The 180850-nt window shown below is 58.3% G+C and carries 168 protein-coding genes, 2 tRNA genes, 2 rRNA genes and 1 other RNA gene (2 of these 173 cut by a window edge); 59 read left to right on the top strand and 114 right to left on the bottom strand.

The window, feature by feature from the left end; all coding sequences use genetic code 11:
* A protein-coding gene (ftsH, locus tag KI617_RS14505; protein ID WP_319004116.1) for an ATP-dependent zinc metalloprotease FtsH crosses the window boundary here: on the bottom strand, positions 1 to 776 show its 5' end (the start). 1105 nt of this gene lie to the left of the window's left edge; 776 of the gene's 1881 nt are visible here — the first part of the coding sequence; its start codon is at positions 774 to 776; its stop codon lies beyond the left edge, outside the window.
* 55 nt (positions 777 to 831) lie between these two features.
* Positions 832 to 1449: a 23S rRNA (uridine(2552)-2'-O)-methyltransferase RlmE gene (gene rlmE, locus KI617_RS14510; RefSeq protein ID WP_226447423.1), complete on the bottom strand. Its 618-nt coding sequence runs from the start codon at positions 1447 to 1449 to the stop codon at positions 832 to 834.
* A 97-nt stretch (positions 1450 to 1546) separates the two neighbouring features.
* On the opposite strand from rlmE, the gene KI617_RS14515 reads away from it, so the two are divergent.
* Positions 1547 to 1843, top strand: coding sequence for a YhbY family RNA-binding protein (locus tag KI617_RS14515; protein ID WP_404826824.1), 297 nt, complete (start codon positions 1547 to 1549; stop codon positions 1841 to 1843).
* Here KI617_RS14515 and KI617_RS14520 read toward each other — a convergent pair whose 3' ends face one another.
* The 7 genes from KI617_RS14520 to KI617_RS14550 form a co-directional block, all read right to left on the bottom strand.
* Positions 1844 to 2305, bottom strand: a complete 462-nt coding sequence (locus tag KI617_RS14520) for a DUF4149 domain-containing protein (protein ID WP_226447434.1) — start codon at positions 2303 to 2305, stop codon at positions 1844 to 1846.
* 4 nt (positions 2306 to 2309) lie between these two features.
* Positions 2310 to 2786, bottom strand: a complete 477-nt coding sequence (gene greA / locus KI617_RS14525) for a transcription elongation factor GreA (RefSeq protein ID WP_226447436.1) — start codon at positions 2784 to 2786, stop codon at positions 2310 to 2312.
* 68 nt (positions 2787 to 2854) lie between these two features.
* Positions 2855 to 6061: a carbamoyl-phosphate synthase large subunit gene (gene carB / locus KI617_RS14530; RefSeq protein ID WP_226447438.1), complete on the bottom strand. Its 3207-nt coding sequence runs from the start codon at positions 6059 to 6061 to the stop codon at positions 2855 to 2857.
* A 15-nt stretch (positions 6062 to 6076) separates the two neighbouring features.
* Entirely contained in the window at positions 6077 to 7225 is a 1149-nt protein-coding gene (gene carA / locus KI617_RS14535; RefSeq protein WP_226451887.1) for a glutamine-hydrolyzing carbamoyl-phosphate synthase small subunit, read from the bottom strand.
* A gap of 125 nt (positions 7226 to 7350) precedes the next feature.
* Positions 7351 to 9909: a response regulator gene (locus KI617_RS14540; RefSeq protein WP_226447440.1), complete on the bottom strand. Its 2559-nt coding sequence runs from the start codon at positions 9907 to 9909 to the stop codon at positions 7351 to 7353.
* Between the two features lie 5 nt (positions 9910 to 9914).
* Complete coding sequence (dapB, locus tag KI617_RS14545) at positions 9915 to 10721, bottom strand: 4-hydroxy-tetrahydrodipicolinate reductase (RefSeq protein WP_226447442.1); 807 nt, start codon at positions 10719 to 10721, stop codon at positions 9915 to 9917.
* Between the two features lie 2 nt (positions 10722 to 10723).
* Positions 10724 to 11206, bottom strand: coding sequence for an outer membrane protein assembly factor BamE (locus KI617_RS14550; RefSeq protein WP_226447444.1), 483 nt, complete (start codon positions 11204 to 11206; stop codon positions 10724 to 10726).
* Positions 11207 to 11300: 94 nt separating this feature from the next.
* Here KI617_RS14550 and fur point away from each other — a divergent pair, with 94 nt between their 5' ends.
* Together fur and KI617_RS14560 are read left to right on the top strand one after the other, a co-directional pair.
* Positions 11301 to 11744: a ferric iron uptake transcriptional regulator gene (gene fur / locus KI617_RS14555; protein ID WP_226447446.1), complete on the top strand. Its 444-nt coding sequence runs from the start codon at positions 11301 to 11303 to the stop codon at positions 11742 to 11744.
* Positions 11745 to 11761: 17 nt separating this feature from the next.
* On the top strand, positions 11762 to 12367 hold the full coding sequence (locus KI617_RS14560) for a TMEM165/GDT1 family protein (protein ID WP_226447448.1): 606 nt from the start codon (positions 11762 to 11764) through the stop codon (positions 12365 to 12367).
* On the opposite strand, the gene recN is transcribed toward KI617_RS14560, so the two are convergent.
* A complete protein-coding gene (gene recN, locus KI617_RS14565; RefSeq protein WP_226447450.1) occupies positions 12364 to 14037 on the bottom strand; it encodes a DNA repair protein RecN in 1674 nt (557 codons plus the stop codon). The genes KI617_RS14560 and recN overlap by 4 nt on opposite strands.
* Entirely contained in the window at positions 14037 to 14966 is a 930-nt protein-coding gene (locus KI617_RS14570; protein ID WP_226447452.1) for an NAD kinase, read from the bottom strand. Before KI617_RS14570 ends, recN begins: the two co-directional genes overlap by 1 nt.
* Before the next feature lie 47 nt (positions 14967 to 15013).
* Between KI617_RS14570 and hrcA the strand changes: the two genes are divergently transcribed.
* Genes hrcA through KI617_RS14595 form a run of 5 tightly spaced genes read left to right on the top strand, consistent with a single transcriptional unit; the run spans position 15014 to position 20408 of the window.
* Positions 15014 to 16042, top strand: coding sequence for a heat-inducible transcriptional repressor HrcA (gene hrcA, locus KI617_RS14575; protein ID WP_226447454.1), 1029 nt, complete (start codon positions 15014 to 15016; stop codon positions 16040 to 16042).
* Positions 16042 to 17145, top strand: coding sequence for a ferrochelatase (gene hemH / locus KI617_RS14580; RefSeq protein ID WP_226447456.1), 1104 nt, complete (start codon positions 16042 to 16044; stop codon positions 17143 to 17145). Before hrcA ends, hemH begins: the two co-directional genes overlap by 1 nt.
* 51 nt (positions 17146 to 17196) lie before the next feature.
* Positions 17197 to 17640: a thioredoxin TrxC gene (gene trxC / locus KI617_RS14585; protein ID WP_226447458.1), complete on the top strand. Its 444-nt coding sequence runs from the start codon at positions 17197 to 17199 to the stop codon at positions 17638 to 17640.
* A 56-nt stretch (positions 17641 to 17696) separates the two neighbouring features.
* Entirely contained in the window at positions 17697 to 18755 is a 1059-nt protein-coding gene (locus KI617_RS14590) for a VCBS repeat-containing protein (RefSeq protein ID WP_226447460.1), read from the top strand.
* Between the two features lie 33 nt (positions 18756 to 18788).
* The gene (locus KI617_RS14595) at positions 18789 to 20408 is read left to right on the top strand and encodes a methyl-accepting chemotaxis protein (RefSeq protein ID WP_226447462.1); all 1620 of its coding nucleotides are present in this window, start codon (positions 18789 to 18791) and stop codon (positions 20406 to 20408) included.
* Positions 20409 to 20483: 75 nt separating this feature from the next.
* Here the strand turns inward: KI617_RS14595 and KI617_RS14600 are convergent, their stop codons facing one another.
* On the bottom strand, positions 20484 to 21848 hold the full coding sequence (locus KI617_RS14600; protein WP_226447464.1) for a protein kinase domain-containing protein: 1365 nt from the start codon (positions 21846 to 21848) through the stop codon (positions 20484 to 20486).
* Positions 21849 to 21999: 151 nt separating this feature from the next.
* Here KI617_RS14600 and grpE point away from each other — a divergent pair, with 151 nt between their 5' ends.
* From grpE to KI617_RS14625, 5 genes are all read left to right on the top strand, one after another.
* Positions 22000 to 22566, top strand: coding sequence for a nucleotide exchange factor GrpE (gene grpE / locus KI617_RS14605; protein ID WP_226447466.1), 567 nt, complete (start codon positions 22000 to 22002; stop codon positions 22564 to 22566).
* Between the two features lie 67 nt (positions 22567 to 22633).
* Positions 22634 to 24577, top strand: a complete 1944-nt coding sequence (gene dnaK, locus KI617_RS14610) for a molecular chaperone DnaK (RefSeq protein ID WP_226447471.1) — start codon at positions 22634 to 22636, stop codon at positions 24575 to 24577.
* A gap of 83 nt (positions 24578 to 24660) precedes the next feature.
* Positions 24661 to 25800, top strand: a complete 1140-nt coding sequence (dnaJ, locus tag KI617_RS14615) for a molecular chaperone DnaJ (RefSeq protein WP_226447473.1) — start codon at positions 24661 to 24663, stop codon at positions 25798 to 25800.
* Positions 25801 to 26134: 334 nt separating this feature from the next.
* Positions 26135 to 27283 (top strand): ABC transporter substrate-binding protein, encoded by a 1149-nt coding sequence (locus KI617_RS14620; protein ID WP_226447475.1) that lies wholly within the window; start codon positions 26135 to 26137, stop codon positions 27281 to 27283.
* Positions 27284 to 27470: 187 nt separating this feature from the next.
* Complete coding sequence (locus KI617_RS14625; protein ID WP_226447477.1) at positions 27471 to 28619, top strand: ABC transporter substrate-binding protein; 1149 nt, start codon at positions 27471 to 27473, stop codon at positions 28617 to 28619.
* Positions 28620 to 28667: 48 nt separating this feature from the next.
* On the opposite strand, the gene cysS is transcribed toward KI617_RS14625, so the two are convergent.
* Positions 28668 to 30038 carry a cysteine--tRNA ligase gene (gene cysS, locus KI617_RS14630; protein ID WP_226447478.1) on the bottom strand — a complete coding sequence of 457 codons (1371 nt, stop codon included), beginning with the start codon at positions 30036 to 30038 and terminating at the stop codon, positions 28668 to 28670.
* A 105-nt stretch (positions 30039 to 30143) separates the two neighbouring features.
* Between cysS and KI617_RS14635 the strand changes: the two genes are divergently transcribed.
* The 9 genes from KI617_RS14635 to KI617_RS14675 all read left to right on the top strand — a co-directional run bounded on the left by KI617_RS14635 (position 30144) and on the right by KI617_RS14675 (position 39680).
* Complete coding sequence (locus KI617_RS14635; RefSeq protein ID WP_226447480.1) at positions 30144 to 31286, top strand: nuclear transport factor 2 family protein; 1143 nt, start codon at positions 30144 to 30146, stop codon at positions 31284 to 31286.
* Entirely contained in the window at positions 31256 to 32581 is a 1326-nt protein-coding gene (locus tag KI617_RS14640) for a L,D-transpeptidase family protein (RefSeq protein WP_226447482.1), read from the top strand. The genes KI617_RS14635 and KI617_RS14640 overlap by 31 nt, the downstream gene beginning before the upstream one ends.
* Positions 32581 to 33153 carry a peptidylprolyl isomerase gene (locus KI617_RS14645; protein WP_264180015.1) on the top strand — a complete coding sequence of 191 codons (573 nt, stop codon included), beginning with the start codon at positions 32581 to 32583 and terminating at the stop codon, positions 33151 to 33153. Before KI617_RS14640 ends, KI617_RS14645 begins: the two co-directional genes overlap by 1 nt.
* Before the next feature lie 9 nt (positions 33154 to 33162).
* Complete coding sequence (locus KI617_RS14650) at positions 33163 to 33654, top strand: peptidylprolyl isomerase (protein ID WP_226447484.1); 492 nt, start codon at positions 33163 to 33165, stop codon at positions 33652 to 33654.
* Entirely contained in the window at positions 33651 to 34388 is a 738-nt protein-coding gene (locus tag KI617_RS14655) for a UDP-2,3-diacylglucosamine diphosphatase (protein WP_226447486.1), read from the top strand. The genes KI617_RS14650 and KI617_RS14655 overlap by 4 nt, the downstream gene beginning before the upstream one ends.
* A gap of 18 nt (positions 34389 to 34406) precedes the next feature.
* Positions 34407 to 36221 (top strand): DNA helicase RecQ, encoded by a 1815-nt coding sequence (gene recQ, locus KI617_RS14660; RefSeq protein WP_226451889.1) that lies wholly within the window; start codon positions 34407 to 34409, stop codon positions 36219 to 36221.
* A 1-nt stretch (position 36222) separates the two neighbouring features.
* Positions 36223 to 36840: a DUF2238 domain-containing protein gene (locus tag KI617_RS14665; RefSeq protein WP_226447488.1), complete on the top strand. Its 618-nt coding sequence runs from the start codon at positions 36223 to 36225 to the stop codon at positions 36838 to 36840.
* A gap of 104 nt (positions 36841 to 36944) precedes the next feature.
* Positions 36945 to 37505: a carboxymuconolactone decarboxylase family protein gene (locus tag KI617_RS14670; RefSeq protein WP_226447490.1), complete on the top strand. Its 561-nt coding sequence runs from the start codon at positions 36945 to 36947 to the stop codon at positions 37503 to 37505.
* A 21-nt stretch (positions 37506 to 37526) separates the two neighbouring features.
* Complete coding sequence (locus KI617_RS14675) at positions 37527 to 39680, top strand: PAS domain-containing hybrid sensor histidine kinase/response regulator (RefSeq protein WP_226447492.1); 2154 nt, start codon at positions 37527 to 37529, stop codon at positions 39678 to 39680.
* Between the two features lie 25 nt (positions 39681 to 39705).
* Here KI617_RS14675 and KI617_RS14680 read toward each other — a convergent pair whose 3' ends face one another.
* The 40 genes from KI617_RS14680 to KI617_RS14880 form a co-directional block, all read right to left on the bottom strand.
* The gene (locus tag KI617_RS14680; protein WP_226447494.1) at positions 39706 to 41364 is read right to left on the bottom strand and encodes a fatty acid--CoA ligase; all 1659 of its coding nucleotides are present in this window, start codon (positions 41362 to 41364) and stop codon (positions 39706 to 39708) included.
* A gap of 109 nt (positions 41365 to 41473) precedes the next feature.
* Entirely contained in the window at positions 41474 to 42541 is a 1068-nt protein-coding gene (locus tag KI617_RS14685; protein WP_226447496.1) for a tetratricopeptide repeat protein, read from the bottom strand.
* A gap of 1 nt (position 42542) precedes the next feature.
* Entirely contained in the window at positions 42543 to 43370 is an 828-nt protein-coding gene (locus KI617_RS14690; protein ID WP_226447498.1) for an ExeA family protein, read from the bottom strand.
* Between the two features lie 21 nt (positions 43371 to 43391).
* Positions 43392 to 45137, bottom strand: coding sequence for a pilus (MSHA type) biogenesis protein MshL (mshL, locus tag KI617_RS14695; protein ID WP_226447500.1), 1746 nt, complete (start codon positions 45135 to 45137; stop codon positions 43392 to 43394).
* Positions 45134 to 45517 (bottom strand): hypothetical protein, encoded by a 384-nt coding sequence (locus tag KI617_RS14700; protein WP_226447502.1) that lies wholly within the window; start codon positions 45515 to 45517, stop codon positions 45134 to 45136. The genes mshL and KI617_RS14700 overlap by 4 nt, the downstream gene beginning before the upstream one ends.
* Positions 45514 to 46200 (bottom strand): hypothetical protein, encoded by a 687-nt coding sequence (locus KI617_RS14705; protein ID WP_226447504.1) that lies wholly within the window; start codon positions 46198 to 46200, stop codon positions 45514 to 45516. The genes KI617_RS14700 and KI617_RS14705 overlap by 4 nt, the downstream gene beginning before the upstream one ends.
* Positions 46197 to 46847, bottom strand: a complete 651-nt coding sequence (locus KI617_RS14710) for a hypothetical protein (protein WP_226447505.1) — start codon at positions 46845 to 46847, stop codon at positions 46197 to 46199. Before KI617_RS14710 ends, KI617_RS14705 begins: the two co-directional genes overlap by 4 nt.
* The gene (locus KI617_RS14715; protein ID WP_226447507.1) at positions 46844 to 47731 is read right to left on the bottom strand and encodes a hypothetical protein; all 888 of its coding nucleotides are present in this window, start codon (positions 47729 to 47731) and stop codon (positions 46844 to 46846) included. The genes KI617_RS14710 and KI617_RS14715 overlap by 4 nt, the downstream gene beginning before the upstream one ends.
* 108 nt (positions 47732 to 47839) lie before the next feature.
* Entirely contained in the window at positions 47840 to 51418 is a 3579-nt protein-coding gene (locus KI617_RS14720; protein ID WP_226447509.1) for a DUF6701 domain-containing protein, read from the bottom strand.
* A 27-nt stretch (positions 51419 to 51445) separates the two neighbouring features.
* Positions 51446 to 51907: a hypothetical protein gene (locus tag KI617_RS14725; protein WP_226447511.1), complete on the bottom strand. Its 462-nt coding sequence runs from the start codon at positions 51905 to 51907 to the stop codon at positions 51446 to 51448.
* A complete protein-coding gene (locus KI617_RS14730) occupies positions 51904 to 52755 on the bottom strand; it encodes a prepilin-type N-terminal cleavage/methylation domain-containing protein (protein WP_226447513.1) in 852 nt (283 codons plus the stop codon). Before KI617_RS14730 ends, KI617_RS14725 begins: the two co-directional genes overlap by 4 nt.
* Positions 52739 to 53302, bottom strand: coding sequence for a type II secretion system protein (locus KI617_RS14735; RefSeq protein ID WP_226447514.1), 564 nt, complete (start codon positions 53300 to 53302; stop codon positions 52739 to 52741). The genes KI617_RS14730 and KI617_RS14735 overlap by 17 nt, the downstream gene beginning before the upstream one ends.
* Complete coding sequence (locus tag KI617_RS14740) at positions 53292 to 53822, bottom strand: GspH/FimT family pseudopilin (protein ID WP_226447516.1); 531 nt, start codon at positions 53820 to 53822, stop codon at positions 53292 to 53294. Before KI617_RS14740 ends, KI617_RS14735 begins: the two co-directional genes overlap by 11 nt.
* Before the next feature lie 20 nt (positions 53823 to 53842).
* Positions 53843 to 54295, bottom strand: coding sequence for a type II secretion system protein (locus KI617_RS20460; protein ID WP_319004117.1), 453 nt, complete (start codon positions 54293 to 54295; stop codon positions 53843 to 53845).
* Positions 54296 to 54318: 23 nt separating this feature from the next.
* Positions 54319 to 54900 carry a prepilin-type N-terminal cleavage/methylation domain-containing protein gene (locus KI617_RS20400; protein WP_264180016.1) on the bottom strand — a complete coding sequence of 194 codons (582 nt, stop codon included), beginning with the start codon at positions 54898 to 54900 and terminating at the stop codon, positions 54319 to 54321.
* 60 nt (positions 54901 to 54960) lie between these two features.
* Complete coding sequence (locus KI617_RS14755) at positions 54961 to 55389, bottom strand: hypothetical protein (RefSeq protein WP_226452033.1); 429 nt, start codon at positions 55387 to 55389, stop codon at positions 54961 to 54963.
* A gap of 6 nt (positions 55390 to 55395) precedes the next feature.
* Positions 55396 to 56625 carry a type II secretion system F family protein gene (locus KI617_RS14760; protein WP_226447520.1) on the bottom strand — a complete coding sequence of 410 codons (1230 nt, stop codon included), beginning with the start codon at positions 56623 to 56625 and terminating at the stop codon, positions 55396 to 55398.
* A gap of 6 nt (positions 56626 to 56631) precedes the next feature.
* Positions 56632 to 58341 (bottom strand): GspE/PulE family protein, encoded by a 1710-nt coding sequence (locus tag KI617_RS14765; protein WP_226447522.1) that lies wholly within the window; start codon positions 58339 to 58341, stop codon positions 56632 to 56634.
* Between the two features lie 128 nt (positions 58342 to 58469).
* Entirely contained in the window at positions 58470 to 59750 is a 1281-nt protein-coding gene (locus tag KI617_RS14770; protein ID WP_226447524.1) for a DEAD/DEAH box helicase, read from the bottom strand.
* A 163-nt stretch (positions 59751 to 59913) separates the two neighbouring features.
* Positions 59914 to 61095, bottom strand: coding sequence for an O-succinylhomoserine sulfhydrylase (locus tag KI617_RS14775; RefSeq protein WP_226447526.1), 1182 nt, complete (start codon positions 61093 to 61095; stop codon positions 59914 to 59916).
* On the bottom strand, positions 61095 to 62633 hold the full coding sequence (gene purF / locus KI617_RS14780) for an amidophosphoribosyltransferase (protein WP_226447528.1): 1539 nt from the start codon (positions 62631 to 62633) through the stop codon (positions 61095 to 61097). Before purF ends, KI617_RS14775 begins: the two co-directional genes overlap by 1 nt.
* Before the next feature lie 12 nt (positions 62634 to 62645).
* The gene (locus tag KI617_RS14785; RefSeq protein ID WP_226447530.1) at positions 62646 to 63137 is read right to left on the bottom strand and encodes a CvpA family protein; all 492 of its coding nucleotides are present in this window, start codon (positions 63135 to 63137) and stop codon (positions 62646 to 62648) included.
* The gene (locus KI617_RS20405) at positions 63134 to 63865 is read right to left on the bottom strand and encodes an SPOR domain-containing protein (RefSeq protein ID WP_264180017.1); all 732 of its coding nucleotides are present in this window, start codon (positions 63863 to 63865) and stop codon (positions 63134 to 63136) included. The genes KI617_RS14785 and KI617_RS20405 overlap by 4 nt, the downstream gene beginning before the upstream one ends.
* Before the next feature lie 2 nt (positions 63866 to 63867).
* Positions 63868 to 65175 carry a bifunctional tetrahydrofolate synthase/dihydrofolate synthase gene (folC, locus tag KI617_RS14800; protein WP_226447531.1) on the bottom strand — a complete coding sequence of 436 codons (1308 nt, stop codon included), beginning with the start codon at positions 65173 to 65175 and terminating at the stop codon, positions 63868 to 63870.
* An 87-nt stretch (positions 65176 to 65262) separates the two neighbouring features.
* The gene (gene accD / locus KI617_RS14805; protein ID WP_226447533.1) at positions 65263 to 66132 is read right to left on the bottom strand and encodes an acetyl-CoA carboxylase, carboxyltransferase subunit beta; all 870 of its coding nucleotides are present in this window, start codon (positions 66130 to 66132) and stop codon (positions 65263 to 65265) included.
* Complete coding sequence (gene trpA / locus KI617_RS14810; protein ID WP_226447535.1) at positions 66129 to 66935, bottom strand: tryptophan synthase subunit alpha; 807 nt, start codon at positions 66933 to 66935, stop codon at positions 66129 to 66131. Before trpA ends, accD begins: the two co-directional genes overlap by 4 nt.
* Positions 66935 to 68134 (bottom strand): tryptophan synthase subunit beta, encoded by a 1200-nt coding sequence (gene trpB, locus KI617_RS14815; RefSeq protein WP_226447537.1) that lies wholly within the window; start codon positions 68132 to 68134, stop codon positions 66935 to 66937. The genes trpA and trpB overlap by 1 nt, the downstream gene beginning before the upstream one ends.
* A complete protein-coding gene (locus KI617_RS14820) occupies positions 68121 to 68747 on the bottom strand; it encodes a phosphoribosylanthranilate isomerase (protein ID WP_226447539.1) in 627 nt (208 codons plus the stop codon). Before KI617_RS14820 ends, trpB begins: the two co-directional genes overlap by 14 nt.
* Complete coding sequence (gene truA, locus KI617_RS14825) at positions 68744 to 69532, bottom strand: tRNA pseudouridine(38-40) synthase TruA (protein ID WP_226447541.1); 789 nt, start codon at positions 69530 to 69532, stop codon at positions 68744 to 68746. The genes KI617_RS14820 and truA overlap by 4 nt, the downstream gene beginning before the upstream one ends.
* Positions 69529 to 70173, bottom strand: a complete 645-nt coding sequence (locus tag KI617_RS14830) for a CbiQ family ECF transporter T component (protein WP_226447543.1) — start codon at positions 70171 to 70173, stop codon at positions 69529 to 69531. The genes truA and KI617_RS14830 overlap by 4 nt, the downstream gene beginning before the upstream one ends.
* A gap of 11 nt (positions 70174 to 70184) precedes the next feature.
* The gene (locus tag KI617_RS14835; protein WP_226447545.1) at positions 70185 to 73214 is read right to left on the bottom strand and encodes a FimV/HubP family polar landmark protein; all 3030 of its coding nucleotides are present in this window, start codon (positions 73212 to 73214) and stop codon (positions 70185 to 70187) included.
* A 219-nt stretch (positions 73215 to 73433) separates the two neighbouring features.
* Entirely contained in the window at positions 73434 to 74567 is a 1134-nt protein-coding gene (gene asd / locus KI617_RS14840) for an aspartate-semialdehyde dehydrogenase (protein WP_226447547.1), read from the bottom strand.
* Between the two features lie 33 nt (positions 74568 to 74600).
* The gene (gene leuB / locus KI617_RS14845) at positions 74601 to 75653 is read right to left on the bottom strand and encodes a 3-isopropylmalate dehydrogenase (RefSeq protein ID WP_226447549.1); all 1053 of its coding nucleotides are present in this window, start codon (positions 75651 to 75653) and stop codon (positions 74601 to 74603) included.
* Between the two features lie 12 nt (positions 75654 to 75665).
* A complete protein-coding gene (gene leuD, locus KI617_RS14850; protein WP_226447551.1) occupies positions 75666 to 76304 on the bottom strand; it encodes a 3-isopropylmalate dehydratase small subunit in 639 nt (212 codons plus the stop codon).
* Positions 76304 to 76519: an entericidin EcnAB gene (locus KI617_RS14855; RefSeq protein ID WP_011286627.1), complete on the bottom strand. Its 216-nt coding sequence runs from the start codon at positions 76517 to 76519 to the stop codon at positions 76304 to 76306. The genes leuD and KI617_RS14855 overlap by 1 nt, the downstream gene beginning before the upstream one ends.
* 12 nt (positions 76520 to 76531) lie before the next feature.
* Positions 76532 to 77938 (bottom strand): 3-isopropylmalate dehydratase large subunit, encoded by a 1407-nt coding sequence (gene leuC, locus KI617_RS14860; protein WP_226447553.1) that lies wholly within the window; start codon positions 77936 to 77938, stop codon positions 76532 to 76534.
* A gap of 30 nt (positions 77939 to 77968) precedes the next feature.
* Positions 77969 to 79156 (bottom strand): MFS transporter, encoded by a 1188-nt coding sequence (locus KI617_RS14865; protein WP_226447555.1) that lies wholly within the window; start codon positions 79154 to 79156, stop codon positions 77969 to 77971.
* Between the two features lie 40 nt (positions 79157 to 79196).
* Positions 79197 to 79463: a YdcH family protein gene (locus KI617_RS14870; RefSeq protein WP_226447557.1), complete on the bottom strand. Its 267-nt coding sequence runs from the start codon at positions 79461 to 79463 to the stop codon at positions 79197 to 79199.
* Positions 79464 to 79516: 53 nt separating this feature from the next.
* On the bottom strand, positions 79517 to 80617 hold the full coding sequence (gene aroC, locus KI617_RS14875) for a chorismate synthase (protein ID WP_226447559.1): 1101 nt from the start codon (positions 80615 to 80617) through the stop codon (positions 79517 to 79519).
* A gap of 130 nt (positions 80618 to 80747) precedes the next feature.
* Entirely contained in the window at positions 80748 to 81197 is a 450-nt protein-coding gene (locus tag KI617_RS14880) for a CBS domain-containing protein (protein WP_226447561.1), read from the bottom strand.
* 273 nt (positions 81198 to 81470) lie between these two features.
* On the opposite strand from KI617_RS14880, the gene KI617_RS14885 reads away from it, so the two are divergent.
* Positions 81471 to 81776, top strand: a complete 306-nt coding sequence (locus KI617_RS14885; protein ID WP_226451891.1) for a helix-turn-helix domain-containing protein — start codon at positions 81471 to 81473, stop codon at positions 81774 to 81776.
* Positions 81777 to 81815: 39 nt separating this feature from the next.
* Here the strand turns inward: KI617_RS14885 and KI617_RS14890 are convergent, their stop codons facing one another.
* Positions 81816 to 82652 (bottom strand): radical SAM protein, encoded by an 837-nt coding sequence (locus tag KI617_RS14890; RefSeq protein WP_226447563.1) that lies wholly within the window; start codon positions 82650 to 82652, stop codon positions 81816 to 81818.
* Between the two features lie 44 nt (positions 82653 to 82696).
* Here KI617_RS14890 and queD point away from each other — a divergent pair, with 44 nt between their 5' ends.
* The 5 genes from queD to KI617_RS14915 all read left to right on the top strand — a co-directional run bounded on the left by queD (position 82697) and on the right by KI617_RS14915 (position 87464).
* A complete protein-coding gene (queD, locus tag KI617_RS14895; protein ID WP_226447564.1) occupies positions 82697 to 83149 on the top strand; it encodes a 6-carboxytetrahydropterin synthase QueD in 453 nt (150 codons plus the stop codon).
* Positions 83150 to 83280: 131 nt separating this feature from the next.
* The gene (locus tag KI617_RS14900; RefSeq protein ID WP_226447565.1) at positions 83281 to 84429 is read left to right on the top strand and encodes a patatin-like phospholipase family protein; all 1149 of its coding nucleotides are present in this window, start codon (positions 83281 to 83283) and stop codon (positions 84427 to 84429) included.
* Between the two features lie 97 nt (positions 84430 to 84526).
* Positions 84527 to 84862 (top strand): hypothetical protein, encoded by a 336-nt coding sequence (locus KI617_RS14905; protein ID WP_226447566.1) that lies wholly within the window; start codon positions 84527 to 84529, stop codon positions 84860 to 84862.
* Positions 84863 to 85196: 334 nt separating this feature from the next.
* The gene (locus KI617_RS14910; protein WP_226447567.1) at positions 85197 to 86420 is read left to right on the top strand and encodes a tyrosine-type recombinase/integrase; all 1224 of its coding nucleotides are present in this window, start codon (positions 85197 to 85199) and stop codon (positions 86418 to 86420) included.
* 63 nt (positions 86421 to 86483) lie between these two features.
* A complete protein-coding gene (locus KI617_RS14915; protein WP_226447568.1) occupies positions 86484 to 87464 on the top strand; it encodes a hypothetical protein in 981 nt (326 codons plus the stop codon).
* A 4-nt stretch (positions 87465 to 87468) separates the two neighbouring features.
* Here the strand turns inward: KI617_RS14915 and KI617_RS14920 are convergent, their stop codons facing one another.
* Together KI617_RS14920 and KI617_RS14925 are read right to left on the bottom strand one after the other, a co-directional pair.
* Positions 87469 to 88824, bottom strand: coding sequence for a DUF3987 domain-containing protein (locus KI617_RS14920; protein WP_404826725.1), 1356 nt, complete (start codon positions 88822 to 88824; stop codon positions 87469 to 87471).
* A gap of 103 nt (positions 88825 to 88927) precedes the next feature.
* Positions 88928 to 89140: a hypothetical protein gene (locus tag KI617_RS14925; protein WP_226447570.1), complete on the bottom strand. Its 213-nt coding sequence runs from the start codon at positions 89138 to 89140 to the stop codon at positions 88928 to 88930.
* A 540-nt stretch (positions 89141 to 89680) separates the two neighbouring features.
* Between KI617_RS14925 and KI617_RS14930 the strand changes: the two genes are divergently transcribed.
* Positions 89681 to 90769 carry a YagK/YfjJ domain-containing protein gene (locus KI617_RS14930; RefSeq protein WP_226447571.1) on the top strand — a complete coding sequence of 363 codons (1089 nt, stop codon included), beginning with the start codon at positions 89681 to 89683 and terminating at the stop codon, positions 90767 to 90769.
* Positions 90770 to 90832: 63 nt separating this feature from the next.
* Here KI617_RS14930 and KI617_RS14935 read toward each other — a convergent pair whose 3' ends face one another.
* Together KI617_RS14935 and KI617_RS14940 are read right to left on the bottom strand one after the other, a co-directional pair.
* Positions 90833 to 91528, bottom strand: coding sequence for a DUF3223 domain-containing protein (locus tag KI617_RS14935; RefSeq protein ID WP_226447572.1), 696 nt, complete (start codon positions 91526 to 91528; stop codon positions 90833 to 90835).
* 29 nt (positions 91529 to 91557) lie between these two features.
* Complete coding sequence (locus KI617_RS14940; RefSeq protein ID WP_226447573.1) at positions 91558 to 92379, bottom strand: WYL domain-containing protein; 822 nt, start codon at positions 92377 to 92379, stop codon at positions 91558 to 91560.
* Between the two features lie 84 nt (positions 92380 to 92463).
* On the opposite strand from KI617_RS14940, the gene KI617_RS14945 reads away from it, so the two are divergent.
* The 6 genes from KI617_RS14945 to KI617_RS14970 all read left to right on the top strand — a co-directional run bounded on the left by KI617_RS14945 (position 92464) and on the right by KI617_RS14970 (position 100395).
* On the top strand, positions 92464 to 96093 hold the full coding sequence (locus KI617_RS14945) for an ATP-binding protein (RefSeq protein ID WP_226447574.1): 3630 nt from the start codon (positions 92464 to 92466) through the stop codon (positions 96091 to 96093).
* Positions 96086 to 96718: a condensin complex protein MksE gene (locus KI617_RS14950; RefSeq protein ID WP_226447576.1), complete on the top strand. Its 633-nt coding sequence runs from the start codon at positions 96086 to 96088 to the stop codon at positions 96716 to 96718. The genes KI617_RS14945 and KI617_RS14950 overlap by 8 nt, the downstream gene beginning before the upstream one ends.
* Positions 96715 to 97932 carry a hypothetical protein gene (locus tag KI617_RS14955; RefSeq protein WP_226447578.1) on the top strand — a complete coding sequence of 406 codons (1218 nt, stop codon included), beginning with the start codon at positions 96715 to 96717 and terminating at the stop codon, positions 97930 to 97932. Before KI617_RS14950 ends, KI617_RS14955 begins: the two co-directional genes overlap by 4 nt.
* Positions 97932 to 98786: a DUF7281 domain-containing protein gene (locus tag KI617_RS14960; protein ID WP_226447580.1), complete on the top strand. Its 855-nt coding sequence runs from the start codon at positions 97932 to 97934 to the stop codon at positions 98784 to 98786. Before KI617_RS14955 ends, KI617_RS14960 begins: the two co-directional genes overlap by 1 nt.
* 587 nt (positions 98787 to 99373) lie before the next feature.
* Complete coding sequence (locus tag KI617_RS14965) at positions 99374 to 99883, top strand: hypothetical protein (RefSeq protein WP_226447582.1); 510 nt, start codon at positions 99374 to 99376, stop codon at positions 99881 to 99883.
* Complete coding sequence (locus tag KI617_RS14970) at positions 99880 to 100395, top strand: DUF4304 domain-containing protein (RefSeq protein ID WP_226447584.1); 516 nt, start codon at positions 99880 to 99882, stop codon at positions 100393 to 100395. The genes KI617_RS14965 and KI617_RS14970 overlap by 4 nt, the downstream gene beginning before the upstream one ends.
* Here KI617_RS14970 and KI617_RS14975 read toward each other — a convergent pair.
* From KI617_RS14975 to KI617_RS14990, 4 genes are all read right to left on the bottom strand, one after another.
* On the bottom strand, positions 100388 to 100615 hold the full coding sequence (locus tag KI617_RS14975) for a hypothetical protein (RefSeq protein ID WP_226447586.1): 228 nt from the start codon (positions 100613 to 100615) through the stop codon (positions 100388 to 100390). The genes KI617_RS14970 and KI617_RS14975 overlap by 8 nt on opposite strands.
* Positions 100616 to 100971: 356 nt before the next feature.
* Complete coding sequence (locus tag KI617_RS14980; RefSeq protein ID WP_226447588.1) at positions 100972 to 102210, bottom strand: M48 family metalloprotease; 1239 nt, start codon at positions 102208 to 102210, stop codon at positions 100972 to 100974.
* Positions 102211 to 102336: 126 nt separating this feature from the next.
* Entirely contained in the window at positions 102337 to 103140 is an 804-nt protein-coding gene (locus tag KI617_RS14985; protein ID WP_226447590.1) for a CPBP family intramembrane glutamic endopeptidase, read from the bottom strand.
* 108 nt (positions 103141 to 103248) lie between these two features.
* Positions 103249 to 103749 carry a DUF2199 domain-containing protein gene (locus tag KI617_RS14990; RefSeq protein WP_226447591.1) on the bottom strand — a complete coding sequence of 167 codons (501 nt, stop codon included), beginning with the start codon at positions 103747 to 103749 and terminating at the stop codon, positions 103249 to 103251.
* Positions 103750 to 104294: 545 nt separating this feature from the next.
* Here KI617_RS14990 and KI617_RS14995 point away from each other — a divergent pair.
* The 4 genes from KI617_RS14995 to KI617_RS15010 all read left to right on the top strand — a co-directional run bounded on the left by KI617_RS14995 (position 104295) and on the right by KI617_RS15010 (position 107862).
* Complete coding sequence (locus KI617_RS14995; protein ID WP_226447593.1) at positions 104295 to 104645, top strand: hypothetical protein; 351 nt, start codon at positions 104295 to 104297, stop codon at positions 104643 to 104645.
* Positions 104646 to 104814: 169 nt separating this feature from the next.
* Complete coding sequence (locus KI617_RS15000; protein ID WP_226447595.1) at positions 104815 to 105783, top strand: DUF932 domain-containing protein; 969 nt, start codon at positions 104815 to 104817, stop codon at positions 105781 to 105783.
* An 86-nt stretch (positions 105784 to 105869) separates the two neighbouring features.
* Positions 105870 to 106877: a YqaJ viral recombinase family nuclease gene (locus KI617_RS15005; RefSeq protein WP_226447597.1), complete on the top strand. Its 1008-nt coding sequence runs from the start codon at positions 105870 to 105872 to the stop codon at positions 106875 to 106877.
* 85 nt (positions 106878 to 106962) lie between these two features.
* The gene (locus KI617_RS15010) at positions 106963 to 107862 is read left to right on the top strand and encodes a recombination directionality factor (RefSeq protein ID WP_226447598.1); all 900 of its coding nucleotides are present in this window, start codon (positions 106963 to 106965) and stop codon (positions 107860 to 107862) included.
* Here the strand turns inward: KI617_RS15010 and KI617_RS15015 are convergent.
* Positions 107848 to 108162 (bottom strand): helix-turn-helix domain-containing protein, encoded by a 315-nt coding sequence (locus KI617_RS15015; protein ID WP_226447600.1) that lies wholly within the window; start codon positions 108160 to 108162, stop codon positions 107848 to 107850. The two genes, KI617_RS15010 and KI617_RS15015, sit on opposite strands and share 15 nt — an antisense overlap.
* A 172-nt stretch (positions 108163 to 108334) precedes the next feature.
* On the opposite strand from KI617_RS15015, the gene KI617_RS15020 reads away from it, so the two are divergent.
* From KI617_RS15020 to KI617_RS15035, 4 genes are all read left to right on the top strand, one after another.
* Positions 108335 to 108478 (top strand): hypothetical protein, encoded by a 144-nt coding sequence (locus KI617_RS15020; RefSeq protein ID WP_226447602.1) that lies wholly within the window; start codon positions 108335 to 108337, stop codon positions 108476 to 108478.
* Positions 108479 to 108526: 48 nt separating this feature from the next.
* The gene (locus KI617_RS15025; RefSeq protein WP_226447604.1) at positions 108527 to 108868 is read left to right on the top strand and encodes a hypothetical protein; all 342 of its coding nucleotides are present in this window, start codon (positions 108527 to 108529) and stop codon (positions 108866 to 108868) included.
* A gap of 38 nt (positions 108869 to 108906) precedes the next feature.
* A complete protein-coding gene (locus tag KI617_RS15030; protein ID WP_226447606.1) occupies positions 108907 to 109461 on the top strand; it encodes a hypothetical protein in 555 nt (184 codons plus the stop codon).
* A gap of 211 nt (positions 109462 to 109672) precedes the next feature.
* Positions 109673 to 110074 (top strand): bacteriohemerythrin, encoded by a 402-nt coding sequence (locus KI617_RS15035; protein ID WP_226447608.1) that lies wholly within the window; start codon positions 109673 to 109675, stop codon positions 110072 to 110074.
* Positions 110075 to 110104: 30 nt separating this feature from the next.
* On the opposite strand, the gene KI617_RS15040 is transcribed toward KI617_RS15035, so the two are convergent.
* The 9 genes from KI617_RS15040 to KI617_RS15075 form a co-directional block, all read right to left on the bottom strand.
* Positions 110105 to 110749, bottom strand: a complete 645-nt coding sequence (locus KI617_RS15040; RefSeq protein ID WP_226447610.1) for a hypothetical protein — start codon at positions 110747 to 110749, stop codon at positions 110105 to 110107.
* Entirely contained in the window at positions 110730 to 111296 is a 567-nt protein-coding gene (locus tag KI617_RS15045; RefSeq protein WP_226447612.1) for an archaeosortase/exosortase family protein, read from the bottom strand. Before KI617_RS15045 ends, KI617_RS15040 begins: the two co-directional genes overlap by 20 nt.
* Positions 111297 to 111343: 47 nt before the next feature.
* A complete protein-coding gene (locus KI617_RS15050; protein WP_226447614.1) occupies positions 111344 to 111865 on the bottom strand; it encodes an immunity 26/phosphotriesterase HocA family protein in 522 nt (173 codons plus the stop codon).
* Between the two features lie 37 nt (positions 111866 to 111902).
* Positions 111903 to 112256, bottom strand: a complete 354-nt coding sequence (locus tag KI617_RS20595) for an immunity protein Imm33 domain-containing protein (RefSeq protein WP_455550759.1) — start codon at positions 112254 to 112256, stop codon at positions 111903 to 111905.
* 56 nt (positions 112257 to 112312) lie between these two features.
* Positions 112313 to 112831, bottom strand: coding sequence for an immunity 26/phosphotriesterase HocA family protein (locus KI617_RS15055; RefSeq protein WP_226447616.1), 519 nt, complete (start codon positions 112829 to 112831; stop codon positions 112313 to 112315).
* Positions 112828 to 120249 carry an RHS repeat-associated core domain-containing protein gene (locus KI617_RS15060; protein WP_226447618.1) on the bottom strand — a complete coding sequence of 2474 codons (7422 nt, stop codon included), beginning with the start codon at positions 120247 to 120249 and terminating at the stop codon, positions 112828 to 112830. Before KI617_RS15060 ends, KI617_RS15055 begins: the two co-directional genes overlap by 4 nt.
* Before the next feature lie 42 nt (positions 120250 to 120291).
* On the bottom strand, positions 120292 to 121785 hold the full coding sequence (locus KI617_RS15065; RefSeq protein WP_226447620.1) for a putative Ig domain-containing protein: 1494 nt from the start codon (positions 121783 to 121785) through the stop codon (positions 120292 to 120294).
* Positions 121786 to 121979: 194 nt separating this feature from the next.
* Positions 121980 to 122747, bottom strand: a complete 768-nt coding sequence (locus KI617_RS15070; RefSeq protein ID WP_226447622.1) for an HNH endonuclease — start codon at positions 122745 to 122747, stop codon at positions 121980 to 121982.
* 110 nt (positions 122748 to 122857) lie between these two features.
* A complete protein-coding gene (locus tag KI617_RS15075; RefSeq protein ID WP_226447624.1) occupies positions 122858 to 123931 on the bottom strand; it encodes a hypothetical protein in 1074 nt (357 codons plus the stop codon).
* 141 nt (positions 123932 to 124072) lie between these two features.
* Between KI617_RS15075 and KI617_RS15080 the strand changes: the two genes are divergently transcribed.
* Entirely contained in the window at positions 124073 to 124396 is a 324-nt protein-coding gene (locus KI617_RS15080; RefSeq protein ID WP_226447626.1) for a hypothetical protein, read from the top strand.
* 113 nt (positions 124397 to 124509) lie between these two features.
* Here KI617_RS15080 and ltrA read toward each other — a convergent pair whose 3' ends face one another.
* On the bottom strand, positions 124510 to 125712 hold the full coding sequence (gene ltrA, locus KI617_RS15085) for a group II intron reverse transcriptase/maturase (RefSeq protein ID WP_404826712.1): 1203 nt from the start codon (positions 125710 to 125712) through the stop codon (positions 124510 to 124512).
* A gap of 425 nt (positions 125713 to 126137) precedes the next feature.
* Here ltrA and KI617_RS15090 point away from each other — a divergent pair, with 425 nt between their 5' ends.
* Together KI617_RS15090 and KI617_RS15095 are read left to right on the top strand one after the other, a co-directional pair.
* The gene (locus KI617_RS15090) at positions 126138 to 126317 is read left to right on the top strand and encodes a hypothetical protein (RefSeq protein ID WP_226446900.1); all 180 of its coding nucleotides are present in this window, start codon (positions 126138 to 126140) and stop codon (positions 126315 to 126317) included.
* 150 nt (positions 126318 to 126467) lie between these two features.
* The gene (locus tag KI617_RS15095; protein WP_226447628.1) at positions 126468 to 126998 is read left to right on the top strand and encodes a hypothetical protein; all 531 of its coding nucleotides are present in this window, start codon (positions 126468 to 126470) and stop codon (positions 126996 to 126998) included.
* A gap of 320 nt (positions 126999 to 127318) precedes the next feature.
* Here KI617_RS15095 and KI617_RS15100 read toward each other — a convergent pair.
* Positions 127319 to 127406 (bottom strand) — tRNA-Ser (locus KI617_RS15100).
* Positions 127407 to 127533: 127 nt separating this feature from the next.
* On the opposite strand from KI617_RS15100, the gene KI617_RS15105 reads away from it, so the two are divergent.
* A complete protein-coding gene (locus tag KI617_RS15105; protein WP_226447630.1) occupies positions 127534 to 128226 on the top strand; it encodes a Bax inhibitor-1/YccA family protein in 693 nt (230 codons plus the stop codon).
* Positions 128227 to 128291: 65 nt separating this feature from the next.
* On the opposite strand, the gene rlmD is transcribed toward KI617_RS15105, so the two are convergent.
* Complete coding sequence (rlmD, locus tag KI617_RS15110; protein ID WP_226447632.1) at positions 128292 to 129590, bottom strand: 23S rRNA (uracil(1939)-C(5))-methyltransferase RlmD; 1299 nt, start codon at positions 129588 to 129590, stop codon at positions 128292 to 128294.
* 50 nt (positions 129591 to 129640) lie between these two features.
* Between rlmD and KI617_RS15115 the strand changes: the two genes are divergently transcribed.
* Together KI617_RS15115 and KI617_RS15120 are read left to right on the top strand one after the other, a co-directional pair.
* On the top strand, positions 129641 to 130117 hold the full coding sequence (locus KI617_RS15115; RefSeq protein WP_226447634.1) for a DUF7931 domain-containing protein: 477 nt from the start codon (positions 129641 to 129643) through the stop codon (positions 130115 to 130117).
* A gap of 135 nt (positions 130118 to 130252) precedes the next feature.
* Complete coding sequence (locus KI617_RS15120; RefSeq protein WP_226447636.1) at positions 130253 to 130537, top strand: hypothetical protein; 285 nt, start codon at positions 130253 to 130255, stop codon at positions 130535 to 130537.
* Positions 130538 to 130599: 62 nt separating this feature from the next.
* Here the strand turns inward: KI617_RS15120 and KI617_RS15125 are convergent, their stop codons facing one another.
* The 6 genes from KI617_RS15125 to KI617_RS15150 all read right to left on the bottom strand — a co-directional run bounded on the left by KI617_RS15125 (position 130600) and on the right by KI617_RS15150 (position 136046).
* Complete coding sequence (locus tag KI617_RS15125) at positions 130600 to 131367, bottom strand: MBL fold metallo-hydrolase (protein WP_226447638.1); 768 nt, start codon at positions 131365 to 131367, stop codon at positions 130600 to 130602.
* Complete coding sequence (bamC, locus tag KI617_RS15130) at positions 131364 to 132488, bottom strand: outer membrane protein assembly factor BamC (protein ID WP_226447640.1); 1125 nt, start codon at positions 132486 to 132488, stop codon at positions 131364 to 131366. The genes KI617_RS15125 and bamC overlap by 4 nt, the downstream gene beginning before the upstream one ends.
* A gap of 15 nt (positions 132489 to 132503) precedes the next feature.
* A complete protein-coding gene (dapA, locus tag KI617_RS15135; protein WP_226447642.1) occupies positions 132504 to 133382 on the bottom strand; it encodes a 4-hydroxy-tetrahydrodipicolinate synthase in 879 nt (292 codons plus the stop codon).
* Between the two features lie 78 nt (positions 133383 to 133460).
* Entirely contained in the window at positions 133461 to 134432 is a 972-nt protein-coding gene (gene tilS / locus KI617_RS15140) for a tRNA lysidine(34) synthetase TilS (RefSeq protein WP_226447644.1), read from the bottom strand.
* Positions 134401 to 135369, bottom strand: coding sequence for an acetyl-CoA carboxylase carboxyltransferase subunit alpha (locus tag KI617_RS15145; protein WP_226447646.1), 969 nt, complete (start codon positions 135367 to 135369; stop codon positions 134401 to 134403). Before KI617_RS15145 ends, tilS begins: the two co-directional genes overlap by 32 nt.
* A 59-nt stretch (positions 135370 to 135428) precedes the next feature.
* Positions 135429 to 136046: a DNA-3-methyladenine glycosylase family protein gene (locus KI617_RS15150; protein WP_226447648.1), complete on the bottom strand. Its 618-nt coding sequence runs from the start codon at positions 136044 to 136046 to the stop codon at positions 135429 to 135431.
* A 117-nt stretch (positions 136047 to 136163) separates the two neighbouring features.
* Between KI617_RS15150 and KI617_RS15155 the strand changes: the two genes are divergently transcribed.
* Positions 136164 to 137333 (top strand): EAL and HDOD domain-containing protein, encoded by a 1170-nt coding sequence (locus KI617_RS15155; protein WP_226447650.1) that lies wholly within the window; start codon positions 136164 to 136166, stop codon positions 137331 to 137333.
* Here the strand turns inward: KI617_RS15155 and KI617_RS15160 are convergent, their stop codons facing one another.
* Positions 137334 to 137975: an MBL fold metallo-hydrolase gene (locus tag KI617_RS15160; protein ID WP_226447652.1), complete on the bottom strand. Its 642-nt coding sequence runs from the start codon at positions 137973 to 137975 to the stop codon at positions 137334 to 137336.
* Positions 137976 to 138097: 122 nt separating this feature from the next.
* Here KI617_RS15160 and KI617_RS15165 point away from each other — a divergent pair, with 122 nt between their 5' ends.
* A complete protein-coding gene (locus KI617_RS15165) occupies positions 138098 to 138955 on the top strand; it encodes an HDOD domain-containing protein (protein WP_226447654.1) in 858 nt (285 codons plus the stop codon).
* 49 nt (positions 138956 to 139004) lie between these two features.
* Here KI617_RS15165 and KI617_RS20410 read toward each other — a convergent pair whose 3' ends face one another.
* The 4 genes from KI617_RS20410 to KI617_RS15180 form a co-directional block, all read right to left on the bottom strand.
* Complete coding sequence (locus tag KI617_RS20410; RefSeq protein WP_264180019.1) at positions 139005 to 139139, bottom strand: hypothetical protein; 135 nt, start codon at positions 139137 to 139139, stop codon at positions 139005 to 139007.
* Positions 139136 to 140344, bottom strand: a complete 1209-nt coding sequence (locus KI617_RS15170) for an MFS transporter (RefSeq protein ID WP_226447656.1) — start codon at positions 140342 to 140344, stop codon at positions 139136 to 139138. The genes KI617_RS20410 and KI617_RS15170 overlap by 4 nt, the downstream gene beginning before the upstream one ends.
* A gap of 37 nt (positions 140345 to 140381) precedes the next feature.
* Complete coding sequence (locus tag KI617_RS15175) at positions 140382 to 142334, bottom strand: ATP-binding cassette domain-containing protein (RefSeq protein WP_226447658.1); 1953 nt, start codon at positions 142332 to 142334, stop codon at positions 140382 to 140384.
* Positions 142335 to 142407: 73 nt separating this feature from the next.
* Positions 142408 to 144405 carry a methyl-accepting chemotaxis protein gene (locus KI617_RS15180; protein ID WP_226452034.1) on the bottom strand — a complete coding sequence of 666 codons (1998 nt, stop codon included), beginning with the start codon at positions 144403 to 144405 and terminating at the stop codon, positions 142408 to 142410.
* Between the two features lie 130 nt (positions 144406 to 144535).
* Here KI617_RS15180 and KI617_RS15185 point away from each other — a divergent pair.
* From KI617_RS15185 to KI617_RS15195, 3 genes are all read left to right on the top strand, one after another.
* Positions 144536 to 144610: transfer RNA gene (locus tag KI617_RS15185), tRNA-Arg, on the top strand.
* Positions 144611 to 144637: 27 nt separating this feature from the next.
* The gene (locus KI617_RS15190; protein WP_226447662.1) at positions 144638 to 145414 is read left to right on the top strand and encodes a spermine/spermidine synthase domain-containing protein; all 777 of its coding nucleotides are present in this window, start codon (positions 144638 to 144640) and stop codon (positions 145412 to 145414) included.
* A gap of 143 nt (positions 145415 to 145557) precedes the next feature.
* Complete coding sequence (locus KI617_RS15195; protein ID WP_226447664.1) at positions 145558 to 145827, top strand: hypothetical protein; 270 nt, start codon at positions 145558 to 145560, stop codon at positions 145825 to 145827.
* 21 nt (positions 145828 to 145848) lie between these two features.
* Here the strand turns inward: KI617_RS15195 and KI617_RS15200 are convergent, their stop codons facing one another.
* From KI617_RS15200 to KI617_RS15230, 7 genes are all read right to left on the bottom strand, one after another.
* Positions 145849 to 146514, bottom strand: coding sequence for a response regulator (locus tag KI617_RS15200; protein ID WP_226447666.1), 666 nt, complete (start codon positions 146512 to 146514; stop codon positions 145849 to 145851).
* Position 146515: 1 nt separating this feature from the next.
* Positions 146516 to 148465 carry a type IV pili methyl-accepting chemotaxis transducer N-terminal domain-containing protein gene (locus KI617_RS15205; RefSeq protein ID WP_226447668.1) on the bottom strand — a complete coding sequence of 650 codons (1950 nt, stop codon included), beginning with the start codon at positions 148463 to 148465 and terminating at the stop codon, positions 146516 to 146518.
* Between the two features lie 141 nt (positions 148466 to 148606).
* A complete protein-coding gene (locus KI617_RS15210; protein ID WP_226447670.1) occupies positions 148607 to 149407 on the bottom strand; it encodes an ABC transporter ATP-binding protein in 801 nt (266 codons plus the stop codon).
* 12 nt (positions 149408 to 149419) lie between these two features.
* Positions 149420 to 150385, bottom strand: a complete 966-nt coding sequence (ntrB, locus tag KI617_RS15215; RefSeq protein ID WP_226447672.1) for a nitrate ABC transporter permease — start codon at positions 150383 to 150385, stop codon at positions 149420 to 149422.
* Between the two features lie 107 nt (positions 150386 to 150492).
* The gene (locus tag KI617_RS15220; RefSeq protein ID WP_226447674.1) at positions 150493 to 151758 is read right to left on the bottom strand and encodes a CmpA/NrtA family ABC transporter substrate-binding protein; all 1266 of its coding nucleotides are present in this window, start codon (positions 151756 to 151758) and stop codon (positions 150493 to 150495) included.
* A gap of 296 nt (positions 151759 to 152054) precedes the next feature.
* The gene (locus KI617_RS15225) at positions 152055 to 152630 is read right to left on the bottom strand and encodes an ANTAR domain-containing response regulator (RefSeq protein ID WP_226447676.1); all 576 of its coding nucleotides are present in this window, start codon (positions 152628 to 152630) and stop codon (positions 152055 to 152057) included.
* A gap of 17 nt (positions 152631 to 152647) precedes the next feature.
* Positions 152648 to 153019, bottom strand: coding sequence for a sirohydrochlorin chelatase (locus KI617_RS15230; RefSeq protein ID WP_226447678.1), 372 nt, complete (start codon positions 153017 to 153019; stop codon positions 152648 to 152650).
* 217 nt (positions 153020 to 153236) lie between these two features.
* Between KI617_RS15230 and KI617_RS15235 the strand changes: the two genes are divergently transcribed.
* Entirely contained in the window at positions 153237 to 156140 is a 2904-nt protein-coding gene (locus KI617_RS15235; protein ID WP_226447679.1) for a response regulator, read from the top strand.
* Between the two features lie 109 nt (positions 156141 to 156249).
* A complete protein-coding gene (locus KI617_RS15240) occupies positions 156250 to 156741 on the top strand; it encodes a hypothetical protein (RefSeq protein ID WP_226447681.1) in 492 nt (163 codons plus the stop codon).
* A 344-nt stretch (positions 156742 to 157085) separates the two neighbouring features.
* On the opposite strand, the gene KI617_RS15245 is transcribed toward KI617_RS15240, so the two are convergent.
* Together KI617_RS15245 and KI617_RS15250 are read right to left on the bottom strand one after the other, a co-directional pair.
* Complete coding sequence (locus KI617_RS15245) at positions 157086 to 158774, bottom strand: bifunctional protein-serine/threonine kinase/phosphatase (RefSeq protein WP_226447683.1); 1689 nt, start codon at positions 158772 to 158774, stop codon at positions 157086 to 157088.
* Positions 158775 to 159002: 228 nt separating this feature from the next.
* Positions 159003 to 160217 (bottom strand): nitrate/nitrite transporter, encoded by a 1215-nt coding sequence (locus KI617_RS15250; protein ID WP_226447685.1) that lies wholly within the window; start codon positions 160215 to 160217, stop codon positions 159003 to 159005.
* A 492-nt stretch (positions 160218 to 160709) separates the two neighbouring features.
* Here KI617_RS15250 and KI617_RS15255 point away from each other — a divergent pair, with 492 nt between their 5' ends.
* Positions 160710 to 162206 carry a reverse transcriptase family protein gene (locus tag KI617_RS15255; RefSeq protein WP_226447687.1) on the top strand — a complete coding sequence of 499 codons (1497 nt, stop codon included), beginning with the start codon at positions 160710 to 160712 and terminating at the stop codon, positions 162204 to 162206.
* Here KI617_RS15255 and KI617_RS15260 read toward each other — a convergent pair.
* Positions 162199 to 162381 carry a helix-turn-helix domain-containing protein gene (locus KI617_RS15260; RefSeq protein ID WP_226447689.1) on the bottom strand — a complete coding sequence of 61 codons (183 nt, stop codon included), beginning with the start codon at positions 162379 to 162381 and terminating at the stop codon, positions 162199 to 162201. The two genes, KI617_RS15255 and KI617_RS15260, sit on opposite strands and share 8 nt — an antisense overlap.
* Positions 162382 to 162393: 12 nt before the next feature.
* On the opposite strand from KI617_RS15260, the gene KI617_RS15265 reads away from it, so the two are divergent.
* Together KI617_RS15265 and KI617_RS15270 are read left to right on the top strand one after the other, a co-directional pair.
* Positions 162394 to 162570: a type II toxin-antitoxin system RelE/ParE family toxin gene (locus KI617_RS15265; protein ID WP_264180020.1), complete on the top strand. Its 177-nt coding sequence runs from the start codon at positions 162394 to 162396 to the stop codon at positions 162568 to 162570.
* The gene (locus KI617_RS15270; RefSeq protein ID WP_226447691.1) at positions 162554 to 162865 is read left to right on the top strand and encodes a helix-turn-helix domain-containing protein; all 312 of its coding nucleotides are present in this window, start codon (positions 162554 to 162556) and stop codon (positions 162863 to 162865) included. The genes KI617_RS15265 and KI617_RS15270 overlap by 17 nt, the downstream gene beginning before the upstream one ends.
* Before the next feature lie 176 nt (positions 162866 to 163041).
* Here KI617_RS15270 and KI617_RS15275 read toward each other — a convergent pair whose 3' ends face one another.
* The 18 genes from KI617_RS15275 to KI617_RS15360 form a co-directional block, all read right to left on the bottom strand.
* Positions 163042 to 163473 carry a hypothetical protein gene (locus KI617_RS15275; protein WP_226447693.1) on the bottom strand — a complete coding sequence of 144 codons (432 nt, stop codon included), beginning with the start codon at positions 163471 to 163473 and terminating at the stop codon, positions 163042 to 163044.
* Between the two features lie 28 nt (positions 163474 to 163501).
* On the bottom strand, positions 163502 to 165229 hold the full coding sequence (locus KI617_RS15280) for a bifunctional protein-serine/threonine kinase/phosphatase (RefSeq protein WP_226447694.1): 1728 nt from the start codon (positions 165227 to 165229) through the stop codon (positions 163502 to 163504).
* Positions 165230 to 165354: 125 nt separating this feature from the next.
* On the bottom strand, positions 165355 to 166167 hold the full coding sequence (locus KI617_RS15285) for a formate/nitrite transporter family protein (RefSeq protein ID WP_226447696.1): 813 nt from the start codon (positions 166165 to 166167) through the stop codon (positions 165355 to 165357).
* Between the two features lie 93 nt (positions 166168 to 166260).
* A complete protein-coding gene (nirD, locus tag KI617_RS15290) occupies positions 166261 to 166572 on the bottom strand; it encodes a nitrite reductase small subunit NirD (RefSeq protein WP_226447698.1) in 312 nt (103 codons plus the stop codon).
* Positions 166573 to 166752: 180 nt separating this feature from the next.
* Positions 166753 to 169191: a nitrite reductase large subunit NirB gene (nirB, locus tag KI617_RS15295; RefSeq protein ID WP_226447700.1), complete on the bottom strand. Its 2439-nt coding sequence runs from the start codon at positions 169189 to 169191 to the stop codon at positions 166753 to 166755.
* Between the two features lie 227 nt (positions 169192 to 169418).
* Positions 169419 to 170408 carry a DNA-binding protein YbiB gene (gene ybiB, locus KI617_RS15300; RefSeq protein WP_226447702.1) on the bottom strand — a complete coding sequence of 330 codons (990 nt, stop codon included), beginning with the start codon at positions 170406 to 170408 and terminating at the stop codon, positions 169419 to 169421.
* Between the two features lie 18 nt (positions 170409 to 170426).
* Positions 170427 to 173150 (bottom strand): nitrate reductase, encoded by a 2724-nt coding sequence (locus KI617_RS15305; protein WP_226447704.1) that lies wholly within the window; start codon positions 173148 to 173150, stop codon positions 170427 to 170429.
* Positions 173151 to 173277: 127 nt separating this feature from the next.
* Positions 173278 to 173712, bottom strand: a complete 435-nt coding sequence (locus KI617_RS15310; protein WP_226447706.1) for a ClpXP protease specificity-enhancing factor — start codon at positions 173710 to 173712, stop codon at positions 173278 to 173280.
* A gap of 2 nt (positions 173713 to 173714) precedes the next feature.
* On the bottom strand, positions 173715 to 174311 hold the full coding sequence (locus tag KI617_RS15315; protein WP_011286577.1) for a glutathione S-transferase N-terminal domain-containing protein: 597 nt from the start codon (positions 174309 to 174311) through the stop codon (positions 173715 to 173717).
* Between the two features lie 83 nt (positions 174312 to 174394).
* Positions 174395 to 175114 (bottom strand): cytochrome c1, encoded by a 720-nt coding sequence (locus tag KI617_RS15320; protein WP_226447708.1) that lies wholly within the window; start codon positions 175112 to 175114, stop codon positions 174395 to 174397.
* Between the two features lie 13 nt (positions 175115 to 175127).
* Positions 175128 to 176429 (bottom strand): cytochrome b, encoded by a 1302-nt coding sequence (locus KI617_RS15325; RefSeq protein WP_404826728.1) that lies wholly within the window; start codon positions 176427 to 176429, stop codon positions 175128 to 175130.
* 3 nt (positions 176430 to 176432) lie between these two features.
* Positions 176433 to 177029 carry a ubiquinol-cytochrome c reductase iron-sulfur subunit gene (gene petA, locus KI617_RS15330; protein WP_226447709.1) on the bottom strand — a complete coding sequence of 199 codons (597 nt, stop codon included), beginning with the start codon at positions 177027 to 177029 and terminating at the stop codon, positions 176433 to 176435.
* An 83-nt stretch (positions 177030 to 177112) separates the two neighbouring features.
* On the bottom strand, positions 177113 to 177712 hold the full coding sequence (recR, locus tag KI617_RS15335; RefSeq protein WP_226447711.1) for a recombination mediator RecR: 600 nt from the start codon (positions 177710 to 177712) through the stop codon (positions 177113 to 177115).
* 4 nt (positions 177713 to 177716) lie between these two features.
* Positions 177717 to 178040, bottom strand: coding sequence for a YbaB/EbfC family nucleoid-associated protein (locus KI617_RS15340; protein WP_226447713.1), 324 nt, complete (start codon positions 178038 to 178040; stop codon positions 177717 to 177719).
* Positions 178041 to 178053: 13 nt separating this feature from the next.
* Entirely contained in the window at positions 178054 to 179667 is a 1614-nt protein-coding gene (gene dnaX / locus KI617_RS15345; RefSeq protein ID WP_226447715.1) for a DNA polymerase III subunit gamma/tau, read from the bottom strand.
* A gap of 27 nt (positions 179668 to 179694) precedes the next feature.
* Positions 179695 to 179793, bottom strand: an RNA gene (ffs, locus tag KI617_RS15350) — signal recognition particle sRNA small type.
* 144 nt (positions 179794 to 179937) lie between these two features.
* Positions 179938 to 180050: ribosomal RNA gene (gene rrf, locus KI617_RS15355) — 5S ribosomal RNA — on the bottom strand.
* 100 nt (positions 180051 to 180150) lie between these two features.
* Positions 180151 to 180850, bottom strand: a 23S ribosomal RNA gene (locus KI617_RS15360) (it continues 2182 nt past the right edge of the window).

Raw genomic sequence — 180850 nt, forward strand, 5'->3', positions numbered from 1 at the left:
CCGACCGCATCGATTTCATCAATGAAGATGATGCATGGCGCGTGCTTCTTGGCGTTTTCGAACATGTCGCGAACGCGAGCAGCACCAACACCGACGAACATTTCAACGAAGTCGGAACCAGAAATGCTGAAGAACGGCACCTTGGCTTCGCCCGCAATAGCCTTGGCGAGCAGCGTCTTGCCAGTACCCGGGTTGCCGACCATCAACACGCCCTTGGGAATGCGGCCACCGAGTTTCTGGAACTTGGAGGGATCACGCAGGAAATCGACAATTTCCTGAACTTCCTCCTTGGCTTCGTCACAACCGGCCACATCAGCAAAAGTGATGATGTTGGTCGACTCATCCATCATCCGAGCCTTCGACTTGCCGAACGAGAAAGCCCCGCCCTTGCCGCCGCCCTGCATCTGGCGCATGAAAAAGACCCAGACGCCGATCAACAGCAGCATCGGGAACCAGCTGACGAAGAGGTTCATCAGGAATGAAGGCTCTTCTTCCGGCTTGGCTTCAATCTTGACGCCATTCTTCAGCAGATCGGAGACCAGCCAGAGATCGGGCGGCGCATAGGAGGTAATGCGCTTGCCTTCGCTCGTTGTCGCCTTTAGCGTGCGGCCTTCCATGACCACCTTGGAAATACGGCCAGCCTTCACTTCCTCGATGAATTGAGAGTATTCGACGGCACCGGTCGCAACCTGACGGTTGTTAAACTGATTAAAGACCGTCATCAGTACAAGACCAATGACCAGCCAGATTGCGAGGTTTTTGAACATGTTGTTCAAGCTTGCTCTCCTTCTACTGCATCGAGCGACAAAAATTACATTCTAAACAAAAGTCTCAGCGCAATGTGCGCCCGAGCAAATAAAGCTCGGGGCTACGGTCGCGTGACGCATCGGGTTTTCTTACCGCGACAGTCTTGAAGGTCGCACGCATCTGCCCCAAAAATGTCTCGTAATCTGTTCCCTGAAAGACTTTGACCAGAAAAGCTCCCTCTGGTTTCAGGTGAGCCCGCGAAAACTCCAGGCCCAACTCGGCCAGATGCATGATGCGCGCCTGATCGACAAGGGGGACTCCTGACATATTGGGGGCCATATCCGACATTACAAGCCCCACCCGACGCTCACCCAGCTTTTCTTCCAGTTGCTGCAGCACGTCGTCCTCACGAAAATCACCCTGAATGAACTGAACGCCATGAATTGGCTCCATCTCCAGCAGGTCAAGGGCAAACACGAGGCCACCATCACCAACTCGCTTGACGGCGACCTGTGACCACCCTCCCGGCGTGGCCCCGAGGTCGACCACGACCTCGCCAGGCTTGAGTAGCTTGTCTTTGTCGTCCATCTCCATCAGCTTGAAAGCGGCACGGGAACGCCATCCCTCTTTCTTTGCGAGCTGCACGTAGGTGTCGTTGATATGCTCACGCATCCAAGCTTTGCTGGTTCTGGTTCTTTTCATTCGGTAAAATGCCGTTTTTGAAAGGTTTACTATGCTGCAATTATCATCTGCCCAGCGCTCTGAACTGCGCGCCCAGGCACATAATCTGAATCCCGTCGTGTCAATTGCTGAAAATGGCCTCACCGAGGCCGTCCTCAAGGAAATTGATCTCAATCTTCGGGCCCACCAACTGATCAAAATCCGCGTCTATGGCGACAGCCGGGAAAATCGGATCGCCTATTACGAGCAGATTTGCGCCCAGCTGGATGCCGCTCCGGTCCAACACATCGGTAAGTTGCTGGTCGTTTTTCGCCCGGCACCCATCGAAAAATCTGCCGCCGATGCCAAAAAAAGTCAAAACTCGCGCCGCCCAGCCTCCGAACCACGCAAGACCAAGCGCGCCCACCAGGGCTGATCACCTCAGCCCTCGACCACTCCAGACAACGAGCCACAGGCCCAGCAGACTCTGCATCAGGTAGAGGATGCTGGAAATGCCATGCCAAGCGGCAAAGCGATCGCGCAAAACGCTCTCCATGACCTCGCGCGGCAAGGCATCAACCTTTAGTTGCGCCATTAGCGGCTGAATACCGAACTGACTGGCTGCAACCATCGTTGCCATCAAAATCACCAGCCAGAACACGGCCCGCTTGAAAACCTGCCCACCCCAACGGGTGATCAGAAAAATTACCAAGTAAGCCGCAATCCCCAGGCCGACCCAGCCAATTAATGCGAATAGTTTGCCGGCCACCATACCGGCAAGTTGGCGGTCGCCAAGACTGGAAAACAACACAGGCGCCACCAGATAGCCAATCGCCCACAAGCCGCCAACCCACAGGGCAATGACTGCGAGGTAGAGCGCCTCCGCCAGTTTACGCACTGAATTATTCGTAGCGAACGTCGATGATTTCGTATTCGCGGATACCGCCCGGCGCCTGCACCTGGGCGATATCGCCGGCATACTTGCCAATTAGCGCACGCGCCATCGGCGAATTTACCGAAATCTTGCCGGCCTTGATATCGGCCTCATCTTCCCCGACGATCTGGTAGGTCACGCTATCACCGGAATCCTGATCTTCTAGCTCGGCCGTCGCGCCGAACACACAGCGCCCATCGGCATCAAGTAGTTTCGGGTCAATGATCTGGGCGTTCGACAGCTTGCCCTCGACCTCCTGGATGCGCCCTTCAATAAAGCCCTGGCGCTCCTTGGCCGCATCGTATTCGGCATTTTCGGAGAGGTCACCATGCGAGCGTGCCTCGGCAATCGCGCCGATTACCCAAGGACGATCGACGGTCTTCAAGCGATGCAGCTCTTCACGCAACTTCTCGGCGCCAGCCACGGTCAGCGGAACTTTGCTCATATTATCTTCCAGCAAAAGCAAAACCGCCGGCGCCCGAAACAGGGGCTACCCGGCGGTTCAGGTTGGTCTTAGTGAAGCTGCTCGTGCAGCGCCTGAATCGGATACACCACGAGCTCCCCGAGATGACGGATGCCTTCGGCTGCCGCCTCGGCACCCCAGATCGTCGTGTACATCGTCACGCGAGCCTGCAGTCCGGAAGTCCGGATGGAACGCGAGTCGTTGATCGCCTGACGCTTTTCTTCCACCGTGTTGATGATCAAGGCAATCTCGTTGTTCTTGATCATGTCGACGATGTGCGGACGCCCTTCGGTAAATTTATTAACCGTTTGCACTGGCAGACCAGCCGCTTCGATCGCATGGGCCGTTCCGCGCGTGGCAACCAGATGGAACCCGGCCTCGCTCAGGTGACGGGCGATCTCGATGGCCTTGGCCTTGTCGCTATCCTTGACCGACAGGAAAACCTTCCCGGCACGCGGCAGTTTGACGCTGGCCGCCAGTTGCGACTTGACGAAGGCTTCGGCAAAAGTAACGCCAACACCCATGACTTCACCGGTCGACTTCATTTCTGGACCAAGAATGGTATCGACGCCCGGGAACTTGACGAAGGGGAAGACAGCTTCCTTGACCGAGAAATACGGCGGCACAACCTCAGCCGTCACGCCCTGATCCTTCAGACTGCGCCCAGACATGCAGCGGGCGGCAATCTTGGCCAGTTGCAGGCCGGTCGCCTTGGAAACGAAAGGCACGGTACGCGAGGCACGCGGGTTCACCTCAAGCACGTAAACTTCTTCGTCCTTGATTGCGAACTGGACATTCATCAGGCCACAGACGTTCAGTGCCTTGGCCATCAGTTTGGTCTGACGACGCAGTTCGTCCTGCACGGCCTTACCAAGCGAATACGGCGGCAGCGAGCAGGCAGAGTCACCGGAGTGCACACCGGCCTGTTCAATGTGTTCCATGACGCCACCGATGATCACCTCATCGCCGTCGGAGAGCGCATCGACGTCGACTTCGCAGGCGTCGTTCAGGAAGCGGTCGAGCAGCACCGGCGAATCGTGCGAAACCTTGACGGCTTCACGCATGTAGCGCTCAAGATCCTTCTGCTCATGGACGATCTCCATGGCACGCCCACCCAGCACGTAGGACGGACGGACAACCAGCGGATAACCGATTTCCTGCGCCAGACGCAAGGCATCTTCCTCGGTACGCGCCGTGCGGTTCGGCGGCTGCTTGAGCCCGAGTTCATGCAAAAGCTTCTGGAAGCGTTCGCGGTCTTCGGCCACATCGATCGATTCCGGACTGGTACCAATGATAGGTACGCCGTTGGCTTCGAGGGCCAGCGCGAGCTTCAACGGCGTCTGGCCGCCGTACTGAACGATGACGCCGACCGGCTTCTCGATGGCGACGATTTCCAGCACATCTTCCAGCGTCAGCGGTTCGAAATACAGGCGATCGGAGGTGTCGTAGTCTGTGGACACAGTTTCCGGATTGCAGTTAACCATGATGGTTTCGTAACCATCCTCGCGCATCGCCATGGCGGCATGCACGCAGCAGTAATCGAATTCAATGCCCTGGCCGATGCGGTTCGGACCACCGCCCAGCACCATGATTTTCTTCTTGTCGGTCGGATTGGCCTCGCACTCGTCCTCGTAGGTCGAGTACATGTAGGCGGTATCGGTCGAGAACTCTGCCGCGCAGGTATCGACACGCTTGTAGACTGGACGGACACTCAGCGCGTGACGGCGATTGCGGAATTCGGTTTCGGTCGTTTTCAGCAGGTAGGCCAGACGACGGTCAGCAAAACCCTTACGCTTCAAGTAACGCACTTCTTCTGCGGTCAGCGAGGAAAATTCGCGTTTTTCGACGGCCAGTTCGAGGTCGACGATTTCCTTGATCTGAACGAGGAACCACGGATCGATCTTGGTCAGTTCAAAAACGCGCTCGACCGACATGCCGATACCGAAAGCATCGGCGACGTACCACAGGCGATCCGGGGTCGGACGGGCCAGCTGCTCGTCGATCGTGGCCGGATCAACAGTTTTCAGGTTGAAGCCGTCAACGCCGACTTCCAGTCCGCGCAAGGCCTTCTGCAGAGACTCCTGGAAAGTGCGGCCGATGGCCATCACTTCGCCGACCGACTTCATTTGCGTGGTCAGCGTGTTGTCGGCCTGCGGGAACTTCTCGAAGGCAAAACGCGGCACCTTGGTGACGACGTAGTCGATCGACGGCTCGAAGGAGGCCGGCGTCTTGCCGCCGGTGATGTCGTTGGACAGCTCGTCCAGCGTATAACCCACCGACAGCTTGGCGGCAATCTTGGCGATCGGGAAGCCGGTCGCCTTGGAGGCCAGCGCCGACGAACGCGAGACGCGCGGATTCATTTCGATGACGATCATCCGACCGTCCTTCGGGTTGATCGAGAACTGGACGTTGGAGCCGCCGGTGTCGACGCCGATCTCGCGCAGCACGGCGATCGAGGCGTTGCGCAGGATCTGGTATTCCTTGTCGGTCAGCGTCTGGGCCGGCGCGACGGTGATCGAGTCGCCGGTATGGACGCCCATCGGATCGAGGTTCTCGATCGAGCAGATGATGATGCAGTTGTCCGCCTTGTCGCGGACGACCTCCATCTCGTATTCCTTCCAGCCGAGCAGCGATTCTTCGATCAGCAGTTCGTTGGTCGGCGAGGCTTCGAGACCGCGCTTGCAGATAGTCTCGAACTCTTCCATGTTGTAGGCAATGCCGCCACCGGTGCCGCCGAGCGTAAAGGACGGACGGATGATGGTCGGGAAGCCGATCATCGCCTGCACCTGGTAGGCCTCTTCCATGCTGTGCGCGGTAGCCGATTTGGCGGAACCGAGACCGATCTTGGTCATCGCATCCTTGAACTTCTGACGGTCCTCGGCCTTGTCGATGGCTTCCTTGGAAGCACCGATCAGCTCGACATTGAACTTGGCCAGCACGCCTTCGCGGTCGAGGTCGAGCGCGCAGTTCAGCGCGGTCTGGCCGCCCATGGTCGGCAGCAGCGCATCCGGACGTTCCTTCTCGATGATCTTGGCGACAACCTGCCAGGTGATCGGCTCAATGTAGGTGACGTCGGCCATTTCCGGGTCAGTCATGATCGTCGCCGGATTGGAGTTAACCAGGATGACCTTGTAGCCCTCTTCGCGCAGGGCCTTGCAGGCCTGGGCGCCGGAATAGTCGAATTCGCAGGCCTGACCGATGATGATCGGGCCGGCGCCAATAATCAAAACACTTTTTATGTCTGTACGTTTCGGCATTTCTTTACTCTCGCCTTATTTCGCCGGCTGCAGCGCGGCAACACCACGCGTCATGGCGTCGAGGAAGCGGTCAAACAGGTAGGCCACATCGTGCGGGCCCGGGCTGGCTTCTGGGTGCCCCTGGAAGGAGAAGGCCGGCACGTCGGTGCGGGCGATACCTTGCAGCGAACCATCGAACAGCGAGACGTGGGTGACACGCAAATTACTCGGCAGCGAATCGCCATCCACGGCAAAACCGTGGTTCTGGCTGGTAATCAGCACCTGGCCTGTATCCATGTCCTTGACCGGATGGTTGGCGCCGTGGTGACCAAACTTCATCTTCATCGTCTTAGCGCCGGAAGCGAGGGCCAGCAACTGGTGACCGAGGCAGATGCCAAAGGTCGGCACGCCGCGATCAAGGAACTCACGGATGGCGGCAATGGCGTAATCGCAAGGTTCCGGGTCACCCGGGCCATTGGACAGAAAGACGCCATCCGGTTTCATGGCCAGCACGTCGGCCGCCGGCGTTTGCGCCGGCACAACGGTCAGCTTGACACCGCGCTGGGCCAGCATGCGCAGGATATTTTTCTTGACGCCGAAATCGTAGGCAACCACATGGAAGCGTGGCGCCGGGCCTTGTTCATAGCCCTTCAGCGTCCACTCAGCCTCGGTCCAGGCGTAGCTTTCCTTGGCCGACACAACCTTGGCCAGATCCATGCCATTCAGCCCGGGGAAAGCCTTGGCCAAAGCCAAAGCTTTGGATTCATCGACTTCGCCAGCCAGAATGCAGCCAGCCTGGGCGCCCTTTTCGCGCAGGATGCGAGTCAGTTTGCGGGTATCGATACCGGCAATAGCCACGATGCCATGCTTTTTCAGGTAGGACGACAGGTCGTCCTGGGTACGCCAGTTGGACGCAACCAACGGCAGATCACGAATGACCAGACCAGCCGCGTAATTGGCATTGGATTCAAAATCTTCCGCATTGCAACCGGTGTTGCCGATATGCGGGTAGGTCAGAGTGACGATCTGGCGGCAATAGGAAGGATCGGTAAGGATTTCCTGATAGCCCGACATGGCGGTGTTGAACACCACCTCGCCACTGGTGACACCATCTGCGCCGATGGATTGGCCCTTGAAAACCGTTCCGTCGGCGAGGGCGAGAATGGCGGGAGTAAATGAGGGCAGCAACGACACGACCGGCTCTCCTAGAATTTTCTGCTTATTCATGTGCCAAGCGGGAAGGCTCGCGCCCTCCCGCTTGTGCTTTTTAACCTTACTATTCTAGCCGAAAAGAGCCTTTTCAGGCAAATTCAAGGGATTACACGCGTTTCAACGTAGTGCGCCAGCGAGGGTTTGATCAAGGCCATTTCGTCCGCCAAGGCGGCGTAGAGACGCCGGCAGTTCGCCCAGTCGACATTTTCGACGGTCATCGTCGCCTGTTCGATTTCCATGGCGCGACGTCGCGCGTGCTCAGCGTGAAACATGGCCAGCAAACTTTTCAGCGTGTGGGCGTGCATCCGCGCCTCGTGGGCATCGGTTGCATCGATGGCTTTTCTGACCCGACCCAGATGAACATCCCACTCGGTCAGCAACATGCCGGCCATGGTCGCAAACAACTCCGGCTCCCCAATATCACTCAGCGCAGCCCCCAGATCGAGTTGAGACGAGGTTCCAAAGGCAGGCGAGCCCCGATCAAAGGACTCATCTTCGCCAGAACCGCCTCGGGCACGATCCAGAGCCGCATACAACTCGGCAGAACGCAGAGGTTTGGCGACATAGTCATTCATCCCGGCCTCCAGGCAGCGATCACGATCTGCCGCCATGACGTTGGCCGTCATCGCAATGATGTAGACCGGCTTAAACTCATGCGACACCACCCAGCTCCGCCGCATTTCGCGTGACCGAATCGCCTCGGTCGCCTCGACGCCCCCCATCACCGGCATCTGCATATCCATCAGGATGACGTCGAAATGACCGCTATCAAACAGATCAACCGCTTCAGCCCCATTGTTTGCCAGACTTACCCGATGCGACAAACGCTCCAGAAGCCGGGTAGCAAGCTCCTGATTAACCGGATTGTCTTCAACCAGCAGGATATTGAGCGCGCCGGAAGCATCCTGAGCCACACCACCCAAATCAATTTCGGACAGGACGAACTCACTCAACTCCTGACTACCAGGCCCCTCGGCCAACGCCAAGGCATCGACCAGATCAGCACTACCGATCGGTTTGACCAGGTGAGCAGAAACACCAATTTCGCGCAGACGACCCAAGTCGTGTCGCTGGTTTTCTGTCGTCAGCATGACAATGAGCTTTTCTACCCGAGGGGACTTTCCCCAGGATTCGGCCAGGGCAAACCCCGCCGGCGCATCCATATTGGCATCGGCAAGGACATAGTCGTAGGGGAAATCCAGCGCACGACTTCGTTCCATTGCCGCAACCGCCGCCGGACCATCCGCCACGAGGGAAGCCTGAATGCCAAGCTGCTCGAGGAGCTCAACCAGATATTGCCCAACGGTCGCATTATCCTCGATGACCAAGATGCGCCGACCGCCAAACCTCGCCTCGAAGGGCCTTACCGATGTTGACTCCTCAATCCCGAAACGTCCGGTAAAGGAGAAAACTGAACCCAGCCCGGGCGTACTCTCGAGCCAGATCTTGCCGTCCATCAGCTGAACCAGGCGGGCGCTGATCGCCAGCCCCAGGCCCGTTCCACCAAAGCGGCGAGTAGTAGAAACATCCGCCTGTGAAAACGCCTCGAAGATTGCCTGCTGTTTGTCCGCAGGAACCCCGATGCCGGTATCGCGGATCGAGAACCGGAGATAAACCGAGTGTTCCGTCGACTGATCGACCTCCACCCTGAGTACCACCTCGCCGCGCTCTGTAAACTTGATGGCATTACCGATCAAGTTGATGATCACCTGACGCAAGCGCGTCGGGTCGCCAACGATGCGCGCCGGAACCTCCGGCCGCACGTCAGCCATCAGTTCAAGCCCCTTCTTGTGGGCACTGACGGCAAGAACGCGCACAGCCTCAAGCACAGTGTCCTGCATCGAGAAAACCAGCGACTCGAACTCCATCTTGCCGGCTTCGATCTTCGAGAAATCCAGGATGTCGTTGACGATGGTCAGCAGCGCCTCGGCCGAGGACTTCACCGTTTTCAGATAATGGCGCTGCTCGGCATCGAGTTGCGTATCCAGCGCCAGTTCGGTCATACCGATGATGCCATTCATCGGCGTCCGGATTTCGTGGCTCATATTGGCCAGAAAAGCCCCGCGCGCTTTATTGGCCGATTCGGCAACCTCCTTGGCCGAAATCAATGCCGATTCGGCAGCCTTGACGTCACTGATATCCCGCTGCAGAACCAGCAGCCGGGCCGGCTTGCCTTCTGCATTCCGCGCCGCTACCGCGCCGCGCAGCAGAAACCAGCGCCACTGGCCGTCGCGCGCCTTGAAGCGGCACTCCGCCTGAAAATGACTATCCTGATTCTGGATGTGGGCATCGACCCGAGCCTGCAGCACCCGCAGATCATCGGGATGCACCATGCGCTGCCACTGGATGATCGAGTTATCCAGATCGCCATCGGCATAGCCCAGCATTTCTTTCCACTGACGCCCGGAATCAATGGTGCCGTTTCCGATATTCCAGTCAGTGAGGGCATCACCAGAGAGCTTGGTATGCCAGCCGCTGAGATTGAGCCCGGCATAAGCCCTGTAGGTTGAATCGACTGTGCCAAGCAGCTTTTCGGTGCCATCTGCCAAGGCATGCTGCTGTGCGGCACGCGCCTGCTCGAGCAGCATCCGGAATTGCGGCGCACCTTCGCCGCCGAAGATTTCCTGAAGCTGTTTCGCGAGCAGCTTGGATTTCATGAAGACTAGCGCAGGCCGAGAACGTCCTGCATATCGAACAACCCGCTCTTGCGACCAGCCATGAAACGAGCTGCACGCAGGCTGCCCAAGGCGTAAGGCATGCGGCTGCTGGCCTTGTGGGTGATTTCTACACGCTCACCGATGCCGCAGAACATGACCGTATGATCGCCGACAATATCGCCGCCGCGCACAGTGGCGAAGCCTATAGTTGATGGATCACGTTCGCCGGTCACACCTTCGCGACCATAAACTGCGCATTCTTCAAGATTGCGACCCAGCGCTGAGGCGACTACTTCACCCATGCGCAGCGCGGTTCCTGAAGGCGCATCGATCTTGAGGCGATGGTGCGCCTCGACGATTTCGATGTCGTAACCCTGATTCAAGATGCGAGCAGCCGTTTCAAGCAACTTGAAAGCGACATTGACGCCCACCGCCATGTTCGGCGCAAAAACAACCGGAATATCCTTGGCGGCCTCGGCGATGATGGCCTTGCCATCGGCCTCGAAACCCGTGGTCCCGATGACCATGCCGACACCGGCCTTGCGGCAGAGTTCGAGATGAACCAGCGTACCCTGCGGGCGGGTGAAATCGATCAGGCAATCAATATTCTTCAAGCCGGCAGCAACATCATCGGTCACGACGACATCACAAGGCAAACCGACCAGTTCGCCGGCAGTTTTGCCCAAGGCCGGGCTCCCCGGCACATCAAAAGCTGCGCCCAGAACCAGGCGATCATCCTTCAGCGTTGCCTCGATCAGCATGCGCCCCATGCGACCGCCAGCACCAACGACACCAATACGTGTAGCGCTCATACTTAGAATCCAAACATATTCATGACACGCCGGAAAAAGCTCGGCTCCTCGCGCGGCGGCAGCGGCTTGTCAGCGGCTTCGCCGGACAGCGTACCGAGGTCGACCAGGCGCCCCTTGGCAACCGGTGCATTCAACTCGCCGGCATCGGCCACCGCAACATCGCCATCAACCCGCTCCAGACGTCCTTCGGCATCAAAAAAGACAGCGAGCTTGCGCGACTCGACCCGGCCAGTCTGGCCATTCTGGTAGCGATAGACGTAATCCCAGCGCTGATGATGGAAGATGTCGGCAACCAGCGGCGTTCCCAGCAGGAATCGAACCTGGTCACGCGTCTGACCGGGCTTCAACTGAGAAACCATCTCCTGCGACAGGACATTGCCCTGCTGGATATCGATCTTGTATTCATTGATGAAGCTCGGCTTGTATGAACAAGCGGTAATGAGCGCGCAGGATGCTGCAACGAGCAATAGACGGGAACGACGCATTCGGGTTTCCGGAGTTTCTCAATCGGCTTTGAAGCGGTATATCATACCCGAAATCAGCATTTCGCCTGACCGAACAATTTCTGGAAATTCCACGATGAGCGATCCGCAAAGCCTCAAGAACATGGGGCTTAAAGCCACTTTTCCCCGCCTGAAGATTCTGGAGCTTTTTGAAAAAAGCACCCTGCGTCACATGACGGCTGAGGACGTGTACCGGATGCTGATCAACGAAAACATGGACATCGGCCTGGCCACCGTTTACCGCGTGCTGACCCAGTTCGAACAGGCCGGTCTGCTTGAACGCCATTTCTTCGAATCGGGCAAGGCGGTTTTCGAGATCAATCATGGCAAGCATCACGACCACCTGGTCTGTATCAACTGTGGCCGCGTTGAAGAATTCTACGATCCGGAAATCGAAAAGCGCCAGAACGCCATTGCCAAGGAACGCGGCTTCGCGATTCAGGACCACGCGCTCTATCTGTACGCGCAATGCACCAAGACCGAGTGTCCGCACCGCGACAATCCGGGCAGCAAGTCCTGATTTACTGAACAAGCTCCGTGCCTGATCTTGCTGTTGTTGCCCCGGGGGCTTGGCTGTCCTCGGCGGGAGCCACATTCCTGTTGATTGCCTTGGCCGAATTCGGCGACAAGAGCCAGCTCGTCTGCATGACGCTGGCAGCGCGCCATCGTGGCCTGCCTGTCGTCTTGGGTGCTGTCGCCGCCTTCGCCATTCTCAATCTGCTTGCTGTGCTGTTCGGCGCAGCCGTTGCCGCCTGGTTGCCTGAATGGTTCGTGACGCTGGCCGTCGCCGTGCTATTCACCGTCTTCGGGATCAGCGCGTTGCGCTTTGAGGATGAAGAGGAGGTCGAGGAGGTCGAGGAAAAACCTGGTCACGGCATCTTCGCGACCACTTTTCTGATGATCTTTCTCGCCGAATTCGGTGACAAGACACAGATTGCCGTCGCCGGCATGGGCAGCGCGGCCGATGCCAGCGCCACCTGGGTTGGCGCCACGCTGGCACTGGCCAGCACTTCGCTGCTTGGCGTTTTTGCGGGCCGGCGATTGCTCAACCACCTGCCCCTGAAGTGGATACACCGAATCAGTGGCGTGTTTTTTCTGCTGCTGGCGCTGCTGGCTACCCTGCGCCTGCTTGGCCTGGTTTAGGCTTTTGCCTTTTTGGCTCTTGTGCCAAGAAGTTCGCGGGCGTGCTTGAGCGTAATGTCGGTAATCTCGACACCGCCCAGCATTCGGGCAATTTCCTGAACGCGCCCCGCTTCATCAAGCGGCTGAATGGCGCTCAGGGTCACGCCATCACGCGTTGATTTGCTGACCTGCCACTGCCAGTTGGCCTGCGCTGCCACTTGCGGCAAATGGGTCACACACAACACCTGGCGTTCGCAACCCAGTTCGTGCAACAGGCGACCGACGATCTCGGCAACACCACCGCCAATCCCGACATCGACCTCGTCAAAGATCAGGGTCGGCACGCTGGCCGAACGCGAAGTCAGCACCTGGATAGCCAGGCTGATCCGCGACAGTTCGCCCCCGGAAGCCACTTTGGCCAGCGACTTGGCTTCATTGCCGGCCAGCCCGCCGATACGGAACTCGACCTGCTCCAGACCATAGACCGCACCATCGGCAACCGGCAGCAGGGCAACTTCGAATCTTCCGGAGGAAAGCGCCAATTGACGCATCACTTCGCTGACCGCCAGCCCCATTTCGGCGGCGGCTTTCCTGCGGCCGCCAGAGAGTTTTTCAGCGACCGCGCGATAGGCTGCCTTGGCAGCAGCCACCTTGGTTTCAAGCGCCGCCAGATCAGCCGACTCATCCAGTGCCGCCAGACGCTGCCGCCACCCGGCCAGCAAATCCGGCAACTCGGCCGGCTGGACGCGATATTTACGGGCGTGGGACATGACCGCATCCATCCGGCGCTCAACCTGAGCCAGACGGGCCGGATCAAGATCGACCCGGTCGGTATAGCGACGCAAGGTAGAGACCGCATCGGAAAGTTCTGCCTGCACCGAGCCGATCAGATCGGCCACCTCGGCCAGCGCCGGGTCGTATTCGGCCAAGCTGGCCAGACGGGTTGCCACGCCATCAATCTGGCGCTCACAGGCGGCGTCGTCTTCCGAAAGCACGGCCAGCGCATACTGGGCGCCTTCAATCAGGCTGGCGGCATGACCAAGCCGGCGGTGCTCGACATCGAGCGTGGCCCATTCGTCGTCACCAAAAGCCAGCCCGTCGAGCTCACCGATCTGCCATTGCAGTTGTTCGCGCTCACGCAGCAGGGCATCGGCCCCTTCGCTGGCACTGCGCAAAGCCAGCTCCAGCTCGCGCCAGTTTTTCCAGGCAGTGGCGACTTCAGCGCCCAAGCCACTCAGACCGGCATGCGTATCGAGCAGCACACGCTGGGCCTCGGAACGCAACAACGACTGATGAGCATGCTGGCCGTGAATATCAACCAGCCATTCGCCGACTTCACGCAATTGCTGGACGGTGGCAGGCGAACCATTGATATAGGCCCGCGAACGGCCGCCCGCATCGACGACGCGACGCAGCAGCAGTTCGTCGTCGCCATCCAGATCATTGGCGGCCAGCCAGGTTCGCACCTCTGGCAAACCCGCGATTTCAAAAGTCGCAGCCACCTCGGCCTTTTCACACCCTGAACGAACCACGCCAGCATCGGCCCGCTCACCCAGGGTTAGCGCCAGCGCATCGATCAGGATGGACTTGCCGGCACCGGTTTCGCCGGTCAAGGCGCCAAAGCCGGATAAAAACGAAAGCTCCAACCGGTCGACAATGACAAAGTCTTTAATGGTCAGTTGACGCAGCATCAGGGCCCTTTCGGCCGTTCGCTCCACTGCAGTTTCTGGCGCAGCATGGCGAAATAGCTGTAACCCGGCGGATGCAGGAAACAGATGGTGTGTTCGGAACGACGCAGACGGACACAGTCGCCGCGCTCCAGATCAAGCGTCACCTGACCATCGAAGTGCACCCGCGGATCATCGGCATTGACGATGCGCAGTTCGATGTCCGTGCTGTCATTGACGATGATTGGCCGGTTGGACAGTGCGTGCGGGCAGAGCGGAACCAGCGCGATGCCGGTCAAGGTCGGATTCAGAATGGGACCGCCAGCGGACATCGAATAAGCCGTCGAACCGGTCGGCGTCGAGACGATCAGGCCATCCGAGCGCAGGTTGTAGATGAATTCGCCGTCAATGAACAACTCGAATTCGATCATCCGGCCGATGGCGCCCTTGTCGACAACCACGTCGTTGAGCGCCATGTTTGAGGCGACTTCCTTGCCGTCGCGCGTCACTTCGGCGGCCAGCAGCATCCGGTTTTCCGGGGAAAAGCGGCCATCGAGCAGATCGTCCATGCAAGTAAGCATGTCGTTGCGGGCGATATCGGTCATGAAGCCGAGGCGGCCCTGATTGACCCCAACCAAGGGCACGCAATAGCGCGCCAGCCGGCGCGCGGCATTGAGCATGGTGCCGTCGCCACCGAGCACGATGGCGAGGTCGGCATGGGCACCAATGTCATTGAAGCCACAGGTCACCCAGCGCGACAGATCGACCTTCTTACCGATGTGCTCAGCTGTTTCCCGTTCGATAAAGACGGAGACACCGCGTTCGTATAGATATTCGGCCAGACGGCGCAGAGACTCGGCAATTTCCAGGCTGTGGTATTTGCCGACCAGCGCAATGGTCCGAGGGGAGCGGTAGGAAGCGAAGCCTCTGTTCATGGGGTCGAATTCTTGCATAAAAAACGTCTTGCGGCGCTGGCCCCGGTTTTTTGTACAATCAGCCCATGCTTGATGAACGCGCCCGCACCCTGCTCAAGACCCTGGTCGAACACTATGTTGCTGATGGACAGCCGGTTGGCTCACGCGCGCTGTCCAAGTTTTCCGGCCTCGACCTGTCCCCCGCCACCATCCGCAACGTGATGGCCGACCTCGAGGAAGCCGGCTTCGTCGCCAGCCCGCACACCTCGGCCGGTCGCATTCCGACGGCACGCGGCTACCGTCTGTTCGTTGACAGCCTGCTCACTGTGCAGCCGCTCGAGGCTCGCCAGATGGGCCAGATGGAGGAAGCCCTACACGGCCGCCCCGCCGGCCAGATCATCGCCAGCGCCTCGCAACTGCTGTCCAGCCTGACCCATTTCGCTGGGGTGGTCATCGCACCGCGCCGCCAGAGCAGCCGGATTCGCCAGATCGAATTCCTCAGCCTGTCGGAAAAACGCATCCTGCTGATCATCGTCACCTCTGATGGCGACGTGCAGAATCGCATCGTCACCACCGACAAGGCCTATTCACCGTCCGAACTGGTCAGTGCAGCCAACTACCTGACGCAGAATTTTGCCGGACTTGATTTCGAGCAGATTCGCCATCGCCTGAGCGTCGAAATCAAGCAACTCCGCGACGACATCAAGCCACTGATGACCCTGGCCCTCGATGCCGGCGATGCTGTGATGGCTGAAAACGCCACACCCTACGTCATTTCCGGCGAACGCAACCTGCTCGATGTCGAAGAACTCTCGTCCAACATGAAGCGCCTGCGCGAATTGTTCGACCTGTTCGAGCAACGCTCCAGCCTGATGCGCCTGCTGGAAATCTCCAACAGTGCAGAAGGTGTACAAATTTTCATCGGTGGCGAATCGGGCATCGCCACACTCGACGAATGCAGCGTCATTGCCGCCCCCTACACGGTGGATGGACAAGTCGTCGGCTCGGTCGGCGTCATCGGCCCGACCCGCATGGCCTACGAACGCGTCATCCCCATCGTCGACATCACCGCCCGCCTGCTCTCCAGCGCCCTCTCCTACAAAAACGAGAACTGATGCCCCGCTACCTTCCCGAACCGCCGCACCGTCACGGCAAGCCGGCGACCACTGCTGTCGTCCTGGTCAATCTTGGCACGCCGGAGGCACCGACCGCTCCGGCCCTGAAACGCTATCTCAAGGAATTCCTGTCCGACCCGCGCGTCGTCGAAATTCCCAAACCACTCTGGTGGCTGATCCTCAACGGCATCATCCTCAATACCCGACCCAAGAAGTCAGCCGCCAAATACGCCTCGGTCTGGATGCCGGAAGGCTCGCCACTGCGCGTCCATGCCGAGCGCCAGGCCAAGTTGCTCAAAGGCCTGCTCGGCCAGCGCGGCCATCACCTGACCGTCACTTCGGCCATGCGTTACGGCTCACCGTCGATTCCGGACGTCCTCGCCCATCTGAAGGCCGAAGGCGCCAAGCGCATCCTGCTGCTGCCGATGTACCCGCAATACGCCGCGAGCACAACCGCCACCGTGGTCGACGAAGCAGCCAACTGGCTGACCAAAACCCGCAACCAGCCGGAGATGCGTTTTGTCCGACACTTCCATGACCATGACGGCTACCTGACGGCTCTGGAAAAATCGGTGCGCCAGCACTGGCAGACGAATGGCTCGCTGGGCGATAACGACCGCCTGCTGATCAGTTTCCACGGCCTGCCCAAGCGCAGCCTGGATCTCGGCGACCCGTATTTCTGCGAATGCCACAAGACTGGCCGCCTGCTGGCCGAACGCCTGAACCTGAAGCCTGAACAATTCCAGATCTGCTTCCAGTCCCGTTTCGGCAAGGCCGAATGGCTGCAGCCCTATACGGCGCCAACGCTGCATGAGTGGGGCAGCAAAGGCATCCGCCGCGTCGACATCATCTGCCCCGGTTTTGTCGCCGATTGCCTGGAAACCCTGGAAGAAATCGCCCAGGAAGGCCGCGACGATTTCCTGAAGGCTGGCGGCAAGGAATACCACTACATCCCGGCGCTGAACGAGGACGACGCCTGGATCAAGGCCCTGGCCGACATCACCGAGCAGCATCTGGGCGGCTGGGAAACCAAGACCGCCGTCGACCCGCATGCGCTGGAAACCAGCGCCCGAGAAGCTTTCAAATTCGGCGCCCGGACTTGAAATTCGTCAGATGGCACAAATATCAGGACCACCTGATATTTGGAGTCTGAGATGTCTGAAAGCCTGCACCTCGTCTGCCCGCATTGCGCCGCGGTCAATCGCATTCCGGCAGCAAAACTGGGCGATGCCCCGAACTGCGGCCAATGCAAGCAGCCCCTGTTCACCGGCGAACCGCTGGAGCTGAGCGCGGCCAACTTCGACCGCCACCTATCGCGCAATGACCTGCCGGTGGTCGTCGATTTCTGGGCACCATGGTGTGGTCCATGCCGGACGATGGCGCCGAACTTCCATCAGGCCGCCATCGATCTCGAACCCTACGCCCGACTGGTCAAGGTCGATACCGAAGCCGAACAGCAGCTGGCAGCCCGCTTCAATATCCGCAGCATTCCGACCCTGGCAATTTTTTTACACGGCCGCGAAATCGCCCGCCAGAGCGGCGCTCTCGACCTCGGCACGCTGAAACGCTGGCTACAGCCGCATCTTTACAGGCCTTAACTTCTTCCTTCGGCTGCCGTTAACAGTGTGTCGAAACACACGCCGCGGAGGCCACCATGAAAATCGCCAGCGCCAGCCTGCAATTGGCCTCGTCACACGCCAGCACACAGCGGCATGAAGTCAGTGAATCGCTGAAAATGTGGGTCGGGCCGCGTCGTCCGGACTTTGCCAATGAAAACATGTCCGGCAGCCGCCCCCGGCTAACTGACAGCGTCACCCTCTCCGATGCCGGTAAAGCCGCCAGCAGCGTCAAATCAGCCGATAACGCAGACAATGACGAGATCGACAACGATCCGAAGCTGAGCCTGATCCGCTCCATGATCGAGATGCTGACCGGGCAACGGATCAAGATTTTCAACGCCAGCGAACTGCAGACCGAAGATACGGTGCCGGAAATCGCGGCGCCTCCCGCTGCCACCGCTTCACAGCCGGCCCAAGCCGCTGGATACGGCGTCGAATACGATTATCACGAGTCCTATACCGAGACCGAGCAAACCACTTTCGCCGCCAGCGGCAAGGTGACCACTGCCGATGGGCGGGAAATCAGCTTCGACCTGCAGCTTTCCATGTCGCGCAGCTACCACGAGGAAAGTAATGTCAGCCTGCGCCTTGGCGATGCAGCTCGCAAGACCGATCCGCTGGTCCTGAATTTCTCGGGCAGCGCGGCGCAACTGACCGATCAGCGCTTCGCCTTCGACCTCAATGCCGACGGCAGCAATGAGCAAATCAACTTTGTCGCACCGGGCAGCGGCTTTCTGGTTTTCGACCGAAACCAGGATGGCAAGGTCAATAACGGCAGTGAACTGTTTGGTCCGGGGACTGGCGACGGCTTCATCGAATTGGCCAAGCTGGATGGCGACAAGAATGGCTGGATCGATGAAAGCGATGCTGCATTCGAACAACTTCAGGTCTGGACGCGAACATCCGACGGTGCCGAGCAACTGCAGTCACTCGCTTCAGCCGGCGTCGGTGCAATCTCCCTGAGCCACGTCGGCACGCCATTTGACATCAAGACAAATGCCAATGAACTACTTGGCCAAATTCGCACTTCTGCAATCTTTTTGCAGGAATCTGGTGCGGCTGGCACAATCCAGCAAATCGATTTGACCGCCTGATCATTCAAGGCGGAGGGGACTCAAGGGGACTTAATGCTGCGCTTTGCCGATTTGAAGATTTGGGTACGCCTGACCGCGGCCATCTGGGTTGTTCTCGCCATCATCTGGGCCGGCACTATCGTCTGGACCACGCAGGTGAGCAAAGACACCGCCATTCGACAAGCCCAGGACTTCTCGAAGAGCATCCACGAGATGACCATGGCCGGACTGACCGGCATGATGATCACCGGCACGGTCGGCCAGCGCGAGGTATTCCTCGACCAGATCAAGCAGTTGTCGATCATCAAGGATCTGCATGTCGCCCGCAGCGAGGCAGTCACCAAGCTTTACGGCCCGGACACGAAAGCCAGCCGCGATCTCGACCCGCTCGAAAAACAGGTGATGGCCTCCGGCACACCCTATCTGGCCGTCGAATCGGCCAATGGCAGTTCTTACCTGCAGGTCATCAACCCGACCAAGGCCTCGAAAAACTATCTCGGCAAGGATTGCATCATCTGCCACCAGGTGCCGGAAGGTACCGTGCTCGGCGTCGTCAGCATGAAGGTATCCCTTGACTCGGTTGAAGCCGAGGTCTCGGCCTTCCGCCTGAAAATTGCCGGTGTCGCACTGGCTGCACTGGGCGCCCTGCTGGTCATCATCTATCTGATCACCAACCATTTCGTTACTGTGCCGCTTGAGGAACTGCGCAAGGGCCTGAGCGACATCGCCCGCGGCGAGGGCGATCTGACCCGCCGCCTGCCGGTCAAGGGACAGGACGAAGTCGGCCAGTCGGCGGCTGTTTTCAATGAAATGATGGAAAACTTCAACCAGCTGGTTCGCCAGGTCCGCGACTCGGCCAGCCAGGTTTCCGCCCGCGTCGCAGCCTTGTCGGACAGCGCCGACCGGGTGACGCAAAGCTCCCATCAGCAGAACGAGAAATCCAACCAGGCGGCAACCGCCGTCGAACAACTGGTCTCCAGCATTTCGTCGATTGCCCAGAGTGCCGAGCATGTCCAGCACCAGTCCCAGGAAAGCCTGGCCCGAGCCAACGAAGGCAGCCGCAACCTGGGTGTACTGCTTGGCGAAATGAATGTCGTTGAGCGCGCCGTCAAGGAAATGGCCGAATCGGTCAATAACTTCGTCCGCAACACCGAATCGATCACGCTGATGACCCGTGAGGTCAAGGACATCGCCGAGCAGACCAACCTGTTGGCCCTGAATGCCGCCATCGAAGCCGCCCGTGCCGGCGAGCAAGGTCGCGGCTTTGCGGTGGTGGCCGACGAAGTACGCAAGCTGGCCGAAAAATCTTCCCGTTCAGCCAGTGAAATCGATGCCATCACGGCCAACCTCAGCGCCCAGTCGGTCGCTGTCCGGCGCAGCATCGAAGAGGGACTGGAACACCTGGAGTCCAGCCAATCGGCGGTCACCTCGGTCTCCAACATCCTGCAGGCGACCAACGGTTCGGTTGCGGAAGTCGGCCACGGGCTGGATGCCATCGCCTCGGCCACCGATCAGCAGCGCCGCTTCTCGGGCGATGTCGAACACAGCATTGAAGCCATCGCCGGCATGGCCCGCGAGAACTCCGGCACGGTCGAACAGACGGCTGGGGCAGCGCACGACCTCAAGCGACTGGCCGAAGGACTGGCCAGCCTGGTCGGACGCTTCAAGGTCTGATTAGTTGCTAGTCGGTCGTTGGTGGTCGCTAGCCACGCACTGCTAGCGACCAGCAACTACTGACTACCGATTAAGTCACATGGGCGCCAGTTCGAGGTCCATGCCGCCTGCCGGACGTGAACCGCCGGTCAGCGAGCCTGTCGCACTCTGGACCGCGGGCAGCCCTTGCGCCGCGGCAATCCGGTTAACTTCCCGCATCCGCCCGATCATTCTGGACAGCAAGGCATTCCGCATGCGCTCCAGCAGTTCCTCGGATGACAGGGCCAGTGCAGCCGCATTGATCTCCAGGAAAAGCGTCGGTTCCAGCGTCACAGCCGTGGAGCAACGCTGATCGCTGGCCGGGTGCAGATAAGCCACTTCACCGACCGGTTCACTGACACCAAGGCGGCACAAGGCCTTGCCATCGATCGACACTTCGACCGATCCGGAAATAATGACTCCGAAGAACTTGTTGCGCTCCCCCTGGCGGATCAAGGCCACATTGGGCGAAACCTCGCGCCAGACAGCGACCCGCAATACTTCCCAGATTTCAATGTTTTCAAATTCGGTAAAAAAGTCGAGCCGGCGCAAGGTCTCGAAATGACTGGTGTCCTGCGCGGTATCGTCCTCTTCGAGCATCTGATAGCGCACCGCCGACAAATCCTTGGCGAACTCGGCCCCGTTGCGATAACGGCTGTAAAGATCCTTTTCCAGCGCCCGACGCAAAATGGCGTTGAGGCCCTCCGGCAGATTCGGGTTGAGCGCCGTGACGGCAGGCGCATCGGTATTGATGATGCGATAGATCAGCGTGGCCTGATTGTTGGCGCGGAATGGCAGGCGCCCGGTCAGCAGTTGGAACAACAACACGCCCAGCGAATAGAGATCGGTCTTCTGGTTGAGTGGATAGCCCTTGATCTGCTCCGGCGACATGTAGGCCGGCGAACCGACGCCCATGATGAACGTGGAATCGCGGTCCATGTCCTTGTTCATGTTCAGCGCCAGTCCGAAATCGGCGATCTTCGCTTCGTCGTTGGCCGCCACCATAATGTTGGCCGGCTTGATATCGCGGTGGATGATGCCCTGCCGATAGGCGGCGTCGAGCGCCATGCAGCACTTGAAGATGATGCCGATCACCCGGTGCATGGGGAGCAATTTGTCGATGCGGGTGTGTTCTTCGAGTGAAAAGCCCTCGATGTACTCCATGGCCAGATAGGCGAAATCATCCTCGACCACGGCCTCGTAAACCCGAACGATATTCGGGTGGTTCAGTCGCGTCGAAACCATCCCCTCATTCTGGAAAAGCTTGCGCATGCGACGTGACATCGCCGCGCTGTCCTGTCCGAAGCGGATGACCTTGACGGCGACCTGGCGGCTGGAATCCGGGTCGTCACAAAGGTAGACCGTCGCGGTCGCCCCCTTGCCCAGTTCGCGAATCACGCGATATTTGCCGATTGTTTCCATTCAGGATGCGCGGGAAAAAGTCACCGAATTATCGTAGCACGGTGCCTTGGGGGCAGTAGAAGAATTCAACGATAAAGAATTTTCGCCGGCCGCCCTTGAAAGATCGCTTTTCGGCCCAAATTACTGAAACAGCTTTTTTGGAGAAACCTTCATGTCCAACCCCGAAAACGCCCAGGAAGCCATGCTGGGCAACGAATCTGCCACCACCCCCGCCGTCGAACCGGTCGCCGAGCCGGCCGCTGAACAACACACCGACACCCTGCCGAGCATTGAAGAGCAGTTCCGTGCCCTCGAACTGAAGGCCGCCGAACACTACGATGCCTGGCTGCGCGCCAAGGCCGAGGGCGAAAACATTCGCCGTCGCGCCCAGGACGACATTTCCAAGGCTCACAAGTTTGCCGTCGAGAAGTTTGCCGGCGAACTGCTGGCCGTCAAGGACAGCCTGGAAGCCGCCCTGGCCGTGCCGGAACAAACCGTCGACAGCTTCAAGTCCGGCGTCGAACTGACACTGAAGCAACTGGTTGCCGCCTTCGACAAGAACGCCCTGATCGAAGTCAGCCCGGCTGGCGAGAAGTTCGATCCGCACAAGCACCAGGCCATCGGCATGGTCGATTCCGAACAGGAAGCCAATACCGTCGTTACCGTGCTGCAAAAAGGCTACCTGATCGCCGACCGCGTGCTGCGTCCGGCGCTGGTCATGGTCGCCAAGGGCAAATAAACACTTGAAATCGGGGGCCGCGCCCCCAATTCACGAACATCAGCAATTCATCTTTAAGGAACGAATCATGGGCAAGATCATCGGTATTGACCTCGGCACCACCAACAGCTGCGTCGCCATCATGGAAGGCGGCCAGCCGAAGGTTATCGAAAACGCAGAAGGCGCACGCACCACGCCGTCCATCATCGGCTACACCGAAGACGGCGAAATCCTGTGCGGCGCCCCGGCCAAGCGCCAGGCCGTGACAAACCCAAAGAACACGCTGTACGCCGTCAAGCGCCTGATCGGCCGCCGCTTCGAAGAAAAGGAAGTGCAGAAGGACATCTCGCTGATGCCTTTCAAGATCGTCAAGGCCGACAACGGCGACGCCTGGGTTGAAGCGCGCGACAAGAAAATCGCCCCGCCGCAGGTTTCCGCCGAAGTGCTGCGCAAGATGAAGAAGACCGCCGAAGACTACCTCGGCGAAGAAGTGACCGAAGCCGTCATCACCGTGCCGGCCTACTTCAACGACAGCCAGCGCCAAGCCACCAAGGACGCCGGCCGCATCGCCGGTCTGGAAGTCAAGCGCATCATCAACGAGCCGACCGCTGCTGCCCTCGCCTTCGGCATGGACAAGACCAGCAAGAATGACCGCAAGATCGCCGTTTATGACCTCGGCGGCGGCACGTTCGACATCTCGATCATCGAAATCGCCAACGTCGACGGCGAAACGCAGTTCGAAGTGCTGGCCACCAACGGCGACACCTTCCTTGGCGGCGAAGACTTCGACCAGCGCCTGATCGACTACATCATCGACGAGTTCAAGAAGGAATCCGGCGTCAACCTGAAGGCTGACGTGCTGGCCCTGCAGCGCCTGAAAGAAGCCGCTGAAAAGGCCAAGATCGAGCTGTCCTCGAGCCAGCAGACCGAAATCAACCTGCCCTACATCACCGCTGACGCTTCCGGTCCGAAGCATCTGGCCCTGAAGGTCACCCGCGCCAAGTTCGAATCGCTGGTCGACGAGCTGGTCGAGCGCACTATGGCGCCTTGCGTCATGGCCCTCAAGGACGCCGGCTGCAAGATCAGCGATATCGACGACATCATCCTGGTCGGCGGCCAGTCCCGCATGCCCAAGGTGCAAGAGAAGGTCAAGGAAATCTTCGGCAAGGAACCGCGCAAGGACGTGAACCCGGACGAAGCCGTTGCCGTTGGCGCAGCCATCCAGGGCGGCGTGCTGCAAGGCGAAGTCAAGGACGTGCTGCTCCTCGACGTCACCCCGCTCTCCCTCGGTATCGAAACCCTGGGCGGCATCATGACCAAGCTGATCCAGAAGAACACGACGATCCCGACCAAGGCCTCGCAGACCTTCTCGACCGCCGACGACAACCAGGCTGCCGTGACCATCCACGTGCTGCAGGGTGAGCGCGAAGTGGCTTCCGGCAACAAGAGCCTCGGCCAGTTCAATCTGGAAGGCATCCCGCCGGCGCCGCGTGGCACGCCTCAGATCGAAGTCATTTTCGACATCGACGCCAACGGCATCATGCACGTGACGGCCAAGGACAAGGCCACCGGCAAGGAAAACAAGATCACCATCAAGGCCAACTCCGGCTTGAGCGAGGCTGAAATTCAGGCCATGGTCAAGGACGCCGAGCTGCACGCCGAAGACGACAAGAAGGCGCACGAACTGGCCGATGCCCGCAACCAGGCCGACGGCATGGTGCACATGGTCAAGAAATCGCTGACTGAGTACGGCGACAAGCTCGATGCGGCCGAAAAAGCCAGCATCGAAGCCGCCATCAAGGATGTCGAGGACGTGCTGCGCGACGGCGACAAGGAAACCATCACCGCCAAGACCGAAGCCCTGTCGGCTGCTGCCCAGAAGCTGGGGGAAAAGATGTATGCCCAGCAACAGGCTGCTGAAGGCGCTGCTGCCGGTGCCGCCGGTGCAGGTGCCCAGCCACAAGGCGAGAAGACCGTTGAAGGCGACGTTGTCGATGCCGAATTTACCGAAGTGAACAAGGACAAGAAGTAAGTCCTGAAGCAACAGCCCGGCGCCGAGCCTCCCGGAAATCTCCGGCGGCGCTCGGCGCATTTGTCACTTGACGGGTAAAAACAATGTCAAAACGCGATTTTTACGAGATTCTCGGCGTCAACCGTGATGCATCCGACGACGAGATCAAGAAGGCCTACCGCAAGCTGGCCATGAAGCATCACCCGGACCGCAATCCGGACAATCCTGGCGCCGAAGAAAAATTCAAGGAAGCCAAGGAAGCCTACGAAATCCTCTCGGACAGCCAGAAGCGTGCGGCCTACGATCAGTTCGGCCACGCCGGGGTTGATCCGCAAGCCGGCATGGGTGGTGGCGGCTTCGGCGGTGGCGGCGGCGGTTTTGCCGATGCCTTCGGCGGCATTTTCGACGAAATTTTCGGCGGTCGCGCCGGTGGCGGTGGCGGTGGTCGCTCCAACATCTACCGCGGCGCCGACCTGCGTTACAACCTGGAAATTTCGCTGGAACAGGCTGCCCACGGCACGGAAACCAAGATCCGTATTCCGACCATGGAGGTCTGCGAGCCCTGCAACGGCTCCGGCGCCAAGGCTGGCACCCAGCCGAAGACCTGCCCGACCTGCGGCGGCTCCGGCCAGGTCCGCCTGCAGCAGGGTTTCTTCTCGATCCAGCAGACTTGCCACAAGTGTCACGGCACCGGCCGTTTCATCGCCGATCCTTGCAAGAGCTGCGATGGCGCTGGCCGCATCAAGCAACACAAGACGCTGGCCGTCAAGATTCCAGCCGGCGTCGATGAGGGCGATCGCATTCGTCTGTCCGGCGAAGGCGAGCATGGCGTCAATGGCGGCCCACCGGGTGATCTCTACGTGCAGATCCATCTCAAGCCGCACGCAGTATTCACGCGTGACCACAACGATCTGCATTGCGAGATGCCGATCTCTTTCACCGCCGCCGCTCTGGGTGGAGAAATCGAAATCCCGACGCTGGATGGCGCCGCATCGATCAAGATTCCGGCAGAAACCCAGTCCGGCCGCATCTTCCGTCTGCGCGGCAAGGGGATCAAGGGCGTCCGTAGCCACACTCATGGCGATCTGATGTGTCATGTCGTGGTCGAAACGCCGGTCAACCTGACCGAGCGCCAGAAGGAATTGCTGCGCGAACTGGAAGAGTCAAGCAAGGACAACAACGCCAAGCACAACCCACGCTCAAAATCGTGGATGGACAAGGTCAAGGACTTTTTTGCCGAGTGATTGCCTGACCTTGCAGTTGAGGCTTCAAGGAGAAGGATTTCTTTGCGGAATAATTAGCGGACTGACTTTTCCTGCCGAGTAGTGAATCAAGACCCGAGCCCATGCTCGGGTCTTTTTTTGTCCAAACCCATGAGAAGGGCTATCGAAACAATTTTCAATTTCCGGTAGTTGTCGCATGAGCCCAGACAAGGAATGCGCCCGTCCTCGATAGAGAATGGCAATATTTTTCACATTTCATAAGACTAATATCTCTATCCTGAGTGCTTTTGTGACAACGGCAAGCTTTCCCCTCATATAATTTGGAAATAACCTGGCACTTCATAGCGAGAAACTCATGAAAGCGATTCGCCTCATCCTGGTAGCCTGCCTGCTCAGCCTGGCATCGACCCAGCCATCCCTTGCCGAAACGGGTGTCACCGACACGACCATCACACTGGGCATGTCTGTTCCGCTGACCGGGCCGGCCAGCGGGCATGGACAAGAACTGAAGAATGTCATCACCGCCTATTTCGACCAGGTGAACAAGAATGGTGGCGTTAATGGGCGCAAGCTTCAGTTGACGGTCGTGGATGATGGTTACGAAGCCGAAAAGGCGGTCGCCAACACCAAGACCCTGATCGAAACCAATAAGGTCTTCGCTCTCTTGGGTTACTACGGCTCGACATCGATCACCGAAGCAATGAACAAGGCCTTCGGCCCGGCACGCGTTCCATTGATCGGCGGCGTTTCCGGGGCCATGTCTCTGCGCCTGCCGCCCGCCGGCAATCCGAACAATCGGTACATGTTCAGTCAGCGCGCCAGCTACGCCGATGAGGCTGAAGCCATAGGTCTCCAACTGGCGACTCTGGGCCTGAAAAACATTGCCGTTTTTTATCAGAACGATGGTTTCGGCAAGGCGGGCCTCGAGGGCCTGAGCAATGCGCTGAAGAAAAACAACCTGACCCCGTCGGCCACTGCCACGGTCGAACGCAACTCCGAAGACATCAGCAAGGCCGTTGAAGCAATTGTCAAGGTCAATCCACAAGCCGTGGTCATGGTGACCTTGTACAAACCGACCGCTGCCATGGTCAAGGCGCTGCGCAAGGCCAACCAGAACCCGATGTTCATGACCTTGTCGCCGGTCGGCCCCGACCAACTGACCCAGGAACTAGGCAACGATGCCCGCGGCATCGGGATTTCGCAGGTGATGCCCTACCCCTGGAACGACACGATTGCCGTCGTCAAGGAATATCAGCACCTGGTAGGCAAGCAGGTTCCCTACTCTTACATGAGTCTTGAGGGATTCATCATCGCCAAGATGGCCGTCGAGGCTATCCGCAAAGCAGGCGGCAAGGAACTCTCGCGAGAAAAACTGGTATCCACCCTTGAGGGCATGAACCAGGATTTCGGTGGTTATCGCATCAACTTCAGCCCCAACAGCCACGCCGGATCGCAATTTGTCCAGCTGACGGTGATCGGCGCCAGCGGAAAGCTGATCAAATAAGCGGCCAGGATTTTCCCAATGAGCCAACGGGCTGTGCGCCAAGCGCCAGCCCGTTTTTTTATGCCCGAAAAATCATTTTGGCCTCGGTGATTGGCGCCCATCCCCAGTCTGTAAGCAATCTGTCAGGTAACAAGACCATTCTCCATCGTGCCATCAAGTATCGTCCAACCATAAGGCAACAGAGACAATGAAATCACTACACAAAGTACTACTTGCCGGCCTGCTGGCACTGGGCCTGAATCTGGCCCATGCCGAGGTCGGCGTTACCGACTCGAGCATAACACTGGGCATGTCCGCGCCCTTCACCGGCCCGAACGGGCTGTACGGCATGCAGATGCGGGAAGCCATGCTGGCCCATTTCGATCAGGTCAACAAAAGCGGTGGCGTCAACGGGCGGAAAGTCGAATTGATTACCATCGATGACGGTTACGAGACCGAACGCACCCTTAGCAATACCAAAACCCTGATCCAGGAGAAGCAGGTCTTCGCCCTGATGGGCTACTACGGCTCGACACCAACGACCGAAGCCATGAACAAGGTCTTCGGCCCGGCCAAGGTACCGCTGGTCGGCACGATCTCTGGCGCTGGAACGCTGCGTGAGCCGCAGTCGACCAACCCGAACAGCCGCTACATGTTCAACATTCGCGCCAGCTACGCCGATGAAGCCGAAGCGATCGTCAACCAGATTATCGCGCTGGGCCTGAAAAACATTGCAGTGCTCTACCAGAATGACGGCTTCGGGAAGTCCGGCCTGGAAGGCGTTACCAATGCCCTCAAACGGGCCAACCTCGCTCCGGTTGCGGTTGGAACGGTCGAACGAAACTCGCTGGATGTTGCCAAGGCAACCGAAGCAATCAGCAAGGTCAATCCCCAGGCAGTGGTAATGGTCACCCTGTACAAGCCGACCGCTGCGTTCGTCAAGGCAATGAAGCAACTCGGCCAGTTTCCGATGTTCCTGACGCTGTCCCCGGTCGGGGCCGAAGTATTGGCGCAGGAACTGGGCAATGATGCCCGCGGCATCGGCATCTCCCAAGTAGTCCCGTATCCCTGGAACGACACCATCGGCATCGTCAGGGACTATCAGCGCCTGCTGGACAAGCAAAAAGACAAGTTCTCCTACTACGGTCTGGAAGGCTATATCACCGCTCGCCTAATGACCGAAGCGCTCAAGAAACTGGGCAAAGACGTCTCCCGCGAGAAACTCGTCACCACCTTGGAAGGCATGCAGAATTTCGATCTGGGCGGATTCAAGGTCAACTATGGCGCCAACAATCGCCTGGGATCTCGCTACGTCGAATTGACCGTGGTGGGCGCCGGCGGCAAGGTCATCAAATAAGCTGCACCCAATAACAAAATAGCCCGTTCAAGGACGGGCTATTTTTATTCAGGCGCGCCGCCAGCTGGTTCCCTGCGGACTATCGTCGAGAATGATCCCGGCTGCCTTCAGTTCGTCACGAATACGGTCAGCTTCGGCAAAATTCTTCGCTTTCTTCGCCGCTGCACGGTCGGCGATCATCTGTCCGATCGCCCCCTCGTCAAGACCACTGCTGCCAGCCCCACCCTGCAGGTAAGCCGTCGGTTCGCGCTCTAGCAAACCAATCACCCCACCCAGCGCCTTCAGCAGACCGGAGAATTCGGCACTCTTCTGGCGATTGGCCTCGGCAGCCAGCTCGAAGAGCACGGCGATCGCCCCATGCGAATCGAAATCCTCGTTCAATGCCGCGGCAAAACGGGAGGCAAATTCGTTGTTCCAGTCGATTTCGACAACGGCTGGCGGCACGTCGCGCAGAGCGAAATAAAGGCTATCCAGGCTACGCTTGGCGTCGTCCAGATGGGCATCCGAATAATTCAGCGGGCTGCGGTAATGAGCGCGCAGGATAAAGAAGCGAACGACTTCAGCGTCGAATTGTTCAAGCACGGTACGGATGGTAAAGAAGTTGCCCAGCGACTTGGACATCTTCTCGTTATCAACGCGGACAAAGCCGTTGTGCATCCAGTAATTGACGAAATTGCAGCAATTGGCACCTTCCGACTGGGCAATCTCGTTTTCGTGATGCGGGAACTGCAGATCCTGGCCGCCACCGTGGATGTCGAAATGCTGGCCGAGCAGCTTGGAGCTCATGGCCGAACATTCGATATGCCAGCCCGGCCGGCCCTCGCCCCACGGCGACTCCCAGGCCGGCTCGCCCGGCTTGGCATGCTTCCAGAGCACGAAATCGAGCGGATCCTGTTTGGCGGAATCGACTTCGACCCGCTCGCCGGCCCGCAAGTCGTCAAGCGACTTGCCTGACAGCTTGCCGTAACCCGGGAACTTGCGCACCGCGTAATTCACGTCGCCGTCCGTGGCGTGGTAGGCGAGACCATTGGCTTCGAGTTTGCCGATCAGGTCGAGCATTTCCGGCACGTATTCGGTCGCCCGCGGCTCGTGATCCGGTCGCTGCACACCGAGCGCATCGGCATCTTCATGCATGTAAGCGATGAAGCGATTGGTCAGCTGCTGGATAGTCTCGCCGTTCTCGATCGCCCGTTTAATGATCTTGTCGTCAATATCGGTGATGTTGCGAACATAGGTGACGTCGTAGCCGGCAGCCTTCAGCCAGCGGTAAACCATGTCGAAGACGACCATTACCCGGGCATGGCCGAGGTGGCAGTAGTCATAGACCGTCATGCCACAAACATACATGCGAACCTTGTTCGGTTCGATCGGGGTAAAAACCTGTTTTTCGCGCTTGAGGGAGTTGTATATCTTGAGCATGCGGAGATCAATTCGGGGCGCCGCCGGCACGCTAAAACCTATGGATTCACCGGCGTTTTTGGTAGAATCGGAGGATTAAATAACGCCGAAAAGTATAGCATAGCGATGACCTCAACCTCCCTGCTCCAGCCCCGTTTTCAGCAGCTCAAGACGTTGCGTGCACTGGCGATCGGCCTGGCCATCGGCTTTGCTTCCCCGTCCTTTGCCGACAACCTGCCGGAAGTGCAGCGCCTGATCAAGCAGGGACAGTACCCGCAGGCGATGGAAAAGGTCGATGCCTACCTGAGCAGTCGTCCGAAGGATGCCCAGGGTCGCTTCCTCAAGGGCCTGATCTACACCGAGATGAACAAGCCAGCCGAGGCCATCGGCGTGTTCACCAAGCTATCCGAGGACTACCCGGAACTGCCCGAACCCTACAACAACCTGGCCGTGCTATACGCCCAGCAAAAGCAGTACGACAAGGCCCGCACGGCGCTGGAAATGGCCATCCGGACGCATCCGTCCTACGCCATCGCCTACGAGAACCTCGGCGATGTCTATGCCAAGCTGGCCAGCCAGGCCTACGACAAGGCGCTGCAGCTCGACAATTCCAATTCGACGACCCAGAACAAGCTGGCCCTGATCCGCGACCTGATCACTACCTCGGGCAAGGGTAACGTCAAGCCGCAGCCGGTGGCTACCGCACCAGCCGCTGCTCCAGCAGCCCCGATGGCGGCACCGGCAGCAGCGGTCGCGGTCAAGCCGACTGCTCCGGCCCCTGCCGCCGCAAGCGCCACGGTCGTAACATCCACACCCGGCGCCGCTGCGGCCACGCCGCCAGCCAAGCCAGTTCAGGTTGCAGCAGCCGCCCCGGCACCGGCCGCGACGCCAGCACCGGCGCCAGCCGCACCGGTCAAGGCGGCCAGCGGCGCCAACGACGACATCACCAAGGCCATGAGCGCCTGGGCAGATGCCTGGTCGCGCAAGGATATGCGCGCTTACCTGAATGCCTATGCCCAGGACTTCGATACGCCCAAGGGTATGAGCCGCAAGGCCTGGGAGCAGGAGCGCGAACAGCGCATCGCCGGCAAGGGTGGCAAGATTTCCGTTTCCTTTGACAGCCCGCAAATCACCGTCAATGGTGACAAGGCGACCGTCAAGTTCCGTCAGCATTACAAGGCGACCGGTTTGAGCAGCTCGACCACCAAGACTTTGATTTTTGTTCGTTCGGGTAGCAAGTGGCTGATCAAGGAAGAAAACGCCCGCTGATGGTCAAAGGCAGATTCATTCTGGCCGGAGTGGCAGCCCTGGTGGCTGCCGGTGCTCTGGCCAAACTGTCAGACAAGCCGAACGCCTCCCGCCTGGCCGAGTTCGAAGCGGTTTCGACCGCCCCGAGCGCAAGAAGCGCCGCCGAAATGCTCGCCTCCGGCTCAGCGTTCGCAGCGACCATTTCCGACTCCGGCCCGGAAGAGGTGCTGGCCAGGATCTTTGCCGAAATCGAGGCCAATCGCCTGAGCAACGCCCTGCAGCTGACTGAGGCCTTGCTGCATCAGCATCCGAATTACCGCCTGGCCAACCTGATCAAGGGTGACCTGCTGCTTGCCCGCACGCAGCCGATCCAGACTTTCGGTGCGCTCAACGACGCACCTGCCGACAAGGTCGCCGACCTGCGCGCCGAAGCTCTCGTCCGCCTCAAGGCCTATCGCGAGAAGCCGCCGGCTGATTTCGTGCCGCGCTACCTGCTGCAGATGCAACCGGACCAGCGCTACGCCATCGTGGTCGACACCAAGCGTTCCCGCATGTATCTGTACGAGAACGACAAGAAACACGATGGACGGCCGCGCTTTGTGGCCGACTACTACATCACCCACGGCAAGCTAGGTGCTGAAAAGCTGGTCGAAGGCGATAAGAAGACACCGGTTGGCGTTTATCACGTGACGGCCAACCTGCCCAAGCAGAAGCTGGCCGATCTCTACGGGAGCGGCGCTTACCCGCTGAACTATCCGAACGAATGGGACAAGCGTCAGGGACGAGGCGGCAGCGGCATCTGGCTGCATGGCACGCCGTCCAATACCTTTGCCCGCCCACCGCGCGCCTCCGACGGCTGCGTCGTGCTGACCAATCAGGATCTCGATGTCGTTGCCAAGAACCTGCAGGTTGGCCTGACGCCGGTGATCATCAGCAACTCGGTCGAGTGGCTGTCGCTGGATGACTGGGCCAAGGAACGCAGCGAACTGAACAAGACCATCGACGCCTGGCGCGCCGACTGGGAAAGTCGCGATACCGACCGCTATCTGAAGCACTACTCGAAGCGTTTCAAAGCCGGCGAGCAGGATTTCAGCGAATATGCGGCCCAGAAAAAACAGGTCAATGCCGGCAAGGAATGGATCAAGGTCAAGGTCGACAACCTGTCCGTATTCCGTAACCCGGGCAAGGATGAAGTCGTCGTCGTCACCTTCGATCAGGATTACCGCAGCAACAACCTGAACAACCAGATGAAGAAGCGCCAGTACTGGCTGCGCGAAGACGGCAAATGGAAAATCATTTACGAAGGAAGTGCCTGATGTTCAAAAAAATCTCGGTTCTCGCCGCTGGCCTGCTGGCGTCGGCAATGGTCTGGGCTGCCCCGACCGTCGAAATGACCACTAATCTGGGCAAATTCACGCTTGAGCTGTACCCGGAAAAAGCGCCGAAAACGGTCGAATTTTTCCTCTACAACGCCAAGCACGGCTTCTACGAAGCGACCATTTTCCACCGCGTCATCGATGGCTTCATGATCCAGGGTGGTGGCTTCAGCAAGGCCATGGAAGAAAAGAAAACCCTGACCCCGGCGCTGCAGAACGAAGCCACCAATGGCCTGACCAACGACCGTGGCACGGTCGCCATGGCCCGCACGCAAGACCCGCATTCGGCCCGCGTCCAGTTCTTCATCAACCTGAAGAACAACGATTTCCTGAACCACCGCACCAGCGCCGACCCGCGCGGCTGGGGCTATGCCGTCTTCGGCAAGGTCACCCAGGGCATGGACGTGATCGACAAGATTGCCAAGGTGCCAACCGGCAGCGCTGGCTACTACACCGATGTTCCGACGACGCCCGTTGTCATCCAGAACGTCAAAATCATCTCTGAAAAGTAAGGTTTCCCCATGATCAAGCTCACCACCAACCACGGTGTCATCACCCTCAACCTGGATGCCGAGAAGGCCCCGAAGACGGTTGCCAACTTCATCTCCTACGTTGAAGCCGGTCACTACAACAACACCATCTTCCACCGCGTCATCAAGAATTTCATGATCCAGGGTGGCGGCATGGAACCGGGCATGGGCCAGAAGCCCTGCCAGGCGCCGATCGAGAACGAGGCCGCCAACGGCCTGAAGAACAAGCGCGGCACCGTTGCCATGGCCCGTACCAACGATCCGCACTCGGCCACTGCACAGTTCTTCATCAACACCGTCGACAATGATTTCCTCGACTTCAAGTCGCCGTCCGGCCAGGGCTGGGGCTACTGCGTGTTCGGCGAAGTGGCCGAAGGCATGGATGTCGTCGACAAGATCCGCGCCGTCAAGACCGGCAACAAGGGCTTCCATCAGGACGTTCCGGCTGAAGACGTGATCATCGAGAAGGCCGAGATCGTTTGATCTTCTTCATCTCCGATCTGCACCTGTCGCCCCGGTCACCCGGGGCGACTGCTTTGTTCCTCCGGTTTTTGTCGGGCCGCGCCCGCCAGGCGGAGACGCTGTACATCCTTGGCGACCTGTTCGAGGCGTGGATCGGCGATGACGACATCGACGCCCCCTATCACGCAAAAATCGTCGCTGCCCTGCGCGCCGCCAGCGAAGCCGGGCTGAAGATTTACCTGATGCACGGCAACCGCGACTTCCTGCTGGGGGAACAGTTTGCAGCCGCAACGTGTGCAAAGCTGCTGGCTGACCCTTACGACCTCGCCCTGCCCGAATGGTCTTTCGTCCTCTCGCACGGCGATGCCCTCTGCCTTGATGATGCCGACTACATGGCCTTCCGGGCCAAGGTTCGCGATCCGGCCTGGCAAAAGGCGATGCTGGCCAAGCCGCGTTTCCTGCGCCGCTTGGTGGCCCGCCTCATGCGCTGGCGCAGCCGGGCCAGTCAGCGGGCCAAGTCCGATCCCTATACCGATCTCCAGCCGGCGGCGACTGATGACTTCATCCGCGACCACGGCTACTGCACCTTCATTCACGGTCACACGCACCGACCTGCCAAGCATGATCATATTATTGACGGCATTCACGTCGAACGCTGGGTGCTGGCCGACTGGCACGAAGATCGCGGTGAGTGTCTGGCCTGGGATGGCGAGATGCTGACGCGTGAGGCCATCCTCCCTGAAAAACGGCTTTAAACCGTGCCGACCGAAACTATGGCCAACGCCAACGCACTGAACCTCCTGCGCGACGTCTTCGGCTATCCGGCCTTCCGTGGCGAGCAAGCCGAGATCATCAACCACGTCGCCACCGGCGGCGATGCGCTGGTCCTGATGCCGACCGGCGGCGGCAAGAGCCTGTGCTACCAGATTCCCGCCCTGCTCCGCCCTGGCTGCGCCGTGGTCGTTTCGCCGCTGATCGCGCTGATGCAGGACCAGGTCGATGCGATGATCCAGCTTGGCGTCAAGGCCGCCTGCCTGAATTCGACACTCGCCTGGCAGGAGGCGCAGGCCGTCGAGCAGGCCATTTTCAGCGGCAATCTCGACCTCGTCTATATCGCCCCCGAACGCCTGCTGCTCGACCGTACGCTGGCCATGCTCGATGCGCTGTCGGAAGCCGGCAAGCTGGCACTGTTCGCCATCGACGAGGCGCATTGCGTCTCGCAATGGGGTCATGATTTCCGACCGGAATACCTGCAACTGTCGGCGCTGCACGAGCGTTATCCGCAGGTGCCACGCATCGCGCTGACCGCCACCGCCGACCAGGCGACGCGCAACGAGATCCTGCAGCGACTCGGCCTAGGCGAGGCGCGCGTCTTCCTCTCCAGCTTCGACCGCCCGAACATTCGCTACACCGTGGTCGAAAAGGACAACGCCAAGAAGCAGTTGCTCGGTTTCCTGACCGGCCGCAAGGGTCAGGCTGGTATCGTCTATTGCCTGTCGCGCAAGAAGGTCGAGGAAACGGCCGAATGGCTGTCGGCCCAAGGCTATCCGGCGCTGCCCTACCACGCCGGCCTGCCCGCCCCCGAACGCGCCGCCAACCAGCGCCGTTTCCTGCGCGAGGAAGGCCTGATCATGTGCGCCACGATCGCTTTTGGCATGGGTATCGACAAGCCGGATGTCCGCTTCGTCGCCCACCTGGATTTGCCCAAGAGCATTGAAGCCTACTACCAGGAAACCGGCCGGGCCGGCCGCGATGGCGAACCCTCGGAAGCCTGGATGACCTACGGCATGCAGGACGTCGCGCTGCAGCACGCGCGCATCGCCGAATCCGGCGCCGCCGAGGGCCAGAAGATTCTCGAATCGCAACGCCTGACCGCCCTGCTCTCCTACTGCGAAGCGCCCCGCTGTCGGCGCCAGGTGCTGCTCAATTACTTCGGTGAAGAGCGCGAGCCCTGCGGCAATTGCGACGTATGTACCGAACCGCCGGAACTGTGGGATGGCACGCAGGCTGCACAGAAGGCGCTGTCGGCCATCTTCCGTACCGGCATGCGCTTCGGCGTCACCCACCTGACCGACATCCTGCGCGGCAAGGCGACCGACAAGGTCAAGCAGTGGAACCACGACCAGTTGCCGACCTTCGGCGTCGGCGGCGATCTTGACGACCACGCCTGGAAAAGCGTCTTCCGCCAACTCGCAGCGGCCGGGCTGGTCCATGTGGACATGGCCGAGCATGGCGCACTGCAACTGACCGAGACGGCGCGTGAAGTGCTCAAGGGTCAGCGTACGGTGCAACTGCGCCGCCCGGTCAAACGCAAATCGACACCTTCCAGGTCGTCGAGCAGCGCCGTCGTCAGCGATCTGTCGCCAGCCGATGACGCACTGTTCCAGTTGCTGCGCAAGTGGCGAGCCGATACCGCAAAGGAGCAGGCGGTGCCGGCTTACGTCATCCTGCACGACAAGACCCTGCGCGAACTGGCCGAAGTCCGCCCGGTCAGCCATGGCCTGCTGGCCGGCATCACCGGCATGGGCAGCGCCAAGATCGAGCATTACGGCGCGGAATTGCTCGACCTGATCCGCAACGAGGGCTGACATGGCACAACGCGACACCCTCAACGCGACGCTGGCCGCCATCGTCATTGCGGTACTGGTCGTTTCGGGTATTGCGCCCTACGAGCGGCTGACCTGGTTCATGGAAGTCGCCCCGGTGCTGATTGCCTTGCCGCTGATGATCGCGACGCGACGCAGCTATCCGCTGACGACACTGCTCACCGTACTGATCACCGTCCACGCGCTGGTGCTGATCGCCGGCGGGGCCTACACCTACGCCCGCGTGCCGCTTGGCTTCTGGATGCAGGACTGGCTCGGTACGGTGCGCAACCCTTACGACAAGATAGGCCATTTCATGCAGGGCTTCGTGCCAGCCATGGTCGCCCGCGAAATCCTGATCCGCGGCGCTTATGTGCATGGTCGCAAGATGACCGCTTTCCTCTGCATTTGTATTGCCATGGCGATCAGCGCCGTCTATGAACTGATCGAGTGGGCCGCTGCGCTCTACCTTGGCCAGGGCGCCGACGAATTCCTCGGCACGCAGGGCGATCAGTGGGACACACAATCGGACATGTTCATGGCCCTGATTGGCGCTACGATAGCCATGGTGCTGCTGTCGCGCTGGCATGACCGGCAGTTGGCCGGGTTGCGCCAGGACTAAGCCGCTGCCGCGCCGCGATCCCTCGCGGCAATCTTGATGGCATTACCCGGGAAATAATGCGACAATAATCGCATATTTGACAAATTTCTATTCGAGGTCATCTCATGCAACGCTATGTTCTCACCGACTACGCCAGCGCATCCAAGGAAACCCAGGCGGTTTACGATGACTTCATGAAAACTACCGGTGCCACGGCAGTTCCCATCTGGCTGCAAAGCCTGGGCCACAACGCCGCCCTGACGCGGGCCTACTGGGAGCGGGCCAAGGGGACGCTGTTCTCCGGCGCGCTGCCGTTGCCGCTCAAGGAAATGATCGTCTTTGTCGTTTCGGCCAAGAACGGCGCACGCTACTGTTCGGCCTGCCACGCCCAGAACGTGCTCAGCCTGGACAAGAACCTGGCCTTCGACGACTTGAAGAGCCTGGCCAATGCCAGCTCAGCCCTTGGCCTGCCGGCCTATTACCGGACCGTGGTGGATTTTGCGATCAAGGTGGTCTCCGACCCCAATTGTCTGGATGACGCGGATTTCGAAGCGCTGCATGAAGAAGGATTCAGCAAGGAAGAAATTTGCGAAATCATCGCCGTTATCGACCTGGCCACGATGTTCAATGTCTATACCAGCTCGTTGCGCCTGGACCTCGATCCGAACTACGTCGCCATTCTCTGATCCTCTTTTTCAGTACGCCTGATGAACAGCGAATTTAAGCACTGGCAGGCCCCGATCAATCAGAACCTGGTTCGCTACGAAGCGCTTGTCCAGCTTTTTGAAGAAATCCAGCTGGTCGATGACATTGAAAAAATTGCTCAACGGGTAGCCACCCGCTGGAAATACTTTGCCAATGTCGCGAGCTGGCGCCTTGTCGTGCGGAACGACCCGGCCTTCATGGTCATCGACGGCGCTCGCGGCGAAGCGGCCGTTGCCAATGCGGCCGGGCTCGACGACTGGGACGCCCATCACTGGGCAAGCGAAAAGCCTTGTCTGTTCAAAGCGGAAAGTGCAGCGCAGGGCCACCCGTTACCGCCCGCCCACCTGCTACGTCCCGGCCTGCAGGAAATAGAAGTCCAGCCCTTCATGCAAGGCGACGAATGTATCGCCCTGCTCAGTGTCGCCTCACGGCACGAGCCCTTCAGCGATCTCGACAACAAGTTCATCCGGCTGCTTGGCAACCAACTGGCCGGTCGTTTGTTCGACCTGATGTTGCGCCAGCGCTCAACCCGCCTGCTCAAGGCCAGCGAAGCCCGTTACCGGAATCTGGCCGACAACTCGGCCGACTGGATTTGGGCGATGACTCCGGAAGGCCAGACCACCTACACCAACGAGCGTTGCCGTGACATGGTCGGCCTGAGCCAGGAAGAGATCTATCGCATACCGCTTGGCGCGCTGCTACACCCCGATGACCAGCCCGTCGCCATGGATATCCTGCGCCAGGCTGCAGCGTCCCGACAGGGCTGGAAAAACGTCCTGTTGCGCTTCCGGCATTCGGATGGCAGCTACCGCCATCTTGAATCCAATGCCTCACCGCTTTTCGACGACGATGGAAAATTGATCGGCTTTACCGGCGTCGATCGCGATGTCACCGAACGGCTCCTGGCCGACAAGGAACTGAAGCGCCATCGGGATCACCTGGAAGAGCTGGTCGCCACCCGCACCGCCGACCTGTCGCTGGCCAAGGAACTGGCCGAGGCGGCCAACCGGGCCAAGACCGCCTTTCTGGCCAACATGAGCCATGAATTGCGGACGCCGATGAACGGCATCATCGGCATGACCGATTTGGCATTACGCCGCGCCACCGACGAAAAACTGCAGCGGCAACTCAAAGTCATCTCGGAGTCTTCTCACCACCTGCTCAGCGTCATCAGCGACATTCTCGACATTTCGCGCATCGAGTCGGAGCGCATGAAGCTGGACACCCGGGAATTCCGGGTCAGCGATATCGTTTGGCAACTGCTCGGCGTAGCGCAGGCGAAAGCCGAGAAAAAAGGGCTGAGAATCAACGTAGACCTTCCCCCGGAAATAGATCAACAGGCGGTTACCGGTGACTCGCAGCGCCTGAAACAGATACTCAGGAATTTCATCCACAACGCCATCAAATTCACCGAGCGAGGGGAAATCGACCTTTCCGCGCAGGTGATCGAACAGACGCCAGACAGCATCGTGCTGCGATTCGAGATACGCGACACCGGTATCGGCATTTCAGCGGAAACCCAGCAGCGCCTGTTCAGCCCCTTTGAACAGGCCGACAACTCGATGACGCGAAAGTACGGCGGAACCGGTCTTGGTCTATCGATCAGCAAGCGCCTGATCCGGATGATGGGCGGCGATCTCGGCGTGGATAGCATCGTCGGCCAGGGCAGCACCTTCTGGTTCACGGTGCAACTGGGCAAGCCGGTGAATTCCGAGCACCCGGCCGACACGCCAGGCGAGAACGCCGAAACACGGCTGCGCGAGGGCTACGCCGGAAGCCGCATCCTGCTTGCCGAGGACGAGCCGGTGAATCAGGAAGTGACCCGAGCCCTGCTCGAAATTGTCGGTCTGGAGGTCGATGTGGCGGAAGACGGGCAGGCAGCGGTCGACATGGCCTCACTGAAAGCCTACGACCTGATTCTGATGGACATGCAGATGCCTCGCCTGAACGGACTCGACGCGACGCGGCGTATCCGCGCTCTGCCCGGCTACGTCGACATCCCCATTCTCGGGCTGACCGCCAACGCCCTCCCACAAGACCGGCAAGCCTGCCTGCTGGCCGGCATGAACACCCACATCGCCAAGCCACTCAAGTCGCAGGCACTTTACGGGCTGGTTCTGACCTGGCTGAAACAAGGCCCGAAGACGCCCATCTGACGGGCGTTTCCGGGTGCCAGGAAAATCAGATGCAGAGCGCCTCCGGGTCGGCCCGCATCAGCCGCTTATTCATCTTGCCGACGCTGGTTTTGACCAGGGTTTTCACGAAGCGCACTTGCAACAAGACCCCGTAACGCGAGATGCCGGCCGCTTCGATGGCGTGGGCGGCATAGTTGCGCAAGGCATGTTCGGTGATCTGGTCGACATGCTCCGGCTTGAGCAGCACCAAGGCGAGTGGGCGCTCACCCCACTTGTCGTCCGGCACACCGATGACCGCCACTTCATTGACCGCCTCGTGCTTGGCGATGATGTCTTCCAGTTGCAGCGAAGAGGTCCATTCGCCGCCGGTTTTGATCACGTCCTTGATGCGGTCAGTGACCTTCAGGTAGCCGGCCGGGTTGATGTTGCCGATGTCGGCGGTGTGCAGATAGCCGCCAGCCCATAATCCTTCCGAAGCCTCAGGCGCGCTGACATAACCCTGGGTCAGCCACGGTGCGCGGACGACCACTTCACCGCTCGCCTTGCCGTCATGCGGCACGTCGGCCATTTGCGGATCGACGATACGCAGATCGACCAGCGGCAGCGGCCGGCCGGTCTTGGCGCGGATCACCGCCTGCTCTTCCAGGGAACGATTGAGATCGGCGCTCTCCAGATGCGCCAGGCTCAACACCGGGCAGGTTTCGGACATGCCGTAGCCGGTAAACAGATCCATACCGCGCTTCTGGGCGGAAATGGCCATCGCTTCGGGCATGGCGGCGCCGCCAATGAGGATTTTCAGGCCAGTGAAATCGGTGGTCTTGGCGTGCGGGTGGCTGAGGATCATGTGCAGGATGGTCGGCACGCAATGCGAGAAGCTGACGCCCTCGGTGCTAATCAGGCGACAGATCACCTCCGGCTGGTAACGCCCGGGATAAACCTGCTTGACGCCCATCATCGTCGCCAGATACGGGAAGCCCCAGGCATGGACGTGGAACATCGGCGTCATCGGCATATAGACGTCTTCGCGATGGATATGCCCCTGCCGGTTGGCGCCACCGAGCGCTGCGGCGCAGCCCAGCGTGTGCAGCACGAGCTGGCGATGGCTGAAATAGACGCCTTTCGGATTGCCGGTCGTGCCCGTCGTGTAGAAGGTCGTCGCCTGCGCGTTTTCGTCAAAGTCAGGGAAGTCGTAGTCCGGGGAAGCCTCGGCCAGCAGGGCTTCGTATTCACCGATCATCGCCACCGGGGCGACCGGGAGTTCGGCCTCATCGCTGATCAGGACGATCGTTTTCACCGTTTCCAGCTGTCCAGCGATCTGCGTCAGGATGGCGAAAAATTCGCTGTTCACCAGCAGCACATCGGCCTTGGCGTGGTTCAAGGTGTAGAGAATCTGTTCCGGACTGAGCCGCACATTCACCGTCTGCAGGATCGCTCCCATCATCGGCACGGCAAAGAAGCATTCCAGATAGCGATGGCTGTCCCAGTCCATCATCGCCACCGTCTGCCCGGACTCGACCCCCAGGCCAGTCAGTACATTGGCCAGGCGGCCGATCCGCTCGTTCAGCGTCCGGTAGTTGTAGCGCAGCTTGCCCTGATAGGTAATCTCCTGCTCCGGCGCGATGGCCAGCGGCGTCAGCAGCAATTGCTTGATGAGCAGCGGATATTGATAGGCAGAAACCGTCGACTGGACGAGTTTGATTGGCATTTGATTCTCCCTGGTCTTTTATTGTGCGTGGCGGTCGACGCCGCCAACAGGGGAATTCTACGCGCCTGTGACAGCCAGATGACGGCCCGGCGCGCGGGAAAATGCGTGCTTAATGCAGATGCTGCTCGGCAATCGCCGCCAAGTCGGGCGACAGGGTCCCGGAAGCCACGCCGCGCCGGAAGGCATCCTTTGCCTCCGGAACCCGGCCATCCGCTTCCAGTGCCAGCCCAAGCCCCAGCCACCAGCGCCCTTCGTTCGGCGCCAGGCGGGTAGCGCGCTGGTAATGGCCCACAGCCAGACGCTGGGCGCCGAGACGGGACTTCAGGTGCCCCTGAAAACCGGCATAGTCGGCATTGGCTTCGGCATATGCCTGCGAACGAGCCAGCGTGCGATCAGCCTGAGCCAGATCACCGTGTTCGAGTTGCAGGCGGGCCAGGGACATCGCCCAACCGGTCTGAGCTGGCTGAAGCTCGACCCCCTCCTGCAGCACGACCATCGCCTCATCGGTCTTGCGCAGGTCGAGCAACTGACGAAGCAGCGCCTGACGGACCTGAACATAGGACGGATCCTGCTTCAGCGCCGCCCGCATGCCGTCGAGGCCTTCGGCGCTGCGGCCTGAAGCCAGCGCATTTTCCGCCTTGCGGTACTCGGCATCGGCACGATCGCGCGGGGTTGCCGCTATCGGGCTTTTCTCGATCTTGACGGGTCCTGCCGGTGCGGAGGCTGGCGGCTTGGGCGCATCCGGAGCCGCCGCGGCAGCTTCGGTTTTCACCCCACTGGCTGCAGCCATCGGCACCACCGGATCCGGCACTGGCAGCACCGGCGCGGCGGGAAGCGGCAGGACTTCAAGATTCGAAGCCAAACGCAGTTTTTCATCCACCGACTCGGCGGCCACAACGGGTGCCAGAGGCGGTGGCGGAGGAACCACCACCGGCGGCACCGGTGCGACAGCCGGGGTTGGCTCAAGCCCCAGCAAGGGCTGCAGACGGCCATCGGCATAAAGGACTGCACCAGCAATCGCCACCATCAATCCACCGGCCAGCAGCCACTTAAGGCCGCGACCAGCGCGATTCGATCCGGCCGGCAGGGAGCGGATTTCGCGCTGCAGATTCTGGCGCGCCAGATCGTCGGGACGCTTGGTCTCGAGATTGCGCAGCATGTCGTTGATCAGACTCATCTCACCACCATCCGGCCGAAGCAGCACCTTCGGTATCGCCGGCGGCCTGACGGACATGGCTGGCCGCTACAGCATGTTTGCCCTCACCATAAACCGACAGCAAGGATTTATGGGCCAGGATATTGAGCAGACGCGGCGTGCCACGGCTGGCCCGGTGCAGGCAGCGCACCGCACGCGGCCCGAAAACATCCTCACCCCGATAACCCGCCACGCGCAGACGGTGGGCCAGATATTTGGCCACCTCTTCCCGAGCCAAGCCACTCAACTGGTAATGAAACGCGATGCGCTGCAACAACTGGCGAACCGAGGGTTCGGCCAGCTTGCGATCGAGTTCAGGCTGGCCGAACAGGACGATCTGCAGCAGCTTGCGCTTCTCGGTTTCCAGATTGGACAGCAGACGCAGCGACTCCAACGTCTCCAGCGGCATGGCCTGCGCCTCGTCGATGCAGACAACTACCTGTCGTTCCGCTGCCGCATAGTTGAGCAGGGCATGATTGACGCTTTTCTGCAGGTGGTAATCATCGCTACTGGCATCCACTTCGACGCCCAGCTCTTCGGCCAAGGCCAGCAATAGCGTGCGTGGCGCCAGATAGGGATTGGGCAGATAGGCGGAAATGCTGCCTTCTGGTAGTGCCTGCAGCAATCGGCGACACAGCAGTGATTTGCCAGTACCGACCTCGCCGGTGATCTTGATGAAGCCCTCGCCGCTATTCAGGGCAACGAGCAGGGTATTGAGCGCTTCCTGATGGCTGCGCGTGACGACCGTGAAACTGGTATCCGGCGTGATACTGAAGGGCAGCTCGGTCAGGCCGAAGTGATCAAGATACAACGCTAGCCGCCCTTGCCAAGGTTACTGCCACTCGATGTGACGTTGCTGCCGCGGGTCGAGCGCCTGCATGCGCTCCTGCGATTCACCGGCAACCTCGCGCCAGGAGTTTTCGCCCCGGATGACCGTCGACTTCATCAGGATGACCAGTTCGCGCTTACGGTTGGAAACACTCTTCTGGCCGAACAACAGGCCAAGGCCCGGTACGCCGCTGATGCCCGGCAGGCCGTAGCGGCTGGTGTTCTGTTCCTGGCTCATCAGTCCGCCAATGGCGACGATGCTGCCATCCTGGACGCGGACGATGCTGTCGCTCTCGTTGATCGTGCTCGATGCCAGCGGCAGCGTGTAGGTGCCAAGATCGCCAAGATTGACGCTCTTGCTCTTCTCTTCGACCACACTGACCGAGGGATGAACATGCAGGATGATGTTGCCTTCATCGTCGATCTGCGGCGTCACGTCGAGCGAGATGCCGGAGAAGAAAGGCTGCAGCGTGATATTCGGAGTCACGACATTGCCGGCGGTACCGGTGCCGGTCGTTACATTGGTGCTGATGCCGGTCACGAAGTAATCGTCGGTCCCGACCTTGAGCACGGCCTTCTGGTTGTTGGTCGTCGCGATGCGCGGGCTGGACAGCACCTGCACGTCGCCCTGCCCTTCGAGGAAGGAAAGCAGCGCGGCGAAATTGTTGGACTGGAAGGTCAGGCCGAAGAAGCCGCGCCCCGTCGGCCCGGTACCCACGGCACCGCCGCTACCCGGTACGGCAGCGACCGAGGTGCCACCGGAGATGCCGGCTGCCGACCCGCTGATCGCACCGGAACCGGCCAGCGTCGCACTCGGTGCGACGACCCCCAGCGAGAAACGGTTGGCGATGCCGCCGAACTTGCTCCAGTTGATACCGGTCTGGTACGAATCGTTCAGCGAGACCTCGATGATCTTCGCCTCCAGCATCACCTGGCGCTCGACGACCAGCTGGGTGGCCTTCAGGTATTCGTCCACGCCCCGCAGCTCGACCGGCGTCGCCTTGACCAGCACGACCCCGGAGCCCGGATTGACGATGACGTTGCGACCATCCTGGTTACCGACGATGGTCGATAGCGCCACGGTCAGATCTTTCCAGAAATCGAAATCCGATGTCGTCTGGACGCGGGCGCTGTCAACGACACGCTGAGCGGTGCCGCCTGTCGTGCCGCCCGTCGTGCCACTGGTTTGCTGCCCGGCACTCGCCGTGGTGGGCGTGCCAGAATTCGAAGTCGTCGGCGAGCTGCCGGTCACCCGCATGTCGCTCGTGCCCAGTCGGCGATTGGCCAGGTAATTGATCTTGAACAGGCGGGTCTGGATGGTATTCGGCTGCACGTAAATCCGGTTGCCCTGGAAACGGTAATCGTAGCCATAGACATCGCGCAGCGTCTCAAGCGCATCGCGCACCGTCGTGTTCTTCAGGTTCAGGCTGACTGTCCCTGACAACTCGGGCGGGAAGAGCATGCTGTAAGGCGTGCCGGAAACCAGCGCATTGAGCACCTGACCAACCGGCGCGTTATTCACCGCCAGATTGAAACGTGGCTCCGGCTTGGCAGCAACCGGCTGCTCAAGCTGCAGTGGCGGCACCATGGCCTGGCCAACAACATCGCCTTGCGAGCGGTTCGTCTTGCCGGCCGCGGCGGCGCCGACTTCCTGACCGGCGCGGTCGAACGCATCCCCACGACGCGAATGCTGGTTGCTGCAGGCGGCCAGCAGAAGCACCGACATAGCGACTATCAAAATCTTGCTCATGGCAGATCCTTCACTGGCCCAGCTTTCCCGGTCTTGCGGGATTTGGGCGTAACTATCATTTGTTTCTCAACATCGGGGGTCAGGTAGAGACGCGTCACGCCATCCGCCCCCTGCAATACCGCTTCTCGTTCTGTCAGGCGGACCAGTTTGGCACCACCGACCCGCTCGCCCAGCGCCACAGTCTTGCCACCGATGATCGCGACCGGTCGCCCGCCTGGCCGCAACAGCACCGATTGCAGACGTAATCCGGCATCGCTCTCAAGGCCGGAAGCCCCCGCCTCGGCCGATGTCAGCCAGGCAGCGGGCGGGCGCGTCGGGTCATTCGACTGAGCGTAGGCCGATGAGACACACACAAGCCAGGCGAGAAAGATCAGCTTCATAGCGCCAGCCACGTCCGGTCCGGACTCAAGGTGTAAACGGTCAGGGTCATTTCTGCGCGCGGATAATCGATCACGCGATAGCTCAACTGCCCCCACAGCAGATGTTGCGGCAACTTTTCCAACTGGGACAGATAGGCCTGCAGCAGGCCGTAGCTACCTTCAAGCCGAATCTCGACGCCATGTCGATACAGATCGAATGTTCGCTCGGCAGTCTTGGCCTCACCTTCCTTCGGCGCTTCTTCCCGCTGCAAGACGCTTTGCGGCGCCTGCGTTTTCAGGCTGAGCAGACGCAAGCCCTGATGGCGTGCCAGCAGACCCTCAAGCAAGCCGTTCATCTCATCCGGCCGGACCAGCGCCGAACCAAGCAGGCGCAACTGCTCGTCCAGCTTGTCCCGCTCACCGTTCAGCGCAGCCAGTTCCGCCTTCCTGCCGGCATCGGGATCAATCGCCAACTGTTGCTGCAAATTGGCCGCTTCGGCCTGCAACTGGGCCGCCGAGGCACTTTCAGTCGCAATGGTATTTTCCACCCCGTTGATGCGGGCGCGCTGCGGGTCGATGAACAAGGCGTTACCGATCAGCAGCGGCCCCAGAAGCAGCGCAACCGCGACCAGCAGCCGCTCGCGCTTGGCCAGCGCTAAATATTTTTCGTTCAACCGGGACCAGAGTCGGCGCAGGCCGTTCATCGCGCCTTCTCCGGCTCGGTGCGCAGCACGAATTCCGTGTAGCGTGCCGTGACCTTCGGCCTGGCCGTGCCGCCCGATGTCTCGTCGCGTTTTTCATCGGCCGGATCGAAGCCCTTCATGTCGAGGGCAGAAAACCGACGGCCGGCAAAAGCCGGTTCGGCATTCAAGCGGGTGATATAGGTCGGCAACAAGGCGGGATCCGTCAGCCGGCCGCGAATTTCAATATTCTTGTCGGCAAAGCCGAAACCGACCAGCCAGACCCCTTCAAGCCCTTGTCGCGAGAAACCCTGCAACAGGCCGGAATAGGCATTGCTGCCAGTCACGTCGCCCTGGGCAATCACACTCAGCACTTCCTGGCGCTGTGCCACGCCTAGCCGGGCCGCCGAAATCTGCTTGTCCAGCATGGCATCACCCTGGCGCGCCCCGAGAGACTGGCCAAGCGTCTGCACCTGCTGCTGCAGGGCGAGCAACTGCGTCTTGATCGCCGCCTCTTTTGCCCGCAGGCTATCCGCCCGCATCGCCGTCACCGTGGATAGCCCAACCAGCAGCAACAGTCCCGCCAGGGCGAGCGAAGCCACCACCGGTAGCGCCAGCCAATCGAAGCGCGGTTTCAGTTCCGGCAGCAGCAGGTTGATCTGCTGACTCATGCCTCGGTCCTCAGGGCCGCGCCGATTGCCAGCAGGCTTTGCGCTTGCCGTTCGGCCGAGCGCAGCTCGGGCAAGGCGTTGAATTCGGCAACCTGGCCAAGGTCAGCAACCTGCACCGGCAAATAAAGATTCTGGCCCAGCGCCGCCACCACGCCGGCACAGTCCGCTTCCGAAGCGACCATCAGGCGTGACACGGAAATGAAGCCGTATTGGCGATCGAAGTTGTCAAAGGTGCGCTGCAATTCCAGCGCCAGACGCTCAAGCATCTGCTGCCGACGTTCCTGATCGGCCTCGGCCAACGCCGCCGACGAAACCTCGATACGCCGCGACAAATAAAGCTCGCCACGATAGGTGATGGTCAATAAGCCATCGCCCTGCGTCAGTGCCAGAAAGGCAAGCCCGCGGTTAGGCTCCTCAAAAAGCACCGCGACATTGCGCACGGCCATTTCCGGGATATCGATGGCTTCCAGCGGCACCTTGGCGCCATGAAAGAGCGCCATCCTTTCGCCAACCACGGCCTGCGGCGCCACAACAGCGAAGATGCTGGCCTGCCGACTGCCTTCAACGGGAATATCGGCCACCGCGATGGCCGCGCCATCAACCGGAAAATCAACGACATCCTTCAAGCGCCAGCGCAAGGCCTGCACACGTTCTTCAGGCGGCACGGCCGGTGCCTCGACCTGGAGCAGCCGATACTCGGCTTCGCCAAGCAGGGCGGCACAACGAAAACGCTTCAGTCCCCGGCTTTGAGCCAGACGGGAGAGCGCATCGCGCTCATCTTTCTCGACGCGGAAGGATTCGCAAAGCTGGATCTCAGGGGGTTTGCCGGCTGGCCGGATGACATGAGCAAGGTCGATGCGATCGTCGTGCCGAACAACCGACATCCACCCCTCCTCAAGCTTCACCCCGAAATTCAGCCACATTGTCCAAACACCTTAAGTTTTTTGAGAAGGATAGCCAGTAACACATTATTTTTCAATGGCTTTTTGTTTCTAATAGCTTTCGCGCAAATAGATTACCGGAGAGCGCGGGCCACAAGCACCAAAGCATGCACGCGCGTTGCCGCTAGCCGGCAACCAAGTTGCAGACGGCGTCAGTTTGCTGCCAATGACGTCCACATAACCAAAATTTCCGGCTCCCGGACCGATCCCGGGTGAGGTCGGGCTGCGCAGCACCAATCTTGCGTCTCCGCCTGTCATCACCACAGACGCAGAGGTTGAATTATTCATTTGCGCGATAGCCTCGCCGGGCGCGAGGGCATTTCTGACAGTGTCTGGAGGTGCGTAAAAAACCAACCCAGCATTCCCCGTATCTTGGCGCGTCGGCTGGGTTAACGCGGTACAACCGTCGTAGCTGTTCGTTTTCCAGCCTGCGGCACTCCAATACTGGGCCAGCACCGGCACCGACAACGGAAGCATTTCCGAACCATAGGCATTGTTTAGCCACAAACGTCCATAGACAACGCCCGTGGTCCCTATCTTGCGCGCCGAACAGGCGGCTCCCGAGCAAATACCTGATGTCGCGGCGTTCATGTCCGTGCCATCCAGCGCCACTCCATCCGTAAGATCATTGATGGCAACGCCAATATCGAGCAGCCAGAAAGGTCCGCCGGCGCTGACCCGGTTCGCCGCGCAAGTCGCCGAACTCAATGCAGTGGGTGAGGCGGGGCGAGAAAAGCTGACCGCCGAACTGTCCGGCGCATTGTCTGCATTGGCATCGTTGACCACATAGAGTCCCAATGCCCACTGCGCCGTACCCAAGCCGCTCAGGCGACTTGCCAGATCACAGCCCTGATTGGCTGCATCCTGATCCTCGGCCACGATGCTTGGCGAGACGACTGGGTAACCCAAGGCCTGCGAATAATTCCGTGTCACCACCCCGGCGCCGTTGACCGCTTGAAGACGATACGCCACACCCATTTGCGGCTGCCCCATGTAGGTGAAAGGCTTGGCACCAGAACTGCAGAAGGGAGCGACACTGCCCCCGACGAAACCAAACCGTTCGGGAATAAAACGCCCGAACAGGGGCGAATTGGGCGCCGAAGCCCCTGCGTCCTGAAGCCCGAACAAGCAGCCATACTTGCCGGAAGTATCCTTGGCATTGGAATAGCTGCTGGCGACGCAATCGTTCTTCGTTGCTGCGCTATCTACTGCCACCCAGTCGTCGTCATAGACCCCCCGGACAGTAGTCGTATCAGTGGCCGGGTCGAAGCCGAGAAATCGGAAATTCCCAACTTCCGAATAGGTAAAGGAACCGTTAGCCACCGAGGTCGATGCTCCCGGCGTCGCATTCGGGAAAGTCGCCGGCGAGAGGCTGCCGACTGTCCATCCGGCAGCCGTTGCGCTCATGCCGCCAGTACTGACCTTGGGCGTTCCCGAATAGCCGCCGGCATTCGCCGTTGCCGTCAGGGTAAAGCTATCTGTTCCGGCCTTGAATTTGGGCGTTCCCGTCAGGGTGGCATTGGTTGCCGACGAGGTTACGCTTGTAAACCTGGTCGGCCGAACAGCGAAGGTATCGACGGAGCAAGCGGTTGCGGCGCCCTCGGTCATCACCGCCACCAGATTGGAATAGGCCGCGTTGATCGTGAAATCAGCGCTTGTCTTGATTCCCTTGTCGGTTGAGGTAAAGGCCAGTGTCTGACTACCACCCGCCACCGCCGTCTTGCCATTGCAGGCACTCGTGGCACAGGCTGTCGCCCGGTTCGCATCGGTGCCACATGCGCCATCGCTGTTATCGACAAGTTTGATTGCCACATTCTTTGTGCCGCCAGCGGCATACGTGGTCAGGATCTGGCTGTTGGAAAGGGCGGCAAGCTTGAGCTTGAAAGCGGTGCCAACGAGCTTGGTATAGATATGCCCCGTCAAGAAATTCTGAATCGTGTTGGAGTAAGCATCATCAATCGCACTAAACCCGCCAGCAGTCCCCCCGTCAGGAGGGACGTAGTATTGGGCGCAGATTCGAACCTCATCCAGCTCATGGATATTGGTCGAACCACCTGTAGAACCTGTAAAGGACAGTTGCCAGTTGGCTGGTACGGCGGCCTGTGAATAACCGCCAGCCGTCGAAGCAGCAAAAATATCAAAGGCAGGAACGACGGAAGCATAGCTGGCCCGGGTACCCGTGGTATCGCGGTTTACTGCGACTTGCGTCTGCCCAGAAGCAGAGTTTCGCGCATCGACGATGATCTGGTAGAAATGGCCGTAGGCCGGCGTTGCCGAAGTAGCGTTGTCCACCCCGGGCGATAGGCTTGAAGTCGTGCCTCCCAGATAGGGATAGCCTGTTGTGCCAGAGCCAGAACCCCGCACGGCCACGCTGTCGAGGATGCGCGAGGAAAAGCCGCCAACCCGGCCCTCGCCGTTCTGGGAAAAGTTACCGTATTCATCGACGGCGATCCCGACCCAGCCCCCGGCAAAGCCATTTATCCCTGTCTTCTGGGCATAGCCCAGGGAGCCACCGTAAGCGCCCGGCACCGCAGGTATGGTGTAGTCAGACAAGGTCAGAGCAATACCGTCGGCAGCGCTACCGTTATAGGCGTAGTGCTTGAACTCGACTGAAATATAGTTTCCTGCCGCCGGGAAAAACCCGGGAGCCGTCGCCGCCTTGGCGTTGTTGCTAGTATTCTCGGTTAGCCGCAGATAACCCGTACCAGTGTTCACATAGGGCACGATACCGGTTGAATCACTGGTTGAAACAATCCAGTTGCTGCTGGTAAACATCGGCGATGGATTCAGTGCACTACGGCCAAAACTATCGCATTGACAGGTCAACACTAGGCCACTTGGCGTATTGGCCGGCTGCCCGCAGGTATTTGAGATGATCGTATAAGCCTGACCGGAGAAATTGCCATTTCCCGCTCCCGTCCCGCCCAACCTTGTGCCATCGGCGCTGCTGGTGATCGTGTCGTTATCGAGCAGATTAAGTTGCAGCGTCCCGCTCGTGCCAGTGCCCGTATTGGCAGTCACAGTCCATGTCGTACCAGAACCGCTTGCCCCAGTGACGCTCGCCCCGGTTGCACCGCCGCCCTGAACCAGGGAGAAATCACTTGAATCCACGCCAGTCACCGACCTGTCGAAAACTACCAGCCAAGTCACCGCTGTACTGGGGGCCGCCGGATTGCTGCTCGAACGGCTGATGGAAACCACATTGGGTTTGGCGTCCACAATCACGGACGACGCAAGCGTATAACTCGTTGTACCACTGGTACACGCATCGTTGTTGTAGGCGACAAAATAGACGTTATAAGTTCCCGCTGCCGAGGGCGCCGTCATGGTGAAGGCTTCTGAATACCCACCGGAATTATTGTGATTGGAATGATCGACGATTGTCGGAGTAGCCGGTAACGAGGTCGCGATACCCCAAGTGGAGCACTGCCAATTATTGTCCGAGCCCGAAGTCGTGACATTGAGCACGGCAGCAATCGATGCCCCGGGAGCGACAGTCGTCACCGAGCCGCCATTGACCGTCGCCGAGGTAACAGTCCGCGCCGCCAGAACCTCTCCGGCAAAGCTGCTCAACACGACAAGCAGCGTCGCCGCAAGCCTACGCCTGAACTGGACCATCTTTGTATTCACCGCTCGCCCCTCATATCTCGTGGTCTTTTAACAGTCATAAGGCGCTACCGTAATCGCCGAATCCCGGCACTTTTCCAGCGTCACTTCAACGCTCCGTTCAATTCCTGGCGCCTTGGCGACACTGGCGGTCGCCACAGAAACAATCCGGTAAATGCCGATCTGGCGGCCTGCCTCGGTATAAGTCGAACGGGAACAAGTCACAGTGACGGCATGATCGGGAATCGGTGGCGTCCCGCCGAGGCACGTCGGCAACGATGGGGATTGCGCGTTGGGGTCGAGCTGATACATGCCCCACTCGGCGCCGGCGCGCGCGGCCTGATACGCCTTGGCACCACCGATATCGGCAGCGAGGTTGACATGCGCCGTCGAAACAACCGAGACCATCGCTGCCGCCAGGGCTGCCATCAGCAATAACAAAAATATGGCCGAGATCACCGAGGCGCCTAATTGGCGCGACTGGACAGGGAACCGCGAGGCAAATGGCATCATGGCGTGTTCAAAACATCCACTTGATGCAGCAAATCGACCGACTCACCGTTACGCGTCAAGGTCAGACGGAGAACCACCAGGCCATTTCGTTGCAATACAGCGGGGGTGTAACCGAACGAGCAGGCCGAAACGTTGTTGACCAATATCGCCGAGCTACCGCCGTAGGCCCACGGCGCCGTAGCGATGCCGCTCTGGAAATCGTAGCCGGAATGCCGGATGACGGTACCGAGCTCCGGATTGGTAGCGTTTGCCGCACACTCGTAAGTCACCGGCGTGCCCACAATCTGGAAGCGACTGCTCGGCGACGCCAGCGGAAACTGCTGATTCGGCGCGCTTCCCAACGTGAACTGAATGCTTGATACGCCACCTGGTGCAGTCTCTATCGCCCGCCGACTGCTTCCGGCATATACGTCGGAACCGGTCTGGCCGAGGTTGAAGATGACCAGTTGATCACCCGCCACAATCGTTACCGCGGGCCCGAGCACATCAAAACTGTTATCAGCGGCATTCGTAAAATCAAGTGGATTTCCCCCGCCGCCATTATCGACATCGGCCCGATACCGCCCCGCATCGCGAATCGGTACATATTCGAGAAAATTACCGGACTGCCGGACGCTATTCGGCAACGCCGACTGAAGGTCGCGGGCAACGCGACGCAAAGCGGTATCAGCCCCATCGGACAGCTCGGCGCGAGTGCTTACATCGACATAGGCATCGACCTGGCGCCACCCAAACATGCCGACAAGACCAAGCACTATCCCGGAAATAACAATCACGACAATCACTTCAACCAGCGTAAAGCCGCGTTCGTCAGCCGAAACGGGATGAAACTCAGTAGCGCGGCGCATAGCGGAAACGATAGCCCGTCATGGAAAAAGAATGCCCGTTACGCCTCACTGTCACGGTAACACTCAGCGCAGCGGTGTCGTCGGCTAGACCGAGAGCAGTTCCGACCCGCGCAACCGCGACGTCAGCCGTATAACCAGTCATGGCGTTCCCCCCGGAGGCATCATCAATATTGGCCTTCGAAAATCCGCCATAGTCCGCCACATTGTCGTAAAACGTTCCCGGCCCACTGCCGTAGCGACTTGTTTCTGTGGACGGTGTAGCTCCGCTGACATTCTGCGGGTTTGCACAATCCGCATACGACTGAGCCATCAATGCCGTGGCATCTTCCGGATCGCACCATGTGAAAGGCTGATGCAAGACTTCGTTGAGCAAGGACTCGGCAATGGCCAGAGACTGCTTGGTATCCATCGGATCGGCGCTGAAACGCACCAGCGGATTTATCACCGAAACCAGGCCGACCACACCGACGCTGACGATAACGATGAAGACAATCAACTCAACCAGCGAAATGCCGGATTGACGAATGCGGCCCCAATCAATGCACATAACCCGTCTCGTTTTCGACGGTGATCGCCAGCGCTGCCGGCAAGCCGGAAACGCTGATACTGGCAGCCGCACTTGGGCGCCCGGCGGCATCGAAGGTGAAATTGCTCGCCGACGAAGTGATGGTGCTCGCCCCACTTGCCACCACGCTCAGATTCGTCCCGTCAGGCCCGGTCAGCGAAGTGCCTGTGCTGCAATCAGCCGCCCCATAAGTGCTCGATATAGAGAAATCTACCTTAGACGGGCTCGTGGAAAAGCTGACACAGACCGTCCTCCGCGCCGCCACCGCCGATTTTTGCGCGTAACGCAATGCGGCAACAACTTGGTCGCGCAGACCACGCTCTTCAAAGCCGCTACCGCCCTGCCAGCGTGGTATGGCCACGGCAGCAATAATGCCGAGCAGCACGATGACGACGACCAGTTCGACCAGGCTGAACCCAGCGCTGCTCGTCCGGTTTGTGGGCTCGGCATTAAAGACAAAAGGCCCGGCTTTCAGGCCAGGCCTTCCGTCAAAGGGGGTCATCGTCAAGCCGATGCGAAAAATCAGCAACCCGAATCGGTAATAGCGTAAGACGGAGCACCACCTGCTGCGGCCTTGGTATAGGCAACCTTGCAACTCGCGGGCGTCGGTGCCTTAACCAGGCGGATGTCGGGGTCTACAGTCGTTTCGAAATCGCCGGGAGGATTCAAATCCATGACTTTCGCCAACGATGACGCACTATTGGCAAAGCCATACTCAACGGTAACGCCGCTAACACCGCCAATTGTCATCGAAACCGGCGTTGTCGAGTCACCAAGGGTACCGGCAGCCTGGGCCTTGGCATAAATCATTGCATTGGCAGAAGCCATCGAACCGGCCACTCCCTTGATCACCGACTTGCGGGCATCGCCCGACAGATCGACAAATTTCGGCAATGCGGTCGCAGCCAGAATGCCGAGAATGACGATCACGACGACCAGTTCGATCAGGGTGAAACCTTTTTGTAGTGTTTTCATATCCAACTCCTTAAATTAAAAAATTAGCACCCGGTCGTGGTCAAAGCACTGATCGTCGGGGCAGCATTGGCTACAGCTGGCGCGTAGGTGAAGATACAGGCCCCGGGAGTCGTCGCACCGACCACGCCGAAAGTAGCGGTCCCACCTGCGGCACCACCATAGGTATAGCCTTCAGTCTGCAATTGTGCGGCGGACGGATTGAAGACACCTGTCAGGCCAGCCATCGACAGAATACCGGCCGTTGTCCCGATCGCCGTGACTGCCGGATAGGCGTTGGTCATATTAATGATCCCGCTTTCGGTACACACCGTACCAGCCCCGGAAACGGTGTTGTTGGCGGTACCGCCACCGCCTGGGCAGGGAGCCAGAGGCCCTGTATCCGTAACTCCAGCCCGGGCCAGGATCGTCGCATGCGACAGCGCCGAGGCTGCCAGCACACTGCCGCGTGCGGCTTGCAACTTGGCGATACGGGCATCGCGCTGCAAATTGACGAAACGCGGCAGGGCGACGGCAGCCAGGATGCCGAGAATGATAATGACGACGATCAGTTCGATCAGCGTGAAGCCACGCTGGCCTTGCCTGTCGAAAACGGTAGTTTTATTCATATTTTCATTAACGGCTGCAAATTTTAGTACTTTAGACATATGAACCTTCTTTCTCAAGCGTTATTCACTTTGATCTTCAAGACGTGACAGACCGACCCCGACGAGCAACGCTCTTGACTGCTCGCTCCCCGATTCGCGAATGAAACGAAAGCGGGCTCGATGCCCGTCGCGAAAGCGAAAAACCAGCTCCTCGGCATGCCGGTCGAAATACCAGACTGATTTGCTTTCCGGCACCGAATCCAGTTCGCCGACATAATTTGCCGGCCGCGTCGAAACCCAGTCGAGCGGATTTCTGCTCTTTGGCAGTTCGCCACCAAAAACTTCCCGATGGGCAACAACCTCGACCAATCCGATGCGAATGGCCGCCGCCTCGGATTGAACGACAGCCTCTTCCATCTCGACCCGCGTTGCCTCCAGAGATCGCATCAGGAATAAGGACAACACCCCGATGAGGATGACGACAAACGCGAATTCGTAATAGCGTCGCATGCTCATTCATCGCTTGATGGCCACCTTGCCGAGGTCCCACATCGGCAGGAAGATGCCGAGTGCCAGCACCAGCACCAGGGCACCAAGCGAGACGATCAGGATAGGCTCGATCTGCTGGCCTAGGGTCTTCAATTCATACTCGACTTCACGCTGGTACATCTGGCCGACTTCTTCCAGCATATCGTCCAGCGCCCCCGATTCTTCACCAACCGCCACCATCTGCAGGACCACCGGAGAGAAGAAGCCGGAGGCGATGGCGGCGCGCAAGACGCTTTCGCCACGCTCGACCGTATCGCGCATGCCTTCGATCTTGGCGGCGATATAGCTGTTGTCGACAGTCTGCGATGAATTGGTCAGCGCCTGCATGACCGGCACGCCACTGCGCATGCCCAGCGCGAAACTGCGGGCAAACCGCGCCATGGCAGCCTTGCGGACAATCTTGCCGGCAATCGGAAAACGCAGGACCAGGGCTTCCCATTGCATTCGCCCGGCGACCGTGCCCACCCAGGAACGGAAGACGACAACAGCCACAACAAGCCCGATCAGCATGGCCGGCCACCAGGTCACCATGAAATTGGAGAAGCCGAGCAGAATCTTCGTCATCAGTGGCAGTTCGGCGCCAAAGCCCTGGAACACCTTGGCAAAAGCCGGGATCACGAAAATATTGACCACGACAATGGCCACGGCCATCGCGATCACCACGAACATCGGATAGCGCAGCGCCGATTTGACCTGCTCGCGCATGTAGCGCTCAAATTCGAGGTGATCGAACAGGCGCAGGAAAATTTCGTCGAGCAGGCCAGTGGCCTCGCCGACCCGCACCATGGATATATAGAAAGCGTTGAAGACCTTGGGATGGCGGGCCAGCGACACCGACAACTCGCGGCCAGCCTCAAGGCTCTCGCGCACGTCGCGGATGACTTCCTTCATCGCCGGATTGGTCGCCGATTCCTGCAGACCGCTCAGCGCGCGCATGATCGGCACGCCGGATTTGAGCAGGGTATGCAGCTGCCGTGAAAAAAGCAGGATATCGACGTGCTGGACGCTGGGCTTGAACAGGTTGAAATCACCACCGAGACTGACCGCCCCTGCCTTCGCCGAGGTTTCCTGGATGGAAACCGGTGTCACGCCTCGCCCAAGCAGGAGATCGGCCACGCCGCCCGCCGACGCGCCTTCGAGCACGCCTTCGATCAGCTTGCCGCCGGCATCCCGTCCCTTGTAGGCGAAGTTGGCCACGCCGCCTTATTCCTCGAACTGATTGCTGATGCGCATGGCTTCAGCGACGCTGGTCTTGCCGGCCAGCACCAGACGAACGGCATCCCGGCGCAGGGTCTCGCCGGCCATCTGCTGCCTGGCGACGCGCATGAACTCACCCGGGTCTTCATGGTTGATTGCTTCAACCACCGCATCGCTCATTTCCAGAAACTCGTAAACCCCGGTCCGCCCCTGATAGCCGGTATTGGCGCAGTGGGCGCAGCCGCGACCATGATGGAAGCCGTGGCTATCGACCTGATCGCCCAATTCATAGCGCAGCCATTCGTGTTCGTTTGGCGTTGGCGTATAGGCCTCGCGACAATTGCCGCAGATGACGCGGACCAGACGCTGGGCAACGACCATATGCACCGACAGCGCAACCATGTAGCGCGGCACCCCCATGTCGAGTAGGCGGATTGGCGTCGATACGGCGTCATTGGTGTGCAGGGTGGACAACACCAGGTGGCCGGTCATCGCGGCGCGCATACCAATTTCCGCTGTTTCCTGGTCGCGCATTTCGCCGATCAGCACGATGTCCGGGTCCTGGCGCAGTACGGTCCGCAGCACACGCGAGAAGGAGAGATCGATCTTTTCGTGCACCTGCACCTGATTCAGGCCACCAAGCCGGTATTCGACCGGGTCTTCGACGGTAATGACCTTCTTTTCCGGGCTGTTCAGTTCATTCAGCGCCGCATAGAGCGTCGTCGTCTTGCCGGAACCGGTCGGGCCGGTAACCAGCACCATGCCGCTCGGCCGCTTCAGCGCGTGGCGGAAGCGCTCCAGAACACGCTCCGGCATGCCGATTCTTTCAAGCTCCAGCAGGCCGGTGTTCTGGTTGAGCAGTCGCATGACCACCGATTCGCCAAACTGTGTCGGCAAGGTGGAAATCCGCACATCCACCGGATTGGCGCGGACCTTGATATTGAAACGACCATCCTGCGGCAGGCGCTTTTCTGAAATATCCAGACCGGACATCAGCTTCAGGCGCAGGGCAACAGCCGATGAAATCTTGGCATCGGCTTCGGTCTGAATGTGCAGCACGCCGTCGATTCGGAAGCGGATGCGCAGTGATTTTTCCTGCGGCTCGAAATGGATGTCGGAAGCGCGCAGGCGCATGGCTTCCTCGAACACCGTCTGCAGCAGCTTGACGACCGGCGCATCTTCGGCGCCCGGGTTCAAGCCCAGCAGGTCGCCAAACTCGATGGGTACATCGCCCAGTTCGGCCGTCAGCTCCTTGGCCAGGCCCGTAATCTGTTCGCCACGGTGATAAACGCGGTCGACCATGGCCAGCAACTGGCTTTCGGTGACGACCGCAAGATCGATTTCCCGCCGAACAAGACGAGTGATCTCGTCATAGGCCTGCAAATCGGTCGGGTCAGCCAGACCCACCTGCAGGCGACCATCCGGCAATTGGTCCAGCACCAGCGCCCGGAAACGCCGGGCCGGCGCCTCGGGCAGCAGCTTGATCAGGTCCGGCTTGGGGGTAAAACTGTTGAGATTGACGAAGGGAATCCGCAACTGCCGGGCCAGCGCCTGCGAGATGCCTTCCTCGGTGACATAGCCGCTCTCGACAAAGACGCGCCCCAGCTTGCGCCCGGTCCGTTTTTGCTCATCGAGCGCAATTTTCAGTTGTTCGTCGGTCAGCAGCCCCTGCTGAATCAGCAGGTCGCCGAGGCGGACTTTTTGCGGGGGGGGCATCCCGACCTCCAAAACACCTTAAGAAACGCCGTTAACAATATGAAGTAACGGCTTAAGTTTCCACAGTAGACGTTTTTCGGGGGGCCGACAAGTCGCCTTCCGGCGAGTTGTCGGTAAATCGATGCAAATCAGCGATGCCGATTGCCGTTGTGGTGCTGCTGCGGCCGACCGGAGTTTTTGCCGGCTTTGGGCGCTTGCGACCTCGGCTGGGCCTGCGGCTTGCGAGCGCCACGTGGCGGCTGGGGCGGACGCGGGGCAGCGGTCGCCGACTGCTCGAAGCCGGGAATGATCACCCGTTCGAGATTGCGCTTGATCAGCTTCTCGATGTCGCGCAGGTTGCCGCGCTCGTCGTGGCAGACCAGCGAAATGGCTTCCCCTTCCATGCCGGCCCGGCCGGTACGACCGATGCGATGGACGTAGTCTTCCGGCACATTGGGCAGCTCGTAATTGATCACGTAAGGCAGGGCATCGATGTCGATGCCGCGCGCCGCGATATCGGTGGCGACCAGCGCGACCAGTTTGCCATCCTTGAAATCGCTCAGGGCGCGGGTCCGGGCCCCCTGCGACTTGTCGCCGTGGATCGCCGCCGACTTGATGCCGGCCTTGTCCAGTGTCCGGGCCAGCGCGTCGGCGCCGTGCTTGGTACGGGCGAAGACCAGCACCTGATGCCAGCCGCGCGTGGCGAACAGGTGGCAGAGCAATTCCTTCTTCTTTTCGCGGTCGGTTTCGATGACTTTCTGGGCCACCGTTTCGGCCGCCGTGTTGCGTGCTGCCACATCAACCGAAGCGGGATTGTGCAGCAGACCGGCCGCCAGTTCGCGAATCTCCGGCGAGAAGGTGGCCGAGAACATCAGGTTCTGGCGCTGCTTCGGCAATAAGGCGATGATCTTGCGGATGTCGCGAATGAAGCCCATGTCGAGCATGCGGTCGGCTTCGTCGAGGACGAAAATCTCGATGGCCGAGAGGTCGACGGTGCGTTGCTGGACGTGGTCGAGCAGGCGGCCTGGGGTGGCGACCAGGACATCAACACCACGACGCAGGTTGGCGATCTGCGGGTTGATGCCGACACCGCCGAAAACGGCCAGCGAGTTGACCGGCAGGTGCTTGCCGTAGGTGCGCACGCTTTCCTCGACCTGGATGGCCAGTTCGCGCGTCGGCGTCAGGACTAGCACGCGTGGCGTCTTGGCGACCCGGGTCAGGCGGTCATTCGGGCCGCTGCACAGGCGGTGCAGGATGGGCAGCGTGAAGCCGGCGGTCTTGCCGGTGCCGGTCTGAGCCGTGGCCATCAGGTCGCGACCGGTCATCACGGCCGGAATGGCCTGCTGCTGGATGGGGGTCGGCGTATCGTAACCTTGGTCGGCAACGGCGCGCAGAAGTTCGGCCTTGAGGCCGAGATCGGTAAATTGCATGGAAATCCTTGGATAAAACCTGACCGGAGCGGCCAGGGAGCAACGAAACAGCGAGGGTCAGGAGAAACCGGAACAGTTTTTGGCATATTTCCGATTGATGCTGGAAATACCCTGCTCCGGTTGTTTGCGCCCCCTCGCTGTCGGCGCGTGAAAATTCAGCCGATCAGATCAGGGCCAGGCCCCGTTCGAGGTCGGCCTGCAGGTCCTCAACCGCTTCAAGGCCAACGGCAATGCGCAGCAGCCCTTCATTGATGCCGGCCGCGGCCCGGGCTTCCGGGGAAATGCGGCCATGCGTGGTCGAGGCGGGATGGGTGATGGTGGTCTTGGTATCGCCAAGATTGGCGGTAATGGAGAGCAGGCGGCAATTGTCGATGACCTGCCAGGCTTGTTCGCGCGTGCCCTTCACTTCGAAGGCAACGATGGCGCCACCGGATTTTTGCTGGGTCTTGGCCAGTTCGTGCTGCGGATGCGACGGCAGACCGGGATAGAAAACACGCGCCACTTTCGGATGCGCTTCCAGCCAGGCCGCCAGCTTAGCGGCATTGGCAGACTGCGCCTCGACACGCAACTTCAGGGTTTCCAGCCCTTTGAGCAGCACCCAGGCATTGAAGGCCGACAAGGTCGGACCCGCCGTGCGCAGGTATTTGAAGACTTCTTCAGTCAGCTTCTTCGGGCCGCAGACGGCACCGCCCAGTACGCGCCCTTGGCCGTCCAGGAACTTGGTGGCCGAATGGATCACCAGATCGGCACCGAGATCAAGCGGCCGCTGCAGGATGGGCGTGCAGAAACAGTTGTCGACGGCGACCAGGATGCCCTTGGCGTGGGCAATGGCGACCAGCGCCCGAATATCGGCAATTTCGGTCAGCGGATTGGACGGCGTTTCCAGGAAAAACAGCTTCGTTTCCGGGCGGATCGCCGCAGCCCAGGCCGCTGGATCGGTATGCGACACGAAGGTGGTCGTGATGCCGGTCCGCGACAGGATGTTGTTGAACAACTGCACCGTCGCACCGAACAGGCTGTTCGAGGCAACGATGTGATCGCCCTGTTTCAGATGCGCCAGCACGGCAGCCATGATCGCCGACATGCCGCTCGCCGTGGCCACGCAGTCCTCAGCGCCTTCCAGTGCAGCCAGGCGCTCCTCGAACATGGTGACGGTCGGATTGGAGAAGCGTGCGTAAACGTTGCCCTCCTCTTCACCGGAGAAACGCTTTGCCGCTTGCGCCGCGCTCTTGAAGACGAAACTGGACGTCAGGTACAAGGCTTCGGAATGCTCGCCGAACTGGCTACGTTCCTGACCGGCACGAACCGCCAGCGTTTCCGGACGGTAGTCAGGCTGCACAGCCATTACTCCTGCCCACCATTCGCCAGGCCCAGCACCATCTGCTGCGAGGAGCGGCCATCGCCGTCGTCATCGCTCTTAACCGGCTTGCCGCCACGCTTGCCTTCGACCGCATCGAGGTAATAGTCATCGATATCGCCGGTGATGTAGCAGCCATCGAAACAGGAAGCATCGAAGACCGTCAGGTCGGCCCGCAGGTTGGTAATCGACTGCTTCAGCGCGTCGAGATCCTGATAAACCAGGGCATCGGCACCAATTTCGGCAGCAATCTGGGCATCAGTCCGGCCGGTCGCGATCAGTTCGGAACGGGTCGGCATATCAATGCCATAAACATTCGGGAAGCGCACCGGTGGCGCCGCCGAAGCGAAATAGACCTTGACGGCACCAGCCGCACGCGCCATTTCAACGATTTCGTGGCTGGTCGTACCGCGAACAATGGAGTCGTCAACCAGCAGAACGCGCTTGCCCTTGAACTCCTGGCCGACGGTGTTCAGTTTCTGGCGCACCGATTTCTTGCGCATCGCCTGACCCGGCATGATGAAAGTCCGGCCGACATAGCGATTCTTGACGAAGCCTTCACGGAACGGAATGTTGAGCACCTGCGCCAGTTGCATGGCCGATGGGCGGCTGGAATCGGGAATCGGGATGACGACGTCGATATCCTCGATCTGAATATGCTTCTTGACCTTCTCGGCCAGCAGTTCGCCCATGGCCAGACGCGCTTCGTAAACCGAAACGCCGTCGATCACGGTATCCGGCCGGGCCAGATAAACATACTCGAAGATACACGGGGCATACATCGGCTGCTGAGCGCACTGGCGGCTATGCAACTGATGATTGAAGTCGATGAAGATCGCCTCACCCGGCTCGATGTCGCGCACCATCTTGAAACCAAGGGTGTCGAGGGCAACGGACTCGGAAGAAACAAGATATTCCATGCCTTCCGGCGTCTCGTTCTGGCCGTAGATCAGCGGACGAATACCATGCGGATCGCGGAAAGCGAGCAGGCCGTAGCCGGCAATCAGCACCACGACGGCGTAAGCGCCACGGCAGCGACGATGCACGCCGCCAACCGCCTGGAAGATGGCATCGACGTCGAGCTCGTAGCCATGTGCCGACGACTGAAGCTCATGGGCCAACACGTTGAGCAGCACTTCGGAGTCAGAGTTGGTATTGATGTGCCGGCGATCGAGGCGGAACATCTCGCCCTTCAGCTGCTCGGCATTGGTCAGGTTGCCGTTGTGACCAAGCACCAGGCCAAACGGCGAATTGACGTAAAAGGGCTGCGACTCGGCGAAGTTGTAGGCTGACCCGGCGGTCGGGTAACGCACGTGGCCAATGCCGCAATTGCCCGGCAGCGCGCGCATGTTGCGGGTGCGGAATACGTCGCGCACCAGCCCTGGCCCCTTGTGCAGGTGAAAGGTGTTGCCTTCCGCCGTCGCAATACCAGCTGCATCCTGGCCACGATGCTGAAGCACCATCAGACCATCGTAAAGCAGCTGATTGACCGGCGTTGTCGCCATTACACCCAGAATCCCGCACATAGTATTTCCTGCCTAGCTAAATCGAATTCGTTTTGCCAAATCGTCCGGCAACCAGGGTTTGGCTGCCAGGACGACGGTTTCCAAAGGCGGCGACAAGGTCGCATCCCGCCACCAAGCCTGCATCGGCGCCGAGGTCATGCCCCCCAGCCCGACCAGCACCATGCATACCAGCACACCACGGACCAGGCCGAAGAGCATGCCGAGAATACGGTCCGACACGGACAGGCCCAGCGCCTTGACCATGCTGCGCACCGCCATCCTGAACAAGGCCATGACGATCAGCACACCGACAAATATCACCACACAACCCGCCAACGTTCGCAATGCCGGATCGGACAAGCCGGCGAACGCCGTCCGTCCAACCACAGCCCCGAACTCCACGGCAGCGAAGATCGCCAGCACCCAGGCGACCAACGCGATAATCTCGCCCACCACGCCACGCCACAAGCCAAAAACCAGTGACACGCCGACGATGCCGATCGCAACGTAGTCAAATCCCGTCATGGTTTGGCAGCAACGACTCCGGACACACCGATACGCTGCATTTTCTCAAGCGCCTTGTCGGCGGCTTCGCGACTGGCGAAGGGGCCGGCCCGAACGCGGGTTTTCTTGCCCTGCGGCGTATCGAGCGGTTCGCTGAAAGTCTTGATGCCCTGCTCCGTCAACTTGGCCTTCAGCGTCTTGACGTTCGCCTCATTGGAGAAAGCACCGATCAACACCAGATATTCGCCGCCCTTGGCTGCCGGCTTGGCTTCAGCCGTCTGTCCGGCCAGAATCGCCGCTGCCCGCTTGGCATCATCGGCCTTGGGCTTTTCAGCGGCCTTTTCGGCGGGTTTCTCAGCCGGCTTGGCAGCTGGTTTTTCCGGGGCCTTTTCAGTTTTCAGTGCTGGCTTTTCAACAGGTTTTTCTGCTGGCTTGTCATCCGCCTTGACGACCTCGAGCACACGGGCCGTCGGCTTGACTTCAGGCGCTACGACGGCCGGCGCCTTTTCTGCAGGCAGCTCGGCGGGCCTGGCCGCCGGTTTCTCGACCGGTGCAGCAGCAAACTTGGGGGCAAACGGCTTTTCTTCCTGACCGGGAATGCGGATTTCGACATCCTGCACCGTCTGGCGTGGCTCGTGATCCATCACCATGGGCAGCACTACGGCCACCACGGAAACGAAGAAAACCGCCCCGACCAGACGGCGGCGGGCGCGTTTCTTGAGGTGCAACTGGGCGTCGTTGTCGTCCATGATCAGGGCTTTTTCCGAAGCGCTTCAAGCGCGCCGGCCACCGTATAGAAAGATCCAAAGGCCAGAATTCTATCACTTTCAGCAGCCTGACCCTTGGCTGCCTGCAAGGCCTCCTGCGGCGAAGGATGGCAAACCACCTCGCCACCCAGCCCGGTATCGGCGATGATGCCGGCCAATTTTTCAGCGGCGGTACCGCGCGGGCCACCCAGGGTCGCCAGATGCCAGACATCGACCTTACCCTTGAGCGGCGCCAGCGCGCCGGCGATGTCCTTGTCGCTGAGCATGCCGACGACGGCAAAAGTTTTGTCGAAGAACCCCATGCTCGACAAATTGTCGGCCAGCACACGAATCGCCTGCGGATTGTGGCCAACATCCAGAACGATGGCCGGTTTGCCCGGAATAACCTGGAAGCGACCATTCAATTCGGTTTCGATCAACCCGGGACGGATGGCCTGCATGGTCACTGGCAATTTGTCGGCAATGGCATCCAGTGCCGCCAGGGCCACCGCCGCGTTGTAAAGCTGCGTCGGGCCGCGCAGGCCGGGATAAGCCAGGGCGCGTTTTATCAACTGCGTGCCGGAACGACACCACCAACGCCATTGCAGTCGGTTTTCGTTGGTTTCGGCACTCGGTCGCTCGAAACCGAAATCGCGACCGATCAGGCGCAGATCGGCGCCAATGGCCGCTGCATGATCGAGCAGGCTTTGTGGCGGCTGCGGGTCGGCACACAAGGCCGGTTTGCCGGCGCGGAAAATGCCCGCCTTCTCGAAACCGATCGATTCGCGGTCTGGCCCCAGCCAATCCATGTGGTCGAGCGCCACGGTCGTCACGATGGAGACGTCCGGCTCGTAGGCATTGACCGCGTCCAGGCGACCGCCCAGGCCGACTTCGAGAATCGCCGCTTCAACGCCGGCCTCGGCAAAGACCTCCCAGGCCGCCAGCGTACCGAACTCAAAATAGGTCAGCGCGACATCGCCAGCCTGCTGACGCGCCGCCTCGACACGGGCAAATGCCGCACACAGCGCTTCATCGCTGGCCGACCGGCCATTCAGGCGAACGCGTTCGTTATAGGCGAGCAAATGCGGCGAGGTGTAACAACCCACCTTGTAACCGGCGCGATCGATGATGGTTTCCAGATAGGCGCAGGTCGACCCCTTGCCATTGGTGCCACCAACGATGATCACCGGACAATGCTGCGTCTGTCCAAGCGCATCCTTGACCAGCCGAATGCGATCGAGGCCCAGTTCGATGCCGGCCTGACCTTTCGGGTGCAGACCTTCGAGATGGGCTAACCAGTCAGTTAAATTCATTGAGGATTGAGTCGTTGGGATTCAGGATCAAGCAGGCAAGCGCACACGCCAGCGGGGCTGGCAAACTCGATCCTAGCCACTCGGCTTTCAAGCGGCAGCCGGCAATTTTTGCAGCAGGGCCAGAACGCGGGCGACCTGATCGCGCAGTTCGCGACGATCGACGATCATGTCGATGGCGCCCTTTTCCAGGATGAACTCTGAGCGCTGGAAGCCTTCCGGCAGTGTTTCGCGCACGGTCTGTTCGATCACACGCGGGCCGGCAAAGCCGATCAGCGCCTTCGGTTCGGCAATCACCACATCGCCGACAAAGGCGAAGGACGCGGAAACGCCGCCCATGGTAGGGTCGGTCAGAATGGAGATGAAAGGCAGGCCAGCCGCAGAAAGCTTGGTCAGTGCAGCCGTCGTCTTGGCCATTTGCATCAGCGAGAACAGACCTTCCTGCATCCGCGCCCCACCGGAGGCGGTAATGCAGATAAAGGGCGTTTTCTGTTCGACCGCAGCCTGCACGCCACGGACGAAGCGCTCGCCGAGCACCGAGCCCATCGAGCCACCCATGAAGTCGAACTCAAAAGCCGCCGCAACAACCGGCATGGTCTTGATGGCACCTTGCAGCACAACCAGCGAATCGCTCTCGCCCGTGGACTCATTGGCTTCCATCAGGCGATCCGGGTACTTCTTGGAATCCTTGAATTTCAGGCTATCGACCGGCAGAACCTCAGCGCCAATCTCGAAACGACCTTCCGAATCGAGCAGCAGATCCAGCCGCTGGCGTGAGTTCAGGCGATTGTGATGGCCGCACTTGGGGCAGACCTGCAGATTATTTTCCAGATCGGTGGCGTAAAGCACCGCCTCGCAGGACGGACACTTGCTCCACAAACCTTCCGGCAGGTTGCCGCGGCGCTGGGGGCCTTGTTCACGCTTGATCTTCGGGGGCAGTAGTTTGGTCAGCCAGCTCATTTTTTCACCTCATCGACACCACGGCGAATGTCTGCGACCAGGGTTTTCACATTGGCGCAGGCTGTTTCAGCCGTCGATTTTTCAATTTCTTCGATAATCCGGCTGCCGACGACCACGGCATCGGCAATAGCGGCGATGCGCGCTGCAGTTGCCGCATCGCGGATGCCAAAACCAACGCCTACCGGCAGACCGGTCTTTTCGCGGATCAGCGGCAAGCGCTCGGCCACCGCTTCGACGTTCAGCGCGCCGGAACCGGTCACCCCGGCCAGCGAGACGTAATAGACGTAACCACTGGCGATTTCGGCAACATGCGCAATGCGCTCGGCCGATGAGGTCGGGGCCAGCAGGAAGATCGGATCCATGCCCTGCGCCTTCATGGCGGCACCAAAGGCGGCTGCCTCCTCCGGCGGGTAGTCCACAACCAGCACGCCATCGACGCCAGCCTGAGCGGCGGCGGCGGCGAACTGCTCCAGACCCATCGCTTCAATCGGGTTGGCGTACCCCATCAGCACAACGGGTGTCTTGCCATCAGTCTTGCGAAACTCAACCACAAGTTGCAGCACCTTGCGCAGCGTCATCCCCTTGGCCAGTGCGCGCTCGGAAGCACGCTGAATGGTCGGGCCATCGGCCATCGGATCGGAGAACGGGACACCCAGTTCGATGACATCGGCGCCGGCTTCAACCAAGGTATGCATCAGCGGCAGGGTCAAGGCGACATCCGGATCACCGGCAGTGATGAAGGGAATCAGCGCCTTGCGGCCTTCGCCATTGAGGCGGTCAAAAGCGGACTTGATGCGCGACATCAGAAAACGATCCCGGATTTTTCGGCCACGGTATGCATGTCCTTGTCACCCCGACCGGAGAGGTTGACCAGCAAAATCTTGTCCTTGGCCAAGGTCGGCGCCAGCTTGGCAGCATAGGCCAGCGCGTGGCTGGATTCGAGTGCCGGGATGATGCCTTCGATGCGGCACAGGGTATGGAAGGCAGCCAGCGCTTCACTGTCGGTGACCGGCTGGTACTCAGCACGGCCCAAATCCTTCAGCCAGGCGTGTTCCGGGCCGACGCCCGGGTAGTCCAGACCGGCCGACACCGAATGCGTCTCGATGATCTGGCCATCTTCATCCTGCAGCAGATAGGTGCGGTTGCCGTGCAGTACGCCGGGCACGCCCGCCGTCAGCGAGGCAGAGTGGCGACCGGTTTCCATGCCGTCACCAGCGGCTTCGACGCCAATCAGACGAACGCCCTCGACATTGATGTACGGGTAGAAGATGCCCATGGCGTTGGAACCACCGCCGACGCAGGCAATAACGGCATCCGGCTGGCGGCCGGTCATTTCCGGCATCTGAACCAGACATTCTTCGCCGATGATCTTCTGGAAATCGCGCACCAGCATCGGGTACGGGTGCGGACCAGCCACCGTGCCGATGATGTAGAAGGTGTTGTGGATGTTGGTCACCCAGTCGCGCATCGCTTCGTTCAACGCGTCCTTCAGCGTCTTCGAGCCGGACTCGACCGGGACGACGGTGGCGCCGAGCAATTTCATGCGATAGACGTTGGCGGCTTGACGCTTGACGTCCTCGCTACCCATGTAGACCACGCATTCCATGCCGTAGCGGGCAGCAACCGTCGCGGTGGCGACCCCGTGCTGGCCGGCGCCGGTTTCGGCGATGACACGCGGCTTGCCCATGCGTTTGGCGAGCATGGCCTGGCCGATGCAGTTATTCACCTTGTGGGCGCCGGTATGATTCAGGTCTTCGCGCTTCAGGTAAATCTGGGCGCCGCCGAGCATTTCCGACCAGCGCTTGGCGTGGTATATCGGCGACGGCCGGCCGACGAAATGCTTCAGCTCGTATTCGTATTCGGCCCGAAAAGCCGGGTCGGCCTGTGCAGCCTCGTAGGCAGCCTTCAGTTCATCAAGCGCGCCAAACAGCGTCTCGGCCACGAAAACGCCACCGTAGGGGCCGAAATGGCCCTTGGCGTCGGGGAAGTTATATTGACTCATCAGCTTTCCGTACTGCCGCCACGAAGGCAGCGATTTTCGAGTGATCCTTGATTCCCTTGCTCATTTCGACTCCGGAAGACACGTCGACCGCCACCGGGCGCACGCGCCGCACGGCATCACCGACATTGTCCGCGGTCAAACCGCCTGAAAGCACCAGATAGCCGGGCAGGTCAGGCGGAATCAGCGTCCAGTCGAAGACATGACCACCGCCACCGTAGCCCTCGACAAAGGCATCCAGTAACAGCCCCCGGGAATCGGAGAACGAGCTGGCGAATTCTACCAGATCAAGCCCCGGCCTCACCCGGGCCGCCCGCAGATAGGGGCGGGAGAACTGGCGACAATACGCCGTATCTTCGTCGCCGTGAAACTGCAAGATGTTGATCGGCAGGGCACCGCAGGCAGCCTGAACAAGCTCGGGCGTTTCATTGACAAACAGGCCGACGACATCGACGAACGGCGGGATTCGCCTGGCCAGCTCGGCTGCCCGCTGCGGCGTCACATAGCGCGGGCTCGGTGGATAAAAGACAAATCCGATCGCATCGGCACCTACCGCCACCGCCGCATCGACATCCTCTTCACGAGTCAATCCGCAAATCTTGATTCGGGTCTTCATTTCAACATCCCGTCGAGAAAATCATCATCGGGGTCAGGCAATCCCCAATGCGGCTCGTAAACCGGGCCGCGAAAATACAGGCCATCCGGCGAAAACGTCGGCGCCGCCAGCTTGCGATCCTTCATTTGCAACAATTCATCGACCCAACTTGGTGACTGCGTCCCTTTGCCGATATAGACCAGGGTACCGACCAGATTGCGAACCATGTGATGCAGGAAGGCGCTGGCCTCGAAATCAAAAACAAACATGTTGCCGCATTGGCGCACCTCTGCGCGTGACATGGTCTTGATCGGCGACTTGGCCTGACAGTCTGCCGCCCGGAAGGCAGAAAAATCGTGCTCACCGAGCAGTCGTGCGCTAGCCGCCTGCATCACAGCCAAATCCAGCGGCCAGTGAAACCAGCCCACCCGCCCCTGCCACAAGCCGGGACGTTGCGGACGGTTGAGCAGCAGATAGCGATAGCGCCGACCTCGGGCACTGAAACGGGCGTGAAATTCTGCGGCCACCGGCTGCGCCCAGCGCACGGCCACGCCTTCCGGCAGATGCGAATTGACACCACGAACCCACGCGGTCAGCGGACGCTCAACCAAAGTATCGAAATGGACAACTTGATGCGTTGCGTGAACCCCCGCGTCGGTCCGCCCCGCGCAGAGCACACCGACCGGCCCACCCGCAATCCCGCGCAAGGCGGCTTCCAGCGCATCCTGCACCGTTCCGCCGCCAGCCTGACTCTGCCAGCCATGGAATGCGGTACCGCAGTATTCAATCCCCAGCGCAATTCTCACAACAATACCGCTCCCATCAAGCCGATAACCGCCATCCCAAGCACAACAGCGTCCCGACCGGACCAGGGCAAAACTTTCAGATGAAGCACCTCAGGTCCGCCGGCCAGCACAGCGTCGACCGCCAGCATTCGCCGCCATGCCCCCTTTTCTGGAACCGTTTGCAGATTTTCGAGAACCAGCGACAAACGAACCACCAAACGCTCGATATCCAGCCCCAGCGTACGGAAAGGTTTTAGCAAGTACCACAATCCACCGACCATTCCATCGCGGTCAGCATTGACAAAAAGCCAGGCCAGACAGGCCAGCATGATCAGCAGTCGAGCCGCCTGCAAGCTGGCTTCGGCGATCCCCTCGTAGGTTGGCGCCCACGGCCAGTCCTGCCATGCCTCACCCGGCGTGTTGTAGGCCAGAATCAGCCACAGCGTCAGCAGCAACCAGCGAGCCCGGCGCACATATGCCAGCCAGCGACCCAGCGAAGCCGGCGCCAGCACAAAAACCCCAAGCCACAAAAACGCCAAGCCGGCGTATCCGACAAACTGTAAGCCCAGAACAGCAGCCAGCCAGACGATCAATGCACAAGCAGGATGCAAACCGGGCTCCCAAAATGCACACAGCCCCTTGCGGGGCCATGTGCCGATCACAAGCCTGAATTTTACCCGCCTATTCGGCCGAGTATCGTACGTGCCTGCTCAACCAGATCAACCGAGCCTTCGCCAACCACTTCCTGCAGAAGCTCGCGCGCCCCTTCGAGATCGCCCATTTCTTCATAGGCCTTGGCCAGATCAAGCTTGGTATTAACCTCTTCCCACTGAGCATCGCGCGGAGCCACATCATCAGCCGGCGCCTCCTCAGCGGCTGCCGTTTCAACTGGCACCGCGGCCGGCTCGGCGGACAAATCCAGGTTGATCGAACCGATATCGAAATCAGGCGGGACCATCGGCTCCCCAAGGAACATGGAATCGGTCAACTTGACATCGAACTCAAGCGAGTCGGCATCGACAAGACCTGGATTGACCACCGTGCTGGACAGCGCAGGATTATCGTTTTCACTGCCAAAATTCAGAATATCGGCACTAACCAGGGTATCGGTTCCGGCCAGCGGATTGACGATTGTCTGGGACATCAGCGTATCGGTATCCACCACCCCGCCACCGATTGCAGGTGCCTCAGCTGACGGCTCTTCGTTCGTCGTGATACCCGGCTCACCATCGGCACCAACCCAGGTGCCCAATCCAACGTCGAGATCTTCATTGTCGGTAGCCGACGGCATGACCAGCGTCCCCTCCGGAGAAAAGTCCGGTGAAGAAACTGCTGGCGGCTCGACAACATCAAAGCCAAAATCAACGTCAGCTTCGAGATTGTCGAATGCCCCTTGCTGATCAACCACTGTCGCAACAATCTCGGGTACAGGCTCTTCACTGCCGAGGTCGAAATCCAGTGCATTGGAATCAGTGCCAATTACCGCATCGAGATTCAGCGCTTCATCGGCCGGCGCTTCAGCCGCAGCCTTGATCGCCGGAGCAACAGTCTGTTCGCCCAGATCGAAATCGAGCGTCATGGCATTAGAACCCAAGGAGATGTCAGCAACCGCAGGAACTTCTGCGACGGGCTCGCTTGGGATATCTGTCGCTTTCGGCAAGACCATCGTGTCCCGCTCGAAATCATCAGGCAAGCCGATCTCCGGCAAAGCTTCTGGCTCTTCAGGAATCAGAGGCAACTCTTCCGGCATCGCCTCCGACAGACCGAGTGCCGCGACCGGGGCAACAACCATCGTTGCATCACCAGCCTCCGACTTACGCGAATTGGAGTACAAGGGATTATTTGGATCAAGCCCCATCCCCAAAGCAGCAACCTTTTCCCAGTCCGGCCCGATACCAGCCGTCTGCGCATACAACTCGCTGGCCAGCGTTTCGAACTGCTTCAGACTGCGCCGGTTGGCATAGATTTCAAGCAGTTTGGCGTGAATCGCTGTCCGCTGCGGATCCTTCTGAAGCGCTTCAAGGAGAATTTCCTCAGCCTGGGTATCGCGGCCATACGCCATATAGACATCAGCTTCGGCTACCGGATCAACTTCATCGGTATCAATGGTCCCCGGCCCGGTCTGGCTGAATTCACCAGTTTGCGGCGGCGTATTACCTGTATCGACACTCTGCCCACCGGTCATGCGGAAGACTGAGTTGGGACCGAGGCTGGATGGCATCGGCGCGGCTGTTGTTTCAAGCGCAGAACTTTGGGTGCGGCGCCGCTTGAGCAGGAAATAGCCCGCCAGTAGCGCCAGAATGCCCCCGCCACCAAGCAGAGGAAGCGGATCATCAAGCAACGATTCCTCCTCGACAGCCGGTGCGGGCACTGGAGCCGGCGGCGGGGTTACCGCTTTCGGTTTTTCTTCGACCTTCGGTGGCTCAACGGGTTTGACCTCTGCGGGCTTGGCCGGCTCGACAGGCTTGGTCTCCTCGACCACCTTCGGCGGCTCAACCGGCTTCGGTGCCTCCTCGACTTTAGGCGCTGCTTTGGCTGCCTCGACGGGCTTCGGCGGCTCGACCGGTTTTACCACTTCAGGCGCCTTCGGCTCCTCTTTTTTGACCGGCTGCTGGAGTTCGGCCAGCTTCTGGTTCTTCATTTCCAGAAGCTTCTGCAACTCATTGACGTTCTTTTCGAGGACCGCCATCCGATCCTGCGCTTCCTTGAGGGCTTTGTCCTTGGCAACCTGGTCGGCAGCTTCAGCAGCCTTCGCTGCCGCCGCCCCCTTGGCTGCCGCATCGGTGCGCGCCACCTTGACCTGATCCTTGGACTGCTCGGCAGGGGCAGTCTTTTCTTCTACCTTGGCAGTGATCTTGCCGGAGCTGGCCTGGGCACCAGCACTTTCATCCTTGGCTGGCGTCTTGGCGGTGGATGCTGCCAACTTCTGGCGATAGGCATTCCAGTCAGCCGCCTGAGCGACATAAATCTTCTTGGCTTCAGCCGGAGAAACCGCCTCAACCGCAGATTTTTCCGGAATATTCAAAATGGCGCCTGACTTCAGGCGATTGACGTTCTGTCCGATAAAGGCATCCGGATTGCTCTGGAACAAGCCAATCAGCATCTGCTCGAGTGACACACCGTCGTATTTTGATTCGTCGGCAATCTTGCGCAGCGTTTCACCCTGTCGAACAACCCGGGTTCCGTTGTTTTCCGTGGCTGTCTTCGGCTCGGCCGCCACCTTTGGCGCAGGTGCCGGACGCGCCGCCGCCCTGACGGGTGCCGGCCTGTCATCGGCCGCACCGCCACCGCGCACCGTTTCGACAATCCGCGCCTCCGCAACCGGGCGTGACGCCTGAGTGGCGGCTATTTCCGGAGGATCAAGCAGGAAGGTATATTCCCGGACAAGGCGACCGGCCGGCCAGTTCAACTCGACAAGAAAATCGAGGAAAGGCTCGTTGATCGGTTTGGCCGATGACACCTTGACCACGGATTGTCCGTTGGCACGTTTTTCAACCGCAAAACGCAGATCAAGGAGGACAGTGGCGAAATCTACCCCAGCCTGCTTGAAAGCATCCTGCGGCGCAAGACGAGCGGTCATCCCGGCCAACTCATCCTTGGTGGCCCCGATATCGAGCTCAGCCCGCAGGGGCTGCCCCAACGCCGATAGCACGGTCAATTTGCCTAGCCCAGCGGCCTCGGCAAACCATGGGGCAAGCGACATGCATGATGCGACGGCAAGGGCTGCCGCACGCTTTTTGAACTTGGTGTGATTAGTTTCGTTCACAGCGAAACCCTGAGTGTGGAATTTGGGACTTTCAAATTAACATCATGTATTTAGCAATGCAAGCTAAACCGACTTCTAATCAGTTGCCTTTTTGCATATTCCCAACAAATAAAAAACCGGGGTCGAAGCCCCGGTTTTTTTGCCCAGAAAGAGCAATCAGGCGTCGAGCAGGATGCGCAGCATGCGACGCAGCGGCTCGGCAGCGCCCCACAGCAGTTGGTCACCGCAGGTAAAGGCGGCCAGGTATTCCGGACCCATCGCCATCTTGTGCAGACGGCCGACCGGTACGGTCAGCGTGCCGGTCACGGCAGCAGGCGTTAGTTCGCGCTCGGAGATTTCGCGATCGTTCGGCACCACCTTGGCCCACGGATTGGCCTTGGCCAGCATGTCGCTGATTTCGTCCAGCGGCACATCCTTCTTCAGCTTGATGGTCAGCGCCTGGCTATGACAACGCATGGCTCCGATACGCACACACAGGCCGTCGATCGGAATCGAACCCGGCGAACGGAAAGCCGGACGACCGAGAATCTTGTTGCATTCAGCGCCGCCCTTCCACTCTTCCTTGGACTGCCCACCATCAACCGGCACATCGATCCACGGAATCAGGGAACCAGCCAGCGGGGTATTGCGGAAGTTCTTCTTCGGGAAGGCATCCGAACGAATGGTTTCGGCCACCTTGCGATCGATATCGAGAATGGCCGAAGCCGGATCAGCCAGCAGATCGGCCACTGATGAATGGATAGCCCCCATCTGGGAGATCAGTTCACGCATGTTCTGCGCGCCAGCACCGGAAGCGGCCTGATAGGTCATGGACGTCGCCCATTCGATCAGGTCATTCTGGAACAGGCCGCCGAGGCCCATCAGCATCAGGGAAACCGTGCAGTTGCCGCCGATCCAGTTCTTGCCGCCCTTGGCCAGCGAGTCCTTGATCACGTTCATGTTGACCGGGTCGAGCACGATCACGGCGTCATCGGCCATGCGCAGCGCCGAGGCGGCATCAATCCAGTGACCGTTCCAGCCGGCAGCACGCAGCTTCGGGAAGACTTCCTTGGTGTAATCACCGCCTTGGCAGGTGATGATGATTTCGCAAGCTTTCAGGGCGTCGATCGAAGATGCATCCTGCAACGGCAGGGAAGCTTCCTTGCCGCCGAATACCGGCGCCTTGCCACCAGCGGCAGAGGTCGAAAAATACACCGGATCGATGTGGGCGAAGTCGCCCTCTTCCACCATGCGCTGCATGAGGACCGAACCAACCATACCGCGCCAACCAACCAGACCAACCTTCTTCATGACATCACTCTCCGTGAAAAATCTGTGCTCTTTTTACAGCGCCGCCAGCACGGCGTCGCCCATTTCCCTGGTACCGACCTTGTTCGTGCCACGCTCGTAGATATCACCCGTACGATAACCCTGCGCCAAAACCTTTTTGACTGCGTTTTCGACACGAAGTGCCTGCTCTTCGAGACCAAACGTATAGCGCAACATCATGGCGGCCGACAGGATCGTCGCCAGCGGATTGGCGATGCCCTGACCAGCGATATCCGGCGCCGAACCGTGCGACGGTTCGTAAAGCCCCTTGTTCTTGTCATCCAGCGAAGCCGACGGCAGCATGCCGATCGAACCAGTCAGCATCGAGGCTTCATCGGACAGGATGTCGCCGAACATGTTGCCGGTGACCATCACGTCAAACTGCTTCGGCGCCTTGACCAGTTGCATGGCGGCGTTGTCGACCAGCATGTGGCTGAGTTCAACGTCCGGGTAATCGTGAGCAATTTCGATCATCACGTCACGCCAAAGCTGAGTGCATTCCAACACATTCATCTTGTCGACCGAGCACAGCTTCTTGCCGCGCTTCTGAGCTGCCTGGAAGGCGACATGGCCAATCCGGCGGATTTCCGACTCGCTATAGACCATGGTGTTGAAGCCGACGCGTTCGCCGTTTTCCTCACGCACGCCGCGCGGCTGGCCGAAGTAAATATCGCCAGTCAGTTCTCGGATGATCAGGATGTCCAGCCCGGCAACGACTTCCGGCTTCAGCGTCGAGGCGTTCGCCAGTTCCGGGTAAAGAATGGCCGGACGCAGGTTGGCGAACAGGTTCAGGTCCTTGCGGATGCCCAGCAGACCACGCTCCGGGCGCTGCTCGCGCGGCAGCGTATCCCATTTCGGGCCACCAACGGCACCGAGCAGCACTGCGTCAGCGGCGCGGGCCAGCTTTTGCGTCGCTTCAGGGTAAGGCGTACCGGTCGCATCAACCGCACCACCGCCCAGCAAAGCCTCTTCCATCTCGAACTTCAGATCGAGAGAATTCAGCACACGCACCGCCTGGGCGGTAATTTCAGGACCGATGCCGTCACCCGGCAGAACACAAATCTTCATCTTTATTCCTTGTCAGGAGAACAGCCAGGGCTGATCAACACGGCGCTTGGCCTCGAATTCACGGATTTTTTCGGCGTGACGCAGGGTCAGGCCAATGTCGTCCCAGCCATTGAGCAGGCATTCCTTACGGAAAGCGTCAATCTGGAACGGGATACCATGCCCGTCCGGACGAACCACCGCCTGAGCTGCGAGATCGACCACCAGCTTGTAGCCCGGCGTCGCCTCGACCTGCTTGAACAGCGCTTCAATTTCGGTGGCTGGCAGCACGATCGGCAGGATGCCATTCTTGAAACAGTTGTTGAAAAAGATATCGGCAAAAGACTCGGCGATGATTGCCTTGAAACCGAAATCGAGCAGCGCCCACGGAGCATGCTCGCGCGAACTGCCACAACCGAAATTAGCACGCGTCAGCAGCACCTCGGCGCCCTGATAACGCGGCTGGTTGAGCACGAAATTCGGGTTCTTCGGCCGGCCGGAATTATCCTGTCCGGGTTGACCGACATCCATGTAGCGCCATTCATCGAAAGCATTCGGGCCAAAGCCTGAACGCTTGATCGACTTCAGGAACTGCTTCGGAATGATTGCATCGGTATCGACGTTACTACGGTCGAGCGGAGCAACCAGACCTTCCAGACGCACAAACTTTTCCATTAATTCACCACCTTCTGCACGGCCTCGCCACCCTTCTTCAGGGTCTCGCCGACCACTTCGCCAGTCTTGTTCAACGCACCGCCTACCGCCTCTCCACCTTTCTGGAGAGCCTCACCGGTCTTCTCGGCACCGATCGCCACGTCTTTCTTGACGCCTTGCGCGGTGTTGCACCCGGCAAAGACCAGAGCCAGCAGCAAAATTGAAATCGAACGCATGACCATCACCGATTACAGGACGTCCCGGACATCCGCAAAACGACCGGCAATCGCCGCCGCCGCCGCCATCGCCGGGCTGACCAGATGAGTACGACCACCCGGGCCCTGACGGCCCTCGAAGTTCCGGTTGGAGGTCGAGGCACAACGTTCGCCCGGCTCCAGACGGTCGGCATTCATCGCCAGACACATCGAGCAACCCGGCTCACGCCATTCGAAACCGGCCGCCACGAAGACCTTGTCCAGACCCTCTGCCTCGGCCTGGCGCTTGACCAGACCGGAACCTGGCACAGCCAGTGCCAGCTTGATGTTGGCGGCGACATGACGTCCCTTGAGTACCGATGCGGCTTCACGCAGATCTTCAATGCGGGAATTGGTACAGGAGCCAATGAAAATCTTGTCGACAGCAATCTGATTGATTGGCGTATTGGGATTCAAGCCCATGTACTGCAGCGCCCGCTCCATCCCCTCGCGCTTGACCGAATCAACTTCCTTGGCCGGATCGGGCACCACGGCATCCACCGAAACAACCATCTCAGGTGAAGTACCCCAGGTCACCTGCGGGCGAATGTCTTCGGCCTTCAGCGTGACAACGCGGTCGAACTGGGCGCCGGGATCGGAATGCAGGGTGCGCCAGTAGGCGACGGCACGGTCCCAGCTCTCGCCGACCGGCGAGAAAGGACGTCCCTTGAGGTAATTAATCGTCGTGTCGTCGACCGCCACAAAGCCCAGACGTGCACCGCCTTCGATGGCCATGTTGCACAAGGTCATGCGACCTTCCATGCTCAGGCCACGGATGGCGCTACCGCCGAATTCGATGGCGTAGCCCGTGCCACCGGCCGTGCCGATGGTGCCGATAATGGCCAGCGCCACATCCTTGGCGGTCACGCCCTTGCCGAGCTTGCCTTCGACAGCGACCAGCATGGTCTTGGAGCGCTTCTGCAGCAGGCACTGGGTGGCCAGCACATGCTCGACCTCGGAAGTGCCGATACCATGCGCCATGCAGGCAAACGCACCATGCGTCGACGTATGTGAGTCGCCGCAAACGACCGTCATGCCGGGCAAGGTGGCACCGTTTTCCGGGCCGACGACATGGAGGATGCCCATGCGCGGATCCTTGAACGGGAAATAGGCCAAGGCACCGACCTCGCGGATGTTGGCATCCAGCGTTTCCACCTGTTGACGGGAAATCGGATCCTTGATGCCTTCGTCCCAATGATCGGTCGGCGTATTGTGATCCGGCGTCGAGACAATGGAGGAAACGCGCCACGGCTTGCGGCCAGCCAGCTTCAGGCCTTCGAAAGCCTGCGGGCTGGTCACTTCGTGGATGAGGTGACGATCGATGTAGAGAAGCGCCGTGCCATCAGCTTCCTGATGCACAACGTGGTTCTCCCAGAGCTTGTCGTAAAGGGTCTTCGACATGGAACTTTTAGTGAGCCGTAAAGCATTGAATTATTGCACAGGATCGCTGGTTTTTTCCCGTTCCGAGGCTTCGAGTACCGCATTGCCGCCAACCCAGCCCCAGATCAAAATCAAACCAATCAGTGCGAATACCGAGCCAAGCGTAAAAGTCCAGCCCGACCCCAGCCACTCCCAGGTTCGCCCGCTGATCAAGGCACCAAGCAGGCCACCGGCACCAAAGGACAAGCTGGAATAAAGCGCCTGCCCGCGCCCCTGAGCCTTGCCTGGAAACCATTGATTGACGGCGGCAATCGAGGACGCGTGATAGGCGCCAAAGGTCAGGCCATGCAGCAACTGGACGAAGACCATGACCGCTGCAGACTCGACGCCCCAGCCCATCAACAAGAACCGTATGACTGCTGCGGCAAAGCAGGCGAGCAAAATGGTCCGCAATGAAAAATGTTTCGACAGGCGGGCCATGAACATGAAAACAATAATTTCCGCCACCACGCCGAGCGACCAGAGCAAGCCAACCTCTGTCTTCGAGTAGCCATGGGCATCGAGGTGGATCGAGTAGAAAACATAGAACGCCCCGTGCGCCGCCGACATGGCAAAACAAGCCGCCATCAGCGCCACGACCTTGGGCTGTCGGAGAATGTCGCCAATCGGCTGGGCGTCCCGGGCATGCGGGATTGGTGGCGCCTCCGGCAAGGTCAGCGCATAGACCAGGATGCCAACCAGGATCACCCAGCACACCCAGAGCACAGCAACCGGCGGCGCCACGTCGAGCAAAGCCCCCGTCGCCATGACGGCGGCGATGAAACCGATTGAACCCCACAGACGAATGCGACTGTAACGACCGCGTTCTTCACGCAGATGGTCAAAAGTCAGCGTCTCGACCAATGGGAGCGCTGCGCTCCAGAAGAATGCCAATACAGCCATCGCAACCAGCATGGCGGGCAATTTGTCGAGCCAGAAAAATGCGGTGAAACCAGCCAGTCCGATGGCACCCGCCAAGCGAATGATCGCCACGCGCTGACCAAAACGATCAGCCAGCCAGCCCCACAGATTGGGGCCAAACAAGCGCATCAACTGCATCTGCGACATCAGCAGACCGATGTCCCAGGCAGAAAAACTCAGGGATTGGAGATAGAGCCCAAAGTAGGGCGAGAACGCGCCGATGAAGGCGAAGTAGAAAAAGTAGTAGCCCGAGAGGCGCCAGTAAGGCAAAGCATGCATCCGGCGATTTTACCGGATGCAGCGTCAGGCAAAGGCGCTATCAGGCCTTGACGGATTGCTGGCCGGCGCGAAAGGCGAGCAGCAGATGGTAGATCTCATCCTTCAGTTTGACGCGCTGCTTCTTCATGTCTTCGATGGTGAAGTCAGCAACCGGCATGTCGTGCTCTTCCAGATCCTCGACCTTGCCGGTCAGACGGTTATAGGAAGCGAACTGCCGGGCAAAATAGGCGTTGCCGGACTTGAGCGCATCAATCCCGTCCTTGAATTCCGGAAACTCCTGATACAGATCGTGGTGATCAACTTGCATATTTTCTCTCCCTATTGCATTGACCTGCCGCCAACGCGGCAAAAACAGAAATATTACGCGATTTTCCCGGCAATGCGCGGTGTCGCGCATACCACATCACCGCACTGGGCGCGGTGACGCAAGGCGTGATCCATCAGCACCAGGGCCAGCATGGCTTCGGCAATCGGCGTCGCACGGATGCCGACACAGGGGTCGTGGCGACCTTCTGTCGCCACTTCAATAGCCTCACCCTGCCGATTGATCGAGTGCCGCGCCTGAGCAATTGACGAAGTCGGCTTGATCGCCATATTGACGATGATGTCCTGACCCGTTGAAATGCCGCCGAGCACACCGCCGGCATGATTGGTCGCGAAGCCCTGCGGCGTCATTTCGTCGCCGTGCTCGCTGCCTTTCTGGGCCACTGAATCAAAACCTGCACCGACTTCGACGCCCTTGACGGCATTGATGCCCATCATCGCGTAGGCGATCTCGGCATCGAGCCGGTCGTACACCGGCTCACCCCAGCCTGGCGGCACGCCGATGGCGGTCACAGTAATCTTGGCACCCACGGAATCCAGCGACTTGCGCAGGTTGTCCATATAGGTTTCCAGTTCCGGCACGATGGCGGAATTCGGCGCAAAGAAGGCGTTGTCGTCGATATGCTCAGCCGAAACAAAGGGAATCTCAATCGGACCAAGCGCGCTCATCCAACCGCGAATCGTCACCCCAAAGCGTTCGTTCAGCCACTTGCGGGCAATCGCCCCGGCCGCCACACGCACTGCCGTCTCGCGGGCCGACGAACGACCGCCCCCGCGATAGTCACGAAAACCGTACTTCTGCGTATAGGCATAGTCGGCATGACCAGGACGAAAAGTATCGGCAATGTTGCCGTAATCCTTGCTGCGCTGGTCCTGATTACGGATCAGCAGACCAATCGGCGTGCCCGTCGTCTTGCCCTCAAAGACACCGGAGAGTATCTCGACGGTATCCGGCTCGCGGCGCTGCGTCACATGGCGAGACGTGCCGGGCTTACGGCGATCCAGCTCGGCCTGGATATCGGCCTCGCAAAGAGCCAGCCCCGGCGGACAGCCATCAACCACGCAGCCGATCGCCGGGCCATGCGACTCACCAAAAGAAGTAACGGTAAATAAAGTGCCAAATGTATTGCCGGACATGGATGGACAGGATTTTGATCAGGGCATTGAGTTTATCACGCCGTGAAATTCGGCTGCCTTTTGCCGCCAAACTCCAGCGCACCAATAAAAAAGAGCGGCCAGAGCCGCTCCAGTTCGAACTATCGCCGCATCAGGCGGCAGGCGTTTCGCCCGGCCAATTCTTGATATAGCTTTTCAGCATCTTGTTCTCGAAACTCTGCTCTTCAAGCACCGCCTTGGCGACATCGAGAAAGGAAATCACGCCCATCAGCGTCTCACCATCCACCACCGGCAGATAACGCGAGCGCTTTTCGATCATCAGGCGGCGCAGGTCATTGGCCTCCATGTCGGGAAAGGCCGTCACCGGATTAGCCACCATGACATCACCGACCGTGATGCCCTCCGGACTCGAAGCATGCTGCTTGAGGGCCAACAGGACCTCGCGGAAGGTCAGCATCCCGACCATCTTTCCGGCTTCCATCACCACCAGTGACCCGACATCAAGATCTGCCATGGAGTCAATGGCGACAGCCAACGACTGCTGTGGCGTCACCGTAAAAAGCGTGCCGCCCTTGACGCGAAGGATTTCCCGAACCTGCATCGCCTTCTCCCGACTAATGTTTGATTGACCGGATTGATCTTAGAGCATCCGCCGAAATTCGGGAAGAACAATGGCACCCCACCGGGAAGAGGCAGTCAAACGTAAATGCAAGACTATCAATCGCATAAAAAATCATCACCGCATTTACCGATTTTAATGAAATTGGCACTTGCACAACGTCATAGGCATATATATACTTTGTCGTATTACCTAAGTCATACGCCGCTAGGATGCTTGGGTAACCCTAATACACTAGCGTATGGAGAATGGATGATGAGCACTGTAAAAACCATCGAGAAGATCGACGCCCGCGAAATCCGCCGCAAGCTCGGCCTCAACCAACAGCAATTCTGGTCCACCCTGGGCGTTACGCAGAGCGGTGGCTCACGCTATGAAAGCGGTCGCAGCATGCCGAAGCCGGTGCGCGAACTGCTGCGCCTGGTTCACGTCGAGCAGGTCGACATCAAGAACATCAAGCGTGACGACTGGGAAGTGATCGAGTATCTCAAGTCGCAGGAACCCGAGCTGTTCAAGTCCCTGAAGAAATCGGCTCGCAGCCACGCAAAAAAAGCCGCTTGATTAGCGCCCGAACGTGGGCGTCAAGCGCAATGGCGGGCATCACGGGGAGACATTGACCCGGATGCCCGTTTCTTTTTCTATCTGCTCGCCAAAAGCCGCCAAGTCGGCGACTGGCAAGGCGCTCAGACGCGGCGCAGCTGGCTGCAAGGAAGGCCTGGCCAGGCCATAGAGGTGCACTCCAGCCAACTTTCTGGCCAATGGACGCAGGAAATCACAATAAGCCATTCGTGACTCAGCCGAAGGCGCAATGCCATCCAGCGCAAACCAGCAGGTTTGAACCCAAGAGGGGGCCAGACCAGCACAAATCTCCAGGTTTTTCGCCACTTTTTCCGGAAGCCCGGGCACACCGTTGATTTCAGCGATCTCGCTCGCGCTGGCACGGTCAAGCTTGAACCAGACCTCACCCCCGAGTTCCGCCAGACGCTGGATACCCGATTGAACCTCGGCGCGATGCATCAGACTGCCGTTGGTAATCAAACGCACTACCAGTTTGCCGACCTGACCGAACCTGTTCAGCACTTCACCAACCCGGGCAACCGCTTCCGGAAACTCAGCGGCACTGGTCGGCTCACCGTTGCCGGAAAAAGCCACGTCCATCAGTCGACGCGCTTCTGGCGGAACCTGCCGCTGCATGAAGTCGCCATGCAAGGCATCGTCGAGAAAAGTAGCCAACTCGACTTCCAGACGATTCAGATCGATCGGTGGTGGCCCACCGCGGGTCAGGTTCTCGACCTGGCAATACAGACAGGCCCAGTTGCACGCATTGTTGGGATTGAGATTGATGCCGATCGACACCCCGCCGGCGCGACGCGACATAACGGGGTAGACGTAGAGCAAACCGGCACTATCCCGGCGGTGATCATCGATGGAGAGCATGGCGCATTGTATAATCTGCGACCGCCTTGTCGAGCAATACGCCCATGTTGATTACCCGCCGTCTCGAATTCGATGCCGGGCACCGCATCCCCGACCACAAAAGTCAGTGCCGCCATTTGCACGGGCATCGTTACGCCATCGAAATCACGCTATCAGGTAGCGTCATCGACAAAGCCGGCGATGCGGCAAATGGCATGGTGATGGATTTCTCGCAGGTCAAGGATCTGGCCAACACCCACCTAGTCAACGAATGGGACCACGCCTTCCTCGCCTACGCTGGCGACAAGGCTATTGTTGACTTCCTGTCGTCGCTCCCCGGCCACAAGACGATCATCCTCGATCGCGTGCCGACCGCTGAAAATCTGGCCCGAATTGCCTTCGAGCGACTTGATACGGTTTACCGGGACACCTACGGCAATCACCTTCAACTTGAGCAGGTCAGACTCTACGAAACGCCCAACTGCTGGGCCGACGCTTTACGCACCAAGCTGGATTGAGCCGAAAAACATCTCCCCTTATACTGCTGAAATAGAGCAAAGGCATCACCGGATGCCGGGGAGCGTGAGATGCAGAAGAAGACCGCCGATAAACGCGGGACAGCCTCACCCAAACGGGGCACCGGATCGCCATGACCCAGCCCCCCGGCAACACCCCCAACACAGCGCTGGTGCTAACCGGCGGCGGAGCGCGAGCGGCCTATCAAGTAGGCGTTTTACTGGCCGTTGCCAAGCTCTCCAACAACCGACGACAAAACCCCTTCCCCATTCTCTGCGGCACCTCGGCCGGGGCCATCAACGCTGCCAGCATCGCCTGCCTGGCTGACAACTTCGGCAAGGCCGTCTCGGTTCTCGCCTCCTTCTGGCGCAACATGCATGCGGGTGACATTTACCGCGCCGACCCTCTGGGTATAGGCCTTTCGGGCGCGCGCTGGCTATCCACGCTGACCATGGGCTGGCTGCTCCGCAACCCGCCACGCTCCCTGCTCGACAATGCCCCGCTTCGCGAACTTTTGAGTCGACACCTCGACTTCCGCGGCATCGAACGCTCCATTGCCAATGGCGCCCTGCACGCTCTAAGCATCTCGGCCTCGGGTTATGAATCGGGCGACAACATCAATTTCTTTCAGGGCAATCCTGAGGCCCAACCATGGCGCCGTGTCCAGCGCATTGGCATCCGCGCCGAGATCGGGGTCGACCATCTGCTTGCCTCAAGCGCTATCCCGTTCATTTTTCCTGCCACCAAAATTCATCGCGAGTACTTTGGCGACGGATCGATGCGCCAATTGGCGCCAATCTCACCGGCCATCCATCTTGGCGCCGAACGCGTCCTGATCGTCGGCGCCGGCCGCAAGAATGAACATCAAGAAAGGCGGCGCGTCGATGGCCACCCCTCGCTGGCTCAAATCGCCGGCCACGCACTTTCCAGCATTTTTCTAGATAGTCTGGCCGTCGACATTGAACGGATGCAGCGGATAAACCGCACCCTATCTGCCATTCCACCCGAAACCAGAAAAGTCAGCGACATCCCCCTGCGCCCGATCCGCACCCTGATCATTTCCCCATCCGAGCGACTGGAGCGGATCGCCACCGAACACACCAATGCCCTGCCTTGGGCGATGAAGATGATGCTTGGTGGAATAGGCGGCATGAACCGCCGCAACGGCACGCTGACCAGCTACCTCTTGTTTGAGAAGCCCTATACGCGAGCTCTGATCGATCTGGGCTATGCCGACACAATGGCCCGCTCACAGGAGGTCGGTGACTTCCTGGATCTCTAGAAGCGAAGAACAGCGAGCTGACCGAAACTCGCCTGCTTGCCGCGTTGACTCATCAGATTGAAACTATCCGCCCATCCACCTCAAAAAAGACCGCTCCATGGAACAGTGCCTCCCGGAAGACCACCCCGACATGATCCGAATCGTCCAAGCCGCACATCACGATATCAGGCCGCAAGCGACAACGAAGCAATCGAACTCTTTGGCAAATGCGCTCACCATGGCCTTGGGTAACACGGCAGGCAGTGACGAAGATCTGGAAAATATCGAATTTCTGATCCATTTCCTATCCGTCAATCGAGCCTCAGGCGCAATCGACGATGAAGTCTTCGAACGATTGCTGCAGCAGATCAAGACAAAAGAGGGCAGAACCGACCTGACCGCTCGCTTCACCCAGGAACTTGAATCTGAACACGGATACGAAGATGACGATTGAACAAGGCGTTGCCGATCAGGGCGGCAAGCCGGCAACTCCGAATTCAGAGTAAATGACCTGTTGAAGGTCCGATCAGACCATCTCACTACATGTCATCGCAAACGATGGGGGAGGTGATGGGTGGAATATTCTATCCACCCGAAATCCCTCGCAGAATAAGGGATTTTGGCGGGTCCGGTGACCGCCAATTTATGATCCATAGAAATCCACCACAGTTCAAAACAACGCTCTATCAAATTGATTTTATTGTATTTAAGTACCCGAAAGCCCATTAGACTCCAACCCAATCCGACACATTATGGCATACTGATCGGCATACTGTACGGAGTGTGCCATGGCAATCCTAAGCGACACAAAAGCCCGCAACATCAAGCCCGATGACGGACAAATTGCACATGGCGGCGTAACTGGCCTTATCCTCATTCCAGCAAAGACAAAAGGACATGGGAAATGGGTATTGCGCTTTGTGAGCCCCGTAACAGGGAAACGTCGCAACGCGGGCCTGGGAAGCTACCCCGAAACAGGAATAGCGGAAGCAGGCAAGCTCGCAATGGGTATGCGCGAGAAAATTGCTGCTGGCACAGATCCTCTCGAAGCAAAAAGGAACGAAAGCAGCAAGCCAATCACGCCCACTTTTCAAGATGCAGCAAAAACTCTACATACCGAATTACTACCTGGCTGGAAAAACGAGAAGCATGGACAGCAATGGATCAACACGCTAACAAAATTTGTCTTTCCAGAAATCGGGGCGCTACCACTAAATGAAATTCAACCACGACACATTGCGGATGTGCTTCGACCAATCTGGTTAAGTAAAGCTGAAACAGCTGGACGTGTAAAACAGCGAATTCATGCCGTTATGTCGTGGGGATGGGCGCACAGACACTGCTCCGCCAATCCTGTTGATGTAGTACATCACTTATTGCCACAACGCCTGGGTAAAGCTGCTCGAACAAAACATCAACCCGCAATGCCATGGCGGGAAATACCCAAATTCATTTCCGAAAAACTAAGGGTAACTGGTAGCCACGACCAGACACGGCCCATGTTGGAATTGCTGATTCTTACTGCAGTACGCTCGGGTGAAATACGAGGCATCCGCTGGTCTGAGGTAAATCTTGACGAGGGGATTTGGACTATTCCTGCAGAACGAATGAAGGCAAAACAAGCGCATCGAATTCCACTTTCAAATCGAGCAGTAGATATCTTAAAAGCTCAAAAAGGTTTACATAAGGAACTCGTTTTCCCATCCCCTCGCGATCAAGTCGAGTTATCCGATATGATCCTTACATCGTTTCTGCGCAGAGAAAAAGCCCTCAGCGACACAGCAGGCCGTGTTGCTACCGCCCATGGCTTCCGAAGTTCTTTCCGTGATTGGTGTAGCGAACAAGGGTACGCACGCGATCTTGCAGAACGAGCTTTAGCTCACACGGTGGCTAATAAAGTAGAAGCGGCCTATCACCGAACAGACCTACTTGAACAACGCCGTCCGATGATGCAAGCATGGACTGATCATTGCGCACCAAAGGGACAAGTCGATAATCGGATCAAAGACTAAAACAAAGTTTAAATAAAAATGAATTCAATTATCAGCCTGAAAGAGGCTCAAAGCAGATCCAAGATGGATAAAAATAGCCTCCATCGCTGGATTAACCGGGAGAAAATCCCCCTGTATTTCAAAGTTCCCGATGGCAAAGATACTTTCATCGCTTCTAGAAGATTCTTGAATTTACTTATCCGCGGTGCAACAACAGCCGAACTCCGACTTCACAACCTAAGCGGCGGAATAGAACAAGCCGAAGCCGCCCAAGGAATTGTTTGGCTGAGAATCCCCGCGAGCCAGTACGAGACACTATTTGCAAGCAACCATTGCCTTCTTCATTACTTCTCCGAAGGTCTTCAACCATCAAAAGACGGCTTAAAACTAGTCAAACCTCAGTTCGGAAAACAACCCGCTTCTGGTATTGAGCCATTTGCATTCGATGCGATTTATTGCTTGACCGACAAATTAAACTTGCCGCCAGCAGCACAATTTATCCCGCTAGACGAAGTCTACATTCAATCTGAAACGCTAAACTCACCAACTAGCATTGCGTCTAATCTAGTGCTCCCAGTATATCGATACGCATCTAAAAAGCTTGAAATAGCCTTACAGGTCTGGAGCGACATCTGGAAAAATAATTATGAAAAAACAAATGATAAAGCACTAACCGAAAGAAAAATGCTCGACAAATTAAAAATAAAATCATGTATTGCCGCAAAAAATGAGCTCGAAAAAATCTACCGATCTGAATATTATACTGGTGAAAAACTAAAGAACCTAGATATCGCCATATCAGAAATAATTCGCCCTGAGTTCACAACAGGTCAATCCACGCAATGGTTTGTCTCTCCGATTAGCAGAGGAATTATTGCCATGATCGAGGCTAGCGATTACTTTTGGGCCAATCTCGACATTAAGCAATATGGCGAAAATTTCGAGCGGAGTGATATTATAGAATTCCTAATTAGGGAACATAACCTAAACGTAACCGCTGCAGAAAAGGCCACGCGTATAATTCAGCCAGATAACATTACTCGCGGCAGAAAAAGCAAGTTGTAATCTGTTAGATAGGCGGAAGTAGTTGCTGTTGGCTATTAAATATTGGGGAGTTAATAAATAAAGCCGTTAATTGAATTATTTCACCGGAACCGTGATTTATTCTTATGATCTTTCCCTGATTTTCCAAAATATTCAAGGCACCAATGAGTTTGAATTTATTGCCCCGGATCGGTCTTGGTGAAAGTCGCTGCAACACTGGAAACTCCCAATGCCAGCAATTACACTTAAGGTACCAACGCCGCAAATGGCCTTCCAAGCGAATCGCATCACGCTCCGGTTCCAGCATCTGAGCATCCTCAGAAAACATTCGCACGAATTCGCTAGCGTGCCATTTACAAATCTCAAAAGCAGCCGACAACGTCTCAGCACTTATTTCTGAATTGCCATGCTGGAAATATTGCCAATTCGCAGCCATTCGTGCTGCATTGTTCGCTACCCGACCAGCAAATTCCGGCACAGAAAATAATCCACCCCCTGGTGCCATCGCTGCCTCAATGGAGTTTCTTACATCAATCCAAAGCGAGCGTGCTTGAGGAGAAAACGACATCGTTATTTTCTTCTTGTTCAGATTCTTAAAATAGGCAGATTCGCTCAACACATCGTAGACGCGCTGATTGAATGCATCCAACCCATCCGAGTTTATCGCCTCATCATAAATGAATCTACGACCACGCTGCGGCAACGGATAAGCAGGTAAAAACCGAGGAAGAAAGCCATTTCCAATTAATTGGTGGTGCTTATCCTCGAGCAGATCACTAAAAGGCTTCGGCTGTATCATGACGTTCATCGTCGTCAATGCACCTTGTACCGAATAGCTCTTCAGATTTGGTGAGCCGTACCCAAATACTATTCGTTCGCCAGAAAAGCTTTTTAAAAGCCACGGAATATTTGGTCCGGCCTTACTATTTAATACGGAACCCCCTTCGGGTGAATTGACAAATACAAACTTACTTTTCAATGCCAAACTGCTAATAAGCGCCTTTGCATCGAAACTATCAAGACTTAGGCAGTGTGAAATCGGCGGAATCGGTTTATTTAAGTGGTGATCAATTAGCAGTTCATTAATATCTTCAATATCCTCATCTTGACTAGCCAAACGACTTAAGCGATTTCTCAGACCGTCACGTTCGGCACGCCACGTATCTAGTTTTGCTGCATAGCGTTTGCAATGATCTTCATCGCGGGCCGTTATTTCAATGGCAAAGCGATCAAACCCACTCCCGAGTAGTTTGCTCACCATATCCTTTCCTTCGACGCTGCCAGCCACCGTAAGCATCCACAAATTCGTCGTTGATACACCAAACACAGGCACATCGACTTCAATACTGGACTGCACAGCTGCCGAGACCACTGCTTGCATGCATTGCACAGTAATCTCATCAGCGCATTTCAATCTTGTCCCCACGTTGCACCCTGCTTGATAAAACAGGGATGGAACTGAATATATTGGGCACAGCAAGGGATTAGCGTTCATTGGCTTTAACCTTGCGTTTCGACTCTATCCACAAAACAATTTCGCGATGCCAATAGCGTACAACTCGCTGTGAAATGTAAATCCTATCGGGCACGCTTGGATCAAATCTCGGGCTACGTGGGTTTTGAACATCAAACCAATATGCCTTGCTAAATTTTCCGATTTTTACAACTTCATCGTTGCAAACCAAATAATCGTCCATTTGGATCACCTCCTCAAAAATAAACAAAGAGGAGCCACCATAAATTCACCAAAATTGATTGCAAAACCGAAAACACAAACAAACAGCCAAAAACAATCGACAACCTATTGATCTTAAACGACAAGTTTGTCAATCAAAAGCATGCGGATATAAGCACAAGCAAAAACAACGCTGGCTACTATGGCTACGATAGCCGGAATAGCCACCATTTATTTGTAGCCACGGCCAACTAGACTGACCCTAGAACACTAAACACTGGCCATCGCAATACTCACACATAATATGAGTAACTTGTACAAACCACATCACTAAAATACCTTAGAAAAACACAAAACAAATATTACTTAACACATCAATAGATATTGATAACTTTGTACATCCACTGCAACCAAATCAAACAAGACAAAAACAATCCAAAACAATCAATTTGTACACCAAAACACATTCAAAACGCACGACATTCAGAATATGAATAATTGGCGATTTAAATATAATTAAATATATATTTATATCAAACAACATCAATCATGGAATATCAAGATGACTAAATCAGAAAACCATGAACACTCAAGAGTTCAAGAACTGTATCGCAGGATGGCATACGAAGCCGGAATCAATACTGACTGCACGATCGATGTGCATAGTGAATCGCCAGGCGGATACTCACACCGAGATTATATTTTTGAACTATTAAAGATTGAAGACTTAGTCAATCTCATCACCTCAAGCAATCTTCTCGGATTTTCTATAAAGGATATCAGAAACGGAAAACCAATCCTGATACGACATCCGTTAGCCAAATACTTTGGCTCAATTACTGAGTTATTCGAACTTGTTTCATCAGAGTACGAATACAGTCCGAACGTAGAGCTATTCTTTAAAAGCTGCTTTAAGTTGGAGCTTGGCAAAGAATATCTGCGAAGTCCTCTTGCCTATGGAGCCAGACCGATTAGGCAGTTTGAAATTTACAATGAATTGATTGAGCTCATACGAACTGAGTCGAGAACTCAGAAGTTTCGATCCAGAGTTTCATCTCAACGATACAAATCAGCTCACAGACTTGAAAGTAGCAAAGATCTTATTAACGAAGTTTTTGAGAACTACGCAAGCGTTGAAGCATTGCGAATTGATTTCGCTTTCAAATACCCAGAAGCTGAACATATAACAGCAGAACAAGCCAGAGCATGTTTTAAGCGATTCCTAAACAATCGCAGGCATAACAAAGCGCTATTTAAATACTTTATAACATACATTTGGAAACTGGAATGGGGGCCAGATAAGGGATATCACTTCCACCTTATTTTCTTTTACAACGGCAGGTATGTCTGCAATGATTCCTACTGGTCAAATCAACTCTGCAAGTACTGGGAAGAAATAACCAAAGGAATCGGCCAATCACACGATTGCAATCGGGATAAGGATCGATACATTCGACGGGGAATAGGAACCATCACCCGTAAGAACGATGCGAAGCGAAAGATCCTAGTTGAAGATGTCGTTGGTTATCTGACCAAGACCGATCAGTGCTTGCATTTGAAAAAGTTGGGAAAGGATAGATGCTATGGCATGGGCAAAGTACCTGAGAAATCTAATGCTGGAAGGCCACGCGATGAAGAGGAGAAAACCTGAATCAGTAGCCGTCTTTATGTGGCATTGACGACTCGCAGACTCGTCATAGATTGGGTTCTAGGACTACCAAAACAAGCGATCCCAGGAAACCATTGCCTTTGGCAATTGAAGGTTACCTAGCTTAGAGAGCAGACGAAGCTTGGCATTGTCTGCGTGATAGTCCTGCCAGGCGAAAAGTAGATTCTGGTCTTCAAGGATGGCAACTGTTCCACTCTCGGAGCCAACAATGATGATCAGCGGATTCAGAGCATGCTGAACACAGAAGTCGAATAGCAGTTGATCGAATGTAGCCGGAGGAATGTGATCAACTGCAACGTTCAATCGAGAAAGCGGCTCTCCCGTGAGTGGGCAGCTTGGGCAACTCGGCAAATTTTGATCCCGAAATGTGAAAATCTGACCTTGGATCGCATTGCGGGCAGCATTTCTGAAATCGCGGAGGGCTTGCGGCATGAGATTCGCTGAGCGAGTGCTTGGCATCAGCCGAATCGCATGCGGAAATGAGATGTCAATTTCGGACCGATCATGCTTTCGAAGTACAAAGCACCGCGTGCCTTGGCTGGTCCGCTGAGTAGTTATATCCCTCACGCCACCTTTTGCCTTTTGGGACCACTCATCGTGATTCTGAAAGAGCGCCATCAAAAATAGTTGGGATTCGTCAATAACCGAGTCGCCGTCGACGGTGGCTTCTAGAATTGCGCGACAACGTTGTTTGAGTGCTTCTTTAGTGGGGAATATCTCTTCTCCGACCAAGTAGGTCATCGTATTTCTCCTCGTTCTGGCGCAAGGCCTCAGCGAGCAAACAAAATCTTTTCAAGTTGTGCTGCATTGGTGACTTCGATCTGAAACTCAGGAGGCACTTCCTTTTCAGGATCAATTGCCGCTCGTAAATCCTGAATGACGTACTGTGCAAGACAAGCTCGAACGGGCAAGCAGCGTTTTTCGAGACATCCGAAATTCTCACCCCGAACGACCTCTCTCTGCTGGATGGAGAGCTTACTGTGGGCTGTTAGCTCGATCATCACCACTTCATGCCAAGCCCGATCGTGATCAATCGTTTGTGGGGCGTGATCGGAAACCGGCGAGACGGACTTGATCCGTCCCAACGTGAAATCACGAAAATCCTGACGCTTGGCACACCAGCCACGAACATGCCAGCGACGGCCAACTTGAACGATTGAGTGCGGGAATATCGTCCGTTCCTCGAATATCGGATTCGTCATCGACGCATAGCTGATGACTACTCCGGTTCTGCCCAGCGAGGCTTTACGAAGCAGGGCAAATACAACTGGCTTTACCTCGGTCAGATCAACTCTAGCGTCAATGATGCAGGAAGCTTCGTCTTCAGCTGCCAGTGTTTGCCGGGCATATTCATTCAGTGAGATCTCGGTCTCGATACCTTCTGGCGAAGCCGGTCGTAATACCTTAGCTCGACCATCCTCAACGATCCGTCCATCCATGAGTGATCGAAACTCAGCCAGCAGGCGACTGGCCTGCACCGGTTGGATATCGAAAAGCCTACGCACTCGTGCGTTTCCAATTTCACCTTCCCAAGCGAGAACGCCTTCCAGAATTCTGAGGCGGTGGTCCCTAAGTGACGGTTTGTTTGACATACTTAATCCGTTGTGCGTTTGGCATTTATCGAATATGATAACACATCATTAACGATAACATCGTACCACCAAAGAGGCGAGACATTGGACTTTCGACTACTCCGCATCATCCTCATTGACGCTTACTGCTCCAGCCGAATTGCCGAACTGGATATCAGCAATCACATCACTATCAATGGCGAAAATGGGGCGGGCAAGACGACCTTGCTTCGATTGCTACCGATGTTCTTCGGTGAGCGGCCCTCTCGAATCATTCGTGGCGATGCTGTGACCGAGCGCTTTGGCCGCTACTACTTCCCGAGCACTGCCTCATATGTGGTTTTCGAATACCAGCGCCGTGATCAGAAGGCACTTGCCGTCATTCATGCAAACGGCCAGAGCGGCGATGGCGTCGATTATCGGTTCATCGACAGCGAATACAAGCCCGAACTGTTCAAGGAGAACGGTCAAGTTGTCCAGACGAAGGATATCTACCGGCATATCGACAAGCAAGGCATCTATGTCTCCAAGCCGCTGACGCTCTATAACTACCAGCAGATCATCCAGAATACAGCCGGGCGCGATCTGCGCAACCTGGCTGCGCGATTCTCCTTTGTTGGTGGCACCGGCAGGCTGACTCATCTGGAACGCGTGGTCACTGGCATCCTGCAACGGGCGACCACATTTCTTGACCTGAAGAAGATGATCGTTTCTTCAGTGCTTAGCAACGAGGAAAGCTTCGCCCTGCGTACCGGGAAACGCGATTTGATCAACTGGGTCAATGAATACGAGGCCCATTTCGCCCTGATGGCCAAAGCGCCGTTGATGACTGATCTTGAGCAATCTGATCACAATCGGCGTATGGCGGAGGCAGGATTCGCCAAGCTGCATGCCCGTTTCAAGCTTTTATATGACCATTTTCAACAACAAGTCATTGACGGCGAAGCGCTGGATAAGGCCGCCAAGCAAGAATTGGCGAACACTGAGGCCAGCTACAAAGATCGCCTCCAGGCTATTTCGGACAAGAGGATTGAAGCAGAATCACGTGCCAAGACAGCAAGGCAGTTCCTTGATCGGCTAAATCAACGGAAGCGTGAGTACGACGAATCCTCCATCGCTGAAAAGATAGCCAAGGTTGATTCGCTGGATTCACTGATGGTTGAACTGGAGCCGCTGGCCAAGCAACTTGACGACCTTGAGAGCGAAGTTAAATCGATTACTCAGGTTTTCGATGAGATGGAAACTCAAGCCAAGGATCTCGCCAGAGACCAGAAATCTGAATTGACACAAGCTCGCAGCAATGTCTTTGAGGCGTCATCGAATCAAAAAGATGAACTGGCTGCGGCCCACCAGCAGAACACCAGCACGATTCGTCAGAGACACGAAACTGAGCTGGATGTTGTCTCTACACGCGTTACTGAACTGCAAGGCGAAAAGGCCGGGCTGAACGTTGAGGTTCGTAACGCACAGGCTGATCCGGTCGTTCAGGAAGCTTTGGATATCGAGCGTCAAAAGCAAACGGAGGCCAATGAAGCATTGGAACGCTTGCGTGAAAGTGCCGAGCCGCTACGAAAATCGCACCAAATTATCGTACGTGATTTTGAAGATCTTGAGGCCCAAATCAACGCTGGCGACACGGCGATTGAGATTGCCCAAGAGGAACTTGATCAACTATTGAAGGCCGATAATGCCAGCGAAGACTCCCTAATCGGCTTCTTGCGCCGCAACAAGCCTGACTGGGCTGCCAGTATCGGGAAATTGATTGATCCCGAAACGCTGTTGCGAACGGACCTTTCACCCATGGTTGGTCATGGCAATGATTTGTACGGCGTGGCGATTGATCTAGAAAAACTGAAAGCCGGCCGTTTCTCTTCCGAAGAAGCTATTCAGCAGGAAATCAAGTTGGTTCGGCATCGCTTGGAAAAGCGAACTGGCGAGGTTACTGAAGACCGGAAAGAACTCGCCAAGAAAAGGGTTGCCCTCGATAAATCGAAGGCGGCTCAGCAAAAGCATGAAGCTGACCTTCTCGTTGCCAAGAGCACGAAGAAGACTTCTGATGACAAGGTTCTCTCTGCTGAGCGCAAGGTTGCCCAGAGCAAACAAATGGCAGCAGTTAAAGCGCAGGAAAAGCTGGCCGTTTGCCAAACCAGCCTGTCAAAAGCTATTGCCGCTGTCTCTGCAACAAAGGAAGAGCAACGAAAGGAACTTGCGCAAGCTGAGAGGCTATATTCAGAAGCGCTGTCGCAGGCAAAAGCCGATGAGACAGCGAACCTCCTCCAAATTGAAACCAAGAAAACGTCGATTGATACTGAGTTGCAGCGCAAAATTGCTCAGATCACCAAGGACAGGAACGAGAGCCTGAAAAACAAGGGCGTTTCCACCGATGTTCTCGACGGCATTCGGGGTCGCATTACTGCTTTGAATGTTCGGATTGCCGAGGCGAGAGGTTTGCGCGCTGAGGTCAGCCAGTATCGCGAATGGCGTGACAATTCATGGTCTCAGAAGGATGGGAAAGAGCAGGAGTGGCAATCCGCTGATGCCGAAGACAAGCGATACAAGCGTGAAGCTGCTGTGTTAATCGAAGAACGTGCTGAAGTTCTCAAGCAAAAGAACGCCGCTATCGAAGCCATAAGCAAGAAGATCGATACTGACTACGCGTTGCAGATCAAGGCACGTAACCAGACGCAGGATTTGTCCATCTGGCCGCAAGACCCTGAGACACTGGAAGCCGGGCTTGGCGACACTCCAGATGTGGATATCGACCAACTGATCGGCGAACGGAAACGCCTTCAGGATTCGCAGAAAGAGCATCTGGAAATTATCCGTCGCGGTGTTGATGAGATTCGTCGCCAGATGTCGTCAGTTGTCGCCACAGGGCCGGAAAAATTCTATGGAACCGCACTGACCCGGATCGGTTTTCCAAGACCAGGTAGGGAATATGAATGGCTGGAAGTATTCCGAAGCTGGTTCAATGATGAGCACGCCAGCAATCGGACATCTCTTTTGCAGCAAGGTAAGACAATGGCGCTGAAGATTTCAGCCTTCTGGAACAGCCTCAACGACTTCAAGAAAAACGTTGGCAACTTTGCGACACAGCTTCGCGCTAACCTTGAGCAAGGCACCGTATTCGATAGCATTGCTGACGTGAGCACCGATATCAGGGCGCACGTTGATACGCAGGACTATTGGGAAGCTGTTGGTAACCTTCATAAGGAATACGACGCCTGGCACTCTCAGGGTTCTCAATCGCTGCCGCCAGCTAGTTTTGTGGCCGCAGCCCGCGATCTCGCCAAGGTGATCAATGAGGAAAGCGGTTTGGTGGCCGACCCCGTTGATCTGATCAGTTTGAAGATCAGCGCGAATGTTAATAACCAAGGCACAAAGACGGCCAACAACGAACATGAACTAGCCAACATGAGTAGTAACGGCCTCTCCTACATCATCCTCTGTGTGGTGTTGATTGGCTTCGTGAATCGTATTCGAGGAACTGAACCCGTGGTGGTGCCATTCGTGGTCGACGAACTCAAGGACTTGAGCTTCCCGAACGCCAAGACACTGCTCAACCTGATGACACGGAACAACATCACCATGATCTCGGCCTTCCCGGACGTTGATCTCGATTTGGCAGAGTTGTTCGACAAAAACTACAAGATTCAATCTGACCGCAAGATCGCAACAATCAGTCTCGACCGAGAAACAGATCAGGATGAAGAGGACGAGGTAGCACATGTTTGAACAAGTCACGACCCGGCTTCTTGAAGGAAACTTCGTCTGTGCAACGACGGTTCCTGAAGCTTTTCGCTGGTTGGATACGGAACAGGCACAGCAGGATGTCTCAGCATTTCTTGATCGAATTGGCAGACGTCTGACCAAGACGCCGAATGCGCAGGCTTACTACGTGACGTGGAAGCGCGTTGGCCCGCCTGAACGTGCCGAGGTAAAAAAGGTGTTCTCCAGCATCAAGCAGACCATCTGGCCTTTGATTCAATTTTTGACTTTGTGCATGGAGATTGAAAAGAAGGATAGCAGCCCGGTTTCAGGAGATCGGATTGAGTACGCGATGATGCTGAGTGCTGTAACAACCAATCAGCACATCCAGGCAATGCTTCGTGAATTTGGTTCCAGGTCTAAGGATTTCATCGTCTCTGACTCCGGCCCCAAAGCGATGCTCGACAAAGTAATCAAACAGATGGAGGGCTGGGGCTACCTGATTCTGATCAGCCGCGAACAGATGTTGTATCGATTCACAGGCAAGCTCGACTACTACTATCAGGTCATCGATTTCTTGATGGAAAACGAAGGGATTTCTGACCAATCAGCCGAAGAAGATGATGATCCTGAGCAAAGGAAATTGGTTTGAGCGCCATCGATCCAGTCATCCTTCTTCTTGAAAAGCTCCATGGCTCCAGTGCCACGATTGCTGCTACGTACCATAATGGCAGTATCCAGAAGACTGATGAAAACGCCAGAGACATCGCCAAGCTGTTGCAAAATCGTCTTCTGTCGCCCTACATTCGCGAGGAATATCAGCTTCGCGCCAGCTTCCGCCAGTTCCTGAATGCGGCACTCAACACCGAGCGCCTATTCTCGATTGGTGCCAACGTTGGAGAACGCTTTGAGCGGTTTGCAAAGCTGGTTGATGGATACTTCGTGGCCTTCAACGAAGGCAGAGATGCAGATTGCGAACGCTACGAGGTGGAAACCCGTGAGGCAATCAGTGACATCGCGGATGCCATTGACGACGAACTGACGGTACTCCAATCCCATGTCGCCACAAAGTTTGCGACTGTCTCGACCATTGCCGAGAAGAAGAAGCAAAACATTCACTACCAGCGGCGAACGCAGCAATTGGTGGATTTGCTGGAGAGCTTCCATTTTTCCGATATCGACTCTCAGCTTAGCTGTCATGAAGAACTATCACTGTCATTCAAGTCGCTTTTGCTTGATCGCATTCCTGCTTTCCGAGAATCCCTTTGGTCGATTCTTGAAATATTGAAGCAATACCTCTTTGAGTTCCGGAAAATTGAAGAACGTGCAAAGCGTGTTCGTGCCTTTGCCCTGCATCTCAATCGAAATCTCGATTGGGAGCCAAAGGATTGGGATGAGGTTGCCGTTCCGCAAGACTGGTTAAGTTGTGCGACGCCTTTGGAACTTCGTTGCTACCCGGACGTTGATGCACCGGAAGGCGAAGAACTCCTGGCTGAGATCGCTCGCACTATTCCGGCGTACGATGCCAGTAAGACTAGAACGACAAGGCCTGCTGGACGCATTGAAGAGGACTCCGGCAACGAGGAGATCAAACCGCCTGAGTCTCCCATTCGGAAAGCAGTTCGAATCTTCTTCCGAAAAGCGATGATGTCGAATGAAGGTATTTCGGCAAGGAAATGGTGGGCTGCCAATCCTTCAATCATGGGCAACATCAACGAAGAAATTTGGCTTCTCCGCGTCCTGGCCGAACATGACAACAAGGGCAAGGATAGCGGCTGGGCAATTCGCTTGATCAGTCGGCCAGACCCAGTGTTCGACGGGAACATTCTGATCAACGACGTAACTGTGTTGAAGAGAGCGGCGTAATGCTCGATCAAAAACTCGCTGAAGCCATGCAGCGCATTCTGTCCAAGGACGAAGAACGCTTCAAGCTGACCAAGACACTTGAGGCTCTTATCGAAACTGGTATCGGCACGAAGAGAGGCGGATCTGCTTACTTCACTGCCAAGGACAAGGAAGAAATTCGTTCTTGGTTGCAGGCCAAAGGTTTTGCAGTTGAGCAAGTCAATTTATCGGGCATGACACGAAGCGAATGCCTTGCCCTGTCTCCGAACGAGAAGGCCGGTGGTGAGACTGTAAAGCGCAATCGTGTATCAATCAAAGCGTTGGCTGGCCAATCACTGGTCATTGGCGGCGAAGCGATCAACCTGCCTGCTGAAACCCATCTGGATGCCGATTGGAAGAAGATTGCAGACGCCCTTGGGCATCGCTGCATCCTGCTGGTAGAGAACTACGAAAACTTCAACCGGATTCACGAAACGACTTTCAAACTGCCTGTGGAATACCGTTCGCCCTTGATCGTGTATCGTGGCGACCCCCATGAAAGCCGTTTTGATCACGTTCTAAGATTCTTGGCGCAGGCTGAATTGCCGGTGCTAGCCTTCATGGATGCTGACCCGGCGGGCGTTGCCATCGCCTCCCTGCTCCCCAACCTCGTTGGTATGGTACTGCCGCAGCCAGATGTTCTCGAAGAGCAGCTACGCAACCCGCAGACAGCCAGGAAAGACCTATTCCTAGATCAGTACACGATATACAGCCAGACTCTCGATAGTCTTGGCAGCGAGCATCCATGTCATCCAGTGTGGAAACTGATCTCGAAATGCGCAGCAGGTGTGGTTCAGGAGCGCTGGATACAAGAAGCTGTCAAAATTTTTGCTTGAATATGAGCACCATTCAAAACCCAACGAGCTATCTAGTCACCGCTGAGAATGACTTGCCTGTTCCAGGCATTACGGGCAAGGACTTGGTTCTGGCATGTAGTCCATCATAGGTAATTGCGGCGGATCGTGTCATCGCGGATCAATTTCTAACGTCATAGGCGACAAAAGAGCTGCCTTTGGCCGTTCGGCTGGCACGCCTTGTTGTGCGGCAACACACTCACAAATAAAAACCCAACAATCCGTCAGAACTCTCGATGTGCAGAATGTCCATGACTCGTTCAAGATGGATGCCGAAATGATCTCTACCTTCTGTGTCCTCCATGCGCACAACGTCAAGTGATGGCTGGAACTGACGCATAACGGTCGATGTACATCTCGGCCAGTCGCTCGTCTGGCAATGGCGGATGCGCATGATGATTCAAGCACCACTAGCCAAATTTTCAGCTGCAGAATAATCCGATTTAATTTATGCCATCATCACAGTATAACAACTGTAAACGTATGCTTACCAGATGCTCGATGTCGCAAGATGCTTTCCTGCGGGATTGGGCCAGCCCATCAAGATACTGAACTGGAGGTTAAGTCCAATGTCCAGCAAGCTCTCTCAGCAATTTGTCTCGCCTTGGTTGTTTTGGTTGGATTCGGCTGAACATCTATTGAGCCACCCAGCAATCGCGCTGGCACCACACCGTTTGTGGCAATCCATCCTGCCCGGTTGGATCTTTGCGCAAAATGTCACCGTCAACTCGCAGAACTCATCATCCCCGGAAACCGAAGGGGCAATTCAATCGCAAGTCAGCTACGGGAAACAACTTGGCAAGGTAATTGATGCACTCAATGTACTGATAACGGTGGGGAACAATCCCGCCAAGACGGAAGACATAGATGCGCTAGAAGAGCTCAAAAAGCTATATCTCGACGTGAATAAAATTAAGGAGCTCATGGCCAATCCGCTTACTGCGAAAATCTGTGGTGATCTTGCCGCACTTCAGCAGAAAAATCCGGAAGCGTACGCAAAATTGCTCCAGTCCTTGAGCGAAAAACCAACGCCAGTCGCCAGAAAATCTAGGCCGTCGGCGGCCAAAGCCAACGCTTGATCAACGCCGAAGGCGTACCCTTTGAGCTCCGGTCGCGGTTCCCTTATTTCATAAGTCTTATGAACGACGAACGAAAAGCAATGGATGAGGCGCTGAGGAAACTGGTTCTTCCCCAACTGCATGCCCTCGGCTTCAAGGGCTCGCTGCCGCACTTTCGCCGCCTGGCCTCAGACGGCCTTGACGTACTGACATTTCAGTTCGATCGGCATGGTGGCGGCTTCGTGATCGAGGTGGCACGTTGTTCCCAAGAGGGGTTCACGACCACTTGGGGAAAGACGATTCCCTCAAACAAGGTCACTACCTGGGATTTGCCGTCAAGTTGGAGGCATCGCATTCAGCCGCTTTCGGGTAGCGGTACCGATTCCTGGTTCCGCTTTGAAAATGGGAATGTACGAGAGGCCGCAGTGGCGGTACTTGGCCAAATACCAAGAATCGAAATCTGGTTTCAATCTGAGCAGCAACCGGTCGTTTCAACAGACCGACCCAAAGCTACGATTTCGGGTACTAGTTGACGGAAGCGCTTCTCATCGCCAACACCCTGTCTTGCCACTCTATCAGGGCGTGTTCTTCGAAGTGAAGCTGCAACGCCACTTTTTCAACCGGCTGGAGCATGAAATACCCGCCTGTCTTCGAAAATCTCGACTGGCTTTTTGCTAACAGCCTGTCTCTGACCTCGGCAGGTAAGGCTTTGGCTTTATCGACGTATTCCGGAAGCGGGCGAACGGTTTCCATTGGCTGATTCTCGCTGGTAAAGAAGGCTCTGTACCTGAGAGGCTATATGCTTGATAGCCCCAGAGCGGGTGATGTTCTACCTTTCCTTTGCCGTTGTCTAGCGTCAGAACTGCGTTATTCAACAACGTAGTTATCCACAGAATCCGTGGGTAATCCTGTGGATAAGTTGGTGTATTACAGCGTAGTAACAACTGCCTGCAAGGGCGCCGTTGGTGTTGCACAGAAGACAGGCAAGGGTCACTAAAAGAATGCCTGAGCGAGAGCGTTGAATACCGCACGATTGTAAACGTCTAACCGAGCGGCGCAATGCCGCTCCTGAACCCCTAGCTCTCGACTTTTACCTTTTGATGGGCGTGTCAGCGATTCGGGCTTGCCTGACACACCGGCGGCAGTTGAGTGGCCTTCAACCCTTTGCCGTTCGTGCAATTCCAGATAATTTCTCCATTGGCGCCACGCGAAGGCGCGTAAATCAGGTCGCCATGAGCGGTTGTCAGGGTCAGCACCATGGTATTGCTATCCATGTGCACGACAGTGCCATTCGGAAGTTCGTCGGCCACCCCTACAGATGCAAGGCTTGCGGGAATCTTCTGTTGGCTCAGGTAGTACTTCCCGAGCGCATCCCGTACAACCTCTGATTGCTGGACAGTCGCGGTGAGCTTTGCCTTGACCGTGTAGTCCTGGTAAGCAGGGATCGCAATCGCTGCCAACAGACCGACCACGTATATCAGCATCAACAGACCAAACCCGCCGCCCAGGCGGCCGGCATAAGGAATAAACGCCGCCAGCAAATAGGCGAAACCGTTGCGTGAAGGGAGTTCGGCGTTATGGTCGATCACCCGTGCAGCGCGCTTGGTCAGCCAGGGGTAACCCGCCGTCAATTCGTGGAAGGACATCCAGAATCCGGTCGTATGGTGCATTTGCTTCAGGTAGGCCTTCATATCCAGATCCTGCCAGCGGAGGGCACCAGCGGAGAGTGCAGACAGTGAACGAGCGGCATGTTCCGGGGTCGAGCAGCAGGCAAGGCCATGGCGGTCACAAGTACTTTCCCGAGAACGGGAATAGGCAGCACCAAGCAGCGGCAGCCAGAGAATGGGCCAGCGGAAAAGATGGCCGGTCAGATGCTTGCGCCGCAGGTGGCCAAGTTCGTGACCCAAGTAGAAACGCACGCCGTCCGGGTGGTCGGCCATGGCATCGACCACATCCGACAGTAAAACCACATATTGGGTACCGAGAAACTTGGTTGCAAAGGCGTTCAGTCCGCCATTGCCGTTCAGCATGTAGGCCTGTGGGCGATCCTGAATTTCAAGGCGGTCGCAACAGAATGCGAACTGCTCGTAGAGGTCTGGGTATTGCTCATGGGTCAGCTCGACGCCATTGCCTTTGATGTAGGCGATCAGCGTAGATTGGAGAAACAGGTAAAGAACAAAGCCCACGGCCAGGCCGATGAGCGCAACACCGACTGTCCCGACAATCAACCCGGCCCAGGCCAGTAGCCCCAGCACCAGCGTGATCATCCCCAGTGTTTTTTCCTTCGGATAAACGAGGTCGTTCATCGACAATGTATGCGCGCTAGCTGCCAGCGTGGCTTCAGACATCTTGCCTCTCCCTGTTAAGTCATTTTGGATATAACGATTGTACCATTGGCATTTTGTCGCCAGCCCGCCACTGGTCGCCTTCCCGTTCTCGCGCAGGTCTGGTGCATTGTCGGATTTTGGTATCGTTCATGATGCAGCCCGCCTAGGGACAAGAAGCCGCTGAAGTAGAAGTGTCCCGAGAAAAGCAAAGGTGAATGCAATGGCCCAGAAGGCAGGCGAAGGCTGCCACACCGCTCCCGACTCCTGACTCAGGAAAGCAAAGTAGATGGCGGTAACGAGAGAGTTGTATGACGCATGAAGAAGTATGCACGGCCACAGCGAACGCGTTCGTTCGTACAGCCAGCCTAAGAAACAGCCAAGAGCAACACCGACGGCAAACTGATAAATATTGAGATGTGCCAATCCAAACAGGAATGCGGAAGCCAGGATTGCATTCCTACGCGGGTACTGGTGGAGAAAACTACGGAGGATGATGCCGCGAAATAGCATTTCTTCAAGCACCGGGGCGACTAGGCATACGGTTACAACCGATGCTAGGCCGTTCGACATCATTTGGTCGAACATCGCTTGTTGCCAGCGTGCCAGCGGGAACAGTTGCTCAAGCACGCTTTGAAGTGTCCATACGGCGAGCCCTATCCCCGGGACGATGCAAAGAATTGGGATAGCAAGGATGCCCACCGTCGCCACTATGGAAGTTTTGGACGAGTGAAACAGCGCTGCATAGCTCATTCGTTTGTGGTGAAGCAGCGCACTGAACAAGACCCCGTTACCTAGCACGGCGATGACACCCAAGACATCTCGGGGATCGATACCAGAAATCGATTTCACGTCATGCAGCGCCGCACCGATCAAGAACTCGACGAGGAACAGTCCAACGACCAGAAAGGTCGCTTCGAACGCATTGGGGAAGGTTTCGTTTCGCTGTTCCATGGCAAGAAATATGGGGCGCACTAACGTGCAAGGTATCCGGCTGCTGGAGCGTGGAGCACGAAGAAAACTGAGAAGTCTGGCTTCTCGGTGGTCCGATTGAGCGTCAGGCTAGCCATGCAAAGCAGCCTCGGCGATTTTCTGAACACGAGCCATTGTGATGCCGTGCTGCTGCTCAAGTGACAGCGGATGATCAGTGGGTTCCAGGGTAATGGTGGGCCGCTCTCCAACGGGCATGGCTTGCAAAGTGGTCTTGAGGCTCAGCGTGGTTGGCTCATACGGAAGTGCACTCTGCAACCAGCCGAAATAGGGAGGTTCAGTTTCGCGCCCTTGGCTATGCCAGCGTTCGCAGGCACGAAGGAAGTTCTTCTCGCCCAGCGATACCCAGGCCAGCCAAATGAACGGTCCCGGCCCGTCGATCACGGGCAGAAGAATTCGTCCGAGAACAAAGAAGTGCTTGCCATCCAGCACACACTGATCGGATGTCAGTTCCGCGCGAGTGTTGCGCTCTTCCTCGGGCAGCGTAAGCCAAAGCTCGGGAGCGGCCGCCCCAAAGCACATTGGCAATTCATCGTGATGTTGCCCGCAAGTGGCACAAACGAAGCCAGTCATTCTGGCGTCCAGCAGTTATTCAGTCGCTGAAACGTCCAGGCTGTTGCTAAAAATGCGGACACTATAGAATCGCCAAGAGGATTTTGAATGACATGGAGATTATCCCGTTCGGATCTCCTTTTCAATCAGAAATCATACGGACGGCGCCTGTGTCTGCTTTGAAGCGATTTCTTGGGCGAAGGCTCCTGGTCGGGAGTGTGAATTCGCCGTCGAATCCCTTAGCGGCCAATCACCGCACCGGCCAGTTTTAGCTTTAACCACTATCTGGCACCGTGCCCGAATTTGCACAGGCGTTCGATAACAAATATTTTGGAGCACGCTAAGGTTTGTCGGGCCAAATAATGGCTCTGCTGACGTGATTCCAGAATCTTTCAGTCACATATCACCTCCATGAGAAGGTGATCGACTGCCTCCAAACGTGGCAGATCGGCCAGATAAAATCATTGGCCGTGTAACACCTCGCTCCCAATCACGTTCAAATCAGCGAATGCCAGCAATGGTGTTCGCTGATTTCGTTCGTCCTTTCCATCCTCAGGAGTCAGACAATGAACATTCGATGTCCAAACTGTCACTCTGCACGTATCACAACCCGTAATCGCGCCAAAAAGACCGGTGGTCTCATTGGCACCGTCGGTGGCGCAGTGAGCGGCGCCGCCGGTGCCATTTCCGGTTGCGAAATTGGCATGACAGTCGGCCTGGTTGCTGGCCCGCCAGGCATGGTCGTCGGTAGCTTTCTTGGTGCCCTCATCGGCGCAATGTTCGGTGGTGCCACTGGTGGCTTGGCTGGCGCCCAGCTAGGAGAAGTCGTCGATCAACGGATTCTCGACAACTATCTCTGCCTTGCCTGCCGCTTTACCTTCAGCAGCAGCCAGCCTGTTGAAGCTCAATTTGAGTAACACGCAATACGGCAAGCAGGCCATTCTCGCCTGATCCGCAAACGTCTGTCTCGTCCTGTGCAGACCTGATTCTCCACTTCTCGCAGTCTCTCCTCATCCCCTCGTGCTGACTTTCGCTGTTTGTCCTCAGCAGATTTGTCACGCCCGTAAATTATTGAAAGGAATTCCCATGGCACACCTCGTTCAACAAATGGCCTATGTCGGCGCCGAACCTTGGCACGGTCTCGGCAATCATCTCCCCGCAAAACAACCACTCGAAGTCTGGCAAAAAGAAGCGGGCATGGACTGGACGATTCAAGAAACCCCGGTTCGTTTCATGGCCGACACCATCGGCACACTCGGCACCATCCACTCCTTTCCCGATCAGAAGGTTCTGTATCGCTCCGACAGCAAGGAAGCCTTGTCGGTTGTGTCCCAGCGCTATCAAGTCGTGCAACCGCGTGAAGTCCTGGAGTTCTACCGTGACCTGACCGAGATGTCGGGTTACGATCTGGAAACGGCTGGCGTCCTGAAAGGTGGCAAGAAGTTCTGGGCCTTGGCCAAGACCGGACAATCCACCACGCTCAAGGGTAACGATCAGGTGAACGGCTATCTGCTGCTCGCCACTTCCTGTGACGGTACTTTGGCGACGACAGCCACACCGACCACGATCCGTGTCGTGTGTAATAACACCCTGACCATCGCCGTGAATGGCGCCACGCAAGCAATCAAGGTTCCGCACTCCACCCGTTTCGATCAGCAGGCAGTCAAGCAGCAACTCGGAATTGCTGTCGCGCAGTTTGATGGATTTATGTACCGCATGCGCACCTTGGCCGAACGCAAGGTGAAGTCGCATGAAGCCATGAACTACTTCCTCCGAGTGCTCTGCGATGTCCAGCCTGGCAATGTCGAGTCGGCTGGTTTGGCCAATGAACGTGCGTTGAAGAAAGTACAAAGCCTGTACGACGGCCAAGGTCGAGGTGCTGAGCTCGATGCCGCCAAGGGAACTGCCTGGGGGTTGCTCAACGCCGTGACGGAATACGTGGATCACGAACGCCGTGCTCGCAGCACGGAATATCGCATTGACTCAGCATGGTTTGGCCAAGGCGCAGTGCTCAAACAGCGAGCACTCGATACGGCCCTGCAACTCGTCGCCTGACATACCGAACCTCGTTTTTCTTCGCCCTGATGAATGCCCAGTACAGCTTCGGCTGACTGGGTATTTTTCGTTCTGAAAGGTAGAACATGCAACCCGAAGCAAATTCCACTCTCCCGACCGCCAAACCGCGTCCGGCACTCCGTCTGGTCAAGACAAAAGAACTCCCCCGAGAAGATTGGCTGGCCGTTCGCAAGCAAGGTATCGGCAGCAGCGACGCTGCTACGTCGATTGGCCTTAATCCCTATCAGTCGCCACTGGAACTGTGGCTCATTAAAACGGGCCGTGATGGTGGATTGCCCAAGGCCGATCCGCACGACGAAGAGAGCCCTATGTTTTGGGGGAATGTCTTAGAGCCGATCGTTGCTGCACACTACACCCGGCGTACTGGCAATCGGGTACGGCGCATCAACGCAGTGTTGCAGCATCCCGATCCGAGTCTGCCCTGGATGCTGGCCAATATCGACCGAGAAGTCACGGGCGCACCGGATGTCCAGATACTTGAATGCAAAACGGCTGGCATCAATGGCGCTCGTCTCTGGAAGGAAGGCGTACCCGAGTATGTTCAACTGCAGGTGCATCACCAGTTGGCAGTCACCGGCAAGCAGGCTGCCGATGTCGCAGTGTTGCTGGGTGGACAACATCTGGAAATCCATCGTATCGAGCGTGACGAAACCCTGATCGCTCGCCTGATCGAACTGGAGAGGCAATTCTGGCACTTCGTCGAGACCGATACGCCACCACCGGCCGATGGCTCCGATTCGGCTGATACCGCCTTGCGTTGCCTCTATCCCGAAGACAAAGGCCAAACCGTGGACTTCAAGGATGAACGCAATCTGTCAGCCTGCTTTGCCGATCTGGTAGCCGTGCGCCAGTCGATTGCCGAACAGGAAAAGCTCGAAGCCCAACTGAAGCAAACCCTGCAGCAAGCCATGGGCGAGGCCAGTCGGGCTGACTTTGAAACCGGCAGCGTGACCTGGAAAAAATCCAAGGACAGCGTAGTCATGGATATGACCCGTCTGCTCAAGGACCAACCGGAACTACAACAACGCTATGCCGCGACCAAACCCGGTAGCCGGCGCTTTCTCATCGTTTGAATCTCAACCCGCATTGCCCATACCGTCACCGGAACAATCCGGTGCGGTGTGGGCATTCTTTTTTTGTTCATAGGAGCACGTCACCATGCTTAAAGGTCTCGCCATCACACCACCAGTATTGGGCAGAATTTCCATTGGCAAGGTCGTCGAGAAGGCAGGCAAGCGTCTGCCGGAAAAAGATGATCAATTCACCATCACCTCTCAGGTGCAAAGCAAGGATGGTTGGTTGCCCCATCCGTTCGATGAGGGTTTCCGAAAGGAGCAGGGTGGAAAAACCCGGAGTATTCCGATTCGGCTGCTCTTCAACGATCCCGATCTCAACTTCAGGGCTGAGTACAGTCTGTTTAATCGTGATACTGGTCGGCCTTTGTGCGTTGGCAATGGAGAAACCTGCAAGCGCCAATCCGAGGAAGGCATCAAGTCTCTTCCTTGCCCATCACCGGATGGCTGTCCATTGGCTAAAGGTGGTGCATGTAAGCCCTATGGCCGGCTCAACGTCAGTATCGGCGATGACGATCCACTAGGTAGTTTTGTCTTCCGCACGACGGGGTTCAACAGCATCCGTACGCTGGCCGCGAGGCTGCAGTACTTCCAGGCTATCTCTGGGAATCGGCTTTCCTGTTTGCCCTTGGAGCTTCGGCTACGAGGCAAGTCGACACGGCAGAGTCATGGAACACCGATCTATTACGTCGATCTCACCGTGCGAACCGGTGTTGCTCTGGAGGATGCCTTGCTGGAGGCCAAGCGGATTGACGAAGTGCGTCAGGCGGCTGGTTTCGACCAAGTGGCACTGGAAGTGGCTGCGCGTCAAGGTCTCAGCAATGGTGCGTTTGAGGACAGCGAGGATGAAGGTGACGAGGTGGTTGAGGAGTTCTTTCCAACCGACAGAGGAATTCCCGAACAACCTGGCGCTGTTGATAAATCCTGTATGCCTGCTTCGCAGAGTCTGGCCGAGAAGCTTGAGGGGCGGCTACAAGCCCACTAGGTTTTTCGCCGCGATGAGTAGTTCTGAACGCTTGGCTTCATCCATCTCGCTCCATAGCAGCAGCAGTTCCGCGAGACAGTCATTTTGAGCAAAGAAATAAGCGACGGGGACGCCAGTTGCATTCGCCAGGTGTTCCATCATGAGAAGGTCAGGTAAGTGCTTTCCTTTCTCATATTGGTTCATCCTGGGGCTGGCGCTGAATGGGTCGATTCCTGCTTTTACGCCGAGTGCTTTTTGAGACAAGCCGATTCTCTGTCGCGCTTCACGCAGGCGTCGTGAAAAATAGGTCGAATCCGGCATCGGTCTCTCGGTCCATTCAAGACCTAAGAGACTCTTAGTTTCTCAATTGACACGATACTAAGGATTACTTAGTATCGTTTTCGTTTATGCCAGCAGATTTCCATTGCAGTTCAGTTGGAACACACCCTTCCGGTATGGATTTCTTGCCAGATTTTTTTGAAAGAGCACCTCGATGAACCCTACATCCCCACTTGAAACCCTGGCCTCGTTCGCCATTACTTTCGTGGCTGGTGCCCTTTCGGTGCTCGCCGTTTCAGCTTACGGGAAATGGATGAAGCATCAGGGCAGGCTGGCCAGCGAAATCCAAGCGCAGTAATCGGACTATCTAGCCGAACACGTTACTGACAACCTCAAGGACATCATCATGTCGATAGACATTCAGAAATTTACGGCCGACGAACTGACGCTTGAAAAGCTCGATACGCTTGTTATGCGTCGCGAATCGTTTCAGGTTGTAGCCGTTTCCAACATCGGTTCCACCGTCGAGAAAATCGAAGGCCGGATCGAGAAAGGCGGGTTGCGCTGCCGCATCTTTACCGAGTATCGGGCTACGTCGTTACTCGGATCATTCCTTGCGCCAACGGCGCCGTTGTCTTGGATGGCAGGTATCGGGATGGCTGCCCATAACTTGGCGACCATCAATCCGGACTACGAAATCGGCAAAAACAAATTGGCCGGCACGGTCACCGTCAAATACATGAAGTAACCCCGAATGTAGCGCATTCGACTCTAGGAGTACTACCCATGAAACATCTGTTAGCTGCCCTGTGTGGCCTGCTATCTGTCACGGCAGCCCAGGCTTGTAACTGGAACGCTGAAAACTGCACGTTTGAAATGCTGAACAACATTCAACGTCAGATCAACAACCTGAAGCAGAACCCGAAGTTCATGCAGGAGAAGTTCGCTGAACTGCAAGCCAAGGCGCAGTACATCGATCGTAAGACGGCATCGTGTTCCAACTGGAAATGCTCCAATGACACCATGTCGGAATTCAATACGTATGTTGCCCAACTGACGCTGAGCTATATGAATACCAGCAAGCCTGCGGCGGTCGCCGCGCCTGCGCCTGTCCAGGACAAATGGTCAGGTCAGTGCGTGGTTGCGGCCAAGCCAGGTGTGAGTGCCTATGTCGATCAGAGCGGTGCTAGCAAGGCGGGAGCGGTGTCTGAATACATTGGGTACACCGTTACTCAGTCGGCCGACAAGTACGTTGGATTGAAGGTTGCTGAAAGCGGGAAGTTTGTCGGTTGGGCAAAAAAGAGTGAGCTACAGATGCAGGATTTGAGGAACTGTAACTGATGCGAATTCAACAGGGGACTTCGGTCCTCTGTTGTTCAACGCACATATTTTTTGGTTTGAGATGCTGTTTTTCGAGTGAATAAAACATCATTTGAGAAACGATTCCGCAAACCAACGGCACCCGTTGCTCAGCCAGATTTGAACTGCATTAAAGCGAAGCACCATCCCAAAGCGATACAATTCGCCTGAAAAACCAAAAAACATATGTTGTATGTATAAAATACCAGGGTGGTCAGAGAGCCTTCGCGTCGGTAACGCTCAACTTGACGACAGGCATCGGCACGTTATTGCGCTCTGTAGCCGAGCGGCTCGATGTGCCTCGACCGTTACTCGCGAAGGGCGAAGCGAGTTTCACCTCATTCTGAATGACCTGGCGGCACTTCTCGAACAGCATTTCGCCTTTGAAGAATCAATGCTGGAGAAAAACCGGTGCCCTAATCTGACAGCCCACAAATTAGCGCACATTTCCTACCTGGAAAAAATGGCCGACCTCTTGTATGCCGCAGCGGCAGGCGAATTAAATAGCACTGCTCTACAGACGTTCTCCCTGAGCTACCTCAACGAGCATTTGCACAAAATGGATGTGGCTGACAAGGCTTACCTCGTGGCGTAAGGCGCTACTTGTAATCTGGCGCGCATGCGGTCAGGAAACATGTCGCTTCCCAATGCGAAGGCCCGTACCGGCCTTCGATCCCACAAGCACACGCATCCATCGATCTGCCGCCGACACCACGAGAATGCCCGCCGCAATCGCCAGCGCCAACGGGCCACCGGTCTGCAAGAAATCGTTCCAGTAAACCATCGGGGTAACCGGGGCTGCCGGAATGAACTCCCGAAAATCTTGCATCACGCCGACAAAACCCAGCGGGACATTGATGACCAGGAGGAGAACAACCATCGGTACCGCGACAAGCAGTCGCGCTGGCAATGCCCGCAGGCGAGCAGCTGGCCAGGCCAAAATGATCGCTAGCAGGAGGATAACCGGTTGCAGCACGCTGCCAAGCAGTGTGGTCGGGTCAAAATGAAGCTTGGCATCTGGCATCAGCAAGCGATCACCGAGGAACAGCATGCGGATCGGCGTCACCTTCAATTGGATAACGGTATCCGCCGACCGGTTAACAATGATCGCGTGATCCACCCGAAGGCGGTCATCAACCGCCTGAATCACCCAGATGAGCGCCGGGAGCATGGGGGTAACGATGGTCGAGCCATAGACGCGACCCAGCGTCAGCAGTATCGCGACCAGGATGACGAGCCGGATTGTAAAACTACGGACTTGTTGACGCATTTGGCTGAGCTTCCTCACGACTATCGCCCATCCAGTAAAGAGCATAGAGCGCGACGCAGAGGACGAGCACGATGGGTGTCACAGCCCCATGCAAGAGATTGAACAGAGACGGCTCGCTGCGATAGACATAAAACAACAGCAACAACCGCATCTGATTGAGACAGAACACCAGCAGGATGCCGAACCCCAGTCCGCTCAGCCGGCGCCGCCAGGGCATGACGACGGCGGCAAAAGCCGCCAACAGCATGAACATGATCTCGGTTCCCTCGCAGCCCTTGAGAACGGTAATGCCGCCACCGGGTGCTATCAACTGGTTGCCCAGCGCTTTGACGTTTACTGCAGGGGTCAGAAGATTGATCACTGCGGCCGTGGGGGCAACGGTTAGATCACCTAGGATGAAATGCTCGAAATCACTTCCCCGGCAAGCGTCATAACTCATCTGCAGGATGAAAAACACGGAGATGAACACCAGCGCAGATACCCATGCCGGCAGGGGTTTCTGGGGCCGATTGGTGCGGCTGAGGAACTGGTCGAACGATTCGTTCATTTTCAAGCATGGCCCATTTTTATCCAACTGATGCTGCGGTGCACCAGTCAGTGAACAGCCGCTCCTGTGGGTATCTTCGGTGGCTTTGGCCCCTGTACCCACTTACACGGCCGACCTGCGAAATGATCACGGAGGCGATCTTCGACATATGGCGTATACCAAACGCCCATGTCCTCCAACCCCTGTATCTCTTCCCAAGTAGCGGGAATTTCTTCCTTCTCACTATCAAGTCCAAGGCTATCGCTCATGTAGATGGCGATATGGGTCGGATCAAGAATATCCTGCTTAAAGAAAGGCACTGGCTGGCGTTCTTCATCTGTGAGTGGGATGTGCCCCAGCAGTTTCCAAGCACCCTTCTCAAGTCCAGCCCTTTCTCCAGCCCAGACCTTGAACAGTACGGGCTGTCTGACAATTTCCTCAGGCGCTATCTCATCGCGGCTGCGGAAATCGTAGAAGGCCCACACCGAAGCCAGCAATTTTCGGCCGAAGCTAAACCAGCCCTCACCGAGATCGATGCGGACGATGTCGCCTTCCAGCAGGCGGTACTTGCTTCTGCGCGGTTTGCTCATAGTCCGAACAACTTACCAAAATCGAGCAGTCACAATGCTAAGTAGATCGTTGTTTGAGTTCAATGTCTTCCCAAACGTCTTCACAATCTGGTGCCAGCAAGAGCCGCCACCCGGGACCAAGGGCCAAATATGGCATAACTATTGGGGTCCATTGTTCCAAGTGAATTCCATGCAAGGGAACAAAGAAATCCGGGGCTTCGGAATAATCTCCGGCCCAGATGTACCAACCGCTCGTACCATGCTCGGGCTTGCTTCGTAGAGCATGAATCGGCCACTCACCATTTTTAACGTTTCGGGATATCCCAACCTTGAGGTTGAGGTCACAACCATAAAACGGTGCTCCGAATTTTTGACAAACTTCATGTTGCTGCTGAGAAAGGGAGTCATCCATGATCAGAACCCAAAGAAATCTTTCATCATTTTTGAGATATTGAAGAGAAATTTCAGTCAGTGAACCGAAGCCCCCGTTGGAGCCTTAGGTTGCTTTGGCGCTTGTATCCACTTGCACGGCCGACCTGCGAAATGATCACGGAGGCGGTCATCAACATGAGAAGACCAAACCATTACGTTCTCCAACCCCTGTATCTCTTCCCAAGTAGCGGGAATCTCTTCCTTCTCGCTGTCAAGACCAAGGCTATCGCTCATGTAGATGGCAATATGGGTTGGATCAAGAATATCCTGCTTGAAGAAGGGCACAGGCTTGCATTCTTCATCTGTGAGTGGAATGTGCCCCAATAGCTTCCAAGTGCCCTTCTCAAGCCCGGCCCTTTCCCCCGCCCAGACCTTGAACAGTACGGGCTGTCTGACAATTTCCTCAGGCGCTATCTCATCGCGGCTGCGGAAATCGTAGAAGGCCCACACCGAAGCCAGCAATTTTCGGCCGAAGCTAAACCAGCCCTCACCGAGATCGATGCGGACGATGTCGCCTTCCAGCAGGCGGTACTTGCTTCTGCGCGGTTTGCTCATAGTCCGAACAACTTACCAAATTCCTGCAGCGCCTTGTCAAGGTAATTCTGCAAATTCGGGTTGCTTGGCGAGACGCCGTTGATCTTATTGGCTGAGGTGCCGCCCTGGGATTGAGCGCCACCATTCTGCTCGATCAACTGCTGCTCGCGACCACGGATTGCAGCAGCATTGGAAGAAGAGCGATCCAGAACTGGATCATTGAAACCTTGATTGTTGAGTGGCGAACTCGCATTGCGCGCATCCACGTTTCTCTGAGGCGTTCCTGTTCCACTTGTCCGTCCCGAATACACTTCCCCGGTAGTTGGATTGGTTCGGGTATAGGTCTGAAAGGTCTTCGCACCACCGCGCCCCATTGTTCCCAGTAAGATCAGCGCATTGGTATTTTCTTGGCTGGTGTCGGCCAGGCCTTGCAACGCGGCGTCTTTCAAAGACTGATTGCCGGTCATTTCGCCGGAAATATAGGCTCCGACTCCGCCCATCGCCTTGCCGATGGTAACGATTGGCGCACCTTCTGGAAGGAAGTCGGCAATCGTTTCACCAGCTGCACCCCAATAGCTTGCCAGCCCCGACAGATCAGCCAGTTTGACCGGATCGGTGGCCAAGAAGCCCATCGGGTCAATCAAGTTCGTCGGCGAATTCCTTACATAAGCATACGGACTCACCGCATCCGCCATCCCGGCCGGATCGCGTGAGAGGAATCGCCCGATCCCCGGATGCTGATACCTCGCCCGGAAATAGGTCAGCCCGGTTTGGTCCGGTTCTCTTCCCGTAAAGCCATAGATCGGTGTCGTGCCAGTGGTCGTGCCCTTGTTCCCCCAGGCATCGAAGCGCTGGCTTGAAATCAGGCTTCCAGCGCTGTTGACCGTAGCAATCACGCTGCCCAGTCCATCCTGCAGATAAGCCGTCTGCACCGCCGCCGGGCTGCTGGTGCTGCCGGTCAGACGTAGTAGCGGTTCATCCGCACCGACGCCATGCGCGTAGACCGCCGCCGGCATGCCGGCGAGCGTGGTCGCCCACTCGGCATGGATGTCGTCGCCGTCGTAGCCGTAATGCGTCGTCGCGCCGGCACTGGTCTTCTTCAGCCTTCTGCCGCTGTCATCGTAGGCATAGCTCTCGGCCACGGCATTGGCGCCAGTGCGGGTGGCCGTCAGCAAGTGATCGAGCGCATTCCAGGCCAGGGCGAGCGTCGTGGCACCGGTGCCGCTACTCGTGCAGTCGGTCGCCGATTTGGTCGCGCTCGTGCCTTCACAGAGCTTGGTCAGATGCCCGTCGGCATCATGCACCGCACCGCCAATCAAGGTGCCCGTGTCATTGGTCTGGCGAATCTCGCTGAGTTGGTGCGCCAGATCGTAGAGATAGGCCGTGGTGCCACCGGCATTGCTCTTCGTCCGCCGGTTGCCATAGATGTCGTAGCTGGTGGTCTCCGCCGTGCCGTCGCTGCTGCTGGTCAAACGGTCGAGATTGTCGTAGCCGTAGGTCCAGTTCTTGACGCTGCCGTTGATGGTTTCGGCGTGGGTGGCGCGTCTGCCCTGACTATCGAGGGTGTAGACATGGCCGGAGAGCGTGCTGGCGCTGAACAGGTTGGTTTTCTGCTTGAGGCTGCCATCTTCGAACCAGCTTTGCGTGGTGCGCAGGCCGGAGTTCAGGCGTTTCTCGACCAATCTACCGCCGGCATCCCAGACGAAACTGACGTTCTCGCCATTGGGCGCGGTCAGGCTGCTGATCCGGCCGACGCCGTCGTAGGCAAAGCTGGTGCTGTGGCCATCGCTGTCGACGACCCGGGCCAGCCGTCCACCCGGGGTCCAGGTGTAGCTCAGGCTCTTGCCGGCCCGGCTGTCGGTGACGGTTTGCAGACGATGCGCACTGTCGTAGCTGTAGTCGTAGGCAACGACGGTCTGGCTCGATCCGTCCTTGGTTTCGGCTCGGGTGACTTGACCCAGCGGGTTGCGGGTGTAGCTGGCGGTCTGTGCGCCGGGGACAGTGCGGCTTTTCAGTTGGCCTTGTGTTTCACCACTACCGCCCTTCGCCCCGTAGGCGTAGGTGGTCGTTTGCCCAGCGGCGGCTTGAACCGGCGTCTGGCTAGTCAGCAGTTCGCCGTGGACGTTCCAGGTCCATTTCCAGACTTTGCCGAGTTGATCGGTCTGGGAGAGCTTGCGGCCGAAGTCGTCGTAGGTGGCGCTGAGTTGTTTCTTGACGTTCACGCCGTCCAGCGTGCAGGTGGCACTGCTGGTGTCGGTGGTACTGCCGGCCCAGATTTCGGCGACATTGCCCAGCGCGGTGTAGACGGTGCAGCTGACCGGGCGGGTGGTATCGGTCGTGGAGACCATTGGGCCGACAGCGCGGGTCAATCTGCCGAGTTCGTCGTAGTAGCGGTAACTGTCGCGGATCGTGCCATCGGCGGCGATGGCGTTGATCCGGGTCGGACGCCCGGCCCCGTCGTACTGGGCGATCTCGACGGCGCGGCTCTGGGTCTGGCCGGTGATGCCGGGCAAGCTGCTGCGTTTGAGTTGGCCGTCCTGGTTGCTGTCGTAGTAGTCGTAACTGGTGGTCAGTCCATTGGGGTCGGTCAGGCTTCTGGGCCGGCCGTCGACATCGAGATTGAAGCTGACGCGGTGGCCTTCTTCGTTGTAGGCGCCGGTGATGCGGCCCAGGGGGTCGCGGTCAAAGCCCAGGGTGTAGCCGTCGGCACCGGTGGTGGCGATCAGGTGACCGAGAGGGTTGTAGCGATTGAGGGTGGCGTTGCCGGCGTAGTCGACCTGACGTTCCAGCCGGTCGAGGTCGTCCCAGGTGGCGTAGTGGCCGTCGAGGTAGGCGCCGCCGATGGTGAGGCCGACGTTGATCGGGTTGCCGTTGGCGTCGTAGGTGGAGGCCCAGGTGTTGCCGCGGCCGTCGGGGGATTTGATCGGGCGGTCGAGGCTGTCGTAGTCGCTGTCGGCGGCGTACCAGGCGGCGTCGGGGCCGCGCTTCTGGCGACCGAGGCTGTCGTAGCTGAAATCCGTGAAGATGTCGCTTTCGAGCGAACCCGGCGTGCCGTCCTTGTCGCCCTTACGGGTCAGGCTGCTGACGTTGAGCTGGTTGGTATCGTAGGCACTTTCAAGACTGGGGCCGACGCCGCTGGTCGGGTTGCCCAGTGTGGCGGCGTTCCAATCACGCAGCCGGCGGACCAGTTTTGGATTGCCGAGGCTGTCGCCCTGGTATTGGGTCCAGGCGACGATGTTGGCGGCAGCCGGTGCAGTATTGGCGACAGGGACGATGCCGGCCTTGAGCTGGATGCTGTCGGTCAGATTGCCGGCGGTATCGTAGCGGTTGAGCGTCCAGTTGTTGGCCGCGTCCTTGAGCCGTTGCGGCTGGCCGAGGGCGGTGTGGTCACGGTATTGCAGCGTCTTGCTGCTGGGCAGGGTGACGTCGGTCAGGTTGCCGAGGCTATCGTAGGCGTACTGGGTGGTCTGCCCATTGGCGGCGGTCTTCGAGAGACGCAGGTGGGTGCGGCCGGTGGTCTGGTCGTAGCTATAGGAGGTTTCGGCGCCGGCTTCATCGGTGATCGAGATCGGGTTGCCGTATTTGTCAAAGAGGAAGGTACGGACATTGCCCTGGCCGTCGACTTGTTTGGCTTCGCGGCGGAATTCGGCCCAGTTGAAGGTGGTGGCGGAGGCCGTCTGCAGTTCGCCGCCATTGGCGAACGGGGTGTGACGGAAGACGCGACCGTTGGCGTAGTACTCGAAGCGCATGCCGTTGCCGCGTGGCAACTGGTATTGCTTCATGGCGTGGGCAAGCTTTACGCCATCGGCAGCGGTGTAGTACTGGTAGGTGACGGCGGGTTGGCTGCCGGTGACAGCCAGCGGGTTCTTGAAGGTGGTCAGGTCGCCATTGCCGTCCACCGTGTATTGCCAAGTGCGGCCGGACCAGTCGCTGATCTGGCTGATGCGGCTGCCAACATAGGTAAAGGTCAGTGCCCGGCTCAGTCCGTCAGTGACGGTGCACAGGTTGTTGCCACAAGTGGCGTTGTAGGCGAGCGTCAGGGTGTTGCCGTTTTTGTCGCTGATCGAGAGCAACCGGGCTTTCTGGAGGGTGTCGGTGGCGCTGCCGTTCACGCTCTCGAAGACGTATTTCATCCCCGATCGTTCGGTAATCCGGTAGGTACCGTTGGCCAGACGTTCGACTGTGGCGTAGATGCCGGCCGAGGCGCTGATGCTGGCGCCGACGTTGATGTTGCCGCTGCTGTGACCGCTGGTCGAGAAGAAGCGTTCGCCGCCGGTGCCGTCGTTCCAGCCAAGTTTGGCGACACCGCCTTCGACGCCGTAGAAGCGGATGAACTGGTTGAAGCTGTGCGTCCAGCCGTAGCCGAGCGGACCATCCTTGGCACCGTTGCTGTTGTACCAGCGCTCGAAAACGATGGGCAGGCCGCCACGACCCTTGATGGCAATGTCGCGTTCGTTGTGGACCAGATTGCCGGTGACCATGTTGACCGGGTCGCCGGAGCAGGTAGCGCCAGCCGCGCAACTGCCGTTGGCGGACTGGAAGGAATTGCGCCCTTCGCTCCAGGCAGCGATGGTAGCGTTGATATCGGCGATGATGCCGCTGCCTGTGTCGATGTTGTAAATATCCCCGACCGAGGTGCCGACACCGCTGCCGCCGTAGGTCGTGCTGCCGTCGCCCGAGGTAGCCGGACCGGAGGAAGGTTCGACGGTGACGCCGCCGCTGTAGGCGCTGATCGGGAAACCCGCTTGCGCCGGGTTGGAGGTAAAGTTTTCGGTATAGAAAGCGGCGCCCTTCCAGCCCGTGCTGTCGGGATACTGGATCAGACTACGGGGAATGGTCAGCTTGAAGCCGGCATTGACGTAGGCCGTCTCGATCTGGGCGACATGCGAAGCCGTGTAATTGAGGGCGCTGTTGGCATTGCTGGTCAGCTTGCTTTTCTGGGCGGCCCACTCCGTTGCATTGTTGATTTGCAGAATTTCGATGCCTTGTTCCTTGGCAAACTGCATGCCACGGGTGGTCGAAACCGCATCGAGATTGGCCGTTTCCTGCCAGATGAAGGCTTCATAGGCAGAACCAGCAAAGCCGCCGAGCTTGAAGGCGCGAAAATCACCGGTGCTACCGTCCAGCTTGCTACTGCTGGAGAGGCTACCCGGCCAGTCGACGAGGAAGCCCTTGCGAAAGAGGCCATAAGGCAGGTCGAACAGGTAATTGACCTTGACCTGGGCCGAAGTCAGGCCAAGGCTGATACCGCTGGTGCCCGACTCGCCGAACTGGCGCCCAACCTCGCGATTGGCATCGACGACATAGCGGCTGTATTTCGAAGCGGTGAGATTGAGGAATTCGCCTTCAATGGCATCGCGCGCGGTTTCGGAGGCATTGGGATTGCTATTGGCGCTTACCGCGGCCAGGAGCTTCTCAGTGCGCTTGGCCAAATAAGCATCGGAGGTATGCCAGGCGTTGGCATGCAGGGCTTGCAGGCTGGCGGCGGCGATGTTGGCATACTTGGTCGAACTGACCACGCCGGCATTGTTCGCCAATTCTGCGACGGTCACCGAAAGCTGCAGCACATTATCCGAGGAGCACAGAGTAGTGCTTCCGCTGCCCGCGTCCTTGGTCTGTTCGACCCCATCCAGACGCAGCACCGGTACGACATTGGCGGTGGCGGCACAGGTTGGTGCCAGCGAGGGATCAACGCTGTTCAGCCAGGTGTCGTACGCCGTCTGATCGCCGGCCGTGGCGCCCCGGAAAGCCAGGGTCAGGCGCGATGTGGCGAGATCGGCCAGATTGAGGGTTTTCTGGGCCAGCAGATTGCCGGTGAAGTTCTCCGGGGTGGTACCGCTCTTGTTGCGGACCGAGACTTGCAGACGGTAACGGTGGCGGTCCGGCAAGGCGGCGGTTTCCGCCGACTCGCCAGCTACGCCGCTCCAACTATCGTAGCTGACGACTTCATAGGGCGGGACGATGGGCAGAATGTCAAAATTAGTACGCTTGATTTCGCTCTTGTAGGGAACGTCTTCGAGCGTGTTGTTGGCGTAGTTGGGCGCCTTGGTCCGGGCATGGGCCTCGACTTGGTCAGCAAAATTCTCCTGCGGCAGGCGATAACGGCCCTGAACATCAATACGACTGGCCAGCCAGCCGGTGTAGTCGAAATCGAAGTTGCTATCGACTGCGATGCCCGCCTGGTAGCGATGATCCTTGTAGGAGGCGTCAAGCGGCACCCAGCGATGACCGGAATCGTCGAGGGCAGCACCGCGATAGGCGCTATAGGGCAAGCAGGCTTCGACCCAGACATGAGCCAAGCCAATGCTGTTCGTGCCATAGCTGGCTGAAGGATTGCCATTGGCCGAGAGGATTTTCGCGGCCCCCTGATAGGTCTTGCCACCTATCCAGCGCGGGCCGCGTCCGTCGGCACCTTTTGGCGTACTGTCGACGACTTGCACGGTGCCACGGACATAACGAGCCGGCACGTTGGAAGCCCGCAGCAAGGCAATCAACAGGCTGGCCTGGTCGGTCGCGCCGCCGGCCTTGGCCCACAAGGTGGAAACTCCGCCTTTCAGGGAGCCGAAATAAGGTTCATAGACGACGTTCTGATTGACCCAAGCGAAGATGCGAACTGGGTTGTAGTCAAGTTCCTTGGCCAGAGCCAGGATGTCGGCATGGCTCTTCGGCGCCTCCGGCGTATCAGCCAAGTCGGCCGCTGTGTAGCCGCAGGCACTGGCCTCGGAAGGCGTGGATCGGAGGGCAACCTGCATCAATCCGCCGGCGGAGGCGTAGTGGTGACGCAACAGCCACAGAGTGTCACCGACAAAACGGGGCGCTTCGGTCGCAGCCGGCAGAGTTTTCGTCGGCTGCGGCTCACTCTGCTTCCAGTTCGGGCCTGGTAGCGGCGCGACCGGTCGGGCCGACAGCCATGAATCAATTCGTTGGGCGGCTTGCCGCGAGCGAGCGCCAAGCGTGCCGCGATCTGCTTTTTCCAGAGAACCCAGATCGCCGTCCAGGGCGTCGAAACGGCTCACCAGTTGGCGCCGCAGATCACGAGCTTCTGCAGCGGCCCGCTTGGCACCGCGTCCTTCCGCAGCCTGCGCCGAGGCATCGATCCGGCTCAGGACTTCGTCGCGCAAGCCGCGAATCTCCTGACGCTTGGCGGCGGCTTCGGAACGCCGGCTGGTGAGTTCGCCATCATCGTGGCCGCTCTTGGCATCGCCCGATTGCAACTGAGCCCCGGTCCTTTCGCCTCTGAAAGCCAGCGCGCGAGTTTCTTGAAGATGGCGCTCAAGCGAACTTGCCAAGACATCGTCGCGGCCATGCTGCGCCACCCGGACGGCCTGAAGCGCTTCAGTGGGTATCGGCGGCAATTCCTTGCGAGGAGCAGCATGGACGAGTCCGACGGCAAACGTCGAGGCGAGGATAAGAGAGCGGGTCAGGGACAGGCTGCGCATGGGAGTCTCGTCAGGAAATTTGCATCGAAGTCGGGCGGCCGCTCAAGCGGACTTGCGGCGAATGGCGGTCAGCAGCGCCCCACCAAGGGCGACGAGCGCCCAGGCCGGGATGGGAACATCTGCATTGCCACCGCTGGCGACTAACTCGGCAACGTCGATACGACCGATGAGCAAGGTGCTAAGCCCGGCGGCATCGGTAATTTCGTAATCGAAAGCGTAGCTGCCGACGCTGGTTGGCGTGCCACTAACCGTGCCATTGGCGGCCACGGTGAGACCAGGCGGGAGAACGCCATCGGTTTTGGTGAAATTGAACGGCGCTGTTCCGGCGCTGGGGGTCAAGCTGTAGGTGAAAGCTTGACCCAAGGTGGCAACGACAGCGAAGGAGCTTGCCGTGACCCCGGACTGAGCATTACCGTTGGTCGCCAATGGGCTCTGCGCATCCGCCACGGCGGTCTGGGTGCCCAGTTGCTGCTCTACGACATCGGGCAAGCCGTCGTTGTCGGCATCGGCAATCTGCGCACCGCTGGCAACCGGCAAAGCAGCCAGCACGCGGGCCGTGACGAAGGGATCACCACGCCAACTACCATCGGTATTTTGTTGCGTGGCCAGCCAGGTTTGTGCCTTGGTGACAGCGGTGCCGGCAGTGACATCCCCTTCCGCGGCGAACAGGGCAAGTGCTCGCACGGCTAGTGCCGTCGCGACCGGACTTGGGGTCTCCAAGGTGCCGCTCTGCGGGCTTCGCTCGGCAAAAGCACCATCGCCATTGGCTTGGGCGAGAAGCCAGGTCTTCGCATTGGTGATGCCGGTATCGACGGCCGACGGCGATGTCCGTGAACAGGCACTGCCCCCGAGAAAACGATTGGCCTGACGCTGTTTCTTGAGTTCAAACAGGGTCAGTGCGGTCGCGCTAAGCGAGCCGTTAAGGGCGTGCGACGGTTGACCATTTTCGGGTAGGGCGTACGGCCAGCTACCACTCCACGGGGCCGTCGTCAGTTGCGCATTGAGTGTCTGGCAGAGGACGGTGACCGTCAACTCGGTGGTATCGCCTGAATAGGAAACGCCGGCACTGCGAATGGCACCATAGGCGAGCGCTGTATCCGGCAGACTGGCAGAATATCCAGGGAACGGCCCCCAAAGGGCTACGCCAGTCGAGACAGCCCCGGCCTTGGCGACTGAAGTGTTACGTTCGTCACGAAGCGTTCCCGCGACGGTCGTGGCATCGCGGCCAGCAGCCACTAGGGCCATCGCCTGCCAAGCGCGGGAATCGACGCTGGCACCGGGCGCGTTGGCCAGCCAGGATAGCGCCCGGCCATACTGCGGCGATTTGCTCATGCCGCCGGCAATCATTGCCTCAACCGAAGCGGCGGTAGCTTGGGTATCAAGCCCTTGGAGACCGCTGAAAGAACCGTCCCCCTTCTGAGTCTGGACCAACCATTTGAGTGCCTTGGCCCGCGCCTCATCGACGGTCACGGCATGACTCGGCAGGCTCACGGCCGCCATCAGTAACGCTGTGACCAGGAAATATTGGCGGTCCATGAGCAATCCCTTTCGACTTGTCCGGTCGCCAAGGATATTCATATTTCATTACAGCCGACTTGTTATGAAATAAGCATTTCATGAGCCGTTCGGCTTATGATAAACGCAAATTTATTGCTTTCGTCATAGATTGTCTACGAAGGTTTTAGGTTAATTTCTGGCACCTGAAACTCTGCCAATTGCAAGCGGCGGCCTTACCCTCGGAACACGTGAACCCGATGATATTCAAGAAATGCCTGATGCTTGTCGGTCAGAAGCTTGGCGTTAATCCGCAATTTACCGTTTATGTGCAGTTGGTACGCTGTCGCTCCCTCTATCTCGTGGGACAAGACGATTTTTCCGTTGGGATCGAAAGTCACATAGCCGGCATCGAAAGCTGCATCGATATTTGGTGACAACAACAATCCATTGAACGGGTCCAGGCGCTCCTCATTGCTCGCATCGCGCCAAGGTTTGATATGTGACGCCTTGAGTAGAGAGACGCAAGCAGCATCAGTGACCGCGCATTTCTTCCAATAAGCGATTAATTGATCGCGGAATTTTCCTTGACCGACCCGACTCAAAATAACCGCTTGCCGTTCAGTCTCAGGGAGTTGCTCAAGCGTCTCTAGTGCATCCAAAATGTCCGTTGCAGCGTTGATTTCCGGCTTCGCTGCAGTCTCGGGAGATTGAATTGCCAGAACTAGCGGGGTTGAAACAAACCAGGCGTCGTAGCGGCTTTTGCCACTGAAGTCATTTACAAGCTTGTCTACAAATCCGAAACCGAGCATCCCTTGAGTCACATGCATGAAAGCGCCCATGCCGGTTGTAGTCAGCACACGGTAAAGCTTGCCCTCGGGATTTTCGATGGCTATTTCCATGTCCTTGCCACCACCCTCAAGACCGTAATCCTCAACCATTTCTGAAACCGCAGAATCGGACTTGGGAATAGCTGCGCCGGAAATGTATTTGGACTCGATCACGGAGGGCTCATTGTTCAAAGGAAAGACGCAATTCTTGCCCAAGGCAAACTATTTGTCATTCATCTGGGCAAAATCGTCCCAACTAGCTTGGCCCATATGGCGATTCATAGCTAGAGAGTCGCTGCCTTGCACACATCGACGAGCGTATCCAAGAAATTCAAGATCATTGGCCGAAGTCTCTCGGCAAGCCTGTCCTGTTCGGAAAATGGGTTGGACCGCATCAGCTCCAACATGGCGCTGATCTGCTTTTCCTTCTCCGGGTGTCCCATATCCACACCCCGACTCACCGAATAGATGTGTCGGCGCACCAATACCTCGGCCAACCCCTTATCGAGAGTCTGTCCTATCCAGACATCGCCGGCCGATTGCTGAAACTGGCGGCTAACGTCGCAGATCGACAAAATATCAATATCGCCCAGTCCTTTGAACAGACCATTTTTTTTGAAAGTGTTCAGGGCAGCCAGACTTTTTGATAACTCGCCGCTACAGATTGGCCTGGCTGCCGGATCATGATTTGACTGTCGGACGATGTGTTGTTCGATTCGTGATGCCAGAACTTCATTCACGTAAAGCTTGCTGAAATAGCAAAGAGGCATGGACTCGGGTAGGCTGCTCATCGCTATGGAGAGCGGAATTTTGACTCCGATTGGTGCTTTGAGATCGGCCTGCCAGTTGGCCTTGTCGAGGTTTTTCACGAAGTCGGTCAGATACGCCTCATCGGCGGCAATATCAGTCAGGGTGGCAAGAAGGGATTCGCCGTCGTCGAACCCTAATAGCCTGACTGGCAGGCGTGTGTCGCTTAACAGCCCGAACACCTCTTCCACAGCACATTCGAGCGCCTTAAGCGATGCCGGAAGGCGCCGACCGAGATGCTCATAGATTGCCATCGGCGACAACACTAGACAAACTGAGCGATCGCTCCAACCTGACACGAAGCGGCAGAATGCGGTATAGGCTAGTGCGTCGATCCCGCGTGATCGGTCAGTTTTTTTATGCTTGTAAGCTTGAATGAGGCTATTGTCCAAGACGAGCCGGATCGGGCCTGGCAGTTCGTAGCCTCTCGCATAATTGACCATGAATGCTTTGGTACGGCCAAAAAATTGGCCAATTTCTTTTTCCTCCAGATCGATTAAAAAAACAGCGAATTCGTTGACGAAGGCGTGGTTTGGAAATTTATTTGCCATGGGTTTTGCAACGTTTTAATTGTTCTTGCGAACCCGCGATTATCCGCAACCTTCACCAATATTTCCATGGCATCTTTTATTTGCGTTTGCGGCTTACTGGTATCATTTCGCTGCCCTCATCGCTGAATAGGAGATTGGTCGATGGCGAAATACCTGTATGAGGTGTGCTTCGAGCGAGGCCGAAGTAATCCGGAGCACGCCAAATTTCTTCGCAATGTGATGAGACTTAACGCGAAAGTGTCAGATTACGGAGGCATCAACAACGTCTGCGTCATTGCGCATCACATGTCGAAAGATATTGTTTTTGATTTGTGTGCCGAGGGGCTAAAGAAGAGCAAGGGCGATCTTTCCGTAATCGAAATTACGAAGAAAACCCTTACTTCACAAAATAGTAGTCACAGGCTTTTCCTTGCTCTCATTGAGAACTATTTTCTCCCCCACGATGATTACCCAAACATTAAATAGCGTTGGCGCAACCAAGACGGCTAATCGGGTAGCCAGGGGTTTCTCTCCCCCGGCCCCCACACCACCCACCGTGCGGGTCCGCAGTGGGCGGTTCAACGAGATGGCTCGCTCGACTAAGACGTGTAGCCCTGTACCTTGCACCATAACTGCTTGATTCTCGGTACGCCCTGGCGCTGAAGCCAGTCATTGTTCAACGCTTGCTGCATGGCCGGAGTTCGTGCCATGTGCCAGTAGCTCTTGCTGCTGACGCCATGCTGGATCGCCGTCTTCAGGCTGACGCCCAAGGCCAGCAGGTGGCTGATCTTCGTACGCGGCCAGCGCCATTGTTTCCAATAGCACATCCGGATGCGCCTTCTCAGCCACTCGTCCAGTTCCGGGATCGGCCGGTAGTACTCGCTGATGCCAAAGTATCCCAGCCAGCCTCGCACGTATTGCCCCAACTTGTGCATCCGGTACGCCATCGACACTCCCCAGCTTCTGCCGGTGAGTTCCTTCACGCGGTGCTTGAATGCCGCCAGCTTCTTTTCCTGCCAGCGGATTTTGCCCCGATTGATGGTGAAGCCCAGAAAGCCGCACTCGCTCATTCTCGCAACCTTGCTTTTGGCAGGGTTGAGTTTGAGTTTCAGTCGTCCTTCCAAGTAGCGCGTCAAACTTTGCATGACTCGTTCTCCTGCCCGCTGGCTTTTGACCAGGATGACCATGTCGTCGGCGTAACGGGCGAAGCGGTGGCCGCGCCCTTCGAGTTCGTGGTCAAGTTCGTTGAGCAGGATATTGGCCAGGAGCGGCGACAAAGGCCCGCCTTGTGGCGTGCCGATGGCGCTGGGCTCAATGTGCTCTCCGACCAGCACACCGGCGCGCAGGTAGCGTCCGATCAGGGCCAGCAGCGCTTTGTCGTGGATCGTTCGCCCGAGTATTTTCATCAACACGTCGTGATTGACGGTATCAAAGAATTTGGCGAGGTCGATGTCCACGGCGATGGCGTAGCCGTCCTTGACGTGCACTTGTACCTGCTTAATCGCTTGGTGGGCATTGCGGCCCGGTCGGAAGCCGAAGCTCGAATCCGAGAAGCTCGGTTCGAAGATCGGCGTGAGCACTTGGGCGATGGCTTGCTGGATGACCCGGTCCATCACGGTCGGGATACCCAGCAGCCGCTTGCCGCCGTCGTCCTTGGGAATTTCTACCCGGCGGACGGCGAGCGGACGATAGCGCCCGGTTTCGAGTTGGCGGCGGGAGTCTTCCCAATGCGCCCGCAGGTGGGCGGGAAAGTCTTCTATGGCGATGCCGTCTATGCCCGGCGCGCCTTTGTTGGCTTTCACGCGTTTCCATGCGCTGCGCAGGTTGTCGCTGGTGAGGACCGCTGCCAGTAACTCGCTTGTTGCCACTTCTTTCGTCTCGTCTTGGTTCAAGGCTCGGGGCGGTTTGCTCGCCGGCTCGCCTTCCCCGTCTGGGGATAATGCGGATTCGCCGAGATCATGCCGTCTGCTCCTTGTGTTTCGTTGTTTGGTCCTTCGCCGGCCCTAACCCGGCCGGCTACTATGACCGCTGCTGACTTCTGCCACGTCACTTCAGCCATTGCTGGCCGAGGCGCTGATCCGTCATTGAACGTTGCTGCCCGCTTCGGTCGCCCTTGATGCGGGGCAGCCCGCATCGACGCTGGTCGTTTGGGACTGGCACAACCCGGCCACCTTTCGTTCAATTTCCGTTTCCGCTTGCGCGGCAGATCTCCCCAGGTAAGAACGCGATGTTTCCGCGCACAAGCGCCGCATTTACCGTGCCGGTCGTACCGGTGGGCTTCGCTGTCATGTGCCAGCTCGCCTCGACCTGCTCGGCCTTCTATGCAGTTTCTGTCCGTCGCCTCGCGCATTTGCACTCCGGCTTCCTCCAGACAAGCCCTCACGAACTTGCCCTTGCCTTCGGCTAGTGGTTATCCTTGTCGCATGCAACAAGCTCGGTACTCCCACAGGGGACTTCCACCCCATTACATCGCGCCCATGCTGGGCGCACACCTGTCAGTCGAGCTGACCTGCGCGAAAAGCCGCGCTGGCCGCTCACTTCCGCGTTAGAGTTGGCAATGCCGAATCCGCGCAGCCTGATCAAGGAAAAACACGAGCGCTACCAAGTTGACTTGCTCATCAAAGAGCTAAATCGCCGACATCGTTCTACGTTCGAAGTGGTTGCGGAACCAGACCCGCCTGAGGCAATCATTCGGTCCGGTCGAACCACGCGGTGGGTGGAAGTCGTCACCGCCTTTTGGAACGAGGCGTATGCGAGAGACCTGAATTCCTACGCAACACTGGGCGAGACTCACGTGTCAGTAGGGAACGGCCCGTTCCTAGACATGGACGATGAGTTCGCGTCCAAGTTTGTCGTCGCCGTGAAGTCGAAGATGGAGAAGAAAGGGTATGTACCGTTTCGAGAACAGTACGGTCCCGGATACCTAGTCGTTTCCATTCAGTACCCCTTTCTCGACGCACACACCTTTCAGTGCATTTGCGAAGAGTGGCGGCGCGGCCGTGTCGATGATCTCGGATGCTTTCGCTCTGTTTACGTCACATTTCGCGCGAACAAAGGTTATCGGGTTATTCGATGGAAACCGGAGTGACGAGTTCTAATAATCGCCTGCAGCCGACCGGCAAAGGGCCAACCTTAGAGTCCTTTACTGTCGCCAATAACTTCATGGCACCGATCCACAAACGCTTACCGGTCACACTGGGACGAGCAACTAGGAAGCATGGCTCGATCTGTATATGCACAACCCCATGCTGGCGAAGACAATGCAGAAGCCTTTGTCCAGCCGAGAGAGCACTCTCTTGTCTGACCTTAGCACCACACTGCGCACAAGAGAAAATGGCATACCAAATGGCACACCAATTTTCAAAAAACACAAAATTACATTAATAATCAATTAATTAAAAATGCAATTGGCGGGTCCGGTGAGATTCGAACTCACGATGGATTTCTCCACGCCGGTTTTCAAGACCGGTGCATTCAACCGCTCTGCCACAGACCCAATGGGCGCGAATGATACCACAACCATCACCCACTCTGCCCAGCGGCACCAGCCATGAATAATTGAAACTTAGCCCGCGCTCCGTTAGTCTTAGCATCTGTCGAAACAACACAAGGGAGTCTCCCGCATGAACACCAACTTCGAGATTGCCAACCAAGGCACTTCGGGGCTCGCACTGCAGCAGAACCGCGTTCTGCGCAATACCTATATGCTGCTCGGCCTGTCCATGGTGCCGACGGTCATTGGCGCACTGGTCGGCATCCAGATGGAATTCAGCTTCCTGGCGGGTAGCCCGTTCATGGCCTTCCTGCTCTTCATGGGGATTGCCTGGGGTTTCATGTGGGGCATTGAGAAGAACAAGGACAGCGGTCTAGGTGTTGCCCTGCTGCTCGGTTTCACCTTTTTCATGGGGCTGATGCTCTCGCGCATCCTGCAGGTTGCCCTTGGTTTCTCCAACGGCGGCTCAATGATCGCCATGGCCGCCGGCGGCACGGGTGCCGTCTTCTTCACGATGTCGACCATCGCCGCCGTGAGCAAACGTGATTTCACCGGCATGGGCAAGTTCCTCTTCGTTGGCATGATCGTTGTTCTGCTTGCTGCGGTCGCCAATATCTTCTTCCAGATCCCGGCGCTATCGCTGACCATCGCCGTCGCAGTCGTCGGCATTTTCTCGGCCTATATCCTGTACGACATCAGCCGTATTGTTCAGGGTGGCGAAACCAACTACGTCAGCGCAACCCTCGCGGTTTACCTGGACGTGTACAACGTTTTTGTCAGCCTGCTGCAACTGATCATGGCTTTCACCGGCGAACGAGACTGAACACCTTCACCGGTAACGAAAAGGCGGCCAAGGCCGCTTTTTTTACGCGCTGACGAGACCTTCGATCATGCTCGTTCGAAAACGGCAATGGACTCTACATGCGCAGTGTGTGGAAACATATTGACCGCACCAGCCGAGACAAAGCGGTAACCCTTCTCCGTCACCAGCACCGCCGCATCGCGGGCGAGCGTTCCTGGGTTGCAGGAGACATAGACAATGCGCTGCGGTGCATCCTTTCCGAGCGCACGGACCAGCTCAACAGCGCCTTCACGCGGCGGATCAATCAGCATCTTGTCAAAACGACCAAGGGCATTCAGAGACACTTCAGTACAGTCGAACAGGTTGGCCACACCGAATTCGACACGATCCGCCAATCCATTTGCCGCTGCACTCTCCTGTCCACGCCGGACCAAAGCAGCACTACCCTCAACACCGACCACCATCGCCCCGGAGCGGGCAATCGGCAGGGTGAAATTACCCAACCCACAAAACATATCTGCAATCCGCTCACCTGGCTGCGGATCGAGCAGGCGCAAGGCACGGCGAACCATCACACGATTGACCGCATGATTGACCTGCGTGAAATCGGTCGGCTTGAAATCAAACTCCAGACCAAACTCAGGCAACGTGTACGACAGACGCGGCCCGGATTGCGGATAAAAGCGATAGACCGTATCCGGCCCCTTCAGCTGCAAGTAAAAAACGATGTTGTTGCGGTCGGCGAAATCGCGCAACAAGCGCTCATCGACGGCAGTCAACGGGTCAAGAATACGCAAAAGCAGCGCCGTGCAGTGCTCGCCCACCGCAACTTCAAGCTCTCGGATACGATCGGCGATCGACAAGGCACCGAGCAGCTCGCGCAGTGGCATCAACATAGCCGAGACATGCGGCGGCAGAATGGCGCAACTCCGAATGTCGGCGATGTAACTACTGCGCCATTCATGGAAACCGATCAGCATGCCTCCATTTTTCGATACTTGGCGAACCGCCAGGCGGGCGCGATGCCGATAACCCCAAGACGCCCCCTGGATCGGCGGCAACATCATTTCCGGACGAACGCGACCGATGTGCCAAAGGCTATCTTCAAGCACCCTTTGCTTGGCGGCAACTTGGGCTGATGGCTCCATGTGCTGCATGGCACAACCACCGCATACGCCAAAATGGGGGCAGCGCGGCTCGACACGCGCATTAGAGGGCTTCAGCACGCTGACCAGATGGGCCAGCTCAAACTTCGATTTTTTCCGGAAACTGGCGTACTCGACCGTTTCACCGGGCAAGGCACCATCGACAAAAATAGCCTTGCCCTCTTGGCGAGTAATGCCCCGTGCTTCGTGGTCCAGCGATTCGATAATCCCGATCGGCACGGTCAACTCCGAAAAAGCGCGAATTCTATCAATCGGTTACACTAAGCGCCATGGCTCGCGAATTAATCACCTCCTGGGCAGACTATCAGACGGCACTCGACCGGCTGTTGGCTTTTGCCAGCCAGGAAATCAGAATTTACGACGAAGACCTGTCCTCTCTGAAGCTGGAATCGGAACCCCGCCAGACCCACATCAAGCGCATTCTGCAAGCCGGACACGAAGATACCTTGCAGATAGCGCTACGCAATGCGTCGCCATTTCGTCAGCAGCATCCGGTATTGCTGAAACTGCTGAGCGCCTACGGCCATCTCGCTGCAGTGCAGGAAACCCCGCCGCAACTGGCCCATTTGCGCGACAGCATGATTCTCGTCGATGACAAACATGCTCTGATCCGCTTCGAACGCGACCTGCCCCGCAGCAAACTGCTGATCGATGAAATCGACGAAATTCGTCCGTATTTGACACGTTTTCGTGAAATATGGACGGAAGGCGGTGAAAGTGTAAGCGCCACCACCTTGGGTCTCTAATACGCCACTGCCATGATGCAGAGCAACAACCGATGCCCAACAAGAACAATATATTGTTATAATCTTTGACTGGTCAGGTAGCTCCTGATCTCTGAAAACTCAGATTTTGTTGGTTCTTGTCGATAAGGAAACCCCATGAATAAGTCTATTCTCGTTGCTGCTCTGATCGCTGTTGCACTGTCCGCTTGCGGCAAGAAGGAAGAGCCGGCAGCTGCCGCTCCGGCCCCGGCTCCGGCTGCTGCCGCTCCTGCTGCTCAACCGGCTGGTATGGCTGGCATGGAAGCCGCCAAGCCTGCTGAACAAGCTGGCATGGCCGGTATGGAAGCTGCCAAGCCTGCTGAACAAGCTGGCATGGCCGGTATGGAAGCTGCCAAGCCTGCTGAACAAGCTGGCATGGCCGGCATGGAAGCCAAGAAGTAATCCTTCTTGCTTTCAAGAAAAACGGGGCTTCGGCCCCGTTTTTTATTGCCTGTTGAAACTCCCTACGCCAGACTGCGCCAATCAAACCCGTGTTCTGGCGTCGCTACGCCGACCCACTCATTCGAACACCCCAGCGTCTCGGCAATCAGGTCCACTACCAGTTCCGGCCGATTGTTGCGTTCGCTCAGATGAGCTGCCACCAGATGCTGGAGGCTTGAGCAGTCAATCGAATCCAGAAACACAGCGGCTACAGAATTTTCAAGATGTCCGTAACGACCGGCGATGCGCCGTTTGAGTGATGCCGGATAGGCCGAGCGTTCCAGCATCCCGGCATCATGATTGAATTCAAGCACCAGCCCGGCACAGCCAGACAAAACATCGCAGACGTGTGGCGTTGTTTCTCCGATATCGGTCAACACCCCAAGACGGCTACTGGCGCAGGAGAATACGTACTGAACGGGTTCCCGCGCATCGTGCGGTACCGGAAAAGGCAACACCTCAAGATCACCGACAGAGAAGGAGCGGTGGCTATCGATAATCCGCAAATCGAGGCCCGCATCATTTTCCCGGCAGGCAGTCCAGGTTCCATGCGTCATCCATATCGGGAGCCCGAATTTACGGGCCAGCCTGAAAACGCCACCAACATGGTCGCCATGCTCATGGGTCACAAGAATGCCGGACAGATCGGCCGGCTGCCGGCCCAGAAGCTGCAGCCGGGTTACGGTTTCCCGCAACCCGAAGCCACAGTCGAGCATCAGGCAGGTTGCCTCATGCTCGACCAGCAGCGCATTGCCTGCGCTGCCACTGCCGAGCGAGGCAAAACGGATCACTGCAATTGCTGGAGGAGCAGGCCGAGGATTTTCTTTGCAGTTTCGGACTTGTCGGTACCGCCCTCGCTGGACAGAACCTTGACGACACTCTGCTGACCCTCTTCGCTGACGTAGATGCGGTACTGCACCTTGGAACTCGCCGGCTCAGCACTCTTCCAGAATGTCAGCTTGGACAGGAAACCATCGTCCTTCTTGCGGTTATCGACCTCCGGATCGACGTAGCGCACGAAGTAAAGGCCACGCGAACGGTCACGGTCTTCAACCGTAAATCCGACACGGTCGAGTGCCAGTCCGACACGACGCCAAGTACGGTCGAAACGCTCGAATACTTCCAGGGTTCCGGCGCCATCATCCGACTTGGCCAACTTGGCGCGCGGTTCGGCCTTGGCAGCGGCAAGCGAAACTTCAGCCCGCTTTTCTTCGGAGCCCAGGCGCACCATCAGGCGACGCAGCATTTCAGCTTCCAGCTCCGGATCGGCTGCACGCGGTTGCCAGCGTGTGTCGTCCTTGGCTGATGAGGTATAGACCTCCTCCATGCCCCGATGGCTGATGAAAACATCCGTCGTTCCTGGGGTAGCACCCGGCTCGAAGCGGGTACGGAACTTGTCCCGTTCGCCGGTGGAATAAAGGGAGTCCAGCAAGCGGCCAAGGGTATTGCGAATGAAATCCTGGCCGATCTTGGCGCGATTTTCAGCCCAGTCGGTTTCCATCACGCCGGCCTCGGGGCGTTCGACGGAAATGATGAAGCCGGTTTCCTGCCAGAAATCCTTGACCGTATCCCAGAGCTTATCCGCTGGCACGGCGACGACCAGCCAACGCTGATTGCCGGAGCGCTCAACGCGAACCTTGTCGACCTGCGGCAACACTGTGGAATTCTGGGCCTGGGCTAGTGGCGTCCGGTCAGCGCTGTAGGCCGAAAAAGTCGCACTTCCCTTGCCGGCCGCGTCGGGCACCAGATAGCGGTCATCACGCGTCACTTGCGTCAGATCAGGCGGGATTTCGAGCGTCGGCGCCTTGCCGGCTGATTTGTATTCGATCTTGCGCGAATCAGGAAGAATGCCACATCCGGCCAGCGCTAATGCCAGCAAAGAGAGGGCGAGGCCGGAAAGCCGACGATTCATGTTTTCTTTACTCCGTCAGGCGATCAGGCCAGCCTGGCGCAGCGCAGCCAGGATACGTGGTTGGTTGGCTTCGGAAAGCGTAGTTAACGGCAGGCGGATGCCGTTGGGCGTCAGGCCCAGCTTGTGCACGGCCCACTTGACCGGAATCGGATTGGCTTCGCAGAACAGATCACGGTGCAAGGCGAGCAGCTTGAAGTGGATTTCCCGGGCCTTGGCGATATTGCCGCTGGCAGCCGCGACACACATTTCGTGCATCAGGCGCGGCGCCACATTGGCCGTCACCGAGATGTCGCCGTGGAAACCGAGGCTGATCGTTGCTACCGCCGTCATGTCATCACCGGTGTAGAGCGCGAAATCCTTCGGGGCACGGGCGATCAGATCGCAGGCCCGATCAAGGTTGCCAGTCGCGTCCTTGACGCCGACGATACCCGGCACTTCAGCCAGACGCAGGATGGTGTCATTGGACATATCGGCCACGGTGCGGCCCGGTACGTTGTAGAGCAGAACCGGCAGTTCGACCGCCTCGGCAATCGCCTTGAAGTGGCGATAGAGGCCTTCCTGGGTCGGCTTGTTGTAGTACGGCACGACCGACAGCGCCATGTTGGCACCGGCCTTCTTGGCGAACTCGGTCAATTCGATGGCTTCAGCCGTCGAATTGGCGCCAGTACCGGCGATCACCGGAATGCGGCCGGCAATGTGATCAACGGCGACCTTGATCAGTTCACAATGCTCTTCGACGTTGACCGTCGGCGATTCGCCAGTCGTGCCGACGACGACGATGGCATCCGTGCCTTCTTGCACATGGAAGTCGAGCAGGTTGCGAAAGGAGTTCAAATCGAGGCTGCCATCCTCATGCATGGGCGTAACGATGGCGACAATGGATCCGGTAATCATGGCCTGTATATGAAGAAAGTAATCTGTTGATTGTAACTGAAGGCCAATCGCCGCGGAAAGGCGCTTGGTAACAGTTTGTTATTTTTCCGGCATCCAGTGAAGCAAGCCCCGTCCGGCGCGCATTTTGCCGTCCGGCAAGACCAGTTCCGGATGCCGATCCGGGCCTGCCGACTGCAACTGGCGGGCAAACTCATCGAGGCGTGTCGCAACTGGCACTTGCCAACCGAGGCAGCGCAAGCGGTAACGCAACAGATTCTTCAGGCGCGGCAATGAGAGCAAGCGCATTTCCGATAAACGTGCCTCCTCCCCCTCGCCAACCCGTTGCCAGTCCTGCTCGGCCAGCTCATCCAGCAAACCGGCTGCCTCACCAAAATTGGCCGCAGCCTGCGCCAGCGATGCCTCTGCAGCGGGAAAACGCTGGGTGAGGGAAGCCAAGGCTTCGTGGCGGAGAAAATTCCTCGTCAAGGAGATATCTGCGTTGCTTTCATCGTCGATCCAGTCCAGCCCTGCAGACAGGGCATAGGTTTCGATTTCGGCGCGTGAGCTAGTGAGGAGCGGCCTGAGCAAACGCAAGCGGCCGAATTGTCGTTCCGCCGGCATTCCGGCAGCCCCGGTCACCCCAGTGCCGCGCAACAGATTGAATAGCACGGTTTCCGCCTGATCGCTACGGTGATGACCCAGTAACAGGCAGTCAGTAGCCAAGTCGGCAAAGACTGCATAACGTGCCTGGCGCGCTGCTGCCTCCAGCCCCATGCCAGAAGCGGTATCCACGGAGACATGGCGGATAAGCAACGGAATACCCAGCCTGGCGCAATAGTCGGCACAAAACCGTGCCCAGACATCGGCATTCGGGGAGAGTCCATGATGGACATGGATGGCATCAAGCCGCCCGGCAAACCCGAGCCGGTTCAGAAGATGCAGCAGGACGACGGAGTCACAACCGCCGGATAGCCCCACCGCAAGGCGTTCATCCGGGGCAAGACGGGCCGCAAGAAATTTGCCGACCTGTGCATGCAGATCAGCTGACAGGCTGTTCCTTGAAACGGCCATAGCTCATCAGCCGCTCGTAGCGTGTTGCCAGCAATTCGGCGGTGGACTGCCCGGACAACTGCTTCAAGGCATCCTGCAGGGCTTTCTTGAGGTTTTGCGCCATCGCCGCGTGATCGCGATGAGCCCCGCCGAGCGGTTCGCTGACGATCTTGTCGATCAACCCCAGGGTTTTCAGGCGATGCGCCGTGATACCCATGGTTTCGGCGGCTTCCGGCGCCTTTTCGGCACTTTTCCACAGGATGGAGGCACAGCCTTCCGGGGAAATTACGGAATAAGTTGAGTATTGCAGCATCTGCACGGTGTCGCCGACCGCGATGGCCAGCGCACCGCCGGAACCGCCTTCACCGATGATGGTGACAATGACCGGCACCTTCAACTCGGCCATCACATACAGATTGCGACCGATGGCTTCGGACTGGCCGCGCTCCTCGGCATCGATGCCGGGATAGGCACCCGGAGTATCGACGAAGGTCATGACCGGAATGCCGAATTTCTCGGCCAGCTTCATCAGGCGCAAGGCTTTGCGATAGCCTTCGGGACGCGGCATGCCGAAGTTGCGATAGATCTTTTCCTTGGTGTCGCGGCCTTTTTGATGGCCGATCACCATGACCGGCTGGCCGTTGAAGCGGGCCAGACCGCCAACGATGGCGTGGTCGTCGGAAAAAGCGCGATCACCATGCAACTCTTCGAAATCGGTGAAGATCAGCGACAGGTAATCCAGCGTGTAAGGGCGCTGCGGATGGCGCGCCACCTGGGAAATCTGCCACGGCGTCAACTTGGCGTAGATATCCTTGGTCAGCTGACCACTCTTCTTCTCCAGACGATCGATCTCTTCGGAGATGTCGACGGCGGAATCATCCTGCACGAAACGCAGCTCTTCGATCTTGGCTTCAAGATCGGCAATGGATTGTTCGAAGTCGAGGAAACTTGTTTTCATGGACTGCTCGTTTGCTAAGTTGGGGCGCATTTTACCCCAAAGGTAGAAAGGCTACCGCCTCAGTACTCGACAGGCACCGGGTCCAGGCTGCGCCACAGATACCAGGTCGCAACAGAACGCCACGGCCGCCAGCGTTCGCCGAATTCAGCCAGGATCTTGCGAGGCTGTTTTTCACCCTTGAAATAACGTTCGTTGACCGCGCGCTGCAGGCCGATATCGTCGAGTGGAAAGACATCGGGGCGCATCAGGTTGAAGATCAGAAACATCTCGGCCGTCCACCGGCCGATGCCTCTGACCGCGACCAGTTCGGCGATGATCGCTTCATCGTCCAGCCCGCTCCAAGTGGATGGGTCAAGCTGCCCGCTGGAAAAATGGCCGGCCAGATCGCGCAGATATTCGGTTTTCCGTTTCGACAAGCCGCAGCCGGCCAATCCGCTCTCACCAACCGCCAGGATTTGCCTCGGCGTCACCTTACCCACCTGCTCCGAAAACCGCCGCCACACTGAATCAGCCGCCTTGACCGAGATCTGCTGCCCGACGATGGAGCGGGCCAGTGTCGCAAAGGCATCGCCGCGTGAGACGAGCGACAAACCGGCATAGCGCTCGACCAGTTCGGCCATGGCGGCATCATGGCGCGACAAGTCGCTGATCGCTTGGGTCCAGTAGTCAGGGGGCATGCATTGATTATACGGCGACGCAACGCTTAGCCACTTTTGGAGAGAATTTTGAATTATCGCAAAGACTCTCTCTGACAAGTTTGTTAGCATTGTCAAAAATAACGAAGAGAACGTGCAATGAACCATCCGGACCCCGTTTTCATCCAGCCACTGCTCGGCGCTGATGACGCATGGTCGGGTTACAAGGTCGAGCTAGCCGACGGCGCCAATGATGAAATTCTTTCCCGGCTCTGTGCTGCGTCGCAACTCGACGAGTTTGATCAACGGCTGCCGTGGTTCCTGCCGGCATCCAGCACTTGCAATGTGTCGGTGCGCCTTGGCGAGCGCTCGGTCAGCATTTTCGCGGCCCAATCCGCTCCCAAGAGCGAAGAAGCCCTCAAGCAACTTGAAGCCCGGCTCCGCCAGAACAAATGCAAGGTCGGGCTCGCGGCATCGGCAAATGCCAAACTGCCGGCGACCGGCGCCTGGGATTATTTGCTGATCGGCGCCAGCCACGCTCGCTGCCTGCCGCCCTTCACGCTGCACGGCATGGCCAGTCGGACCACAGTCGTCGCCACCGACGTGCATTCCCACAGCGATCGCGAGTGGCTGCTGGGCAACGCCTGCGCACTCTCGACCAGCGAATTCCTGCTGACGCGCACGGCCAGCAACAGCAAGGCCGACATTACCCGGCTCAAGCTGCTCAAATTGCTGACCCTGATCGATGGCGACGCCGATACCGGCGCCCTTGAAACCGTTTTTCGCGAGGAAGCGAAGCTGTCGTACAGCTTGCTCCGACTGGTCAATTCAGCGGCACTGGCCCCACGCAGTCCGATTACCAGCTTTGCCCAGGCGATCAACCTGCTTGGTCGCCGCCAGTTGCAGCGTTGGCTGCAACTGCTGGTCTACTCGGATCCCAATAACGGGCAACACCCAACCCCGTTGCTGCAGAAAGCCGCTTCGCGCGGCCGCATCCTCGAGCTACTAGCACGAAAGCTTGAACCGGCGCTCGATAATCCGGAAGACACGGCTTTCATGATCGGCACCTTCTCGCTGCTCGACGTCCTCCTCAACATGTCCGTCTCGGACATCCTGCATCAGCTTCCATTGCCCGTTGTCATCCAGAAGGCACTGGCGGAACATGAGGGCCCGCTGGGCCAATTGCTCAGCGTGATCGACGCTGCCGACCGGCACGACTTGAAGCTGGCCGCGACATTGCTGGAAAAAATCGGCATTGATGCCGATAGCTATCTCGATGCTCAACTCGATGCCTACAGTTGGGCAGCGAAAATCAGGCCGGCCGACTGATCAACCGAAGCGGCCGCTGAGGAAGGGGTTGTACTTGCGCTCTTCGCCAAAGGTCGACATCGGGCCGTGGCCGGGGATGAAATCGATGTCATCGCCCAGCGGGAAGAGTTGTTCCGTGATTGAACGGATCAGCGTGTCATGGTCGCCGCGCGGGAAATCGGTACGACCGATCGAGCCCTGAAACAGCACATCACCGACCTGCGCCAGCCGGCTCGGGGCATGGAAGAAAACGACGTGGCCGGGCGTGTGGCCGGGGCAATGCAGGACATCGAGTTCAACCTCGCCAAACGTCACCTTGTCGCCGGCTTTCAACCAGCGATTCGGTTCGAAGCTACGGACATTCGGGAAGCCGAACATTTTGCTCTGTTGCGGCATGCCTTCGATCCAGAAGCGATCTTCTTCATGCGGGCCTTCGATGGCCACCCCGGTCTGCTCGGCCAGCGCGGCAACGCCGCCGGCATGGTCGATATGGCCGTGGGTGACGAGAATCTTGGCCAGCGTCAATTTCTCGTCTTCGAGCAGACGCCGGATGCGCTCAATATCGCCACCGGGGTCGATCACTACCGCCTGGCGGGTGTTCTCGCACCAGAAAACGGTGCAATTCTGTTCAAAAGGCGTGACGGGAACAATGGCGTAGCGCATGGCAGAAAAGGGAATGTTTGAGCTTTGGCGATTATCGCATGCCCCTACCCTTGCCCGGCACCGCCCGCCCCCTTAAACTCCCTGAGCTTGATTCAAAAATAATTTCAAGGGCCAATACACACATGCTCGACCACCCGCTGCCGGATATCGAATCCTGGACCCTGCTGTTCAGCAATAACGGTCTGCCTGTCCTGCGGGTTACCAAGCGGCGAATCGAAGAAATGCGCGCCGATCTCGACCGCGTCGATGCCCGCGAACTGGCCCGGCTGATCCTGCAGGATCCGATCATGACGGTACGGGTGCTGGCCTATATCCAGCCAATGCATGGCCGCGCCTTGCAGCGGGATATCACGACCATCGCCAGCGCCGTGATGATGGCCGGCATCGAACCCTTCTTCCGGCACTTCGATGAGTTATTCACGATTGAAGATCAACTCAAGGGGGCTGGTCCGCAAGCGCTGCTCGGCGTCCTGCAGATTATCCGCCGTGCCCAGCGCGCTGCCGACTACGCGCAGGAATGGGCCATCTGGCGCCACGACATCAATATGGAAGAGGTGCGCATTGCTGCGCTGCTGCACGATCTGGCCGAAATCCTGGTGTGGTGTTCCGCCCCCCCACTCGGCCTGAAAATTCTCGAACAGCAAAAAGCCCATCCGACGATGCGCAGTGCCGACGCCCAGAAAAACACCCTGGGTTTCACCTTCTTCGAAATCCAGCTGGAACTCTGTCGCGCCTGGCACCTGCCGGAATTGCTGCAGCGACTGATCGACGACGAGCACGCCGAGAACCCGCGGGTCAAGAATGCCACCCTGGCTGTCCGCCTGGCGCGACATTCGTCGCATGGCTGGAACGACCCGGCACTGCCCGACGATTACACGGATATCGGCCAGTTGCTGAACATCACGCCTGAGGCCGTCCGCCAGCGCCTCGGCCTTGAGCCGATGCCGGCCCGCGAGGCCGACGGCCAGGACGCCGACTGATCATCCGCCACGAATCCGGCGGATTGGCATACCCCACCGCCTGATCGCGCTAACCGCAGTAGCGCAGATTGGCCCAGTCGAGCAGTAATTCAGGGGACTGATAGGCCATGAAAATCAGCGCCAGCAGCAGGACCGCCAGCGCCACACCGACCCCGCCGAGAAACCAGCGCCACTGCGGCTTCAAGCGGCAGCCCCCTGACGGACCAGCGGTTTTTCGTTGATCGGCCAAGAACACAGGGTCGCCAGCACCGACAGTCCGATCGACAGCGACCAGGCCAGCGAGTAGGAGCCGGTCTCGTCAAAGATCCGCCCGCCCAGCCAGGCCCCCAGAAAGCTGCCCAACTGGTGGCCAAGGAAGACCACGCCAGTAAGCATCGACATGTAGCGCAGCCCGAATATCTGGGCGATCAGGCCATTGGTCAGCGGCACCGTGCCCAGCCAGAGCAGGCCGATCACCGCCGCAAACGCCCACGCGACGGCCGTCGTCAGCGGCACCAGCATGAAAATCAGGATCGCCACGGCACGCAGCCCGTAGATCAGCACCAGCAGATTTTTCTTGCTTGATCGCCCGCCCCCCCAGCCGAAAATGAACGAGCCGAAGATGTTGAACAGGCCGATCAGCGCCACGGCTGTCATGCCGACATTGGCCGACATGCCTGAATCGACCAGATAGGACGGCAGGTGCAGCATGATGAAGGCCGTCTGGAAGCCGCAGACAAAGTAGCCCCAGAACAGGTAATGAAAACTGCGCTCGCCGCTTGCTTCGCGCAGCGCCTCGGCCACCGACTGCCCGGCGCCGGCGGAGGGCTTGTGGCCATCGGCCATGGCGTAGGCCAGCGGCGCAATCAGCCCGACGCCGCAAGCCAGCAACACCAGGGCGCTCTGCCAGCCATAGGTGGAGATCAGCATCTGCCCGATCGGCAGCACGGCGAACTGGCCGAGCGAACCGCCAGCACTGGCGATACCAAGCGCGAGACTGCGCTTTTCCGGTGTCGTGTGCCGCCCGATGACGCCCATGATCACGGCGAAGGTCGTTCCCGACAGGCCAAGGCCGATCAGGACGCCGGCCGAAAGATCAAGGCTGAGCGGCGTGCCGGCCTGCGACATCAGGACCAGGCCGATCACATAGAGCACTGCCGCACCAACCACCGTACGCCCCGCGCCATGGCGGTCGGCAATGGCTCCGGCAAAGGGCGAGGCCAGCCCCCAGACCAGATTCTGGATGGCGAAGGCGAAGGAGTAGGTTTCGCGGCTCCAGCCATGATCGGTCGTCATCGGCTGCAGGAAGAGTCCCGCCGTATGGCGAACCCCCATCGACAGGGTCAGGATGATGCAGCCGATGGTCAGGATGACCAGCGGGGTGCGCCAGGAGGCATTGCTTGCGTTCATGTCCACTTCCTCGAATGAGCCTGTTGGAGCACCAGACTTACACCGGGTTCCCGGCGCGTGCTTCGAGCCCTTCCCAGCGTTCGAGCAGCACCATCAATTCGTCGTCAATCGCGGCCAGCCGCTCGGAGACCTTTTGCGCGGCAGCCGGATCGCTTTGGTAGAGCGAAGCATCGGCGAGACGCTTGCCCAGTTCGGCCTGCTCGGCTTCCAGGCCGGCGATCTTGCCGGGCAGCTCTTCCAGCTCACGCTGTTCTTTCCACGACAGTTTTTCGCCTTTCGGCTTGGCCGGTTCGACGGCCTTGACGGGCTCGGCTGCCTTGGCGGCTGCCTTGGCGGCGGGCTTGGCTTCCGCCTTGGCCTTCGGCGTTTCTTTGGCCACGCTGGCCTTGTAGGTCGCCCAGTCGGTGTAGCCGCCGGCGTATTCCTTCCAGACGCCGTCGCCTTCGGCGGCGATGGTCTGGGTGACCACGTTGTCGATGAAAGTCCGGTCATGGCTGACCAGGAACAGCGTGCCTTCGTAGGTCTGCAGCAGCTCTTCGAGCAGTTCCAGGGTTTCGATGTCGAGGTCGTTGGTCGGCTCGTCGAGCACCAGCACGTTGGCCGGCTTGGCAAACAGGCGGGCCAGCAGCAGCCGGTTGCGCTCACCGCCGGAGAGCGAACTGACCGGTGACCGGGCGCGCTCCGGCGCGAACAGGAAGTCTTCGAGGTAACCGATCACGTGCTTGCGGGCGCCGCCGATATCAACCCAGTCCGAGCCCGGCGAAATAACGTCGGCCAGCGTCGAATTCGGGTCGAGCTGGGTGCGGAACTGGTCGAAATAGGCGATATCCATTTTCGTGCCCTGGCGCACGATGCCGGAATCCGGCTTGATTTCGTCGAGAATCAAACGCAGCAGCGTCGTCTTGCCGGCGCCGTTGGGGCCGATCAGGCCGATCTTGTCGCCGCGCTGGATGCGGGTTGAAAAATCGCGAACGATCGGCTTTTCACCGTAGGACTTGAAGACATGCTCCAGCTCGGCCACCAGTTTGCCGCTCTTGTCGCCGGAATCGAGTTGCAGATTGACCTTGCCCATCCGCTCGCGCCGCGCCTGACGCTCAGCCCGCAGTTGATCGAGCCGCTGGACACGGAATACGGCGCGCGTCCGCCGCGCTTCGACGCCCTTGCGAATCCAGATTTCTTCTTCCTTGAGCAGCTTGTCGGCCCGCGCGTTGGCCAGGCCTTCCTCGTGCAGTTGCGCCTCTTTGCGCAGTTGGTATTCCTTGAAGCTACCGGGAAAACTGGCCAGCTTGCCGCGATCGAGTTCGACGATGCGGGTGCACACGCGGTCGAGAAAGGAGCGGTCGTGGGTGATGAAAAACAGCGTGACGCCCGATTCGATCAGCAGGTTTTCCAGCCATTCGATGGCGGCGATGTCGAGGTGGTTGGTCGGTTCGTCGAGCAGCAGCACCTCGGGCGCGACCGCCAGGGCCTGGGCCAGGGCCAGACGCTTCTTCTGACCGCCGGACAGGCTGCCAACCCTGGCGTCCGGGTCCAGCCCGAAACGCTCGATGACGCGCTCGGCCTGCGCCTCGTAGGCCCAGGCGCCGCGCGCCTCGAGTTCGTGCTGCAGTTCCGACATGCGGTTGAGCAGGGTGTCGTGGTCGGCATCCGGCTCGCCCAGCTGGTGCGAGACCTCGTGGTATTCCGCCAGCAGGGTCGCGTTTTCGCCCATGCCGGAAATCACCGCCTCGAAGACCGTCGATTCGGCGTCGAAAGGCGGTTCCTGCGGCACGTAGCCGACGCGAATGCCGGGCTGCGCCCAGACTTCGCCGTCGTCCAGCCGCCCGCGCCCGCTACCGGCCGCCATTGCGGCGAGCAAAGAGGATTTGCCGGTGCCGTTACGACCGATCAGGGCCACCCTTTCACCCGGATCGAGCAGGAAATCGGCGTGATCGAGAAGCGGCACATGGCCGTAGGCAAGGCAGGCAGAGGAGAGTTTTAGGTAGGGCATTGGTCGCAATGAAAACGGCGCCCCGCAAGGCGCCGTGTTGGGAAGAAACGAATTTTAGCCGCTTGCCGGGCAATCAGGTGGTAAAGCGAGCCAACTGCGCCTGCAGATCGGCCGCCAGACGCTGCAGATTCTGCGCTCGCTCGCTGTTGCGCATCGCGCGGCTGTTGCTGCCTTCGGCGGCCTGGGCGATGTTTTCGACCAAACGGGCAATCTCCTGGCTGGCCGAACTCTGCTCGCGCGTACTGTCGGCAATCCCGTGCACCACTTCGACGGTCTGCTGCGCCCGCTGATCGATAATCTCCAGCGAATCTCCCGCCTGCCGCGCCATGCCGACGCTACCGCTCATGTTGGTGCTGACGTCCTGCATCCGCTGAACGGCCCGCCCGGTCTCTTCCAGGATGGCGTGGACGGTGGTCGAAATTTCCTGGGTCGACAATGAGGTCCGCTCGGCCAGCTTGCGCACTTCATCGGCCACAACGGCGAAACCGCGCCCCTGCTCACCAGCCCGGGCCGCCTCGATGGCAGCGTTGAGGGCCAGCAGATTGGTCTGGTCGGCGATCTCGCGAATGACGCCAACGACACTGGAAATCTGCTTCGAGCGTTCGCCAAGCGACTGGATCAGGGCTGCCGATTCGTTGATGTCGCCTGCCACACGCTCCAGTTCAGTCATGGCGCGATAGACCACCTCGCGTCCCGAGCCGGTGACTCCTTTGGCATCTTCAGAAATCTGGGCCGCCTGGTTGGCATTGTCGGCCACATGCGTGATGCTGACCGACAATTCCTCGACCGACGCAGCGATGCCCGATGCCGAAACAGAGGCCTGCTCGGACGCGGTGAGCGCCGAATTGGCGGCATCCTGCAACTCGTTGGCCGCGACCGCCACCTGCGAAGACGACGACGAAACGCCACGCACCAGGCTGCGCATGCTTTCCGCCATCTGGTTGAAAGCCTGGGCGATGACATGAACCTCATTGCGACTACCCGGCACCGCCCCCTGCACCACGGCCCGCAAATCCCCCTGGCTGATGCGTTCGACCTCCTGAACCATCTGTCCCAGCGAACGCAGGCGGATACTGACCAGCAGATAGACCATCGTCGCCAGCACCAGGGCGGCCACGATGCTGACAAGGATCAGCAGATTGCGCAGGGCATGGCTTTCCTCAAGATATTCGTCCAGCCAGCTGCCGGTGCCAACGGTCCATCCCCAGGCCGGGGAGGTGGCGGCATAGATGATTTTTTCCCGCGACGCATTGTTGCCATCGGCCATCGAATACCGGAAAAGCCCATCTTTCCGCTCCAGTATCTGACGCAGTATGGTCCGCGTAGCTTCGGGCAAATCGATCTGGCCGATCTGTTGCTCCTGGAACTTCGGGTGCATGACGAACTCGCCTATCCCCTTCTCGTCGGTCGGGCGGACGATGTAAACATAGCCGGTCTTGCCGGCGACGATTTTGCCGAACTGGTCGCGAATACGCTTCATCTCCTTGTCCAGGGAGATACGCACCGAATAGGCCAGCCATGGCTTGCCATCCGCGCTCTTCAGGAATTTGACGGTACTGAAGTTGTATTTGCCGCCCCGGATCGCCAGCCCCTGGTAATCCTGACCAGCCAGCAGCGCCTTGGCCACCGGATCGCCATCGGGCAGGGGCACACCATTCATGGCCTTGCCTTCCTTATCCTTGAGCAGGGTAGCCAGGCGATAAACCTTGTTGTCGCGGACAATCAGAAAGGCGGCATCGCTCCCGGTCAGCTCACGAAAGGCCTTCAGTTGCCGATCGTTGCCATTCAGGACTTCGTTGCCCAGCTTGACGGCAGGAAGATCCACATCGCCAGTCTTGACCAGACCGCTGCCAGGCTCGGGTTGAATGGCCAGGTACTTCAGGAAGAAGCGCGATTCGTCGTCGCCGCGCTCTTTTACGGATTCAAAAAGCGAATCGAGCATGCTCGCCATCAGCTTGGCCTCATGCGCCAGATTGGCCTCGGCCACCGCAATCGCGGCATTGTCAGCCTTCTGCTGAACGATCAGGGTCATCACCGAAAAGACGACGACCAATGCCGCAATGGTCGCCAAGATTAGTTGTTGAGCGATTGGACGCCGTGCGAAACCACTGACCATGGCAATTTTCTCCTCTGTATTTATATTCGCCTTTCGAAATCTATCATAACGCTGCCTCCGCCAGTACAATGCGGACCTCCGGCGCGTCTCCATAGTTAAATGGATATAACGGCTCCCTCCTAAGGAGCAGTTCCTGGTTCGATTCCGGGTGGGGACGCCACCTCCCTTGGCCTGTCGGCATAGAGCCATGCGACCCAAAAGACAAACCCCTCAGCACTCGGTCGATATCAGCGAAGAAGCAGGCGTGCGCCATCTGCACTTCGGCTCCGACTGGATCCAGGGCGCCATGCGCATTGCCCGCCCGTGGTCGCTGGAACTGGCTTACACCCGCGAAATGATGGCCGGGCTCCTGCTCCGCCAGCAGCCGCACTGGCCGCGCCAGGCGCTGTTGATCGGGCTCGGCGCCGGTTCGCTGGCCAAGTACATCTACCGTTACTTGCCCGAGTGCCGGATGACCATCGTCGAAATCAATCCGCAGGTGGAATTCATTGCCCGGCAGTACTTCAAGCTGCCGGACGACCCGCGCCGCCTGGATGTCACGATCGGTTGTGGTGCCGACTACATGCTGGGCGGCGACCGCCGCTTCGACCTGATCCTGATTGACGGCTACGATCCGGAAGGACGGGCCGGGGTGCTGGATACGGAACCGTTCTACCAGGCCTGTCGCAGCCGACTGAGTGACGACGGTCTGTGCGGCTTTAACCTGCTTGGCTGGAACAAGGGGTTTCAGGGGAGTGTCGAACGCATCCGTAGTGCCTTCGATGGGCGAGTCGCCGTTTTCCCCTCGTGCGACAGCGGCAACACCATCGCCTTCGCGACCGGCGGCAATCCGGTCGATGTCTCGCTCGACGACATGCGGGCCCGAGCCACGCAACTGAAAAAAGAGACCCGGCTCGACCTGTTACCGACCATCAGCCGGATACAGTTCTCGTATCCCTTGCCAGATGGGCATCTCCGCATCTGATTGCGTGTATTTCTTGATTTTTCTGTTTTTTGAACTAAAAACAGATTGTCCCCCACCCATAACGATGACAAGGCGGATCGAAGAAAAATAAACAGCAGGCAATCATGACCTGACTCCTATTTTTCCAATCGAAGGAGGATCCGATGTTGTCGATACAAGATGTTTTGGACTATTGCGACCTTGATCGCGGTGAAATCGAGGCAATTGCGGAACACGAGCACATTCCGATGACCATTGCCGCCGAGATGAGTGAATCCTTGTTGTGCACCCCCGAGGGGGTTTGCCAGTTGCATGTGATGTTTCTCGAAAACATCCAACATGCCATCGAGGCCGGACGGATCGAACACGTCAAGGAACTGGCGGCGGCCTACGAGCATCTGCAGCGATCACATCCGTTGCCAAGCGTGCACTGATGTGAGCGGCGTACTGGCAGGCTAGCTGTGTCGCCCCTGCCCGTAACCGTTCTCGACGGCGTATAGCGCAACTTGGACGCGGCTGCTCATGTTCAGCTTCTTGAAGATGTTCTGCACATGAATCTTGACGGTGCTTTCGGCCAGATCGAGTTTGCGGGCGATTTCCTTGTTGCTCTCGCCCAGCGCCAGTGAGGCCAGGATGTCGCGCTCGCGCGGCGAGAAGCGGTCCCGTTCGGTGGCCGCTGCTTCGTTCCGCGGCGGGTTGCGGACACCCTGAATCAGTTTTGCCGTCATTTGCTGCGAAACGATCGACTCGCCCTGCGCTGCCCGCCGAATGGCATCGATCAGCGTGTCGGTTTCGATGTTCTTCAGCAGGTAGCCGCTGGCGCCGGCCCGCAAGGCATCCATCAGATCCTGCGCATCCTCCGAGACGGTGAGCATCAGGACGCGGACTTCCGGCATTTCCTCGGCGATCACTTTGACGGCCTCCAGCCCGGAAACACCGGGCATGTGCAGGTCGAGCAGGGCCACATCGGGCTTCAGCGAGCGGACACGCTTGATCCCCTCCAGCCCGTCGCCGGCCTCACCCACCACTTCGAAGTCCTCGTTGCGCTGCAGCAGCGACTTGATGCCACTGCGAAACAAGGTGTGATCATCGACCAGCAATACCCGGATTTTTTCGCTCATTTCAGACGGTCTCCCTATTTTCTTTCGGCAGGTTGAGGGTGACACAAGCCCCCTCGCCCGGTTTGGATGTTATCCGACATTCGCCCCCGATGCGGTGTGCCCGTTCACGCATGATCTGCAGGCCGACGTGGCGGTCCGACTGGCAATTGGGGTCGTTCTGCGGATCGAAGCCGACCCCGTCATCCTGAATGGTGATCCGGCTCTGCGCCATGTCCTGATTGACCACCACCCGCACATGGCTTGCCTTGGCGTGCTTGCGGATATTGGACAGCGATTCCTGGACGATGTGCATGACCTGGATTTCGTCGGTCGGCGGCATCGGCACGGTCGGCCCAAGGCGGTCGAACTCGGTCTTGATGCCGGTCTGCCCCTCGAACTTTTCCAGCGCTGCATTGATGGCTGAATCGAGGTCGGATTGATGCACGCGGGTCCGAAAATGAACCAGCAGCTCGCGGACATCGTCATAACTTTCCTGCACGCCCTCGCGCAACTGGCCAGCCGTTTGCATGGCCTCCTCGGCTCTGCCCTTGCGCAGCGAATCCTGCAGCAGTTGCACCTGGATATTGAGAAAGGCCAGGCCCTGAGCAATCGAATCGTGCAATTCCTGCGCCAGCAGGTTGCGTTCTTCGGAAACCGCCAGTTCCTTCTCGCGGGATTTGAGGCGCTGATTCTCGATGGCCACGCCAAGGTGATGCCCCAGCGTTTCGAGCAGATGCATTTCCTGCTCTGACAAGGCCTGCGGCTGGCGGAAATAGAGGTTATAGACGCCCAGACGCTGCTTGTCGCACAGGATGCTGAAAGCCGTTGCGGTGGCGAAGCCTTCGCGGATACAGGTCCGTAGCCGCATGCTCTCGGGCGGATTGATCGTGGCAAAGGCGGCCGGCCGGGAGCTCTGGAAGACGTCCCCGCAGAGGCAATCGCCGCAATTGATCTCGCCCTCGTTGGCGACAAACTCATCAGACAGACCATCGTGGGTCATCAGGTACAGTTTTTCAGTCTGCGGCAGATACAGGCGCACGGCGCCGGCGTCCGCACCCAGCTTCGTCTTGATGCGGTCGAGAAAGTCCTCGCACAGGGCCTCCAGCGGCGCCGGCTCGCTCAGGAGTGAGGTCATCTCATAGAGAATCCCCAATTCCCGATTGCGCTGCGCCAGGCGGCGGGTTTCTGCTTCGACGCGGTGCTCCAGCGTGCCGTAGGCCGTCTCCAGATGCTCGGCCATCTGGTTGAAGCCTGCCGCCAGCCCGCCCAGTTCGTCGTCGCTGGCGACTGGCACACGCACCGTCAGATCGTTGCCGGTCATCCTTTGCATGCCGGCGTGCAAAACGCCCACCGGACGAATCACCAGGCGGCTGAAATAGCGGATCAGGAGCACCGTGCCCAGGATGGCCAGAAAGACCAGCGCCACCTGGACGCTGCGCAGCAGGTTGGTGTCGTAGGCGTAGCTGCGCTCCATGGCCAGCACCAGTTCGTTGATGTTGCTGACGAAGGGTTCGATCTCGGCAGCAAAGCCATCCGCCGCATTTTCCCGTTCGGCCCGAGCGCCGGCCAGATAGCGCGACACCAGGGGGCGAACCTTGGCCTGCCAGGCCTTGCCGACATCGGACAGGCGATCCTGAACTTCGTAATTGCGCGGCGGCGACAGGGGGCGTATCGGGTCACCCAGTTGCAAATCGCGCAGCACCTTGTCGAAGTGCTTGAGCTCTTCCTCCAGCGCGGCACCGACCGTCGGCTCCTGCGCCCTGGCTTCCAGCCCCCGGGCCATCAGGTGGCCGATGCGGTAAGTCCGCATGCGCTGGCTACCGGCGTCGTTGATCGCCGCAGCAACCCCTTCCAGCTGCCAGGAAATGAGCAGGGTCAGACCAATGGCCGAGGTCGCGACAAGGAAGAAGACGACCAGCATGCCAATGATTTTGTGCGAGAGTTTGCCGGAGAAGGCCAACATCCAGGTCATTCCATGACGAAACCTTGAACCTTAGCCGCGCCCCCCCGGAAATGCAAAGGACCTGCATCAAGAAAAATGCCCGCCAGATTGCGCTGGCGGGCAAAAATCGCTGACAGGAGGGCAGCGACGATGGTGGAGATTAGCGCGGGATCAGGCCGCTATCTTTTCGACATGCGCCTGCTTTTCGTAAAGGAATTCGAGCACCGCAGCGCGGTAATCGATATAGGCCGGATCATGGGCCAGCGTCAGGCGATCGCGCGGGCGCGGCAGATTGACCTGCAGCACTTCGCCGATGGTCGCCGCCGGGCCGTTGGTCATCATCACGATCTTGTCCGAGAGCAGCACGGCCTCGTCCACATCGTGGGTGACCATGACGGTCGTCGCCTTGGTCGCCTCGCAAATTTTCATCAGTTCGTCCTGCAGTTTGGCCCGGGTCAGGGCATCCAGCGCGCCGAAAGGCTCGTCCATCAGCAAGACCTTGGGCTGCATCGACAAGGCGCGGGCGATGCCGACGCGCTGCTTCATGCCGCCGGAGATTTCGTGCGGATACTTGGCGCTGGCGTGATCGAGTCCGACCAGGTTGATGGCGGCGGCGGTGCGCTCCTTCAATTTGGCCTTGCCCTCCTTCTCGCCAAACACGCGTTCGACGGCGAGATAGACGTTCTCGAAACAGGTCAGCCAGGGCAGCAGGCTGTGGTTCTGGAAAACCACCGCCCGTTCCGGACCTGGGCCGGCGATTTCACGACCGTCGCAGAGCAGCACGCCGGTGGTTGGCTTGGTCAGGCCGGCGATCAGGTTGAGCAAGGTCGATTTGCCGCAACCGGAGTGGCCGATCAGTGCGATGAACTCCCCCTGCTTGATGGTCAGGTCGATGTCGCGCAGGGCGACGAACTTGCCCTTCTTGGTGTCGAAGGTCTGGCCGACACGCTCGATTTGGACGAATTTTTCCATGATCTGCACTCCTTAAGACGATTCTTTGGTCAGCTTCTTGGCCAGCAGGATCAGCGCCTGTTCGAGTATCAGGCCGACGATGCCGATGACGAAGATGGCGATGATGATGTGCTCGACCTTCAGGTTGTTCCACTCATCCCACACCCAGAAGCCGATGCCGACGCCGCCGGTCAGCATTTCGGCGGCGACGATGACCAGCCATGCTGTGCCGATGGACAGGCGGATACCGGTCAGCATGTAGGGCAGTACGGCCGGGAAGAGGATCTTGGTGACCACTTTCCACTCGGACAGCGCCAGCACGCGGGCGACGTTCAGGTAATCCTGCGGTACGCGCTGCACGCCTTGGGCGGTGTTCATGATCATCGGCCAGATCGAGCAGATGAAGATGGTGTAGGTGGCGGCCGGATCGGCTTTCTTGAAGACCAGCAGACCGATCGGCAGCCAGGCCAGCGGCGAAACCGGACGCAGCAGGCTGATGATCGGGTTGATCATCGCCGACAGGAAGGCCGAGCGGCCGAGGATGAAGCCGAGCGGAATGCCGACCAGCGCTGCGAAACCAAAGCCGATACCGACGCGTTGCAGCGAGGACAGCACATTCCAGCCGATGCCCTGGTCGTTCGGGCCGTTGCGGTAGAACGGGTCGGCGAACAGCACGGTGGCGGCATCCCAGGTTTGCAGCGGGCCGGGAATGCTGCCCCCCTTCATGGTGGCGATGTACCAGATGCCGATCAGCACCACCATGCCCAACACCGGCGGCAGGATGGCGCGGCCAAGGTTGGCCAGTTTCTCGGCGAACGGCGTGCCTGGCTCGACAGCCGGCCGGCTTGCGGTTTTTTCCATTTTGATTTCCTTGGCGGGAGCAACAGCCGCTTCTACGACGGCGATTTCCTTAATTCCATCCCCCAAGGGGACTTCCTTATGGGCGCGGTCAACCGGAATTTTTGCCCCGAATTCAACATTCATCGTCAGTGCGCTCATGGTTCTCTCCTAAGCGTTGGGTAAACCGTCATTCCCGCAAAAGCGGGAATCCAGGATTAGGCATCTGGATTCCCGGTCAAGCCGGGAATGACGGCGCCGGGTTCGTCTCAAGCCTTTACCTTGAAACCATCGGCGTACTTGGCCGGATCCTTGCCGTCCCACACCACCCCGTCGATCAGCTTGTGGCTGCGCATGTCGCTCTTCGGCAGCGCAACGCCGGCGGCGGTCGCCCCCTGCTTGTAGATGTCGATGCGGTTCACCTGCTTGGCGACAGCCAGGTAGTCCGGGTGGCTCTTCAACAAGCCCCAGCGCTTGTGCTGGGTCAGGAACCACATGCCGTCGCTGAGGTAGGGGAAATTGACCGTGCCTTCGTTAAAGAACTTCATGCAGTTCTTGTCATCCCAGCTCTTGCCGAGACCATTCTGGTAGCGGCCGAGCATGCGGGCGACGATGACCTCGGTGTCAGTATTGACGTAAGACTTGCTGGCGATCGTTTCGGCCGTTTTCTGCTTGTTGGCGATGGAAGAATCGATCCACTTGCTGGCATCAAGGATGGCGGCAACCACGGCGCGGGCGGTGTTCGGGTTCTTCTGCACCCATTCGGCGGTGGTCCCGAGCACCTTTTCCGGATGATCGGTCCAGATGTCCTGCGTCGTCGTTGCCGTGAAGCCGATGTTGTCCATGATGGCGCGGTTGTTCCACGGCTCGCCGACGCAGAAGCCGTCCATGTTGCCGACGCGCATGTTGGCGACCATCTGCGGGGGCGGCACGGTGATGGTCTTGACGTCCTTCATCGGATTGATGCCCTGCGAGGCCAGCCAGTAGTAGAGCCACATGGCGTGCGTGCCGGTCGGGAAGGTCTGGGCAAAGGTGTATTCACGCTCCTTTTTGGCGACCAGCTTGGCCAGGCCGGCACCGTCGATGGCGCCCTTGTCCTTGAGCTGGTTCGACAGCGTGATAGCCTGACCATTGTGATTCAGGCTCATCAACACGTTCATGTCCTTCTTCGGCCCGCCGACGCCCAGCTGGACGCCGTAGATCAGGCCGTAGAGCACGTGGGCGGCGTCGAGTTCGCCGTTGACCAGCTTGTCGCGCACCGAAGCCCAGGAGGCTTCCTTGGTCGGGATGATCTTGATGCCGTACTTCTCATCGAACTTCATGACCGAGGCCATGACGACCGAAGCGCAGTCGGTGAGCGGGATGAAGCCGATACGGACTTCCTTCTTTTCGGGGGCGTCGGAACCAGCGGCCCAGGCACCGCTGCGAACGCCGGGGGGGACCATGGCCATCAGAGAGGCTCCCAAGGCTGTTGAAACAAATTCACGACGCGAAACGCTGGCTGCACGGGCGTCGACGGCTTTTTTATCTTCCATTGCTTGCTCCTTGATTATTAAAATCGAAAAACAAAATGGGCGTCGCATCCTCACCGCCAATCGGCAGCGCGGATGGACGCCCTTGTCCATGAATCGGCTTTCGCTCGACTCTCGCCCGGCCGCCTTTGACCGTGCGTTTTGAATGGACTATTGCAATGGCCGTGCCAGCACTAGTTATTTGGTACTAGTTATTAATAACTACTTTGTTTTCAATCACTTGGTTTGTCTTGCCTCAGGATTTTCACCCCGGAACGCATGCACTGTTGCGGTGCAGCAAGCCGATTTACCGCACAGCCTTAGAGCAGCACCCGCGCCATGTCGATGACGTCGCGCGCCACTTTGGCCATCGACTGGCCGCGTTCCATGGCCAGCTTGCGCATGGCGTGGTAAGCCGCATCCTCGTCGAGGCCGCGCGCCTTCATCAGCACGCCCTTGGCCTTGTCGACCAGTTTGCGGTCGGAGAGCTTCTTCGAAATCTCATCGAGTTCGCGGCGCAAGGCTTGGGTATCCTCGAAACGCGCCCGCGCCACCTCGACGATGGGCTTGATCCGCTTGGAATCGAGACCATCGACGATATAGGCCGACACCCCCGCCTTGACGGCATCGCGGATGGTTTCCTGGCCGTCTTCCTGGGTGAAGATCACCACCGGACGCGGCATGTCCTTGTTCATGGCCGCCAGGTTTTCGAGGGTATCGCGGCTCGGGCTGTCGGTATCGATCAGGATAACGTCGGGCTGCAGGCGCTCGACTTCAGCCGTCAGGTTTTCGGAGCCGGCCAGAATGGCAGCGACTTGATAACCGGCAAGCGCAAGCCCGGCGCAGATTTCGCCGGCACGGGAACGGGATTCATCAATAACGAGTACGGTAAGCATGGTTTCTATCTAGCAAGCTACAGGCCAGCCACCTCCAGCGCAGCCGTCGCCATGGCCTGAACCACCAGTTCATGCTCGCCGATGGCATTGCCCAACGAGAATTCCACCTGGGGGTACTTTGCCCGCAACGTCTCCATCATCTCCGGCGTTTCCTTCTTCAAATGACCGCCGCGCGCCACGAACATCGGCATCACGACAATCTTGTCGGCCCCCGCCTCGATCAGCTCGACGGCCCGCTCCGGTAGCGTCGGGGTCATGAATTCGAGAAAAGCCAGTTCGACCGGTACGGTCGTCATGCGCTGGCGGATAGCGGCCTGGACGCGGCGCATGGGATTGGCCCATTCCGGGTCGCGGGCGCCGTGGGCGAAGAGGATGAGAGCTGTAGTCATGGCAGATTTTCCGTTTCAAAGTCAGGCGGCCTGTGCGCTCGCCGGGAAGGCGGCGACATCTTAACCGCAGGCCGAAGCTTAGACGCGCAAAGCCAGGAAAAGCTCTCGCAAGATGCAAGGAAAATCCGCCGATTGGGTGGTGCACTTTGGACTGCCTTGGGCTAGGATGAAACAGCATCAAGCAACGCTTGAATAATGGAAATTACAGGGAAAAAAGATGCAGAAGTCATCAGATTGGCAATTGCATTTTTCGCGCTGGCTGCTCGTTCTGGCCTGCCTGCTCGGCATGACTTGCTCAGCCGCGCAGGCTGCTGACGCCGATGCATTCAAGACCGCCGGCCGGGTGTTGCATGTCGTCACCGACGACAATTATCCGCCTTACCTGTTCCGCAATTCGGCTGGCGAGCCCGAGGGCTATCTGGTCGACTACTGGCAGCTCTGGGAAAAGAAGAACGGCATCAAGGTCCGCCTGACCGCAACCAACTGGGCAGAGGCTCAGCAAATGGTCAAGGATGGCCGCGCCGATGTCATCGACATGATTTACCGGACGCCACCGCGCGAAGCGTTCTACGATTTTTCATCGCCCTACGCCAACCTCCCGGTGGTCATCTACAGCCATGCCACGATCACCGGCATCAGCGGCGTATCGACGCTGCACGGCTTTCTGGTCGGGGTCCAGGCGGGTGACGCGTGCATCGACAAACTGGCCGAAAAGGGCATCACCAATCTGCGCGTTTACCGGAATTACGCCGAGCTGATCGCCGCGGCCCAGCAGGCCGAGATCAAGGTGTTCTGCCTCGACGAACATCCGGCCAATTTCTATCTCTACAAGGCCGATGCCGAAAAAAGCTTCCTGAAAGCCTTCGAGCTCTATCAAGGCCAGTTCCATCGTGCGGTCAGCAAAGGCAAGCTCGAGACGCTGCAAGTTGTCGAACGGGGCATGCAGGCGATCAGCGCCGATGAAGAAGCCGCCCTGCACAAGAAATGGTTTGGCACGCCGCTCGATATCGGCGCCTACGGACGTTATCTCGGCTGGGGCGTTCTTGTCGCCCTGCTGCTGGGCACCGTGCTGCTGCTCTGGAACCTGACGCTGCGCCGACAAGTTGCCGCCAAGACCGAGACACTCAAGCAGACCTTGCAGAAGTTGCAGGAGGCCCACCAGGTCACGCAAAAAGCTCAGGAAAACCTGGCGGCCACCTTGCAGGCGATTCCCGACCTGCTCTTCGAACTGGATGCCGACGGCCGCTACATCGATATCTTTGCCAAGCAGGAAGCCCTGCTGGCCAGCCCGAAGGAAGACCTGATCGGCCAACGGGTCGATGACATACTGGCCGGCGACGCCGCGCCCATCGCCAAGGCGGCGATCAGCGGCGCCATCGAACATGGCAGCGATTACGGCCGGACGATCTGCCTGGAGATCGGCGACAAGAAACACTGGTTCGAACTCTCGGCGACGCGCAAGGCGCCGGAAGCGGATGGCAGTTGCCACGTCATGGTGCTGTCGCGCGACATCACCCAGCGCCGGGAAGCCGAGCAGGCTTTGCTCAAGGCCAAGGAAGAAAGCCTCCAGGCCGAGCGGGACAAGCATTTCCGCGCCATCTTCGATGCCGCACCGGTGGCGCTTTCCTTTGTTCGAGACAATGAAGTCACGCTGGTTAACCGGCGCTTCGTGGACCTGTTCGGCTATCAGGAAAGCGACATTTCCAGCCTCGATGCCTGGTGGCGCAACGCCTACCCCGACCCGACCTACCGCGCCTGGGTCCAGAACACCTGGCAATCCGCCCTCGAACGCGCCAGCCAGACCGATGGCAAGGTCGACAGCCTTGAATATCGCGTCACCTGCAAGGATGGCCGGGAGCTGACCCTGCTTATCGGCGGCCAGTTGCTCGACGATGGCCTGATCGTCACCCTCACCGACATTTCACCGCTGAAGGCGGCCGAAACCGCCATGAAGCAGGCCAAGGAATTGGCCGATGCGGCCAGTGCCGCCAAGAGCACCTTCCTGGCCAACATGAGCCATGAAATCCGGACGCCGATGAATGCCATTCTCGGCTACGCCCACCTGCTCGGCAAAACGCCGCTGCAGCCGGAACAGACCGAGCGCCTGGAAAAGATCGAGGAAGCCGGCAAGCATCTGCTCTCCATCATCAACGACATTCTCGACATTTCGAAGATCGAGGCCGGCAAGCTGGTGCTCGAACAAACGCCCTTCCCGCTCAGTGCCGTCATCGACCATGTCCGCTCGCTCGTTGCCGAAAGCGCCACGGCCAAGGGCCTGTCGATAAGCATCGACTACGACGACGTGCCGCCTATCCTGCATGGCGACCCGACCCGCCTGCGCCAGGCCCTGCTCAACTTTGCCAGCAATGCTGTCAAATTTACCGAGCACGGCGGCATCACGCTGCGCGCCCGGCTGCTCGAACGGCAGGGCGACGAATTGCTTGTGCGCTTCGAGGTCCAGGATACCGGCATCGGCATTCCGGCCGACAGCCGCGAGGGGCTGTTCCAGGCCTTCAAACAGGTGGACGCCTCGACCACGCGCAAGTACGGCGGCACCGGCCTCGGGCTGGCCATCACCCAGCGCCTCGCCCACTTGATGGGCGGCGAAACGGGGCTGGAAAGCCAGGTGGGCGTTGGCAGCACCTTCTGGTTCACAGCCCGCCTCGAAGCCGGCCAGACGACGATCGGCGACGAAACACCCGTGCTCTCGGCGCCGGAAAGATCGATCCGGCGCCACCACGCCGGCGCCCGAATCCTGCTCGTCGAAGACGATGCAATGAACCAGGAGATTGCCTGCGAACTGCTCAAGGAAACCGGCCTGCACGTCGACATCGCCGAAAATGGCCGGCAGGCCGTGACCAAGGCCGCCAGCACCAACTACGCGCTGATCCTGATGGACATGCAGATGCCGGAAATGGGCGGCATCGAGGCCACCACCATCATCCGCACCATACCTGACCGCGTCTGGACGCCGATTATCGCGATGACCGCCAATGCGTTCGACGAAGACCGCGAGCGCTGCATCAAAGCCGGCATGAGCGATTTCATCGCCAAGCCGGTCGATCCGGACATCCTCTTCCAAACCCTGGCCAAATGGCTGTCCGCCCCCAGGCACAGCTAGGGAGACACCGAAGTATTCGCCATCGCCACGGCCTCGACGTGCGCCGTCACGCCGGCATGCGTATCGAGTATGCTTTCCTTCGAACCTCAACTGCCGACATGCCTGTCCGATGCGCTTTACGCCACCTGTTTCCGTCGCCACGCTCACAAGCGAGAAGCTTCGCCACACGCCGGTCTGGCGTTATCTGCAGGATGACGAGTGCGACGACGGCCAGGACGAATCGTTCGTCACCCCGGCCGACGAAGCGCCCCCGATCGGGGCCCATGGCAGTTATGTCGTGTCCGCCACGTTCACGCTGCGCGGCGGCGAAAAACTGCCGGGCGCAGTGCAAGTCGACCAGTTGGGAACGAAACGGTATTTCACGCCCATCCTGATCCACGCCGCTGGCAAATGCCTGGACCCGCTCACGACAGACGTCGCGGCACGCCTTTCCCGGCTGAGAAAAACGCCAAGCGGCCCTCCTGTCCGATGGAGGCTAGACATCACCCTGCCCGGAGACAGCGCCCCGGCCAGCCGGCGAATATTCAAATCCAGAACGCTTCAAGCATTCAGCCTGCTGGCTCGGCTGGTTACGCTGTTTTTCACCCCGCGCGGCCGATAAAAATTCCGAGGCGACAATTGCCTGACGGCGCGCCCAATGCCGATCAGTTAACCGTCATTCCCGCAAAAGCGGGAATCCAGGAGTCACGCATTTACTGGGTTCCCGCTTTCGCGGGAACGACAAACCAAAGAGTCTTTTCCACTAAGGAGGGGCTGATTAATTCGTCATTCCCGGCAGCTTCGACACACCCGGGACTCCGCTTCGCGGCGGGCGAAGCGGGAATCCAGTCCGTTGATTTTTCTGGTTTCCCGCCTGCGTACCCCAAGGGTGCTTCTGCGCCGCGAAGCAAGTCCCCTGGCGGGACGGGGCGCGGGAATGACATTTCCGAATAAATCAGCGTTTCCCTAACGCAACAGCATCAGCAACAAAATCAGGTTGATAACAAGCGAGATGGCCGCCACGCCTTTCCAGAACTGCAGCGGATTGCGCTGGGCCAGCGGTTGCCGGCTGGGCGCGGCGAGTGGCCGGTTGGCGCCGCGTTCGAGCGCCAGCACGAATTCCTCGGCTGTTTCGAAGCGATCCTTGGCCTCCTTGGCGACCGCCTTGAGCAGGATGTTTTCGAGCCAGCCGGGGATTTCCGGGCGCCAGCGGGTCGGGCGAATCGGCTCGGCGAATTTTGGCGTCTGGAAGGGTTCGATTTCGCCGTAGGGGTATTTGCGCGTCAGCAGGTGGTAGAGCGTGACACCGGCGGCGTAGAGGTCGTGGCCGGGCTGCGGCTCGGGGCTGTCGAACAGTTCCGGCGCCATGTAGGACGGCGTGCCGGCCTGGCCGATCGGGTCGTCGGCCTTGCGCTCGGCCAGGCTGACGGCGACGCCGAGATCGAGAAGGCGCAGAACGCCATCCTGCCCGAGGTGGACGTTGTCGGTCTTGATATCGCGATGCACGATGTCGAGCCGGTGCAAGGCGCCAATCGCCCTGAGCAGCGCAATGCCCAGCCGCACCACCTCGCCGGCCGGGAAATGCTGGCCGGCATCGAGCCTGGCCTGCAGCGTCGCGCCGGCGTGCCAGGTCATCAGGTAATACAGGCAACTGCGCTGCTCGGCCGGCACGACCTGCGGGAAGAACGGCGAAACGACGCGCTTGGCCCGCCACTCCTCCATGAGCAGCGCGGCAGTGGCGCCCTGATCGCCTTCCATTGCCGGTTGCAGGGTTTTCAAAACCAGCAGCTGGCCGTTGCGCGGGTTGCGCACGCGATAGAGCAAGGTTTCACGCGAATCGTGCAGCACCGCCTCGACGATCAGGCCATCCAGCTCATGCCCCACTTTGAGGCGATGCGGCAAAGGCAGGCTGGCCGCGCTTTCCAGGCTGTCGCGCAGATTGGCCGGCGGCAGGGCCAGCACATCGACGACCACGGCGCTCGCGTTGTCATGGCCGCCGTGGGCCAGCGCCAGACTGCTCAAGGCCGCCGCCGCAGCCTGCGGTTCGGGGTGATCGAGCAGCACCTCGGCCATCAGCGCATCGGGCAGCACGCCCCAGACGCCATCGGAAACGAGCAGAAAACGGTCGTTCAGCACCAGTTCGCCGTCGGCGAAATCCAGCAGCACGCGCGGATCGAGGCCGATGGCGCGCGACAGCACGTTGTTCAGCTCCGGGTGCTCCCAGAGGTGATCCACCGTCATTTGCTGCAGGCGGCCTTCGCTCAGCCGGTAGATGCGGCTGTCGCCGATGTGGGCCGTGTAGAAACGCCGTCCGCGCAGAACCAGCACCGACAGCGTCGTCGCCATGCCGGACAGTTCGGCGTTGCGGCTGCCCTCGGCAATCACCCAGCGGTTGAGCGCTGTCGTCACCGTTTCGATGGCGCGCGGCACGCCCCAGGTATCCGGCGTTGCAAAATAATCGGAGAGCAGGCCGCGCACCGTGTATTCGGAAGCCTCGCGCCCGCCCTTGTGGCCGCCGATGCCGTCGGCCACGGCAGCAATGATCCCCTTGTTTTCGAGATCCTGACCTTCCGGCGTGGCGACGCCGCAAAAGTCCTCGTTCCGCTCGCGCGGGCCGGTCAGGGAGGAATAGCCGATGGCGACAGTCAGGGGCATGTTTTTAGGATCAAGGATCGAGGATCGAGGATCGAGTCGGCAGGCTTCGACTCGATCCTATCAGCTAAGGAGACGCTGAAGTATTCGCCATCCCCGCGCAGGCGGGGATCCAGTTCGTTGATTTTTCTGGATTCCCGCCTCGCCAGCCGCCAAGCGGCGTCCCGGGTGTGTCGAGGCCGGGGGAATGACATTTTTTGAATAGGTCAGCGCTTTCCTGACAGCTGCCGCTCAGATTTTCGCTGCCGTCAGGTGGCTGGCACCCCAGGTCGTGCGCCAGCGGGTCTTGACGCCGGTCAGGCCGACCAGGGCGAGCACGGCGAGCGCGGCAAAGATAAGGAAGCCAGCTTGATAGCTGCCGGTCAGTTGCTTGGAATAACCGAGGCTGGAGGCCAGGTAGAAGCCACCGACGCCACCGGCCATGCCGACCAGACCGGTCATCACGCCGATTTCCTTCTTGAAGCGCTGCGGCACGAGCTGGAACACCGCGCCGTTGCCCATGCCGAGCGCCAGCATGGCGCCGACGAAGGCGGCCAGCGCCATCCAGGCTTGTGGCAGACCGAAGCTGACGATAGCCAGGAAGATGGCGGCAAAGATGTACATCACGGTCAGTGACTTCACACCGCCGATGCGGTCAGCCACGTTGCCGCCAATCGGGCGCACCAGCGAACCGGCGAAGACACAGCCAGCCGTGAAGAAACCCGCCATCTTCGGATCGAGGCCGTACTGGGTGTTGAAGTAGATGACCAGCGAAGAAGCCAGGCCGACGAAACCGCCGAAAGTCACCGAGTAGAAGAACATGAACCACCAGGCATCCTTGTCCTTGAGCACCTTCAGGTACTCGGCAAAGGTCTTGGGCGGCGGCGCATCCGGGGCATCCTTGGCCATGAAGATGAAGGCGATCAGGACAATGACCAAGGGAATCAGCACGACGCCGAAGACATTGACCCAGCCGAAAGCGGCAGCCAGGCCCGGGGCAAACAAGGCGGCCAGCGCGGTACCGGAGTTGCCGGCCCCGGCAATCCCCATCGCCGTGCCCTGATGCTCGGCCGGATACCAGCGCGAAGCCAGCGGCAGAGCGGCAGCGAAGGAAGCGCCGGCGACCCCGAGAAAGAGACCGAGAACCAGCACTTCAGCGTAGGAATGCACGCCGATCTGCCAGGCGTAGAGCATGGTGGCGATAACCACGACCTGACCGATGATCGCCGCCTTCTTCGGCGACAGGCGATCAACCAGGATGCCCATGATGATGCGGAGCAGCGCACCGGCCAGCACCGGGGTGGCCACCATCATGCCCTTTTCGGCATGCGACAGGCCGAGGTCCTTGGCAATGCTGATACCGAGCGGCCCGAGCAGCACCCAGACCATGAAAGCCAGATCGAAGTAGAGGAAGGCGGCAAGCAGCGTCGGCGTGTGGCCAGCCTGCAGGAATGATTTCTTGTCCATGTTGAATATTTTCCGGGTGGACCGCTGAAATGGTCGTTGAGGGGATTGCTTGTGTCAGCGCATGGCGTCATCGCCATCAGCCCACCCTCGTTGGCGGAAAATCGCTGTGATGACCTAACTTCGCAAGCCCCGTGCCAGGACAATAAACCCCTGATTTACTGGGGTTATGGATAAGACCTCAGCGGAGAACCGCACCAAAAAAGCGCATTCACCGCCATTGCGGTGCAGCATTATGGGGACAAGTCTGTGAAGCAGTCAGCTATGACTTCTGTCAGAACAGAAATTCCCATTGATGACATCTTGAATACCCAAACAATTGCGCGTTCGTGCTCTCATCAGTTTGACGCATACATGCCATTGAATTAACCTCTCGTCGCGATGCGCCTCTCCAGGTGGGTATCGGGTTGCATTCAGGCCCGGCCACTCCGGGGTTACCCCGGGGATTTTTCGGTAGTTTGCTTATTCATTGCTTGAGCCTCCCACGCCTGCGGCGTGAGCAGCTCAAGCGCCACACGACAGGCTGGAGAGGGCACCGCATTCCATCGCATCGCCAAGGCACCCATGGACGAGTTCTCAGAAAGCCCAGAACCTCCCGACCTTCCCGAGAAGGCCATGCGCCAAGTGGCTGTCGCCTTGGCCCGATCCTTTCTCGCCGGTGAGCGCAGTCCGGCCGGCATGCGCCAGCGAGGTACTGCCGCCCTCGGCCATGCCTGGCCTTGGCTAGTGCAGCTAAGCCTGCACCTGCATTTCGAATTGGGTCAGGACCTGCAAGCCCGCAAGCACGATCAGATCGTTGCCTTCATCCTGGCCTTCCCACGCTTCCGGGCGGCTTTCGACACTCCCGGACAACACCCGAGAGTCCGCAGCTATTTCCCCTTTCATCCGGTTATGGGCACACCGCCGCCGCCCTTGGCCGGGCTGGCCTTCCCGGCGCTCGCCACGCCCGGCGATCTGGCCGACTGGCTGGGCATCACACCCAGGGAACTCGACTGGTTTGCCAACGACTGGAACAGCACGGCAGCGCAGCCGAAATTCAAGCACTACCACTATCGTTGGCTTGCCAAGCGCAGTGGTGGCGCACGTCTAATCGAAGCGCCCAAGGAAAATTTACGCGCCATCCAGCGCCACATCCTGCACGGCATCCTTGACCACGTGCCGGTACACGAAGCAGCCCATGGCTGCGTGAAAGGCCGGTCGACGCTGGACAACGCACGCCGCCACGCCGGCGCTCCGCTGTTACTGAAAATGGACTTGCGCGATTTCTTCGTCAGCATTCCCGCCCGGCGCATTCACGCACTATTTCGCAGTCTGGGTTACCCCGTAGCAACCGCCAGCTACCTGACCAGGCTGACCACCCACGCCACACCAGCCTACCTGCTCCAACAAGTTCCTCAGGCGGAATATCCCAGCCCCGAGGAACGCCGACAACGCCAAATCTGGGCGCGGCAATTCATGGAGCGCCATTTGCCACAAGGCGCACCGACCTCGCCAGCGCTGGCCAACCTTTGCTCCTATCGCCTCGACCTGCGCCTGGCCGGCGCCGCCCGCGAGTGTAATGCCCGCTACAGCCGCTACGTGGATGATCTGGCTTTTTCCTGCGACGACAACCAAGCTCACGGACGTCGCATTCTGGCCATGCTGCAAGACATCATTCTCGAAGAGGGATTTACCCCAAACTGGCGCAAGACCCGCCTAGCCTCGGCCGCCACCACCCAGCGTCTGACCGGCCTGGTGATCAACGCGCACCCCAATCTGCCACGCAAGGAATTCGATACCCTAAAGGCCATCCTCACCAACTGTCGACGATTCGGTGCAGCCAGCCAAAACCGCGATGGACGTCCCGACTTTCGCTCACATCTGCAAGGGCGTATAGCTTGGTTCCGACAGGTCAATCCGGAGCGCGGGGAAAAGTTGCGCAGGCTATTTGAGCAAATCGACTGGGCATCAGCGGAAACAATAAGGAACAGAGCACGGATTTCACTTACGTAGCCGCCTTGACCGCCTCTGGATTCTGCGACGCAATTCGCAGCAGGGTTTTCGCGGCATCGGAAGCTTCGCTGCGGCCCTGCTCCCAGTCCTGCAAGGTGCGAACCGAAACACCGAGCAGCTTGGGGAATTTGCGGCCTTTCTGGCTGACACCCCGGAGGCCGGTGATGTAATTCAAGGATCGGGCGGCTTGCGCAAGGTGCGCTGGAGCCGGGCCGGTTCGGGCAAGTCCGGCGGTGTGCGGGTGATTTATTTCACCCGCAACGCGGTGGGTGAGATTGTGTTGCTGTTGCTGTACGCCAAATCCGAGCGGGACTCGATGACCGCCAAACAATTGCTGGAGATTAAAAATGCCCTCGACCTCTAATCCAATGTCCGATGATGATCTGGCTGCCTTTGAGGCGGGCCGGGATTTGCACGCAGATTTGCTCCAGTCCATTCGAGAAATGAAGGCAGGGCGCGGTGTTGTGGTGCTTTCGCCAGTAATTGCCGCGCGCAAGGCTTCGGGTTTGTCCCAGTCACAGTTTGCCGAACTGATGGGGGTTTCGGTGCGCACCCTGCAGGAGTGGGAGCAAGGCCGCCGCCAGCCTTCCGGCGCGGCCTTGACGCTGCTCAAGGTGGCAGAGCGCCACCCGGAGGTACTGCGGGAGCTGGCTGCCTAGGCGATGAGGCTCTGGAGGTTGTTCAGCAACAAACAACCAGAAACGGACCGTGATTGATTTGCCCATTAGCAGAATCCGGCTGGGGTGGCGTTATGCCCCAGCGAAAATCCAACTCACACCAATTTCATTTTTTCCCAGTTGACCGTGGCACTCAACGCTGGTCCAGGCGGCACGCTTCAAGCCACATCAGGACGAATGACCGTCTCGGGCGGGGCGTTCTCGATTTGGTATTCAACCATCCTGATGGCCGTCAGGATGTCGGACTTGCGCTGGGCGCAGACGTATTTGTCGGCTTCGACGAACACGGTGCGCAGGCGCCGCTTCTCGGCATCGCCGAAGGCGCGGCCGTTGGCGATGGCCAACAGCATGTCCTGGATGCCGCTGTAAAAGTTGATCGAGCGTCTATCCTTGTTGATGTAGGCCAGCGCCAGGGCCACGTTGAAAACGCCGGCGACCGAGGCGACATGGAAGTTGTTCCACTCCCCGGTGGCCAGGAGAAGCGAGAGATGAAGGTGCGGAATGAGCATGATGTGCACTTCTTCCGGTTCGCTGATGCCGAGGTCGGCGCCGAGCAGGCGATTGATTTTGCGTTGGCCTGAATAAGACATGGGTAGTTTGTTCGAGAGGGCTGTTGGGTCAGTGCAGACGGACGACGCCGACCAGGATGAGCGCCAGCATGAGCACGAAGGAAACGCTTTTCCAGAAAATGACCGGATTGCGCTCGATCAGCGGCGGCTTGGTCTTGTTGAGAAACTCGTGGTTGGGGTGGTGCAGGTCGAAGATGAACTCGGAGAGTTCCTCGTGGCGCGCAAAGGGGTCGGGTTCGACCGCCTTGCGGATGGCGTCGTCAATCCAGGCCGGGATTTCGCGTTCCTCGCTGAGCACGCTCTGGTAGGCCAGCTTCTTCTGCGCCGCTTTGGTGCGTGATTTCGGCACCTGCGTGCCATACGGAAAATCGCCGGAGAGCATCTGGTAGGCGATGACACCAAGCGAATAGATGTCCGAACGCTGCGTGCCCTGCTCGCCGAGGAAGTATTCGGGTGCCGCGTAGAGGGCGGCGCCGAGCAGGTTGATCTGCTCGATGGGCGTGTCGACCTCCTCCAGCCCGGCGACGCGGGTGGCGCCGAAATCGATGATTTTCACGGTGCCGGTGCTGTCGATCATGATGTTGTCCGGCTTCAGGTCCTGATAGACCATTTCCAGCCGATGGAAGGCCTGCAGGCCCTTGGCGACCTGCTCGAGGATGCCGCGCACGGTCGGCAGGTCGGGCTTGGGGTTGTCGATCAGCCATTGCGACAGCGTCTGGCCCTCGATGAATTCGGTGACGACGTAAATGCTCTGGCGCTGCCGCGTCTGCGCGCAGGGCTTGAGGACATGCGCGCTGTTGATACGGCGGGCAATCCACTCTTCGAGCAGGAAGCGTTCGAGCGCCGCCGGGTTGGCCTGCATGTCGACGGACGGCGTCTTGATGACGACGCGTTCGCCGCTGTCCTTGTCGACCGCCAGATAGATGTGGCTGCGCGCGCTGCGCTTGATGACGCGGACGATCTGGTAGCCCTCGAACTCGTCGCGCGCTTCGAGTTGCGGCGGGCACGGCAGGTCGGAAAGCTGGCGGAAAACCTCATTGGCTTCCGGGTCCGGCAGTTCGTCGATGCGAATCAACTGGATGGTCAGGTTGTCGCCGCTGCCGCGCTGCAGGGCTTCGTCAGCAATCGCCTTGGCTGCCGCATCGAGGTCGGGGCCGGCGGCGATGGCGGTCTGGACGAAGGCGGCATCGGTGTATTCATAAACGCCATCGGTGGCCAAAACCAGCAGGTCGCCGACCGCCACCTGCGCTTGCACGTAGTCGATCTCGACCTTGCGGTCCATGCCCAAAGCGCGAGCGAGGTAGCTTTGATTCGACGATACCCAGACGCGGTGATCCTCGGTCAGTTGCGTGAATTCTTTGCCGCGCAGGCGGTAGATGCGCGCATCGCCGACATGGAACAGGTGCGCCGTCGTGGATTTGATGACCAGGCCGCTGAAGGTGCAGACGTAGCCTCGCTCACGGTCGTAGCGGTGCTGGCTTTGCTGGGTCTGCGAATGCAGCCAGGAATTGGTCGCCGTCAGCACATGCTCGCCGGACTTCCTGACCGACCAGGCATCGGCGGTGCAGAAATAGTCTTCGAGAAAACCAGTGACCGCCGACTGCGCCGCCTCCTGGCTGACCGGGCTGCTGCTGATGCCGTCGGCCAGCGCTGCGGCGATGCCCTTGGCGGAGAGTTGCGGCTCGCGCGGGATGCAAACACCGTGGAAATCCTGGTTGAGTTCCTTGCGCCCCTTGTCGGAATACTGCCCGACGGTGACTTGCAGATGACGTCCCATGCCGCTTGCCTTTTGCTACGACCATAGAGGCAACTTCTGGCCCCAGGGTCGACCGGAAATTCCGGCCAAAAATTGAAAGAAGCCCCCGACCTTACGGCGGGGGCCATGCCGAAACGGATGGTCGATCAGATCGCCTTGCGCTTCGGTGCGGTACGCACGTGGGTCGAATACATCGTCAGGCCAACGAAGAACAGACCGCCAACAAGATTGCCAAGCGCAGTCGGGATCTCGTTCCAGATCAGGTAATCCATGATCGTGAAGTTACCGCCCATCATCAAGCCGGTAGGGAAGAGGAACATGTTGACGACGGAGTGCTCGAAGCCCATGAAGAAGAAGACCATGATCGGCATCCACATGGCCATGATCTTGCCCGAGACATTGGTACAAATCATCGCGCAGACGACGCCCGTCGACACCATCCAGTTGCACAGCACGCCACGGGTAAAGATGGTCAGCATGCCGGCCGCACCGTGCGCCGAGTAGCCAACGGTACGACCCTCACCGATAGTGCCGATTTTTTGCGCGATGGCATTGGGGGCCTCCGAGAAACCGAAGGTCCAGACGATGACCATAAGCACCGCTACCGTCAGCGAGCCGGCAAAGTTGCCGGTAAATACCAGCCCCCAGGTGCGCAGAATGCCCTTCATGGTCACGCCCGGGCGCTTGTCGATCAGGGCCAGCGGGCAGAGGGTAAACACCCCGGTGAGCAGATCGAAGCCGAGCAGGTAAAGCATGATGAAGCCAACCGGGAAGAGCATGGCACCAACCAGCGGCATGCCGGTCTGAACAGTGACGGTGACCGCAAAAGCAGCGGCCAGATTGAGGATGGCGCCGGCCATGAAGGCGCGGATCAGGGTGTCACGGGTGGACATGAAGATTTTCGATTCGCCGGCGTCGATCATCTTGGTGACGAATTCGGTAGGTGCCAGATAGGCCATGGCTGTTTCCTTATTTGGATTGATGTTTTCGTTTGGCTGCTTCGCCCAGCCCTCCTGGCGCGAAGCAGCGCGTGCTATTGACCGTTGGGGGCGTCAAACCGCCAGGTAGACGTCCCCGTTCTCGACCTTCACCTGGAAGGTGTTGCACGAACCGACGTCCGGCGCCACCGCGTGGCCATCTTCCAGGCCGATGTTCCAGCCGTGCAGCGGGCAGGTCACCCGCTTGCCATGAACGATGCCCTGCGACAGCGGGCCGCCCTTGTGCGGGCATTTGTCGTGCATGGCAAACACCTGGTCATCGGAGGTGCGGAAGATGGCGATGTCGCCGCCGGTGGATGGCTTGACGATGCGCGAGCCGAGTTGCGGGATGTCTTCCAGCGGGCAGATCAGTTTCCAATTGCTCATTTTTTATTCCTTTTCGATTAAGTCCCTCCCCCATCAAGGGGGAGGTTAGGATACGCAGCGACTTGGCCGCCGTTGTTTGGCGGCTTAGTCGGTGCTTAGTAGTTTCATCAGGGGGATGGGTCATTGCGCGCTGCAAACCCATCCCCTCCCCAGCCCCCCCTTGAAGGGGAGGGAGGTTAATTACACGGTGATCGGAATGAACTGCTTGATCGGACCGGCCTCGCGGGAGGTGGCCCACGGGTCCTTGGCATCCTTCAGTTCGGCCAGCAGCGCGGCGTAGAGCTTCTTGCGGCCTTCTTCGTCCTCAAGAATCTTGCCCTTGATGTAGTCCATGCCGACGCGTTCGAGGTAGTGGCAGGTGCGCTCGAGGTACCAGCCTTCAAGGCGGTAGAGCTGCAGGAAGGCACCGGAATATTCCATGACGTCCTCGTCGGAATTCACCTTGCACAGGAACTGGGCGACTTCGGTCTTGATGCCGCCGTTGCCGGCGATGTAGATCTCGTAGCCGGAATCGACACCGATGATGCCGACGTCCTTGATGCCGGCCTCGGCGCAGTTGCGCGGACAGCCGGAAACGGCCAGCTTGACCTTGTGCGGGGCGTACATGTCGAACAGCATCTTTTCCAGCTTGACACCCATCGACATCGCCAGTTGCGTGCCGAAGCGGCAGTGCTCGGCACCGACGCAGGTTTTCACGGTGCGAATCGACTTGCCGTAGGCGTGGCCGGAAACCATGCCGGCGGCGTTGAGGTCGGCCCACATGGCTGGCAGGTCTTCCTTCTTGACGCCAAGCAGGTCGATACGCTGACCGCCGGTGACCTTGACGGTCGGCACGTTGTACTTCTCGGCGGCATCGGCGATGGCGCGCAATTCGTTCGGCGTGGTCAGGCCGCCCCACATGCGCGGCACGACCGAGTAGGTGCCGTCCTTCTGGATGTTGGCGTGCGAACGCTCGTTGATGAAGCGCGACTGCGGATCGTCCTTGGCTTCATGCGGCCAGGTCGAGATCAGGTAGTAGTTCACCGCCGGGCGGCACTTGTCGCAGCCGTTCGGCGTCTTCCATTCCAGCGCCGCGAACACGGCTTCCTTGGTGATCAGGTGCTGATTGAGGATGGCATCGCGCACCATCTTGTGCGAATGCTCGGTACAGCCGCAAACCGGCTTCTTGTCGGAAGCGGCCGGGGTGTAGGCGCCGCCGATGGTCGAAGCCAGAATCTGCTCGACCAGGCCGGCGCAGGAACCGCAGGAAGACGCGGCCTTGGTGTGCTTCTTCACCTCGTCCAGCGTGAAGAGGCCCTTCTCCTTGATCGCCTTGACGATGACGCCCTTGGTGATGCCGTTGCAGCCGCAAACCTCGGCGCTGTCCGGCATGTCGGCGGCCTTGCTCTTGCCGGCATGGCCGACGTCGCCGACCAGCGACTGGCCGAAAATCAGCTGGTCACGGATGTCGTGAATGTCGCGGCCATCCTTGAGCAACTGGAAGTACCACGGACCATCGGCCGTGTCGCCGTACATGACGCCGCCGACCAGCTTGTTGTCCTTGATCACCAGCTTCTTGTAGACGCCGCCGTAGGGGTCGTTGAGGACAATTTCCTCGGTGTCCTTGCCGCCCATGTAATCGCCGGCCGAAAACAGGTCAATGCCGGTCACTTTCAGCTTGGTCGAGGTGACCGAGCCGGTGTAGCGGCCAATGCCGTAGCCAGCCAGATGGTTGGCGGCGACCTTGGCCTGCTCGAACAGCGGGGCGACCAGGCCGTAGGCGATGCCGCGGTGGCTGACGCACTCGCCGACGGCGTACACCTTCGGGTCGTAGGTCTGCATCGTGTCGTTCACCACGATGCCGCGGTTGCAGTAGATGCCGGAGGATTCGGCCAGCGCGTAGTTGGGGCGGATGCCGGCGGCCATGACGACGATGTCGGCCGGAATCTGCATGCCGCCCTTGAAGCGGATCGCCGCGACGCGGCCGGATTCGCCCTGGATCAGCGCTTCGGTCTGGGTTTCGAGCAGGAACTTGAGGCCCTTGTCTTCCAGCGACTTCTGCAGCATCTTGCCGGCCACTTCGTCGAGCTGGCGTTCGAGCAGCCAGGGGCCGAGGTGCACCACGGTGACGTCCATGCCACGCAGCTTCAAGCCGTTGGCGGCTTCCAGGCCAAGCAGGCCGCCGCCGATGACGACCGCGTGCTTGTGCAGGCGGGCGGCTTCGATCATTTCGTCGGTGTCCTTGATGTCGCGGTAGCCGATGACGCCGGGCAGGTCGTTACCGGGAATCGGCAGCATGAACGGGGTCGAGCCGGTGGCGATGAGCAGGCGGTCGTAGGCTTCCTCGGTGCCGTCCTCGGCGATGACCTTGCGCTTGACGCGGTCGATCGTCTTGATCTGCTTGCCGGTGTGCAGCTTGATGTTGTTTTCCTTGTACCACTCGAGTTCGTTGAGAACGATCTCGGAGATGGTCATTTCACCGGCCAGGACCGGGGAAAGCAGGATGCGGTTGTAGTTCGGGTGCGGCTCGGCGCCGAAGATGGTGATGTCGTAGTGATCAGGCTTGATCTTCAGCAGTTCTTCGACGGTGCGGACACCGGCCATGCCGTTACCGATCAGGACGAGACGAGGTTTACTCATTGTTGGCTCCAACGTTGCGCGCACCTTGCGGTGCAAATATTTTTCAGCGCATGACGTCGTTGCCATCGGGCCGCCTTCGTTGGCGGGGAGTTCGCTGTTCCGATGGTGTTATTGCAATCAGTGTGCCAGCTAGCTAGAAGACTGATTTATTGTGGTTTTCCGGCAAGAGCCGAAAAATGCTCGCACCAAAACAGGGCGCCGGATACCAGCGCGGTGCAGCTTGTGGCTCAGTTACCGCCCATCAGTAGGCCAGTTGCCTCAACTGCCACAATGGCCTTGGCCTGGTTGAAATCTTCGGCATAGCCGCTGGCGTAGAGCAGGCAGGCCAGTTGATTGGCCAGGGGCTTGGGCATGGGAATCTGCTTGTCGAGCACGCGCCGTATCCATTTGGCCGTGCTGACGGCATCGGCCGCTTCCGGCAGGTTCGGCAGCGCACGCAGGCTCTCGTGCTCGGCTTCGAACAAGGTATCGACCACCCCGTCATGGGTAAATTCAAGACGCGGACGACGCTTGGGGTTGGCAAAAGGCTCGCCTTCGGTGCCCCGCAGCAACAAGCCGCGCTGCCCCCTGGCCAGCAGGATGTCGCGCATCAGATCGATAAAATCAGGATGCGTTGCCGGGGCGACCAGGACGGTATCCCCATGACACGGGTTGATCAGCTTGACCAGGCTGTGCGCACTGTTGCGAACGCCCATCCGGCTGCGCAGGGCGAGCAGGTTGTGAATCCCGGGGCACATGGCGCTGAGCGGCAGGAAGGCCAGGCCTTTTTCATCGAGCGCGATCTGCGCCTGGGTGGTCGAGGCCATGGGCATGACGCCGAGTTCGCGGAATATCTGGGCCGTCGTCACCCGCCCGTAACCTTCGAGCAAGCCGTGGACGACCACCGGTACGCCAAAGCGTTGGAGCAGCAGTGCCAGCAAGGGGGTCAGGTTGGCCTCCTTGCGCGAGCCGTTGTAGGTCGGCAAGGCGACGGGACGAACCCGGCCGTGCGGTATTTCGAGCTTGTGTGTGCGCTCGTCGATGGCCGCCAGGAAGCCGAGCATTTCTTCGAGCGACTCGCCCTTGACCCGCAAGCCAAGGATGATGGCGCCCATTTCAAGATCGGGCACGCCGCCATCGAGCATGGCGGCATAGAGTTGCTGCGCGTCCTCGCTGGTCAAATCCCGCGAGCCTTCGGCCCCGCGCCCGATTTCCCTGATGTAGTGTGCGTAACTCATAGTCTCCTCCGGTCGCGGTCAGGCTGCCGCCGCAACTTTTTTATCATGTTCGGCCAGCATGCGCTTGATGTCCGGCACACACGAGCCGCAGAAAGTCCCACACTTCAATTTGTCCTGAAGTTTAGGCAAATCTGCCCCACTTTCCAGTTCCTTGCTGATCTGGACGTCGCTGACATCGGCGCACTTGCAGATGATGTTGCGCGCCACCATGGTCACCGGCGGTTTGGCCGATGGCGCCAAGGCAAAGCGGATCAGGCTGGCATCGAGCTCGTCCTCGGCCATCGCCTGTTTCAACCAGGCCTGCGCCAGGGTTTCACCGGCCAACCGGACGCCGAGCAAACGCCCCTCAAGCGCAATGGCCTTCTTGCTCACCTGGCGCTTTGCGTCGGCATAGACAATGGCCCCATCGTTGCCGTCCAAGCCGAACAGACGGTCTATTTCGACGATCTGATTTTCGGGAGTCGGTGCCTCGCTCGCCGCCCGGAAGACCACCAGTGGGCTCTTCCGACCATACAGACCGACTGTGGCGTAAGGGAAATGACCGAGGGCGCTGCGGGCACGCTGCATTAGTGCCAGGGCTTCCGACTGGCTGCTGCAACGACGTACCACCGCCAGCGGATAGGGCAGATCCAGTTTCGCGATCTGCACCGCCGCATGCTTCAACTCGGGCTGCTTCGAATAAGGATCAATGACATCGCAAGCCAGGGCGTTGGCGCCAGGTGTATTCATGAACTGGCTGCCCCAATGCATCGGCATCCAGGCACGCCCCTTGAGCAGCCCGGGCCGATCCGTGATGCGAACAACCATCTCGCCACGGCCATTACTGACCTTGACCAGATCCCCGGACTCCAGGCCCCGGTGCCGCATGTCGCAGGGGTGCATGGCGAGCAAGGGCTCATCCTCAAGATTGAACAAACGCGGCACGGTGCCGGTCCGGCTCATGCCATGCCAGTGGTCGCGCATACGCCCGGAAAGCAGACTGATCGGCAGTTCTGGCGAGGTGGCATCGGCGGTCGGCAGATGTTCGACCGCTACGAAGCGCGCCTTGCCATCCGATGTCGGAAAAACGCCATCCTCGTAAAGACGGACCTTGCCGGCGCTGGCGCCTTCCGGATACGGCCACTGTTGCGGCCCTTGCGCTTCAAGCAGCGCATAGGAGAGGCCGGTGATGTCGAGATCACGGCCGCGTGTCGATTCGCGGTGTTCGTTGAAGATGGCTTCGGGATCGGCGTAGGGAAACAAGCGCTCAGCCGCCGCGTGGTCCAGTTTCTGGCCCAGGCGCCGGGCGAAATCGACAACGATTTCCCAGTCGTGGCGCGCCTCCCCGGGTGCCTTGACCGCTGGCAACACGCGGCTGATGCAGCGCTCGGAATTGGTTACCGTGCCGTGCTTCTCACCCCAGCCGCTGGCCGGCAGCAGCAAGTCGGCGTAATCGGCCGTGTCAGTATTGCCGTAGGCCTCCTGAAGCACGACGTATTCAGCCGATTGCAGCGCTTCGCGTACAGCGGCCTGATTCGGCAGGGATTGCGCCGGATTGGTACAGGCAATCCAGACTGCCTTGATTTCACCGGTTTTCAACGCCTTGAACAGGTCGACCGCCGACTTTCCCGGATTGGCCGGAACGAAGGGCACACCCCAGAAACAGGCCATCTCGGCCCGATGCACCGGGTTGGCCAGATCACGATGGGCCGACAGCAGGTTGGACAAGCCGCCGACTTCACGCCCACCCATGGCATTTGGCTGCCCGGTCAGGGAGAACGGTCCAGCGCCCGGCTTGCCGATCTGGCCGGTGGCGAGATGCAAATGAATGATTCCCGCATTGTTGTGCGTGCCGTGCGCTGACTGGTTCAGCCCTTGGCAGTAGAGCGAAAGCGAAGCGCCGCTTTGGCCGAACCAGCGCGCTGCCTTGATGATATCGCCAGCCGGTATGCCGCAGAGCTCGGCCGCCTTCTCCGGCGTGTAATTTTTGACGATTGCTGCCAGCGCCTCGAAGCCACTGGTGTGCGCCTCGACATAGGCCCGGTCCACCAGGTCTTCATTGATCAGGACATGCAGCATGCCGTTGAACAGTGCAATGTCGCTGCCTGGCTTTATCGGCAAGTGAAGATCAGCGATCTCGGCGGTTTCCGAACGCCGCGGGTCGGCAACCATGATCTTCAGATGCGGGTTGGCCGCCTTGGCATCTTCGATGTAGCGAAAAACAATCGGGTGAGCAACGGCGGGGTTGGCGCCGCTGATGAAGATCACCTTGGCCTGAAGGATGTCTGCGTAACTGCAGGGAGGTGCATCGGCCCCCAGCGTCTGCTTGTAGCCAGCCACCGCCGACGACATGCAAAGACGCGAATTGGTATCGACGTTATTGGTGCCGATCAGCCCTTTGGCCAGCTTGTTGAAGACGTAATAGTCTTCGGTCATCAATTGGCCGGAAATGTAAAAGGCCACCGAGTCAGGACCGTGTTCCCGAATGGTGGTGGCAAAGCGCTCCGCCGCTTCGTCAAGCGCCACTTCCCAACTGAGTCGCTGCCCGGCTTGGCCACGGACAGCGCGCTTTTCCGGAAACTGCAGACGATAGGTCGGAGCCATCGTCTGGTTAAGGGTCGCACCCTTGGTGCACAAGCGCCCACGATTGGCCGGATGTTCAGGGTCACCACGCAAGCCGGTGACAACCCCATTCTCGGTCTCGATCAGTACGCCACAGCCGACGCCACAGTAACAACAGGTAGATTTAACTTCAGTTCGCATGATTTTCCTTCCGGCATGCCATCAGCAACAGCCATGCCACCTATAAAAATCATGGACTTGTACAAAAAAAAGGGATATCCCCCGACGGAATATCCCCTTTCTGGTGCATCGACTGCGGCAGGCGTCCCTATTTGATGCGTTGCAACTTGGGACGCCCTCCTTCTGGGCGTGGCGGCTCAGTTGGTGGCTCATCAGAGACCACATCGGATTCGACTGCCTCAACGAAGGTCTCGTCGGCCATCGCTTCTTCGCCATCAACCTCGAAGGCCATTCCGGCGCCATTTTCTCGTGCGTAAATGGCAGAAATGCGCTCGATCGGCACCGACAGTTCGCGCGCCACCCCGCCGAAGCGAGCCTGGAACTCGACATAATCGTTCCCGATCTGCAACTTGTTGGTCGCTGTCGGGCCCAGATTCAGGACGATCTGACCTTCTCGAACGAACTCGCGCGGGACGCGAGTCCGCTCATCGACTTCGACTGCGATATGCGGCGTAAACCCGTTATCGCAGCACCACTCCCACAGGGCGCGCAGCAAATAAGGCTTGGTAGACGGAAGCTCCATGCTTACTTGCGCATTGCCTTTTCGGACGGTGTCAGCGCATCGATGAACCCTTGACGGCTAAAGATGCGTTCGGCGTACTTCATCAGCGGGGCAGCAGCCTTGCCGAGGTCGATACCGTAATGGTCCAGACGCCACAGCAACGGAGCAATGGCCACGTCGAGCATGGAAAACTCATCGCCCAGCATGAACTTCTGCTTGTTGAAAATCGGCACGATCTCGGTCAAACGAGCCTTGATTTCCTGACGCGCCTTGTCGGCGGTCTTGCCGTTCTTCTCGATCACTTCCATGAACGAGAAGATTTCGCGTTCCATGCCAACCAGCAACTGGCGAGCGCGGGCGCGCATGATCGGGTCGGCCGGCATCAGTTGCGGATGCGGAAAACGCTCGTCGATGTATTCGTTGATGATGTTCGGCTCGAACAAGACAAGATCACGCTCGACCAGCACCGGCACCCGATTGTGCGGATTGATCGCCGCCATCTCTTCCGGCTTGTTGAACATGTCGACATCGATCACCTGGAAGTCCATGCCCTTTTCGAACAGGACAATGCGGCAGCGATGGCTAAAGGGGCAAGTAGTACCCGAGTAGAGGTTCATCATTTGTGGTAACCCTCAAAATGAGATTCGGCACCGGGGGCTGGCCGAAGCCAAACCCGCGATGCCGTTAGCTAATCCGCGAAGGATCAGTGAATGTCTTTCCAGTATTCCTTCTTCAGTGCGTAAGCAACAACGAAGAGGACTGCCAGGAAGGCCAGAACGAAGAAGCCCAACGTCCGACGGAACTCCTGCTGCGGCTCGCCCATCCAGACCATGAAGCCGACCAGATCGGAAACCGACTTGTCGAATTCAGCCGGTGCCATCGTGCCCGGGACAGCCAGTTCCAGCTTGTGCGTTTCGTGATTCAGCACTTGCTGGCCTTGCAGACCGTACAGGACGTGCGGCATGCCAACGTTTTCGAACACCACGTTGTTCCAGCCGGTCGGACGGTTTTCGTCACGATAGAAGGAACGCAGGTAGGTGTAGAGCCAGTCAGCACCAGCCGCGGCATTGCCGGCTTCGCCACGGGCACGGGCAACGATGGTCAGGTCCGGCGGGGTAGCGCCAAACCACAGCTTCTGCTCGTCGGAACGCGCGGCAACCCGCATCAGTTCACCGATCTTGTCGGACGTGAACATCAGGTTTTCCTTGACCTGCTGCTCGGTCAAACCCAAGTCCAGCAGGTTCTTGTAGCGCAGGTAAGAAGCACCGTGGCAGTTCAGGCAGTAATTGACGAACAGCTTGGCGCCGTTCTGCAATGCAGCCTTGTCGCTAACGGAGCCCGGCCACTTGTCGATGTGGGCCGTGCTGCCGCTGGCGAATGCCATGATCGGCGCGAAGAGCAATGCGATAAGGAATTTTTTCATTTTAGGCATCCTCTCACTTGAACGTCACACGGTCGGGAACCGGCTTGAACTTGTCCATCCGGGACCACCAGGGCATAGCAAGGAAGAATCCGAAGTAGAACACCGAACAAATCTGCGATATCAGCTCGCCCATCGGAGACGGAGACAACGTGCCCAGATAACCGAGGATGAAGAAGCAGATGACGAAGATGGTCAGCAGGGTCTTGTAGATAGGGCCACGGTAGCGGATCGACTTGACCGGGCTACGATCCAGCCACGGCAGGAACGCAAAGATCACAACCGAAGCGCCCATGGCGACCACACCCCAGAACTTGGCATCGAGGCCGAACAGCGGGTAGGTCACAGCACGCAGGATCGAGTAGAACGGCGTGAAGTACCAAACCGGTGCAATGTGCGGCGGCGTCTTCAACGGGTCAGCCGGGTAGAAATTCGGCGTTTCCAGGAAGTAACCACCACCTTCCGGTGCCCAGAACATCACTGCCGAGAAGACCATCAGGAAGACGATCACGCCGACGATATCCTTGACCGTGTAGTACGGGTGGAACGGGATGCCGTCACGCGGAATGCCGTTCTCGTCCTTGTTGGCCTTGATTTCGACGCCATCCGGATTGTTCGACCCTGTTTCGTGCAGTGCCAGAACGTGCGCAGCAACCAGGCCGATCAGGACAAGCGGGAAGGCAATCACGTGGAAGGAGAAGAAGCGGTTCAGCGTCGCATCACCAACCACGAAGTCACCACGGATGATCAGGGAGAGATCGCCACCAATGAGCGGAATCGCGGAGAACAGATTGACGATAACCTGTGCGCCCCAGTACGACATCTGGCCCCAAGGCAGCAGATAGCCGAAGAAAGCTTCACCCATCAGGCACAGGAAGATGCCTACGCCGAACAGCCAGGTCAACTCGCGCGGCTTGCGATAGGAACCGTAAAGCAGGCCACGGAACATGTGCAGGTAAACCACGATGAAGAAGGCCGAAGCACCGGTAGAGTGCATGTAGCGAATCAGCCAGCCCCCCGGCACATCACGCATGATGTATTCAACGGAAGCGAAGGCAACCGGCACGCCATTGGCGTTCAGCGCTGCATCCGGCTTGTAGTGCATGACCAAGAAGATACCGGTGACGATCTGAATGACCAGAACCAGCAACGCCAGTGAGCCGAAGAAATACCAGAAATTGAAGTTCTTCGGGGCGTAGTACTCAGACAGGTGGCCCTTCCACATGGCAGTCGCCGGGAAGCGGGCATCGACCCACTCCAGCGCGTTACCAGCCAGCGAGCCATCGGACTTGTATTTTTCGAAATTGCCAGCAGCCATTTCTTATGCTCCCTTCTTGTCTTCGCCGATCAGAATACGGGTATCGGCGAGATACACGTGCGGCGGTACTTCAAGGTTGGTCGGGGCAGGCTTCGACTTGTAAACGCGACCAGCAAAGTCGAAGGTCGAACCATGACAGGGACAGAGGAAGCCGCCCAGCCAATCCGCAGTCATGCCTTCTTCTGCACCCTTCTTGAACTTCTGCGAAGGAGAGCAACCGAGGTGAGTACAGATGCCAACCACGACCATGATTTCCGGCTTGACAGAACGCGTATCGTTCTTGGCATACGCTGGCTGTTGATCCTTTTCCGACTTCGGATCAGCCACTGCATCGGCCAGCTTGGGCAGCGTATCCAGCATGTCTTTGGTACGATTGATAATCCAGACCGGCTTGCCCCGCCACTCGACGGTCATCATCTGACCCGGCTCAAGCTTGCTGATATCGACTTCGACCGGAGCGCCTGCCGCCTTGGCTCGCTCGGATGGAAGCAAGCTGGAGACGAACGGCACGAGAGCGGCAACTGCGCCCGCCCCGCCCACGGCTGCGGTCGCAACGACCAGACGCCGCCGTCCGCAGTCCATTTTTCCTTGATTGCTCATAACGCTGACCCCTAATGGAATTAGATGGGATAAAAATTAAACGCTAAATTATACTTCATCGGAACCGTCGATAAAAGTCGCTGTCACCCACCGCAGATCTTGCGTTCGCGTAATGCCTGCGCCAATGTGCCGCTATCGACATACTCAAGCTCTCCACCAACCGGCACGCCGCGCGCAATTCGCGTCACTGCCACCCCCTTGGGTTTAAGCATGGCAGTGATGTAATGGGCGGTCGCCTCACCTTCGTTGGTGTAGTTTGTCGCCAAAACAACCTCTTTAACGACGCCATCGAGAACGCGGCTCATCAAACGATCCAACCCCAGATCCTTGGGGCCGACACCATCCAGCGGCGAAATCTTGCCCATCAGAACGTAATACAGCCCTTGATAAGTCAAGGTTTGCTCCATCATGTTCATGTCAACAGGGGTTTCAACAACGCAAAGGAGAGTGGGATCCCGTCGCGGAGAAGCGCAACGCTCACAAACGTCAGCTTCGGTAAAGGTATTGCATCGCTGGCAGTGCCTGATGGCCTGCAATGCATGCAAGACCGCATCGCCCAGACGCTGAGCCCCTGGGCGGTCACGCTGCAACAAGTGATAAGCCATGCGCTGAGCTGATTTTGGCCCGATTCCGGGCAAACACCTCAGCGCTTCGATCAAAGACTCCAGACCCGAAGGATTCACCGGCTCAGAACGGCAGCTTGAAGCCGGGAGGCAAGTTGAGTCCAGAGGTAAAGCCAGACATCTTATCCTTGCTCAGCGCCTCACCACGACGCACGGCATCATTCAAGGCCGCTGCGATGAGATCTTCCAGCATTTCGCGATCATCCATCACGGATGGATCTATGTTGACCCGACGCACTTCATGCGCACACGTCATCAGAACCTTGACCATTCCAGCCCCGGCGACACCTTCGACTTCGATCTGGGCCAGTTGATCCTGAGCCTTTTTCATATTTTCCTGCATCGCCTGCGCCTGTTTCATCAGGCCAGCCAAGCCACCCTTCATCATATTTATTTCTCCGTTAGCCGATTGGTTTTATGGAAGACTCAACGATGGACGCATCAAAACATTCAATAACGTCCCGTACAAACGTATCCTGGGCGATTGCATTCACCGCCCGCTCCTGCTGCTCTTGTCGCTGGCGACCAACAGTCTCTGCCGGGGTAACTGTTTCGTTCTGTGCCAGTTCAATGCGCACCTGTAGCGAACGACCAAAAAATTCACGCAAGGCTTGCTGTAATTTATCTGGATTAGGCTTCATTTGCAGATGCCCCTGCGCAGGGGACAAACGAAGCAAACACTGATTCTGACTGAGTTGCCTCAGCTCACAGTTCTGAGCCAACTCCCGAGCCAAGCCTGACAGAGCTAGCGATGAAACAATCTGATGCCAATCCATCTCCCCGCTAGCCACGGGCGCAGATTTCGGAACAACGGCCGGCACAGAAATCGGTTCGGCCCGCGCCGGCAAAACTGGAGCAGCACTGATCGCCTTGGGCATGGTGCCAGCAACACGAGCGCGAGGGAGTGCCGCACCAACAACATCAGCCACACTACTAGGGCGAAAGGCAAACAACCGGAGTAGCGTCATGACAAAGCCAGCATACTCGTCGGGAGCTGCAGCCAGTTCGGCACGACCAACATTGACAATCTGATACGCCAACTGAACATATTCCGGTGAAAACGCACCAGCCAGTGCCGTCAAACGGACTTTTTCTGGTTCATCCTCATCGATTGTACCTGGCACCCACTGCACAATCTGAAGACGCGTCAGCAGCGCACCCAACTCCTGCAATGCAGCCGAAAATGAAAGACTTCGAACACCAAGATCTGCTGCCACCTGTAATAATGCCGCCGGATCAGCCCCCCGAAGAGCCTCAAGAATCGCGAAAAGATAATCCTGATCCACCGTACCAAGCATGCTGCGAACCTGAGCCTCCTCAACCTTCCCGGCTCCGTGCGCTATTGCCTGATCCAGGAGCGATAGCGCATCCCGCATACTGCCTGTTGCCGAACGAGCGACCAAGGCAAGCGCCGGCTGGTCAAATGGAATCCCTTCAGCTTGGAGAATTTGAGCCAGATGCCCCGTTATCGCCACCGCCGGCATCTGCTTCAGATTGAATTGCAAACAGCGGGACAAAACCGTGACAGGAATTTTTTGCGGATCCGTCGTTGCAAGAATGAACTTCACATGCTCTGGCGGCTCTTCAAGCGTTTTCAACATGGCATTGAAAGCAGAGTTCGAAAGCATGTGCACTTCGTCGATCACATAGACCTTGAAGCGCCCTCGAGTTGGCGCATAAACAGCATTCTCGAGCAATTGGCGCATTTCATCGACGCGGGTATTCGTCGCAGCATCGACCTCAAGCAGGTCAACAAAACGACCGCTATCGATTTCCTGACAAGCTGAACAGGTACCGCACGGTGTTGCCGTGATACCTGTTTCACAATTCAATGACTTGGCGAGAATCCGGGCCAAGGTGGTTTTTCCAACGCCACGAGTACCGGTGAAAAGATAGGCATGATGCAGACGCTGCTCAGAAAGTGCATGCGTCAAGGCACGAACAACATGTTCCTGCCCTACCAGCGTAGAAAAATTGCGCGGCCGCCACTTGCGCGCAAGAACTTGATAACTCATGCGCCCCATACCAATTCAAGAAATGAAAATGGCGAGCCTAACCCCCGGCACTTACAGTAATTGGCTGTGGCTGCTTCCTTCCGGACCTGACCAGATTCACCACACTATAATGCGGGGAGACCCGCCGGGACTGATTCTATCACAGCCCTCAATGGACGAGACTTAGCCGTTGGGGATTTTCTTGATTAAACCATCACGGGAGACTTTTTCTATTTAGTAGACGCACAAAGCCCCTCGCCGGTTTAACCGTGAGGGGCTTTGTAAATGGGAGTCTGGCGTTGACCTACTTTCGCGAGCGGAAGCTCACTATCATTGGCGCTCATCTGTTTCACGGTCCTGTTCGGGAAGGGAAGGGGTGGTACCAGAGGGCTATTGACGCCAGACGTAACTTGTATGCCTCACGTCCTGGGGACGGGAAGCGCAAAATGGGGAAGGTTGTTTGTTGTGACTGCGGTATGAGTTTGCTGCAGATTACAAGGTTATAGGATCAAGCCGTACGGGCAATTAGTATCAGTTAGCTTAACGCATTACTGCGCTTCCACACCTGACCTATCAACGTCGTGGTCTTCGACGACCCTTCAAGGAGTTCAAGACTCCGGGAAATCTTATCTTAAGGCGAGTTTCACGCTTAGATGCTTTCAGCGTTTATCTCTTCCGAACATAGCTACCCGGCGATACGACTGGCGTCATAACCGGTACACCAGAGGTTCGTCCACTCCGGTCCTCTCGTACTAGGAGCAGCCCCCTTCAAATTTCCAGCGCCCACGGCAGATAGGGACCAAACTGTCTCACGACGTTTTAAACCCAGCTCACGTACCTCTTTAAATGGCGAACAGCCATACCCTTGGGACCGGCTACAGCCCCAGGATGAGATGAGCCGACATCGAGGTGCCAAACACCGCCGTCGATATGAACTCTTGGGCGGTATCAGCCTGTTATCCCCAGAGTACCTTTTATCCGTTGAGCGATGGCCCTTCCATACAGAACCACCGGATCACTATGACCTGCTTTCGCACCTGCTCGACTTGTGGGTCTCGCAGTCAAGCACGCTTTTGCCATTGCACTTTATGGGCGATGTCCGACCGCCCTAAGCGTACCTTCGTACTCCTCCGTTACCTTTTGGGAGGAGACCGCCCCAGTCAAACTGCCCACCATGCACGGTCCCCGATCCGGATTCACGGAT

This window comes from Ferribacterium limneticum, from assembly GCF_020510625.1.
Classification (GTDB): domain Bacteria; phylum Pseudomonadota; class Gammaproteobacteria; order Burkholderiales; family Rhodocyclaceae; genus Azonexus; species Azonexus limneticus_A.

Coding starts and splice junctions, on each gene's coding strand:
- rlmE (WP_226447423.1), bottom strand. CDS start 1,449: ATGAAAAGAACCAGAACCAGCAAAGCTTGGATGCGTGAGCATATCAAC.
- greA (WP_226447436.1), bottom strand. CDS start 2,786: ATGAGCAAAGTTCCGCTGACCGTGGCTGGCGCCGAGAAGTTGCGTGAA.
- carB (WP_226447438.1), bottom strand. CDS start 6,061: ATGCCGAAACGTACAGACATAAAAAGTGTTTTGATTATTGGCGCCGGC.
- KI617_RS14540 (WP_226447440.1), bottom strand. CDS start 9,909: ATGAAATCCAAGCTGCTCGCGAAACAGCTTCAGGAAATCTTCGGCGGC.
- dapB (WP_226447442.1), bottom strand. CDS start 10,721: ATGAGCGCTACACGTATTGGTGTCGTTGGTGCTGGCGGTCGCATGGGG.
- KI617_RS14550 (WP_226447444.1), bottom strand. CDS start 11,206: ATGCGTCGTTCCCGTCTATTGCTCGTTGCAGCATCCTGCGCGCTCATT.
- fur (WP_226447446.1), top strand. CDS start 11,301: ATGAGCGATCCGCAAAGCCTCAAGAACATGGGGCTTAAAGCCACTTTT.
- recN (WP_226447450.1), bottom strand. CDS start 14,037: ATGCTGCGTCAACTGACCATTAAAGACTTTGTCATTGTCGACCGGTTG.
- KI617_RS14570 (WP_226447452.1), bottom strand. CDS start 14,966: ATGCAAGAATTCGACCCCATGAACAGAGGCTTCGCTTCCTACCGCTCC.
- hrcA (WP_226447454.1), top strand. CDS start 15,014: ATGCTTGATGAACGCGCCCGCACCCTGCTCAAGACCCTGGTCGAACAC.
- hemH (WP_226447456.1), top strand. CDS start 16,042: ATGCCCCGCTACCTTCCCGAACCGCCGCACCGTCACGGCAAGCCGGCG.
- trxC (WP_226447458.1), top strand. CDS start 17,197: ATGTCTGAAAGCCTGCACCTCGTCTGCCCGCATTGCGCCGCGGTCAAT.
- KI617_RS14590 (WP_226447460.1), top strand. CDS start 17,697: ATGAAAATCGCCAGCGCCAGCCTGCAATTGGCCTCGTCACACGCCAGC.
- KI617_RS14595 (WP_226447462.1), top strand. CDS start 18,789: ATGCTGCGCTTTGCCGATTTGAAGATTTGGGTACGCCTGACCGCGGCC.
- KI617_RS14600 (WP_226447464.1), bottom strand. CDS start 21,848: ATGGAAACAATCGGCAAATATCGCGTGATTCGCGAACTGGGCAAGGGG.
- grpE (WP_226447466.1), top strand. CDS start 22,000: ATGTCCAACCCCGAAAACGCCCAGGAAGCCATGCTGGGCAACGAATCT.
- dnaK (WP_226447471.1), top strand. CDS start 22,634: ATGGGCAAGATCATCGGTATTGACCTCGGCACCACCAACAGCTGCGTC.
- dnaJ (WP_226447473.1), top strand. CDS start 24,661: ATGTCAAAACGCGATTTTTACGAGATTCTCGGCGTCAACCGTGATGCA.
- KI617_RS14620 (WP_226447475.1), top strand. CDS start 26,135: ATGAAAGCGATTCGCCTCATCCTGGTAGCCTGCCTGCTCAGCCTGGCA.
- KI617_RS14625 (WP_226447477.1), top strand. CDS start 27,471: ATGAAATCACTACACAAAGTACTACTTGCCGGCCTGCTGGCACTGGGC.
- cysS (WP_226447478.1), bottom strand. CDS start 30,038: ATGCTCAAGATATACAACTCCCTCAAGCGCGAAAAACAGGTTTTTACC.
- KI617_RS14635 (WP_226447480.1), top strand. CDS start 30,144: ATGACCTCAACCTCCCTGCTCCAGCCCCGTTTTCAGCAGCTCAAGACG.
- KI617_RS14645 (WP_264180015.1), top strand. CDS start 32,581: ATGTTCAAAAAAATCTCGGTTCTCGCCGCTGGCCTGCTGGCGTCGGCA.
- KI617_RS14650 (WP_226447484.1), top strand. CDS start 33,163: ATGATCAAGCTCACCACCAACCACGGTGTCATCACCCTCAACCTGGAT.
- recQ (WP_226451889.1), top strand. CDS start 34,407: ATGGCCAACGCCAACGCACTGAACCTCCTGCGCGACGTCTTCGGCTAT.
- KI617_RS14665 (WP_226447488.1), top strand. CDS start 36,223: ATGGCACAACGCGACACCCTCAACGCGACGCTGGCCGCCATCGTCATT.
- KI617_RS14670 (WP_226447490.1), top strand. CDS start 36,945: ATGCAACGCTATGTTCTCACCGACTACGCCAGCGCATCCAAGGAAACC.
- KI617_RS14675 (WP_226447492.1), top strand. CDS start 37,527: ATGAACAGCGAATTTAAGCACTGGCAGGCCCCGATCAATCAGAACCTG.
- KI617_RS14680 (WP_226447494.1), bottom strand. CDS start 41,364: ATGCCAATCAAACTCGTCCAGTCGACGGTTTCTGCCTATCAATATCCG.
- KI617_RS14685 (WP_226447496.1), bottom strand. CDS start 42,541: ATGAGTCTGATCAACGACATGCTGCGCAATCTCGAGACCAAGCGTCCC.
- mshL (WP_226447500.1), bottom strand. CDS start 45,137: ATGAGCAAGATTTTGATAGTCGCTATGTCGGTGCTTCTGCTGGCCGCC.
- KI617_RS14700 (WP_226447502.1), bottom strand. CDS start 45,517: ATGAAGCTGATCTTTCTCGCCTGGCTTGTGTGTGTCTCATCGGCCTAC.
- KI617_RS14705 (WP_226447504.1), bottom strand. CDS start 46,200: ATGAACGGCCTGCGCCGACTCTGGTCCCGGTTGAACGAAAAATATTTA.
- KI617_RS14710 (WP_226447505.1), bottom strand. CDS start 46,847: ATGAGTCAGCAGATCAACCTGCTGCTGCCGGAACTGAAACCGCGCTTC.
- KI617_RS14715 (WP_226447507.1), bottom strand. CDS start 47,731: ATGTCGGTTGTTCGGCACGACGATCGCATCGACCTTGCTCATGTCATC.
- KI617_RS14725 (WP_226447511.1), bottom strand. CDS start 51,907: ATGATGCCATTTGCCTCGCGGTTCCCTGTCCAGTCGCGCCAATTAGGC.
- KI617_RS14730 (WP_226447513.1), bottom strand. CDS start 52,755: ATGCGCCGCGCTACTGAGTTTCATCCCGTTTCGGCTGACGAACGCGGC.
- KI617_RS14735 (WP_226447514.1), bottom strand. CDS start 53,302: ATGTGCATTGATTGGGGCCGCATTCGTCAATCCGGCATTTCGCTGGTT.
- KI617_RS14740 (WP_226447516.1), bottom strand. CDS start 53,822: ATGACCCCCTTTGACGGAAGGCCTGGCCTGAAAGCCGGGCCTTTTGTC.
- KI617_RS20460 (WP_319004117.1), bottom strand. CDS start 54,295: ATGAAAACACTACAAAAAGGTTTCACCCTGATCGAACTGGTCGTCGTG.
- KI617_RS20400 (WP_264180016.1), bottom strand. CDS start 54,900: ATGAATAAAACTACCGTTTTCGACAGGCAAGGCCAGCGTGGCTTCACG.
- KI617_RS14755 (WP_226452033.1), bottom strand. CDS start 55,389: ATGCGACGCTATTACGAATTCGCGTTTGTCGTCATCCTCATCGGGGTG.
- KI617_RS14765 (WP_226447522.1), bottom strand. CDS start 58,341: ATGCCCCCCCCGCAAAAAGTCCGCCTCGGCGACCTGCTGATTCAGCAG.
- KI617_RS14770 (WP_226447524.1), bottom strand. CDS start 59,750: ATGCAATTTACCGATCTCGGCCTCAAGGCCGAACTTCTGCGCGCCGTT.
- KI617_RS14775 (WP_226447526.1), bottom strand. CDS start 61,095: ATGGCTGTGCAGCCTGACTACCGTCCGGAAACGCTGGCGGTTCGTGCC.
- purF (WP_226447528.1), bottom strand. CDS start 62,633: ATGTGCGGGATTCTGGGTGTAATGGCGACAACGCCGGTCAATCAGCTG.
- KI617_RS14785 (WP_226447530.1), bottom strand. CDS start 63,137: ATGACGGGATTTGACTACGTTGCGATCGGCATCGTCGGCGTGTCACTG.
- KI617_RS20405 (WP_264180017.1), bottom strand. CDS start 63,865: ATGGACGACAACGACGCCCAGTTGCACCTCAAGAAACGCGCCCGCCGC.
- folC (WP_226447531.1), bottom strand. CDS start 65,175: ATGAATTTAACTGACTGGTTAGCCCATCTCGAAGGTCTGCACCCGAAA.
- accD (WP_226447533.1), bottom strand. CDS start 66,132: ATGAGCTGGCTGACCAAACTACTGCCCCCGAAGATCAAGCGTGAACAA.
- trpA (WP_226447535.1), bottom strand. CDS start 66,935: ATGTCGCGCATCAAGTCCGCTTTTGACCGCCTCAATGGCGAAGGCCGC.
- trpB (WP_226447537.1), bottom strand. CDS start 68,134: ATGAGTCAATATAACTTCCCCGACGCCAAGGGCCATTTCGGCCCCTAC.
- KI617_RS14820 (WP_226447539.1), bottom strand. CDS start 68,747: ATGAAGACCCGAATCAAGATTTGCGGATTGACTCGTGAAGAGGATGTC.
- KI617_RS14835 (WP_226447545.1), bottom strand. CDS start 73,214: ATGTCGCTTGCCCCATGGTTTGCCGAGGCCGCTGGGCTAGGCAAATTG.
- asd (WP_226447547.1), bottom strand. CDS start 74,567: ATGAAGAAGGTTGGTCTGGTTGGTTGGCGCGGTATGGTTGGTTCGGTC.
- leuB (WP_226447549.1), bottom strand. CDS start 75,653: ATGAAGATTTGTGTTCTGCCGGGTGACGGCATCGGTCCTGAAATTACC.
- leuD (WP_226447551.1), bottom strand. CDS start 76,304: ATGGAAAAGTTTGTGCGTCTGGAAGGTCTGGTTGCTCCGCTCGACCGT.
- KI617_RS14855 (WP_011286627.1), bottom strand. CDS start 76,519: ATGCGTTCGATTTCAATTTTGCTGCTGGCTCTGGTCTTTGCCGGGTGC.
- leuC (WP_226447553.1), bottom strand. CDS start 77,938: ATGTCGAAGACCCTTTACGACAAGCTCTGGGAGAACCACGTTGTGCAT.
- KI617_RS14865 (WP_226447555.1), bottom strand. CDS start 79,156: ATGCATGCTTTGCCTTACTGGCGCCTCTCGGGCTACTACTTTTTCTAC.
- KI617_RS14870 (WP_226447557.1), bottom strand. CDS start 79,463: ATGCAAGTTGATCACCACGATCTGTATCAGGAGTTTCCGGAATTCAAG.
- aroC (WP_226447559.1), bottom strand. CDS start 80,617: ATGTCCGGCAATACATTTGGCACTTTATTTACCGTTACTTCTTTTGGT.
- KI617_RS14880 (WP_226447561.1), bottom strand. CDS start 81,197: ATGCAGGTTCGGGAAATCCTTCGCGTCAAGGGCGGCACGCTTTTTACG.
- KI617_RS14885 (WP_226451891.1), top strand. CDS start 81,471: ATGAGCACTGTAAAAACCATCGAGAAGATCGACGCCCGCGAAATCCGC.
- KI617_RS14890 (WP_226447563.1), bottom strand. CDS start 82,652: ATGCTCTCCATCGATGATCACCGCCGGGATAGTGCCGGTTTGCTCTAC.
- queD (WP_226447564.1), top strand. CDS start 82,697: ATGTTGATTACCCGCCGTCTCGAATTCGATGCCGGGCACCGCATCCCC.
- KI617_RS14900 (WP_226447565.1), top strand. CDS start 83,281: ATGACCCAGCCCCCCGGCAACACCCCCAACACAGCGCTGGTGCTAACC.
- KI617_RS14905 (WP_226447566.1), top strand. CDS start 84,527: ATGGAACAGTGCCTCCCGGAAGACCACCCCGACATGATCCGAATCGTC.
- KI617_RS14910 (WP_226447567.1), top strand. CDS start 85,197: ATGGCAATCCTAAGCGACACAAAAGCCCGCAACATCAAGCCCGATGAC.
- KI617_RS14915 (WP_226447568.1), top strand. CDS start 86,484: ATGGATAAAAATAGCCTCCATCGCTGGATTAACCGGGAGAAAATCCCC.
- KI617_RS14920 (WP_404826725.1), bottom strand. CDS start 88,824: ATGCAAGCAGTGGTCTCGGCAGCTGTGCAGTCCAGTATTGAAGTCGAT.
- KI617_RS14925 (WP_226447570.1), bottom strand. CDS start 89,140: ATGGACGATTATTTGGTTTGCAACGATGAAGTTGTAAAAATCGGAAAA.
- KI617_RS14930 (WP_226447571.1), top strand. CDS start 89,681: ATGACTAAATCAGAAAACCATGAACACTCAAGAGTTCAAGAACTGTAT.
- KI617_RS14935 (WP_226447572.1), bottom strand. CDS start 91,528: ATGACCTACTTGGTCGGAGAAGAGATATTCCCCACTAAAGAAGCACTC.
- KI617_RS14940 (WP_226447573.1), bottom strand. CDS start 92,379: ATGTCAAACAAACCGTCACTTAGGGACCACCGCCTCAGAATTCTGGAA.
- KI617_RS14950 (WP_226447576.1), top strand. CDS start 96,086: ATGTTTGAACAAGTCACGACCCGGCTTCTTGAAGGAAACTTCGTCTGT.
- KI617_RS14960 (WP_226447580.1), top strand. CDS start 97,932: ATGCTCGATCAAAAACTCGCTGAAGCCATGCAGCGCATTCTGTCCAAG.
- KI617_RS14965 (WP_226447582.1), top strand. CDS start 99,374: ATGTCCAGCAAGCTCTCTCAGCAATTTGTCTCGCCTTGGTTGTTTTGG.
- KI617_RS14975 (WP_226447586.1), bottom strand. CDS start 100,615: ATGGAAACCGTTCGCCCGCTTCCGGAATACGTCGATAAAGCCAAAGCC.
- KI617_RS14980 (WP_226447588.1), bottom strand. CDS start 102,210: ATGTCTGAAGCCACGCTGGCAGCTAGCGCGCATACATTGTCGATGAAC.
- KI617_RS14985 (WP_226447590.1), bottom strand. CDS start 103,140: ATGGAACAGCGAAACGAAACCTTCCCCAATGCGTTCGAAGCGACCTTT.
- KI617_RS14990 (WP_226447591.1), bottom strand. CDS start 103,749: ATGACTGGCTTCGTTTGTGCCACTTGCGGGCAACATCACGATGAATTG.
- KI617_RS14995 (WP_226447593.1), top strand. CDS start 104,295: ATGAACATTCGATGTCCAAACTGTCACTCTGCACGTATCACAACCCGT.
- KI617_RS15000 (WP_226447595.1), top strand. CDS start 104,815: ATGGCACACCTCGTTCAACAAATGGCCTATGTCGGCGCCGAACCTTGG.
- KI617_RS15005 (WP_226447597.1), top strand. CDS start 105,870: ATGCAACCCGAAGCAAATTCCACTCTCCCGACCGCCAAACCGCGTCCG.
- KI617_RS15010 (WP_226447598.1), top strand. CDS start 106,963: ATGCTTAAAGGTCTCGCCATCACACCACCAGTATTGGGCAGAATTTCC.
- KI617_RS15015 (WP_226447600.1), bottom strand. CDS start 108,162: ATGCCGGATTCGACCTATTTTTCACGACGCCTGCGTGAAGCGCGACAG.
- KI617_RS15020 (WP_226447602.1), top strand. CDS start 108,335: ATGAACCCTACATCCCCACTTGAAACCCTGGCCTCGTTCGCCATTACT.
- KI617_RS15025 (WP_226447604.1), top strand. CDS start 108,527: ATGTCGATAGACATTCAGAAATTTACGGCCGACGAACTGACGCTTGAA.
- KI617_RS15030 (WP_226447606.1), top strand. CDS start 108,907: ATGAAACATCTGTTAGCTGCCCTGTGTGGCCTGCTATCTGTCACGGCA.
- KI617_RS15035 (WP_226447608.1), top strand. CDS start 109,673: ATGTATAAAATACCAGGGTGGTCAGAGAGCCTTCGCGTCGGTAACGCT.
- KI617_RS15040 (WP_226447610.1), bottom strand. CDS start 110,749: ATGCGTCAACAAGTCCGTAGTTTTACAATCCGGCTCGTCATCCTGGTC.
- KI617_RS15045 (WP_226447612.1), bottom strand. CDS start 111,296: ATGAACGAATCGTTCGACCAGTTCCTCAGCCGCACCAATCGGCCCCAG.
- KI617_RS15050 (WP_226447614.1), bottom strand. CDS start 111,865: ATGAGCAAACCGCGCAGAAGCAAGTACCGCCTGCTGGAAGGCGACATC.
- KI617_RS20595 (WP_455550759.1), bottom strand. CDS start 112,256: ATGGATGACTCCCTTTCTCAGCAGCAACATGAAGTTTGTCAAAAATTC.
- KI617_RS15055 (WP_226447616.1), bottom strand. CDS start 112,831: ATGAGCAAACCGCGCAGAAGCAAGTACCGCCTGCTGGAAGGCGACATC.
- KI617_RS15060 (WP_226447618.1), bottom strand. CDS start 120,249: ATGCGCAGCCTGTCCCTGACCCGCTCTCTTATCCTCGCCTCGACGTTT.
- KI617_RS15065 (WP_226447620.1), bottom strand. CDS start 121,785: ATGGACCGCCAATATTTCCTGGTCACAGCGTTACTGATGGCGGCCGTG.
- KI617_RS15075 (WP_226447624.1), bottom strand. CDS start 123,931: ATGGCAAATAAATTTCCAAACCACGCCTTCGTCAACGAATTCGCTGTT.
- KI617_RS15080 (WP_226447626.1), top strand. CDS start 124,073: ATGGCGAAATACCTGTATGAGGTGTGCTTCGAGCGAGGCCGAAGTAAT.
- KI617_RS15090 (WP_226446900.1), top strand. CDS start 126,138: ATGTTTCCGCGCACAAGCGCCGCATTTACCGTGCCGGTCGTACCGGTG.
- KI617_RS15095 (WP_226447628.1), top strand. CDS start 126,468: ATGCCGAATCCGCGCAGCCTGATCAAGGAAAAACACGAGCGCTACCAA.
- KI617_RS15105 (WP_226447630.1), top strand. CDS start 127,534: ATGAACACCAACTTCGAGATTGCCAACCAAGGCACTTCGGGGCTCGCA.
- KI617_RS15115 (WP_226447634.1), top strand. CDS start 129,641: ATGGCTCGCGAATTAATCACCTCCTGGGCAGACTATCAGACGGCACTC.
- KI617_RS15120 (WP_226447636.1), top strand. CDS start 130,253: ATGAATAAGTCTATTCTCGTTGCTGCTCTGATCGCTGTTGCACTGTCC.
- bamC (WP_226447640.1), bottom strand. CDS start 132,488: ATGAATCGTCGGCTTTCCGGCCTCGCCCTCTCTTTGCTGGCATTAGCG.
- dapA (WP_226447642.1), bottom strand. CDS start 133,382: ATGATTACCGGATCCATTGTCGCCATCGTTACGCCCATGCATGAGGAT.
- tilS (WP_226447644.1), bottom strand. CDS start 134,432: ATGGCCGTTTCAAGGAACAGCCTGTCAGCTGATCTGCATGCACAGGTC.
- KI617_RS15145 (WP_226447646.1), bottom strand. CDS start 135,369: ATGAAAACAAGTTTCCTCGACTTCGAACAATCCATTGCCGATCTTGAA.
- KI617_RS15150 (WP_226447648.1), bottom strand. CDS start 136,046: ATGCCCCCTGACTACTGGACCCAAGCGATCAGCGACTTGTCGCGCCAT.
- KI617_RS15155 (WP_226447650.1), top strand. CDS start 136,164: ATGAACCATCCGGACCCCGTTTTCATCCAGCCACTGCTCGGCGCTGAT.
- KI617_RS15160 (WP_226447652.1), bottom strand. CDS start 137,975: ATGCGCTACGCCATTGTTCCCGTCACGCCTTTTGAACAGAATTGCACC.
- KI617_RS15165 (WP_226447654.1), top strand. CDS start 138,098: ATGCTCGACCACCCGCTGCCGGATATCGAATCCTGGACCCTGCTGTTC.
- KI617_RS15170 (WP_226447656.1), bottom strand. CDS start 140,344: ATGAACGCAAGCAATGCCTCCTGGCGCACCCCGCTGGTCATCCTGACC.
- KI617_RS15175 (WP_226447658.1), bottom strand. CDS start 142,334: ATGCCCTACCTAAAACTCTCCTCTGCCTGCCTTGCCTACGGCCATGTG.
- KI617_RS15190 (WP_226447662.1), top strand. CDS start 144,638: ATGCGACCCAAAAGACAAACCCCTCAGCACTCGGTCGATATCAGCGAA.
- KI617_RS15195 (WP_226447664.1), top strand. CDS start 145,558: ATGTTGTCGATACAAGATGTTTTGGACTATTGCGACCTTGATCGCGGT.
- KI617_RS15200 (WP_226447666.1), bottom strand. CDS start 146,514: ATGAGCGAAAAAATCCGGGTATTGCTGGTCGATGATCACACCTTGTTT.
- KI617_RS15205 (WP_226447668.1), bottom strand. CDS start 148,465: ATGACCTGGATGTTGGCCTTCTCCGGCAAACTCTCGCACAAAATCATT.
- KI617_RS15210 (WP_226447670.1), bottom strand. CDS start 149,407: ATGGAAAAATTCGTCCAAATCGAGCGTGTCGGCCAGACCTTCGACACC.
- ntrB (WP_226447672.1), bottom strand. CDS start 150,385: ATGAGCGCACTGACGATGAATGTTGAATTCGGGGCAAAAATTCCGGTT.
- KI617_RS15220 (WP_226447674.1), bottom strand. CDS start 151,758: ATGGAAGATAAAAAAGCCGTCGACGCCCGTGCAGCCAGCGTTTCGCGT.
- KI617_RS15225 (WP_226447676.1), bottom strand. CDS start 152,630: ATGCTTACCGTACTCGTTATTGATGAATCCCGTTCCCGTGCCGGCGAA.
- KI617_RS15230 (WP_226447678.1), bottom strand. CDS start 153,019: ATGACTACAGCTCTCATCCTCTTCGCCCACGGCGCCCGCGACCCGGAA.
- KI617_RS15235 (WP_226447679.1), top strand. CDS start 153,237: ATGCAGAAGTCATCAGATTGGCAATTGCATTTTTCGCGCTGGCTGCTC.
- KI617_RS15240 (WP_226447681.1), top strand. CDS start 156,250: ATGCGCTTTACGCCACCTGTTTCCGTCGCCACGCTCACAAGCGAGAAG.
- KI617_RS15245 (WP_226447683.1), bottom strand. CDS start 158,774: ATGCCCCTGACTGTCGCCATCGGCTATTCCTCCCTGACCGGCCCGCGC.
- KI617_RS15250 (WP_226447685.1), bottom strand. CDS start 160,217: ATGGACAAGAAATCATTCCTGCAGGCTGGCCACACGCCGACGCTGCTT.
- KI617_RS15270 (WP_226447691.1), top strand. CDS start 162,554: ATGCCCTCGACCTCTAATCCAATGTCCGATGATGATCTGGCTGCCTTT.
- KI617_RS15275 (WP_226447693.1), bottom strand. CDS start 163,473: ATGTCTTATTCAGGCCAACGCAAAATCAATCGCCTGCTCGGCGCCGAC.
- KI617_RS15280 (WP_226447694.1), bottom strand. CDS start 165,229: ATGGGACGTCATCTGCAAGTCACCGTCGGGCAGTATTCCGACAAGGGG.
- KI617_RS15285 (WP_226447696.1), bottom strand. CDS start 166,167: ATGGCCTATCTGGCACCTACCGAATTCGTCACCAAGATGATCGACGCC.
- nirD (WP_226447698.1), bottom strand. CDS start 166,572: ATGAGCAATTGGAAACTGATCTGCCCGCTGGAAGACATCCCGCAACTC.
- nirB (WP_226447700.1), bottom strand. CDS start 169,191: ATGAGTAAACCTCGTCTCGTCCTGATCGGTAACGGCATGGCCGGTGTC.
- ybiB (WP_226447702.1), bottom strand. CDS start 170,408: ATGAGTTACGCACACTACATCAGGGAAATCGGGCGCGGGGCCGAAGGC.
- KI617_RS15305 (WP_226447704.1), bottom strand. CDS start 173,150: ATGCGAACTGAAGTTAAATCTACCTGTTGTTACTGTGGCGTCGGCTGT.
- KI617_RS15310 (WP_226447706.1), bottom strand. CDS start 173,712: ATGGAGCTTCCGTCTACCAAGCCTTATTTGCTGCGCGCCCTGTGGGAG.
- KI617_RS15315 (WP_011286577.1), bottom strand. CDS start 174,311: ATGATGAACCTCTACTCGGGTACTACTTGCCCCTTTAGCCATCGCTGC.
- KI617_RS15320 (WP_226447708.1), bottom strand. CDS start 175,114: ATGAAAAAATTCCTTATCGCATTGCTCTTCGCGCCGATCATGGCATTC.
- KI617_RS15325 (WP_404826728.1), bottom strand. CDS start 176,429: ATGGCTGCTGGCAATTTCGAAAAATACAAGTCCGATGGCTCGCTGGCT.
- petA (WP_226447709.1), bottom strand. CDS start 177,029: ATGAGCAATCAAGGAAAAATGGACTGCGGACGGCGGCGTCTGGTCGTT.
- KI617_RS15340 (WP_226447713.1), bottom strand. CDS start 178,040: ATGATGAAGGGTGGCTTGGCTGGCCTGATGAAACAGGCGCAGGCGATG.
- dnaX (WP_226447715.1), bottom strand. CDS start 179,667: ATGAGTTATCAAGTTCTTGCGCGCAAGTGGCGGCCGCGCAATTTTTCT.